We start from the raw sequence: 230686 nt of genomic DNA on the forward strand, positions 1-230686 counted from the left end.
CGGTGATTTTGTTGATTACGGCTTGTTCGGTGAGCGCTTTGTAGCCTTTTACCTGGTCGATGTGTCGGGCCATGGTGTCTCTTCTGCGCTGGTTACTGCCCTGATTAAGCACAGTATTATGCATCGCTTGCGAGAGCGCCCCTTATTTGCCCAGCTGGATTCCCTCAGTGATGACTTGTTGGATGTCCTTAATCTGGTCAATGGCGAGTTGTTATCCACAAAATTGGGCAAGCACGCCAGTATGTTTGTCGGGGTTGTGGATAGTAGTGCCCGGCAGTTGCACTATGCCGTCGCCGGGCAAATACCTATGCCGGCCCTGGTAAGTGAGGCAGGTGCAGACTGGTTGCCGGGAAAAGGGCGCCCCCTGGGTATATTTGAACGGGGTGATTGGCAAGTGATGCGTGCTGAGCTGCCGCCCGCTTGGCGCCTGGTCGCTTGTTCCGACGGTGTACTTGAATTATTACAGGGCGATCTGCTCGATAAAGAGGCCCAGCTTTTGCAGGCTATTTCAGAGAGTGGGGGAGAACTCGACAGGCTCTGTCAGTCTCTAAAAATGGATACTTTTGGTGCCCTTCCGGACGATATTACGATTCTCACTTTAGGCCGTCAGTAATGCCTAAAACTTCTATCGATAGTCTTCGACTATGAAGTCGAATTTTGTGCTTTATCGCACTTGTCAGTCTGCATAGTCAGGAGTAAGCTCCGCCCACTTTATGCACAAAATTGCACTAGGCGCCAAAAACGTCAAATGCTATTGTGTTCTCTACCAGTGAACTTTTGCCATCCGCCTGCACTTCTATCAAAAGGTGTATTCGGGTGAGCCAGGGGTTGTTATGCAGTCCGGGCAAATTATGGTTGGGGCCCACCAGGGCATCTACGTCATCAAGTTAGTAGGTGATGTTCGTCTCAACCTTTGTACCTCATTTGATAGCTTTATCGACAACATGTTTGCACGGGGTGATTTTGCCGGAGTGGCATTTGATCTCGGTGGTGCAGAAGGTGTTGATAGTACGACCCTCGGCCTGATGGCGAAGATTGCTATTCGCGCTTTGGAGCGGGGCTGTGATAAGCCGCTGGTATTCTCTGCGGGTAAAGGTATCCGCCATCTATTGGACGCTATGGGCTTTGATTCGTTGGTTGAAATCAGCGATACGGTCCACGATATGAGTGTACCCACCACGCCTTTGGTATGTAATAGCCCCGACGAGTGTGCTGCGCGGGAAAAGGTGCTGGAAGCTCACCGGGTATTGATGAGCATGAACGAGCAAAACGCCGAGACTTTTCGCGACTTGGTACATACCCTGGAGCGAGAATGCTCCCCGGTTGCCAAATCTTCGGCGCATTATCACTAGCGCTTATTCTCTCCTAATCCCCAGTTCTGGAAATCTCCCTTTCTTAGCAACGCTTCATATCCCTCGCTTCGGCGCGTGCCTTGGTGAAGAGTCCGTGTGGCAAATAAATTAGCTCTGCCACCCTGCGAATCAGGTGCTCCTCGAAAGCCTCGATAACATCATCTGAAAAAGCTACCTGCCACATCTGCAAAATCAGCAGGTATTTATCTCTCTCGCTGAACTGTTCATTCACCGCCTGGGTGAACTCGAACAGGGATGTGGCTCTGTCCCGTTGGCTAATAGCTTCACTGACTATTTCTGTGGCACTAGTCTGGTCGAGAGAGTAGTGTTGGCATAGGAGTTGTGTGAGCGTTTCACGCTCACACTCATCGAGCTTTTGATCGACAGTGGCGACCTCGACTAACAGCGCAGCGCTGATCATCCGCACGTCTTTTTCATCACGTGCTTCAACATCAACGCTATTTCCTATCTGCTCAAACAGTTTACGGATTTGTTGCAGCATGAATTTCCTGCTGTCCCTTTACTCGGTTCTGTAACAATAGCTCTAAACGTTCCTGATCCTTCACGAAGTTCCGGATGCCATCGGCAAGCTTTTCAGTGGCCATGGCATCGCTATTCAATTGAAAGCGGAATTCGGCTTCAGCCAGATCCTGTGTCGGCCGGGATTTGGTTGCGGATACCGGTGGCAGGCCAGCAGCGAGAGGTGCCTCACTGTCCTCCAGGGCTTGTAATAGCTGAGGGCTGATTGTCAGTCGATCGCAACCAGCCAGGGCCTCGATCTCCCCGGTATTGCGGAAGCTGGCGCCCATCACAATGGTTTTGTAGTCTCGGGACTTGTAGTACTCATAGATATTGCGCACCGAGATTACGCCCGGGTCCTCTTCCGCAGGGAATGACTCGCGGCCGCTGTTGGCGATATGCCAATCGAGGATTCGACCGACGAAGGGGGAGATCAGAGTTACCCCGGCTTCGGCACAGGCAATCGCCTGGGATTGACTGAACAACAAGGTCAGGTTGCAGTGGATTCCCTCGCGCTCCAGTACTGATGCGGCAGCAATGCCTTCCCAGGTCGATGCGATCTTGATCAATACCCGCTCTTTGGCAATACCTGCGCGTTCGTACAGGGTGATCAGGTGGCGTGCGTAGTCAATAGTAGCGCGGGTATCAAAGGAGAGACGAGCATCGACCTCGGTGGATACCACCCCGGGCACCAACTGCAAGATTTCCGTGCCAATGCTGACAGCCAGTTTGATGGCGGCCAGGCGTGCAATATTTTCCGCGTTCGAGCCACCCTGGTGGCTCTCAGCCCACTCGAGCGCCTCGGCGATATGGTTGTCGTACTGAGGGAGCTGGGCGGCCTTAAACAGTAGGGAGGGATTGGTTGTTGCATCTTGAGGACAATATCGGCGAATCGCTTCAATGTCTCCGGTATCTGCTACAACCTGGCTGCGCTGTTTGAGTTGCTCCAACTTGTTCATGGTTCCTCCCTTAATTATTCACTGGTCTACATATTGAAAGCGGTCTAAGCGGCTTGGGTGACCTGGGCCAGTGCCTGTTCAAGCACCTCGGGACCCGCCCCCGGCTTGTGGGCATTTTCGCTCAAATGGCGGCGGAAGCGCCGAGCACCAGGAAGCCCCTGGAATAACCCGAGCATATGTCGGGTGATATGATTCAAGCGCTGTCCGCGCTGCATTTCCTGCTCGATATAGGGCAGCATCTGCTCTACCACCTGAATGGCATCCGGGCCTGTTTCACCGCCAAATAATTGGCTGTCCACCTGGGCCAGGATTGTCGGGGTTTGGTAAGCCGCGCGCCCCAGCATAACACCATCCAAGTGGCTTAAATGTTGCTGGCATTCCTCAATTGAATTGATCCCCCCATTAATAACAATTTGTAGCTGGGGGTAATCCTTCTTCAACTGGTAAACCATGTCGTAATTGAGCGGAGGAATTTCACGGTTTTCCTTGGGGCTTAGTCCCTTTAGCCACGCTTTGCGCGCATGGACGATAAAGGTATCCACACCGGCATTGGCCTGGGCCTCTACGAAGCGGGTCAGGCCTGGATAGTCTTCCATATCGTCGATGCCGATACGGTGCTTGACGGTAACCGGAATAGATACCGCTTCTCGCATGGCAGTGAGTCCTGCGGCTACCACATCCGGTTCCGCCATAAGGCAGGCACCAAAACGCCCGGACTGGACTCGGTCACTGGGGCAGCCACAGTTAAGGTTGATTTCGCTATAGCCCCATTCCTCGGCGATAAGGGCGCATTCAGCCAGTTCTTGAGGGTCACTGCCCCCCAACTGCAGGGCGACAGGTTGTTCAGCTGCATCAAATTGCAAATGTCGCTGTTGGTCACCATGCAGTATTGCCCCGGTGGTCACCATTTCCGAATACAGGCGTGCATGCTTGCTCAATAGGCGCCACATATAGCGGCAATGGCGGTCGCTCCAATCAAGCAGCGGAGCGGTACAAAAGCGATGGGGGCTAAAATCGGACATAAACTACGGTGTAACAGACTAATAAAAACAGAGTAGCCCGCCATTATATGGGATGTAAAACGTAGACCCCATGTGGAAATGTATCTGGATGAGGGTATTTTGACCTCTTGAGCATTTATTGTGCCCAACAGTTGTACCGGTTGCATGGGGCTGACAGCTGTCCCGCTGGGCAACGTATGCTTGCTGGGCTGGTTGTGTAGTTCCAGAACCGGGGCCTCTTTTGGTGAATACTTAGCGCTACTAGGCTCGCCTAAGTGGTGAGTAACTGGGATAAGGTCAGAGTATTATCTTGCCAGCAGTTCATTGAGAGCATGGACTCTGTATGGCGTTATTAAATAGCAGCTTCTTTTTAACTTAGCTTTCCGTAGTGGAAAGACAGAAGTTTAATTGCTTAGAAATAACATTTTTTCGTCCGCTATTCTTGCGGCCAGATATTACATAGTTTTCTTTGTTTAAATATCTCAGCTAGAGCCCCAATAAACGCAAAGATTTAAGTAATCTTGATCATATTTTATGGATGTGGTGCATAAATGACCTTTCTTTCCATGCTCTAACTTTGCAATAGGTTGGCAACAGTGCCTCGATTAATAATTTAGAAGTCATCCGAAAAACTTAGACTTATATTTTCTCGAGCACTTATTATTTCATACTGCGAAATTATGGGGAGGATCTTACCAGGGCGCTAATTAAATAACTTTCGATGATTCTCCTAACCTTTAATTTTCGTAGGAGTTTCATATTTTAAGGTGAGCTGGGTCGGTAATGAACCTGCAGGATTTCAGACACTTCCCCTTCGGCCAGTATCATCTCTTCTTCAATACGCAGACAGTGATTTAAATACTTCCTACCCATCTCCTTTAAACTTTGAGAGCCTGACTGATAGCTGACCCTCCAGGTGGGCGACTTTCTTACTTAGGTTGGCTTTTGGTATAGCCAGGCGATTTGCGGCTTGGATAAAGCTACCTGCTTCCATCACGGCTAAAAGCACCATCATCTCTTTGAGATCTTGGCTCATAGAAATCTATTGTTGTTGAAAATGAGATAGTTATATTCTGATTTTGGTATATATAAAACAATAAGTTGTACCTAAGATACCTCCATCGCTTACATATTTTGGAGGCATATCATGAAAATCCTCAAACGTGACTCACTACCACTTGGCGGTTTTGCTGGGCTTACCGAGCACAGGTTGGTCACGGATAGCCAGGTGTTCGGTCCGCACAAACATCCACATACCTCTGAAGGGCTCGATAATTTTGTTTATCTGGCCGATGCCCGCTTCAATCCGAAAGGCGAAACAGGCATGCATCCTCACCGTGAGATAGATGTGATCTCGGTCATGGTGGATGGACGAATACAACATGAGGGCTCTTTAGAGCATGGCAAAGGTTTAGATAAAGGAGGGGTGCAAGTCCAGCGAGCTGGAGGCCAGGGGTTTACACACAACGAGGTGAACCCGGATAGCAAAAAAAATCGAATGATCCAGTTATGGGTCTTACCAACTGTCTCTGGTCAAGCCGCAGGCTACAAGTATTACATGCCCAGCCAAAATAAGGTCACCCGGGTTTATGGGGGCCGCGATGATCAAACAGTGACCTTTGATAACAGTACGATTATCGAGATCGCCAATTTAAATGCAGCTGAGCAAATTTCATTTAATGGCGAAATTCTGGTTTACCTAACTAAAGGCTGGGGAGTCTTTTCTGAAGCCGGGCAAAAAGAAAACGTGAAGGATGGAGATTTAATTAGGAGTTATAGCGGTAAGTTAATTGCAGATGTTAATACAAGTGCAATTGTTATTAGAAAGTTAAAGCATTAAATAGGTAGGTAGCACCGTGAATAAGTTTTCAGAGACCTTAACTAAAGACAATTCTGTGTTGGCATTAATTGATCATCAAACGGGACTATTGGTGAGTTGTCGGGATCTGGATCCGCATCTGATGACGGAGAACATAAAGGGATTGGCAAATCTTGCGAAAGCAGTAGGTTTACCCACTGTTGTTACCGCGAGTATGCCTGAAGGCCCTAATGGTCCTATTATGCCAGAGATAACAAACATCTTGGGCAGTGAAATAATTGAGCGTGAAGGTGAGATAAACGCGTGGAAAAGTCCGGAGTTTAAGCGAGCTATTGAGTCAACCGGGCGTAAAAAAATAATTATGGCTGGCATTGTTACGGATGTCTGCTTGATGTTTCCCGCTATCTCTGCTGTAGCCGAAGGGTATGATGTATATGCCGTAGTGGATGCTTCTGGTACTTGGAATAGTACAGTGACACAAGCTGCTATGCATCGTATGACGCAGGCGGGCGTTAAAGTTGCTACCTGGTCATCCGTGTTGGCTGAGATGATGGATGATTGGCGAAGTGATCACGGCACGGAGCTTGGGGGCATATTAGCTCAACACACGACCTATCGATGGGTATATAACAGCTACCTTACTGCAGCAAACCAAAAGTAATTCAAAGCCCCTCTCATTTTTACGGGAGGGCGGGAGTATATCTATGGTTCATCACAATAAGCATTTTGCTACATTAATTACATTTTTATCCTTGATTCCTTTGGTTTATTTTATTCCCGACAGCTTAGCCCTAATTTTGCCAGATCATAAATTGTTACAAGTAATTGCTGCTGTGGCGATTATAGTACCGATTATTAGCTATTTGATTATACCGTTCGCTTTCTATTTGGTTGGGCACATTTACGGTAAAAAGGTGAAGAGATAAATTATTTATCAGATGATTATTTGGGGTTGGTATTCAAGTGACTTGAAGTCGAAAAATTAAACTGCACATTCAAAATGTATTTAAATATTTCGCTCTCTTTCGGAGGAACTATCTTCTGTTTTGGTCGGGGTATTTTTTGTGGCAATCGATCGACCAGCCTGGAGGGTGGGCTCCAGTTTTTTCAGTATCTTGCGGGCAGTAGCGCGGTAGCTGGTCAATTTGCCGCCTGCTACGGCCAACATCCGTGGCTTCTTATCGTCATCGCAGCAAATAATGGACTCCCGGGATCGCGCGAAGGGGCTCTTCTCCATTTCAGGGAGTACTCGCAGCCCCGCGTAGCTCTCACAAATGTCCTCGCCGTTCAGCCCTCGGGCTTGCGCAAAATATTTCTGTACGGCCTGTAAGAGATAGCTCTCTTCCTCGAGAGTCGGTGTTACGTCGCGAGGATCGCCGAAATAGGGCCGCTCTGTGGTCCCTACCAGGGTTTTGTCTTGCCAGGGCATTACAAAAATTGCGCGTCCGTCATCAGCTTCGACGTAGTAGATTTTGTCGCCCAGTGATAGAGGCAACAAGATATGGGTGCCTGCAACCAGGTCGATAGGTGGAATATCTACTGGGGGCGTACAGCGAGCATTGGTATTGGCTACCCAGGGGCCACTGCAATTGACCAGTGCACGGGTGCGCAGGGTGTTGAGCTTGCCGTTTGCTACATAATCAACCCGGACATGGTCGCGGGTGACTTCTGCGCCTACCAAACTGCCAGGGCAAATTATTTGAGCGCCTTGAGCGACTGCCGAAGCCACAACGTCACGGGTTAAAGCGGCATCGTCGGTTTGTGCATCGTAGTAGCGAAATACGGCCTTCAGGCCCTCCCGATTCAGACCCGGCAAGCTGTCCCATTGGGATTTAGGGACTTTTCGAAAGCGGGAATCGCTGTTGTTTATTCCCGACAACAGGCTGTAGAGGCTCAACCCCAAGCGGACCAGCCAGGCCGGTCTTTTGCTGTGCTGGTAGATAGGGATATAAAAAGGGACCATTCTCACGAGTTCAGGCTTGTTGTCCAGTAGCCACTTTCTCTCCCGCAGGCACTCGTAGACCAAACGGAACTGGCCGCTCTCCAGGTAACGCAAGCCGCCGTGAATGAGTTTGGAGGAGCGAGAGGAAGTGGCGGCGGCGATACCCAGCTGTTCAAGTATCACTACGGAATAGTGATTTGTGGCCAGGACCTCAGCGGCTCCGGCTCCCTGTATACCTGCGCCGACTACCAGGACATCAAAATCCGTAGACATCACTCGCTTCCCGGGAGCGCATCAGCAGCGGCAAGTTGCCGGTGAGAATATGGTGAGCACCGCGCTTGCGCCAGAGTACTGCCTCTTCTGTCGAGTTGATTTCATAAACAACCCATTGCCAGGGGCCTGGGGGCAATTCGTCACATTCAACCTGGCTGTCGCGAATTAGTAGATATTCTGGCGCCAAAGTAACAATGTCGGCAGATAGGCACCGGGAGACACTATTGATCTCAAGGGCAACCCGATGCCAGCCCATATTGCGGGCGGCTCTGAGGCTGCGGCAGTCTGCGGTGAGTAGAGCGAATGACTCATTCTCACTGCGCATCAGCTCCATTAACTTTTTAACGGCGGTGACAAATCCAGTGGCGGCGATATTGGCAGGTGAGATACCGATAAACCAATCCAGGTGGCGATGGCAGCTGGCCCAGTCTACCAGCTCGATAAAGCGATTGATCGACTGGTGGTGTAACTGTGAGTCCCTAAGGGAGTGGAAGACCTGGGACTGGTCATTGCCGGGGATGTGCAGGCTATCCTCGTGGAAGCACCAGGGGGTGCCGTCGGCGCTGAAGCGGATATCGCACTGAATAGCGCAGGCCCCCAGATTATGGGCCGCCTCGAAAGCGGCAATCGTATTCTCTGGTTGGCGGGTCTTGTCGCCGCGATGAGCAATTAACATGTGAATCTGGTCCGAAAAGCGGGTGTTATTGTCGTCTGGAATTGGGCGTAATTTGGCCTTTGCCCAGAGATGAACCGGACCCTGGCTGGAGCCGGGTCATACAGGAAAAATAGACGGTGCCACCGCTGTTGCAAGGTTCACGGGGAGGAAATATGGGACCAGAGGGCTATCAATGGAGGGCTGGGGTTTTTACATAGTGATGATGCTGAATCGATTGCATACTGCCCATATGGATAGCGCGCCACTGAGTTAGCTAGCGGTATGTCCCGTCAGGATGATCTATTACGTTGGCAGTGTTTTACTTTTCAGGCGGTGTAGGGCAAATCAGTATTGCCTTTTATTTACTAGCGGGGCTGGTGATGTTGATTTAAGGGAGGCTCATTAGGTTCCGATTTGACTTGTGGATAAAACAGCCCGATATTGCGCTTACTATAAGAAGTTCTAAAACTACCCGCTCTTTATGAAAAAAGTACTGCTTTCACTGCTACTCTTTGTCGTCCAGCCAGTAATGGCAGCTATGTCTGTGGATAAAATTGTCCTTTACCTGGAAGATACTCCCAGCGCCCGGGATGATGTTCTCGTCAGCAATCCAGATAATGAGACGCTATATATCCAAACTGAAATATTCCGTGTGGATAACCCCGGCCATGATAATGAGAGCCGAGTCAGGGTGATAAATCCTGATGAATTTAAACTCCTTGTCAGCCCCGCAAGAGCTGTCCTGGCTCCCGGAGAGAGAAAGCGCTTTCGCTTAATGGCCTTAGATAGAGATCTTGAAGAGGAAAAAGTCTACCGGGTGACTTTTAAACCTGTTGTAGGTGATATCAAGAGTGACAGAACGGCACTAAAAATCCTTGTAGCTTATCAGGCATTGGTATTTGTGCAGCCAAAAGGCGGAGCTTATAAAATTGATTTAGTGGCTGAAGGGGATAATTACCGACTCACGAATAGTGGCAATATTAATGTAGAAGTCGTGGAAGTACGTCATTGTGTGACTGAAGAGAAGTGTGAAAAACTTGAGGCCACCGGTCGGTTATACGCTGGCACCAGTATCGAAGTAACGGGTAAACCCGTTGGCGGTGAGCTGGAAGTTTTACTGCGAGGGCAACAGAGTGAGCGGGTTCGTTTTCCTCTTAGTGGCTAATTAGAATTGGTTGCTTGCCTATAGCAGGCTGGGCGGATTAAAGGATTATTTTGTATTTAGCTCACTGGCTGCTCACCGTTACTGTGAGTACATCGGTGTAGAGAGGTTCGTCCGCGTTTTCCCAGTCTGAGGGCGCAATAGAAATATAAATTCGCGCATTATCAGAAAGGCAGTTTTCATCCGAAGTTCGGCTAAAGCTGCCGGAGATATCTCCCAGGCTATCTGGGGAAATGCCTGAAGTTGCAGCCAGATTGTCTGAGAAGGCTACGCTGTAGGGGATTTGTTCACTGTTTCCCCCCAATTCATAGGCACTGCTGCCTGATCCCCCGGTGCTGCCATTGGCGCTGGACAGGTTTACTGTGTAACCGCTAAATCCTATACCGCCAACACAAAAGTCCTCACTGCCCTCAATGGCCTGTCCAAACAGGGTGCCACTGTTGCTGAGGTCAATATCACCCAGATTGCGAATGGCGATGTTTGGCTCTACGTCCAGCACAATGTCAAACTGAACTGTTTCGGTGCCGGCAGTCCAAATAATAAAATAATTATTCAGTGTCATCTCAAAGCTGGCGGAGTAGCGGCTGGAAGAGGGTATTTGGCTGCTGTCCAGCTCGATCACTAAATAAGTATCTGCATCGTCGCTGGTGCCGGCAAAAGTAGCGGACTGAGTTCCTGGACTGAGTGTTTCCGTGGTGCCGTTATTGGCTCGAAATGAAATATCAATATCCAGCTGTTCACCACTGTCCGCAAATAGTGCGAAAGTAGATCCACTGAGCGGGCTCACTTCTACATCGTAGCGCAGGGTCCAGCTTCCCAGCAGACTTCGGGTAGTGAACTGAATTTCTTTAGGTTCTGATTCGTAATCAATAGTGTGTGAATCTTCCAGGCCACAAACTCGCAAATCGTTATTGCTGGAGCAATTTACCTGGGCTTGTACTGGTATATTAAATAGCGGAATCAACAGCGCAGAGGCCAGGCCAAGTTTGTGCAGCTTCTTAATTACGGACACGGCTTACCTCTGCTATTTGCCCAGTCTGGCAGTTGGCCTCTGACTCTTCTATGGTTCCCAGGTTGAGCCAGCTATCGCCCGATGAAGCGGCTTCGATTGAGGCTTTACAATTTCCCCAGCGAACTTCTGTATTTAGGATGGTGCTATGTTCACCGTGGAATTCCATTTGGAAAACACCATATTGGTCAGTTTGCGCTGAGTGTTCGCCAATGATTATTTCTGTATTTGCCAGCCCCTGGCCAAGGCTGGTCAATCGGCCCAGTACCAGGATTTGTGGCAGTATCTGGTAACTGCTGGCGCCCACATTGCCCGGATACAGGGTAATCGTTTCGGAGGTTTCCCGGTAATCGAAAAAGCCCTCTTCCAGGGGCCGGAGGGAAAGGTTGTAACTGCGATAAGCCGGTAAATTAATCACTGACGTTGTGCCGCCTTTGGCGTATCCACGGCGGCTGCCATTAACCAAAACTTCAAAATCTTTATCTTCACTGCCTTCGATATTTACGATAACCGCGCTCTGGAGATTTTGCTCACCGCCCCAATTGAGGGAATTTTTTGTGGCAATCAGGTTGGTGCTGAATCCTCCGAGGTAGTTGATCGCACGGCCTTCATCATCATCATAAAGACCAACTGCAGTATTCAAGTATCCGTGATGTCCCGCTAAATGCGTACGGGCCTCCAGGTAATTGGCTTCTGGGGATGCTTCCACAGAAAGCTGCTGCTCAAATTCAGCCGCCCATAAATCCCGGTCGTACCAGCGGCTTTGTAGTGCAAATCGCTCGCTGCTAGTGCTTTGTTCACTGTTGTCGCTATAGAGATTAGCGGTGTGTTGCCAGTGCTTGGAGCGCATTCGGAACTGGAACTCCAGACTGGTGTACTGCTCGCCGTCTGCATCACTGTGGGACAGAGTGGCGTTGCCGAGCCAATGGGTGCTCTTAAAAATGGGGTGGCGGAACTCCAGGGTTTTTAACTTCTGGGCACTGCTCAGTGAATCGCCGCTGTCGATGCTGCCGGGGAGTTGGTTTTGGTCCCGCTCGCTGAATCTTAGGGATAGCTGTCCGCCCAATACTGCTGTGCGCAGACTCATACTTGTTTGGGAATAGCTGCCCGGCAGTAATGTATATTTATCGTTGTTGAACGGTGTTGTATTGGCATCCAGCTCGGTTTTTACTGCACTAAAAGTCCCGTAGGGCATTTTAACTAATGCCTGCAATCGGTATCCGCTGCGTCCATCACCGGATGTCACCAAGCTTGGGGAGACTTCAACGCCTTCGCCAATCCAGCGACCGCCGACTTCCAACAATTGCTGCTCCTCGGCTGCGGCGCCAGAAACAAAAAGACCCAATCCGGTCGTTAAACGGCGTGCGACAGAGGTAGTAATAATTCCATCGTCGTAGTGGTCCGGCAGAGTGTCGTCCCAAAAACTGCGGGTGGGCAAACCTGCCTGCAAGCTCCAAAACCACTCGCCGGGGGCCGGCAGTAGCGAATCCTTGGCAAAGAATTCGATATGCCGGCTCAATACCCGCCCCGCTTCATCGTAGGTGCGCACCTCAATATCGTAGGCGCCGTGGGGTAGGGTAGAGGTATTTAACAGACGGTTGCCGGCCTCCAGTAGTTCGGTGTGGATAAGTCGTTCATCCCGATATACCTCGACTCTACCGCGCACCGGCATATTAATTTCAACCGGCGCTCCCTGTTGATAACTGATATCAGTTCGGGTGCGCTGGGAAGTGCGTAGCTCTACGCCATAGATCGCTTCCTGAGGCCGGAAATAGCCAAAGCCCCCTTGGGGTTGTAAAAGGCCGGCCGAATAGGCTTGCCCCTGAAAATCGCGACTCCAATATAGATTATGGATCCGGCTGTCCTGCTCTGAGGCCACTGACCATTGTGAATGCAGAGCGCTTTCACCAAAGCTCACTATGGTGTTGCCATTTAATGCAGCGCTATAGCTGTCCGGGCCCCAATCACTTTCAACCCCACTCCAGGAACCGCTCAGGTTTTGTACGACAGAGAAGTCAGAACTCGCTTCCGGCAAATAGGGATCATTGATTGCCGCTTGTTGCGGCAACAGCTCTTGTGAGAAAAAAAGATCCAGCCGGTAGAGCTGCTCATCGTAAATAACGGCAAACTCCGATGGCATTAAGTAGCCACAGCCAATCTGCCGGTTTGAGCGGCATACATGGTGACTGTTTCTTATTTGCGGTCGTTCGAGGATGGAGAGAATCCGCTCGGTATCGCGAACTTCGGGCAACAGTTCGAGTACCTCAGACGGGGAGTCAAAGCGAACAAAGCGCGGATCTATTGTGACTTGCGCAGCACCAATTTCCCGGCCGCCGTAGTAGAGATCCACCACGAGTTGCTGGGGTTCGGTGAGATCATCAAACCCTTCAGGAGCAGAGGTTTCCAGTAGGAAAGTCGCTGCAGTCGCTGCAAGGGTATCGGGGCAGGAGGCTTGCACCAGACACAAAGCCAGTGCAAGGCGCCCCAGATGACGTCCTGCCATATTGAGCTATGGCTGGCAGGGCCAGCCACTCTTTACTGTTACTCGGAGGCGACAGTGATCAGCAGGGTATCGGTATAGGTGGTGCCATTTAGCACAGTTGCAGTTTCCCAAGCGCTGTTGGCCACAGTGATTTGGAAGCGCGCGTTATCGCTGGAGCCGCAGGAAGCGATATTCCGGGTTTGGCCTGTCAGCGCATCGCCCTCGATAACAGTAGTAAAAGTACCGGAGGTGCTGTTATCAAAACCAACACTGTAGGGCACGTTGTTGGTGCCGTCGGTCAGGGTAAATTCCGTGTCATTCTCACCGTCATTACTGTCGAAAGTAATGCTGTAGGTGGAGAACCCGAGGCCGCCCACACAGAAATCTTCGGTGCCTACGGCATCGGTACCCAAAGTGGGATCGGTAATCGTGAGGTTGTCTACACGAGTGATCTCAATAGTGGGTGTGAAAGAGAGGGTGATATCACTGCTTGCACTATCAGTAGCGGCCATTGAAGCGGCAGAAATGCTGAAAAGGGTACCTGCTGCAATAGCAGAAAACAGTGTGCGAACTACATTTTTTTGCATGGTATGCCATCCTGAGCGATTAATTTATCGTTCTTAGGGAGAAGCTGCTCGCGGAAACCCCTGCAAAATTTGGGGTAATACGTTAGTCAAGCCATTCCTTCTTTATGGCGGCAATAATACTTTTTTCGTGATGTATGTCACGTCATTAGCTCACAATAATGAAGTTATGGCGCGTAAATATTCTTATTGAGGAGAAAACCCCGCCTGTGCCAAGAGGCTGGCCAGCGCTATAATCCTGCGGTTTAACGAGTCCTCCATTTATCAATCAGGTTTATCATGACCGTAAGAACCCGAATCGCACCGTCTCCAACCGGTGATCCCCACGTTGGTACAGCCTATATTGCCCTCTTCAACCAGTGTTTTGCCCGCGCTCAAGGCGGCCAGTTTGTATTGCGTATTGAAGACACCGACCAGCAGCGCAGTACCCCGGAATCGGAGAAAGCCATTCTCGACAGCCTGCGTTGGCTCGGACTGGATTGGCAGGAAGGACCGGATGTCGGCGGCCCTCACGGCCCCTATCGCCAGAGTGAGCGCGGCGATATCTACAAAACCTACTGCGATGAGCTGGTACAAAAAGGGCACGCCTTCCACTGCTACCGAACTGCAGAAGAACTGGAACAACTCCGTGAAGGTTTGCGCGAAGCGGGCCGCACTTCACTGAAGCCCAGTGACCTGGCTCTGCCGGAAGAGGAAGTTGAAAAGCGTCGCGCTGCTGGAGCACCTTATGTAGTGCGTATGAATGTGCCTGAGAGCGGCACCTGTGTGGTGGAAGATCTGCTGCGCGGTACTATTGAAATCGACTGGGCCCAGGTAGACGCACAAATTCTGCTCAAGTCCGATGGTATGCCCACTTACCACTTGGCGAATGTGGTGGATGATCACCTGATGGAGATCACCCATGTTCTTCGCGGTGAGGAGTGGATCAACTCCGCACCTAAGCACAAACTGCTGTACGAATACTTCGGTTGGGAAATGCCGGTGCTCTGCCACCTGCCGCTGTTGCGCAACCCGGACAAGACCAAGCTTTCCAAGCGCAAGAACCCCACTTCTATCCTGTATTACCAGCGCGCCGGCTTTATGCCCGAAGCACTGCTTAACTACCTCGGCCGCATGGGTTGGTCCATGCCGGATGAGCGCGAGAAGTTTTCTCTCGAAGAGATGCTAGAGCACTTCGATATTAAGCGTGTTTCCCTGGGTGGCCCGGTATTTGATGTAGAGAAGCTGTCCTGGTTGAACGGCCTTTGGATTCGCGAGCTGAAAAATGAGCAACTCGCCGATCGCCTGACCGAGTGGATGTTTAACCGCGACAACCTGCTCAAGGTTCTGCCCCAGGCGAAAGAGCGCATGGAAACCTTCGGTGACTTTGCCCCGCTGGTTAGCTTCCTCGCCTCTGGCAAACTGCCCCTGACCGAAGACAGCTTCAGCGGTAACAAGCTGCCCCTGGATGACCAGAAGAAGCTACTCCAGTTTGCCCTGTGGCGTTTGGAAGCCCTTCGCGCTTGGGACAAGGACAGTATCTTCCAGGCGGTGAAGGCGCTGTCCACGGCCATGGAAATCAAGCTAAAAGACTTTAACGCTCCACTGTTTGTCGCCATCAGCGGCACCACTGCGTCCTTCTCCGTGATGGAAGCCATGGTGCTCCTGGGCCCCGACCTCAGCCGCGCCCGCCTGCGCCAGGCGATCGACGTATTGGGCGGTGCCGGGAAGAAGGTGCTGAAGCGCTGGGAAAAAGAGTACGCTGGACTCAAGTAAGGCTTATCCGCGTTGGTGACCCCCCGGAAGCAGCAGCCTCTGGGGGCCTGTGGTGTCAGCAGCTAACTAATTGATTAAAAAGTTATTTTTTCTGTTGACAGGCGCCTAAACCTTGCTAAAATGCGCCCCGCTTTCGACGGAAACGTCAGGTAACAAAATTTGGGGCTATAGCTCAGCTGGGAGAGCGCAACACTGGCAGTGTTGAGGTCAGCGGTTCGATCCCGCTTAGCTCCACCAAATTTCCCTTGTCTATCAAGGGGTTGCAGAAGAAGAGAAATTGACTTCTACAAACTGCACATAAACCCGTACACAAATTTACGGGTATTGAAAAAGGGCCTTATCGGCCCTTTTTTTTCGCCTGAATTTCTCTCCCTCATAGTTTTCTTAGGTGGCCTGCTGGCCTTCCCGAATTAATGTTTAATTCTGGGCAGGTGAAGCTTCACCGCTTCGCGATCAGCCTTTCTCTAAAACTCGAGAAAATCTATTCATTTAAATGTGTACCATAGATCCAATTCGGAGGCCGATTATCATATGAGTTTTTCAGCTTAAAAAGGATCTTATGGGTGTATGGGGCGAAGTGGTATAAATAAGGGGAGTTTTAATTAATTGCCGTGGTTTAGTGCAAAGGGAAAGTGATAGCCAATGAATGATGAAGCCTCTGAGATAGAAGCCGATAACACACTGAGCTCTGTGAAGAAAATCAAATTACCTTTGAGGGATGGTAATGAGCCGTACACATTTAATTCTGTTGAGCAGCTTGAAGTCTTTATTTCAGAGGAGAAAAATTGTTGGGAATGGCTTAATGGTGTCCCAGCTCAATGGAGTATATTTTCTAAACATCTTAAGACTCATATCTTAGATGTTGTTTTGAGTATGTTGTCCAGCGTCGCTTCACATTGGAAAAACAAAGATATGGCAGCTGTACATCAAAGTACAGCACGTATTGAAGATTTACTTAATGTTATAGATTTTCCATTTTCATGTCGAAAAAAAGGAAGAGCAATATTACATGAAAGAAAATATTCAAATATAGTCTCTATAAATATGCTGTACCTGAGTTGCGTCCCGAGTGATGGATTCCAGGGGCAAGAAATAAAAAAAGTTGTAGATCAATATCTATCGATAGCAAGTTTAAATAGAAATTCACATTTTTCTAAACTTTACAAGGCATTTGTAGACTCAGAACCTTTCCGATTAAAGGCAAATAGGATATTAAATAGAATTGAGCTTTTTGGGATTGATAGTGAAATTGAAAAAGTTTCTGAGGAGTTAACAAAGGTTTGTAATGAAGTATCGAGCATTAAAGAGCTCTGTGAGGAGTCATCATCAGAATTTGAAAGCTGGAAAAGCGATGAAAAAAAAGAATATATTAAATGGGTAGGCGAGACAAAGCGAGACTTAAATGTACTGGCTAGAAAGGTCCTACGAAAATTCGTAACTCTAAAAACTACATATATTAGAAGATCAAGTAAAGTTCTTTCTATAGCTGAGAAAGAAGTTTCGAGCGCAAAGGATGTGTATCTATCACAGGTGGAGCTTAATGCGGCTGTAACCTACTGGGAAACTAAAAAAAGTACACATAATAATTCAAGAAAAATATGGCTTGGTTTTCTTATTACTTTGCTCGTTATAACTTCAATATCACCTTTTTTGATAATGAAGTATCTTCCTGTTAAGGAGTTGGCTGATGATAAGCTTCTTTTGAATGTATTAAATCCAGCAACACTTATCACTACGGTGTTGGTGATATCTATACTTAGTTTCTCTATACGTTTATGTTCAAAGCAATTCTCTACTCAACAACATCTTTATTTAGAGGCTGAAGAGAGGAAAACTATGCTTAAAACATACTTAGCACTTATGAATGAGGGTAAGCTTGTGGAGCAGGAAGATCGAAAATTGGCTCTTGATGCTCTCTTTAGACCAGCACAAACGGGAATGGTTACGGAAAGTGGTAATATTGTACCATCGGATTCTGTAGTTAAAATTATTGAGCGTCAGTCAGGTAAAACATGATGAGATTTTGTGGGGGAATTTAATAGGTATTGTTGTTCGCTGGATAAGACTGAAAGTGACGAAAATAAAAGGGTTTGGGGGCGCGCAAGCCCCTTCTTAATTCAAAACTCTCTCCCAATAGCCTGCTCATCCAAATAAATACTAATCTCCTCATAATCAATACCATGTCCCGCTTGATAAGACTGCGTAACAAGCTCATCAGTATGCGCCATCAATTGCTGCACTGACTTCACGTCATATCCCATTCGCTTAAAACGGTCTGAAGCCAGACTACGCACTTCATGGAAGCTGGGTGGGATTTGGTTTTTAGGTAAGCCGATATAGAGTCCGGTAGCGTTGCGGACTTCAGTGAACATATCGCTAAGTCGGTCTGGGCTTACCTGGCAAACATGCTCTTTAGTTTTTCCGGTGCGCCGTTGCTTAGGTGAGTGACTCGGTATGTAGGGGCAGCGGTAGTTTCTTAGGCTGAGTTCCCTTGCACGGCTAATAAGTTTGCCAAGTTGTTGGTGGGTTTTTAAATTAAAACTCAAATGGCTGGCGGCGAGGCTATCTCGTTGCGCTTCAGATTTATTGATTGTTTTGCGAAGGTGGTCGCCTTGCAGGTGTTTATCAAAGTTCAACTCACAAATATCGGCGCGACGCATGGTAGTGAGCATACTGATACCCATAGCCACCTGTAACGCTTCATAGCCTAATTCCCCGGCCTTTTCATAGATGGTCCAGTAAGCTTCCAAGGTTAAGCGTTGACGCTTTTTAATGGGCTTTCCCTTTTCCAGCAAGCGCGGACGATCGTCGGCGGTGGTAAACGGGTTGCTTTCTAATTTGCATAACCCTTCAGCCATTAGGTAATTAAAGAATTTATTAAACTCCGCGCGGCGTGCGTGCTGTTGATGATAGCTGAGGGATTCCCACCATTTGCGCAGGTCAGCCAATTTGGCTTTATGTATGGAGATTGCTTCGAAGTCTTCGCCAAAACGTTTCAGAGCGTTACACCGATTTTGCCAGCTGGCCTTGCTGGGTAATTGTGAGTCATTCTCAACCCGCCATTCGATATAGCGTACAGCATGGAAAGCGAAGCTTGCTCTATCCGGAGCTTTTGTCGGTTTGCGCTGGACCTTCTCACCGCGCATTTTATTGGCTTCCTCTGCCATCCTTACCGCATCTTCTAATGATGCAGAGAAAACCCGATAGCGCCCGTCGGGTAAGCAATATCGCCAGTAGTTTTCACGTTTGCGTGCGTCTGGGTAAAGGTTGTCGGGTAGCGGTGTATCGCCCCACATGCGTATCTTTTTAGGTCTGGCCATTTCCTTGCTCGCCTACTGCTTAATCTGTTCTCAGCCTGCCAACAGGTCCATCCCGCTTCTGGGCTGGCCGTCATTGGCGGAGGTGTTTTGTGCTGGGGTTTTGCCGGTGTGGTCGCGTATGGCGAACCTGTCGGCATCCACATAGGGCTCCCCTGCGATGATCTGGCCGGGGATATGCTCGGCCTCTATCCACTCCAAGATTTTCTCTTTTCCAGGGCGGGAGCCTTTTTCGAATTGCTCCTTGGCCCATGTGACCCCTTTAACCAGCTTACCCATTGGGCAGCCCTCCCTGACTCGCGAGGAAGTATCCCCGGCCATTTTTATTGAGTGTGCCCGCCTGTTGCAGGGCGTCGAAAACGGGTTTAACGGTTCCGTGTCGAAGGCGCATTTCGTTGATGATGTTGCGCATGACGGGCTTGTGGCCGAACTCCCCGGCGCGGATTCGCTGGGCGAATTGCTGTTGTTCTTCGCTCAAGTGGGTGGTGTGTAACAGTTGTGTTTCCACCGTTTCAGGCTGTTGCAACGGTGCAGTGGCGCGTTTCGCAACTGTTACGGCGGCGTTAAACGCGAGTAACGCTATGTCGGTGATGATCGCTAGGGCGAGGAAGCCGATATGCTGAACCTTTGCCGGGTCTGCGTTGAGGGTGTTCGCCAAGCTGCTGAAGGCGCTGTGGGTGCTGGGTGTCTGTTCGATTGTGGATAGCTTTTCTATGAGCTGCGTGCGCTCAGCCTCCATTGTGGATAACTTTGCGGCGGTATTAATGGCGCGTTGGCGGTAGCCGTTGTTGGCATTGGTTTTGATCAAACCGATTAGGGGGTTGCCCTACTGTCCTAGGCTGGTTAGCTACTGCACGGTTGCTGTTCCATGTCATCGGCAGCAGCGGTTGGAAGGTGGCCAACTACCCTGTGATTTTGCTGGTGATTAGTGGGAAAAATTCGACGGGGTGGTTGGGCAGATATTCGGGAACTTTAATGGGATTTACTGGAAGTCCCCAGTATGAACACCTTGTTCTTTATTAAAAATTGAGATAGGTCAGAGTAATATCGAAGATAGTGATATAATGAACTATCCCTTTGAATGCACTGAAGTGAATTTGAAGTAGTATTCCAATAAATTGAGATTAAATAATGCGCGTAGTATTTGTTGTGTTGGCTTTAATATTTGGGTTGGCCGGGTGTGTACAGCAATATGTCTTTAATCATGAGTCTTCCAGTCAGATAGTGGAAGAACCACAATCAGACAAAGCACAAATAATATTTCTTCGTCCTTCTGCTGGAGTGTTCGCAGGCTTCAATGCATTAGTATTTGATATTACAGATGATAATGATCAAATTGTGGGAGTTGCGTCGGCTAAGTCAAAATTCTTGATAAATGTTGATCCCGGTACTTATACATTTATGGCTACAGAAGGTATTAAAGGCCATGTCATGCAGGCCACGGTTGAGCCTGGGCAACGATATTACATTGTTGTAAGACCTATATATGGGCAAGGTTTCCAATTACGTCCTATGAAAAACAATATAGATGGAGAGTTTTCTCTAGAAAGTTCAGAACTACAGTTATGGCTATCAAAAACCTTGATTGTCGATAAATCTTCTGGTGCAGATGATTGGCATGCCTCATATGAAGAAAAAGTACAAAAGGTGAAAGAAAAAGCTTACGAAGTCTGGGCTGAAAAATCTGATGACCAACGTCAGCTTCTGACGATAGATGTTAAGGACCGAGTTCTTTACTAGCTATAAAAAGCAGGGTAGCCAGGTGTTTAAGACAAAGGTTGCTCAAGTGATATAAGAGAAGTCAGAGTATTTGAATAAGCGTAACATTTTGTACTTTTACATTTAGATGTACTTACTCTCCATACTTGTTGTGGCAGCCACACTAAGCGGCTGCCACAAAACCAGATCCCATGCCCAATAATGCCAGCTGTTACTCCCCTGTTGGTAGCGATTGCCAGAATTTTCGTCTAGAAGTGTTGACTCGCTTCTCTCTGGTTCCAATAACCTTTAGCAATAAATTATTTATACTGTCGTATCAGGTTTATGGTTGCCCTTATACCGGCCAGATCTTAGACCAGGCTTCAGATTTAGGCGTAGAACATATAGTACTTCTTATAAGAGCGGTAGTACCAAATGGGTCCTAAACGGTGTGTATTAGGTAAAGATTCAGCCAATCTTTGGTTGATGGGCTAGGGGCAAAAGTAAAGCCGAGAGGGTAAAGGCCTTGATGAGTGATTGCCGCATAGCCTGCCCGGGAACTCTATTTTCAGCAGGCTGAAGCAGTGGCGAATCAGTATGGGCTGTTGTGTTTAATTAAAGTAAGTTGCCAAATCTTTTGGGAAAAATTACTTTACTTGGCTTGGAAGCGACTACTGTGATGTATCTTTACTACCTGGTTGATATCTCGGGTAAACTATATCGATATCAAGTAATTGATTAATTAAATACTTTAAAGGATTAAAATATATGGCCAAGCTATTCTTGACTTCGTATTTTGCTGAGGTCGCTAGTGCGATCGCGAGTTTTGATAAGCGGCTTGAAGGTAAGAGGGTTACATTCATCCCTACTGCAAGCATTCCCGAAGAGATCACTTTTTATGTGGAAGATGCCAAGAAGGAACTGGAGCAGTTAGGTCTTATTGTAGATGAGTTGGAAGTCTCTAAAGCTTCAATGGATGAGATAAAAGATAAACTGCAAAACAATGAGTATATCTATGTAACTGGTGGTAACACCTATTTTCTACTTCAAGAACTTAGACGTAGCGGGGCTGATAAAATCTTGTTGGAGCAGATTAGTCTGGGTAAGCCCTATATAGGTGAGTCGGCAGGTACTGTAATCCTGTCGCCGAATATCGCATATATCCAGGAGATGGATAACCCCGATGCAGCGAAGAATCTAGAGTCTTATGACGGGTTAAATCTCGTGCACTTCTATCCCTTACCTCATTATGGAAACCAACCATTTGAAGATGCTGCTGAGCTTGTTATTTCCAAATATTCAGACGAGCTGGAATTAGCTCCGTTCAGTAACAATCAGTTGATCGCCGTAATCGATGGAGAAGCAGAGACCTGGATTGCGGTGTCTTAGTAAGTCGATAACCACTGTATGATAAGTCATACTATCTATATTTTATTAAGATTGCTGCAAGTGCCTAGTGGTTAGGAAAAAGATAAATTCTAGAAATTCTCTCTTCTTTAGAGCTTTTCTTTCAAGGAGTGCTTAAAATTGGGGAAGGTAAGAAGTTATAGCTTGAGTTGATCGGAACGTTAAAGAATACTGCCGGGGAGCAAGTGATAATGTGACTTACTCCCTGACGATGCTAGTGCTTATTCGCTTGCAGCATTACAGTTATAGATTTTCGCTGGGATATGCGTGCCTGTTACAGTCTTACCTGCCGATACTCCATTAGGCATATAGATATCGCCAAATTGCGCCATTGAAGAAGCCTTAACCACATGGGTTCCACCTCTTCGCACAGCCCTTTTTTGTAACCAAGGAGTACAAACATCTCCCTGGTTAACCCTGATTGTTTTGCATGTTACATCTTCTACTAGTACGCATTCTTCTATAGCCTCAGCGTTAGAAAATACTATCTTCTGCATCGCTTCTTTTTCCTGGGCACTTGTACATCCCATCAAAGTAATTGCGGACGCTAGGATGGTAAGGCCAGTTTTAATGGATAACTTTTTACACATTACATCGTTTCCATAGGCTGAAAGTTAATCTGCTTAGATGAATATGATGCCACAACCAGGCTCTGCTTGCTGTTTAAAAAATGCTCAAGCGCCATATATGACTGTATTTTTTTAATGGTAAAAATAGGAGATTTACAAGAAGCTCTTAAGTGAGGCTCTTATTTAGCATATCGCGACATCTGTAATTCGAGAATTTGAAAAAGGGCTAATTATGACAGTCCTCTATTAGCAACTTTTACAGTTCTCCCTGATTTTTTGATGAATACTTATAAGGGCATGTTTAATTGTGATTCGAGAATACCTGAAAGAAATATTATGCACTACTGTTTATTAGACCAAATTCCTGACAATACGCAAGAGTAGTCATAGGTATCTCGAATATTCTGAGAGGGTACTTTAGGTGTAGCCTTTGGTATATATGAATTATTTGGTAACTTTCTTTGGTCACTATTTCGATGGCTATTTATCGAGTCTTTAGAAAAATAAAAATTAGCTCTCAACATCTATGCTTCTCTTTAGAAACCTTTCGGCTGGTTAGATAGATGAAAAATGAATAAATCTTAAATAAAAGCAGGAGTATTTATTGACTTTTTAGTCGGCCATATGTTCCTATCGCAAAGGATGGATAAATAAGAAGTTTAAGAATTAGTTCTAAAAGGAAGTCAATGAAAAAGCATAGTATCTTACTCTCTGGGCTACTTGGATTGGTAGTTTCTCTTGGGGCTTTAAACGTTTTTGCTGAAGCTGATCCTGAAGAGGGTAAAGAGCAATCAGATGAACAGTTAAGTGAATGCTTTGCTGCTACTTTATGGCAAGTATCTGGAAGGTCATTAAACAATGGGGAAGTTCCAGAAAAAACTGTAAAAGTACCCGAGGGGTGGAAAGTTGTAGGGGGAGGTATTGGTGGAGCAAGAGGTGAAGCTCTTATGATTCTTTGCCGATAATACTCATTCGTATAATCCCAATTTTATTAATGGGTGAATGCTTCGGCTGATCTGTGTCAGCATGCACACGTATGCTGACGATTAACTGCCTCATAGAGCAGATGAGATAAAGTCCATATCTGTATCATGAAGTTACAATCATGCTGGTTTATATGGCTAATTTAACTGTTAAGGATTATCAGATGTCAGAAGGATACCAGCGAGTAAAGTTATCTATCAAAAAGTATATAGTGATTTTTTGTGTATTTGCTCTTGGTTTTGTTATTTCCAGTTTTTTAAATGCCAGAGCTCAATTACTGGAGGATATGAGTAAATATAATAGAGAAGCAATATTTATTGATAGGCTATTAAAAATTTACAGCAATACCTGTGACAAATTTGAGTATGGCCAGTATTATGCTTTTCAAGAACATGCCTTAACGAGATATGAGTTTATTATATCTAACAATAGTGGTTTCCCATATTATTTGGATCCGAATACTTTAACGTTCCACTATGATGCAAGTATTTACTATCGTGAAAGCTGGGTTTCAACCAAAAAGCAAATAGAAGGCTGTCAATCTATGCCCCATTAATTCAGGGGCTTATTGTATCCCTCTTTGGAACTTGTACTTGAGATAATACTATCTAGAACGGTAGCCCTTTAATGGGCATCAATGCTGAGTTCTTTGTCCTTATTTACAGGGTATATGTAGGTATAATGGCGTTCTAAATAAGGTTGAGAGTTTTAGGTGCTCATCTACGTCATTAAGAGACGTGATGGAAGATAAATCTCCTATCTCTACTTCTGCTATTTTCGGTTTCAAATATAGGTTGATCAGTATGTTCATAGTATCCCTTACCTACATAAAGCCCCTTGAAGAAGTGAATAAGTTTATTCCAGAACATCTTGAATTCTTGAATGAATACTACGAGCTAGGATACTTCCAGCTATCCGGTCGTAAAGAGCCTCGCACAGGTGGGGTAATTCTGGTGACCATAGGTAGCCGGTCCGCGTTAGAGAAGGTACTTAAACAAGATCCATTCTATCGTGAAGGATTGGCCAATTATGAAGTGACACAAATAATACCGACTAAATCCTCACCAGAGTTAGAGTTTCTGATTGAAACCTAGTCAAAAAATTAAGAAAGGTAATAGTTTTTCGATCGTAAATACTTTTGAGCTGTAGTGGCTTATGTGAACATAATTGCGGGGGTAAGCAATATAAGGAGTCAGAAAATATGTAGTTGAGAGGCGAGCAATAAATTACCCGCCTGTGAGTACGTAGAGTCACTATAAGACCCTAACTCGCTAGATAGATCTCAACCTAGAGGAGTTGACAGCGAGGAGGTGAGGATTTCTTTGTGCTTTATCCGTATGCCCCTAATCATGGCTGTTCAGTAGACTTTGTCGAGCAAATCATGAACCTTATGGATAATGGACTAGCGCCAGCCATATCCATATCTTCGCATATTTAGTTGATCTCTGAGGGCAGGATTGCGGATACGAGTGGAAGGATATTCAAAACCCTCATTTTTTCCCCAAGGTGAATCTTACTGTTCTCAAAAAAAGTGGTACACAAATGCAAGATAGGTTGTGCTGATGCGTAGTTGAAATGATCCAAAGTCACTTTGCCTACGATTGTACGGATGAAGAGCAGTCTTAGAGAGGGGTACATTGGTACCAATTTCTTCTCTCAAGGGTATCTCCAAGCCTTCGAAACTTTTACTGAAAGTACTCGGATAACCTTTTCTTTATAGCTTTTATATCCCTCCTAAAAATTACCTTGGCGTGAATTTTGCTCAGCAAAAATGAATGAATATTGAAATAGCTACGTATAGAGGAATACTGGATGGTTTCTGTAAGCGACGAAAGAAGTTATGCCAGCGATGGCGTTAAGTACTTCTCTGATGTCTTTTTGCGCCTGTTTTTTCCAGTTACTGTTGGTGTTTTCACATTCATAAAAGATGTAAGTGATAGCATTTAGTCCCGTGACTAGAATGTACCTAAAGGATGTCGCCTGCTTGTTCATAGAAGCTTTAGTGATCCTTGTGAGAGGGTGCCTGCTGGGCCTATCAGCTGTTATGGGCAGCTTTAAACGAGACTATTGAGGCGAACGTAATGGCACGTAATTAATTAAAAAATGACGAATAAGGAGCGCTACGATAGGATTCTGCGTCCATTTTGACGTGCGCTGACAATTGAATGGCGACTTTTGACTCAGAATGAACGGGGTGTGACTCAGAGAGGCCGATCTAATAAAGGGTTTTGATTCTCTGAGCTGCCAAAATTTAACGAAGTAATTGTCTCAGTTTCCACCCAAGCTAGGGAAGCGACTGGTTCACAGAATGCCAAGAAAATAATCACTATGCATCCATCAACCCAACGATCCTTTTGGCAAGTTCAGCGTGATGTAATTTACGCATTGTTGGTGCGCGAGATGAAAACTCGCTTTGGTAAGTGGCGACTGGGGTATGCTTGGATGCTTCTCGAGCCGGTGCTGCATATTATGGTCTTGGTAGCAGTATTTAGTTTCCTGAAAGATGCATTTTATCCAGGTGTTCCAACTCCCCTATTTATGCTTGGAGGGATCGCGCCTTTCCTATTTTTTACATACTGCTTTCAAAAGGGGTTAACGGCGGTAGAGTCAAATAGAGGGTTGTTTAATTATCGCCAGCTTAGGCCATTTGATGCTGTACTTACTCGAGTGCTTCTAGAGTTTGTTATCTACTTGGGAACAATTATTGCACTTTTGGGTATATTTGCTTGGTTTGGCGTTTCAACTCGATTTAATGACTTTTTACTTCTAGTGGTAGTAAATGTTTTCTTTTTTTGTTTTGGCTTAGGTTTAAGTCTGGCTCTTTGTATCGTAGGGGTGAAATTTCCCGAAATTGCAAAGTTTTCTCCGATGCTTGTACGACCTCTTTACTTTATGTCTGGAGTGTTCTTTTCTCTAGAGCAGGTCCCCAAGGAATATCATATATATTTAGAGTGGAATCCAATATTACATGTGATTGAATTAACCCGAGAAGGGCTATTCGAAAATTATCATGGGATGTTTGGGGATTTGACATATTTAATTGGCGCTTCAATTACAATGCTGGCTTTTGGGCTCTTGTGCTATCGGGCCAATTGGCGTGATTTGGTAAGAAGTCAATGATTCAATTAGAAAATCTCACTAAATCTTTCCGGACTCCACATGGAAGAAAAGTGCTGTTTAAGGATGTAAATGCAAATTTTCCAGAAGGAAAAAATATAGGAATTCTGGGGCGAAATGGAGCTGGAAAAACAACCCTACTGCGGATTATAGGGGGGATTGATTATCCGGACTACGGACGAGTTATCACTGATCAGAGGATTTCATGGCCAATGGGATTGGCTGGAGGATTCCAGGGTAGTATGACCGGCCGTGAGAATGTTGCTTTTATCTGTGGGATTCATGGTATTTGGGGGAGTGAACAGCGGAGGTTGATGGATAGAGTTCAGGGCTTTGCAGAGATAGGAAACTACTTTGATATGCCAGTAAAAAGCTATTCATCAGGAATGCGTTCACGAGTAGCCTTTGGTTTAAGTATAGCCGTTGATTTTGATATCTATTTAGTGGATGAGGTAATGTCAGTTGGCGATGCTCAATTCAAAAAAAAATGTGAAGAAGTCATTGCTGAAAAGCGTAAAAACTCTTCTTTTATTATTGTGGCACATGCCATGTCGATGCTGAAAAAGAACTGTGATGTAGGTATTTACCTTGATTCTGGTGGTCTCAGCATCTTTGACACTGTTGATGAAGCTATTGAACTTTATAGAGGTGAAAAAGCAGATGATAAGCCTGAGCCAAAAAGTGGTTTCGTCAAACCGGCAGTAAGCGCCTAAGAGTCATTTATGGAAGCTAAAGAGTTAATTATCGACCAAGAGAAACAGGGTTTAGATAAAAAAAAGGAGGAGACCAAAATCTTTTCTAAAAAAATATACCATGGCTTTTCAAAACTACTAAGAAGTAAAGGGAATGCAGCTGGAGGGGGCATTCTAAAAATGCTCTATCAATCTAAAGGTATTTCGCTACTTGTGGTATTACCAATTCTTTTAATGAGTGGATATTATCTTTTTGGTGTGTCTGAGCGTTATGTGAGCAGTGCCCAGTTAATTGTAAAAGATAGTGTTTCTTCACAGGCAGCATCGCCTGCATTGGGATTCTTGATACCTGGTATGTCGGCAGACAATCAAGATGCCTTTTTAGTAGTCAATTATATTCAATCATTGGATATGGCTCTATATTTGAATGAAGCCTTACAGCTGGCAGATTATTATAAAAGTTCCAGTCACGATGTCATCTCGAGACTGGCTTCAGATGCCACCCAGGAAGACTATTTAGAATACTATCGTGATCACATAGGTGTTGGCCACGATGAAGCTACTGGAATCATCACGATAGAGATGCAGGCCTTTGATCCTAAATTTGCTAAAAGTCTGGTCGAAACAGTTATTCAAAAGTCAGAAGATTTCGTTAATGGAATCAGTAATCAGCTTGCAGATAAGCAGGTAGCTTTTGTAAAAAATGAAGTTGACTTGGCTCAAGCTAAATTGCGTAGCACTAAGCAAGAGATACTCGATTTCCAAAATAATCATAAAGTGGTTAGTCCAGAAGAACTTACTAAAGGTATAAGTACTATTATTCAGGGGTTGGAGGCGCGGTTAGCTGAACAACGGGCTAACCTGACGGCTGCAAAATCTTACTTGAATATTGATTCCTCCCAAGTGGTATCTATGCAAGCCGATATAGATGCGCTTGAAAATCAAATTGAAGTAGAAAGGGTACGTTTGGTGGGCATAGATGAAGATGGAGGCGATCAGCGGCTTAATTTTCTTGCTGCAGATTTTCAGAATCTTGAGCTCGATCTGCAATTTGCAACTGACGCCTATGCTGCCTCCTTAAAAGCACTAGAAACTGCCCGTATGGAGGCTTCTGGGAAACTCAAACACTTGATGGTAGTAACTCAGCCATCTTTGGCAGAAAAAGCTGAGTATCCACATAAACTCTATAATCTAGCCAGTCTTGGGATTATTCTTTTGATGATATATGGAATAGGGAAAATGCTGGTTGTGACTATTCGAGATCATAGAATGTAATGCCTGATAAGGTAAGTAAAACCCACAGTGTCGGTGAGTATTTTTAACTAGCTGATTTGGTAAATATTAATTCACAAAGAAAAGCAAATGATTACTGAAAAAATAAAACGCTTCAGTTTTGGGTTGGGACTGTTGGTTTCACTATCCAGTATTCAGGCTGGAGCACTGGAAACGCAATTGATTGATGAGGTTGCCTCAACAGAAATGCCTAAGACAGGTATACCCGTTTTTGGGGAGTCACTGTTTCAGGGAGCGTTTAAAGATCAGCCATTTAGTGGATTTAATCCCGACTATAGAATATCGATTGGCGACCAGGTTAATCTACAACTTTGGGGTGCCTATAGCTTCAGCGCGACATTACCGGTTGATCCGAAAGGTAATATTTTTGTTCCCGAGGTTGGTCCAGTCCATGTTGCTGGAGTGAAGAATGGCGCATTGAATGACTTTGTGTTGCGCCACGTAAAACGAGTATTTAAGAATAATGTGCAAGCTTATGCCAATTTAGAGGCGAGCCAGCCGGTTAAAGTCTTTGTAACGGGCTTTGTTGAGAACCCTGGTCTGTATAACGGCTTTAGCTCAGACTCGATCCTTTACTATTTAGATAGTGCTGGAGGTATCGATGAGCAAAGTGGCAGCTTTGTTGATATCAAAGTAATGCGCCAGGGAGAGGAAATACAAAAGGTAAACCTGTATAGCTTCTTGGTCGATGGAATTATGCCTGCTTTACAACTTCGCAATGGCGACGTGGTAGTCGTTGGTGCTCGCAATGGTTCGGTAACAGTTGAAGGAGCTGTTCAGCAAGCCGCACAGATGGAATTTACTGGACCATACACTCAACTGGGTGAAATGCTCCTCGTAACGAAGCCTGATCCGCAGGCAAACTTTGCACGAATTACTCAGGTAATTGATGGTCTCCAGCAAGCAGACTATATGCCCCTTGCAAATGCTATGACTACACGCCTTTATCCGGGAGCTCATATAGAGTTAGTGCGAGATAACGATATTGAGTCAATTTCAATCAGGGTCTCTGGTGAATTAGATGGGCCTGCAACTTATGTACTGCCCTATGGTGCAACTCTTGATGAATTACTGAGTCAGTTAAATTTTCGTGATAATGCAGACAGAAACTCCATACAGCTGTATAGAAAGAGTGTCGCTGATCGGCAGAGAGCTGCTCTTGATCGTTCTTTAGATGCGCTTCAGATGGAGGTTCTAACTCGTCAGCCCAACACTGACCTGGAAAAATCTGCGCAAAAAGATAGTGCCATGATGATTCAGAGCTTTATCGAGCAAGCGCGAAAGGCTGAACCCAGAGGCCAGGTTGTTATTGCGAACAATCCAAATGCAGCAGAAATGCTGCTTGAAGATGGTGATGAGCTGATTGTGCCTTTGAAGTCATCAACTGTGTCAATCGTGGGAGAGGTAATTTTCCCAACTTCCTTGGTCTACAGCAAGAAGCGGACTCTGGAAGACTACATAGAGTTGGCCGGCGGGTTTGCTAATAACGCAAATCGTAAAGAGCTGGTTATTCTACATCTCGATGGAACGATTAACCGTATAGAAGATGGTGATTTTGATAATCGTTTAGGGGATAGATTGCGCCCCGGAGATGAAATTATGATTATGCCAAAAATTCACTCCAGTGAATTACAAGTAACCAAAGATGTAACAGAAATACTCTACCGTATAGCTGTCGGAACCGCTGCAGTTCTATCTTTCTAACTTGGTACCAATAGGTTGTAAACTTTTTTAAGATTGGCTCTCATATTGCACGATATAAATCGGTATGGTTAGTTTCCTTACAGGCTGTTATAAGCTGTAAGTCTTATATCATACCGATTTTAAGTGTTGTATGTAATTATTCACTCCGAATTTGTCATTCTAAAGTTTGATGTCTTTCCAGGATTATCAGGTCTGCTAATCCTGTTTTTTCACGGCAACTCTTAATGCTTGATGTGACTATTAAATGAATATTGATTCAATGGTGGGGGAAATGCTTGTGAAGGGGTCTTCTGATCGGAAAGGAATAATTTTGGCTGGAGGTTCCGGCACACGCTTATATCCTTTAACAAAAGGTGTAGGGAAACAGTTAATGGCTGTTTATGACAAGCCTATGATCTACTATCCATTAACGACCCTTATGTTAGCAGGCATTAGAGATATCCTTATTATCACAACACCAGAAGAGCAGTACCTTTACCAGCGCCTGCTGGAAGATGGTGCACAGTGGGGGCTAAATATCTCCTATGCGGTTCAGCCCTCACCTGATGGTTTGGCCCAAGCATTCGTAATTGGTCGTGATCATGTAGGTGACAGTAATAGTGCACTGGTTCTGGGCGATAATATTTTTTACGCACATAACTTTAGCCGACTTCTTCAGCAGGCTGATAAACGAGACAATGGCGCTACTGTCTTTGGTTATCATGTTGCTGACCCTAAAGCGTACGGTGTAGTGGAGTTCGATACTGAAGGAAAAGCGGTAAGTTTGGAGGAGAAGCCCGAAGCACCCAAGTCAAACTATGCTGTAACGGGGTTGTATTTCTATGACAGCCAAGTCTGTGATATTGCTAAAGAAATCAAACCCAGTGCTCGTGGAGAGCTGGAAATCACCGATATCAATAAGGTTTATTTAGAGCAGGGGCAGCTAGACGTTGAGCACCTTGGTCGAGGTAGTGCCTGGTTGGATACAGGTACCCATGACAACCTTTTGGATGCAGCGCAATTTGTTCAGACAATAGAGCGTCGACAAGGACAGAAGATAGCCTGTCCTGAAGAAGTCGCTTATCGCAAAGGCTTTATTAGTGCTGAAGAACTGGAAGCTCAAATACAGCCTCTTATGAAAAGTGGGTACGGTAAATACTTAATGCAATTGCTAATTGAAAATGGCGAAATATTATCTTTAAGCGAACGCCGGTACGCTTCAAATATTTAAGTAATTGATTACATATATTGGTTATTTGAATTTTAACCAGGGTATCGTCTAGGGATGGACGGATCCATTACTTACAGTTTAAAGCTTGAGCTTGATAGAGCTTGGTCTTGGCGGTTGTAGGCATTTAGACGTTATGAATATTATTGAAACAGATATACCCGACGTAAAAATCATCGAGCCAAAGATATTTGGTGATGAAAGAGGATTTTTCTTTGAGTCATTTCGTGATGATGTATTTTTGGATAAATGTGAAAATAGAGCATTTGTACAAGATAATCATAGTAAATCTTCAAGGGGTATATTACGCGGACTGCATTATCAAACAGAGCAGACTCAAGGAAAACTTGTGCGAGTGGTACAAGGAGAGGTCTTTGATGTTGCTGTAGACCTACGCAAAAGCTCATCAACTTTCGGCAGCTGGGTTGGTGTTTATTTGTCAGCTGAGAACAAACGACAACTATGGGTGCCAGAAGGATTCGCACACGGTTTTTATGTTACAAGCGAATCGGCTGAATTTGTATATAAATGCACAGATTATTATGCACCAGACTATGAGCAGTCGATATTATGGAATGATCCGGACCTAAATATAAGCTGGCCGATCGAAGATGGGCGTCCCCCTCTACTCTCAAGGAAAGATGCTGAAGGCAGGCATTTCCGGGATGCCGACTACTTTGCATAACAAACAATAACAGTATATTTCTGAAATTGAAGTTAAGCCTTTATATAAGGTCTCCTCGTAATTAATAAATTAATTGCATTTTCAATGCTGCGATATAAGTCATGCGTATCATTATTATATGCAATCGGTTGGTGTATCTATGAAAATTTTAGTAACTGGCAAAAACGGTCAGCTTGGACGTGAACTTCATCGTTTATGTCCTGTGGAGCATAAGCTGATTGGCTTATCTCGCGAGGAGCTTGATATTACTGATCGGTCCGCCGTTGAATCGGTAGTAGAGAAGCATCGCCCAAATCTAATTATTAATGCCGCAGCTTATACGGCTGTAGATAAAGCTGAAAAAGAGCAAGATCTAGCTTTCGCTGTTAATACAATTGGCGCATCAAACCTGGCTGAGATATGTAAGAACCTTAGTGTTAGACTTATCCACATATCTACTGATTTCGTTTTTGATGGGAAAAAGTCATCCCCTTATTTGATAACAAATAAGTTGAATCCATTGGGGGTTTATGGTGCTAGTAAAGCGGAAGCTGAAGTTGCCGTTCAGAATGTACTACCAGAAGCGGTAATAGTACGTACTGCTTGGGTTTATTCTGCCGATGGTAATAACTTTGTTAGTACGATGCTTCGACTAATGTCTGACAGGAAGATATTAGGTGTGGTTGCAGATCAGATAGGCACACCAACATGGACTGGAACTCTTGCTAAGGTTCTATTCATATTAGCCGAGCAAAAGAGTGTAAAAGGTATCTTTCATTGCACCGATCTGGGAGTGGCAAGTTGGTATGATTTTGCAGTAGCAATATTCGAAGAAAGTAAGAAATTTGGCCTTATTCCTTCAGATAAAGAGCTTTCCATTGATGCAATTAGAACTGAAGACTATCCAACACCGGCTGAAAGGCCTTCATATAGTGTCTTAGATAAAAGCCGATTGATACATGAGCTAGAAGTTGAACTGCCACATTGGCGGGAGTCTCTGAGACAAGCACTATCCCTAAAATCTCAATAGTACAAATCGAGTTTAAATAAATCGTAGCTAATTTTTTGGTATGAAGATGAAACACTTGCTGGTAACCGGTGGCGCAGGCTTTATAGGAGCCAATTTTGTTCACTACTGGATGAAAACCTATCCACTAGACGTAGTAGTAGTTCTGGATGCACTCACCTATGCTGGTAATTTTGCAAACTTAGATTCAATTAGTGATCGGCCCACTTTCAAGTTTTATCAGGGTGATATTTCTGATACGCAATTGGTCGAAAATATACTTAGAGAGCATCAGATTGATACTTTGGTACATTTTGCAGCTGAGAGCCATGTGGACCGTTCGATAAGCGGGCCTGATGCTTTTATCCAGACAAATATTATCGGCACTCATAGCTTACTGAAGGCGGTAAAAAAAGTATGGCTGGATGAAGGGCTCCATCGAGAAACTCACCGTTTCCACCATGTATCAACTGATGAAGTGTATGGCACCCTTGAAGCAGAAGATCCTGCATTTAGTGAAACGAGCCAATACGCTCCAAATAGCCCGTACTCTGCCAGCAAGGCTGCCTCTGATCATCTAGTTCGAGCCTATCACCATACTTATGGACTGCAGGTAACAACCAGTAATTGCTCCAATAATTATGGCCCGTATCATTTTCCAGAGAAATTGATTCCGCTGGTGATCACAAATATTTTGCTCAATCAACCATTACCTATATATGGAGATGGAAAACAGATTCGCGATTGGCTTTATGTCGAAGATCACGCTAGGGGCATTGAGCAGGTGATACAAAAAGGGCAACTTGGAGAGTGCTATAACATCGGTGGCATTAATGAATGGGCAAACATCGATATTGTTAAACTCATCTGTGACTTGATGAATCGTGAGTTTGCTGAAAACACTGCGCTAGCCACTAAGTACCCTCAAGCGCTATCTGTTATCAAAGGTAATGCGCAAGAGTTAATTACTTTTGTCCAGGATAGAGCAGGCCATGACCGCCGCTATGCCATTGACCCAAAGAAATCCAATAATGAACTTGGTTATCAACCCCTGGAGAGTTTTGAGACAGGCATTTACAAGACCTTGCAATGGTATTTGAACAATGATTGTTGGTGGAGAGCGGTAATGGATGGCAGTTACCGTAAATGGATTGCACAACAATATAGTACCGCTGAATAAGGATGGAATGAGATAATGGGAATTAAGATACTAGAGCGTTTAAAAGCGGCAACAACTAAGCCCGCTAAGAATTTCCCGGAAATAGCTCAGGTTTGGGTTGATATATGCGGTGTTATTGGTGGCAAGCATTTATTAATACAAGGTTGGGCTTTTCATCCCGTCCATAATGCACTGGATTTTCACCTTGAATATATTGATAGCGATGAAGATTTTGAAGGGCCAAATATTGGTGAACTTAATTACTCAACGCTTCGCACAACTCGCTTAGATGTAAATCGACATTTTGGCTTTGAAGGTAGCGCCCGTTGGGGGTATAGCCTGTTGGTGGACTGGCCTTATGATCACCCAGTGAACGAAAAATCCCTGTGTTTATCTGTTGCTGCTAAAGACACTCAATCTAAGAGCGTTGAGTTAAATGCTTTTGTTGAATTAAGTGGTGAATCCCTATTTGGCCATTGTATGACTTGGCGTACGGATGAAAAGGCACAACTACTTGACTTGATGTTCGAAAGGATGGGTAACAGTGTATTTGAAATCCCAGGATTGCGTAAACTTGATGAAAACCAGCTTAAATCTAAAGTTAACTCCCACTGGGATAACATTTTAGCAGTCCCGGGTCACGGTTTATTCCTATCAGGCTGGCTTTTAGACGGACAAAATGATATGGCGAGTCTGGTTTTGCGCACTACCGATGGTAGTTATAGCGAAAACTTACTTAAAGAGTCTGCTCGCTATACTCGTCAGGATGTTCTGGAAGCTTTTCCTGGAAAAGCAAGTCCAACTTATAAGGCTGGATTCTTTGCTTGGATACCTATGCCACATTTAATTGAGCAAGCTAAGTTAGAACTTCTTTTTGTCACTAAAGATGGTGCTTTAGGCACTATTTCAGTACAGCAATCCAATGTGCGAGAAGATATCATTTTAGCTAGCCAACAGGTGTTAGTGAATTTTAATGTTACCGGAAGAGATTATCAGGTAAATATGCGTCAACATATCGGCCCAGCATTATCTGCATTTTGGTCGAATCGACGTGATCTTCTAGACGAACCTCGAGTTGAAGTACTGCAGTTTGGTACAGAGGTTCGCAATCCTAAACGTAGTGTCATTGTTCCGCTTTATGGCCGCTATGATTTTCTTCTACACCAGATTGCACAGTTTATTAATGATGAAGATTTTAATGAAACTGAATTAATCTACGTCCTGGATGACCCCAGACTTTACGATGAGTTTATCCCATTCTGTTATGACACCAGTATGTTGTTTCCTATTAGCTTTAAGGTGGTCTATGGGGGCAGAAATCTGGGCTATGCAGGTGCCAATAACCTGGGCGTCAAGTATGCAACCGCAGATAAACTAGTACTGCTTAACTCAGATATTATTCCAAGTAGTAGTGGTTGGCTTTCTCGAATTGAAAGAAAATCATCGGGCTTGGAAGATGTTGGCGTTGTTGCACCAAAGCTGGTATTTGATGATGGCACCATACAGCATGTGGGTATGAGTTTTTCCAAGAGTATGCAGTTTGGCAATCTATGGCTCAATGAACACCCGGGAAAAGGTAATCCGGAGTGGCTGTTAAATATCGATCCAGTCACTGAGTCCCCAGCTGTTACTGGGGCTTGCATGTTTATCACTAAATCGCTCTACCAGTCTGTCGGTGGTCTGGATGAAACTTATGTACTCGGTGATTTTGAGGATTCAGATCTTTGTTTGAAGTTGCGTGATATGGGATATCGTCATTACGTGCTTTCAGATGAGAAGCTCTATCATTTAGAGAGATTATCTCAGAACTTATTTGAAAATCGCGATTGGAAATTCAAGATTACCTTATACAACGCTTGGCAACACACAGAGCGCTGGGGAAATCTAATTGAGCAGCTGGTGCACTAAGGACTTACCGATGACAGAACAAAGAATACTGATCGTTTCGCATGGCCACCCGGATCACAGTAAAGGTGGAGCTGAAGTGGCCGCCTACAATCTGTTTAAGGAATACGAACGACTGGGCTTGGACACTGTTTTTTTGGCACGTACCGACCAGCCTTCCCATGGAGGATCTGCTTTCTCCACTATTAATTCGAACAAAGAGATTCTATTCCATACTCATATGTCCGATTTTTTTCTGTTTCAATCGGGTTGTAAAAAGCATGTTTGGCAGGAATTTCGTGCATTATTAAAGCGCTACAAACCAACTGTAGTACATTTTCATCATTATATTCATATGGGGTTGGAATTGATCCGTGAGGTAAGAAATACCTTACCGGATGCACGTCTTGTTGTAACACTGCACGAATATTTAGCTATCTGTGCTAATAATGGCCAAATGGTTAAGCCTGGAAAACAGATGAAGCTTTGTTATAAGTCATCTCCCACTGACTGTGCACATTGTTTCCCCGATCGCTCTGCAGCGGACTTCTTCCTGCGGGAGAAGTATATCAAATCCATTTTTAACTTGGTGGATATGTTCGTCTCACCCAGTCATTTTCTCATTGAGCGCTATAAAGTCTGGGGGATCCCCGAAGAGAAAATGGTAATGATCGAAAATGGCCAGCCGGAGATTGAAACGCCTGCATCTCGCCCCTTAGCAGAAGGAGAAGGACGCGGCCGTTTCGCTTTCTTTGGTCAGATCAATCCTTTTAAAGGTGTAGATGTATTACTGGAGGCCTTTAAACTGTTGCCCGAAGATCTCCAAGAGAAGGTTCACTTGGATATTCACGGAGCTAATTTACAAGGACAGACGGAAGAGTTTCAGGAGAAAATTCTTAGGTTGTTAGAGGATCTGGGCGATTTGGTTACCTTGCATGGATCCTATGAGTCCCATGAAATAGGTCGCTTAATGGAGCAAGCCGACTGGGTGATTATTCCATCGGTATGGTGGGAGAACTCACCGATGGTTATTCAGGAGGCCTTTAACCATGGCCGTCCTTTGATCGGTAGTGATATCGGCGGCATGGTTGAAAAAATTTCCGATAATATAAGTGGATATCATTTCCGTAACGGGAGTAGTAATTCTCTGAAACAGGCAATACTGAAGGCCTGTGGAGAGGGTAGTAGCTGGAACCTGATCGCAAGTAATATTCCGAAACCTCTAACTATTAGTGAATGCGCAGATAAACATATGGGTATTTATCATGGCTAAACTATATCTGCATGTCGGAATGCCTAAGACGGGCACCAGTTATATTCAAGCCTATATGAACCTGAATGTAAAAAGGCTAAAAGCTGATCAGGATGTTGATGTTATATCGGGGCTGGATCCACATATTATTGCATGTGAGCATATTGGGGATGCTCGCTTACGAAAGCGCGAAGATATTAACGGATTGCTGCAGGAAAAAAAGTTATCTGAAATATCCAAAAAACTGACTAAATTTAGCACAGGCTCTGTAGCTATCTGTTCATCTGAGTATTTTACGCTCTCCGATAAGAAGTCAGTTTTGAGTTACTTCTCTTCCTATTTTGATGAAGTAGAGGTTATCTATACCGTTCGTAGACAAGACAAGTTACTGGCTTCAGGATTTAACCAGGATGTAAAAGCTTTAGGTAGAACTTCTAATCTTGTTTGGTCAAAAAAAGATAGCCTTCTGGATTATTATGCCAACTGTCAGGAATGGATAGATCTTGGAGCGAAAGTATCGATCATTAATTTTGATCAGGTGCGAAGTTCAAACCAAAAGATAGAGGAACAGTTCTTTGAGGTCTGTGGTATATCTGGAAATTTATCAGGTTACGCTATTCCAGATTCAAAAGGAGCAAATTACTCCCTGAAAAAGAGAGAGGTCCTTTTAAAGCTGGCTCTTAATCGGAGAGGCGTGTCTGCGCCAGAGCTGCTGGAAGAGTTTATCTCCTTTAACAATCAGGATGTTGAGTTTGTACTTCCCAAATATTATGCAAGGGTATTGATGGGGTATTACTCTGAGTCAAATAGGAAGTTTGCTGATAAATTCTGTATCGGAACTGATATGAGTGAATTTATAGTTTCTGAACCCCTGGTAAATGGTATAAATGGATTTGAGTGGAATCCATTGTCCGAATCTGAATGTCTAGTCGATTTCTTTATTCAAAAGTTAATTCCTTAGGTGCTGTATGAAAAGAATAGCATTTGTTGGTGCTAACCCAAATGGGTCATCATTTAATAAAAATACAAAAGAAGCTTTTTTAAATTCCGGGAATAACACGGGAAATTATGCATTTTGGAATGCAGTAGATCGACAGGTTTTAGGTGATAAGAAGTATATCGAAGGTTGGAATTTCGATCCCAAGAAAATTCAAAGTGAGTTTGATCTAATTGTTCTTCCTGCGTCAAATTTTATACATCCTGATCGGGATATGGGAAGTTTGGCAGACAAGCTGGAAAAAGCCAACCTCCCAGTCTTAGTGGTTGGCCTAGGGGCGCAAGCGACTCACAAGAATGAGGGGGTTAAGTTTAAGGAAGGGACTATTAGGTTTGCTAAAGTTTTGAGTGACTTAGCTACGAAAATCGCTGTTCGAGGAGAGTATACGGCTACACTCCTTGAGTCATTTGGGGTTAATAATGTAGAGGTTGTAGGGTGCCCATCAAATTTTACAAATTTAGATCCTGAGTTGGGTTTAAAGAGTGAGAGTTCTTTAAGAGCATTAAGGAATATGCCAGAGGAAAAATTAAGTATTTTGGTGAATATTGATGCGCACAGGAAAAAATTTAAAAAAGTTTTTGATGGATTTCATTTATCAATAAAGAAAAACTATTTCGAGGTTGTATGCCAGAATCCCCTTGAATTAGTTTCTTTGGCACGTGGAGACGCATATGATGAGGGAAATCATCATATGCTTCATCAGGCTGACTTATGGTGCCCTGGTGAGTCAAGAGATGTATTCGAGCGCTTTGTTAAAGAACGGTTTGTTACTTTTTTTAATGCAGAGGCCTGGATGGAATATGCTCGAAAGTTTGATTTGTCAGTTGGTACACGATTACATGGAAATATGCTTGCTTTCCAAAGTTATGTTCCATCATTGTTTGTTTCCCATGATACGAGAACAAGTGAGCTTGCAGATATTATGATGCTGCCAACTTGCTCTTGGGATATGTTTGTAGCTGGAGGTGTTGCAGACATGGTAGATAGTTGTAAATTTGATGGGGCGGCTTATGACAAGAATCGAAAAGCTCTGATAAAAAGATATCTTGCTGTTTTAGCTGCTTATGATATTTCAGTTTGCAATAAACTTACTGAGTTTGTGAATTAAAAAATTGGGGTTACTTTTGTGAAGTGGAGCTATGTTGGTCCAGGTTATGGGAAAAAATTTTTCCCGAATGATATTAATAAATATAAATCACAGTTTAGTGGTAATACTGGAAATTTAATTTACTACTTTGCTACGCAGTGTGTTATTGATTTTTCAGGTAGGCCGATGAGTGTTGGCACTGATACGTCGATTTTTAATCGTGAGGGTGCTGGTATTGTGCTTTCACTTGCAAATCAACTCGGGTTTCATACTGATTTGTCAAAAAGAGGGCTGTCACTTTGTAATTTGAATGTTCCTGTGATTGGTTTGGGATTGGGGGCGCAAGTAAAAACCAAAACAGATGACATTAGTTTCATACCAGAAGGAACAATCTCTTGGCTTAGAGATTTTTTCGAACGCAGAAAGGGGGCAGCAATAACACTGCGAGGGGATTACACTTTAAGTTTGATGGAAAAACTGGGGTTTTCTAACAACGTGGTATCAATAGGATGCCAAACTAATTTCATATCCTCCGATAAGAGATTAGGGGAAAATATCTATAAGAAAATATGTGGAAATGAACTGGAGAGAATAAACATAGCTGCGGGTAGTCCATTCAATAAAGAGCTAAGAAGTCTAGAGGCATCTTTGCTAAGGATGGCCGTGCAATCAGGTGGTGATTATATTGTTCAGCATCCTGAGAGTTTTATATCGCTGGCGGCAAATTTTTCCGATGATGATTTTGAAAAATCCTTTGAGAAGATATTCCCTGCTTTTTCATCTTATGGATTTTCTGAAGCAGAATTTAGGGGCGCAGTTAGAAAAAATTTTAGACTATATAATGATGCTGTAAATTGGATGTTGTCTCACAGATCTACGGATGTCGTTGTTGGTACTAGAATCCACGGTGTTCAGTCTGCAATACAATCTGGTGTTCCTGCTATTTGTTTGTATATTGATTCTAGGACACATGAGCTTTGTGAAAAAATGAAAATCCCCCATGTATCAGCGAGTTCTTTTGAGGCTGGTATAAGCAAATCTCAGATTGAGTCAATTCTTAAAGATTGGGATTTTGAAGAATTTGATAGGAATAGGCTAGAGCTTGCGAAAAAAATGGAAAAATTTCTTGATGATAATAGTGTTCCATTAGGGCGTTCTCTAAAAGCCTTGGTGGATTAGAAAATAGAGTAGAAATTTTAAAAGGATTTTTATTCTTTATATTAATTGTTTGTAGATACACTGCGATTTTAAATGAAAGCAATTTTACCTGTTGCCGGCTTGGGAACCCGTATGCCGCCTATCGTCGATAAACCGTTTATTCGGTATGTGGTCAATGAGGCGGTTGCCGCAGGGATAAAACAATTGTGCTGGTTACCCATTCCAGTAAGAACTCTATTGAGTGGGATGATGATTATAGATATATTTCTCAAGGCGCAGAAAAAATCAGCTTATAAGGTTGTTGTTAAGTGATAAGTTGTGATTTATTTTTTTTGAGGGGTAGTTATATTTATGATTTTCCCTCTATTGCTGTACATGAGCTTTTAATTTACTTCTTCAGTTGTGGTTGAAAGGTTTGTGGTTAAGAGCTTTTTTAGACTGGCGGATACTGCTTGGGATGCTTTAGTGAAACCTATTATTTTTGTGCATATCCCAAAAACAGCTGGCACAAGCTTCAGGAAAGGTGCTGATACTTATTTTGGAAGGTCAAAAATTTGTCAGGATTATGGCAGGGTTTCGCCTTTGACAAGTCCCCTTATTAAAAAATGGGCTTCTGGGGAGATGGATAGTTGGAGTTTTTATCAGGACTTTAACAGGCAAGGATATCAATTTTTGACTGGTCATTTTCATGCGTCAAAATACATTGATATATTTGATGCTGGACAGATGATAACTTTTTTGCGCGATCCCGTTAATAGAATTGTTTCTGAGTATAATCATAAAGTTCGGCATCAAGGTTATAAAGATAGTTTTGAGAGTTTTTACCGCTCTCGTGAAAATATTAACAGACAGCTCCGTCTTGTCGGTCAGGGTAATTGGTCTCAACTTGGCTTTATAGGGCTTGTTGAATCATTTGAGGATTCTCTGCTCCTGCTTAACAAAAAGTTTGGTATTAATATTCCAATTTTGCGTCAAAACATTACTTCTAATGAGGTTGTTCATTCGAGAGGGCTCACGAATGAACAACTATCTGAATTGCGAACCTTGAATGCAAAGGAATATGAATTTTATAACTGCGCTCGTACACAATTTGACTGGCGACTTCATTTAGCTCGAAACGGCGCATGCTTTACACGAGGTGCCGCTACAGCTTTGGAAAGCGGGTATTTGAAGGGGTGGGCGATGCCTGAGGGAGGGACTGAAGCGGCGCTGCTTAGAGTTAAACATAATGGCGAAGTTGTAGCCGAGACAAAAGCAAGTGAATACAATCCTATCTACAAGGCACGAGGGCTGGGCAGGAGGGGGTTTATTGGCTTCTCCTTTGATTTAACTGATATCAAGGATTTATCCTCTATAGAGGTTGTTGTGGCCAGAACGGGCCAACCCCTGCCAATTTTATCATCTCTTACAAGGCTTTCTTAGTATGTATGCCTCACGATTTTGGAACCGGGGTACCTTACAAGGTGTTGACGGGGGTGGTTCTGTCCGGTGAAATGTATCATGGGGCATTTCTCCACCTTTACTCGGTATAATTCATCCAAGATGTGTGATTTAGTAATGTAAGCTACTTTTTCCTGATTGCTCTGTTTCATCCTCTTGATAGTGTATGTTATGTAGTTTGATGAAAGTTATAGTCCTTGGTTAGCGGTGTAAATAGCTAAAAGCAAGACCCAAATTCTGTGTTACTTTACTGTTTCGATTTGGATCAAATACAGGCAGCTCGACGTTAAGAAGCACTTTGGATGAATAAGCTTTTAAAGATTTTTTTAGTATGAAAGTATCTCAAATTGGGTTCAATAAGTGCGGTACAACCAGTGTAAATCATTTTTTCTTACGTAATGGCTATGAATCTGTCCACTGGGATCATGGGAGCTTGGCTTTACGACTTGAGGACAACTACTTACATGGGAAGCCTCTATTAAGTGGATATGAAAATTTCGATTTCTATAGTGAAATGGAGTTTGTCTCAAGTCGGTGCCTATATGCTTTCGAAAAGTACTATCAGGAATTAGATCGACAGTACCCCGATTCTCTTTTTATTTTAAATGCTCGTCCTGTAGAGAAATGGGTTGAGAGTCGGCTTAATCACGGTAATGGTAGTTATTTGCACAGATTTGAGAAGATCTATTCATACTATCGAGAAACTGTTATACGGCGCTGGAAATATGGGTGGCATAGGCATCATTCAAATGTGCTTCAGTATTTTTATGGTCGGAAAAATTTTCTTCTTTTTGATGTAGAAAAGGATGATGGGCGCAAACTAAAAGAGTTTATTGGTTGTTCAAGGTTGCAGGCTCTTTTTTATAAACATGCCCACAAAACAGCTTGATAATTAGTCTTTTGGAAAGTTGAGCTTTCATCTTTTTGATGATTATTGTAGACGGTCGCGAATTGTAAGTTATATTTAGTTTATTGTGAGAGTGTTGAAAATAGTACTCTCACCTGGAAAGGTATTTTGAGCGCGAATGAAGTTTGGAATGGCAGCGATTTTTAAGAACGAATATGAGTACATCCTTGAGTGGGTTGTTTATCATCAGTTGATTGGTGTTGATGCTTTTTATATTGCAGATAATGTCAGTGATGATGGCTCCTCCCAATTGTTGGAGGCTCTGGATAGCTTGGGAGTAGTAAATAGGATTTATTTCCCCAGAGTAGGAGATCATGGTCCACAGATGCCGGCATATAATCTGATCTTAAATCGCTTTGGCGATGAGGTTGATTTGCTCGGCTTTATTGATGCTGATGAATTTATCGTTACTGCGCAAGGCGTTAATTTAAAAAGCTTGCTATCTGATTTTAATCAAATTGAGGATGCCAGTGCACTAGCGCTCAATTGGAGAAATTTCGGCTCATCTGGACATAAGTTCAAGAGTGATGGTTTGGTGATTGAGCGATTTACTCAAGCTTCCAAGCAAGAGCACGAATTTAACCGACATATTAAAACAATTTTGAAGCCATCTTTGGTTGAAAAGATGCATGTCCATGAATGTGTACTTAAAAGCGGACGTTATTATTCTGCTAACTTACAACCTACTGAATTTGAAAATGGTACATCCAGTGAACCCAAGACAACTCGAGTTCTCTATGACGGGTTAAGGGTTAATCATTATGTTGTCAAGTCCAGGCATGAACATGCGATGAAAAAGGAGAAAAAGGGTTCTGGTGCTGGTAGTTCAACTAGGAAAAAAGGTGAAGCTTATTTTAAAGCTCATGATTTAAATGATGAGACTGACGATGCACTTCTCTGTCATGTAGAAAGTGTAAAAAATGGCGTTGCCCGTTTGAAGGAACGCATAACTGCTGAGACTCCATATCTGTGTTATGGAAAAATTTTTGTAGATGTGGGTCCTGACTTGATTACTGGTTGGGCGACAGCAGAATTTGCGGGATCGATAAAAATTCGCTTACTGATTAATGGGGAAGAGCACTTAGTTGAGTTAAATAGAGACCGGCCCGACGTTGTGCGAAAGGCACTTTCACAGAATTTGAAATGCGGGTTTGCGTTTAAGCCTAAAATGGGTTTGTCCAATCGAGACGAGATTGAGGCCTATATTTATGGCACGAACATTGCTGCCAAAGTAAACTTCAGACTGGATGGTAGCCCTTAGTCTAAGGTGTGTATCAGTTGGCTGATACTTACCAGTTTCAGTGTGAGTTGAACTAGCTATTATTTTATTGGCGAATGCATGCGGTGCCGCTAAGAGTGCTGAGTAATAACTGGATTTGTTACGGTGTTAAATATTTTTAAGTCCTTTTTCTATGTTGATTTGGCGCCCAGGCTTAAGCCCGGAATTGCGATTGAGCCCTCTGATTGCACTGAAACAGATTTTTTATGGTGTGCATCTGGACCGGACCCCCAATTCCAAGTACTGGGACGAGCTCCTGGCCCTGGCTGGTATATGGTGGAACTTGGACTGCAGCACAATCAGTCGTCTGCAGATTCTAAACTCTATTTTGACTATGGAGATGGCTTCACCGAGCCGGATAGTATATTTCTTCCAAGTAAATCGGGTCGTGTTAGTAAGCGTCTACTCTACCTTCAACAACGCCCTAAAGCTTTGCGCTTTGATCCTATGGAATCCGAAGGACTATTTACAGTACAACACTTCCAGTTAGTGAAGCTTCTCCCCCGGTTTGCCTACGATCGCCTGGCGCAGCGCTTGGCCAATATGCACTTTAAATTTCGTAGTCAGGGAAAGGCAAAGGTTTTACAACTCATTCGTGGCGAGGCTCGTGAATCAGGTTGCAACTGGCGGGATTTGGCTTTACAGCACTATGCAAGAACTTTTGTTAAACGGAAGCAAACCAGTGATTATTCTGAGTGGATTAGAACTGTAGAGGCAAAAAGAGTTGCTTCTTATCCGGGCTCACTGGATTTAGCTAAAGGCTCTGGTAGACCTTTAATTTCTATTATTCTTCCAACCTATAACACTGATATTGAACTGTTAAGCTCATGTATCAATTCGGTTTTAGCACAAAGTTATAGTCATTGGGAGCTGTGTATTGCTGATGATGCTTCTTGTCAGGCTCAGGTTAAATCCTGCCTGGAGAAATATCAAAAGCTAGACCAGCGTATCAAAGTAATATTTCGAACAGCAAATGGACATATTTCGGCTGCAAGTAATAGTGCCTTGTCGTTGGCCGGTGGTGAATATATAGCGCTTTTAGATCATGATGATACCCTGGCTCCATTCGCGCTACAGCGAGTTGCCCAGTCAATTGTAGAAAATCCGCAGTTACAATTAGTGTATAGCGATGAAGATAAAATTGATGAACAAGGCGTGCGCTTTGATCCTCATTTCAAGCCAGGCTGGAATCCAGATCTCCTACTATCACAAAATTATATTTGCCATTTAACCGTATTGCGCCGTGAGCTGGTTGAGCGTGTAGGTGGATTTCGTGCAGGATTTGAGGGAAGTCAGGACCACGATTTGTTACTGCGTTGTATGCCCTATTTGAATAAGGAAAACGTAGCACATATTCCCGAAGTGCTCTATCACTGGCGGGCTATTAGCGGCTCGACAGCACAAGAGAGTTGCGCGAAAGATTATGCGGCTTCTGCGGGGCTTAGGGCTGTAAGTGACTACTTGGGAAGTGAAGGTCTGAAAGCCAGAGCTCTGCCTGGTGTAGCCCCTAATAGCTATCGGGTGCGATGGGATATTTCTGAGCCGCCCCCCTTGGTAAGCTTGCTCATTCCAACCCGCGATAGCCTGGATATACTGAAGCCCTGTGTGGAGGCTATCCTTACCCGAACATGTTACCCCAATTTTGAATTACTGATTTTAGATAATCAGAGTCGTTGTGAGGCAACTTTACACTTTCTGGATGAAGTGAGGGCTACTGATTCCCGAGTCTCAGTGCATCGCTGGGATCACCCCTTTAACTACTCTGCAATTAATAATTTTGGAGTCAGCCTTGCCAAGGGTGAGATCATCGGACTGATAAATAACGATATTGAGCCAATTAACGATGAATGGCTAACGGAGATGGTCGGCCAGGTTCAGAGGCCTGAAATTGGTTGTGTCGGGGCGAAGCTCTATTACCCAAATGATACCATCCAGCACGGTGGAGTGATTTTGGGAATTGGTGGTGTTGCTGGTCACTCCCATAAGTACTTCAGCCGCCATGAATATGGATACTTTTCGCGCCTGCATCTGGTGCAGAATCTGTCCGCTGTAACTGCAGCATGCCTATTGATACGGAAGTCGGTATTTTTAGAAGTTGCTGGCCTGGATGCGGAGAACCTGGCTGTCGCGTTTAATGATGTTGATCTATGCCTAAAAGTGCGTGAAGCAGGTTATCGCAACTTATGGACACCATACGCAGAGCTGTATCACCATGAGTCGGTATCACGCGGGGCCGATAATACCTTAGCTAAACGCCGGCGGGCACAGCGTGAGGCAGAGTATATGCGGGCTCGCTGGGGAGGCTTACTGGATACTGATCCTGCCTATAATCCGCATCTGACGCTGATTCATGAAGATTTCTCGCTAGCATAGCGATATGTCACGGTATTCTTGGCATTGTTGTAGTTTCATGATAGAGCAAGTGCTTAATCAGGATCCCTGAGATATCTCGCAAGTTGTATTTTAACCTTGAGTCTAAGCCAGCTTTGTTGGAGAAAATGCGCTGGGGGGCATACTCACCTAAGATTTGGCATAATTCGATCTCAGCACAGGTTTGTATATAGAAACGAACACTAGAATCGGTAATCAGAGCGACCTTTCGATCTTATGACTTTCCCCCAATTATTTGTTTCCGGTATCTTCGCCCTGGTTATCGGATGTTTAATTTTTACTCATTTTCGTCCATCCTTGGTGTTTGCTGCGGCAGCTGGTGCTTGTTTCCTGACTGGATTGGTCCCAGCGGAGTCAGCGTTACAGAAAGGAGCAAACCCAGGTTTAGCCACTTTAGTAGCTCTGATGCTCGTGTCGGTGGGGTTGGAGAAGGCCCGCTGGTTGCGGTCGATTTCAGAAGGACTGATTAAGGGCTCCTTAAAGGCAAGTTTGCTGAGGCTTACCACTGCTACTGCATTAAGTTCTGCGTTTCTTAACAATACGGCAGTTGTGGCTGCCTTATCCTCAAGTGTGAAGGGGCAGCGGCGCTTACCCGCGGCCAAATTACTGATTCCGTTATCTTACGCGGCGATTCTCGGCGGTACTCTGACGCTTATTGGTACCTCCACTAACTTGATTGTTAACAGTTTTGTGCTGGATCGCGGCCTTCCCAGTTTGGAGTTTTTTGCCTTTGTACCGGTGGGCTTGGCCGCAGCTTTAGTAGGCTTGGCGGTACTGCTCTTATGCAATCGTCTTCTGCCGGAAGGGGGAGTAACGGAAGAGCCTGTCACTGAGTATTTGTTGGAGGCGGAAGTGATAGCTGACTCCCCATTGGATGGGAAAAGTGTCGAGCAAAACCGCCTACGTCAATTGGAGACTTTTTATTTAATTGAAATTGTCCGTGGCAGCCAGGTTATTAGCCCAGTGGGTCCCTCCGAAGTTATCCGTTGTGGGGATAAGTTAATTTTTAGTGGTGATGTACGTGACCTTGGTCGCTTACAGGATATTGAAGGGCTGCGTTTATTTGCGTTGGAGGATGAGGATCTGGACCTGAATCTTACAGAAGTAGTGATTACGCCCAGTTCCAGTATTCTTGGCCAATCTTTAAAAGGGTGCAATTTTCGTACTCGGTTTGATGCAGCCGTGGTTGCTATGCGTCGTGGTGGTGAGCGGTTGTCTGGCAAGCTCGGTGAGATTGAGCTTCGCGCTGGGGATGCCCTGCTGTTGGCGGTGGGCCCGGATTTTCGTCATCATCTGAATATTGATAAGAATTTCTATGTGATCAGCGGCACAGAGGTTCGGCGCGACCTCTCTCGACGTAATAACTGGCTTTTGGGGTTGGGCTTTGCTGCCGTTGTGGCCGGTGCGGCACTGGGTGTCTTCTCGCTGCTAAAAGGGCTCGTGGTTCTTCTTGGAGGAATGATTGGTCTGGGAATCGTATCTACTACTGAGTTACAGCGGCGTTTCCCATTCCAGATATGGCTGATTATCACTAGTGCCCTGATTTTGGCTGAGGCTTTCGCGGGTAGTGGTTTGGCAGATTCGTTAGCGCTAGGGCTGCGTAGTTTACTAGCGGACTGGGGGCCATTAGCCGGGTTGGTGGGCATCTTCTTACTGACATTGGCGCTTACAGAATTGATGACCAACAACGCCGCTGCAGCACTGGCTTTCCCACTCGCATGGAGCTTGGCTGAGAGCTTTGGGGTTAGCTGGATGCCCTTTGTAATGGCCGTAGCCTATGGAGCTAGTGCCAGCTTTCTCACCCCATTTGGCTATCAAACTAACCTGATTGTGCAAAACTTGGGAGGATATCATTTACGTGATTTCCTCAGGGCTGGATTACCCCTGACTATTGCTTATTCGATAACAGTTTTGATTTTGATTCCAATCGTGTTTCCGCTCGAGGGGTAGTAATTTGGCACTTGACTCGGTTCCCACAGAAAGCTGTTTAGTCATTGAAGAGGGAGCAAACCCATCAACAGACTATTTTATTCGGCCATATTTGTATGACAGGGGAATCAAATTCCGGTGTATAACTTGGTCCAGCTCTCCGTTTGAACAGGATATTAATGGCAAATCGTTAGTCTTTGTTCGTTACATCCCCCGGAGTTGGAAGTCATTTATAGATAAAAATAGAGGTCGGTTTCATAGAATTTACCTCTTTATCGATGATGACCTATTTGATTGGTATGCGTTCTCCAGCATGCCACTTCGGTATCAAGCAAAAATATTACGGCTTAGTTGGTCTAAACAGAGGTGGTTAAAATCTGTCGGCGCACAACTATTGGTTTCGACATCCTACCTTGAGGAAAAGTACCAAAGCTGGTCACCAGAGTTGCTACAGCCGGCTCCCTTGAGTTGTGAGCAGGAGCAGCCTTTGACCGTGTTTTACCATGGCTCTGCGTCACACCTTGAAGATGTTCTGTGGCTGCGGCCGGTGATAGAAGAAGTCCTCAATCGCAGTCCAATTCTCAATTTTGAGATAATTGGAGATCAGCGTGTCAATCGACTCTTTCGAGGATTGCCACGGGTACAGATACTGCACCCGATGACGTGGCCTACCTATGTGTCGATGCTTCGAGAGCGAGGGCGATCAATTGGTTTGGCACCTTTGCTCGATTTACCGTTTAATCGCGCCAGGTCGCATACAAAGTTTTTTGATATTACCCAGGCTGGTGCCGCAGGTATTTTCGCTCAAGGGGACATATACGGTTCCGTAGTGCGGCACGGGGAAAATGGTCTGTTGCTACCAATGGAACCTTCAGCTTGGGTTGAGGGAATCTTAGACCTTGCTAACGATCATAGTCTTCGGGATGCACTTTCTTTTGAGGCAAGGAAATGCCTGTAATTGGACACTGCTCACTCGGACTTCGGCGTTTATCTAACCTTGAGAACTTCCTGGGAGCTGAATGTCGCTATGTAGCTCTTAAGCCCGATAGATCAATTACCATGATGGCCGGCTGGGGGTTAAAAAAAAGCGCTCTTAAAGCACAGCGCCTCGCCACTCATTTGAGTTTGCCCTATATTTCCATAGAAGATGGTTTTTTACGTTCACTCGGCCTTGGCGTAAATGGTGCTGAACCTCATAGCTTGGTCGTAGACTCGACAGGTATCTATTACGATGCCTCCCGGCCAAGTGACCTGGAAACATTAATTAGAGAAGCTGATTTCTCACTGGATGACCTTGCTCGTGCAGAGAAAGGCTTAAAACTGATACGAGAGAGCCGACTGTCGAAATATAACCAGTCGGCTGATATATCACTGGAAATTTTGCCAGGACAAAAATCTATTTTAGTGGTCGATCAAACATTTGGGGATATTTCCGTTAAAGGAGGGTTGGCTTCTGAGCAGCATTTCTCTCAAATGCTTGAGTCCGCAATTAATGAAAATCCTGATGCTGAAATTCTTGTAAAGATTCATCCCGATGTTGTCGCAGGAAAAAAGCGTGGCTATCTAAAGGAACTGGCTGAACTGAGGGGGTGTAGGATTATCTCTGAGGATATCTCTCCCTGGTCAATCCTGGATGGAGTTGAAAAGGTCTATGTGGTCAGCAGCCAGCTGGGTTTCGAGGCGCTGGTCGCCGGTAAGGAGGTCCACTGCTTTGGAGTGCCTTTTTACGCGGGCTGGGGGTTAACTCGGGATAGAGGAAAGTGTGGTCGCCGCAGTGTGAAGCGAACGTTGCTTCAGGTTTTTTGCGCTGCGTACCTCAAATACTCCCGGTATATTAATCCGTATACTGGCAATCGATGTAACTTTGAAGACACTGTGGCATTAATTGCTGAACAACGCAGGCAGTGGAATCGCTTTGATGGCGACTGGGTTGGAGTAGGATTTTCTCACTGGAAAAGGAGTTTTATTCCAGGCTTTATCGGTGGAAAGGGAAGGATTAAATTTTCTTCTGCAAAGGTACCAGATGCAAGGGCAGGAACCAATGTTCTGATATGGGCAAGTCGGATTACAGATGGTTTGCTTGATGAGGCTAAGAAATCTGATTTAAATGTCTGGAGGGTTGAAGACGGTTTCTTGCGTTCCGTTGGTTTGGGTGCCGATCTGGTCGTTCCGAATTCACTGGTTCTAGATAGTCGTGGTATTTACTTTGACGCCAGGCAGCCCAGCGATTTGGAGATGCTGTTAAATACCTGTAGTTTTCCTGATCCTCTTCTAGATAGAGCTAGAAGGTTACGAGAAAAATTGATCGATAAGGGGATTAGCAAATACAACGTTGTAGAAGATAAACCTACAGTTGATTTTGGTTTTTCCTCTGGTAAAAAAATTATTTTAGTTCCCGGGCAGGTAGAAAGTGATGCCTCGATAGCTAATGGTTCCCCAATAATAAAAAGCAATCTGGCACTTCTTGAGCGCGTCAGGCTCAATAACCCCGATTCTCATATTATTTATAAGCCGCACCCTGACGTAGTTTGCGGTGCTCGTCTAGGTACTTTGCAGGGGAGTTCTGATTCCCTTTATGACACTTTGCTTGAACAGGGTGATATAGTTTCTGCTATTAAAGTCGCTGATGAAATTCACACCATGAGCTCCCTGAGTGGTTTTGAGGCACTACTGAGAGGCAAGCAAGTGGTCACTTATGGGTTACCCTTTTATGCTGGTTGGGGACTCACAAGGGATACGCTTGTCGAAGATAGAGAAATCCCCACGGGTGAGTTAAGGGATTTTACATCGAGAAGGCAGCGCAATTTAACTTTAAACCAGATGATTGCCGCTACTTTGCTGTTATACCCGGTCTATGTGGATCCCAAAACGACAGAATTTATCAATGCAGAAACTACCATTGAACTACTTGAAAAGGCACGTTCTTTGGAAAACAAAAAAGGAGTTTGTTTTAAACTCTTTTCCTTATACCGAAGAATCTTTATGAGATATTGAAAGCTGTACCCGAAATCCAGTATAAGGCTATCTATTCTATTTCTTTTGATAGATTGGTTTAAATTTTTAGATCTCAGGGAATATAGTTTCAAACTTCTACTTAACAAACTTTTATATTTTTCCCTTCTACGCTAAGTGTTCGGGAGCTGGTTTCCAAGGCTTTCTGGCTGCAAGCCATTCTTACTCTATTACGCCCGATTACACTTTGGTGATTATAGTACTAGTTGTACTGACACCTATTTTTTCCTGGTATAAGATGTGGGATTAAATGGAGTTGGAATTTATTCGGCTTGCTACAGGGGTATCTTTCTCTCGCGTGTCGCCAGATGTTAATTTCTTGGCGTGCTGAGTGGTTGTGTTTTTATATGAATTGACTTTATGGTTTGTACCAAATACAAATTGTGTGTTGGCATTTTTACGCTATACAGTTTGATTGATGGGAAGATCCTTGAAGTAAGAAACCACAGTAGGGCAGTTTTTGCTGCCAAATTTACAGAAGTTTCTGCCCTGTTAGTAGCGGCTCTAATATCCAAGTTCTATGTTGTTAGATGGCTCGCATAGATGTAAAAAGCAGTTCATTATAATAACTGTGAAGTTTGCCTAATTTCACAGTCATTTCTTTTTTATTCATCGCCTCGTTTCAACGTATCCAGTGACCTTAGTTCAAGGAAAAGCCAATACATGTCTGAGGCAGTATTTTTACAAGGACCTCATGGACCATTCTTTGCCCAATTGGCAAGGCGCCTGTCACAGAGCGGAGTCATTACTCATAAGATCAACTTTAATGGCGGGGATCGCTACTTCGCTTGGGCTGATTTTCAGGTGGATTTCACCGGGGGAGAAAGTGATTGGAGTGCCTTCTTCTCAGATTATCTATCTAAAAATAATGTAGATACTGTTTTTTGCTATGGGGACTGCCGCCGCCTGCATACCATTGCAAAATCCATCTGCGAGTCCAAGGGTATCGCTTTTGGTGTATTTGAAGAGGGATATTTGCGCCCGGATTTTATCACTCTTGAATTTGGCGGGGTTAACGCTCATTCGCGTACGGACTGGTCTCGAGAAGCAATTAATAGTTATCGAGCCAGGGAGCGAAAGCAGGTTAAGCCTGTCGGGCAAACTTTTTTTAGGCGAGCGCGTTTTGCAATTGCCTATTATCTTGCGATGCGGGCTTCTCAATCGGAATTTCCCCACTATCGGCACCACCGTAGTCTCAGTTGGCTAGGTGAAGGCGTTTGCTGGATCAAGAGTTTCTATCGAAAAGGCCTCTATAAACTGATGGAGCGCGGACTTACGGCCCGTTTGACGGGTGAGCTCAGCGGCCGGTACTTTCTTTTTCCACTTCAAACCCGCGATGATTTTCAACTGCGAAAGCACTCTGATCTGGTTTCTATCGAAAATGCGATAGAGGTGGTGTTGCAGTCGTTTGCACAAAATGCTCCAAAGGGTTCGATGATGGTAATAAAGCACCACCCTATGGATCGAGGGTTTTGTCACTATCAAAAGCTGATACAGGAGCTGGAAACTCGCTACCAAATTACTGGCAGGGTTATCTACTGTCATGACCTGCACCTGCCGACTTTGCTCGATCACACCCTAGGGGTTGTAACAATCAACAGTACAGTGGGGATATCTGCACTCTTCCACGAGGTGCCAACTCAAGTACTTGGAAGATCACTGTACGACTTACCGGGGCTGACTCATCAAGGGGGGCTCTCCAGCTTTTGGAGTCAATCCGACCCGGTAGACACGGAGTTCTTCCAGCGATTTCGGGCCTATCTCTATGATAAGACCCAAGTGGATGGCAGCTTCTCCCGCCATATTACCGCTACAATCGATGGAGTTTGCAGGCGCTTGACGGAGGCCCGTGCAAGGGAGCTAAGGCAGCAGCCTGAAACTGAGGTGGATATGGTCTAAGGAGCGCTGTACTCTTTTTACCTCTAGATCAATGACGCTTTTCTTTTTATCTACCCAATATTGATATCCTATCTGTCGGGGCAGATACATGCCAATCAACTTGCCTAAAAAACAGGCTGATCTGGATCGTCTAACCTGTTAGACTGCGCGGCCTTTTACCCACCGCTCCGGTCCCGCGATAGGGACTTTGGCTTCAAGTGAATTCCGAAATGACCGATACCCCTAAAGCGGCCGGCTTCGACCAGTTGGGTCTGCCGTCTGAAATTCTCAGCGCCATCGAAAAGCTCGGCTATGAGACTCCCTCCCCGATCCAGGCACAAACTATTCCGTCCCTGCTGGAGGGGCGGGATGTGCTAGGCCAGGCCCAGACGGGCACTGGCAAGACCGCAGCTTTTGCGCTGCCGCTACTCTCCCAGCTGGACCTGAAGGATCGTCGCCCTCAGGCACTGGTGCTGGCACCGACCCGCGAACTGGCTATTCAGGTGGCTGAAGCCTGTCAGTCTTACGCATCCAAGTTGAAAGGTTTCCACGTTGCGCCTATCTACGGTGGCGCTGACTACCGCGGCCAGATACAGCAGTTGAAGCGTGGCGTTCAGTTGGTGGTAGGTACTCCCGGACGGGTGATGGACCATATGCGTCGTGGTTCCCTGGATCTGTCCAATCTACGCACCCTGGTGCTGGATGAAGCGGATGAAATGCTGCGCATGGGCTTTATCGATGATGTGCAGTGGGTATTGGAGCAGATTCCTGAAGAGCGCCAGATTGCGCTGTTCTCCGCCACTATGCCAAAAGAGATTGCCCGCATCGCCCGCGAGCATCTGGATGAGCCGGTTGAAGTAAAAATCCGTGTTAAGACTGAGACTGCGGAAACCATTCGCCAGCGCTATTGGCCGGTTGGTGGTCTGCACAAACTGGATGCACTGACCCGTATTCTTGAAGCGGAGCCGGTGGACGCCACGATTATCTTCGTGCGCACCAAAAACAGCACCGTGGAACTGGCAGATAAGCTGGCCGCTAGAGGGTTCGCCAGTGCCGCCCTGAACGGTGATATGGCGCAGAACCTGCGTGAAGCCGTGATCGACAAGCTGAAAAACGGCAAGCTCGATATTGTTGTAGCCACCGATGTTGCGGCTCGTGGACTGGACGTAAAGCGTATCAGCCACGTGATTAACTACGATATCCCCTACGATACCGAAGCTTATATTCACCGTATCGGTCGTACCGGCCGCGCTGGTCGCGAAGGCGATGCGATCCTGTTTGTGGCGCCCCGCGAGCGCCGTATGTTGCGTGTCATCGAGAAAGCGACCAAGAAGCCGATCGAAAAACTGGATTTGCCCAGCGCAGATGCAGTTAACAGCGCCCGTATGCAGCGCTTCCGCGAGCGCATTACCGCGACCCTGGAAGGCCAAACTGATCTGGCGCCCTATCGCCAGCTGGTTGAGGAATTCCTGGCGCAGAATGAGGTTGACCCTCTGGATGTTGCTGCCGCGCTGGCTGCAATGGCCCAGGGTGACCAGCCCCTGCTGATTCAAGAGAAAGAGCAGAGGCCGCGCAAAGAGCGTCGCGAGCGCGATGATGACTTTGACGGTGGTCGCCGCCGCAAGAAGGAAAGCTTCGAGAAAGATCGCAAGCTGCCGCCGCCCGATGAGGGGCTGGAGCGCTTCCGTATCGAGATCGGCCGCGAGCAGGGCGTGCGCCCCGGCAGCATTGTTGGCGCTATTGCCAATGAGGTGGATCTGGACAGCTCCTATATCGGCCGTATCGAAATCTACAACGATTTCACCACGGTAGATCTGCCCCAGGGAATGCCGAAAGAAGTGTTCCAACACCTGAAGAAGGTGCGTGTTTCCGGTAAACCGATGAAAATCACCCGCTTCGATGAAGCGGCGGTGAAATCGAAAGGGAAGCCCAAGGGTAAGCCTAAGTTCAAGCCCAAAGGTAAGCCCAAAGCCAAGCGCGGCAATAACGACGAGTAAGTCGTACCTGTTTAGCAGGTTTATTCCGGGAGAGCGCAGGCCTGCGCTCTCCCATTCAGTTTCCTTTCTTCTATTTCTTCCCTGACTTGAATTAGCGCTGTGGCAGCATACGGGTGAGTGTGTTATCGCGGGCAATAAAGTGGTGCCACAGGGCGGCGGCGATATGCAGTCCAACCAGTACGAGCAGGGCGGGCCACATTACATCTTTGTGCAGGAAAGCGATTTGCTTGCCCAGATCCGGGTTTTTGGCGAACAGGTTGGGAACGGCAAACAGGCCAAAAAACTCGGTATCGCGCCCAAACAGTTGGCGCATCACGATGCCTGATACCGGCATAGCCAGAATCAACAGGTAGAGTCCACCATGGGTCAGGCTGGACAGTGCCTTCTGCCACTTCTTGCCTTCAATCTGTGGGCGCTTGTGACGTGCACGCCAGTAGAGGCGAAGGGCCAGAAGCATCAGGACACCGACTCCCAGCGAGAAGTGCAGCTGCATAAACCAGCCGCGCATGGGGTCGCCGCGCTCGTAAAACTCATGCAGTTCAACCGCTCCCCACACAGAGAGCAGCAGGATTACAAAAAGCCAGTGCAGTCCTTTACTCACTGAGTTCCAACGTTCAACCGGGTTTGACATAGAGGGTCTCCTACAAAGTCCAGGCATTTGGCCGGGTACAGGCCACTGCCGTATAGTTATTTGTGTGATTTTACCGGCCTCTCCGGCCAGACCAAACCATTGATTTGTTTGATCTGAAAATATTCAGTTTGTTTGATAATTGTGCTGAGGTTGAGTAAGTCATTATTTCCGCAAAGGCTTAAGCCGCCCAGTTAACTTTTGTAAGTGGTTAGGCAGGTTCTGGCCGCTCTCACACCTTGTAGATTGGCAAAGCTGGTATCCCGTGCGGTTTTGAGGAAGTCTGTGAGATAAGGTTGCTCGAGCATATCTTCCCGCACTGCCGCGTAGAGAGTGCTCCAAAGGCCCTCTTTACCCAGCTGGAATTGGGAAACAAACCCCTTTTGCAGGTACTCATGTAGCGCCCAATTGGGCAGGGCGCAAACCCCTCGGCCGCTGGCTACTAACTGAACCATCATCACGGTGAGTTCTGCGGTTCGAACTTCTGCGGGTTCAATTCCAGCGGGGTCGAGGAAGTGCTGGAAGATATCCAGCCGCTCGCGCTCAACCGGATAGGTAATCTGGACTTCACCAGCCAATTCCTGCGGTTCTACCCAACGCCGCTTGCTCTCCTGCGCCAGTGGGTGTTTGCGGCTTATGGCAAGGCACATTTCAAAGCTGAACAGCGGCTCGTAGTGCAGGCCTTTCAGGTCCGGGTCTGGATTGGAGGTGACAACCAGGTCCAGGTCGCCGCGCACCAGTGCGGGCAGCGGAGCGAAGTGGAAGCCGCTGCACAGGTCCAGTTCCACTTCTGGCCAGCCGTCCCGATAGGTATTCAGTGCGGGCATCAGCCACTGGTAGCAGCTGTGGCACTCGATAGCGATATTGAGCCTGCCCGCTTGACCAGATGCCAGTCGAGACAGGTCCCGTTGTGCTATAGCTACCTGGGGCAGTATGTCGTCCGCCAATTGCAGCAGTCTCAGACCGGCACTGGTAAATCGCAAAGGCCGGGATTTGCGTATAAACAGTTCTTGGCCGAGCCGGTCCTCCATTTCGCGAAATAAGTGCGAAAGAGCCGACTGGGTCAGGTGAAGGCGCTCCGCTGCGCGTACCAGGCTGCCTGTCTCACGCAAAACACTCAGCGCACGCAAATGGCGCAATTCAATCATCATTAAAATTATTCATGTTATTTGCAAAAAATATGAAATTGATTGAACAGCACTGTGCGCACACAATCAAGTCAGGACTCTCGCTAATGCGACCGTTACCGAGATCGCAGCTGCGGGGTATTTTTCAATGGGGCAACTTTGATCCCCTCACAGGAAAGAGCTTGGGAAGGCGGCCATGGTGCAAACACATATCCTCGGCTATCCGCGTATCGGAGCCAATCGCGAACTGAAGAAAGCGCAAGAAGCCTATTGGCGCGGTGATATGCCCCAGCAGCAGTTGCTGCAAGTGGGCACAGAGATACGCCGTGGTAACTGGCAGGCCCAAAGTGAGGCCGGTTTGAGCCGTGTAGCTGTGGGGGATTTCGCCTGGTACGACCAGGTTCTGAATCACTCCCTGATGTTTGGTGTGGTCGGTCAGCGCTTTAAAGAAGGAGCGGCAGATAACAAGCTGGACCAGTATTTCCGCTTGGCCCGTGGTCGCGCTCCATCGGGACAGCCGGTAGCGGCCAGTGCCATGACCAAGTGGTTTGATACCAACTATCACTACTTGGTCCCTGAACTCTCCAATGATCAGGCCTTCTCCCTGGATAGTGAGTGGTTACTTGACGAGGTGCGGGAAGCCCAATCCCTGGGCTACAAAGCCAAGCCGGTGGTTATCGGACCACTCACTTACCTGTGGCTGGGGCGAGGTGTGGATAGCCCTCTGGATTTAGTGCCAAAACTCCTGCCTTGCTATGCCGAGTTGCTGTCTCAGCTCGCTGACCTCGGAGTTGAATGGGTGCAGTTGGAGGAACCCATACTAGGCCTGGATCTGCCGGATGAATGGCGTGGGGCTTTTGATAGCACCTACCAGCAGATTGCGGTAGTAGCCCCGGGGGTGAATACACTGCTGGCTACCTATTTCTCACCTTTGCGCGAGAATCTGGAGCTGGTATTTTCCCTCCCTGTGTCCGGGGTACATATTGACTGTGTACGCGCACCTGAAGAACTTGAAGCTGCGGCCCAGCTGGCAGGTAAGAACAAGGTTCTGTCTGCGGGTGTGATTAATGGGCGAAATGTGTGGCGAGCAGACCTCAATCGTTGGCAGGGCACTTTGCAGCCTTTGGCGAAGCAGTTGGGAGATCGCCTATGGCTATCAGCCAGTTGCTCCCTGCTCCATAGCCCTGTGGATCTGGAAACGGAGGTCAAGCTGCCCAGTGAGCAAAAACAGAAGCTCGCTTACAGCCGCCAGAAACTTCAGGAGTTGGCTCAATTACAGCAGCTGCTCAATGAGGACACAGAGATCCCTGTCTCAGGCGGAGAGAGTGGTGTAGCCGAGGGCTCCATTGCTGATCAATTACGGGATACCTGGCGTCAACAGTGCTTTCAGGATCGCTCTTTAGTACAGGCCAAGCGTTGGCAATTGCCACTGCTACCAACCACCACAATAGGCTCATTCCCACAGACGGATCTTTTGCGCGGTGTGCGCCGCAAGTACCGCAATAGCGAAATTTCTGAAGCGGATTATTTAGAACATCTACGCGCTGAAATTGCCGAAGCTATCCGTCGTCAGGAAATACTCGGTCTGGATGTACTGGTGCATGGTGAGGCTGAGCGCAACGATATGGTGGAATATTTCGGGGAGCAACTGGATGGTTTTGTACACACCGGTAATGGCTGGGTGCAAAGTTATGGCTCTCGCTGTGTGAAACCCCCGATTATTTTTGATGATATTTCCCGACTTAACGCTATGACAGTAGAGTGGAGCAGCTATGCCCAGAGCCTTACTAATAAGCCGGTAAAAGGTATGCTTACCGGCCCGGTGACAATTCTCAACTGGTCCTTCCCGAGGGAAGATATTCACCGCAGTGAGAGCTGTCTGCAAATTGCCAAGGCATTGCGGGAAGAAGTGTTGGATCTTGAGGCGGCCGGTATCGGGATCATCCAGATTGATGAACCGGCTTTGCGTGAGGGAGTTCCCCTTCGAGAGTCTGAGCACCAGTATTATTTTGCCTGGGCGGTAGGGTGTTTCCGCTACACCTGTAGCGAAGTAAAAGCGGAAACCCAGATCCACACTCATATGTGTTACAGCAATTTCAATGCAATTATGGATGCCATTGTTTCCCTTGATGCGGATGTAATTACTATTGAATCAGCTCGCTCCGATTTGCGCCTACTCAGCGCGTTTGCCGACAAGGCCGGTGGTTACCCCAATGAAATTGGACCTGGCATTTACGATATTCACTCACCCAATGTGCCGGAAAGGGGGGAGCTGGTTGAGCGACTTAAGAAAATTGCACAGGTGGTGCCGGTTGAGCGACTTTGGGTAAACCCAGACTGCGGCCTTAAAACCCGTAACTGGGCTGAGGTCGGGTCATCCCTACTGAATATGGTAGAGGCTGCACGCACTGTGCGTACAGAACTGGCCTAGCCAATTTATAAATAAAAAACCGGCAATCATTTGGATTGCCGGTTTTTTTTCTGTTTTTTTCGCTTCTGTTTTTTTAACTTACTCGGACTTGGTGGCTACTGTAGTAGTATTATTTAATTCAAATGGCACTGAAGGGTGGAAAGGTTTAATACCCAAGGCAGTGTAAAGTTCATCCGGGCGATACATATTTTGTCCCTCGAGCACCAGTGCAGTGCGACGCAGCGCGGTAATATCCTCAAGGGGATTTCCCTCCAGTAAAACCAGGTCTGCATTTTTTCCCACTGCAATACTGCCAGTGTACTCGTCGGCCCCCATAACCTGCGCCGGTACCAGTGTAGCCGTGCGCAGTACATCAATATTGGGAATACCTGCTTTGGCATAGAGTTCGAGTTCGCGTAACAGGGTAAATCCGGGGATGCCATCGGAGCCCGCGACCATAGTAACCTTGTGCTCGTGTAGTTTGAGCATCATGGCCAGCAGGGCTTCCGCTGAAAGGTCGTAGTCATCCCGGTGTTCCGGCTTCACATCCAGTTCGGCCCCAACAAAGGCGCGCTGGATATTGACTGGAAGGTGGTCGGTAATATCGGCAAACTCAGGATCTACTTTGCCCGGCTGGCGCAGTAACATCGAACTGAATACGGTGGTGGTTGCGTCTACGACAGTGCCTTTTTTGGCTAGCTTATCCAGGAAAGTAGCCACTTCTTTGCTATCCAGATCCAGCTCGTGGGCGTGCTCTCCGATTTCTGTAAAGCGCAGTCTTTTACGGGTATCTATCTTGCCCATAAAATTCAGAAACAGCATATTGATATGCTGAATTTCATCAAAGCCCGCGTCCACTGCCTCTTCGGCGGTCATAAATGCAGGAATATGACCGGACAAACGCATACCATTTTCGTGGATATGCTTGGCTAAGGGAGCGATCCACTCGGGCTCCATCGAGCTGTAAGTTTTAATTTGCTGATAGCCGCGATCGGCATACCACTCGACAATATCCTTGGCTTCTTCCAGGCTGTCCGCAGTCTTGCCCATTCGCATGGCATTTTCGCTTTCCCGGTCCATAAAGCCCGCACGGAAAAGGTCGCCGCCAATGATTTGCTCTGACTCAAACATGCCTTCAATACGCATGATACTTTCATGGGTATTACCGATGTCGCGAACATTGACAATGCCAGCGGCCATATTCAGAACACCATCGGTAGGGGATAAGTGGGCGTGCATATCCCAGAGGCCGGGGATCAGCGTATGGTTACGGGCATCAATGGTGGTTGCCCCGTTGGCTTTGATCGGTTTTTTACTGATTTTTGCGATCTTTCCATCTTTGATCAGAACATGGTGCTTTCTCTGTAGTTTGCCAGATTCAACATCAACCAGGTTGACGTTGCTGATCAGGATGGGTTGGGTTGATGTGTGGGTATGTTTCTTGGCAATACCTTGCAGGTACTGGTCTGCGGCTGCGACTTGCCGGGTTTTCAGTTCTTCGAGGTGAGATTTATCCCAGCCTTTGCGCAGGATGGCGAACCATCCCCCTTCGTCGGAGGCAAATAAATCCCCATTGTCATCATACCAGGCGAGATCTGGGGTAAAGCCCAGGCCGCTTACGCCGTAAAGGTGGACCGTTTTCTTTTTCTCGCCTTGTTGCAGAGTCAATTTATCAAGCTTATGGAGGCGTGCTTTTCCTTGCGGCAGTAAATCAATATTTTGATCTGCATCGGCAATCAGTGCTTTTACCAATTGCGTCTGTACGGCAAGGGTGCTGTTCTTGGGAATATAAAATTGAGCTTCGGAAGTTTTTGCGCTGCCATGTTCATCGGAACCTTTCCAGCGAGCGACACCATTTTCCAGGGAAAATTCTTCGCTGACTGGAGCACCAAATGGGCTGATCCCTTCAATGGATAATTGCTCGGGCATTGCCGCCTCACCGATAGTGAAGCTCTCCTTGAGGTTTAGGCGACGGTTATTCCAGCCGAGCTTTAATTCACCAGATACCTTTGTTCCATCCTGATGAATAACTTCAGAGCCAGCAATGCCCTCTTTATCGTAAAAAATATACTCGATTGATTTTGCATAAGCGCTATTGGCTGCGGCTAGAACTGTGGCTGCGATAAGCGTTGCCAGTGTTTTTTTTCTCATGAATTGTCCCTTTTCTTGTTGTAATACCGGTGATGGACTTTGGCTTCTTTTCGGTGAGGGGGCAAGCAGCTTAGGGGCGCAAGCGGCGAGAGGAAAAGCGGGAGCGGTAGGGCGTTTTTTAATGTTTTAACTTTCGGAGTAAGGTAAAGGTATTACGAGAGCGCTTACCTGTAAGCACTCTCACAATATTGCTTTAGTCTATGAACTAAGGGGTGCGAGAAAGGTTTTCGTTACCGGATGCGTGTACAACAATATTATCTTCAATACGCACGCCGCCGTAGGGGCGGAAGCTGTCGACCTTATCCCAGTTAACCTCGGCAGCGAGGTCTGAGTCTTTTAGCTCTCCCAATAGGCTATCGATAAAGTAGAGTCCAGGTTCGATGGTAAATACCTGGTTCTCCTCGATAGTGCGGCTGGTACGCAGGAACGGGTACTCGGTCGGTGGGGGTGTCGTGCCTCCATCGGGGCCGGTCTGGTGACCGCCGACATCGTGTACCTGGAGGCCGAGGAAGTGACCCAGGCCGTGTGGCAGGAAGGGGCGAGTTAATCCGGATTCCACGGCATTCTCGGCAGAGGTTTTGATAATGCCAAATTGGAGCAACAGCTCGCCTACGTTTAAGTGGCACTGGCGATGTAGTTCCGGGTAAGGCAGGCCAGGTTTGAGGCCGTCTACCAGCTGCAACTGCTTTTCATCCATGGCCGTTACCAGCTCTGCGAACTCATTATCGGCATAGGCGTAGGTGCGAGTGATATCAGAGCAGTAGCCATTGCAGTCAGCACCCGCATCGATCAGGAAGCTTTTCAGCTGCGGCTCAGGCAGGCGCTCAGTAGACAGGTGGGTGTAGTGCAGGATTGCGGCGTGTTCATTCAGGGCAACAATATTGCCGTAGGGCATACGGTTCTCACCCTGGCCTGCAGCGCCCAGGTAGGCCTGATTGATTTCAAATTCACTGGCGCCACTGCGGAAAGCCTGTTCGGCGGCGCGGTGCCCATTGACCGCAATGCGGTTCGCTTCACGCAGGCAGGCGACCTCATAAGGCGTTTTATAAGCGCGGGCCCAGTGCAAGCGGTTGATCAGAAGCTCCGGATTTTCCTCCCCCAGTGACCAGCCTTGCAGCTTGTCGCTCTCACCGATAAAAGCGGCATTCTCTGGGCTCAGGAACGCCTGGGCATCGGCCGGCTTGCTCAGTAGCTCGATATCGTAGAAATCGCTCCAGAAGGTCTGGGGTGCCGGCGGTACATAGTGCCAAAAGTCTACTGGGCGGTAGAACAAAAGCTTTGGCTTTTGTCCGCGCTGATAGATAACCCAGCTGTGGGGGTTGTCGGTAATGGGAATCAGTGCCTTAAAGTGGGGATTCACCTTAAACGGGTAATAGTTATCGTCCAGGAACTGCACCCTGGGAGCGCCACTGAATACGTTGAGGGTATCAAACCCGCTCTGCTCGAGGATTTCGTCGTAGCGGCGGCACAAGGTGGCCATATGATCGGCGTAAAGGTTTTTATCCATGTTCTCCCCGGAATGGATCGCTGAATCGTAAAGTCGGCATAGTGTATAGTCTGGACTCTGGATATTTGGCCTGAAATTTGACCATGGAAAAGAAGATACTGCTGACCGACTGCCCCGATGATAAGGGTCTGATCGCAAAGATTACCAATATTTGCTACAAGCACCAGCTGAACATCATCAAGAATGATGAGTTCGTGGACCGGGTTGAGGGGCGCTTCTTTATGCGCACTGCCCTGGAGGGTATCTTTAACGATGCCACCTTCCTGGAAGATCTGGATATGACACTGCCCCAGGGGGCAGAGCGTCGCTTGGTATCCATAGAGCGGAAGAAACGCCTGGTGCTGATGGTTACCCGTGAGCCCCACTGCCTGGGGGATATCCTGATGAAGTGCTATTCCGGCGCTATGGATGTGGAGATCGCGGCTGTTATCGGCAATCACCCGGATCTGGAGGGGCTGGTACAGAAGTTTGATATTCCTTTCCACTGTATTTCTGCAGAGGGGATGGAGCGCGGAGCTCACGAGCAGCAAGTGGCCACCTTAGTGGATGAGTACAACCCGGATTATCTGGTGCTGGCCAAGTATATGCGCGTGCTGACCCCTGATTTTGTTGCTCGCTATAGTGGACGCATTATCAACATCCACCATTCTTTCCTGCCCGCATTTATCGGAGCCAAGCCCTATCAGCAGGCCTACGAGCGTGGAGTAAAAATTATTGGAGCCACAGCGCACTTTGTTACCGATGATCTGGATGAAGGGCCGATTATTGAACAGGATGTAATACATGTGGATCATGCCTATTCTGCAGAAACTATGGCGGATGCAGGTAGGGATGTTGAAAAATTGGTTTTGACTCGAGCGCTGCAACTAGTTTTGCAGGAACGAGTGTTTATACACGGAAATAAAACAGTGGTATTTAAATAGAAACGCAGTAAACAATACTAACTTTGCGCTCGATGTAGTAAAGCAGGTTAGCGTTTAGAGAGGATTTTGAGTGAATAATAAAAATATTAGCAGTTTTCAGCCCCGTTTACTTATTGCCGCTAGCCTAGCGTTACCTATTTTTCTCTGTGCCTGTTCCAGCAACAAGCCGATTCCCGGAATGAAAGAGTCGTTTGTAACTGAGATTGCTCAAAATGGAGCTAAGCGTTTTACATTTACTCTTGAGAAGGATCGACAGGATCTTCCTCCCCCAGTTTCAAACCAGCCTAGTTCTCAACGTCGAATGCAGCGGGATACTATCGGTTTGGGAGGCCGTTCAAGTGACCGTGTAGAGCTTTATTTAGATTGGGCTCTCGAACAAAAGATGTTGGAAAGCGGTTTCTGTGAGCGTGGCTATTTTGAAATTGAACGGGTTATTTCCGCATATGGTGGTGAGGTGCGGGGAGAGTGCCGAGAAGGCGCTTTTTAGTGCCTTTTCTGCTTGCTGGATCTGTACAGTAATAAAAAAGGCAGGGACTCTTTACCAGCTATTGTAGATAATAATAATGAAGTCTGAATCAATATTGGAAATGGTGTCTACCCAGCAGATTATTGCGGTTTTTGATTTAATATCAGATATTATTTTTTGGGTAAAAGATGATTCTGGTTACGTAGTACATTGTAACCGAGAGTTTATTGAGCATGTTGGATGCAGGTCCCTTAATCAGGTTGTGGGCCGCTCTGATATGGATTTTTCCCCCTCTTATCTCGCAAAAAACTATATGCGTGATGACCAAAGAGTGATGGAGGGCGAAACGATTACAGATCGACTGGAGTTGAATATAGGGAAAAGTGGAGAGTTGGTTTGGTTTACGACATCCAAGCGCCCACTAAAGAATTCCACTGGAAAAATTATTGGTACCTATGGCGTAGCTCGCGATCTTAATGAGACGGTCAAAACGCTCTCCAGAATGGATAAGCTGAAAAAGCCTGTTGAATATATTAAAAATAATTACAGCCAGCCGATTACTGTCGAACAGCTAGCAGAGGTGGCCAGTTTGTCTGTTAGCGCACTTGAGAGGCGATTTAAAAAGTATTTGGAGAAAACTCCAATGCAGTTTGTCAGGGAGGTTAGGTTAGAGAACTCTCGTCGTATGCTGGTGGATACTCAGCGGCCAATTTCTGAAATCGCATACCGTGTCGGATTTCCATCTCACAGTTACTTCAGTAGACATTTCAAGACCATGTTTGGGCAGCTTCCCGCTATTTATAGAGAAGAAGTCCAGTCTCAACTTTGAATGCGATAGGCCATTCCTGAACTACTTAGAGATGGATAATCAATAGAAGTTTTTTGTTGAAATGGTTTGGTGCTGGCTTTCTTCTCTTTAAACATAGTTTATCTATTTGTTGAATATCCTGTAAATCCATAATCGAATTTTGTCCTTTCATACCTTCTAATACCTTTCCCTTAGTGTCCTCCAAAATTCCAAACGCCGATTTTGTTCTATTCCTGTCTCAGTTTCTATTACCCCCTTATCCCGTTTTTTTCTTAGGGTTTTAGTGCTCAACAAGTGGACTGTCATTACGGGGTTTAGGGTCCCCTGACGGTTTCTCGCCCCTCTCCAACTTGGAGAGGGGCTCTTTTAAAAAACTTATAAGAAAAGAAAGTTGGGATACTATGAAAACAGTCAAGAATAATAGACGAACCACGGTCAAAATCTGGAGCCGGGAGATTAAGCAGAAATCGCTAGTCTCCGCTATTTCATTAGCCATTAGTAGCGTGGCGATTGCTGATGATATCTCTGAGAAAGACAAACCGATGGATCATATTGAGGTAATCGGAATTCTTGAGAGTAATACCAGAAACCTGGAAATTAAGCGGGATTCTAATGCTATTGTAGACGCGATAACCGCCGAGGATGTGGGCAAGTTCCCGGATAAGAATGTTGCAGACTCTCTTCAGCGCGTGCCAGGGATCACAATTACACGCAGTGGTGGAGAGGGTAGTCGAGTCAGTATTCGTGGCACCAGTGCCGAGTGGACCTTGACTCAGTTAAATGGAAACTACATTGCAACCTCTGATGGAGAAGCGCCATCTCGAAGCTTTAATTACACTTTGCTGCCATCCAACATGATTAGCAAAGTAGAAGTTTACAAAAGCCCGGAAGCTAGAATTGATGAAGGAGGAATTGGCGGAACGGTTATTCTACACAGTCGTAAGCCTCTGGAAATGGATTCTGGTGAGGGTGTTATAACTACTGAAACCACTTACTCAGATACTAATGAGCAGTGGGAGCCTCAATATAGTGCTTTTTACTCCTGGAAAAATGAGAGTGAAACCTTTGGTATCCTGGCTGGCTATACCAAGCAGGACAGAACCGTAACCTCAATTGAAAACTACGCGAGCCATTGGCGATTCCATTCAGATACAGTTGAAGGTGCTGAGCGTCCGGCAATTGTTGACCAGGAAACTGGTGAAGTTTACAACAATGTTTGGGCGCCCAGGGCTATGGGTATTGGTAATCATGAGCAGGATAGGGCCAGGGATGGTTATCAAATTACTACTCAATGGCGGCCAACTGAGCGCTTGGAATTTTCTCTGAACTATTTCGGTTCCCAGTTAGGGTACGATACCCGTAGTCAGAATCTCACCTTAGCTGAATGGAATGATAACCATAACCCCTACTTTGGCGTTGAGCTGGAAGGGGATACCGTAGTTACCTATGGCAACGGTGATAACGGCCTGCTAAATGCTGATAACTGGGGCGATGCTGATGTCAATGGTGGTGTCGAGGTAGAGCGAGGTTTAATGTCTCCGCAATTGACCGGGCAGGATAGCTACGGTGAATCAGAATCTCATACATTCGACCTCGAAATTCTGTATGAAGGTGACTCTTACACAGCAGCAGTGAATATAGGGCGCAGCTCTGCAAAAGGAGGTGTCTCCGAAAGAATCATGGCAAATATGGATGCACGTTATGGTTCCGTAAATAGTTGGCTGTGGTCTATTGCCGACGGGGAACCTAGCTACGAAATCTCTACAGATCTCACCTCGGATCAGGAGGCCTATCCATACTATGACTGGTTTAGTTCTGACGCTACCCAAAATCGGGATAGAGAAGATTATTATCAGCTTGACCTGGGATTTGATACCAATTGGGGAATAGTTAACAAAATCTATGTCGGTACTAAATATCGGGATCATGAAGCTAAGTCCCTAAGAGATACTTTCCTGTGGGATGACGGTATTTCGGATAACGGTGGTTATCGTGGGTGGTTGTCGGGTACCGAATGGTTCCACAACCCGGATTTTCATCCAGACACTTCAATCTTACTTGGCGGCAGCGTAATCGATAATAGCGCAGGCGATACCGGGGCTATTAACTATCTGCCTTTTGATATAGATGCGCTTAAAGCCTACGTTAGTGATAATTTTACCCGGACTGTAGTTCCTGTCTTATCCGGTACCTATACCATCGAGGAGAAAATATTTTCACTTTACGCACAGGCAGATTTTGAATGGGAAGCCTTCCGGGGTAACTTTGGTGTCCGCTATGTTAATACCGACTTAACTACCTCGACGTACGATGACATCATTGGTCAAGAGACAGATATCACCAATGCAAATAACCGAAGTGCTGATAGTGAAAACTTCCTGCCAAGTTTGAATATTGCCTGGGATCTAACTGATGACCTTGTAATACGATTTGCTGCAGCAAAAACCATGTCTCGAGTTAGTTATGCTGATTTGGGGCAGGCTGAGTCTTATGGCCCCCCTGTAAATATTAACTCGCCGGATTCTTGGACCGGCCGTGGGACTGGCACTTCAGCAAATACTGGGCTAGAAGCGATGCTTTCCAATCAATTCGACCTGGGAATTGAGTGGTATTACTTTGATGCTTCCGCACTTGGGGCAACATTATTTAGTAAGGATATCAGCAACCTTCCTATAACCACAACTGAAGTTGTATTACGTGAGCACAATTGCTGCAATGGACCCATTGAAGTCGACATGACCACAAAAACGGGTGGTGCTGAGGCAACTTCAAGAGGCGTTGAGCTGTTTGCACAACACGCGTTCGAAAGTGGTTTTGGTGTAATGGCAAATTATACCTACACCGACACCAGTACTTCAGGGGTGTTTGTTAATGGTGAAGAAACTGAGGCAGAAATTCCTGGAACGGCTAAGCACCAGTACAATCTTTCCGGTTATTATGAAAATGATTTGTACAGTGTGCGAGCATCTTATAACTGGAAAGATGATCGAGCTGGGGGGCTTCACCAAGGGTATAATTTATACGATAAAGCTTATGGGCAGCTTGATCTTAATGCCAGCTTTACCTTTAATGAAAACCTCAATTTCACGGCATCTATCATTAATTTAACGGAGGAAAAGGCAGAGGGGTTCTGGAAGCAGGAAAACAGAATGACTTATTATAATTACTCTGGGCGCAGACTATATATTGGTGCAAACTATAAATTCTAATACCTCGTTGATCGTAGTATTGGGTGTAGAGTGTAAGCTCTACACCATTTTTTTTGACTATCGATATTAGATTATAGAATTTACATAACCACATAATAAAAATGAGCATAAATATGAAACAATCGACACGTAGAGCAATGCAGGCTGCTTGTGCCACCATTTTATTTCAGACTGGTGCATACGCAGATATTGAAGTGGTCAATTCGGATGACTGTCCCTCGGACACTACAACAGTAAGCTATTCTGAAGCGCTTAATTATCCTAATGAATTTTGTGATCTTCTCAATAATGGTGATTTGGTTGGTTTATCAGACGGGTCCTCAATAGAACATCTGGGAAATAATTGCCAATTGACGAGTAATGAAAGTCGCCAATTATCCATGACATTGTGTAAATCCGAACCTTCAGCGCCTCATGTTGTTAGTGGAAGCAGCTGTGCAACTGATGCAAGCCCGGTCACCTATCTTGAGGCTCAAATCTATAAGGATGAGCTGTGTTCCATCCTGGGGGACTGGGAAATTGCAAATCTTGCCGATAATGCCTCCATGGATGGCAGCGGGTATGGGTGTGGTTCACGTAAGAATGAAATCCGTGAGCTGGGCTCAACTCTGTGTAAATCTGATACTCCTCAGGAAAGTGTGTCAGCGCCTAAAGTTGCTTACGTAGAAGTTAATAGTAATAACCTGGGCAATGCAGGCTGCTTTACAGAGAGCGATGGCAGCCAGTTGTTTGATATAGCTGTGATCTTCGCGGCAAATGTTAATTACGATGGTCAGAAAGCTGTACTGCATTTTAATGACCAAGTGTCAGACTTGCTCAATAACAATTTGAGTACAGTACAAGAATTGCAAGACAAGGGTACGAAAGTGGTGCTCAGCGTTCTCGGAAATCACCAAAATGCAGGTTGGTCCTGTTTTGCCGATGAGCAGTCCGCTGATGACTTTGCTCAGCAGCTAAAAGATGCCGTGGATCAGTATGGGTTGGATGGTATTGATATTGATGATGAGTACTCACAGTGCAGCCAAACCTATTCTGACTCCTTGGTAAAAGTGACTAGTGCATTGCGAGAGAAGATGCCTAACAAAATTATTTCTAAAGCACTTTGGAGTGATACCGATGCTTTTCAGGCTGAATGGAATGGGAAGAAACTGGGCGACCAATTAACTTATGGTTGGGAGATGAGCTATTGGTTGGGCTCAAGCTGTACTTCACGAATCCAGAAATATATCAATCTGGGTGTTGATAAGTCTAAGCTAGGTGTTGGAGCTTCCACTGTGATGAATGGTGCATCTACTGCAAGTGCTTTGGCCTCCTGTAATGAAAATAATAACCTTGGTGGTGGCACTATGATATTTAATGTGACTAAAGATTCTAGCAGTTACCTTTCTACAATATGGCCAGGTACTTCAGCGGTTCCTAGTTGCCTTAAGTAGTTAAAAATTCCCCGTGGAATCTTGTGTGACTTGCTGAAGCGGGGATGTGCTAAAGCTAACTAATCAGTACAGGCAGGAATGTCTGTATTATTACTGTTTTTATGGGGATATCCTATACAGCTATGGGCGATAAGTGGTGTGGATATATTTGTTTAGCTTAATATGCTTCAGGGTGGTTTGAAGCCACCCAGAAGAAAAGCTTTATAATAGTTTTTCTAAGGGTATACCTGTTTCCTTTTCAATCACTTTATATTCCTCTTTAAGAAACTCTAGGAACTGTGTTAGCTGTAAGTGATGCTCCTCATAGTCTGTCTTGTCGCCTATGGTCTCACTTCTTAAAAGGCTTTCTTGATACAAAACGGCATCTCTAACAGCAGAAATTAGTAGTGGTGCCCAGGTATTAGGTACTTCCATTATATAGCTTCCTTAATTAAGGATTTTTCTAGTATTTTTAACTTACTCTTAAATTGATTCAGAGGCATGTCGTATGCTGGGGCTATCGTATAGTGTGTTGCCTCAAATCTGGTGTTATATTCATCTTTTACAATTGCAATACCTTCTGGCAAAACTGTCCCTGTAGGAATTTTGTAGTACTCCCAGTTTTTGCCTTTTGGTAATCCTGGTTTATCAAAAGTGCTGAGTCCCCTGGGGCGATCCTTTATGCAAACCCACTCTGTCCCATCGCGGTATTCTATGGTGATATCTGCTGGTCTAGGACGTCCGTTAGACAGAATGAAACCTTTTTCTATAAAGTCGAAGACACCTTGGTCTGATTTTTTGTTCAGAGCTCTCCATAGATCTATGGGTGTTTGACCGTCAGAGTAAGAGTCTGCTTTTCCCTTCGCAATTAATATTTCTTTTAAAACTTTAATGGTCACTTTCACCTCCGATGTTGAAAGCTTGGGACGATTAGAAAGTTTGGCTAAATTTTTTCCAAAACATTCTAATACCGTTTCTTTGTTGTTAGGCGCCGCTTATGTGAGGATTTTTAACTAAGTTAACGCAGAATAATATTGTTGAAAGGTGATGGTTGCAAATACGTAGCTATACAGGAAGTGAGAGTTTGTGCCAGTTCGATAAAAGTATTGTGGGTCGAATAAAAAAGCGGGCATTAAGCCCGCTTTTAAATCCACCTGTGAGAGTGTTAGATCTTACTCAGCGTAGCTCTCAATCGGAGGGCAGGAACAAATCAGGTTGCGGTCGCCGTAGACGTTGTCGATACGGTTAGCAGCGGGCCACACCTTATGCTCTTTTAACCACGCCGCCGGGCGTGCAGCAATATCCCGGGAGTAGCTGTGGGTCCACTCACCGCTCATTACATCCTCAAGAGTGTGAGGGGCATTGTGTAGTGGGTTGTCCTCAGGGGTGTATTTACCGCTGGTGACATCTTCCACTTCCTGGCGAATTGTCGCCATAGCCTCGATAAAGCGATCCAGCTCACCCTTGGATTCGCTTTCGGTAGGCTCGATCATCAGGGTGCCGGCTACCGGAAAGGACATGGTGGGGGAGTGGAAGCCAAAGTCCATCAGACGCTTGGCGATATCCTCTTCAGTGATGCCGCTGGCTTCCTTGAGTGGGCGCAGGTCAACCAGGCATTCGTGGGCAACAAAGCCATTGGTACCGGTGTAGAGCAGGGAGTAGTGTTCACCCAGTTTCTTGGCTACGTAATTGGCGTTCAGGATCGCCATCTCGGTAGCCTGCTTCATACCCTGCTTACCCATCATACGGATATACATCCAACTGATCGGCAGGATGCTGGCGGAGCCCCAGGGAGCGGCGGAGATGGTGCCGTTATCCAGATTGGTTTCCGGTACTTCAGTCACCGGGTGGGCCGCCAGGTAGGGCTTCAGATGCTCGCCAACAGCGATCGGACCCATACCGGGGCCGCCGCCACCGTGAGGAATACAGAAAGTTTTGTGCAGGTTCAGGTGGGATACGTCACCACCGAACTGGCCCGGAGCTGCGACGCCGATCAAGGCGTTCATGTTGGCACCGTCGATATAAACCTGGCCGCCAGCCTGGTGAACCAGATCGCAAACTTCGCGGATACCTTCCTCGAACACCCCGTGGGTGGACGGGTAAGTGACCATCAGTGCGGCAATGCGGTCGCCGTGCTCTTCGATTTTGGCTTTCAGGTCTTCGATATCCACATTGCCTTTATCATCACAGGCAACCACAACCACTTTCATACTCACCATCATGGCGGATGCCGGGTTGGTGCCGTGTGCAGAGGCGGGAATCAGGCAGATGTCGCGCTGGGTTTCGCCCTTAGCTTCGAAGTACTTCTTGATAGCGACCAGGCCTGCGTATTCACCCTGGGAACCGGCGTTGGGCTGCAGGCTCACCGCATCGTAACCGGTGCAGGCGGACAGCATCTGCTGTAGCTGGCGGAACATTTCCGCGTAGCCTTCCGCTTGATCTACTGGCGCGAAGGGGTGCAGCTTGCCGAACTCGGGCCAGGTGACCGGGATCATCTCGGCGGTGGCGTTCAGCTTCATAGTGCAGGAGCCCAGGGGAATCATGGAGTGATTCAGGGCGATATCCTTGGCTTCCAGAGACTTGAGATAGCGCAGCATCTCGGTCTCGGAGTGGTAAGTGTTGAACACCGGGTGAGTTAGGAATTCAGTTTCGCGCACCAGGGAGGCGGGTACACCCAGGGAGCCCTTGCTTGCAATTTCGCTGTCCAGAGTATGCAGATCGATGCTGTGTTCGGTGCCGATAAAGGCATTGATCAGGTCGGACACATCTTGCAGGGTGGCGGTCTCACTCAGGCTCACACCCAGGGCGTCTTCACCAATTTTACGCAGGTTGATCTCAGCGGCCAGGGCGCGCTGGTAAATCTCTTCCTGCTTGGCGCCAACGGTGACATTCAGGGTATCGAACCAGCTGTCGTGGGCCAGATTGAAGCCTTCCTGCTGCAGGGCGGAAGCGAGAATATCTGCCAGGCGCTGGATGCGGGCAGCGATGGTTTTCAGGCCTTCGGGGCCGTGGTAAATCGCATAGAACGCGCTCATCACCGCCAGCAGTACTTGGGAGGTACAGATATTGGAGTTGGCTTTCTCGCGGCGAATATGCTGCTCGCGGGTCTGCATAGCCATGCGCAGGGCACGCTTGCCTTTGCTGTCGACGGAAACGCCGATAATACGACCCGGTGCGGAGCGCTTGTAAGCTTCGCGGAAGGCGAAGAAGCCTGCGTGGGGGCCACCGTAACCCATGGGGATACCGAAGCGCTGGTTACAGCCGACGACTACGTCCGCACCCATATCACCCGGTGCCCGCAGGGCTACCAGGCTCATCAGATCTGCGGCCACGGTTACCAGGGCGTTGGCTTCGTGGACCTTGGCAATAATATCGCTCAGGTCGCGTACACGGCCGGTGCTGCCGGGGTATTGCAGCAGTGCGCCGAACAGCTCGGCGGGAATATCTTTTTCCACATCGCCGACCACGACTTCGAAGCCGAAGTGTTCGGCGCGGGTCTTAACTACGGCGATAGTTTGCGGATGGCAGTCCTGGTCCACAAAGTAGACGTTGGACTTGTTGCGCTTGACCTGGCGCTTACACATGGCCATGGCTTCTGCGGCAGCGGTGCCTTCATCCAGCATGGAGGCGTTGGCCAGTTCCATGCCGGTGAGGTCCATAATCATCTGCTGGAAGTTCAGCAGGCCTTCCAGGCGCCCCTGGGCAATTTCCGGCTGGTAAGGGGTATAGGCGGTGTACCAACCCGGATTCTCCAGCACGTTGCGCAGGATCACATTGGGGGTAATGGTGTCGTGGTAACCCATACCAATAAAGGTGCGGTAGATCTTGTTGCGCGCCGCGATATCTTTCAGCTCTGCGAGGGCCTCAACTTCATTGATCGCGTCGGCCAGATCCAGCTCATCGGTCTTGCGAATGGCTTCGGGCACGGTTTTCTCGATCAGCTCTTCGAGGCTGGCAACTCCGAGGGTTTCCAGCATGGCCTCTACCTGTTTGGCATCGGGGCCGATATGGCGATGGATAAAGGCGTCGTGTTGTTCCAACTGCTGCAGCGATGGTTGGGTCATAAACTTCGTTCCTGTAGTCGCAGGGAGTCGTCGCGGTGCGCTCGCGGTTAAAAATAGCACCTGGCCTCAGTACCGCTTTTCCTGTGGAAAGCCTCGGGCCTCCGCGTTGCGGATAGGCGAGGGTAACGCTTGGGAAAATCGGTTTGCAGGCAGCCCCAGTGTCGCAATACGGAACCAAAGGGGAAGCCGGGCCATAGCGGCAGGCGCGCATCTTAGCAATCGGGGCGAGTAGGGGCAATCTGCGGGATTTGAGCGAGGAAACTGCTAAATTTGGGGCCAAAAAGTAGGTTTAATCCTGTGAAATGGGGGTTGAGGCGATTTTGTACTGTGCTGAACTAAGCGAGTGATGCGTATAAGGGCGAGGAGTGCTTAGGAAGTGGTGTGAAAAGATTCCATAGGGCTCATAGATAGTCAGCTCTACTTACCTCGAAGGCAGCGAACTTTTCCGCCAGCATTTCACTTGGAGATCCATTTAGTTGGGCGTAGTTAAATTCTTGCTTTAGAGATTGTCGATGAATTCATTAAAGCAACTTTAGTGAGGTCTACTCGTAGTACAAGTGAGTTGTAAGCTTTTTGGGGCAACGAATATGACTGGCTAGGTGGGGAAGTGGATATATCTTTTAGTGAAGTGTCCCATTGTTTATTGTGAAAGGTAACTGCGCAATTGTGTTGCAGTACGAGCATTTCCAACTTGGATATCTGTTTGATCTGCTTTTTGAATTAAGTGAACACTTCATATGTTCTAACATTGCTGAAATTATTAGATTGCATAGGCAGGTTCCCAGTGGAAAGTAGAGGATTATTGTTTACCGTTGATGAAAGTTACAAAATAGCTGCCGAATGGGTAACGGGAGTTAATGCCGATCAAGTTACGCCTTTACAGTATTATCTATCCGAAGAGGAAGTTAAGGGGAATCCATCCGGTTACCTGAGGGAAGGAGAGCATCAGGCTATAGCAAAATTGCGCCGAGTTAAGGTGGTGGAAGACTTGGCTAAATTAGGTTTTGTTCCGGGAAGCCCCACTCCTCCATTCGCTTATTATGTAATTGCTGGCCAACCCAGTGCCTTTAATTTTCCTGAAACCCTGTATTATGAAATCCGACATACTTTTGAGGACATGGGGTGGGAATATACTGGGTGTCCTCACGATCGGACGGAGTATTGAACATTACTTATAGGTAAAAATGGCGAATTTCACTTATGGTGTCTGTTACTTGATCTGACAGAACGCTCCAGTGTTCATCGGGATCTGCCAGATCAATTTTTTATGTTATTACAGTTTATACCTTAGAGTAAGCTTAAGAATTTTGTGATAAATCTAAATTCCAGTCTAATAAATTCCAAGGGCTGTTAGGATCTCCGGTGAGCCCTTTGATCATATTCATCGCATCTTTAGCGAAGAATTCGGAGGTGTCTTTTCGCCAATATTGCCGGCCAGCTATATAACTCAACCCAAAGCTATACCAGCTATCATAGGAGTTCTGGACTCGCAAAGCTACTCGGTGTATTTTTTCCCAGGATTCCTCTTCTGTAAGTACCCCTGTAGTGGCTCCCCAGCGACAAATAGAGACATATCGGCCGTCATCCCAGGCACCAATCCCGCCGACTCTTAATGTGTGGCGATAATTCTTAACTATTTTAAAACTGCTCTGTTTGTCGGTATCGTGGGAGTATATGTCTATAAGTGCATTAATTGAGCTTTCTGATAGTGCATTAAAATGATTTTGGATCTGCATGTAGGAATGGTTGTGCCCTTCGTTAGATAGCCATTTCAGCATGTCTAGGTATTCTTCGCGCGACTCAATTCCCCAGTCGCGCTTCATCATGTGTATAAGGTTAGTGACCACATTTTCAGTTCTCGCACCTGATTGATAAAGTGTGTCATGCCGTTGGCCATTCATTTCTGTGAGGATAGAGCTGACCCCTAGTCCCCAAAGTTGAGCATCTGATAGGTTGTCAGGATTGTAAGTGTTAGCTCTATTATTGTTCATGTTCACTACCCCCTCTATTTTTTATGCTCTCAATACTGTTGATATATTCGGCAATTTCTTCTGGACTTCCATCGGCATTGAGGAATGCTTCCTTTGCTAACTCTGCACTTCCAATATTTTCGACCTTACAGGCAACTTCAATCCATTCTAGTGCAGCACTTTTGAGTTTGGTGTTATAGGATAGAGCCCGCTCGTATGAATCCACTGCTTCATCATAAATGCCTTGTTTGTTTTGACAGGTGCCCAGGCGATACCAGGCTAGAGCGAAATTATGTTTTGAACGTAGAACCACCTTGAGATCTCGAGCTGCAGCGTCGTAGTCTTCTGCAGACATTAAGAGTAGTGAGCGAATGGAGTAGCTGTGCCATTCATTGGGGTCCAGCGATATTGAGCGATTAATATTTTGCATTGCTTCTTCGTTCAAATTTAAACAGCGCTGAGCATTGGCAAGCAATTCGAATACTTTTGCGGATTCTGGGTTGTACCTTGCTGCTTTTTTAAGCAGGGTTATGGCTTTTTCATGCAGATCTTGATTGACGTAAATCTCCCCTAGTTTAAGCAGCGCATAGTAACCATTCCCTCCATTTTCTTCTGAAATCTCTAGGGCTCTAATAAATTGGGATTCCGCATCTGATGATTTGTTATTGGCTTCGTAGGAGAGTCCTAACAAATAGTGCAAGTCGCCGATATGCTCTGTAGTTGGTGTATCTTTATTTACAATCGAAAGTATAAATTGAATAGCCTCGTTATATGCTCCAATTTCAATGTAGCTTTCAGCTGTTTTAAATTGAGCGCTGATATCTTCAGGGTTATCCGATAGTTTTATCCGGTTCTCTTTAATCAATAATTGATTAATGCGAACTAGCTGGATGCGAGCCTCAAGGTCAAAGGGTGTCTGTATTGAAACTTGTTCATATAGGCACTTTGCGGAAAATAAGTCGTTAAACTCTAAATAACATGCTGCTAAGCCCTTTAAAGCAATATCATGATCTTCATCTATAGATAATGCTGTCTCATAGCTTTCTAGTGCCTTCTTGAAATTTTTTTCTTTGTAATAAATGGCGGCAATAGTGAGAGGGCCCTCTATAGCTGTAGTATCCCATTTTGCTAGTTGGTGCCCATATTTGAAAGCTAAAGGTAAATTTTTCTCGTTGAAAAAAAATGAGGATAGTAATCGGTATAACTCTGGATCTTGGATATTATTATTGGTAATTTCGTTAAGCAGTTCATCGCGGTCTTTATCTTGTTTGCTGATAACAAGATACTCTAAGTGTTCTCGTTGTGATAAGTAGGTTTCGATTGTATTTAGGTTAGTGGGTTCTGGAAAAGTGATACCCTTGTAGTTTAGTCCCCACTTGGAAGTTACTATTCTATTGAATACGTAATCAATATATTCTTCAGTAAAGGTTCGTTTCAGCCAAGTGAAATTTTCATGCCAGCAGAAAATGCTTTCTAGATATTCGATAACTTCCTTTGGAATGAATCTGTTTTGTCCAATAAAGCTAAATAGCCAGAGGGATATATGTTGTTTTATTTCTATATTCCATAGATCTTCACTCTCAAAAATATCTCGCCATAGTGGTAGTTGTATTCGCTCGTTAAAATTTGCGTAAAGTTTGCTTGTGGCTTCTTGTAGGGAGTTGATTGACTCTTTAATGTAGTCGGTATCAAGTTCTCGGGGCGTGCTCGATGAGTAAGATCGCGTTTCGGTCTGGTTTGATTCTTCAGTGTTAGGGACTGATGAATTCTTGGCTATACTGTTGATTTCTTTATCAGGCTGATACCGCTTGGCTTCTTTTAGGGCCTTTTCGAAGGCGGCTCGTAAAGATTGGAAACCCTCAGGATCTTCATCTGGTCGATGAGTTTTTAACTTTTTAGCGTAGGCACGTTTAATTGATTTTATATCGACTGTTGGAGGAATCCCTATGATTTCCCAGCAATTCATTTTATATTTCCTTAATGAATTAAATTTTAATATGAGCGCGAACGCTGTCTTGCTTTACAGGAGCATGTTTCAATTATCTACTTTGATTTATTGTTTCAATTGCAGTTGTAAAACTTGCCTAAATCTTTTAATCCTATTGTTTGGAAAGCTCTAATTGTGAAGGGTGAGAATGCCAGACTAGAGGTTCGAGTTAAAGCAAATCGAAGTTCTTAAATGTAGGTTAAGGATAAAGAGTTAACGGATTTCTCAATTATTAGTTTGTTTGTACTTTTGTACGAATGTAGGGGGGTGATACTGTTTATATGTTAATTTAACAAACTATCGTACTAGATTAAGATGTAGTTTAGGGCCTGTTCAAGTATTTGTATCAATCGCAGGGAATACATGAAAGGCCCCCAATATTTATTTGGGTAAGGCTAAATATTACTTAACGCGGCATTTAGGCCCCTTCCGCGCAGCATTAAAGCGATCACGCAAGCGCTCAATCATCGCTGAGCGCGCAGCATCCTGGTTAATACCCATAACCACATTTACTGCCAAGCCCTCATCGGCGTCAGTAAAAGTAGTCTTTCCTACTGTTGGATCAAAGGTAATTGGATCATAAGGTGTTGTGCTGTCGGCTAGGCCCGCATCTAGTTGATCGACGGTGATATAGCCGGGCACTAATTCCATTTCCAAGGTTTCAGGCTCCAGTAGTACCAGCGCAGCGATAATATCCCACAGGCGAATAACGGCATCCATGGCGAAGTCACCATTACCCTGGAAATCCCCACCCTCAAATTCACGAATGGAACTGAGGAGTTGGGAGGTGTAGCAGGCTTCCGGAGTTGCGCGGCGCTCTGCGAGGGCTTCGATGGTGCTGCCTTGTACTTTGGCCATATCGGTTGAGTTGGTCGGAACCAGATAGGTTTCAATACTATTTTCACTCAGGGCGTCGAAGGCCCATTGTGCGCTCAATGGGTCGAGCAGAATATTGAATTCCTGATGGGTACTGAAGTCGCTGTCACAGCCGAAGCTGGGGTGGGAGAAAATATTGCCGCCCAGATTTCTAGATTTATCGCCAAAGCAGGCTGCTTCGTGACTCTCAGTAAACGGCTCATAATTCTCAAAGCCACCGCCCATCATAATAACGCGGTCAATTTTAGCCAGCTGCTCTTCGCTGGCTTTGCCAAGTACCCGGGCCAGGGTGGTGAGTTTACCGGTGTTGAAAACTACTGGGCGTTGCTCCAGGTTATCCATCGTTTCCAGGATAATGTCTTCGGCCAGCTCAAAATTGAAGGAGACACCATTGTTACCTTGGTAGCGGTAGTGCTCCTGTTTGGCGCGCGGGATTAGGTGGTCAGTTCCATATAAGGTGGAGCCGTTGTCACGCCAGGGGCCGGGTACATACTGGCCGTAGAGATTGATACCCATGGCGTTGCGGCGCTCCAGGTTCCAGGTGCCGGTGGAGAAATCGGAGGAGTTGGGTAGTTGATAGTCTTCTCTGCCGAGAACGGCCTTATCGTCATTTACCGGAGATACTGAAGCTTTGCCGTTTGCGCCGTAGGCGACTTCTTCTGTGGCAAAATAGGCTCCGCGAATAACCTGGGTGTCGTTATTTCCCAGCCATTCGAGGATGTTGTAAACAGTGTTGGCCCCGTGCGCTACGGTATTGAAAGAGTCCTCAACGACAGCCAGCTCCAGGGTATAGCGTGGGTCTTTGGCGATTAGAATCAGTGCTACGGCATCGTCAAAGTTATTGAAGTCGCCAATCCAGATAATGGGTTGGGCGTTTTCAGTCTTGATGGCCTGGTGTGGTTTCTTGCTGTGAGGTCCGCTATCCGCATTGCAAGAAGCCAATGTGGTTAGGCTGCCCAGTACCAGAGCTCCTGCAGAGAACCAGTGTTTCAATTTCATTTATCCTTCCCTAAATATTCGAGTGGTTTTACTCGGCAATCCAATAGCTCCTCCCTGATCTACTCGATTGCCACCTTGTAGCACCGTTTGTTGTATGAGTTAACGGTATTACACAGGTGTGAGCCGGAACATGGCCGGCAGCGATACTTCCCTGTAGCGCTTTGTCTGAAAGCTGTTTAAATCAGCCTGCAATAAATGGCTTTAAATTTCGTAATAGCTGTTGCTCCAGGGGTTCGCTACTGCTAATCCCCATATCTGTCAGTTTTGATTTATCCAGCTGGCAATTGTAAGGGCGTGGCACTGTAAAATTGGGTTCACTTTCAGCGCTCAGGTGTTCGGCATTCAGATTGCAAGCCTTGGCAATAATGTGTGCGAGTTCGTAGCGTGTGCAGGCCGTATCGCCACTCCACTGGTAAATGCCTTCAAAACTCATACCACTACGAATTTTTAGCAGGCATTGCTCCAATACTTCAGCCACTTCCTCAACACTGGTGGGAAAACGAATAGCCCAGTGATCCAACGTGACTGGCTTTTGCTTGCGCAAAGTATCCAGTAGGGCGGTGATGCCGGATTCCTCCAGATAGGCAACGGGCCCGAATAACCAGGGCAACCTCAATACCCAGTGACTTCCGTTATTCAGTACCGCCTCTTCCCCTGCCAATTTACTGCGGCCATAGAAGTTAACCGGGTTGGGATTGTCATCAGCTTTGTAGGGCGGGGTGCTGCCATCAAAAACATAGTCGGTGCTGATATACACTAATTGTGTATCATTTTCGTTACAGTATTTCGCCAGGAATTCTGTGCTGCTGACATTGAGCTGCCAGGCGGTGTCGGGGCTGTCGGCGCAGCGATCAGGCCAGCGCTCGGCGGCGCAGTGAATGACAATATCGGGATTAACCTGTTGCAGGCAGGTCTTCACTGCTTCGCTATCGGACAAATCCAGGCGAATTAAATTATCTCCCGCGCGGGAAAAGGCGGTACCGGTAACAGAAAAAATCGGATTGCTGGAAAGCTGTTTAAATACACTGCGCCCCAATAGGCCGGAGGCGCCGGTAATCAGTATTTTCACGGGTGATTTCCTTTTGTCAGGCTGGCGGGAAACGTGTGGCCTGAGTGGGATAAAAGATGGTGCAGGATGGTTGGGTAGGCCACAACTGAAGGCCGCCTACCCGGGTGCTGCCCGGTTTGCCTATCTGAAGAGTTACAGAAGGTGATACCGGGCTGGAGCAATTTACATCTGCTCCATCACTTCAATGCCAAGCAGGTCGAGGCCAGTAGCGATAGTGCTGGCCACTAGATTACATAATTGCAGGCGGCTGTGCTTCTGCTGTTCACTTACGCCTTCTTTCAATACTGGGCAGGCTTCGTAGAAGCTCATATAGGCGCTGGCCAGTTCGTACAAGTAGGTGCAGAGTACGTGCGGGAAGGTATCCTTGGCTACCTGGTCCAGTACTTCGCCAAATTGGCTTAGTTTAATTGCCAGGGCGCGTTCCTGTGGGTTTTCCAGTTGGATATCGCCCTTGAGCTCGCTCGGCTCAATACCGGCTTTGCGGAAAATACTGCGTACGCGGGTGTAAGCATACTGTAGGTAGGGGGCGGTATTGCCCTCAAAGCTCAGCATGGATTCCCAGCTGAAGATGTAATCGTTAGTGCGGGTCTTGCTTAGGTCCGCATATTTCACCGCGCCGATGCCCACCTTGCGCGCGATTTCTGCACAGGTTTTTGCATCCAGCTCCGGGTTTTTCTCAGCCACCAGTTTCTCTGCACGCTCTACTGCTTCATCCAGGAGGGCTGCCAGTTTTACGGTGCCGCCGGTGCGGGTTTTAAATGGCTTACCGTCGTCGCCCATCATAGTGCCAAAAGCGCAATGCTCTAGAGAAACCGACTCCGGCAGGAAGCTCGCTTTGCGTGAGGCGACAAAGGCCTGCTGTAGGTGCAGGGATTGGCGAGCATCAACAACATATAGGATACGGTCGGCACTGAGTTGGTTGGCACGGTAGCGGATAGCGGCCAGGTCGGTGGTGGCATACAGGTAGCCGCCGCCTTTCTTCTGGATAATCATCGGGCTGGGGTTGCCTTCCTTATCGGCCATCTCTTCCAGGAAAACAACGATCGCGCCCTGGTCTTCAACAGCGATTCCATTATCCAACAGCTCTTTTACCAGCACCGGCAGATCATCGTTGTACTGGCTTTCAGCGTAAACGTCTTCCTGTTTAAGGGTGACATTTAGCTTGGAGTAGATTTCTTCGCAGTGGCTGATAGAGATATCAATAAACTGCTTCCACAGTTTCAGGCACTGCTCATCTCCGCCTTGCAGTTTTACAACGTATTCACGGGCGCGATCGGCAAAGCCTTCTTCATCATCAAAGCGAACCTTGGCTTCGCGGTAGAAGACTTCCAGGTCGGCCAGTGCCACTTCTGCATCACTGTCTGCCAACTTGTCGGAAAGGTGTGCCAGCAACATACCGAACTGGGTGCCCCAGTCGCCCATATGATTTTGGCGAACTACCTTGTGACCTTGGAACTCCAACAGGCGTGCCAGGGCATCACCGATAATGGTGGTGCGCAGGTGGCCTACGTGCATTTCTTTGGCCAGGTTGGGATGGGAATAGTCGATGACTACGGTCTTGGGCTCTTCAACCGAGGCGATATTCAGGCGCTTGTCGCCTTGGGCGGCCAATAGCTGCTGGCTCAGCCACTGTTCGCTCAAGTGAATATTCAAGAAACCGGGGCCTGCGATCTCGACCTTTTCGATCATATCGCCCTTATCCAGCTGCTCAAGGATCTTGCCAGCCAGCTCACGCGGGTTGGTGCCCATACGCTTGGCAGCGCCCATAGCGCCATTGGCCTGGTAGTCGCCAAATCCGGCTTTCTTCGCAGGTGCCACAATCGGGCCGCATTCTTCGGGGATACCGGCGGCGAGCATGGCGGCCTGGAATTTGTCGGTGAGGAGCTGGCGAATATTCATAGAGTGAAGTGCTGTCTTAAATTCGTGGAAACGCCGAATTTTAATGGGCGGTGGCGGCTTTGCAACCAGCGTTGGCAAAGGAGTTGGTCCGGAGTGCTCGAAATCTCGACTTGGGTGTCCAGACGAGGAGGTTCTCGGTGGTATGATGCCGCCAAATTATGGAGGTACCGTGAGTTCTACCACACTTTATTGGCACGATTATGAAACCTGGGGTACAGACCCGGGTGCCGACAAGCCGGCGCAGTTTGCCGGTATCAGGACCGACGAAGAACTGAATATCGTCGGCGAGCCATTGATGATTTACTGTCGCCCTTCAGTGGATTGCCTGCCACAGCCGATGGCGAGCCTGGTGACTGGCATTAGCCCGCAGAAAGCCCTGGCCAATGGAGTGCCGGAAATAGAGTTTATCCAGCGCATCCTCGCCGAACTGGGTGCGCCGGGCACCTGTGGGGTGGGCTACAACAGTTTGCGTTTTGATGACGAGGTAACTCGCTACACCCTTTATCGCAATCTGCTCGATCCCTATGAGCGGGAATGGCGCTCCGGCAACAGCCGTTGGGACATTATTGACATGGTGCGCCTCACCTACGCCCTGCGCCCAGAGGGAATCCAGTGGCCCACCCGTGAGGACGGTGCGCCGTCCTTCCGCCTGGAAGAATTGACCGCTGCCAATGGGATCTCCCACGAGGGCGCCCACGATGCGCTGTCGGATGTGCACGCCACCATTGATATGGCGAGGCTGATCCGCAAACAGCAACCAAAGCTGTACGATTATGTGTTCCGCCTGCGTCGCAAGCAGGAGGCCGCCAAGATGATCGATATGCGCGAGCGCCGTCCGCTATTGCATATTTCCGGCAAGGTCTCTGCTAATCATGGTCACTTGACCTATGTGATGCCCTTGGCCAGTCACCCGGTTAACCGCAATGCGGTTATTGTTGCCAACCTGGCAATGGACCCCGAGCCATTACTCAGCCTGGATGCAGACACTCTGCGAGAGCGCCTGTACACCTCTCGCGACAAGCTGGGTGAGGGCGAGTTGCCGGTAGGGCTGAAACTGGTGCATTTGAACAAGTGCCCGGTATTGGCGCCTGCAAATATGCTGGATGACAAGCGCGCCGCAGAGCTGGGTATCGATCGCACAACCTGTGAGGCGAACTGGCAGAAGCTCAAAGATATCGATTTGACGGAAAAGCTGCACAACGTATTCCTGGATAGGGAATTCCCTGAGAGAGATGTGGAAGCGGACCTTTACGGTGGGTTCCTCTGCGACTCTGACCGCGATATCTGCCGTGAACTGCACCGTGGACTGGCGGCCCGAGGTCCGGAAGCTTTGGCGGGTGAAGTGCCTTTCACCGATAAGCGCTTACCCGAGCTGCTATTCCGTATGCGGGCGCGCAATTTCCCCGAGACCCTGTCTGAGGAAGAGCACCAGCGCTGGCAGATCTGGTGTTTCCAGCGCTTAACTGACGCTACTGCCGGGGCCTCAGTCACCCTGGAAGATTACTTCCGCCAGCTGTCTGAGCTGCGGGTGCAGCACCCGGAGCGCATTTCCCTGATTACAGAGCTGGAGAACTGGGGCGATAGCTTACTCGCCTAATGTGTCGAATCACGTCAGCGGCCGTTCTTCCTCTGGGCTCTTTCCTGGTGCCCGAGTAGAATGCCGCTCGCGAATACCCGGCGCCCACAAGGCGCAACCACTGGAGTAACCATGGACTTTATCGGAGCCAATATACTGTCGGTCAGCCAATTTGAGCGCGCCGACATAGAGCGTGTATTTGATGTAGCTGACGCCATGACCCCCTATGCACAGCGTGAAAAGGTAACGCGAGTATTGGAAGGGGCGATTCTCGGCAATATGTTTATGGAGCCGAGCACTCGTACTCGCCTGAGTTTTGGAGCCGCCTTTAATCTGTTGGGCGGTACTGTACGTGAAACGGTAGGAATTACTGCCAGCGCTATGGCAAAGGGCGAATCCCTTTACGACACCGCCCGAGTGCTATCGGGCTATAGCGACGTGATTTGTATGCGCCACCCAAAAGAAGGGTCGGTGGCTGAGTTTGCTGAAGCGAGTCGTGTGCCGGTGGTCAACGGCGGCGACGGCGCCAATGAACACCCCACCCAGGCACTGTTGGACCTCTACACCATTCGCAAGGAACTGGCTGCGCACGGCCGCACCCTGGATGATTTTCGTATCGCCATGATCGGCGACCTCAAGCACGGCCGCACGGTGCACTCCCTGTGCAAACTGCTGTGTTTGTTTGGCAAGGTGCAGATTACCCTGGTTTCTCCACCGGAACTGGCGATGCCGGAAATGATTGTGGAGATGCTGCGCGGGGCGGGGCACGAGGTGACGGTTACCGATCAGCTGGAATCCTCTATCTCCCATGTGGATATTGTTTACTCCACCCGTATCCAGGAAGAGCGTTTTGCCTCTCAGGAAGAGGCCAACCGCTACCGTGGGCGCTTCCGCCTGAATAAGGCTATTTTTACCCGCCACGCAGAGCCTAACACGGTAATCATGCACCCCTTGCCACGGGATTCACGCGCAGAGGCGAACGAACTGGATACCGACCTGAATGAACATCCGAGTCTGGCAATTTTCCGCCAGACCGATAATGGCTTGCTGGTGCGTATGGCTCTGTTTGCCATGTTGCTGGGTGTTGAGAATCAGGTAGATAAATATTCCCGCGATGTGAACTGGTATAGCCGACGCAATCGGGTATAAAACTACTCAACTGGGCGTAAATCCCGGTGGAAATAAACAAGGCCCCGGCTAATTCTGTTAATCTGATGGAATTAGCCGGGGTTTTTTGTTTCCGGTCTAGGGTGTCGTGAATGCTAAAGTGATTTTGCTTTTTCGCTGTGGCACTCAATATCCAAATATTGGCGTTGAGCCAGATGTCGCATCAGGGATGGATGCATGTCGAAGCAGAATTCGCCCGTTTTGTTCTTTCGCAGCTTGGTTTTCCTGGCGCTGCTGCTCAGCTTTTTTGTGTGTAGAAGTGCCGCCCAGGAAGAGCCCTTTCCCCATGTAGCCATACTCAAAATTGATGGCGCCATAGGTCCCGCGACGACTGATTATTTCAAGCGGGCCACGCAGGAGGCTGTGGACCAGGGCGCCGAGTTGGTGATTCTGCACCTGGATACTCCTGGGGGGTTAGATGCTGCCTCACGGGATATTATCCAGCATATCCTTGCGTCTCCAATCCCTATTGCCACCTACGTTTACCCCTCTGGTGCGCGCGCCGCCAGTGCGGGAACTTATATTCTCTATGCCAGCCAGATCGCCGCTATGGCTCCTGCTACCACCTTGGGAGCGGCTACGCCAGTGCAGATTGGCGGACCTCAGGGCACACCTATGCCGGGGGGAAAGCAAGAGGAAGAGAAAAAAGAAAAGGCGGAAGACAGTGAGGATGGAGAAAAAGAAAAACCGCTTGCTGGAACAGCCATGGAGCGCAAAGTCGTTAATGACTCTGTCGCGTTTATCCGAGGGTTGGCACAGCGCCATGGGCGCAATGCAGACTGGGCGGAAAAAGCTGTACGCGAAGCAGCGACCCTGACGGCTCCAGAAGCATTAAAAATGAATGTTATCGATATTGTTGCGGATAATGATGATGATTTATTGCGCCAGGTTGCCGGTCGAAAAGTATTACTCGATACCGGCGATTATACGATCCCGGAGAATATTGCCGAGCTGCAAAGTGAAAGTTACGAGCCGGATTGGCGTAATGAATTGCTGGCACTGATTACCAATCCTCAAGTGGCCTATATTTTGTTATTAGTGGGTATTTACGGGCTTATTTTTGAGGGCTATAGCCCCGGTGCTTTCGTTCCAGGGATTGTTGGTGTTATCTGCCTGTTGCTGGCATTTTATGCCTTGCAAGTTTTACCGATTAATTACGCTGGTCTTGCATTAATTATTGTTGGCGCATTGCTGATTGTGGCAGAGGTTTTTATGCCGAGTTTCGGCGCCTTGGGGATCGGCGGAATTATTGCATTGGTGATTGGCTCTGTAATGCTTATTGATAGTGATGTGCCGGGAATGCAGGTTTCCAAACAGCTGATTGGGGCTATTGCCGGTGTAAGTGGTGTCTTTTTATTGATGCTACTGACCGCTGTTGGACGTAGTTTACGCCAGCCGAAAGTCCCGGCAGACCAGGCTTTTGTGGGACGCTCTGCAGTGGTAAGCGAAGTTAAAGACGCAGAGATCTTGGTGCATCTCGATGGAGAGATTTGGCAGGCGACCTGTAACCAGCCTCTGAAGGTGGGGCAGAAAGTTAGAGTAGTGGCCCAACATGGTATGGTTTTACGGGTAGAGGTGGAGTAGGTAGGGCAATTAATTGAGCTAATGACAGCGCTCAACAGTTAAGGTGGGATTAAGGAGAGTCCAATGATGCTCAGTTATTTTTTTGGGATACTGGTAGTCGCACTCATACTGCTACTGATGTATGCCATTCGTATTTTGCGGGAGTATGAGCGCGCGGTGGTATTTTTCCTGGGGCGTTTTCAAACAGTGAAAGGGCCAGGACTGATTATAATCATTCCCATTGTTCAAACTATGGAGCGTGTGGATCTGCGCACTGTGGTGATGGACGTACCCACCCAGGATGTTATCAGCAGGGATAATGTCTCAGTTAAAGTCAACGCAGTGGTTTATTACCGGGTAATTAATCCACAGTCTGCAATTATTAATGTGGAATTCTATCACGAGGCTGTAAGCCAGTTAGCGCAAACTACATTGCGTTCGGTACTGGGTAAGCACGAGCTGGATGAGATGTTATGTGAGCGAGATAAGCTAAATGTAGATATCCAAAAAATACTCGATGAGCAAACAGATGCCTGGGGTGTAAAAGTTACTAATGTAGAGATTAAGCATATCGATCTTGATGAAAGTATGGTGCGGGCTATCGCACAGCAGGCAGAGGCGGAGCGCGCGCGGCGGGCTAAAGTTATACACGCAGAGGGGGAGGCGCAGGCGGCTTTAAAGCTGACTGAGGCAGCGAATCAATTATCGAAAAATGCCAACGCGATTACTTTGCGCTATATGCAAACCATGATTGATATTGCCGGCGCAAATAACAGCTCTACAATTGTATTTCCGTTGCCACTGGATCTAATTGAGCCAATGCTGAAGCGGGGCTCTGCATCCAGTTAACGATGTCCTTAACAAAGATCAAAAAAGGCCGCACTAATTAGTGCGGCCTTTTTTGTAGAGTTTAGAGCAGCTTTTTCATCAGGCTGCGGGTTGAACTATCCCAGTCATCCTGAGGAATTTCACCCTTGGCAGCCTTATGGATTTTTGAACTCAACTGCTTACCAAGTTCGACGCCCCACTGATCAAAGGGGTTGATCCCCAGCAGGCAGCCGCCAACGTAGACTTTGTGCTCGTACAGTGCCAGGAGCGAGCCCAGGTGGAAAGGATCTAACTTTTCCAGGATCAGGGTGTTGCTGGAGCGATTACCAGGGATTACTTTATGTGGGGCTAGGGCGTGGGCCTCACGATGAGTGTGACCAGCTTCTTCCAGCTCCTGGCGGGCCTCATGCAGGCTTTTACCTCGCAGTAGCGCCTGGCTCTGGCTAATACAACAGGCCTGCAGCCAGCGGTGCTGTTCGAGGAGTTCAGACGTCGGTTCCTTGACTGCGATAAAGTCTGCTGGAATAAGATCGGTTCCCTGGTGCAATAATTGGTGGAAAGAGTGTTGGCCATTCGTACCCTCACTGCCCCAGATAACGCTGCCACTGGGGTAGCCCAGCGCCTGCCCGTCCTTGTCGACACTTTTACCCAGGCTCTCCATATCCAGCTGCTGTAACCAGGCAGGGAATCGGGCCAGGCGCTGCGCGTAGGGCAGCACGACATGGCTGGTCGTATGCCAGCACTGGCGATACCAGAACTGGGTCAACGCCATCAGTACGGGTAGATTGGACTCCAGTGGAGCAGTGGCGAAGTGCTGGTCCATTGCATTGGCGCCTTGCAGAAGCTGTTCAAAAACTTCATAGCCGCAAGCAAGAACAATGGGCAGGCCGATAGCAGACCAGAGTGAGTAGCGACCACCCACCCAATCCCACATTGGGAAAATATTCTCAGGAGCAATTCCGAAATCCTGAGCAGCAGTAATATTACTGCTCACCGCAACAAAGTGTTTGGCCAACTGCGACTCATCGCAACCGGCAGATAACATCCAACGGCGTGCGGACAGCGCATTTTCACGGGTTTCCAAGGTGGAAAAGGACTTGGAAGCAATCACAAAAAGGGTTTCTTCCGCATCAATACCAGCCAGGGTGTCGCTAAGGTCTGCGCCATCGATATTTGATACAAAGTGCACATCGATAGAGTCTTTGTGCCAAGGGCTGAGGGCCTCTACCGCCATGCGCGGACCCAGGTCGGAACCGCCGATACCAATATTTACGATATGGCGGATCGGTTTACCTGAGAAGCTGCGCCAGCTATGGCTGTGCACCGACTCGGCAAACTGTTTCATTTGCTCGCGGCAATCTTTTACCGCGCGTTCTTGTTCAGTTTTCGGTTGCCCCTGAAAGCGCAGCGCGGTGTGCAGGGCAGGGCGGTGTTCGGTATTGTTGACAATGGCCCCGTTCACTAGCGCAGTAATTTGGTTGTTCAGACCCTGCTCTTCGGCATATTCCAACAGCAACTTAAGGGTGTCTTCACGCAAGTGGTTTTTACTGTAATCCAGATAGATTCCGGCTGCGTCTGAGCTGAACTTCTCTGTCCTTTGGGGATCCGTTGCAAACAGCTCTCTCAGCGACCACTTATGTTGGTCAAAATGGGACTTCAACCGTGAGATTGCCGCTACACGGCTTAAAGCCAGGGTTTCACTAGTCATGGTATTCGGTTTGTTCTCTTCTGAGCCTTTTTATTGCCACTTGGCTAAAACGTACACAAATCAAATTTTATTTATTATTTCTGGGCGGCAATGCTAACGGCATTTTCTTTGCCGGGCCAGCGCCGCGGGCATCACAGTCTATTACAGGGAATGTTTCGAGATAAGGAACTGTGTGGGGAAAGACAAATGCCGCTCGTTAGAGCGGCATTTTGTGGTGATCCATACTAAATAAGGCTTTGTAAATCGGGTGTCTGTCAGCGGTGATTTGGTCAAAACTTCATTTAGTATGAATCACCACGCTGTCGGGCAAGAAAAAGATTTTACTTGACCACCTTCATGCAGCGCACTCTGTCGGAAGCCATCCAGCAGTCGGCATCTGCAGGACAAGCCATGGATAGAGGAATTTGTTCAGCGCCGGGTGGGCAGTAAGCTGGAGGTGCCGGAGGGCTACAGCAACCTGCAAGAACCAGTGCACTGATAATTCCAATTAAGTACTTGGCTGGAGTGAAATTCATCCCCTAACTCCTTTCCGTTGATGTTAGCCATTAGCATAGCCAATAAAACGTCACCTGTTGGTCAGCTTTGTAAAATCTGTTCTACAAAGGTACCGCCTATTTGAGTGTAATAGGCGTTGGGTTTAAATGTCTGTCAATGATCAAGTTATGAAAAGAGGTGCGCCAATTTATTTTAAAAAACTACTTAAATAAGGGGTTTTTAAAAAAATGTGGTTTGTGCTGACCGTTTTTTATGGTGAATTTCGGTTGTTTAATCTACGCGCTGAAACTGATCGCGCCAGTTTTGAGGCAGACTCTAAGAATTACTATTGTGGCTGACAATGCCGCTTGATGGATTGGGGAGTTTTTTTGCGATGCAAAGAAAATGGTTTCACGAGTAAGAGTTTTTTCTGTTAAAAATTCTCACTCGTGAAAGTAGCTTTAATGGGTGAGGGAGCACCAGCTGAGGCGTTATCTTTAGGCCTTCAGTGTGTCGGTTTGGGTCCGTGCAAAAAATTGCCAAAAGCTACTGCGAGACTTTCTTTTCTTGCCGGGTCACGGAGAGCACTCAATAGGGCGATTCGCACTTTCGGAATGAACATTAAATCGGAAAGCAGTAAGTTAAAAGTCTGCTCGTCAGCGGCATCAGCCAGCTTGCCAACCCACTGTGCGGCCAATTCTTGTCCTTCCAAATCTTGGACGCAGCGACTGCCTATTGCGGCCAGGACTTCTTTATTCCGGTTGCTGGCATCTTCAGCCAAAAGTGACTGTATAAATGCCTGTCGCAATCCTGTGGCTGGTGAGTGAGAGATACCCCTGATAGCAGCAGCGGCCACCGAGATATCCGGCGTGTTTGCGGTCAGTTCTTGCTCTGCTCGCTCAATAATGGCTGCTGCAAGACGGTGGTCGACCGGCTGGTTTTCCAGGCAATGGCAAATGTTAATAAAAACCGGAGCCGCGACTTTTCCAATCTGGCGCATTAGCAAAGTGCTTTCTTTTTCCCAGCGCACGGCCAAGTCGGCAATCCCTTGCAGCGCAAGGTTGTCCCAGCGGTGATTTTCCGGGTCGCCAAAATAGCGGAGGACAGGCTCGTAATGTTCGCTGGGCTGGCGGCCCAGCAGAAGCGCTGTTTGGGAGTGAAATGCTGCCTGCCGCTCAGTTGATGGGGTAAACAGCAAGCCACTTTGCTGCAGCAGCTGGTCCAGCTGCGCAGCAGATTCAGAAGCGGGTCCCTGCTTGAGTTCCTGTGCCAGAGCGCGAAGTAATCCATCTCGGGCTTGAAGTTGCAGCTTGCCCTGCTCGTCCAGCGGAAAGCGCAGGAACCAGACTATAGGTTCACCGCCTTCGGCTGGTTGCAGCAGCAGGCCCGTCCAGGCCTGGCGCAAGTATGGGTGTGGCCAGGGAGCCAGACCTGCTTCGAAGGATGCCGCAGTGGATTTCGAAACCGACTGCAAGCGCCGGCCCAGATCGAACCAGCGCAATTTGAAGTCAGCCTGCTCGATCAGGGCGCTTAGGGTACCGCTTTCACTCATAGGGGTTTTGTCTATTTCCTTAAGATGCCGTAGCCGCTACAGAAATGGGCTTCTGTTTAAAGTGCAGCCAGCCATAGGCGATCGCCAACAGAGGGCAGATAATATTGAATAGGGCAAAAGGTAAATACTCCCAGGTAGCAATACCCAGCGTTGCCGCCATAAAGGCACCACAAGTATTCCAGGGAATCAGCACAGAGGTGATGGTGCCGGAATCCTCGAGGGTGCGAGACAAGTTAAGCCCGTGTAGGCCCTTTTCCTTGAAGGCTTCGCGGAACATACGGCCCGGAATAATAATCGCCATGTACTGATCGCCTGCGGCCAGGTTCATTCCAAAGCAGGTGAAGACGGTGGCAGTTACCAGGCCGCCCACTGTTTTAACCAGTGACAAAACTCCCTGGACGATGACCTGTAGGAATCCGGCCCGCTCCATAGCGCCGCCGAAGGCCATGGCGGAGGTGATCAGCCATACGGTGTTGAGCATGCTGCTCATACCACCTTTGGACAGCAATGCAGCCACGTTCTCGTTGGTGGAAGTGGACTTATAGCCGTCGAACAGACTGTACCAAGCGCCCTTCAGGGGGGCTAAAGCACCTTCACCACCACCGAGTCGACGGGCGGCTTCCGGTTCGAAAATCAGTGCGATGGCACAGCCAACCAGGGAGCCGATGATCAATGTTGGGAAAGCGGGGACTTTGCGCCAAGCCATTGCTAGCAACAAGATCAAAGGCAGCAGGCTAACCAGGGAAATTTTGAACTCACTGCTAAGCGCGGTGAGCAATGATTCGATATCAGTTGCGGAGGCAGAACTGGCTTCAGAGGTAAAACCCAGGAAAGCGAAAACCGCCAGGGCGATCGCGAAGGCCGGGATCGCTGTGGACATCATATGGCGAATATGCTGGAACAGATCATTGGATGTTACCGCTGCGGCCACGTTGGTAGTGTCAGATAGCGGAGACATCTTATCGCCGAAGTAGGCGCCAGAGATTACGGCTCCGGCAGTGACCTCAAGGGATAGGCCCAGAGCGCCGGCAATTCCCATCAGTGCCACACCTAAGGTGCCCGCTGTGGTCCAGCTGGAGCCAATACTCAGTCCTACTACGGCACAAATAATACAGCTGGCGGCGTAGAACCACTGTGGCGATAGAATCTGCACGCCGTAATAGATCATTGAAGGCACTGTGCCGGCCAGGATCCAGCTACCGATAAGTGCACCTACAGACAGCAGGATCAGAATAGCGCCAAATACCAGGCCAATGCCATGGAGCATCCCACCTTCCATGTCGTTCCAGCTGTGTCCGTTCTTCATCCCCATTAGGGCCACAACGCAGGCACAGAGCAGTAGCGCTATTTGATTGGGACCGTAGGAGGAGTCTGCACCGTAGAAATATACGGATAGTGACAACAGGGCGACGAGAATCCCGAGAGGGATCAGGGCGTCCGTTAAGCTGGGAGCGCGCGGCTCTGAGCTGGGGTTGGATTGAGACAAGGTGAACTCCTGCTTGACTGCGTGGCTAGCGCCGTATTCGTTATCGTTGTTTTGCCGTCGGCGGCGGTTAATAGCCTTATTCTCATAGCTTGGGGCGGTGAAGTCCACTTTGTATCATCGCACCATCGCTGTATTTTGGCGTTGACTTGGTCGTCGAAACCGGATTTATCACTGGGGTCAACTATCTGGTCGGGTCCAGTGCTGGCAGTTCGTCGACGCTTCCGGTATGTTCTGCGCCCAGTAGTCCCGGCTGATCCAGCCGCAAAATAAATAAGTGCGGGCCGTCTGAGGCAGGCCCGACAGGTAGTATTTCATGAGAGCAAGTGAGTTAGACCCCTCTCAATTCGAGGATATGCGCCCCTATCGCGATGATGAAGTGCGCGAGGTTATCAAAAGGCTAATTGCCGACCCGGAAATGTCCCACGCAGCTGCGCATTTCCTTGTCCCCAAACTGGCTCAGCTGGAGGGCGCCGTCGCCTGGTTGGTACGTCAGTTTCTGCGCTTTGAACTGCGCAATGTTCGCAATGTGCGGGATCTTCAAGAGATTGTCGGCAAATATATGGAGAAGGTGATCAAGCGCACCACCTCCGGCCTGAGCATTTCTGGACTGGACACCCTGCCCAGGGATCGCGCCTGCCTGTTTGTCAGCAATCACCGTGACATCGCTATGGACCCGGCGCTGATGATTCAGGCGATGTTCCGCGAAGGGCATGAGACCTCCCGCATTGCGATTGGAGACAACCTGCTCAGCAAGCAGTTTGCCAGCGACCTGATGAAGTTGAACAAGTGCTTCACCGTGGTGCGCAGCTCTGGCAGTCGTCGGGAAAAGCTGCAGGCAGCAACCCAGTTGTCCAATTACATCTATCACTCCATCGTCAACGATAACGAGCATGTGTGGATCGCACAGCGTTCCGGGCGCGCCAAAGATGGCCTGGATCGCACCAATCCAGCACTCTGCGCCATGTTCGCCATGACTAAGGACCGGGAAACGCCCTTTGCCGATTTTTGGCGCAAGTTGCATATTGTTCCGGTGTCTATTTCCTACGAATGGGACCCCTGTGATGCACAGAAGGCCAAGGAAATTTACGTTACCGAGCACAAGGACGAGTACAAGAAGGGTAAAAACGAGGACTTGGCCTCGATTGGTAAGGGCATTGTCGGTCACAAAGGCCGTGTACATGCCGCCTTCGGCACGCCGATTGAAGGTGATTTTAACGATGTAAACAGCCTGGCTGAAGAAATAGATCGCCAAGTTATCGGCAACTACACATTGCATCCATCCAATATGATTGCCTACGAGATGGTTTACGGTGAGGTTCCGCAATTACCGGTGGGATATCCGGCTAAAGCCTGGGACCCCGCTGCACATAAAGAAGAGCGGGAGAAGTTTGAAGCGCGCATGGCTCGGGTCGATGAGCGCTGGCGCGACAAGGCTATTCAGGCCTACGCCAATCCCGTGGTATCTCGCCTCGCCTATGAGTAAGGCCCGCTGAGTTCAGAAGCTGGTGGGGAGAGGGCGCTTAGTGGATAATAGCGCCCCCTGCGCCAGCCACTTAGCGAATAGACCTCACCCCCGTGCTCAACGAAAAACACAAAAGCGCCATTCAGGGCGCCTATAGCCAATTCCTGTCCGGTCGAGGGCTGAAAGCCCGCTATGGGCAGAAGCTGATGGTAGCCGCCATTGCCCGCTCACTGGGTTCCATCACCCAGAATGCCAGTGGTGAGCGCGATAGCGACAAGACTGATGGCGAGCATATCTGTGTAGTTGAAGCGGGTACGGGTACCGGTAAAACCGTTGCTTACCTTCTCGCCTCTATTCCCCTGGCCCAGGCCCAGGACAAGACCCTGGTGATATCCACCGCCACTGTGGCCCTGCAGGAACAGATTATCCACAAAGACCTGCCAGAAGTTGCTCGTCACAGTGGGCTCAAATTTGAGTTTGCCCTGGCGAAGGGCCGTGGCCGCTATCTCTGCCTATCCAAGTTGGATCAACTCTTGTCCAGCTTTTCTGCCTCCGGCACCGGCCTTTCCCTTGGTCTCTATGAAGATGAACTCCCGCAGGTGGAAGCGGAGAGTGTCGCTCTCTACCAGAAGATGACGGATAGCCTGACATCGGGTACCTGGGATGGCGATCGGGATAACTGGCCGGATACGATCGAGACGGATGATTGGAGTCGGGTTACCACTGACCATCGCCAATGCAGTGGCCGCCGCTGCCCCCATGTCACCAATTGCAGCTTCTTCCGAGCGCGAGAGAGCTTGGGCAAGACCCAGGTGATCGTTGCTAACCACGACCTGTTGCTGGCGGACCTGGCCCTGGGTGGTGGCGCGATTCTTCCGCCCCCGGAAGAGACTATCTATGTACTTGATGAAGCCCACCATCTACCGGAAAAGGCTCTCAATCATTTCTCTCACCACAGTCGCGTAGGGGCTTCCACCGGTTGGTTGGATCAAACCAATAAGGCCCTGGGGCAGATGCTGGGTGAGATTGGTGACGGCGCCCAGATCGACCGCTGCGGCGAGCAGCTGCCGGCGGTTCTCACCTCTGCCAAGCAGGGGTTGGAGCAGATGTGGCCGCTGATTGAAGAGCTGTGTGAATTTGAAGATGAGCGGGGCAATACCATCCGCCATCGCTTTGAAGGTGGGGTAATCCCCGATTCCATGTCGCAGCTGGCGGAAAAGCTGCGGGAAGACTTTGATGAGTTGGAAAGCCTGCTCAGCAAGATGTTGCAGGCCGCCCAACGCATGATGGAGGACGGCCACTCGCCGGTACCCCTGGCAGATCTGGAGCGCTGGTACCCCCAGTTGGGCAGTTGGCATGGGCGCGCTGAGGCCAATCTTCTGTTGTGGGCGAATTACGCCCGTGCCGATGCTGATGGCGCATTGCCCCAGGCGCGCTGGGTCACCCTGGTGGACTGGGGCGGCTCCACAGATTTTGAGGTTTGCAGCTCACCGATACTCGCAGGCAAAACCCTGGAGTACAGCTTGTGGCGCCGCTGTTACGGCGCGGTACTGACTTCGGCCACACTCACAGCTTTGGGGAAATTTGATCGTTTGCAAATGCGTGCCGGTACTCCAGACAATGCCAGCTATCAGGTGGTGCCGAGTCCTTTCGATTTTTCCCGTGCAACACTGCAAGTGCCCCCGGAAGCTGTAGATGCGGGCAATGCAGAGCAACACACAGACGCCATTATCGATGCGTTGCCAGACCTGTTGAAAGGGGAGGGTGGCGCTCTGGTGCTGTTTTCCTCCCGGCGCCAGATGGAGACGGTTTACGAGGCGCTCCCTGGTACCTGGCGCAACCGAATTCTGATGCAGGGGCAGCAATCCCGCCAGCAGTTGCTGGATAGCCACCGTGAGATTATCGATGGCGGTGGCAGCAGTATCCTGTTCGGGCTTGCAAGTTTTGCCGAGGGATTGGACTTGCCTGGTGACTACTGCCGCCACGTGGTTATTGCGAAACTGCCTTTCGCGGTGCCCGATGATCCCATTGAGGCGGCGCTGGCGGAGTGGATTGAAGCTAAGGGCGGCAATCCGTTTATGCAAATCACAGTGCCGGATGCAGCCCTAAAATTGGTGCAGGCCTGCGGGCGCTTACTGCGGGCAGAAGGGGACAGCGGCACAGTCACTTTGCTGGATCGCCGGGTGGTTACCCGTCGCTATGGTCAGGCAATACTCAATTCACTGCCGCCCTTTAATCGAAAAATTTAGAAAATCTTTAGTCGTATTTGCGCTGTTACTCAGATTGGGCAGGTGGCTATTGCGTATTATCACGGCTGTAAATGTGAAGGTTCTATGAGTTATGCAACCTATTTATTCTGAAATCGCTGATCAGCTCCTGTTCCTTGAATCTGAACTGCGCAGCCTGCAGGTATGGCAGGATAATGCGCCGCCTGCAGAAGCCCTGGCCAGCACCGAGCCATTTTGTGTGGATACTTTGACCTTGCCCCAGTGGCTTCAATTTATTTTTTTGCCGCGTATGCAGGTCCTGATTGAAGGGGAGATGCCCCTACCGGGCCAGTGTGGTATTGCTCCGGTTGCCGAAGAGTTCTTCAAGGGGCGGGATGATGCTGCGGCACTGCTGGCTATTTTGGAAACTATCGATCAGCGCCTGCAGCAGGGCTAACCGGCTTCTGACTCCCTGAGCCCGGTGCTCCCAATCACTCTGGGCGGCATGTCACATTGTTAGTGTTGAGTCCCGCGACTCGGCGGACATCGCTGTGCAGTGGCCGCGCTCATGAGCTAATATCGACCTTTTGCCTGAGGCGGGGAGCAATTTCTCCGTCAGATAAGCGAACACCGCGCGTTTGTAGCGGTCCGAATGGCATTGCTAATGGGGCTTGAGGTAATTGGTCGGTATGCAGAGATTTTCCCTTCTGTGGTTAATGTTGACGCTTTCGGTGCTCGCCGGTTGTGAGTCACTGATGTATCCGGGGCGGGACAGGGCCGCTCAACCAGCGGAAGTTGCACCACCGGTAGAATCACCAGATTCTGCAATGCAGTGCCCAGAGCCTGCGGAAGTGATTTGTGCGGAACCGGAAGTGAAGGTTGTTGAGCGGGTAATCGAACGAACTGTAGAAAAAGTAGTCGAAGTGCCCGTTGCCAAAGATAAGTTGGTTTTGGGATCGGTAGAAGAAGTGGCCATAGAGCCTCCCGGCCTGATCCTGGAATCCGTTGTCGATACAGGTTCACCCACTTCCACACTGCGGGTCAGGAAGCTGACTCCGTTCGAGCGGGATGGCAGGGACTGGATCAGGTTCCAGATTGTTCAGTCGAGCAAAATGGACCCGGTCTCGGTAGAGCTGCCGATAAAACGCCATGTTCGAGTGGAGCGCCTGGGCTTTGATAATCAGCGCAGGCCAGTAGTGGAGCTTAACCTGACTGTTGGGCGTATAACCCACCAGGTCGAAGTTAACCTGACCGATGAGGGCGGCTCTGATTTATTGATGCTGCTGGGACGCAACTTCCTCAAAGATGCCGCTGTTGTCGATGTGAGCCGGCGCAATGTCCAGGGCCAACCCCAAATAGACGGGGTTAAATAGGCCAGTTATCCAATTGGGTTCCTAATTGGGACCTCAGAGTTACGGGGAATGGCGAATGTCGCCGCGTGTCCAAGTTTATGTAATTGCGGCGTTACTCGCATTGGTAGGAGCAGGCCTGACCGCCTATAAAAACCTCGAGTTGGGTTTTCCGCTGTTGCCGGGTGAGTACCGCACCGTGTGGACTATCGAAGCAAAAGTGGGTTTCGATGCCGATGGCGGTCCGGTAAAGGCCGCACTGACCCTCCCGCGCGAACAGCGCAATATGGAAATACTGGGGGAGACCTTCAGTTCCTCCGGTTTTGGTTTCTATATCGCGAGAGAAGATGATGCCTATCGGGCCATTTGGTCTCGCCGGGCCGCAAGAGGCCCCCAATCTCTCTTCTATCAGCTGGATGTCTACCAGCGTCCCGGTGCTGCGCTGGCGCAGCCTCTGGATCTGAGCACTGAGATACAAAAACCCTTCCTGGGGGCCCGTGAGCAAGAAGCGGTGCGCTTGGCGATTTACTCCCTGGTTGAACAGGCCCGTGAGCGCTCTTCCGATGTGGAATCTCTAACTACCCAATTACTATTCGAACTGAATGACGATGAAAATCAGGATCGCAACCTGATCTTCCGCCATTACGCCGACCGCTCTTTTGTAGATGTCGCTTTGCTTGTACTGGCGACAGCCGATATCCCCGCCCACCGTATTCGCGGCCTCTACCTGGAGGATGATCGACGTCGACTATCTCCAGAAGATCTGCTTGAGGTCTATGATGGCAAGCGTTGGATCGTGTTTGAACCCAGCAGTGGCCAGCCAGGTGTGCCGGAAAATTTCTTTATTTGGCAGCGCGGTGGCAAGAGTCTTTTGGATCTTGAGGGCGGTCGTAACTCTCAAGTGACTTTCTCTGTGATTGCCAATGATGTCCCAGCTCGCGATGTCTCTATGCGCAGCACCAAGGATGAGAAAGATGCGCTGGTGGATTTCTCGATCTACAGTTTGCCCATTGAGCAGCAGAGTATTTTCAAGCTGATCCTGCTGGTGCCTGTGGGGGCCCTGGTGGTGGTGCTGCTGCGTGTATTTGTGGGCCTGCGCACCTCCGGTACCTTTATGCCGGTACTTCTGGCAATTGCCTTTATCGAAACCCAGCTGATTACCGGTTTAGCCATTTTTACTTTGATCCTGATCCTCGGTCTTTGGGTGAGGTTTTATCTCAGTAGGCTCAATTTGCTATTGGTGTCGAGGATCGCCGCCGTCGTGGTGACGGTGGTGATAATAATGGGGGCAATCAGTGTGGTCAGCTATAAGCTGGGCATTGAGCAGGCTCTCACAGTGACATTCTTCCCGATGATTATCCTTGCCTGGACTATCGAGCGTATGTCGATTGTGTGGGAGGAGGATGGCCCCTACGAGGTGGTGGTGCAGTCCGGGGGTAGCTTATTAGTGGCGATACTGGCTTGGTGGGTAATGACCAACCGCTATATTGAGCATTGGACGTTCAACTTCCCCGAGTTACTGTTGGTATTGCTGGCCTTTATTCTGGTGGTGGGCAACTACACCGGATATCGACTCAGTGAGTTGATGCGTTTCCGTCCGCTGGTTCGCTAGGGGGCGTTATGCTGCAGTTTTCAGTTAAGCATATCTTCAATAAAGTTCGCGGCGGAGTGGTATCTCCGCTGACCCTGCGCCGCATGGGGGTGTTGGGGATGAACGCGCGTAATATTGACTATATTGCGCGCTATAACGATCGCAAAAAATATCCCATCGTCGACGACAAGCTAAACACTAAGCGTGCGGCTAAAAAAGCGGGAATTCCTGTGCCCGAGTTGATCGAGGCATTTGAAAGTCCTGCCAGCCGCAAGCGAGTTATGGAGGTGATTGACCCTCTATGGCAGTTTGTAATCAAGCCGGCACGGGGCTCCGGTGGTAAAGGTATTCTCGTTATTGCCGGTCGCAATGGCGACAAATATAAAAAGATATCCGGTGCTGAAATTGATGCGCTGGATATCTTGCGGCACGTGAGCAATATTCACAGCGGCCTCTACAGCCTCGGTGGCAAACCCGACAGGGTGATGGTGGAGGCGCTGGTGGACTTTGACCCGGTCTTCGATCGCTACTCTGTTGAGGGTGTGCCTGATGTGCGGGTTATTGTTTTTCGCGGTTATCCGGTGATGGCCATGCTGCGCTGCTCAACCCACGCCTCAGATGGTAAAGCCAATTTGCACCAGGGCGCTGTGGGTGTTGGTATCGACCTGGCCACGGGCAAAAGTTGTCATGCGGTAATGCGCGGGTTGCGAATTGACCAGCACCCGGACACTGAAGTGCCTTTCGATGCATTGCAGGTACCAGGTTGGTACGAGCTGGTCCGCTTGGCGGCAAGCTGTTACGAAATGACTGGGCTGGGTTATTTAGGCTGTGACATTGTTCTGGATCGTGAACGTGGCCCGCTCTTACTGGAGGCCAATGCGCGTCCAGGGTTGGCAATCCAAATTGCCAACGGTGTTGGCTTGCGCGAGCGCTTGGGCTTTATCGAAAAATTTGATGAAGAAATGTTCAGGAAAAATGTGGATGAACGGGTGGCATTTTCCATGCGCAAATTTGCTGTGAGCAAATACGCAGAAGTGTAGGTTTGGGCTCCATTAGGGGGCCTGATTATAAAGCTTCCTTAGGTTTTTCTTCCTGGACGTGTTCCATCAGAGCTTGAAGTCGTTCTCCTTGCATTTTCAAACTGTACTCAAGTTCATTCGTCTTGGTTTGTATTTGGGTTAACTCCCATTTGTTGGGCTTTTCTCCATTTTTAGCCTTATAGCTTTTTAATTGCAATTGCTCCCATTTTTCCAGGGTATGAGTGAGCTGTAGAGCTTCACTTTTTAGGGCCTCTTCGACTCCCTTGGGCAGAGATCCGCTTTCCAGCTTCTTACGCGCCTTCTTAAACTGTAGGTCTAGCTTGGCTTTTTGAATTTTCACTGGAGAGGCTACTTTTAGGTTACGGGTAATACCGATCAGACTAAGAGCTTTAATGACCCACTTGGTTGGATCGTAATGAAACCAGTGAATGCCATTGCGATAATCGAGCTGAAAGGCGTGGTGGTAGTTGTGGTAACCCTCACCAAAAACAAAAAAATTAACAATTTTGTTGTCGCAAGCGGTCACATCATCCCGGTAGGGCTGGCTACCAAATCGATGGATGATCGAATTTACCATAAAAGTAGTGTGGTGACAGAAGGCAATTCGGAGTGCTCCTGCAAGTAAGAACATACCAATAATATCGCCGGTACAAATTCCCAGCAGGGTGAGAATCCCAAGATTCATGGTGGCGGTGATTGGAATGTAGTTATTGTGTTGCCACATCACAATTTTATCCCGCTTTAGGTCTTGTACATTCTCGAAGTTTTGGTGGCTGGTTGGATATTCATGCATCATCCATTCGATATGGGAAAACCAAAATCCGCGTTTGGCTGAGTAGGGGTCGCGGTTGTTGTCATCAACAAACTGATGGTGGTGGCGATGATGATCGCACCACTTCAAAATAGAATCTTGTAGTGCTGCGGCTCCGAATAGTGCAAATAATAATCGTAGGGCCCAGTGAGCCTCATAACTTTTGTGGGACCAAAGGCGATGATATCCGGCGGTGATAGAAAGGCTGCACATTGCACCCATTACGGCGAATGCGAGCCACTGATACCAGTGATAACCAAAAATAAAGCCATATAGGGGCACAGCAATAATTGCCAGCAAACCGGTTATGGCAAATAGCAACGTGGGAGGCCAGAAGCGTTTTCTTTTGAGAGTAGAGTCTATCGAGGTTGTGTTCATAGTGTGGTCCTCGGGTTTATGTATGCCCGGGAGAAACAAATCTCACCGGCCATATTCTGCGGTCCCGATTTTTCTCAGACCTGATAGCGATTTTTCCCCTAGTGTCTTTGCCGAGAATGCATTGTTTTGGTGCGGTGACCATATTTTTAGGTTCGCAATGGTTCGTAAGTTTGCTGTGACACAATGGATGAAGGGTGATGCCGGTTAAAAACACCGTTTTTAAAGTTGGCATAAGTGTTGCATTAGTGATTGTGCGGGACAACGGACCCGCATTTCGGGAGAGTTTCTTAGGGTTATGGCAAACCATTAACACTGGGTGACTTCCCGTTTTCTCTCATCATCGCTGATTACGGCCCCGCATTGCGGGGCCTTTTTTTTGCCCGCACTTTGCGCAAAGCTCATAATGCTTTAGTTTAGGGTCTCCCGAGGCGTTCCCAAATTTAACGGCCCCGGGAGAGAGGCTCTCTTTTATGTATGGCAAGGATGCATGAGCCAGGTAATTAATGAGCTAATTTCGATAGTCGAGCCCTGTGTGTCAGAGTCACTAACCCCAAATCCGTCCAGCGCAGTGTTCCAGTTGGCAACCAGCGATGAGCTTTCCTCTTTGGATGCATCGCGCCTGCCTCGTCATAACGCCTGCTTGCAAGATTTGTTTTTAGATTCAGACTGCGGGTTGTGGGAGTGGCATCCGGATTCCGGTGCTCAGCGTGCTCAGGGTGAAATTTGGCTCCTGTTTGCAGAAACTGCAGAACTCTCTTTGACTTCCCTGTGGACGGGTGATGAATTGCGTTCGGTTCACTCTGATGAGCGGGATCGAATTATCACTGTGCGGCGTCGTCTTACCAACAAAGGTGGACACTTCGATACTACTTTTCGGGCCTACGATAGTCTTGGTCAATTGCGCTGGCTGCGATTGCGAGGACGCGCAATAAACCTCGAGGATGACAGTGGGTTTGTTGTGATTGGAAGTTGCGCTGACTTCACTGAAACCTTGGCCCAGCGCTACCTATCTAACCTGCCTGGCGAGCGCCCCTTACAGACACTGTCTGGAGTTGGCGATGGTTTATGGGAGTGGGATCTACGCGCAGATGAAATGGTGCTTGATGATGCCTGCTGGGGGATTCTGGGTTATGAAGTGAGCCCGATACGCAGTATCGGTATTTCAGCCGCGGAGCAGTGGAAGGCTCGAATTTTAGCGGAGGACTTCCCTCGGGTTGAGCAGTCCATGCGGGATCATGTGCGCGAGGGGTTACCGCTCGATGTGGAATTTCGCATCTGGCGTTCGGATAGCAGTGTGGTTTGGGTTCGCTGCCGCGGTAAGGCCCAATTAAATAGTCGCGGTCAGCCCGTGCGGGTGTTGGGAGTTTTACAAGACGTCAGCCGCAGCCGGGAAAGACTTTCGCAAATGGAGCGGGAGCTGGAGTTGCAGCGGGAGGAAAATGCGCATCGGGCAGATTTATTATTTAGCCTGAGCCATGAATTACGCACGCCACTTAATGCAATTTTAGGTTACAGCCAAATTGTCGAATTAGATCAGAGTCTCAACGCAGACCAGCGTCAGCGCTTATCAGAAATTCGTCGCGCGGGGCAGCATTTATTGCATTTGGTCGGTGATGTATTGGAGCTGGCCAGAATCGACAGTAGGCGTTTGGGCCCCTCGATGGAATTGATTCGGCCGGCCGATTTGGTTGCAGAATGTAAACGTTTGCTCGAGCCCCTGGCTGAAACCCGTCGTGTCAGTTTGGTGTTTGAGCCTCTCGGCTGGGAGTCCGCTTATATTTGTGCGGACCCTGTGCGCTATAAGCAAGTTGTATTGAACCTGGCGGGCAACGCGGTGAAATACAATCGTGAAAATGGCCGTGTCATTATTAATTTTACGCCGCAGGCCGATGGCTGGTTGAGGCTGAATATTTTGGATACCGGCAAGGGGATTGCAGCAGAGAGACGCAAAGAAGTTTTTGAACCCTTTAACCGTTTGGGGGAGGAAAAGGGGCATATCGAGGGTACCGGTGTCGGTCTTGCAATTGCCAAGCGTCTGGCGGAGGCGATGGGGGGGCGGATCGATTTTGACAGTCAGGAAGGGCAGGGCTCAGTATTTTGGGTTGAATTCCCAATGGTTGATGCTGCGGAGTCTTTCCTGTCATTTGCAAGTTCTGTTGATGCCCCGTCAACATTACCCGACTGTATATTGCTGCTAGTGGATAACCGCCCTGAAAGTGTGGCTCGGGTGGAAAAACTTTTGCAGGGGGCGCCGCAAGTACAGCTTTCTGTGGCCGCAGATGTTGTTGAGGCCATATTTATGGCGCGTACCCAAGCACCGGATGTGGTGTTGTTTCACAATACCTTACCGGGAATGTCGGTTGGGGATTTGGTAAGTATCCTCAAGCAGGATCAAGTCACTCAAAAAACCTGTTTGGTGGTTATGGGAGGAGAGGCTTCCTCGGGAGTGACCACCGCTTTGCCGGATAACTTTGATCGACCGCAGCTTGCGCGAGTTTTGATGGAGTGTTTGACGGGGAAGAGGTGAGTTGGACTGTTGGAATCAGCACCCCGGCATCTTATTTGCCGGAGTGCCGTTCAGGATTTTAGCGTATGTGCCCCATATGTTTGCCCACGATTTTCACCAGGGGCTTAAATACTTTCGGAGTTGCACAGACCAGGTGGCCGGAGTCCAGGTAGTCTTCACCACCGCGGAAATCGCTGATCAGGCCGCCGGCCTCTTTGACCAGCAGGGAGCCCGCTGCGATATCCCAGGTGTTCAGGTACATTTCCCAGAAGCCGTCGAATCGCCCGGCAGCAACATAGGCAAGATCCAGCGCTGCGGCGCCAGGGCGGCGGATTCCCGCAGTTTGCCCAGCGATATCTTTTAGGGCGGCCAGGTAGGCGTCGATGTTATCCAGCGGCAGGCCGTTGAAGGGAATGCCGGTGCCAATCAGAGAGCCGCGCATGCCCTGGCGTGAAGAGACGCGGATACGGCGGCCATTCAGGGCAGCGCCGCGACCGCGACTTGCGGTAAATTCTTCGCGTTTGATCGGGTCCAGTACGACTGCGTGCTCAATGCGGCCGCGATAGCGACAGGCGATAGAAACAGCGAACTGTGGGACGCCGTGGATAAAATTGGTGGTGCCATCGAGGGGATCGATAATCCACTCGTAATCGGGCTCTGCGCCCTCTTGCAGGCCGCTTTCTTCAGCGCGGATGCTGTGCTTGGGGTAGGCCTTGCGCAGGTGATAGATAATTTCCTGTTCGCTGGCCTTATCCACTTCAGTAACGAAATCGTTGCGCGTCTTTTCTTCGAATTTCATCAGGTCGCCGCGCTCCCAGGCCCGTTCGATCAGTTCTCCTGCCTTACGCGCCGCGCGCAGGGCAATATTTAGCATGGGTTCCATAACTATTCCGCACAAAGTGGTTAAAGGGGTTAAAAAGCAGGCCGCAGGTTAACTGCGACGGACGCGATTGTAGGGATTCCGATTGGTTTTTGCTACACTCGCGCGCCCCCATGACACCGATTTATTACTTTCAGTATGGCCAAGTCACCTTTAGACACGACTCCACTTGCCGCGCTCGACAATGTGCGCGTGGTTCTGGTTAACAGCGCACACCCCGGAAATATTGGTGGTGCGGCGCGCGCGCTCAAGAATATGGGCCTGAGTCAGCTGTACCTGGTAGCGCCTCGGGAATTTCCTGCAGCCAATGCTGTTTGGCGTGCAGCAGGGGCAGCTGAGCTGCTCGATAGCGCCGTTGTGGTGGATACCCTGGAAGAAGCCGTGGCTGATTGTGGTCTTGTTGTGGCCACCAGCGCTCGCGAGCGCCGAATCCCTTGGCCCCTGCTGACCCCGCGCCAGTGTGGAGAGCGTACCGTCGCCGAGGCCGCGTCTCATCCGGTTGCTTTGGTGTTTGGCCGCGAGGATCGAGGGCTTACCAACGAAGAATTACAGGCCTGTAACTACCATGTGCATATTCCTGCCAACCCGGAATACAGCTCCCTGAACCTGGCGACTGCTGTTCAGGTACTTGCCTACGAAGTGCGTATGGCGGCCCTGGAAGCGGAAAAGGGTGAGCCTGTGAATTACACCGATTGGGATCGTCCACCGGCCAAGGCCAGCGATATGGAGCTGTATTTCGATCACCTGCAACAGGCGCTGGGCGAGCTGGGCTTTATTGACCCGGATAACCCCCGTCAGACAATGACCCGCCTGCGCCGACTGTATAGTCGGGTGCGCCCCGATGATATGGAGCTGGGTATACTGCGCGGTATGTTGACCTCAATCCAGAATTACATTCATCGCTCTGGTGGTAAGGGGCGACCCGACTAGTTGAGTACCCGAGTGTCCCGCTGGGTTATATACTTGACTACAGTAGTGGGTTATTCCATACTCGCGCCCCGATCGGAAAAGGGCTGTACATCAGTTGGGAGCTGATATGCGTTTGACAACCAAAGGCCGCTACGCGGTGACTGCCATGCTGGACCTGGCGTTGCACGCTGATCGCGGACCGATCAGTCTGGCAGACATATCCAAGCGCCAGGGTATATCACTGTCCTACCTGGAGCAGTTGTTCTCCCGGTTGCGGCATTCTGGGCTGGTGTCCAGTGTGCGTGGACCCGGCGGTGGCTATCGCCTGGCGCGGGATGGTGAAGAGATTTTTGTGGCGCAGATCATTGATGCGGTCAATGAATCTGTAGACGCCACCAGCTGCGGCGGCAATGCGGATTGCGCCAACGGCGAACAGTGCCTGACCCACTACCTCTGGTCAGACTTGAGCGATCAGATTCATAGCTTCCTCAGCAGTATCAGCTTGGCCAACCTGGTTTCCCGAGCTGAGGTGCAGGAAGTTGCGCGTCGGCAAGATATGCGCGAGGCGCCGGAAGAGAGGGTCGCTGTACTCGGCGGCCTGTGATTGAGGCCCAAACGGGCCAGCAGACAGATATTAGAGATTTACTAAGCGGAAACGGTATGACTATGAAGCTTCCCATCTATCTGGACTATTCGGCTACCTGTCCGGTTGACCCACGCGTCGCCAAGAAAATGGCAGAGCAGCTGACGATGGAAGGCAATTTCGGCAATCCGGCCTCTCGCTCCCACCTGTTTGGTTGGAAAGCGGAAGAAGCAGTGGAGAATGCCCGACGCCAGGTGGCGGAGCTGATCAACGCCGATCCGCGCGAAATTGTCTGGACCAGCGGTGCCACCGAGTCTGACAACCTGGGTATCAAGGGTGCGGCCCACTTTTACCAGAGTCGCGGCAAGCACATCATTACCTCCAAAATTGAGCACAAAGCTGTTTTGGATACCTGCCGCCAGCTGGAGCGGGAAGGTTTTGAAGTGACCTACCTGAATCCCCGCGAAGACGGCATCGTCTATCCGGAGCAGGTTGAGGAAGCTATGCGTGAGGACACCACTGTGGTGAGCCTGATGCACGTCAACAACGAGATTGGGGTGATCAACGATATCGCTGCAATCGGCGAACTGTGTCGCTCGCGCAAAGTTATTTTCCATGTGGACGCGGCCCAGAGCGCCGGCAAGTTGCCGATCGACCTTCAGGAAATGAAAGTTGACCTGATGTCCTTCTCCGGCCATAAAATTTACGGCCCCAAAGGTATCGGTGCCCTTTACGTACGCCGCAAGCCCCGCATCCGTCTGGAAGCCCAGATGCACGGTGGCGGCCACGAGCGCGGCATGCGCTCCGGTACCCTGCCGACTCACCAGATTGTCGGTATGGGCGAAGCCTTTGGTATTGCCAAAGAAGAAATGGCTCAGGAAGCCGAGCGTCTGCGCTCTCTGCGCGACCGTTTCTGGGATCAGATCAAGGATATGGAAGAGGTCCATATCAACGGTTCCGCCGAGAAGAGAATTCCGGGCAACCTGAACGTGAGCTTTGCGTTTGTAGAAGGTGAGAGCCTGATCATGTCGCTGCGCGACCTGGCGATTTCCTCCGGTTCCGCCTGTACCTCTGCGAGCCTGGAGCCCAGCTACGTACTGCGAGCCCTGGGTGTTAACGACGAACTGGCGCACAGCTCACTGCGTTTCAGCTTTGGTCGTTTTACCAGCGAGAGTGATGTCGACACCGCTGCCGCAGAAGTGCGCAAGGCAGTGGAGAAACTACGTGAATTGTCACCGCTTTGGGATATGTACAAAGACGGCGTAGACCTGAACAAGATTGAATGGGCCGCTCACTAAGCGCGCGCAAGAGTTAGGAGAAAAGTCATGGCCTATAGCGATAAAGTAATTGACCACTACGAGCACCCCCGCAATGTTGGACGTATGGACGACAAGGCGGACAATGTAGGCACCGGTATGGTGGGCGCGCCCGCCTGTGGTGACGTGATGCGCCTACAGATTCAGGTAAGCGACGAGGGCGTTATCGAAGACGCCAAGTTCAAGACCTACGGCTGTGGTTCCGCCATTGCCTCCAGCTCCCTCCTGACCGAGTGGGTGAAAGGCAAGACGATCGACGAAGCGGAGCAGATCAAGAACACTGCCATTGCAGAGGAGCTGGCGCTGCCGCCGGTAAAAATCCACTGCTCGGTTCTCGCTGAAGATGCGATCAAGGCTGCGGTTCGCGATATCCGTGAAAAGCGCGGTGAGTCCGATGACGCTGTAGAAGCCAAGGAATCTGCGGCGGGTTAACTTTTCGTCCAAATGTAGCGTCTAAACATAGCGAAGGTGTTGTTTTGGCTATTAGTATGACCGAGGCCGCTGAGGCCCACATTCAAAGTCAATTGGCCAAGCGAGGCAAGGGAATCGGCATTCGTGTCGGTGTCAAAACGGCCGGCTGTTCCGGTCTCGCCTATGTGCTGGAATTTGTCGATTCGTTCGAAGCCGAAGATACGGTATTTGAGCAAAACGGCGTTAAGTTGGTGGTGGACCCCAAGAGTCTGGTTTACCTCGACGGCACCCAGCTGGATTTCGTCAAGGAAGGCCTGAACGAAGGCTTCACCTTCTCGAATCCCAATGTAAAAAATGAGTGTGGCTGCGGCGAGAGTTTCCACGTCTGATTCGCTCTCGCCCCACAAGGCCGGGTGCGCTGCGCATACCGGCCTTTTTATTGGCTCCTCGGACAGTTGGGGGCCGTGCAGCAGTAAGCGGCAACTTCAGCCGCGTCCCAGGCTGTGCCCCAGTAGGTATATTCAGATGGCAACCAACCTGAACCATTTCGAAGTTTTTGGTCTGCAACCCGCGTTCGCGGTCGATCGCAGTGCCCTGGCGACCCGCTACCGGGAGTTACAGCGGGAATTCCACCCGGACAAATACGCTTCCCATTCCGAGGGCGAACAATTGTTGGCCATCAAAATGGCGGCTCAGATTAATGAGGCGCACACCGTTTTGCGCGACCCGGTACAGCGCGCCGCCTACCTACTCAAGTTGGCCGGGGTAGATGTGCCACCTGAGCAGACCACCAAAGATACTGAATTTCTGATGCAGCAGATGATGTTGCGCGAGCGCCTGGAAGAAGTGCGCGAGCAGCCCGATCCTGCAGCTGCGCTAGATGAGCTCAGTGCTGAGGCGCGGGGGCTGATCTCCAATGAGGAACAGCGCTTTGCCGAAACTTATGACGGGGGCGATCTGGGCGCAGCAGAGGATTCTCTGCGCAAGCTTCAGTTCCTGGCCAAGCTTGAGAAACAAATTGACGAGCTGGAAGAAGACCTTTTCAACGACTAGTTGCGAGAGCACTGACTGAGAGGGCCAGACGGTACCGCGCCCCGCTTAAAGAAGAGATAACTAATGGCATTACTGCAGATTTCTGAACCGGGCCAGAGCCCAGCTCCCCACCAGCGCAAGCACGCAGTGGGTATCGATTTGGGGACCACTAACTCACTGGTAGCGACCGTGCGCAGTGGATCGGCAGAGGCCATTGCCGATGAGCAGGGTGAAGTGATCCTGCCATCAGCGGTGCACTACGGAGCCGAGGCGATTACCGTGGGTGCTGAAGCCCGCGCGTGCGCTGCAGAAGATCCCTACAACACTATGATTTCTATCAAGCGCCTGATGGGGCGAGGTGTTGCAGATATCAAAAGTTTTGGTGAGCAGCTGCCCTATCGCCTGGCTGAGAGCAGCGGCGGTATGCCTTCGATTGAAACTGCAGCCGGACCGGTAAACCCGGTGCAGGTATCGGCAGAAATCCTGAAAAAACTGGCTGCGCGTGGCCGCGAAGCGCTCTATGGCAAAGCGGGCGGTGAGCTGGATGGTGCGGTGATCACCGTGCCGGCCTACTTCGATGATGCCCAGCGCCAAGCGACCAAAGACGCCGCCCAACTGGCGGGCCTGAAAGTCCTGCGCCTGCTCAACGAGCCCACAGCAGCGGCTGTTGCCTATGGCCTGGATAAAGGCGAAGAGGGTGTGATCGCGGTCTATGACCTCGGTGGCGGCACCTTCGATATCTCTATTCTGCGTCTGTCCCGGGGTGTGTTTGAAGTCATGTCTACCGGCGGCGATACCGCTCTCGGTGGCGACGATTTCGATCGTACCATTGCCAGTTGGATCGCCGAGCAAGTGGGATTGGGTACCGATCTCGACGCTGCGACCCAGCGAGTCCTGTTAGACAGCGCCTGTGCTGCGAAAGAATCCCTGTCCAGTGTCGAGCAGGTGGAAGTGCAATACGGCGACTGGTCCGGTGTACTCGATCGCGAAACCATGGCTTCACTGCTGGACCCCCTGATCGACAAAACCCTACGCGCCTGCAAGCGCGCCCTGCGCGATGCCGGTATCAGTGCCGATGAGGTGCAGGAAGTGGTTCTGGTGGGTGGCTCCACTCGTACTTTGCGCGTGCGGGAGCGGGTTGAGGGTTATTTTGGTCGTCCCCCCCATGCGGAAATTGACCCCGACCAAGTAGTAGCAATCGGCGCCGCGATTCAGGCTGATGTACTGGTGGGCAATAAGTCCAGCGAAGAACTGCTGTTGTTGGATGTTATTCCCCTTTCCCTCGGGATTGAAACCATGGGCGGCCTCGCGGAAAAACTGATTGATCGCAACACGACCATCCCCGTCTCCAAAGCCCAGGAGTTCACCACTTTTAAAGATGGCCAGACTGCCATGGCGATCCATGTTGTCCAGGGCGAGCGGGAACTGGTGAGTGACTGCCGCTCACTGGCGCGCTTTGAATTGCGCGGCATACCGCCGATGGTGGCCGGTGCCGCCCATATCCGTGTGACTTTCCAGGTGGATGCTGACGGTCTTTTATCAGTGACAGCCATGGAAAAAAGCAGTGGTGTCAGTGCCGATATTACGGTTAAACCGTCTTATGGGCTGGAGGACAAGGATATTGCGCGAATGCTGCAGGAATCCTACACCCACGCCGCTGAGGATATCGCCCTGCGCGCCCTGCGCGAGGCTCAGGTGGAAGCGGAGAGAACCCTGGAAAGCATGTTGGTGGCCCTGCGTGAGAACGGTGCCCAGCTGCTGGACGAAGGTGAGTTAAATGAGCTTGAGCACGCGATGGAGGCTTTGCGCTTGGCCCATAACGGCGGCGACGCAGAGGAAATTCGTCGACGTATCGAAGCCTTGAATAAGTTGTCTGAGCCTTTTGCTGCCAAGCGTATGGATGCCTCCATTAAGCGCGCTATGCAGGGCCACAGCTTGGATGAATTTGATAAATAACCATGATCAGGCGCAGACTCTGCGCTGCCGGCGGCCGGGGAGTCGTTACTTTCTCCCCGTCGGATTGAGACCACAGAGGTTCAGTACCCCATGCCGAAGATAGTATTTTTACCCCATCCGGAAATGTGCCCTGAGGGCAAAGTGGTGGAAGCGGAGAGCGGTGTCAGCGTGATCGACGCGGCCCTGGCCAACGATATTGAAATTGAGCACGCCTGTGAAAAAGCCTGTGCTTGTACCACTTGCCACGTCATTGTGCGCGAGGGCTTCGATTCCCTGGAAGAGCCGGACGAGCTTGAAGAGGACCTGCTGGATAAAGCCTGGGGCCTGGAGCCGGAGTCTCGCCTGTCCTGTCAGGCGATTGTGGAGGATGAAGACCTGGTGGTCGAGATTCCCAAGTACACCATCAACCAGGTGTCGGAAAAGCACTGACTTGCACGCTGAGGAAGCCGAATCATGAAGTGGACTGATATTCACGATATTGCCATAGAGTTGAGCGAAGCTCACGAGGATGTGGACCCTCTGACGGTCAACTTTGTCGACCTGCGCAACTGGGTGATGGCGCTGCCCGGATTTGATGACGATCCCGATCGCTGCGGAGAGAAAATCCTCGAAGCGATCCAGGCTGCCTGGATCGAAGAGCAGGAGTGACCGGCCTTCGGGGGCAGTATTGGCAAGAGAGTACAAAAGTCGATCAATACCCCGTATAATCCGCCGGCCGCGAAATGCGGTGATCAAAAATTGAGTACCCCCGGTGGGTATGAAAGGAATATCAGGGAAGAGCAACTGAGTAGGTTGCTCTTTCTTTATGTAGGGAGCCTCTGAACAACTCCGCAACAATCCCGCAACACCTCTGCGAGCCTTGAAGGCCCGCCCTGCGGGGCTTACAGAGTTGTTCAGAGGTTCCTAAGTTAAGTTACAAAAAATCAATTTGGAGATAACCATGGCCCTGGAGCGTACCCTTTCTATCATCAAGCCGGACGCAGTAGCCAAGAATGTAATCGGTGAAATCGAGAGCCGTTTTGAGAAAGCTGGCCTGAGCATTGTTGCCATGAAGATGGTTCAACTGTCCCGCGAAAAAGCTGAAGGTTTCTACGCTGAGCACAAAGAGCGTCCTTTCTTCAAAGACCTGGTTGACTTCATGACTTCCGGTCCAGTTGTTGTACAGGTTCTGGAAGGCGAGAACGCTATCCTGGCAAACCGCGACCTGATGGGTGCTACCAACCCTAAAGAAGCTGCTGCTGGCACCATCCGCGCTGACTTCGCTGACAGCATCGACGCCAACGCTGTACACGGTTCCGACTCCGCAGAGTCCGCTGCTCGCGAAGTAAGCTACTTCTTCGCCGACGACGAAATCTGCGCGCGCGCTTAATCCGCGCCACAAATCGCACCGGTCTGTCCGGACCGGTGCAATTCTTCCCCCGAGGTGAAATGAATGACCACAGAGAAAACCAACCTGCTCGGCCTTTCGGTAGAAAAGCTGGCCGCCTTTTTTGAATCATTGGGCGAGAAGCGCTTCCGCGCTGTTCAGGTTTTAAAGTGGATTCACCAGAATGGGGTTGATGATTTTGCTGAGATGACCAATGTCAGCAAGGCCCTGCGTCAAAAGTTGACGGAAGTGGCCGAAGTCCGTGCCCCAGAAGTATTGAATCAGTGGGATTCCGCCGATGGCACACGGAAATGGTTAATTAAAGTTTCCGGTGGCAATGCTATCGAGACTGTTTATATCCCCGATGGTGATCGCGGTACCCTTTGTGTCTCCTCCCAGGTGGGCTGTTCCCTGGATTGCAGCTTTTGTGCAACTGGCAAGCAGGGCTTTAACCGCGATTTAACGGCGGCAGAAATTATCGGGCAGGTCTGGATTGCCTGTAAATCTTTCGGTCAATTGGATCCGAAAGGACCGCGCAAGGTTACCAACGTGGTAATGATGGGCATGGGTGAACCGCTGCTCAATTTCGACAATGTGGTCGATTCCATGAACCTGATGATGGAAGACAACGCCTACGGTATTTCCAAGCGCCGCGTTACTCTGTCGACCTCCGGTGTAGTGCCCGCACTGGACCGCCTCGCCGATGTGACCGATGTGAGCCTGGCAATTTCCCTGCATGCGCCCAACGATGAATTGCGTAACGAGTTGGTGCCGATCAATAAAAAATACCCTATTGCGGTGCTACTGGATTCCGCCAAGCGCTACATCGACCGCATGCCGGATACGCACCGTAAAATGACCATTGAATACACGCTGATGCGCGAGGTTAACGACCGCCCGGAGCACGCTGAGCAATTAGCGGAGCTGCTTAAAGAGATTCCGGTGAAAATTAACCTGATTCCCTTTAACCCGTTTGAGTTGTCCGACTACCAGCGAGTGAGTAATAATGCACTGCGTCGCTTCCAGCAGATTTTGCTCGACAAAGGTTATACCGTGACTGTGCGCACTACACGCGGCGATGATATTGATGCGGCCTGTGGTCAGTTGGCGGGCAGTGTTAATGACCGCACCCGCCGCTCCGAGCGCTACCGCAATGCGGAGCGCCCCGTTCGTATTGTTAACTAGTCGCTGGTAATTTTTTGTATAGGTTGCCAACTTGTTGGCAGCCTATTGGCTTCGATTTCCCCCTTCCCAAAAAAACTCTGTTCAGCCTGAAATTTCCTTTCTATTCTATTTTTCGTGTCAACGAAATTGCTTTATCTAACGTTTAACGCTCGAGGAAAATTTACCCGGGAAGGGAGCGTTGGATATATGCATGAGATTAGGTCAAAACGATCATATTTTTTTAATTTGCATTTTGCTTGCAACATTTTGACTTTGAATGAAATAGCTGGCCATTGGAGAGAGGTCTTCACTAGACCGTCTGGCACTGGATCTTTGCAGTAGCTACACCCGTATCTCCAACATCCATCAAAACATTATGACGCTATAGCGTGCTATCCAGTCATTTTCATTTGGCCTGGAGCTGTTACAGCGTGCTTAGGTTCAGGAAAAACAAAGTGTAGAAATGCTTGCACAGCTGTGTTGAGAGTTGAAGTGCATGGAGTTCTCTGAGTTGCCTGGCTTAGGAAAAGAAAAGTTATCGACGGGACTGTTCGAACATTATGAACGCGGAAAAAAACCAATTAACCCAATTGCTTGTAGCGCTGAATAAGCTGCTGTTCATTTCTTTATTTCTATTTATGGTGGGCTGTGGGGGAGGTGGTTCCTCTAGCGGTGAGGATGATTCATCGACAGAAACTACTGAAAATGATAGCGGCTCTGGGGATAGCTCTGGCTCAGACGATGGTGACGATTCGGACGGTGATACTGATGGTGGTTCGGATGGTGATACTGGGTCAGATGATGAATCCGATTCAGAGCAGGGGATCTTGGTTGCTGAACTGATTGCAAATCCCTTCTCCGGCACCAGCATAGGGCTCTCCTGGGAGGACTCTGAAGAGACCTACAGCATCTATCGCGATGGCGAATTGATCGCAGAAACTACAGATAACCATTACGTGGATGAAGGCCTCTCAGTTAATACTGAATATAGTTATTGGGTCGGTGTGGGGAGTATTGATAGTGATACTAATAGTGTTACTGCAAAAACACTGGTTAATAACACGAATGATGGCTTGGGCAATGGTACTGAAGCAGAGGCCATTGAAAAGCGCATTGTTGATTTTGATGAATGTCAAAATGAGCGCTCAGCCGTAGATGTTGACGATAGTAGTCTCGATAGTTGCTTGCAGGCTGTGCTGGATGAAGTGGGAATGGCAGATCAATTGGAGGATATGCGCGCTTTCGCTGCTCGAGTTAGAAGTGAGCAAGACCCGGAGATGGTTGAGTTGGGTATGCGGTTATTCCACAGTAAAAGTCTTAGTGCTAACGGTGATACCGCCTGTTCTTCTTGCCACCACCCGACAATAGGCTGCGCTGGTGATGATCTTTCCATGTCTGTTGGGGTTAATGCCGTTGATCCCGATTTGCTTGGCCCAGGGCGTTCCGATGGTGAAAACGAAGTGCCGTTGGTTGCACGCAATGCCCAGCCTATTTGTAATGTGGCGCTCTGGGATAATGGATTATTCTGGGACAACCGCGTTCTTTTCACGAGCGACGGTGGCCTTAAAACAGACTCCAGGGATGTAACCAATAATACTGAAGCGGCGGTTGGTACCGGAACTTTGGCACTTATGATGGCCCAAGCCCATTTTCCGGTGACAGATGCTGCTGAGATGGGGGATATTTCTGAATTTGGCTACGACGAAAGTAGCGACGATGACCTTACTGACTACCGTGAGGAATATCTTATACCAAAGCTCAATGAGGAGTCCTGGGGCCCCTTATTTGCTGCCGCTTATGGAGACAACAGTATTGACTACAGTAGGGTTGCACAGGCGATTGCCGCCTATGAAGCGGTATATATTTTTATTGATAACCCCTTCTTTGACTATATCGACGGTGACCTGACAGCGCTGGATGACGATGCGAAGCGGGGAGCAATTACTTATTTTACGCCAGGCTCTGGTTGTACTGCTTGCCATACGGGCGCCTTCTTTACTAACCAGGGTTTGAGGGTCGTTAACTATCCTCAAATTGGTGTCGGAAAAGAGGATGATGGCGCTGATTGGGGAGGGGCAGTACTCGGTGGCTTTCGTGTTCCAACACTGCTCAATGCAGGCATTACTGGTCCCTGGGGGCACGCCGGGCAGTTTGGCTCCTTAGAAAGAAATATTGAGCACTATGCCGGGCAAGCAGATTCGGTATCCCGGTATTTCGCAGATAGTGAAATGTGCGACCTGGATCAGTTTGCTGAGCTAGAAGACTGCGCAGCGAAAGTTGCGCCCAATGGTCTGGAGTTGACCGAGGCAATTCTGGAGATTGATGGTGATGCAGCACTTCCGATAGACGACGATGAAGTGAAGCTTTTAGCGGCATTTCTTGAGGCGCTCACTGACCCGGATGCAGAGAATGTAAATTCAAATGCAACCCAATCCCTGATTCCTCCCCGTGACGGCGGACCCGATGGAATGCAGCTGGATGCCTGGGATCAGGACGGCAACGAACTTTAATATTCCTGCATTTTATTTGAGCATCTCACTAATATTGACTTACTGGTGAGATGCCAACTCTTCATTAGCGAACTTTATTCGCATTCATCATTCAGGCAACTACCTTCTGCCTTAAAATTCACCACAGTTTCATTCTTACTTTGCTTCCAGGGCCAGGCCGAAGTTGATCCGAGAGTGAATTCTTGCGATCAGGGCTAGGTAAAAGTCATCGTCTGGATTGCGAAGTTTTTAGTCAGTTGTTGCTGGAAAAAATGCTATCCCCTGAAATTCTGGTGAGCTGGTAGTTTCCTCCGGGATTCACTCCGGACTTTTGTTCACATTTCTTCCTTAATTGGTCAACCAAATCTATTGGTGTCGCGTTATCACCTATGAATTATTAAAAATATATGGAAGGGATCACTAGGATTCTTATGAGTGCTCAGAAGTTCGATCAAAAAGTCTTTCCCAGAGTCCTATTTAGACTCTTTTTCCTCACGCTCTTTTCGCTGTTAGTCGGTTGCGGCTCCGGGTCATCTGGTAGTGAGGATAATTCGCCTGCAGATACCGTTCAGGGTGATGATGGTTCCGGTTCCGGCTCAGGGACGGGCACCGATCCTGAGCCTGAGCCTGAAGAAGCCGGTGAACCCGCTGAGCTAATTGGCTATGCCCACTCGGGAACCAGTATCGGTCTTAACTGGGAAAGAGATGGTGAGACTTACTTTATCTATCGAAACGGTGAAAAGGTCGCGGAAACCAGCAATAACTATTATGTCGAACAGGGCCTCTCAGTTAACACCGAATATGTTTACTCTGTCAGTACGGTTGATGCTGCAAACGAATCGGAAACTTCGCAGGTTACGGTCAAGACATTAGTTAATGACACCAATGCTGGCCTGAATAACGGTACAGAAGATGATGTTTTAAATGAGCGTATCTCCACGTTTGCAGAGTGTAAAAATACTGCGACGGCACTAGATCTACTCGAAGAGGACTTGGACAATTGTTTGGCAGCCATGCTCGAGTACAATCGCATGGTTTCTCTTGTCGAAGATATTCGGGCTTTTGCTGCACGGGTCCGCAGTGAGCAGGATCCTGCCAAGGTGGAGCTGGGCATGCGTCTGTTCCACAACAAGTCTCTCAGTGCTAATCAAGATGCTTCTTGTTCATCCTGTCACCACCCTGCGATTGGTTGTGGGGGAGATGACCTCTCGATGCCGGTTGGAGTGAATGCTGTAGATACCGCTTTGCTCGGGCCAGGTCGATCTGATGGAACTAATGAAGTGCCTTTAGTGCCGAGAAATTCACAAGCTATTTGTAATGCGTCACTATGGTCTCGTGGACTGTTCTGGGATAACCGGGTCTCACTGAGTCCGAATGGCGTTCTCCGTACGGATTCAAGAGATGTTACCGATAATACGAATGATGCTGTGGGATCTGGTTCGTTAGCCCTACTTATGGCGCAGGCGCATTTCCCGGTAACGGCCCCGCCAGAAATGGGTGACATCGCGGACTTTGGATACGATGATTCTGTCGATGAAAATTTCACTGCATACCGCGAAGATATATTAGCGGCTAATTTGGATGTCGAAGCTTGGGCTCCCCTGTTTACGTCTGCCTTTGGGGATTCTGAAATTAATTTCAGTCGTATTGCTGAAGCAATTGCAGCTTATGAAGCCGTGCAAATATTTATCGATAACCCCTTCTTTGACTATGTGGGCGGTAACCTGGAAGCGCTCGATGTAGAGGAAAAGCGTGGTGCTATTACTTTTATGTCGAAGGATGCTGGGTGCACGTTCTGTCACAAGGGAGCTTTCTTCACGTCTGAAGCCTTGATGGCCGCAAATTATCCGCAGATAGGTATAGGAACCGATGAGAGTGGCAGTGGGGAAGATCTGGGTGGAGAGGGTTCCTTAGGGTTCGGAGCATTCAGGGCACCGACCTTACTGAATGTGGCGATCACTGGTCCCTGGGGGCACAACGGGCAGTTTGGCACGCTGAAGAGAAATGTTGAACACTACAGTGATCATGGAGCCTCCATTTCCAGGTACTTTGAAAATAGTGAGATGTGTGATCTCGCTCAATTCAAGGATCTTGAAAATTGCGCCAGTAAACTGGCTCCCAATGGTTTGGCACACTCTCAGGCGATCTTAGATGGAAATGAGGGTGGGGGTATAAATCGCCTGAGCGAAGAAGAGATGGACCTTATAGTGGTATTTCTGGGGACTCTTACTGACCCCAAGGCCGCGAATACCAACTCTAATGAGATTCAGTTTCTGATTCCTCCTCGGGATGGTGGACCAGATGGAAAGCAGTTAGATGCAAAAGATAGCGATGGTGAAAGTTTATAGCCTTCATTCCATAACTCTTTGGGAAATGGTTGCGTCAAGAGCGCTTTGCGTTTCCCCTAAGTTGGATTAGCCGGCTATTTGCCGGTAGTCACCGCTAAAAAGCTGTCGGTTATTTTCGGCAGCTTTTTTTAATCTATCTGAAACAATCCTGATACAGTTTGTTCTTACAAACTCTTCTTGCTTTTCCCACCTCTGATTCAACGGCGCAAAAATATTTTCATTGGGGTTTGGGTGTTAACGCCCAAATTTCAGAGATTGAATTTACATATTTTCTAAAGCAAACACTGAAACTACTAATTTTTATTAAATTCCTGACTATGAGAACGGATGTAGTAGCTTACTGCGACCTTATTAGCAGTTATTCCCGTTTTAAGTCATTACAGTAGGCCCTGGGAGTAACTGGATATTTTCGCAATGCCGCTGATTTTCAGGTCGGTTCACAACCACTGCGAGGCTCCCTAGATCTCTCATTAGGTTGCAACGCAGAATTTATTCTTAGATATAGTAAGTGTTTCCTTACCCTTTGATGCCAGTGCTGGCACTTAGGTCTGTATTTGCTGTCCAGAACTCGGAATAAGAAAAGGTCATTGACGGGCAGGTCAAGAACTATGAATGTTGATAAAAATCAAATCACACTATCGCTAACGGCTCTGGTAAAGCTGCTGGTCCTACCTCTATTTCTTGTGATGGTGGGCTGCGGAGGAGGTGGTTCCTCAAGTAGTGACAATGACACACCTACTGAAACTTCTGATACTGGCAGTGATGGTGATTCTGGTTCAGGTGATGATGATAATGGCGATGGCGATGGCGATGGCGATGGCGATGGCGATGGCGATGGCGATGGCGATGGCGATACAGGCTCAGGTCAGGGAATTATTCCTGCAGAACTGATCGGCAACGCATTTTCCGGTACCAGCATTGGTCTTTCCTGGGAAAGCACTGGTGCGACCTATGTTATCTATCGTGGCAGTGAACGAATTGCTGAGACGACTAGCGGATACCATGTCGATGAAGGTCTCTCATCAGACACTGAATATACCTACTCAGTAACCACCGGCGATGTCGACAGCGAAGATGAGACCGCCAGCGTCACTGCCAGAACATTGGTAAATAATACTAATGACGGGCTCAGTAATGGTTCTGATGCAGATGGTTCTGATAGCCGAATTTCCGATTTTGATGAATGTCAAAATGCGCGTTCAGCGGTCAATATTGCTGATGGCAGTCTCGATAGCTGCTTACAGGCAGTGCTGGATGACGTTGGTATGGCCGAGCAGTTGGAAGATATGCGCGCCTTTGCTGCCCGGGTCAGAAGTGAACAGGACCCTGCCATGGTAGAGCTGGGTATGCGCTTGTTTCACAATAAAAACCTGAGCGCTGATGGCGATGCATCTTGCTCTTCCTGCCACCACCCGGCAATAGGTTGTGGTGGCGATGACTTGTCCATGCCAGTTGGCGTTGATCCCGTTGATGCTGAATTAGTCGGTCCCGGTCGCTCCGACGGGCAGAATGAAGTTCCGCTGGTACCTCGAAATGCCCAGCCTATCTGCAATGTAGCCCTTTGGGATAACGGTTTGTTTTGGGATAACCGAGTGGCGATCAATGGTAATGGAGGGCTCAGGACAGACTCCCGGGATGTTACTCGCAACACAGAGGCGGCCGTGGGTACTGGTACCCTCGCACTGATGATGGCCCAAGCCCACTTCCCGGTCACAGAAGCTGCTGAGATGGGGGATATTACCCAGTTCGGTTACGACGATACCAGCGATGATGGTTTTACTGATTATCGTGAGGATATTCTCGCTGAAAAATTAGCCCAGGACTCGTGGGGTGCAATGTTTACCGCAGCATTTGGCGATTCGGCAATTAACTTCAGCAGAATTGCAGAGGCAATTGCCTCTTACGAAGCGGTGCAAATTTTTATCGATAACCCCTTCTTTGATTATGTTGATGGAGACCTTGCGGCCCTCAATAACGATGAAAAGCGAGGGGCAATTACCTTTATGACACGAAATTCAGGGTGTACAAATTGCCACTCAGGAGCCTTTTTCTCTAATCAGGGGCTGAGAGCTGTCAGTTATCCACAGATTGGTGTTGGTAAAGATGAGAGTGGCAGTGGCGCTGACTTGGGTGGTAATGGAAGCGGCAGTTTCCGCACGCCAACGCTGCTTAATGTGGCGCTCACTGGCCCCTGGGGGCACGCAGGTCAGTTCGGTACATTGAAAAGAAATGTCGAGCACTACACTGGTCGAGCCGACTCTGTTTCCCAGTATTTCACCAACAGTGAGATGTGCGATTTGGATCAGTTTGCAGAGGTGGATGAGTGTGCCGCGAAAGTTGCCCCCAATGGCCAGGCACTGACTGAAGCACTGTTGGCTGAAAATGGCGACGGCGCTGTGAATTTGGACGTCGAGGAAGTTGATTTACTGGTAGCGTTCCTCGAAACCCTAACTGATCCAGATGCGGCAAATACTGACTCCAATGCAGTCCAGTCATTGATTCCGCCGCGGGACACTGGTCCAGATGGCATGCAGCTGGATGCGGTTGACCAGGAAGGTAATCAACTCTAACTCTTCTAAGCCCTTTTTACTTATTCCGCCGGTACACCGGTACTGGCGGATTGACAATACTCGACAAAGTCATCACTAAATGGAATTGATTGGGTTTTAGGGCTGCAACTGGCAAGGCTTTCCGGCAGTATAGGGATTTGGAAAGTGCCAGCTGAGGCGGAATCAGATTTCTCACACAAAATACCGATATGTACTTTTACCACTGCCAGTGGATGCCGGTGGTCGATGTTGGGTTTTGCTGTGTTTTGCGGGCTTGCTTTGTCCAGGGATTGGCGTTAGCACTCATTGGTGTATTGGTGACACCCGCGCAATCTCGCTGGGCCGATAAGTGAAAAATAAAGATACAGGTGATGTAGTGTCCGCGAAATTTAAGAGCCTGTCGCTCCTGGTGCTGCTCGGTACTCTGCTGGGGGGGTGTGTAACCTCTGGGATGCCCGAGCGCAAGGAAGTTGACCTGGATAAGGCATTGGAGACCCATGTTCAGTTGGGGCTTCGCTATTTGCGGGACCCCAACAGCAGGGAGCAGTCCCGTCGTCATTTTAATCGTGCTTTGGAATTGGGCAAAAAGAACCCACTGGCACATCACGGTCTGGCACTGCTTTATCAAGCGGATGGTGAGCTGAATATTGCGGAATCTCACTTCAAGAAAGCCTTGCGCTATAGCGACGGGTTTTCCATGGCTCACACTAATTACGGCGTTTTTCTCTATAAACAAGAGCGCTATAAAGAGGCCCTCAAGCAGTTCGAACTCGCCTCTACAGACCTCACCTATAATCGTCGATCTTTTGCCTTGGTTAACTACGGTCGTACGGCCGCGCGTCTGGGTCTCACCGACAAGGCGGAAGGGGCCTATGCCAGGGCGTTAGCGCTGAACTCCGATTTGCCGCTGGCGTTGATCGAAATGGCTGAGTTGAAATTTAACGCCGGTGATTACGCAAAATCCAAGGCGTACCTGGATCAATTTAGTGAAAAGAATCGCCAGACACCCCAGTCACTGTGGCTTGGGATTCGTATCGAGAAGGTGTTTGGCAATCGTGACAAGGAGCGGAGTTACGCCCTTGCTTTGAAGAATTTGTACCCGTACTCTGCGGAGACACTGAAATATCAGGAGTTGAGTGGTAATGACGGATAGTAGTCCCGAACACTGCGAAGGTGGTGAGGTCGTATCCAATACGCAAACTTCTAAGGGGTCCGCTGGCAATCTTTTGCTGGCGGCTCGGGAAGCGGCCGGGCTGTCCCGAGAGGAGTTATCGCAGCGCCTGTGTATTATTGATAACACAGTTGAGTGGATTGAAAGCGATAATTACGAAAAGCAGCCAGAAGCTGTCTACACGCGAGGCTATATCCGCAATATTTGTCGCGAGTTGAATATTCCTGCTGAGCCGGCTTTGGAAGCCTATGATAGGGATCGGCCGCAGCCAGCACAGCGCAGTGAATCCCGGCGAACCACTAAAGCCGAGGCATTTCGCCCTGAGCGCAAGCGCGGACATGGTGCCCTGGCCCTGATTCCCCTGTTGCTCGCGGGTGGTGTCTTCTGGTGGAAGTACGGTACTCCAGTCAATATTCCCGGTATGCCCATGGGTGAGGATACTGCGGACCTGGTTGCCGAAGCCCCCGTTGCCAGTGAAGTTGTAACTGATCCGGTTACTGAAGTAGAGGGGCAGGAAGTTGCAGTTGAAGAGTTGAGCTCAGAGCCATTTGCACCAGCATCAAATGGAGTTGCTGATGTTCAACTTGAGGTTGGCAGTGCTGAAACGGTGGAGAATAAACCCGCTGCTTCTGTGGAAAAAGTGGTTGAGCCTGTTCCCTCCCAAGTAGCCCAGTTGGACCAGGCCCTGAAAGGCGCTTTGCGGCTTCGCTTTGATGAAGATGCCTGGGTTGAGGTGAAAGACGCACAAGGTGTGATTTTACTGGCCGGGGTCCAAGCTGCTGGCAGTGCCAGATCTTTAGATGGAGATGCTCCATTTGAGCTGATGTTGGGAAATGCCCGTGCAACCCATGTGGTTTACCGCGATGAAACTATCGACAGCCAGCCTATTGGCGACCGCCGCACTCGTCGTCTGATTGTCGGCGATTAAGATGATCTTCCCCGTTTGGGCGCGAACCCTGTAGGTTTGCGCCCAATCTCTCTATAATCTCCCCTCGATTTTTATCAGTAATACCACCAGGTCAGCCTATGCAATTTGAATCTCCCATTGTCCGCCGCAAGTCGCGCCAGATCATGGTGGGTGATGTACCGGTCGGAGGGGATGCCCCGATCTCGGTGCAAAGTATGACCAACACCGAAACCTGCGATGTAGCAGCTACTGTTGGCCAGATCCAGCGCCTGGAACAGGCTGGAGCCGATATAGTGCGGGTTTCTGTGCCCAGCATGGATGCCGCAGAGGCGTTTGGAGAAATTAAAAAACAGGTGAATGTCCCGTTGGTCGCAGACATTCACTTCGATTACCGTATCGCCCTGCGGGTCGCAGACCTGGGGGTGGATTGCCTGCGTATTAACCCCGGCAATATTGGCCGAGAGAAGCGTATTCGGGCCGTAGTGGATAAAGCTCGCGATCTGAATATCCCGATTCGTATCGGTGTCAATGCGGGCTCCCTGGAAAAAGACCTGCAGAAAAAGTATGGCGAGCCCACGCCGGATGCTCTGGTAGAGTCGGCGCTGCGCCATGTATCGATCCTCGACAGCCTGGACTTCCAGGACTTCAAAGTCAGTGTAAAAGCATCCGATATCTTTATGGCCACGGCTGCCTATCGCAAGCTGGCCCAGCAGATTGAGCAACCGCTGCACTTGGGTATTACCGAAGCTGGCGGCTTGCGTGCCGGCACAGTGAAGTCGGCGATTGGTCTCGGTGCCCTCCTGCTCGACGGTATCGGGGACACCCTGCGGGTTTCCCTGGCTGCAGACCCGGTGGAAGAGGTCAAAGTGGGCTGGGATCTGCTCAAAAGCCTGCGTCTGCGCAGTAAAGGTATTAACTTTATTGCCTGCCCCAGCTGCTCGCGCCAGAACTTCGATGTGGTGAAAACCATGAATGAGCTGGAGACGCGCCTGGAAGATGTGACCACACCGCTGGATGTGGCAGTAATTGGCTGTATCGTCAACGGCCCCGGCGAAGCGAAAGAAGCCGATGTAGGCCTGACTGGTGGTACCCCAAGCCATGCCATCTATGTGGATGGGCAGCCGGACCGCAAGTTTAAGAATGAAAATCTGGTGGATGATTTAGAACGCTTGATTCGCGAGAAGGCGGCCGCCAAGGCCGAGCGCGAAGCGGATATCATCGCCAAGGCGTAGAGGGCAACAGCTCCCTGCGCAAGACCCAATTAATTGAGTGAAAAATTAAGGAACAGCGTTGAAACAGCTTCGCGCAATTCGCGGCATGAACGATCTGCTACCGGAACAGTCCCCGGTATGGCAGTACGTGGAAGCCACACTGAGTGAACTTACTAGTCGCTACGGCTACACCGAAATTCGCACTCCCTACCTGGAGTCGACCCAGTTATTTTGCCGTGCGGTGGGCGAGGCTACCGATATTGTCGAGAAGGAAATGTACACCTTTGATGACAAGAGCGGTGACAGCGTTACCCTGCGCCCTGAGGGCACAGCGGGCACTGTGCGTGCGGCGATCCAGAGCAACCTGCTGAACCAGCCACAGCGCCTATGGTATTTCGGCCCTATGTTCCGCTATGAGCGCCCACAGAAGGGGCGCCTGCGTCAGTTCCACCAGTTTGGTGTCGAGGTGTTTGGCATTCAAGGGCCGGATATCGATGCAGAAATCCTGATCATGACTGCGCGACTGTGGCGTCAGCTGGGTATCAGCGAACATGTGACCCTGCAGCTCAATTCCCTGGGTAACGCCGAGAGCCGCGCAGCTTATCGGGATGCGCTGGTCACTTATTTAAGTGAGCGTCGTGACCAGCTGGATGAGGACAGCCAGCGCCGTCTGGAGCGCAATCCGCTGCGAATTCTCGACAGTAAAAATGCGCAAACTCAGGAACTGCTGGCGGATGCGCCCTGTCTACTGGACTTCCTCGATGAGGAATCCGCCGCCCACTTTAGTCAGTTAAAGGCACTTTTGGACGGGGCTGGCGTTAAGTATGAGATCAATCCCAAGTTGGTGCGCGGTCTCGACTACTACGGAAAAACTGTATTTGAGTGGGTGACCGACAGCCTCGGTGCCCAGGGCACTGTGTGTGCCGGTGGCCGCTATGACGGCCTGGTAGAACAGATGGGTGGCAAAGCCACTCCGGGCGTGGGTTTTGGCCTGGGTGTTGAGCGCCTTGTATTGATGCTGGAAACCCTAGAAGTGTTGCCTGAATCCCTTTCGCAACAGGTAGATGCCTACCTGGTTGCCGTTGGTGATGTACAATCAGCTGCCATGACAGCCGCCGAGCAATTGCGCGACGAGCTGCCCTGGTTGCGACTGCAGTTGCACTGTGGTGGAGGAAGCTTTAAAAGCCAGATGAAGAAAGCTGATAAGAGCGGCGCCGATTATGCGCTGATTATCGGCGAAGATGAGGCTGCAAATGGTCAGATAACTGTGAAGTACCTTCGCGCTGACCAACCGCAGCAAACGCTGGCACCAAAAGAGCTGGCAGCACTGCTGCAAGGCTGAAAGAAACACTGAGGGAGGCGGAGGCCCCCGCCGGGAAAGTTAGTAATCTACAGGAAAGGCAAATTACCCAATGGCTGAGCATCTTACCGAACAAGAACAAATAGAAACGCTGAAGCGCTGGTGGGCGGAAAATGGCAAGGGAATTGTGACTGGCGTTGTGCTGGCCCTGGCCGGTTACTTCGGTTATCAGTGGTGGCAGGGAGATCAGCGCACTAAGGCTGAAGCGGCCTCTGACCTGTACCAGACTTTCGTTGAAGCGGTCTCCGCCAACAACAATCAACCGGACAACAAGCAGCTTACCACTGCCAAGAATGTGGCCGAGCAGCTGAAAGACGATTTTGCCAAACGTATCTACGCCAGCCAGGCTGCACTGCGTCTCGCGGCTATTTCAGCGGAGAGCAATGACCTGGAAGCTGCCGAGCAGCAGCTGCAGTGGGTACTCGACAACACCAGTGAAGCAAGCCTGGAGTTGCTCGCTAAACGCCGCCTGGCCGCTGTTTTGGCGGCCCGTGGTGAGTCCGATGAAGGCCTGAAATTGCTCGAGGGCACTGTACCCCCGGCATTCGCGGCCCTTTATTCTGAGACTCGTGGTGATATCCTGAAGCAAAAGGGTGACATCGCCGGTGCGCGTGCCGCGTACGAGCAAGCACTGACAGAGCTTCTGCCAGAGCAAGCGGGCAACACCCAACTTCTGCGCCTGAAGGCTGAAAGCCTGGCGGTAACCGAGAGCAGTGACGCTCAGAACCAAACCGAGCCTGTATCTGAGGGAGACGAGTAATGGGATTTCTGAATCGCGCTGCGGGTCGCACTGCAGCGGTGGCGCTAGCGGTGGCCCTGGCTGCCTGTGCCTCTAATGACGAGAAGGAAGATGTCGACCCCGTCGAACTGGTGGATATTAACTCCACTGTTGCCCTGCAAGAGGTGTGGTCTGCCGATATTGGCGGTATTGACCAAAAGCGTTACGCGATGCTGCAGCCGAGCCTTATCGATGGTCGCCTGATAGCTGCCAGCAGCGATGGTGAAATCAGTGCTTTTGATCGCAGCTCCGGGCGCAAGCTCTGGGAGACAGATCTGGATGTAGATCTGAGCGGTGGTGTGGGTACTGGCCTGGGCATGGCGGTAGTCTCCGACTACCGCGGCCGCGCTGTGGCTCTGGATCTCGAAAACGGCGCTGAGCTATGGAATTACCAGGTCTCCGGCGAAGTAGTTGCCGCTCCAGCGATCGGTGCTGGCGTGGTTGTCCTGCAGACCGTAGATGGCAAGCTGGTTGGCCTCGACGCTACCAGCGGTGAAGAGTTGTGGAGCCACAATACCAATTTGCCAGTACTGACCCTGCGCGGTACTGCAGCACCTGTTATTAGCGGTGGTATGGTGATTGCCGGCCTGGATAACGGCAAACTGCTGGCCCTGGACGCCCGCGATGGCATTCAGCGCTGGGAACAGCGAGTCGCTATTCCCCAGGGCTCTGCGGAGCTGGAGCGGGTAGTTGATATCGACGGTGCTCCAGTAGTGCGCGGTGATTTGGTGTTTGCCGCCAGCTACCAGGGCCGTGTTGTCGCCCTGTCCAAAGATAATGGCCGCGGCCTCTGGGCTCGCGATGCCTCTACCCACCACGAAGTGGCAGTAGGTGGTGGCCATGTCTACCTCAGTGATGCCTCCGGTAGCGTCTATGCCTACAATGTGGGCAGCGGCCAGATCGAGTGGAGTAATAACGAACTATTGCGCCGCGAATTGAGCGGACCGGCTTTCTTCCAGGACGTGGTCGTTGTGGGTGATCTGGAAGGCTACCTGCATGTGCTGGACCCCAATTCCGGACAATTTATTGGCCGCGAGCAGGTGGACGGTGATGCGATTCGCATCCCCATTCTGGTTGATGGCGACCTGATATTTGTGCTGTCGGATGACGGCAAGTTATCAGCTCTACGCCTCGCTGATTCCTGATAATCGCAGCCAACTGACGAGAGGCGGACAGGCTGTCCGCCTTAGGGCTTAGAGCCCGCAAATGGAGCCTGCTGCGCAGGCAAGTTGAAATCGCCCGCCTCGCGCGGGCTTTTGTATTTTTTTATACGGCTAAAACCAGAATTTGTATGCTGCCAGTAATTGCCCTGGTCGGGCGCCCCAATGTGGGCAAATCCACACTTTTTAACCGGTTGACCAAGTCTCGCGACGCTTTGGTGGCCAACTACGCCGGGCTTACCCGCGATCGCAAGTACGGTGAGGCGGAGATCGACGGGCGCAAGCTGTTACTGGTAGATACCGGTGGTATTTCCGGTGGCGAAGAAGGCATCGATGCGGCTATGGCCGAACAATCCATGCAGGCCATCGAAGAAGCAGACTTCGTACTCTTTTTGGTGGACAGCCGCGCCGGCCTGACCCCAGCCGACGAGATGATTGCCGAGCGCTTGCGCACCCGCTCCAAGCCCACTTTCCTGGTGGCCAACAAAGTTGATGGGGTAAACCCGGATATTGCCCTGGCACCTTTCTATGAGTTGGGTATTGGTGAGCTTTTCCCGACGACTGCTACCCACGGGCGCGGTGTTCGCTCCCTGATGCAGCGGGTCATCGAGGACCTGCCCGAGCAGGAGATTGAAGAGGAAGCCGAGGAAGCGACCGGAATCAAGATTGCCATTGTGGGCCGCCCCAATGTGGGTAAATCCACCCTGGTTAACCGCCTCTTGGGTGAGGACCGGGTTGTTGTCTACGATCAGCCCGGCACAACCCGCGATAGCGTCTATATCAATTATGAACGCGACGAAAAGCCTTACACCCTGATCGATACTGCGGGCATTCGCCGCCGGAAAAATATCAAGGAATCGGTGGAGAAGTTCTCTATCGTCAAAACCTTGCAGGCGGTGGAAGATGCCAACGTGGTGGTGCTGGTGATCGATGCCCGCGAAGGCCTGGTGGACCAGGATATGCACCTGATGGGCAGCGTGGTACAGGCGGGACGCGCGCTGGTAGTTGCCCTGAACAAATGGGATGGGCTGGAAGCGGATCATCGCGACTATGTGAAAGCCGAGTTGGAGCGCCGCCTGCGCTTTGTGGACTTTGCTGATGTGCACTTTATTTCTGCACTGCATGGCACCGGTGTTGGGCATCTGTACGAGTCCATTGAGGGTGCTTACCAGAGCGCTACAGACAAACTGTCCACTAATCACCTCACTCGTATTCTGGAGTGGGCGGTAAGTGAGCACCAACCACCTTTGGTGCACGGACATCGTATCAAATTGCGCTACGCTCACGCCGGTGGACAAAATCCGCCGGTTATTGTGATCCACGGTAACCAGACTGAGCAGGTACCGGCACATTATGTGCGCTATCTGGAGAAGACTTTCCGCAAGGCTCTGGATTTGCACGGTACTCCGGTAAAAATTGAGTTCCGCACCAGCGCTAACCCCTACGCGGACAAAAAGAACAAGCTGAGTGACCGCCAGAAGGCCAAGAAACGCCGCCTGATGAAGTTTGTTAAAAAGAAGAAAAAATAAGAGGCGGTAACTTAGGTTACCTGTAAGCCGGCAAGGGATACTGCCGGTTTGCGCACCACTCCAGCTTCTACAGCCTTAACCCACAGTGGAATGGCATTGTGGGATTTCTATCGTACCAGTGATCCCGTTTTTGATGGGGCCAGGGAAGAAACCACAAGGAGAATACGATGTTGAAGCTGAAGAATCCTGCATTGCTGCGCAACCAGTCCTATATCAATGGCCAGTGGATTGACGCTGATTCTGGCGATACCTTCGATGTGTTGGACCCGGCAACTGGCAAGGCGGTTGCCAGTATCGCCAACTTGGGGGCAGATGAGACTCGTCGTGCTATAGAAGCTGCTGATAAAGCCTGGCCTGCCTGGCGCGATACTCCGGTAAAAGAAAGAGCGAAAATACTCAGGCGCTGGTATGAGCTGATAATTGCTAACGCCGATGATCTAGCCATTATTTTGACCGCAGAGCAAGGCAAGCCGCTGACGGAGGCCCGTACTGAAATTGTGTATGGTGCTAATTATGTCGAATGGTTTGCGGAAGAAGCCAAGCGCGTCTACGGGGATGTTATTAGCCCGCCTTCCAGTGATAAACGGCTCTTGGTTATCAAGCAGTCGATTGGTGTGACCTGTTCTGTAACGCCATGGAATTTCCCCAGCGCTATGATCGCACGCAAAATGGCTCCCGCTATTGCCGCAGGCTGTCCATTTATTGCCAAGCCCGCCTCCGAAACACCTCTATCCGCACTGGCACTCGCAGTTCTCGCTGAGGAAGCGGGAATTCCCCCAGGTGTTTTTAATATTGTCGCAGGGGATAAGGCACCGGAGATTGGCGCAGAAATGACGGCCAATCCCTTAGTGCGGAAATTTACTTTTACCGGCTCTACCGCTGTCGGAAAATTGCTGCAAGCCCAGTGTGCAGCAACCATGAAAAAAACCTCTATGGAATTGGGGGGTAATGCCCCATTTATTGTTTTTGATGATGCCGACATTGGCGAAGCTGTAAAGGGCGCAATTGTTTGTAAATATCGCAATGCCGGTCAAACCTGTGTATGCGCCAATCGCATTTTCGTGCAGGAAGGTGTTTACGATGAATTTGCACAGAAATTTTCCGCTGCGGTAAACCAGCTTTCCATGGGCAGTGGTTTTGATAGCGGTGTCGACATGGGCCCTATGATTACCACCAAAGCAGTGAAGAAAACGGAATCTCTGGTGGAAGATGCGCTGCAAAAAGGCGCGCAAACCTTAGTTGCTGGTGGTCCCAGTACTATGGGGGAATGCTTTTATTCTCCCGTAGTATTGGGTGGGGCCACCGATCAAATGCACTTGTTCAAAGAAGAGATCTTCGGTCCGGTAGCTCCGCTATATAAATTCTCCTCTGAAGAAGAAGTCATTAAAATGGCCAACGATACGGAATTTGGTCTGGCTTCTTATTTTTACTCCAGGGATATCGGTCGTATTTGGCGTGTTGCAGAAGGACTTGAATACGGTATGGTCGGTATCAATGAGGGTATTATTTCCAACGAAATGGCACCCTTTGGCGGTGTAAAAGAATCCGGGCAGGGGCGCGAGGGCTCAAAATACGGTATTGAGGATTACCTGGAAATAAAATATCTGTGTGTCGGCGGTATTGATAAGTAGTTTATAAAAGTGTTTGGATTTTAAATGGTTGTAGAGCCTATTGCGCGGGTGCATTCCTGCTTTGGAGAAAAGTTTGGAGTGCCCCGCCAGCCACTATTGGCGGATGCCAGTCGCGCCAGTATTGCATTGCTACCCCCCCTGGATACGCCAGATGCAGTTGCGGGTCTGGAGCAAAATAGCCATATCTGGGTAGTGTTCCAATTTCACCAAGCCGCTGGGCAGTGGTCAGCTAAAGTGCGCCCGCCCCGTTTGGGCGGCAATAAGAAACTGGGTGTACTAGCCACTCGCTCGCCTTTTCGTCCCAATAATATCGGGCTGTCAGTAGTTCGTCTTCTGGAGGTGCGCACCTCTCCTAAAGTGGAGTTGATAGTTGCCGGGGCAGATTTGGTCGATGGTACGCCAGTATTGGATATTAAACCCTATGTTCCCTATGCGGATGCGTTAACGCATGCGCAAAGTGAATTTGCTGACGCAGCTCCAGTGCAAATTCCCGTTACTATCCCCGAGTCAGTTCTGAATAAAGCCAAAGCCTACCGCGATGACTGGGGTACAGATCTCCCCCGTTTAATTGAACAGGTGTTATCCCAGGATCCAAGACCGGCATACCAAAAGACCGATCCACAGCGCACTTATGGCATGCAATTGTGTGAATTCAATTTGCGTTGGCGTTATACCGATGCCGGAATAGAAGTGGTGGCACTAGAATAACCCTCGACCAGCTAGTTTCAGTATTCTGCAGTAAGTCAGGATGTGTCTCCTCCATAACTGTCTAGGGTTCGGAACGGATATGTCATTCATTTTCATGGGAAATACAATTCCCCAAGATACGGCATTCGCCTAAAAATAACGCCTAGCTATCCAAGGGCACAGCTATGCCAGTACGTGAAACCTTTAATTATCAAGGCTTAGATGCTATTCGCGTCGGCCGAGTCAATATGGGTGTTAATACAACCTTTGTTGTTTATCGCCTCAATGGAACCGTAATTGATACGGGTCCCAGCAATCAGTGGAAGTATGTCAAGCCGTTTATACAAAGCGCACCGCTAAAGCAGTTATTGCTGACTCATCACCATGAAGACCATAGTGGCAATGCCGGCGCTATCCAGAAACTTACCGGTGTGCAGGCGGTGGCCCCGGATCTGACTATTGGTATATTAAAAAAAGGCTTCCGAATTCCCCCGATGCAGAAGTTTTTCTGGGGAACTGCGGGAAAAGCGGAGGTAGCACCTCTCCCAGCGGAGGTCTACATTGGTGAAGAAGAAGTATTACCAGTATTTAGTCCCGGGCATGCAAAGGATATGACCTGCTATTTGTTACCTGAGCGTGGCTGGCTGTTTAGTGCTGATTTATTTATTGCCAACTACTTAAAGTTCCTGCGTATTGATGAAGATGTCCCTACATTAATGAAAAGTATAAAGGGAGTCCTGGATCATTCATTTGACGTTATCCTTTGCCCTCATAGAGGTGTGGTAGAGGATGGTTGGCAGCAGTTGAATAAAAAATATGAGTACCTGCTTAATCTATCTGGAGAGGCGCAGGAGTTGACGCAGCAGGGACTGCCCTTAGAAGAGACTACTTTGCGTTTATTAGGTAAAGAAGGATTGTTCAGCGCTTTGACTAGTTATAACTTCTGCAAGAAAAATTTGATTGCTTCATGCTTACAGGTTAACTTGGATGAGATGCCTAGACTCTAGGTTTTCATTACGTACTAGCCAGTAGCCAATTTCGATGCAAAGTTATTTGTTAAGATGATCGTTGCTTCTGGATTAAGAGTTGCAGAAGAAGGGTGTTTTGTGATCAGGGAATCGCTAAGGGTATTTATTTTTGGGTTGCTTGCCTGGCCATTACTAAGCAATATATTGAGTTTTTTAAAACCTTTCCTGATAGCACTAAATTATGATGAATCTTCTGAGGGGCTTGCACCTAGTTTGATAGATATTATCTATCCCTATTTTACATTGATATCTATTGCTTTTGCCTATGCCTTCTTTATATTGACTCGGATGATAACGGGGCGGCTAAAGCGTTGGTTGTGTGTTAGTCTGGTGGTAGCTTATCTAGGTGTATCAATTTATCCACTATTCCCTGAAGAATCTATTGTGTATTTAACTTTAAGTGGCACTCACTACTTGATTGAGTTAATTATGTTAATAATTGGTGCAACTATTATTTATAAAAATATATCAGAATCCTCTGTGGCAGCAGGTGAGAGTGTTGGTGCTGTGAGGAAAGCCTGAATAGAGGCTATTTCTCTGCTTCAATAATAAATCGTTTGATTCTTACCCCAGCATCCTTTCGCATTTCCGGGTGGATTTTCTTATAGTATTTGTTCATTACCTGGTCGGCAAACTGCTCTCTTTCTGGGTGGCCTAGATGACGGAACTGGGGAACCCATGATAGAAAGAAGGTAGTGAGCTTTTCCCAGGTTTGAAAATTTTCCACATGATAGATTTCATCGAATCTTGGTAAGTAGAAGCCTGCTTCTTCGGCATAGTTCCGCATTTCTTCTAGCGTATAGTGATTATAAGGATCGTAAAAACTTTCAAAATAGGGTTTCCATGTAGCTGTTTCCTGTTCCTCGTATACGGTCTCCCAGAAATTTTCATGATCAACCTGAAAACCACAAACTACTTTACCGTTAACTTTTAAATATTTATAAAAACTATTCCAGACTTGAGCTTGGTCCGCTACCCAGTGTAAACAACTAAAAGAAAAAATAATGTCGAATTTGCAGTCGAACTGGATTTCGTCTGCGCTCATTTGCTCGAAGGATAGGTTGGGTATATTGGCGTAATTTTTATTAGCATAACAAATCATATCCTCGGTTAGATCAATACCGATAATCCTGCCATTTGTCATACGCTCAGCTAAATAGCGGGTTACCTTGCCATCGCCACAACCCACATCAAGAATAGTGGCAGCTTGGCGATAATCGCAGCGATGTATGGCTTCCATAGCGTGGCGCCACTGCATGTCAGAGGCGTTTACGTACTCTTGAGCCTGCCACTTATCATGCCTGATAGGTTCATTCATTGGTGTGACGCCCTGAGTCTCATTGGGGATGGGTGAATCAGTTTAGCCCGGATACACTTATGATCTGTGTAGCAATTTCAGTCATCGATAAATTTGGCACAAGAAACTGTGCAGTTCGTAAAACCGTCATTCTGACCACCTGCGGAACGAAAGGTAAAAGTCTGGAAAAGTACTGTGAAACTCAAAGGATCTTGCCACTGCCAATCGGTTAAGTTCAGTCTGAACTCCCGGCAACCTTATCCCTTCAACCGTTGTTACTGCTCAATATGCAGAAAAACTGCTGGAGGAGGGGGCTTTGCTATTAACCTGGGGGCAGATTTCCAAACCCTGAAAGTGGAGGGCGAGGAGTTTTTGAGTGTCTATCAGGCTGAAACTGGGATTCGGAGTCGGGAAAGTAGCGGGAAGAGTCCGGCACAGCGACATTTTTGTTCAAAGTGTGGCAGTGCGTTATGGCTTTGGGACCCGCGCTGGCCAGAACTGGTACACCCCTTCGCTTCTGCGATTGATTCTGAGTTGCCGGTACCGCCAGTGCGTAGCCACATGATGCTGGATTATGCTCCGAGTTGGGTGCAGCCAGATATACGGGAAGGGGACGAAATGTTTGGAAGCTACCCTGAAGAGTCCCTGGCTGAATGGCACCAGCGAAATGTTCCCGATTAGGGAGGGATAAAGAGAGGCGGGGCGAGCCTGTGGCCGCCCCGCTTCAGGTTTATAGAGTTAACCTTGCGTTTATTCTTCCGCGAGATAGAGCACCAGGTTATCCAGGAAGTTGACCAGGTCTGCCTTTTCAGTGTCACTCAGCGCATCAAACTGTTCCTTGCTGGATTCAGCTTCACCACCGTGATAGACAATCGCCTCAGTCATAGTGGTGGCGCGGCCATCGTGTAAGTAAGGTGGTGTTGAGCCAACGCCCCAGAGGTTTTCTGTAAGGAATACTGAGGCTCCCACATTGCCTTCATCAATTTCCTCGGCCATGGCTGTTCCCATATCGTGACGCTTAAGGTCACCATATAGGCGGACTATAGCCCCGCCATTTTCCGATTCCTCAAATTGCCCCAGCGTTTGTCCAGAAGGAAGCTCCTGAGGGTTATCCATGATCTCTGTGAGCAAGTTAAATTGCAGGGATTGGCTGGGTAGGCCGGCTATATCGCCTGCGGGATAAGTTTCATCGCGGTAGCTAGCGTGCTGAGAGGGCTCATAGAATACCGGCGATGCAACTTCCATCTCGGGGGAGTGGCAAGAGGCACAGCCAATGGAGCTAAATAGCTCTTCGCCATTTTCGATACTGGCAATTTCCTCATTGCTTAAGGGTAGGCCGTATGTCTCCTGCTCCTCTTCCGTTAGGGAGTCGATTACGCTGTTAAGCTCGATTTTTGTTACCGGACGGGGTTGCGCTGCGTTGTAGATAGTTAACGCGGTGATGTCACCAACACTGAGTTCGTTAGTGATCGAATCAAAGTCACTGTCCGCATCACCGACCAGTTCAGTGGCCTGCATGCCCAATTCCTGGTGTGCCGCGCCACGAACGAATGCGCGTACAAATCCGGTTAGGCCTTTCCACTCAAAGGGTCTGACTACCAGGTCAGTATCGAGACCTTCAACGTTATCGTAGTTGACCTCATCACAGGAGACGGAGATCTCACCAAAGCTAACGCCTTTTGCGGTTAGTGCGACAGTCGTATCGGTGCCGGATGAGCAGCTCTCACTGATAGCCTCATCCCGCAGAGTGTGCAGTTGGGTAGTCATTTCTTCTGCTACCAACTGTACAGCCCCCATACCGAACAAGTGGGGCGACTGACGTTCGATAAATCCTCTTTGCTTGCGCTCAGGATCCATGCGAATCACATTATCGTTAACACCACCACCGCCATCGGCCACGGGTACGTTGTGACAACTGATACAGGAGTCACCGTTGGGGCCTGTCGTACGGTGGGGCAAGACATTTGCCCATGCATTTGGCCCTTTCAAGTCGGGTCGAGGGAAGCTGGTGAATCTTTTGCCGTTGCCTACATTTACGCCGACCCCGTCGAGAGCGTTGTAATTCATCTCGAATAATTCATCGCCCTCCTCAAAAGCGTGAACATAGGCTTCCAAGGTATCCATGGATTCGAGATCAGATTGCTCTAAATGTCCACCCAGGTGAATTTCAATTGCCCCAGCATGCAATATCTGTACGGTATCAAAGACCTCACTAAAATCGAAAGGAGTGGTCCTTTGCTGTCTTTGGTTTTTTCTTGCGTGCTTGGGAACTCGGTTTTTATCGTGCTTGGAACCAAAGTCGGCAAGCGCTGGAGTGGCATTAAATGTTAAAGCCGATATTGCCATAGCGACAGGCAACAGGTGTTTTTTAAGTATCATCAGCTATATCTCCGGGTACTGATATTGAGCGGACGTAAGGTGAGTTCTTCTACGAAAATGCACTCGATGCGGAGACACTCGACCACTTTTCTTTTAAGCACCATTCCCCAAAAAACTGATTATCAGTTGTGCTACAAGGAAAAATTGATAGAGATTTTGGTAGTAACATTTTTATCTCGCAAAGTGCATCCAGTGAAGGTTTAACAGCATCCTTGCAAGCTTCTTATAGGTAGAACTGTGCCTGTTCTGCCACTTATGGCAGGCGTCAAGACCACGGGAGATACAGTATTGCGATAGCAGACTTTAAAGCTCAGATTAACTGACCTAAAGATCTAAAATGCGATCCCGATTGTGTCGATTTTGCCCATAACCTACCGCGCTAGAGTACGCGGCTATGTTTTTGTTTTTCGGCTTTTTTAGTTGCCGTTTGTGATAGAGAAGTTCCTTAGAAAAAGCAGGTATTTGCATATTTGCCTTTCGGTGACAGGGTTTCCTGCTTCACGGAAATTCCCTGTTCCCGGTGGTTGTGACATTAGATTTAGGAAAAAGTGCTGGTTATTATTGTTGCTGAAGGCGATGAGTATTTTGAAGAACTTGTAGTTGCTTTCGGTTCAAAGTGAATCTCCCAATTGTGAATCCGTATTATCTTTCGGTGACATCTGGTTTGGAGTCTAATAAGTTATCTGCTTGTGGGCTGTAAGTGGAATTTAATATCACCGCTGTAGATGGGGTTTATAGGAGCGCTTCTTGTCCTCGGTAAGTGGTCGGTTTTTTATACCAGATTAAATTTTAGCATGTGATTTTGAGTGTAGATAAAGAGATGAAGGGAACTTGGTCGCTGTCTCACTTACATAAAGACGCTTTTGGGCATGAGCCAATAATGTAATTCGTATAACTGTCAAAAAAGTTTAGTTTTATTGAAAACACTATTGGCGTATTTTCCCTTTCTGATAGAGGGGGGCGTGACCGGTCTAAACAATGGTGTTTTCGTTTTAGAGTCTCAAGTATTTGGGCTTAAAGTAAAATTGGCGCACTATTCATTTGAATGGCGCGATAAATATCTTTGACGCCATATATTTCAATATGGAAACAATGAGATAGTTCTATTATTGCGCCCGTAGGCTAGGAAGCCCTAAACCTGCTATCAACTACAAAGCTGCTGAGAGATATTTTTAACGAGCAGTTCGTTTTTCTTAGTGGCGCACAAGAAGTTTGAGTAGTGATATGGATTGTCATGACATTGTCACAAAAAATCGAATAAGTTTGCCCGTATGGCCTCATTTAACGGTGGTTGGTACTTTTGAATGAGGTAGGTTAATTCGAAGCTGCTAAAAATATTAGTTTATTCGAATTGTATTAATTCCTAAAAAATTTTAGGGGGTCGGGTGAGAAAAGTATTGGTTTTGGGAGGTGATGGGTTTTGTGGTTGGCCTACATCTCTCCACCTTTCAGAGGCGGGTTATGAAGTTATTATTGTTGATAACTTATCACGGCGAAAAATTGATATTGAGCTTGAAGTTGATTCATTGACACCAATCAGGCATCTGTCAGAGCGGCTTCGTGTATGGCGTGAAGTTTCCGGTATGTCCATCAGGCATATTTATATTAACCTCGGACAGGATTTTGAGCGATTGGTCACTCTCTTAAAAGAGGAAAAACCAGACGCGATTGTACATTTTGCTGAACAGCGTGCTGCACCCTATTCGATGAAATCTGTCCGGCATAGACGTTATACACTTGATAATAACTTGAATGCTACCAATGATGTCCTGGCGGCTATAGTAGAAAGCGGATTGGATATACATTTGATTCACTTGGGTACTATGGGTGTCTACGGGTATGGAACATCTGGTCTCACTATTCCCGAAGGATATTTAAAAATTCAGGTAGAGACTGAAGGGTATTTGAGTGAACAGGAGATTCTTTACCCTAGTAATCCAGGTTCTATCTATCATATGACAAAGGCTCAGGAACAATTGTTATTTGCCTTCTATAACAAGAACGATCAGGTACGTGTCACTGATTTACACCAAGGGATCGTTTGGGGTACCCAGACCCGACAAACACAAAGGGATGAATCTCTGATTAATCGATTTGATTATGATGGTGATTATGGAACAGTCCTCAATCGATTCCTGATGCAAGCGGCGATTAATTACCCACTTACCGTTCATGGCACTGGCGGCCAGAAGCGGGCATTTATTCATATTCAGGATACCTGTCAATGTATTCAGTTAGCTATTGAAAATCCTCCAGAGATAGGCGATAGAGTCAAAATTCTGAATCAAATGACAGAGACGCATCGTATCAGGGATCTAGCAAATTTAATCTCCAACAAGACAGGGGTGGGAATTGCCTACTTGGACAACCCCAGAAAAGAGTCAGCAGAAAATGATTTGTTGGTAAATAATGACCAGCTTATCGAGATGGGGCTCAAGCCTATAACTCTGAATGATAATCTTCTCACTGAAGTTGAGGGTATTGCCAAAAAATATTCACATCGATGTGACCAAGCTAAAATCCCTTGTGTGTCGAAGTGGTGATTTTTTTATACTTCAATGGCCCTGATTTTATATGAAATCAAGGTTGCTTGTGGAAGGTGAGGTTTTATGTCTATAGCTGAAGAGTGCAAAATATGAAGATTTTGATTGCTACGGATACTTATCCGGAGCAACTAAATGGTGTTTCCAGAGTGCTGGAAAAAACTGAGAAAGAACTCACAACACGAGGGCACCAAGTAAAAATTGTTTCTGCTACTGATTTTACTAATTTCCCCTGGCCAGGCTATAAAGAAGTGAAAATTGCAGTATTTCCCGGTGGGAAAGCTGCCCGAATTATTGAGGATTTTTCACCGGACGCCATTCACATCATGAGTGAAGGTCCAGTGGGGTGGGCTGTTCGTGGCTACTGCAAACGGAATAATTTGCGTTTTACGACATCTTGGCTGTCCCGTCTCTCTGAATATGTATCGATTCGCTATAAAGTTCCACTGAAGTGGTTACACGGTCTCCTGCGTCGCTTTCATAATTCCGCAGCACAAACAATGGTGACTACAGATGGTATGGCAGCGGAAGCTCGAGCCTTGGGAATTGCCCGTGTCACCCGCTGGCGAAGAGGCGTAGAGTTAGAAAAATTCCATCCAGTTGAGACAAAACTTTTTGAGGGCCTAACTCGACCTATCATGCTCAATGTAGGACGTGTTGCAGTGGAAAAATCACTAGATAAGTTTTTATCTATTGAGTTACCGGGAACAAAAGTTATCGTGGGGGATGGTCCTCAACTCAATGAATTAAAGAGGAAGTTTCCACAGGCGGTATATCTGGGAATTAAAGAGGGTAAGGACTTAACTGAATGCTACAGCGCTGCAGATGTTTTTGTATTTCCTTCGGTAACTGACACTTTTGGTCTGGTTAATCTTGAGTCTTTAGCCTGTGGTTTGCCCGTTGCCGCCTACCCTGTGACAGGTCCGAAAGATATCATTGGTGATGCCCCCGTTGGAGCGTTGGATAGCAATCTGCAAGTGGCCATAGAAAAGGCACTATTATTGGACCGATCGGACTGTGTTACTCATGCCAGGACCTATTCCTGGGATGTGGCCACTGAGGATTTTATTTCAAGCCTGGTCCCGGTAAGTGCTGTAGAGGCTTTGCCTGTTGATGGCTAGATAAAAGCGTTGCTCGTAAAGTTCGCAAGGCTTACTTGCGAGCTGACTTGAGCAACTCAACCCAGCAGTACTTGTTAACAAAGGCATAGTGTCCCAGCTGGTGCCAGCTTTGAGTTGAGCTATTTGGCATTATACTTGAGAGATATTCTGGCATTTTAATATCAATTATATCGTCGGCATCACCATAAAATATTTTGGTGGAAGTGGTGATTTCACGAGGATCAAACCCCCAATCCCAAAGCGCCATTATCATTTCAAAAAAACCCTCCCCATGCTGCGTTGCTCCAGCAGAAAATGATTCTTCAAACATTTTCTTAAGTGCCGGGTCTCGAATAAACAGTGCGGCATCAGAGGCGTCTTTCTTTGCAAAGAGCTGAATATAATCTTGTATATTGCTATTGGCTTGGTATGCACTTAATCGGCACAGACAACGAGTAAGAAATTGCCAACGATGGATCTTTGCGATAAGTCTGATATCCGGGTTTTTTAGCAGGTCAGTCATTCCTGGGTAGTCCAGTGGCGCAACTGGGGCTGCAAGGGCAATTTTAGAGACTCTGTGGGGAAGTTTGTTAGCGATAGAAAGTGCATGAGGGGCACCACCTGAATGGCCGACTACCGAAAATGTCTCGATATTTAGACGATTAACCAGTTCTTCGATATCCGATCCCCAATCAACCATTCGCCGGCCTCTATGAGGAGATGATCCCCCCACACCAGGTTGATCTACTGAGATGATTCTTACGCCAAGAGATGCGGTAAGGTCCTTATCAGGATTGCGAATTAGTCGCGAATCTGAGAAGCCATGATTGAAAAGCACAGGCCAGCCATTTGGATCACCATAGTCATCATAAGTAAGGATACGGCCGTCACTTATCTGCAAGGCAGGCATTCTGGGCGCTTCTTTAGGTTAGGTATGATCGGAGTATAGTGAGACTTCGTTTTGTGATGGGTGAGGCCAATGTTGTAACTTGTATCTGACCCAAAGGAGGAATACCAGTTGATTAGGCGAGAAGGAGAATCACATTGAAAATAAAGACCACGCTGATCAACATCTGCTGTTTAACGTTACTGTTGGTTGCGGGTCTCCCTGTAGCACAGGAGACGGCATCTGGTGATCACGTCAAAGTGCGTTGGCTGGCACCTGATACATTTCGCCAAGGAATGAGAGAGACAGTTGGATTCTACTTTGAGGTAGATCCTGGATGGCATGTGTATTGGCGTAATGCTGGAGATTCAGGGTCGGCTCCACGGTTTGATATGGAGGCTCAGGGCGCTTTATTAGGGCCGATCGAATGGCCATTCCCAACGCGCCTCCGGGTAGAGCATCTTACTAACCTGGGGTACTCCGGGAATGTTGCCTACCTGTTCCAGCTCCTCCCAGATAAGCGCACGCAAGAGATCATCCTGCATGCGGACCTGGAGTGGTTGGTTTGTAAAGTGGATTGCATACCGGGCTTTGCCACTATGAGCCTTGTACGGCCGGTTGCAGAGCAGGCGGCTTGGCCAGCTACAGATCTGGCGTTAAGGAATTACTTTGCCAACAGGCTTCCAGGGGGAGAAAGTGAGAGCCCGTGGCAACCAGTATCCATTTCAGCGCGAGGTAGTGAGCATATTACTTTGCAGCTCAGTGGGAATCGTAGCGATGAAATACCTAGTATTTTCCCCGTAAATGGTGACTTGTACTCTGCGTCTGAGCCAGAAGTTCAGCGCAAAGATGAAACTCTCCTCTATAAGTTCAAGCGTCTGCCAGGCTCTGAGATTATTGAAAGCAGCGATTTTGTGATTACAGACTCGGACCGGGCCTGGAAAGTCTCTGCCCCCCTCTTATCCCAAGTGGAAATTGAGAAGAGCGCGACCTCTATATGGCTTTTACTTCTGTTAGCATTTATTGCCGGTCTCCTATTGAATCTGATGCCCTGTGTTTTCCCGGTGCTGTCCATCAAGCTATTTGGACTGATTGACGGTGGTAATCGCCCAACCGAACGTTTGCGTGAATCTTTCCTATATAGCGCCGGTATTATGGTGACTTTTCTTGCCCTGGGGCTTGCTTTATTGGCGCTACGCTGGGGAGGGTTGGCCGTTGGCTGGGGTTTTCAACTTCAGTCACCGGTTGTGGTAATTGGGTTAATTATGCTCTTCTGGCTGATGGCCTTATCCTTTAGCGGCTTTTTTGAGTTTGGGCACCGATTAATGGGGCTTGCTAGCTCCAGTAGCCGTGGCTCCTTTACCACCGGTGTTTTAGCTGTCTTTGTTGCGGCCCCCTGTACCGGTCCATTTATGGGAGCAGCTCTGGGAGCAGCGGTGGTGATTCCTCCACTTCAGGCTCTACTCATCTTCTTATGCCTCGGTTTAGGGCTCGCTGCGCCATTTATTTTGATGTGTGCAAGTCCTGTAATACTGAGGCATCTGCCAGCTCCAGGTCCATGGATGGAGAAGTTGCGTCAGTTTCTGGCATTTCCGCTTTACGCAACGGTGATATGGCTACTATGGGTTTTAGGGCGCCTAGCTGGGGACTCTGGTTGGTTGGCCGGTTTAAGCCTGTTGCTCGTTGTTACTCTTGCAATCTGGCTAGTAAAAAATTTTTCCAAAAAGGGGGGAGCAGCGGGTCTGATTTGTGTCGCTGCTATTTTGCTAATATCTCTACCGGCAATCCGTATGGAGGGTGGTGAGCAATCTGCAGAAATGGCGTATGACTGGCATCGTTATGACAAGGCACTTTTGACGGAAGCCTTGGATAATGGGCGCCCTGTATTTATTGACTATACCGCAGCCTGGTGTATTACCTGCCAGGTAAATAAAAAGCTGGTGCTTGATACCCCAAATGTACAAGCATTATTTAAAAAGAATAACGTGCTTCTAATTCGGGCCGACTGGACGCGTTATAACCCTGAAATTACTCAAGCTTTGCAGGATTTAGGGAGGAACTCTGTACCTGTATATGCATGGTACCCTGCAGGAGAGAAAAAACCAGAGTTACTTCCACCACTGCTGCAAGAGTCTTTAATTGCAGCACTGTTTAGTAAGCACTTAACTGTTAATAGTGAGGATGGTTAATTATGAAATTACTTTTCAACGTGAATAATTCGATACTTAGAGGAGTTTTGCTTTTATTCCTGATGTTGCCGAGTGTTGTGTTGGCAGCAGCCGTTCCTGGACAAAAAGCGCCAGAATTCTCAGTAGTGGATGCTGCTGGAAAAACTCACAATCTTTCCGATTACACAGGCCAATGGTTGGTTATTGAATGGTTTAATAAAGATTGCCCCTATGTCAGGAAACACTATGGCAGTGGTAATATGCAGTCCCTTCAAAAAAGGTATACAGCACAGAAAGTAAATTGGCTCACGGTTATTTCTTCAGCTAAAGGAAAGCAGGGCTATTTGGAGCCAGAGCAGGCTATGGCAGTTGCACAGAGTCATAACCTCGGCGCAAGCGTACCCTTCTTGCTGGATACCTCTGGAGTTATGGGGCGTGCTTATGGAGCTAAAACTACTCCGCATATGTTTATCATTAATCCTCAGGGAGAAGTCGTATATGCTGGAGCCATTGATGATAATGACTCAGCCAATCCTGCGGTTATCGGCAGTTCACACAATTATGTTTCTGCTGCACTGGATGCTTCACTGAAGGGACTGGCTGTGCCCAAGTCCTCGTCGCGGGCTTATGGGTGTAGTGTGAAGTACTAAAGGAGTTTATTTGGGGTGGAAAAAGCTCGTTATAGCTACCTGATTCAGGCGTTGATATTTATCACCTTGGCGGTACTAATGGTTACTGCCGTGGGTTATTTCCACCAAAGAGATATCCCTGAGAACCAGGCCCCTCAGTTAGAGGGGCAATCGCTGCAGGGAAATCTAATTGATTTAAAACAGATGTATCCCAAAGGGCCAGTATTAATTTACTTTTGGGCAACCTGGTGCCCCTATTGCCGGATAGTTTCCCCCGCTGTGACTGACCTGTCTCGGGATTACCAGGTTGTTGGTGTTGCGATGCAGTCTGGAACAGAAGAGGTGGTTACTGAATATATGCGGAATCACGAACTTGCTTTTCCTTCTCTAAATGATCCATATGGTGTTTTAAGCGCCCAATGGGGCGTTAAAGTGACGCCAACCTTGCTGATTGTCGACACTGACGGGCGCGTTGCCTGGGTCACCACTGGCGCCACATCCAAGTTGGGTTTGCAGTTGCGCTTAAAGATGACAAAGTAGCTTGTCACCATTAAGGTTACTGTGTCGTATTTAAGCTTATATCAAACTCTCTTTCCCTGAGCCTGCGATGGTTGGCGTTAAAATTGCCTAATTGCCGGGGAGGACTGCCCTTATAGATATGCTTCTATAATTCCTTAAAGGTCTGTCTCTTGCGCTGGAGAGTGGCGTGTCGGTTATTGATTCTTTTGACTATCAAGATCTGGATGCGCAAAGGGTCGGCCGTTTCGATTTTGGTATCAATACAACCTTTATTGTATATCGGTTGGGTGACACTATTATCGATGCCGGCCCCAGTAACCAGTGGAAATACGTCAAGTGGTTTGTAAAAAATAAACCTTTTCGGCAATTAGTCCTCACCCATCACCACGAAGATCATAGTGGTAACGCCGGTGCAATTTATAAGCTTACCGGTATTCAACCAAGAGCCCCTAAGGCGACAGTAGAGATACTAAAGAGAGGCTTTCGGATACCTCCAATACAGATGCTGATTTGGGGGAGGGCCGGGCGTGCGGAAGCTGCGCCACTACCGGAAGATTTAAGGTTCTCCGGCGAAAAGGTAGTTGTTATCCCCGCACCAGGGCATGCCAAAGACATGACCTGTTATCTGGTTCAGGATCGAGGGTGGATATTCACTGCTGATCTGTATGTAGCTAGTAAGTTAAAGCTATTGCGTAAAGATGAAAGTATTCCAACTTTAATGCACAGTATCAAAAAAGTGCTCACCTATGATTTTGATATTATATTTTGTCCTCATAGAGGGATTGTAGAAAAAGGAAAAATCCGCTTACAAGCCAAGTATGATTATTTGTTAAATCTTGCAACTGAAGCACGGGAATTGGACCGGCAAGGATTGCCTCTTGGTGAGATTACCCACCGGCTATTGGGAAGGGAAAACTTGATGAGTGTCGTGTCCGGTTACAACTTCAGTAAGAGAAACTTAATAGCTTCCTGTATGCGGGTTGATCCTACAGAAGTGTCTGATTATTGATCTTTCACTAAGAATAAGAAAAGTATTAAATCACGTCCGTATGTAATTTATAAGTGAATACCGATTTTATATGAATTGGTACTTTTAATTAAGTTGTCGCTATTCCTGAATGCCCTCAATTTACAATCAGTCTTTCGACTCTCTCATGTTAGTATTCGCAACATGTATTAAGGGATATTAGATGAGCTCAAAGATGAAGAAGATTGGCCTTTTGGGTGGAATGAGTTGGGAGAGTACAGCAATTTATTATCGCCTGATTAATGAAGGAATTGCTCAAAAGTTAGGAGGGCTGCACTCGGCTGAAATTCTACTTTACAGCGTCGATTTTGAAAAAATTGCACGGTTACAAATGGAGGGTGATTGGGCTCAGGCGAGTAAGCTATTGGTTGAGGCGGCAATGTGCCTGGAAAAAGCTGGTGCTGAGGGCATTTTATTGTGCACTAATACTATGCATAAAGTAGCCGGAGATATTATCGAGACTATTGATGTACCTTTTTTACATATTGGTGATGCTACAGCTGAAGCACTTAAGAACAGAGGGATAAAGACCGTCGGCTTGTTGGCGACAGCTTTTACTATGGAGCAAGATTTCTATCGTGGCTATATGCAGGAAAAGTATGGGATTGAGGTTTTGATTCCGGAGCCCAGCGATAGAGAGATAGTCCACAGGGTTATTTACGAAGAGCTCTGTAAGGGAAGAGTCCTTAACAGTTCAAAAATGGAATTTATTCGTATTGTGGATTTGCTATCCAATCGAGGTGCCGAAGGTGTGATCCTAGGGTGTACAGAGATTTGCATGTTGCTTTCGCAAGAGGATACCTCTACTCACCTGATGAACTCCACAGAGATTCACGCTCAAGCCGCAATAAAGTTCGCACTTGATTGTTGAATAGTGTTGCTAGGTTTACTTAGAGATATCTTTGTCAACCAAAAGTTAGACTGATAGTTCACTGTGACGTTTATTAAAGCCACTCTACTAGCTTCGAAGCGTATCAGTGGGTGGTTTTTTTATAACACAAATCTACTCTTGTTAGGTTTGCTTGTCCCATATTCGTTAGTTTTTTAGTATTAACCTCTTTTGTTAAGTGGGTTTTCTGTGGATGTTTGTCTGTGAGTTAGAGCTGACAAGATAAAATATCTTCACGGTATTTGTTTGTGAAATGATATTTATCATGTTTATTACGGTAGGCTAAGGTTATTTTTTTACCTCAAATCATCAAATAAGTTTCATTTGTCCTCTGTAGAAGTTATTATTTGGGATATACCCTGCTTGTTCATGAGCGCTCTATTTGGCTTCCCTTTGTACTAAAATTTAATTTAATCATCTAATTAGATTTATTTTATTTTTGGCAGTTTTGTCAGTATCTACATTTTTAGTCGTTCTTAATTTTTAAATTGCCTTTTTTGCTCTTGCAAATTGTAGTTTTTCTGGCATTTTCTCTGGTTGTCACACTTCTTGCAGTGAATGTATTGGTGGTAACCTCCCTCTGCATAAGCGAGCTTTCAAGTGCGTAAAAAATTTTTATTGATCTCCTGGAGCACTACCTTAATTAGCCAATTTATTTTTGCTGTAACGCACAAATTGGTTTAAGTGAAAGCTGGTTGATTTGGCTCGGAAGAAAATAAGAGATAACTAAAACAGGGTATTTCTCCTATGAATGAAAAAAAGAAGCGCTGGCTTACAGCCTTTGGCGCTCCCTCTCTGCTGGCAGCTTCGATTGCTGCACTAAGCAGTCCCACTTTTGCTGAAGATGCACTCCTTGAGGAAGTGATAACAATCGGTACCCGTGTTGAAGGGCGTTCCGCTACAGATTCCTCCGCTCCCATCGATATCGTGACCGGAGAAGAATTTGTAAACCAGGGTGATGGAGATCTCAGTAACCTGCTTAGAAACGTTGTTCCATCCTACAACGTTAATGCAAAGCCAATTTCTGATGCTGCCTCAATCGTTCGCCCTGCAAACCTGCGTGGACTGCCACCCGATAGCACACTGGTTCTGGTGAATGGCAAGCGTCGCCATCGCGCTGCCGTCATTTCCTTCCTCGGAAGTGGTGTTTCAGATGGTGCCCAGGGGCCAGATATCTCCGCAATTCCGGCGATTGCTCTGAAACAGGTTGAAGTCCTCCGTGACGGTGCCGCGGCCCAATATGGCTCCGATGCGATTGCCGGCGTTATCAACTTTCAGTTAAAGGATGCAGCGGAGGGCGGCACGGTTGAAGCCAAGTATGCAACTACCGCTGAAGGTGATGGTGATCAGAGTACGATAGCGGCGAATTTCGGTCTGCCTCTGACGGATTCTGGTTTTGTGAATGTCAGCCTCGAGTACCGTGAGCAGGACTCTACCAGCCGCAGTGTGCAGCGAGACGATGCAGCCCAGTTGATCGCAGATGGCAATACCTATGTTGCCAATCCTGCGCAGATCTGGGGCCAGCCAGAAGTTAATGACGACACCAAGTTCTTTGTTAACAGTGCCATAGAGATAAATGATACTGCTGAGCTGTATGCCTTTGGTAACTATGCCAGCCGCGAAACAGATGGGGGCTTTTACTTCCGGAACCCGGAAACTCGTCCCGGCGTTTATGCGCTTGATGATGAGCCCTTAATTGGTGATCTGGATGCTAGCAATGGTATCTATGATTGTATTGGCATGACCCATGAGGAAGCACAGTCTAGTGATGAGTGCTTCTCATACACCGAAATGTTCCCAGGCGGATTTACTCCGCGCTTTGGCGGTGAGCTAGAGGACTACTCAGCAGTATTTGGTGTTCGTGGTGAGTTGGCAAATGGCATTGGCTACGACGTAAGTGCCAGTACCGGTCACAACGAAGTAGATTTTTTAATCTACAACACCGTCAACGCCACGCTCGGACCTGACAGCCCGACCAGATTTAGCCCTGGTGGTTATATACAGGAAGAAAACAACTTCAATATCGATTTGACTAAGAGCATTGAACTTGCCGGAATGCCTCTGTTCATGGCCACGGGCTTTGAATGGCGTGAAGAAGAGTTTGAGGTCAAACAGGGTGATACTGCCTCCTGGCAAGTTGGTGATCTGGCAGAGCAGGGTTTCCTGATTGGTTCGAATGGGTTCTCTGGTTTTGGTCCTGAGGTTGTAGGCACATTTGACCGGGATAATATTGCACTTTACACCGACTTCGAACTCGAAGTCGTCGAAGCTCTTCGATTAGGTGCGGCACTGCGTTGGGAAGATTTCTCTGATTTCGGAGATACTTCCAATTTCAAATTGTCAGCCCACTATACAATCAACGATGTGATTGCCCTGCGCTCTACACTGAGCACCGGTTTCCGTGCTCCAACACCAGGTCAGTCCAACATTACCAATGTCACTACGGCTTATACCAATGGCGCATTGGCTAACCGGGGAACTATTCCGGCAACCAACCCCATTGCTGTATTGAAAGGCGGTAAGCAGCTGCAGCCAGAGGAGTCTCAGAGCTTTACTTTCGGTACAATTATTGCCGCAGGTGATTGGGATATTACCCTGGATTACTTCCTCATCGAGGTTACAGATCGAATCACTCAATCTGCTAACCAGGAACTGACTGATGAAGAGCGAGATCAGTTGGTTCAGGATGGCATCAGTGGTGCTGATTCCCTTGAATATTTCCGTTTCTACACCAATGACTTCGATACCCAAACCCAGGGTGTTGACCTGGTGGCGACTTACCCACTCGGTGATGCGACAGATTTCAACCTGGCTTTCAACTGGACGGAAACGGAAGTTACCGATTTCAGTACGGATACCATGGATGAAATGCGTATCAGGCAGCTGGAGGATGGCTTACCAGAGGTGCGCGGTAATGCATCTGTCACCCATAGTGGTGACAGCTGGCGCGGCTTAGTGCGACTCAACTACTACGGTAGCTACTGGGAAGCACATTTGGACGATTACAGCTTGCCCATTGATGCCGGTGATGAATGGACTGTGGATATTGAGGCTGCTTATGACTTCAATGATTCCATGACCTTGATTGCCGGTGCGGAAAACGTATTCAACAACTACCCGGATAAAAACCCCTGGTCCGGTGTTGCTGGAGCGGAATATCCGGAAACGGCACCTATGGGATTCAATGGAGCTCTGTACTACGTAAGAGCGCAGTATGAGTTCTAAGTAGTTCTAGTTGCTATGTAGCTGGCTAACCTGGTGTTTCTTAATACCGGGTTAGCCGACTGCAGAATTATGTGACGATTAGATCCCGCTGTAAGTAGCGGGATTTTTACATATCCCACAGTGAATTTGTGGCCATAGATAAGGTAATTCTTTCCTTATCTTGTATTTGCTTTAGGTCTTCAAACACCTCTTTCACCTCCATCGACTCAATTGCACCATACACCGCCTGATAGAGTTCTGAGAAATAGCGATCTACCTCTCGTCCCATATTATTAATTTCACGAATTGTCGGTGGATCACTCAGATTGAGGCGGCGAATAAAGTCATTGGCACTTTCTTCATGGGTGTATTGCAGCCATGTCTTCATCACCTTATTTTGCGCTACATCATTGTAGTTCTGCAGGTTTTTCGCCATTCTCTGCTCATGTTCAAGCATGTGTTTTAATAGCAATTGGGTTCGGTAGTCTTCTGATTTGTCCAGTAAGGTCTCGTAAACAGCTGCCATTTCCAGATGAAATCTCTCAGCATCCTTGATGACTTCAAATGCTTGTTTGAAAGTCTTCATAGTAAGTACCCTCTGATGACCAGGCTATTGCCTGGGCTTTAAAATATTTTTACATCAGCACTCGCTCTCTACTTTATATAGCATTTATCCAGTTAATAAGGACCTGTGGAAATATTCCGAAAAAAACCAGTACGGCAGCGAGAGTTGCGATTAAAAACTGCCCTGAAGTGGTAATTTGTAACGTTTCGCTGTTACTGCTAGTGTCAATGGCATCTCTTTGTACCATCGTAAGTAGAAGACGAAGGTAATAGAAGAGGCCCAATGCACTACCAATAACCACACCAGCGAGAAGAGCCCACATTTTTCCTTCAACACCTGCGGTAAAGACGTAAAACTTCCCAATAAACCCAATAGTTAAGGGAATTCCAGCCAGAGATAACAGCATTAGAGCAAGACAGCTCGCCAGCCATGGACTACGCCAGAGTAATCCCCGGTAAAAGTCTCTGTGATAGGGATCATCTGCACTGTCGGTCACGTCACTGACATTTGTTCCATTGGTTAGTTGGGCGGCCTCCACTGAATCAGCTATCAGGCCAACAATTGCAAAGGCTCCTAGTGTAGTAATGACATAAGCGACCATGTAATAAATAACCGCCTCTGTACCAAACGCGCTATTGCCGATGATAAACGCCACAATTAAATAGCCTATATGGCCGATTGAGGAGTAGGCCAGCAGCCTTTTGATATTGTTTTGCATCAGGGCCAATAAATTTCCTATCAGCATGCTGGCTATGGCGGCGATTGTCAGTAAATCAATAAGAATAGGGCTCTGGTAGAGATTTAAGGTATTAAAGAATCGCAACAGAAAGGCAATTACGGCTGTTTTTCCCACTGTGGCGATCAACGCCGTCGTAGGCGTAGGTGCGCCCTGGAATACATCGGGTGTCCAGATATGAAATGGAACCAGTGATAACTTGAAAGCAACAGAAATGACCAGCAGAGTGGCGCCGGTTGCAAAAAGAGCAGAAGTCTGTGAAAGATCCTGTATCCGTGTAGCGATACTGCCAAAGTCCAGTGCCCCAGACGCCGCATAAATTAATGCGATACCGAATAGCCCGAGAGCGGTAGAAAGTGCTGAAAGGATTAAGTATTTAAAGGCAGATTCCAGGGAATTTACTTGATCTTTACTTGAGGATAAATTGCCAGTAACCGCAAATCCCAACAGTGGATAAAGTGCGAGGCTAATTAATTCTATACCGAGGAAAAAGGTGGCAAAGTGGCTGGCAAATACCAGGGTGCTTGCTCCCAAAATGGCAAGTAAAAGTAGTATATAAAACTCTTCTGGATAGCTATCCGGGTTTCTATTCAGGTCACACCGAAGTTTTAAGTAGTTGTATCCCATAACGCTGACGGCTATGGCGGTAACTAATATCAGCAGACAGAAGAACAACGAGTTGTAGTCAATCGAGAGTAGGGCAGTCACTTGAATGGACCCGTTATTGCCCGATAGGCTGGCTCCAACCCAGAAACAGGCAATGATAGCGGCTACCAAGGTGATAAGAGTTGTAACCAGAGCGCCCGCATGATTTCTCCAGAAGGATACTTGGAGCAGCAAAACTACAATACCGGCACTAATCAGTAAAAGCGGTAGGATAGAAAATAGTTCTTGGGCACTCATAGAGATGTACCTGTATTAGCGCTTTTAGCAGTAGGAGAGGATAAGCTTGCTGAAGTTTCCGGCCCTGTCTTTTCTATGACGACTTCTTCATTTTCGGGGGCCTGAAATTTTTGCATTGATTTGGCAATCGTAGGCTCGGCGATATCAAAGATAGGCTGGGGGCGGAGCCCGAAGATCACGAGAAGCACCGCCAGTGAAAGAAGCGCAGAGATCTCCCTGAGGCTTAGATCACTGACAGTTTTCCCCTCTGTAGCGGGTTTCAATTTGTCATTAAACTTGCCAAAGAAGACACGTTGCATCATCAATAGTGCATAGAGTGCTGCTCCAATAAGCCCAATTGCTGCAATAACCGTTAACCAGTGATTAGCTTTAAAGCTACCAACAAGCACCAGGAATTCGGCAACAAAATTACCCAGCCCAGGCAGTCCTAGCGAGGCGATGGCAAAGAAGAGTGCAACGGCGGATAGCTTTGGCAGAAGAGGCCAGACACCGCCGAGCTGACTCATATCCCGAGTATGGAGACGATGCTGTAGTGCGCCTACTAATGCGAAGAGAGCAGCGGTACTCAAGCCGTGGGCGATCATTTGCATCACTGCGCCCTGCAGGGCGATAGTATTCAGCGCGTAGAGCCCCAATAGAACAAATCCCATATGGCTCACACTGGAATAGGCCACAAGTCTTTTCATATCCTTCTGAGCGAATGCCAGCGATGCGCCGTAGACCACACTGATGGCTCCAATGGTCATTGCAACGGGTGCAAAAGCTTGTGAACTCTCCGGGAATAAGGGCAGTGTAAAGCGTAATAAACCATAGGCTCCTGTTTTCAACAGAATCGCCGCCAGCAGAATACTGCCGGCAGTAGGGGCCTGGGTATGGGCGTCAGGTAACCAGGTATGGAAGGGCAGCGCTGGCAACTTGACGATAAAGGCAATAAAAAATCCGAGCATTAACCAATAAGCTGCTGTTGCAGACAGTTGAGCACCCAACAAATCCATATAGTTAAAGGTCAGTTGCCCGCTATTCCGATAGTGGATAAATGCCAAGGCAACGATGGCAATCAGCATTAACAAGCTGCTTGCCTGGGTGAAAATAAAGAACTTTATCGCAGCGTAGACTCTGCCCTCATAACCCCAAACTGCAATCAACAGCAGCATGGGAATCAGCATAACTTCCCAGAAGAAAAAGAATAAAAACAGGTCGATAGCGGTAAACACACCGACAATACCGGCCAGTGTCCACAGGTAGTTAAAATAAAAGAAGCCGCGCCGGAAGGTGACATCATTCCAGGTCATTACTAACCCAAAGATCCCCATCCCCATTGTCAGTAGCAGCATAAGAAAGCTGAGCCCATCAATTGCCAGATGGAAGCTGATCCCAAACCTGGGTATCCAGGATACCAAAAGGCTATCCCACCACTGACTGTCACCTGTAACAACTGTGGACTCTGCCTGGGGGAAATAGCTGATCAAGAGCAGGGATGCGATTATCAGGGAAACCAGGCTGATTAAGCGTCCACCCTCATAGAGATGTCTCTCTGCCAGCCAGGCTAATATTCCCCCAACAAATAAAATTATAATTATTGCCAGTAATGTCATAGAGCCACCAACAGGGCTAGGAATAAAATTGATCCGGCTACAAAGGTGGCCAGGTACCAACGTATTTGGCCATTTTGTGAAGAGCTGAGGGCGTTATTTAGATGTGCACTCAGCGAAGCGGTACCCTTGTAGATGCTGTCGATAATATCTTTGTGGTTAAGGGCGGTGATAAATTTAAAAGGTCTTACAAAGACCCGGTCATAGACCCAGTCAAAACCCCATCCCTTAAACCAAAACTGCATTAGTGGAGAGCGCTGCTCCCCAACCTTCTTCTCGAACAGGAACATTTTCCAGGCGATAAACAGGCCGATCAGCGGCATGGCAATGGCAATGGCTTCAATGACCCAGGAGTGGTGTTCGTCGGTTGGGGTGCCAAAGACTCCCTGGAGAGGTGGAGCGAGAATTCCACCAAATAGGGCAAGTACAGCGAGGAGGCCCAAGGGAAGCATCATCACCGTGTTATTGGCGTCTTTACAGTGTGAGGAGGCGCTGCCCTCACTGCCCAGAAATGCAAGAAACAGAACCCGGAAGCTATAAATCCCTGTGACCAGCGCACCTAATAGACCGGCAAGCCAAAGCAGGTTTACTCCTTGATGATATTCATAAGCACTGAGCAAAATATGATCTTTGCTGTAGAAACCGGATGTAAATGGGAGTGCTGCCAGGCAGGCGCAACCGATGGTAAAGCAGATAAAGGTAAAGGGGATTTTGCGATAGAGGCCGCCCATGGCAAAGATATTCTGCTCGTGATGTACGCTCAGGATTACTGACCCTGCGGAGAGGAAGAGCAGAGCCTTGAAGAAGGCGTGGGTCATCAAATGGAAGATGGCTCCTGACCAGGCACCGACACCCAGGGCCAGGAACATATATCCAATCTGGGAGATGGTCGAATAGGCCAGGACCCGTTTGATATCACTTTGTGCGATAGCACTGAATCCGGAGATTAATAGAGTCAGAGCGCCGACAATGGCTACAGCTGTCATGGCGGTTCCAGACAGCTGATAAAGCGGGTGCATGCGGGCGATCAAGTAGACCCCGGCCGTCACCATGGTGGCAGCGTGGATAAGGGCGCTGACGGGAGTGGGGCCTGCCATCGCATCGGGAAGCCAGGTCTGGAGTGGAATCTGTGCTGACTTACCCACAGCGCCACCCAGTAACAGCAGCATAGCGATAGTGACAATTTGAGTATTGACCCCGGGATTCCCTGCCGCTGTGATGAGCTCCGGTATATTTAGTGTTGAGAACTCAAAGAACAACAGGAACAAGCCGATCGCCATGGCGGTATCGCCGACGCGGGTGACGATAAATGCCTTCTGTGCCGCCGCGCCGTTTGCAGGGTCCTTATACCAAAAGCCAATGAGCAAGTAGGAACAAAGACCAACACCTTCCCATCCCAGGTAGAGAAGTACCAGGTTGTCCGCCATTACAAGAATTAACATGGCAGAGACAAAGAGATTCAGGTAGGAAAAGTAGCGGCGGAAATCCGGATCTTCACGCATATATCCGGCTGAGTATAAGTGGATAAGGAAGCCCACTCCGGTAATGATCATCAGCATTACCAGGGTTAGCCAGTCCACATGAAAGGTGAAGCCGAGTTGGAGGTCTGATACCCGCATCCACTGCCAAACTGACAGTGTAACGACCGATTCCGGGTTGCCCAGAAAGGTGGAGAGTGCGAGGTTAAAAACCAGAATCGCTGCTATTCCCACACTGCCCACACCAATCAGGCTCACTAACTTTTGTGAGGGTTCCTTTTGTGTAAACAGTGGAATACTGATGAGGGTCAGGAAACCAAGAAAGGGAAGTAATGGTATCCAGGCTAGTGATCCGTTCATATTAACCCCTCAATCCATTGAGCTGGTCAATATCGACCGTGTGTTTGCGATAATAAAATTGCAAGACCAGCGCCAGTGCAATGGCTACTTCGGCAGCGGCCAGGGTGACAACAAAAACAAACATCACCTGCCCATCAGCATTGCCCCAGTGTGCGCCGGCGACAACAAACATTAATGCTGCGGCATTGGTGCAAATTTCAATACTCATCAGCATAAAAATAATATTTCTTCGGATGAGTAATCCGGCTAACCCCAAGCAAAACAGAATGGAGGCCAACAGCACGCCAGCCTCCAAACCAGGTGCAGATTCGATAGGCATAGCTTCACTCCGGTTTAACTGTTCTTCTGTGTCGGGCGAGGTGAAAAGCTCCAACAAGCCCTGCCAAAAGCAGCATTGAAGCCAGTTCGACAGCGAGAACGTAATGACTAAAAAGTGCGATACCGACTTGTTTGGGCCCGATATAGTGGTAGGTTTGCTCTGAAGGAATTTGCCCGCTACTAACCAGCAGAAGTAGCTGGATTAACAAAATGGCTGATAGAAGGGCTGGGCCAATCCAGGTGTGGGGTTGTAACCAGGCTTGCTCCTGTGCAACTGAAGCGTCTCCCTGGTTGAGCATCATGATGACAAAAATAATCAATACCATGATGGCGCCGGCATAAATAATAACTTCCAAAGCTGCTGCCAGGGGGGCGCCAAACTGGTAGAAAATAACGGCAACCGATAAAAGTGAAGTGACAAGATAAAGTAGCGCGTGGACCGCGTTCTTGTGAAAGATAACCATGGCGGTTGAGACAATGGCAACCGCAGCGGTTAAGTAGAAAATGTAATTCACTGGGAAAACCTCTTTTTAGTTATTAGCCTTATTGAAATCAGAGATTTAGGCTTTTTACATTAATGGGCTCGGCCTCATTTTGAGCTTCGCCCTTGTCCTTACCTGAGATGGCCTTTCCTGCAATTTGATAAAAGCTGTAGTCGTGATACTTACCAGGGCCACTGATTAGAAGATCTTCCTTTTCGTACACCATGTTTTGCCGATCGTACTCGCACATCTCAAAGTCAGGTGTTAGCTGGATGGCATAGGTTGGGCAGGCATCTTCACAAAGCCCACACATAATGCAGCGGGAAAAATTGATACGAAAATATTCGGGACGCCAGCGGCCGTCAGGATCTTCTGTTTTTTGCAGTGAAATACAATCAGGAGGGCAGGCAACGGCGCAGAGATTACAGGCAACGCAGCGCTCGTCACCGTTGGGATCTCGGGTGAGCACGATCCTGCCACGATATCTGGGTGCCAGATAGGGCTTTTGGTCGGGGTATTGTACGGTAACGTTCTTCCGGAACAGGTGTTTAAATACCAACCACATGCTGCGAATCTGGCTTGAAATCATTTCTTTGGCCTCGCACGCTTATTTTAATTTTCTAGGCTGTCCACAAAAGTACCGCTGCGGTAGCCAGTAGGTTGATCAGGGCCAGAGGTAGCATGACCTTCCAGCCAAACTTCATTAATTGGTCGTAGCGGGGGCGTGGAATCGCCGCCCTTAAAAGAATAAACACACCAACCAGAATGGCAGTTTTCAGGCAAAACCAAATAAATGGGGGCAGTAGGGGGCCGTGCCATCCACCGAGAAACAGGGTGGTGATTAGTGCTGAAATTAGAATCACTGCCAGATATTCACCCACAAAGAACATGCCGAACTTCATACCGGAGTATTCGGTATGGAATCCCGCTGTCAGTTCGTGCTCAGCTTCCGGAAGATCAAATGGAGTTCTGCGGCTCTCGGCAATACCGGCAATAAAGAAAACAATAAAACCCAGGAATTGGGGGATGATAAACCAACCATCTGCCTGGGCATTAACAATCTCGCGTAGATTGAAACTGCCTGAGAGCATAACAACGCCCATCAGGCTCAAACCCATAAATACTTCATAGGACACGGTTTGAGCGGCAGCCCTTAGCCCACCGAGCAGAGCATATTTATTATTTGATGCATATCCCCCAAGAATTACGCTATAGACCGCAATAGAACTCATAGCCAGCACAAACAGTAAACCGATATTCAGGTCGGTGACCCCAATATTGGGCGATATGGGCACTACAGCAAAGGCAATCAACATGGTTGCCATAACTACAGTGGGTGCCAGTACAAATACGGGAATATCTGCAAATTTCGGAGTGAAGTCTTCCTTAAAGAACAGCTTGATCATATCTGCAATAACTTGCAGGGTGCCAAATTTCCCTACTCGGTTAGGGCCCGGGCGATCTTGCCAAAAGCCCAATAGGCGGCGCTCGCCCCAAGTTAAAATGGCTGCTAGCAGCACGGTAACTATCAATACGCCGAAAATATTGAGCAATATGATCCAGATATTTGTGCTCATAATTAGTCCTCTTGCCCGATTGCGGAGCTTTCTTCCACTGGCAACAGATTGGCGCCACCCGGTAATACGGGGGAAAGAGTTTCAAGCCCTGGAAGACCATAGGGCACACCCAGGCTGCCGGAAGGTTGGCTATCGGAGATAACCACACTGCCGCGGAAAACACCGCTATTGGTGTCTAACGCCACTGTGTCTCCCTGGTTGAGGTTGGCACTTTCGGCATCACCGCGATTTAAAGTAAAGAATGGCTTATCGATCACTTTAGCGATGGCCATTGCGCGGTTACTGAGCTCTTCCGAACCAAACATTCGGTAAATCGGCAGTGTCGCTAGACTGTGGTTATCGCTATCTGTATCGCCATCGGAGGCTATGGGCAAGGACCACTCCGATAGTGCTTGCTCTCGCCGCTGGATATATTTACCCGAGGCACCACCACGGCGTTCGCCACCCACTTCCTGCTGAAACTTGAAAATTGATTGGTTGGAGTTCCATCCGGGAGACCAGATATTGGCTTGCAGCGGTGATCGGTTCGGATTGTGCACACCTTCCATGCTAAAGCTCATGGGAGCATCGGGGTCTTGGTGTGGGGGCTCCTCTGAGACATGTTGCTCTGCGTGAATAGCCGTGCGCCCACTGTAGCGAGCGGTCTGTCGAGCAACCTTGAGCCCGTCAATCCGGAAGTTTTCATCCGGCCCTAAATCTTTGATGACCTTGAGTGAAGAAACACTTTCCGCTAGGGAATCGGTGATATCCGGGCAGTGATTCCAATTGATAATAGTGTCGATACTCTCGGAGTGTTCTGTGCAAAAACCAGCGGCATCTACCAGCCAGCGCCAGCTCTCCTGGATATACCCAGTGCCTTCATAGACCGCATAAAATCGCTGTGCCAAACCAGTATTGTTAACAAATGTCCCTTGGGATTCGGCCGTTGCGGATACAGGAAAGATTAAGTCGGCATGTTTGGCGGTTTCATTGAGCAGGGTGTCCAGCAGAATAATATGGTCGACGCTGGCAAACAGACTGTTTAACTCTTCACTTGCGATTCTTAAGGAGAGGTCATTCTCCAGAATCACTAGGGTTTTATCGATATTGGTTTTGTCATTCTTGAGTTCAGTGATCAGATGCTCAAGGGAACCGGTTTCGGGCTCAAACAGTTGAATAACTCCCAAGCTATTAGCCTCTTCACAACACAAGTATAGAGAAGTAGGTTTGCCATTTTTTTCTGCCAGTGCACTGGCGATTTTGGCTGCGCTGTGGGTAAGGTGGATATTTTTGCTGCTGGTTCCAGAGATGATCACTGGGTTCTTAGCCGCAGTTAATATTGCTGAGATTCTTTCAGCTTCCTCCAGATTCTCTGCACTCAGTGAAGTTTTGTTGCTTTTAACCTTCAGAATATTATTGGCAATTGCCTGGCCGATTTGGGCGGCCTGTTCCGGCAGGGTATAGATCGCTTTACAGGTAATATCTGAGATCTGATTGAGTTCGGTGCCGATAAAAATAATTGGGCTGGGTTCACCCTCTAATTGTCGAACAGAAGCATCCTGCCACAAGGGTATTCTTAATGATTCAGCCTGTTCTTTTTGGCGGCTCCGTGCTGCTTGGCGAACTGCCAGGGCAACCCTGGGGGCTGTGTTGTAGATATCTTCCCCGAGTATCAATATAACATCTGAATTTTCTATCTCAGGGATAGTCGGGCTGTGGATATTGGCATCGCTCTGAATTCTGTCTACAAGGTGTAGTAGCTGCATATCCCGCTGGTTGAGGCCAGAGAAGAAGTTATCCCGTCCTACAAACTTTAATAGGGCGAAGTTATTTTCCAGCGATGCCCTGGGTGAGCCAATGCCGATTAAGCGGTGCTCACCTCTCTGAGCTGATGCGAGTTTTTCTGAAAGTGAGAACACCGCGTCCTTGGGAGAAACCTCTTTGTGCAGACGTTCATCAGTTTCTGCTGTAGAGCTGATCACGGCATCTTTGCGCGCAGAAAGTACCTGGGTTATCCGGCTCTTACTGTTGACATATTCGTATCCAAAGCGCCCCCGATCACAGAGAAAATAGCCGTTGATATCGTGGTGATATAAGTTGACCACACGACGCAACATCGGGTCTTGGTTGTTGCCGGATTCCCTCGCTCCAGGCGCGGTGTTGCAACCCACGGCACAGTGTTCACAGACTGAGGCGGCTGTTTGCAAATCCCATTTTCGGACAAAGTGCTGGCTGAAAGTCTTATCGGTAAATACTCCGGTGGGGCACACTTCGACAAGGTTCCCACTAAAACCATTTTCCAGCATGCCCTCGGTATTGCGGCCAAAAAAGACTTGGTGATTGCGACCCAGTGCTTGTAAATCCTCGCCACCGGCATAGTCGTGATAGAACCTGACACACCGGTAGCAGGTAATACAGCGATTCATTTCGTGATTGATAAAGGGGCCGAGATACTGGTTTCGGTGGGTGCGCTTGGTACCCTGATAGCGGCGCATGGTATGACCGGACATTTCAGTCATATCCTGTAAGTGGCACTCGCCGCCCTCCTCACAAACCGGGCAATCGTGAGGGTGGTTGGTCATCAAGTCTTCTATCACAGAACCGCGAAAATCTTTCGCAGCTTCCGAACTGACACTGTAAATACCGCCGTCTTTTATCGGGGTCATACAGCTCATAATAAACCGGCCTCGTTGATCTTCGCTGTCCTTATGCTCGATAACCGCACATTGGCGGCAGGCGCCAACAGAACCCATGGCGGGGTGCCAGCAAAAATAGGGGACATTCAAACCCAGGGACAGGCAGGCAGTGAGCAGGTTTTGATCTCCATCAACCTGGTATTTATTACCGTCTATTGTGATGGTTGGCATTTGAAATCCATTTTCTTTTTATTAATGCTTTCAGGGGCAGGGTTGTTGTACTAATTTAGTCGCGATAATTTATTTATAGGGGCAACAACCGCCTTCAATATGGTCGATAAAATCCTGCTCAAAGAGTTTTAACGCGCTTTGTATAGGCTCTGCAGCGCCGGGAGCCAGGGCGCAAAAGGTATTGCCGGGGCCAATACGCTCGCACTGTTCCCTGAGGAGTTCCAAGTCTTCTTTAGTCCCCTGGCCAGACTCTATTCTCTCCAGAATTTTGACGGCCCAGGGCAAGCCGTCCCGGCAGGGGGTGCACCAGCCACATGATTCCCGCGCAAAGAACTGGGTCAAGTTCAGTACCAGGCCTACGGGGCAGGTTTTATCGTCGAGCACGGTGATCGTGCCGGTCCCCATACGGCTGCCGGCCTTGCCGATAACGTCGTAATCCATGGGAAGATCGAGGTGGTCCGGGCCGAGGAAGTCGGTCGATCCTCCACCGGGAAGAATGCCCTTCAGTTGTAGGCCATCTTTCATGCCACCGGCATGTTGTTCAATAATGTCGCGAATGGGCGTCCCCATTGGGAGTTCCCAAGCCCCTGGATTATTAACCTTGCCGCTAACACCAAATATTTTGCTTCCCGCATCGTCACCCCGGCTAAGGTTTTTGTACCACTCCACGCCGTGGCTAATTAAATGGGGGAGGTTGCACAAGGTTTCTACATTGTTAACGACAGTGGGTTTGCCCCAAAGCCCGCTGACCTGTGGAAAGGGGGGCTTGGCGCGGGGAATGGCCCGCTTGCCTTCAAGGGCGTTTAGCAGTGCGGTTTCTTCACCACAGATATAGTTACCGGCGCTGCGGTGCAGGCAGATCTCCAGATTAAAGCCACTGTCGAAAATATTTTCGCCAATCATGCCCTGCTGCTTGGCTTCATCGATTGCCTGTTCGAGCCGGTTTGCAGCCAGGTGGTATTCACCACGAATAAAAATATAGGCGTGAGAGGCGCCAATGGCATAGGCGGCTATAGCCATTCCCTCAAGAAGGAGGTGAGGGTCTCGCTCCATTAGCAATCGGTCTTTGAAGGCGCCGGGTTCCATTTCATCGGCGTTACAGACGATGTACTTCTGCTTGGGCGAATCTTCACCCCTAGGTACAAAACTCCACTTCAGCCCAGTGTTAAACCCCGCTCCACCGCGTCCGCGCAGGCCTGCATCTTTTACTTCGTTGATAATACTGTCCGGTACCATGGTGATGGCTTTGCGCCAGCCCTGGTAGCCGTCGTTTTCCACATATTGCTCAATAGTGGCGGCAATATTTTCACTGGAAATATTTTTAGTCAGTGGATTTGTCAGCATGGTATTTTTTCTTCTTATCGATTAATTCATCAATACCTTTCTCATCCAAATGGCGATGCATCTCTTCGCCGAGCATAAGGACTGGGGCTTTGTCACAATCTCCCAGGCAGGGCGTTTCCAGCAGGGTGAAAATCCCATCTTCGGAGGTTTCTCCAGGCTGGATATTTAAGCGCTCAGATATTTTTTTCTGCAAATTATCGCAACCCATAATCCAGCAGCTGGAGCTTTTACACAGGTAGATCACTTCCTTACCTACTGGTTGGCGGAAAATCAACTGGAAGTAGGTGGCGACACTCTCAAGTTCTGCAACGGGAATATCCAGATAATTGGAAATTGCCTGGAGGCTCTCATCGGAAATCCAGCCGCGATGTTTCTGTACAATCCGCAACGCCTCGAGCCCCACTGAAGTTTTTTCGTGGTAGTGGGTGGCTTCCTGATCAATTTCCTCTTTTTCTTGTACTGTTAAGGTCGCCTGGTTGTCTGCTGAATTGCTATTGCCTTGCTCCATTACTTCAATCAATTCCGGTTCTAATAAGCTGGACATAGTCGCCCCCGAGATAGAACTTGCGGAGGTTTCGTTGAGGCGCTGCCGCCATCTGTGTTTGCGATGGCTGAAACGCTGGGTGTATTTCCGTGCACTTTTCTACTCCGCTGCTGTACGGCCCTGTGCCTGCCGTAATTCTTTATTGTTATCTGTCCACATCCGCCATGACGAAGTCGATGCTGGCAATAATGGCAATAAGGTCAGCAATCAATAGTCCGTTGGACATTAACGGAATCATTTGCAGGTGTGGGAATGAAGGGGTGCGAATTCGGGTCCTGTATGAGGTGGTCCCCCCATCACTAACGATCTGGTAGCTGTTGATTCCTTTAGTGGCCTCAATGGGATAACACACTTCGCCGGCTGGCATTACCGGTCCCCAGCTGTTATTCACAAAGTGCTGAATTAAAGTCTCGATGTCCTCCATGGTGCGCCCCTTTCGCGGAGGGGTAGTCAAAGGGTGGTCCGACTTATAAGGGCCTGCCGGCATATTTTCCAGGCACTGGCGAATAATCCGCAGGCTCTGCCATATCTCATCCACCCGGACCCGGCAGCGGTCGAAACAGTCCCCACCATCGTAGCTGGGAATCTCGAACTCGAACTGATCATAGCCGCTGTAAGGGCGCTTTTTACGCAGATCCCAATCCAGGCCCGTGGCGCGAAGCCCTGGCCCGGTAACCCCCCACTCAAACGCCTCCGCCGTATCGTAGACACCAATGCCACGGGTGCGGCGTTGCAGGAGTTTGTTTTTAATTACCATGCCGTCGTAATCGGCTAAGCGTGCGGGCATATAGTCAAGAAATTCCCGCACCATCTTGTCCCAACCCTGGGGTAAGTCCTGCGCTACTCCGCCGATACGGAACCATGCCGGGTGCATTCTGCCGCCGGTAATGGCCTCAACTATTCCAAACAGTTTTTCCCTATCGATAAACATATAGAACACGGGAGACATCTGCCCCACGTCCTGGGCAAAGGTGCCAAAAAATACCAGGTGGCTGGATATGCGGAAGAACTCGCACATCATCACCCGTATCATCTGTGCGCGTTCAGGAACTTTAATGCCGGCAAGTTGCTCCAGTGCCATCACATAGGGCAGGTTGTTCATGACACCGCCGAGGTAATCGATACGGTCGGTGTAGGGCACATAGGTATGCCAGGCCTGGCGCTCGGCCATCTTCTCCGCACCGCGATGGTGGTAACCGATATCTGGCACTGCATCAATAATCTGTTCACCATCCAGCTGAAGGGCTACACGGAATACCCCGTGCACACTGGGGTGATTCGGGCCCAGGTTGAGGAACATAAACTCTGAGTCTTCATTACTCCTGGCCATGCCCCAGTCTTCCGGCCGGAACAGCAGGGCGTCTTGTTCTTTGCGCTCCTTCTCTTCTGACAGACTAAATGGGTCGACTTCGGTAGCCCGAGCGTGGTGATCCTTGCGCAGTGGATGCCCCTTCCAGGTCAGGGGCATCATGATTCTCTGTAAATGGGGATGACCGGGAAAGTCGATACCGAATAGATCCCACACTTCCCGTTCATACCAGTTGGCATTCTCCCAAACGGCAGTAATGGTCGGTGCACTCAGATCACTCTCGGGAAGAGCCACCTTGATACGGATAAATAAATTGCGGGTAAATGAAAGTAGTTGATATACCAGGGTGAAATCGCTGGAAGGTTGTTTTTCGGTTCCCTCCCCACGGTTGACCCGCAGCCGTTCGTCGATAGCACTCAGGTCATACAGCATTTCAAATGGCTGGGTGATATCCCGCTTGAGAAAGAGTAAAAGAGGGATCAAGGCATGTTTCTCGATCCACAGTGTGGGCATATCATCACAGTGTGGCTGCCACCAGAACGAGTGAAGCTTATATCCGGTGTCGAGGTCCCGAATAAATGCCTCTGCTGCTTTCCTGTAGGGAGTTGCTGTGTGGACAGTTTTCGCAATTACGCCAGTCATTGGCTATTCCGTTGTTTTTTTCTTATTCCATGAAGCCTAAACACTGTCGGGCGCACGTAGCATGTCAGCTTTCATACGTTCTTCCCTATGGAGATCACGCTGACTGGGCTTTGGAACCTTGTGAGTTCCTTGATCATCCACAACCCAGCTGAAGGCTCGTCTCTCCGCAGCCACCGACTTTTGCAGCAAGGTCAATCCCTGCAGTAGGGCCTCTGGGCGTGGTGGACAGCCGGGCACATAAACATCGACCGGGAGAAACTTATCGACCCCCTGAACCACACTGTAGATATCGTACATACCGCCGGAATTTGCGCATGAACCCATGGAGATGACCCAACGGGGCTCGATCATTTGCTCGTAGAGTCGCTGTACCACTGGTGCCATTTTCAGGAAAACTGTCCCTGAAATTACAATCAAATCCGCTTGTCGCGGGGTTGCACGGATGACCTCAGCGCCAAAGCGAGAGATGTCGTGGCGGCTGGTGAAGGCGGTGGCCATTTCTACGTAGCAACAGGACAACCCGAAGTTAAATGGCCACAGGGAATTTGAACGGCCCCAGGAAACCAGCTCTTCGAGTTTGGTAAGGAGAATATTTTTTTCTAAATCTTGAGTGCTTATTTCTTCAGAAGGATTGCCGCGTTCAGTGGCAATCAGGTCGTCGGCTTTGCTCAGCTTCCAGCGCATTATGAATTCTCATTGTTGTTATCGGGGTTTTTGGCGTTTCTCCAAACTCTTCTGGTATCCGCCCCAGTCAAGTGCACCCAGGCGCCACAGATAAATAAGCCCCACCAGCAGTATCACGATAAATACGGTGGCCTCGATAAACCCGAGCAGGCCAGTTTCATAAAATGCGATGGACCAGCTAAACAGGTAAATCGCCTCCAGGTCGAAGACGATAAACAGGATGGCAACAAGGTAATAGGCGACAGAGAGGCGCAGACGCGCATTGCCCTGGGAAACAATACCCGACTCATAGGGCTCATCGGTAGCCGGGTCTCTGCGTTTCTGACCGAGAAAATAGGAAAGGCTGAGCATTAAGGTAATTAGGGCAAATACGGCCAGACAATAAATAATCAATGGCCAAATCTGAGGAGTGAACTGATCCGGGTAATTCAACTTCGCTCTCCCATGTTTCTGCGGGCGAAGCCCGTATCAATCACTGGTCTTGCAGTAAAAGGGCAAATCAAGAATTCTGATTTTGAGGGTGCTCTCACGCAAGAAGAGATAATTTGAAAAACGATTATTGCTTTTCTGAGAAATTTTTTAGTTGTCGGTAATCCTATTCGCTTGTCTGATTTATAAATCGTTGCGGGAGATAGCGCCAGTGGTGCGAAGGAACGTTTAATTCTTATGTGTATACTTTTTATTCGGTAGGGTTATGTAATGTCTTGCGACAGCTGAATAAATGAAAATGTGCGCCAGTTTTCAGAAGATGAAGGAGGGTCCTATTGCTATTAAACTATTCCTCTGATTAAAAGCAGATCGGAATTTTAGGGTTACGCTGTACTGGAATTAGAATGTGATGTTATTGATTTGTTTGGCACCTAATAATTCCATCATAGTGCATTCCACTTGCGGCTCTGTATGGGAGCTTCCATTTGTCATGAGAGAGGTAGTTTGGCCAAGCGAGTACATTTATCCAATTCTTCTCAGTATTTCTAACAAGGTACACATCGCTTGCGTTACATTGAAGTTTGTACCTACGGAACCCTTCTTCTATTACGGAATAATCCCGCCCCTTAAATTGAACTTCAGAGTCTCCCCAATGGCCATCTGAGCTTTCAAAGCTTACATCGGGGTTGTGGATTTTTATAATGCCAAAGAGGATTGTGATTCCTAAAACCAAAATTAATAAGCAAATTGCTCTTATTGTCATAGTAGTCATTACTTGCGTCTGAGTACCTTTTAGTCTCTTTTTAGGCATGCTTTCGGCGTGGGTCTATAGTGCTTAACTTCTATAAGAATTGTAATATACAAGCAGTTTGTTGATTGGCGACAATGATTTACTGTGTGTTGATTACTTGCGAATTACAAGGTCACCACCACTAAACTGAATTTTCTGTCCTTCGAAGATAACTTCCTCCCAGTTATCAGGGTTCGACGACTCGTTTTCATGTACCATTAAGTAGCAAAAATTTGGATTTTCAGTTTTGGGTAAACTACTTACTAGTGAACCTGCGCTGATACCATACTTTTCGCATAGTTCAAGCTGTCCTATCGCCGACTTTACCTGAATTAAAATGCCAATATGCTCTGCTTTAAGTTCTATCGATTCAAAGTCATTCACCGATTCTAGCTCGGTTAAATATCTTTTTAATTCTTCTATGGCTGGGTTCATAGTGATTTACTCATGATGCCTCGCTGAGCCGAGGATATACAGAATTTATTTTGTGATTAGCTCAGCGAAGCATGTGTCAATGTTGTGTACGTTCTAGTTATGATTTGTCCCAATCTTTAAATGGAAAATATAATAAATTGGAATTGTAATATCTTGGATCTCCAGTAACCTCTTTATCAATCCACTCCGGCAACTCCACACTTTCAGATTCACTTTGCATCTCGACCTCAGCAATAATCAAGCCGTCATTGTCTCCATGAAAGATATCTATTTCCCAGGTGTGTTTTTCGTGCTCTACTATGAATCTCGTTTTATCTATGATGGGACCATCACATAGCTCCGCAATCATTTCATTTGCGTCTTCAAAGGGTATTGGATACTCAAACTCAGTCCGTGTAATTCCTTTACTTTCACCTTTCAATGTTAGATATGCATGATCTCCGATTACGCGAACTCTGACTACAGCTTTGGACTCCGTACTTATATAGGCTTGTTTGATTCTCTTTCCACCTGTAAAAGAAGCAATAGCCTTTTTATCAACTAAGAACTTCCGCTCAATTTCCTTTGCCATACTTTCTCAACCCTAAAATCTTAACACTTGCTTGATAGGCATATACGAGGTGGTCAAAATCTGACACGCAACGTAGTAGTCAGCCAGTATATACCCTTGTTGGAGCACTTATAAACTGTTCTTTCCGACTTCTTTCAATGCAATCAACGCTTCCCTTGCTTTTTCTGATTGTACAAAAATATGGTCATGGAAGTATGCTGCAATTACATTTGCACTAATACCCTTCGAAGCTAGTTTGTTGGAAACAGCGGCTGTTAATCCAACAGCCTCTAAACTAGAATGTACGGTTAAAGTTATTTGCTTGTAAGTATTTCTAAACTGCAAGCCCTCACGGCTTGCGATATCCTTTGTTAAGACAAGTGTTAATCCTTCTTTTTCGTTGAAGCTTGCAAGTGGGTTCCACTCAATATATTGAGCTAATGAGCCTGAAACAGTGCAAAATACAAATTCACCTTCAATAAGTTCGGGATTCATTTCGCTCAAAAGACGCTCTAATTCTAGTATTCCTGACATTACTCGATGATTCCAAGTTCTTGCTGATACTGCAAGTGTCTACCAATATGGTCTTAAGGTGCAAGTCAGTGAAGGTAGAGTAAAATTACCGTGGAAAAATTCAAGTGCTTCACCGATAGATACCGTCCCATCATTTCTGTTGATTGTGAAATGATAACCGTCATTGATATCAGATTATATTAGGTTCAATATGATTTCTCTGCTAAAGCCTCGTATAAGGGTAGATAAAAAAGTGTTGTGTTTTGGCTATCCCAGCGAACAAGGGGATCGATTGCTTCGGTTTGTTAACTGTATGAACCAAAATCATAACGATATATCTCTGGAAACAAAAAACCTATGATTAGTAAAATTAATACAACAAGCACTCCAATGACCATTGCAATAAATGGGTGAACTTCTTTTCCTTCGTGGTTGTCGACAGCTCCTGGCATATTCTCAGGCATATGCACCATCTCGCCTAACAGTCCCAGAGCTGTAACCATCACTACGGTCATATAGAAGCTGCTTCCAAAGAAAAATGAAATCGCAGCTGCAACTACAACTACCAATACGAGCCTAAGTGTTATTCCTTTTCCCTTATTCATGATTTCACTAGTCAGTTAACGCCCCGCCTTTTACAATCGGAATAAGTTTGAGCGGCTTGTTAAGTGTTTGTACTTTAGTGCTTTTTGAAATCACGCCTAGGAGCCTCTATACCGTGTCTTTCTTCTCGAATTTCTTCTAACCACACTAGACGTTTGAAAAATGATTTACGTCCCGTAGTAGTACCACCATTTTTTGAGCCCCACATACAGCGCTCAATCTCCTTATTTGTGTCAGGGAGAGACATACTGGAGAATTTCTCCAATTCTCTATCACTCCCTTTTGAGCCTCGTTTCACTCAATTGCTCCTGACGCTTAATGTCTTGCCATGGGGCGTGGACATTCCGCAGAGGTCCAAAGGGCTGCAGCCAATGTAAGCAACTTCTTATGCATACATACCTTGGATTATTTGGTATACCTTATATGCTATACCTGAATAAATGGGTATTAGTAGCATTACAAATGAACCAATACCGTATACTCGTGCACTTAAGTATCCGCTTGGATTTGTCTCAGTGCTAAAGAGCTTAGATAGATTTTCTTTGGTCTCAGGATCTATAGGAAAATAAAAGTTCTTTGTACTTAGTTTAAGCTTAATCTTAATTTTTTGCTCCATAAGGATCATCAAAAAGTTCAATCCTAAGAACATATAGATAATTAAGTAACCAAAAATTATAAGTAATACTAACGTATTCATTTGAACCTCTTTGAGTTAACAGGCAATTCCCTTGATGTGCATAATATTGCCAGCACGGGCAGTCGAAGCCAAGTGTGGTTAGTCCAATCTGAGTATTTTAAAAATGATTGTACCGCAATTTGCTAAGGCTGGTTTCGCTCCGGACTATCCGAAATCTTTACTAATACCACTGGTGGTAATCTTCTTGCTTGATCAAATGCAAATTTATCTGTCTCAGTTAAGAGAAATTCTTTATTGTGATACTTTACATAATAATATATTTTTTCATCCATAAATTCACTGTCAAAGGTAATCTGGTTTCCCTGTAAAGAATATGAACCTTTATAAGGTTTATAGGGCACTTTATTAAGGTGGCAATTTGGATCACTTTTATTGCACATTATATCAGTAGTGATTTTATGAATGAAGCCTTTATTTTCAATCACTAAAATATGCCCGCCAAATAAGCCAAGGCCTATCGTGGACTCACTTTTATACTTGCCAAGAATTTCATTCCCTAGAGCTGGGCTAGCAAAAAGAAAGCATAAAATAGTAATTAGTTTTTGCATAATGTTGCCCTAACAGTATATTCAAAAGCAGCTGAACATTATCATTCGTCAAAATATCCTAGGGATACAAAAATACTATATTTAGTAAAAATATGATATCCAGAGGGTTGGCTGGCATAGTCATAAAGATGCTTTTGTGACTATATTAATCATACGCTAGAAATCCGCTCTTCTTCAATAAAGTGAAGAACATTCAGTGGCTTGGAGCGACTCTTCAAGCTCTGGAAGCGTTACGCCTACCTTTTTTCTTTTGCGTCTAACGTCCTCGGGTTCCACATCTATTTCCGCAAGAGATACCTTCAAATCCCTCAGCCAGGAGAGCTGGATATGGCTCGAGTATCAGAAGAAGTAGATATGTTGATCTGAAAGCATAAGACTAGAGAGAACTAAAGGAATGGAATAAGTGTGTCAATCACCGTGCTGGACGTTAAAGGCAACCAAGTGGGTAAATATACTGACAAATTAAAATGGGGCGGGCACTATGGGGCGGAAATCATTAAGAAACTGGCTGAGTGTCTGGAATGCTGTAAGCAGTGACGCGCATTGGTGCGTCCAATCTACAGTATTTTTGTTAATGACGTTTACGAGTGATTATGTTATATCGATGTTTAGGTAGCCGTTATCAAGGGCTACTAACTAAACATAATCCATAAAAGGTACCATAAACATTTGGTAGTCCTATTGAACTACAGACTGATAATTGTGATCACTGGTCTGTCCAATGCCTGATGTGATTAATTTGTCTAGAAGTCTATCTATACCATTTTCCATGGATCATTGCATTTCTCCATTAGGTATTGTAGTGCATATTGGCAAAGGGCTTAGCGACTCCGCGATTAGGATATTCATAAAATCAGATGGACCAACTCGGATTTCTTGGGCAGTATAGAAAAATTTAAATCATTGAACTTTATAACTTTCCATTTTGGCAATTAAGAAGTCCCAAAAAGCCTTGATACGTACTGTGTTTCTCAGATCCTTATTAGCCAGAACCCACAAAGATGAGTTGTACTTAGCATCCAATCGATAGAGTTCGACAAGATCATACGAATCATCAGTTGGTAGCAAAGCTATTCCTTGATCATTAAGCGCAGCGTTCAATGCTGTAGTGATAGAATTACAATATATGGATTTAGCGTTGTGTTTAATTCGTTTCTGATACCAGTGCACTGCTGGGTTATCTAAGTACACGTAGTCAATAGCTGTTAGGTGTTCAATTTCGGACAACTTGAAAGGAGCGTTATACCCACTAGCCTTCAAAAAGTCTTCAGAGGCATAGATGCTTAAGTTTACATCTCTCATTTTACGTGCAATAAGGTTTTTCGGTGCTGTATGACTTGCCCTAATGGCAATGTCCGCATCGCGATGCTCGATATCCAGAGCCTGCTCACTTTCAAGGATCTCAAACTCAACGTCGGGGAATGGCCTCCGGAATTCACTAACCCACTCGGGCAAAGTGGTCGTTGCCATTGTTGAGGGTGCGGTAACACGAATTAAACCTTGAACTTTGTCATGTTGCAGAGAACTTTGAATGAGGATGCCATCGGCCAATGACTCCATTCGTTTGGCACTATCCAAAACAGTTCGCCCCGCCTCAGTCAGTTGGTAGCCGCGACGACTAACAATAAAAAGCTGCGTTGAAAGCTTGCTTTCAAGCTGCTGGATCCGCCTCCACACAGTGGTTGAATTAACATTTAACTGCCTAGAAGCCGCCTTTAAGGTTCCTTTCTCTGCAAGCGCGATAACGACCTTCAAATCGTTCCAATCCATGACATTACCCTGACGTTGCATTCATGCAATAGAAGTTTGCCTTTTTGTCTATATAACTGCAATAAGAGAACATCTAATCTGTACTCGTCATTTAACGAAACAGGATTCCCTTCATGAGAAAACAGGCAGTCATATTTCACCTGGTCTCTTCTATGTTCGCGGTGCTGATGATGATATCAGGCATGGCTAAACTAACAGGACAGGAAGCCATTGTTCAGGCAACGGTTGATTTAGGCTACCCGCTTTATTTGTTGAAAATCTTAGGAACCGCCTATTTGATTGGCGCGATTGCAATTCTTCAACCAAAGTTTAAAACACTTAAACAGTGGGGATATGCTGGCTTCTCGATAGCTCTGATCGGGGCTTCGGGATCGCACCTACTGGCCGGGCAAGCGCTCAGCACCGCTTTACCAGCTGCTGTCCTATTAGCCGTTTTAGCGGTTGTTGTAACCTTGAATGCGAGACTGACTCGCCTTGATTTTTCTGATGAGGAAGTCAGCAATAACATCGCCTCATCGCAAAGAGCATTGTCTGAGGCCAAAAAGATATGACCCGTTACGGTGTATTAGATAGAAATATGTCGGCTTACTCCGTTGCTTGATATGACAAGAGTAGCAATCAACAGCAATGTAGTTTTATGGAAGTTGCTAATGTTGCCTCACCGGGAAAATAGCCTTACCTGACACTCTTCAGGATATCTTGGAAGATGAAGTAACAGGTTCAGGCCGTATTAGCTGTCGCTCGAGTGAGTATTTAAACATTGCATTTACAGTCAGGAGTCTCTATCGGTTAGTCTCGACTTGCCCCCAATAAAACTTTCAGGGTCTGATGGCAATTATTTTTAAAATTCGTATACAGTGAGGACGATCTTACGCCCTCAGTGTAAAGGTTCAAGGACCATGCGTGTTTGTTATAGCTCAAGGATATTGCATGTGTATTCTCTTTGTTCTTTCTCATAATAGTGATCGTATTCTACATACAGCACAGAGTCTTCCATAGACCAAAAAAATCATAAGTGAGCGGAAAGTGTGGGTGGCCAATATATGTTTTGAACTCGCCTTTCCCTCCTTCTTGATAGGTCCAATGTTTTCCGGGCCTACTCCAAGTTTGAATTAACAGGCTTCTGGTAAGGTTGTCGTCACCTTCGTAAGATACCTGAACAGCGCAACTGACAGCAGTAGCTATTGCCAAAATAATTAGAACGATACGCATAGTGTTTTTAGTATCCTGGAGAGGGCGCTATTTTGTAAGACTTTAGCAGGCTTTATACTTGTTAAAATTTTACTAAGTAGTAGTTTCCGCCGCTTTTAAATCTAGTTTATCTGGTTTGCCCTTATGCCGAATACATGGTCAGTTAGGAATTTTACCCTCGAATTTTGTAGCTATAGACAGATTCATGGATTTTTTTATAGCTGGGGTCAGAGCCATCAGATTCTATAACAGTGACTCCCTTTGCAGGCATATACAAACCGTACTCAGAAACGAATACATAACCATATCTGATATAAGCACCACTTTGGTCACAATAGGAGTGTCTTTTTCCGATTGGCTCAATATGTTCTACTTCACTAGAAAAATACTCTCCTTTCTCTGCACATTTTAATAATAGCCGTTCCAAAGACTCAGTCGCTGCTTCTATATTTATACTGTCTTCATCTATACCTGACGAGCAGGAGCATAGAATTAGAACCATAGGTAAAAATATATTTTTCATTATGGCTATTTTTTACTTCCTAACACTTTAATCGATCGGCTGTATTGACTTGTTGGTAATTAGTTGTACTCTGGACTCAGTACTATGTACTTTCCCTGAATCCTAAAGTTTAGCTTTTGTAGATCGGGCATCCATGTACCTTTATTGCTCCCCTGTGAATGCCATTGAGCTTGTTCATGCCAACCTTCATGGAGGCTGGGATCTTTGCAATAAAAGCCATCTTTTCGAATGAGGAATTTGTTACATGGCAGAAAAGGGCGCGCCCAGGTGGGGTCTGGTAACCAATAGGTCCCATCGGAGTAGGGCACTACGAAAACTGTCATTTCAGGATTTTTTACCACAAGAGCTTTATACCATTGATAATCGACTTCTAGTGCTCCAACCTCTGGGATCTCGGACAAATCTATTCTGATTTTTGAGCTGCTCTTAGCAGCTTTATTTGGATTCATAGAGGCAAAAAATGGTGTTGCGACAAAGGCTAAGCCAATTAATATGCTCAAAGTGGTAACTAATGATAATAGCTTGCGTCGATTCATAGGATTACTTACGCCTTTTGCACTTCCTGTTGCATAAGCCTCCACCGGTAAAGTAGACGCTAGCTTATATTCATCTTATGTGGTCATTCTTTCATATTGATCTTAAGGAAGGACACATCACTTGTCCATTGGGAGTCTAGCTCAGTCTGGTATACCTGATTCTCTCTTTAAACTTTCAGCTCTAATATATGGGATCCCGGCAAAGAGAGTTGATGATAGACACTTCCCGCTTTACACACTGTTTTTCTTATGAAAATCAGTGTATTTGTGGTCTATTCGTGCATCATCAACTTTCGGCTCTACTCAAATTCTTGGGTTTCTATAACTATTATTACACTAGAGTTAGTGTGCCCCGTAATTCGACAGTTCTCTCTATCTCGCGTGCTTTTCTCAGGGCTAAGTTGTATGTAAAAACCATGAGTGGGCGTTTTATATAGGTATCTGGTACTGGGGTGCTATTTTTTATGGGCAATGAACACGCATCTTTAAGTTTTTTTTGGCTTTCAGGGACGCTTCCCAATTTTTTGGAGAGTCAACTTCCTTATGCAGTTTCTCAACTTTTCTGTTGTGATCTATACCCCATTCCTGGATGCAGGCCGATGATATCTACGGTGGTAATCGTATCTACCATCAGTTGATTAATGATAGCTATCACTCTAACTATGAATGCTGTTAAGAATGCAACAAGGTGTTCTTCACAAGTATTTTCGGAATCTTCTCCCAATATATCCAAGGGGGAGGCGACTATTTAATGGAGCAAAACTTCATCCAGAATTTGATTCACGACTTTCCAAGTACTGCGTAGTAAATTTCTTCCACCATTACCGCGCACCGGTCAAGATAACGTACGCAATAGAATTCATAGAGCTTGCTTTACTTATTGCCATTATAGGTACGCTTGTTTTGTAATTAATATCTATTACGCCTGAAGTCTTTACTAGAAAAGTATACATTTTGACTTACAGTCGTCTGTAAATATGAGATAATGCTGAAAATAACGCTGTCGATAATAGACCTGTCTTCCATCCCATTTGTAAATTGGATTTATCTCAATGAAAAAAGTATTAACAGTATTGCTTCCTGCAGCAGTGCTTACTGGTGTTGTTGCGCCGAAAATTGTTGGCATTCAACTTGAGTCATCCATTGATGAAATAGTTACTGCCGCGAATGAAAATTCGGCATACACGGTTGAAGTAAAAAGCATGGATTCATCCTGGTTTTCAACCCAGACTACCTTTTTGGTAAGCATGGATGTCAGTGCCTTCTCGGATGTATCAGGTGCCCCTGAAATTGATCCTTTTTCTGTAGAAGTAGATTTTAGTGCTTCCCACGGCCCTTTCCGTTTCGGCGAACATGCCGGTTTTGGTTGGCTTGGCTGGACACTAGAAGTTGCCGGTGATCAATTGCGTGAACATTTGGTTTGGGCTGAGGAAGCTCCTTTTTACCAGATTCATGGCAATATGAATGCCTTAGGTGGTTATTACTATAACGATAGCATTACGCCATTTACTACTGATGTTGAGAATCAAAAAGCTCAGTTAACTTTTAGCGGTTTTCAAGGCAAAGGGCAATATCAGGGTGAGCAACTAGCTTACCAGGGGAGTGCCGATAGCCTTACCGTTACTTCCGAGCTAAGGGATTTTAAGGTTGAAAGGTTGACTATGGATATGACCATGCCTTCCTCCCTTGAAGCAATGTTTGAAAGTGCTTTTTATGATTCTGATACAACAATTAATTTTGGTGCCGTAAAGTTTAATGATAGAGAGCAAAACGAAAATATTGACATTGCTGATTTATATATAAAGGCCAGTACTGAACTCAACCCAGAAAATCAGCTGGGGAATATGCAAGTTGCCTATGGAACTAAAAAGGTCGATATAGCTGAATTCCACGGTGAAGATCTGGCCCTTGAGCTTGAGGTCACCAATATCAGCCAGGAATTTTTGAAGTCTTATCAGGACTTTGCCGTCTCACTCAATAAACTACCTACGGAAGAAGCAACTGCTAAGACAATGGAGTTTATGAGTGAAAACTTGCTATCTTTAGTGGCTGGCGAGCCTCAACTGAACATTACCAGCTTACGTGGCACTTTCCCACAAGGCAGCTTTAACAGTAACCTTCATACTAGCTTAGTTGGTATCAGTGCGTTACCGGAGCAACCGCTAGATCCGGCTTTTTGGCTGTCACACACCTTGGTTGACGGAGAGCTAAGTGGCGATAAAGCTGTGATTGAATTTATTGCCGTACAAGTGATGAAAGCCCAATTGAAAAATAACCCTCAAACTCAAGGTATGAGTGAAGAGCAACTGGAGCAAATAGCTGCTCAACAAGTGCCGACCATATTAGAGTCTCTTGAACAGCAAGGTTTGTTAGTGTCTACCAATGACGGCTACATCTCAAATGTCAGCCTGAAAGACAGCGAGCTTAAGGTGAATGAAAAACCTATGCCGCTACCGCTTTAGCAGATATTAGCTGTTTGTGATAGAAGTGGCTTATTTTAAGCCACTTCATACTTTCCTGTCTCAGACTGAGCGTTTATTTCCCTATTAAGGCTGACTATCTGTTTTCTTGTGTTAACGGTTTCGACCATGGCTAAAAACAAGGTTGGATATGGTTTAGCTTTTCTCCATTTGGCATTTTATATATGTATACATTTAACGTTTTGTAAAGCGCGTCCAGCGTAGCGAACCGGACGTAGCTGGGCCCCTCGCTGCAAGTTTTTAACTGGTTATGCACCACTCTTATTGTTCTTTTTTGGCACTAGCCATCCGAATGCGTGGGTGGCCCCAAAGAATAGAATCCCAAAAACTCCAGCATCTATAGCCAGCTTCCTAATATCAAATGACTCGCTAAATAAAAAATACTGAAAATCAAAACTGCTAAAAATAAGCCTGGAAACAACATACGCAACAAAAAATGCTAAAAAATACTTCATATATTTAATCCTTTAATACTCGGTTTTCAATTTTTCTATTGTCTTCGCCATCTATTTACTGCTAATACTTTAAGCGCCGGGTTCATACAGTTGGATGATTTTGTGAGCAATAAAGGCGACTGAATCCTTAAATCTGCTGCTATTTAATAACTCCTTAGCAATATTTCGAAGCTTTCTATTGCTGCCATTTTTAGTAAGCCATTTTACATGCTCAGCTTTTAGAACGCTACGGAGTATAATATACTCTTGGATATAAATATCACCACATAACTTTATTTCTTCAAAGCATTCGCTGACAGAGCTATTTTCGACTTCTCTAGTTAGTTTTTCTCTAAAGTACTTTTTTTGTACTGGCCTTTCTGATGTCTCTCGATATTGTACAATCCAATCAAGTCGACTGTCAGGTAGTATATTAGAGTGGATCAACTTGACAATACGGTTTTCATGTAGATTACATTTATCTGGACCGTTGTCTTTTAATTCAAAAATTGTAGACAGCTCCATTTCACTGAGCGAACGTTTGGACGTTAAAAATCACGAAATCCACTATTTTGATAATGTTCTGAACTTTTATCTTCAGAAGATTTAACCTCATTAAATTGGGTAAGAAAGTATTCTTCCGAGACCACTTCTTTGGATAACCACTCTTCAGCATAAGCTTGCGCTGCCTGATTATAACTGGTGCTCTCGGAACGACCTATTTACTCTTTAGCAGTAAACGTTAGCTGGCTACTGCCATATAAATTCACAGGGAAAAATACCATACTTTTCCAACAAATTAACTTTTATTGGCACTCTATGATGGACTAGCAAGGTCGTAAGGCTTGTTGACTTAAAACGATAGTACTTGAATGAAACTGTGGTGCCAGCTTTTAGGAAAGTTTTTTGGAAGTGAGAGTTAAGGTGTAGATAGGTGCTTGCAGTAACTACAAACTATCTAAAAGTTGGATGCCATAATTATGTATTCCAAATTATCAATCAAATTTCAATTTACATGAAGCCAATAATGATTAGGGTTATCGGTAAAGCTTTATCGTGTCCAGATAGTTGATTGTTGTGAAGCGATACCTTATTTCTCCCCTGACTTACGTTAAACAGTTTGACTTATCTCGCTGAGTATAAAGTTACGAAAAGCCTGTACTCCAAGGTTATCAAGTTTTTCGTATGGGCAGACAAGATAATAAGAGAAGTTGGAATCAATGCTTATATCAAATGGTTTTACGATTCTTCCAGATTTTAAGTCATCCTCGATTAGAGATATTCGGCCCAGTGCAACGCCCTGGCAGTTTTCGACTGCAATTGCGAGAGAGTTACCATCATTCATGACGCTACCTGATCGCGGATCGACATCGTCGACCCCGGCTGCTTTGAGCCACGATGCCCAATCGTCAAAATTATCTTCATGCAGCAAGGTTTGATACTTGAGGTCGGATGGCACTTTCAAAGGATTTTTGCCGTTAAGCAGCGAAGGGTGGCAAATCGGGCTTAAATCGAGCGGCAACGAAAGCCTGGTCACTGAACCTTGCCAGTTTCCGTCACCAGCTCGAATGGAAATATCGACGCCATCGTTAGTGAAATTGGCGAGAGCCAGGGTATGGTGAACATTCAACTGTATATCAGGGTAGGCTCTCCAGAAGTTACCTAACCGCTGTATTAACCATTTGCTGGCAAAACTGGGGGTTACGCTCACGGTTACCACCGGAGATTGACTCTCGGCTTTGATGAGGTGGAGCGCATTTTCGAGTCGATCAAAACATTCACTGGCTTCGGATAACAGCTTTTTCCCAGCATCGGTCAATGAAATCGACTTCCCCGCTCGATGGAACAGTTTTACACCCAGTCTCGACTCCAAATTTCTCACTTGGTGACTGATCGCCGTTTGCGTAACGCTCAACTCCTTCGCAGCATCGGTAAAACTCATATGCCTTGCCGCAGCCTCAAACCCACGCAAGCCGGCCAAAGATGGTAAAGATCGTGTTTTGGTATGAATTAAACTCATAAGTACATGTAATTATATCCTTTTGTTGCCACTTTTAAAGATCGTATATTGATCTCCACCCATGAATTATTTGCACTAGAGGATAGCGTAATGTCCGAAACAAAAGTTGCTATTATGACCGGAACTGGTCAGGGAATTGGTGCCGGCTGCGCCCGCGAAATGGCTAAGGCGGGTTACAAGGTCTCGTTGATGTCCCCTTCCAACCGCAGTGTTGAACTGGCCAAGGAATTAGGTGGCATAGGGCGGCAGGGTTCGGTTCTCGAAACCGCAGATCTGCAGGCAATGGTCGACGATACGATGCAAACCTATGGCCGTATTGACGCCATCGTTAGCAATATGGGCCATGGTGGCGGGGTGCCGGAAGAAATTAAAACAGTAGGGTTCGATCCTGATTTCAACGGCCCCCTGCTTGAGCTAAGCGACGATCTCTGGCATGAGAGCCTCGATATGTACGTGCTCAATGTCGTCAAGCTTGCCCGTATAGTCACGCCGATTTATATCAAGCAGGGAGGAGGGGCATTTGTCAATATTTCTTCAATGAACACGGTTGAGCCGAGAGCGCCTTATCCGATGAGCATGCTGCGTGGCGCTTTACACAGTTTTGCCAAGCTCTATGGTGATCGTTATGCAAGATACAATATTCGCATGAATAATTTAATGCCGGGCTTCTGTGAAAACGTAAACCTGTCGGAGTTTGCCCGCAGATCCATACCCGCACAGCGCACTGCCACATTCGAAGAAATCGGGCAGGCCTGTGTCTTTCTTGCCTCTCATGAAGCCCGATACATCAATGGGCAAAGTATCTTGTCTGATGGTGGCATGAATCGGGCGGTTCGCTAGAAACTAGCGGCTACCTGGTTTAGTTGAAAACCCTATCAGAGCGCTCAGTACTTTGAAGCCCAAATTGCCAACCTATGCATGATTGCCTTCTGTGATATCTTGTCTTCTGGAAGCGGTTGAATTACTTTATCGTGAACTAAAAGACGGTAAATATATTCGAGTTTCTCGTGAGCTGAATCGGTAGCTTCGAACTCGACAACTCCTCGCTTGGTGCCATATGCAGTACCGAGTGCTATAGCCTTTTTCACTAACTCTTTTTCGTTTTTGAGTTTCTTCATTATTATGTCTCAAAGAGGTTGTCGATATTACACGCCTACCGTTTTTAGCAGAAGGGAACTGCGGAACCGCAGGTGTAGTAGTTTTTCAGCTTACCTAAATTTTGTAAGGGCTGAACCTGGACACTAACTCTCTAAGTACGCCCCAGCAACCGATTCTAATTCTTGAACTAACTCTGGGTCCATGTATTTGTATTCATCTGGAATATCTAAGACATGAACTGGCTTATGATCCAGCATTCTAGAGAATTCTGCTATTAGCCTATTTTTATGCTTTTGTTCCATAACAAATATCACGTCAGCCCAGCGAATATCCGCTGAGCTGACTGTTTTTTTAGCCCGCGGGCTGGTACCCGCAGATTTAGCGTTGAAATCAGGGTGTTTTCTCCAAATGGCTTCAGCTGTAGGACTACGCCACTGATTCCGGCTACATATGAATAGGAGATTTCGCATATCTTAATCTTTCTCAGGAAGCTCAGTATTTAGGATTTGAAGCATAGTTCGCTTGGGGTACTCGATTCCTAATTGCCTAGCTCTACGAAGCTTTTCAGAGCGTATATACATCAACTTCCAGTTTTTCTCCGAAATCCACGGCTTTTCAATTCTAGCACTATTCTTATGGGGCTTAGCTTTGGTCTTGGATCTTCTCGCAGCCCTGCTTCTTAAATCATCCATTATTCTTTCCTCTATCAATTATCGAGTTCAGCAGCCGCGATAAAATGGAGAGGGTTCATAATCTTGCGTGTGCTTAACGCCTGGCGCAATGGCGAGGCACACAATGTTGAGTCCGGCAGTGATGGACTCAGCATTGCCGCCACTTGGTACGCCCGGTATAGACGTAAGCTAACAGGGTGAAAGTCCCTTGTAAGAAAATCACCGTTGAATGGGTCCATTAAATGCTAACTACTAGCGAATGGCAACCGCAGCACCGTGAGGTTTTGTGGGGGAGGAAGCTGCTAGCAAAACTACGAGCTGACGAATAGAAATATCCTATACGGCTTAGTCTGGAGGCGAGGTAGCCAAGAATACCGACGCGGAGTGATCTAACGTGTAGAGTAAATAATACAGTAGTGTGGTGACAATTCATGTCCTTATCTGGGGGGGGCTGTGTAACTTACTGCTGTGAGGCTGTCAGCTCATAAGTAGGCCCAACCCGCTAGCAACGATCTCGGGATAGATGAAAGTGGTGGAACACAGCTGCGCCTCGGTCTGTAATGGCTAGGTGATTATACAGAAGCCAGCAGGCCGCATAGTGGTCAAATGCAAGATTAATATCTTTGGCAGAGTTAAGGCCTGAACCTAAATCTACGAGTTAAAAGATTAGGCTAGCCTACCGATATATTTCCAGTTGAATAAATTTGAGGTAGCGTACTTTCATGACACTCAGCTCAGATGAAGGCTGGACAATAATGTTGTCTGGTAGAGATTCATTACGAATCGGGAGTCGTCCATTGCGGACTAGCTCGATGGGTGGTGTGGGGGCCGGTAGCTAGAAACTACTTGCTCCAAATTTATGTTTTTTCACGACTTCCTCTATTTCTAGCAGCTTGACAAGCTAACACTAACATTAATGGAAGCAATGTAAAGTCTACGATTAAAGCAAGCCACCAATAATCCGACAAGTGAAATGTTGGATGTAAATATACTCCACCCAAGCAAATTATACCGCCTATATATGGGGAAAATGATGTACTACCTTTCTTTATCAAAGCACTTAGCCCTGATGCCCAGTTAGAAAGACCAATGACGCTACCAATAATAATCAAGCTTAATGCAAAGGTTTTCATTTTTTCTCGCCATTACACATAATACCCAAAGCAGCACTGCACGTTAGCACGTCCTATCCATAAGGCGCACAGCCTTTATTTGTTAAGTGCTTTACCCTGGGATTTCATTCTTCCACAGGTAGCACTCTAAATTTGTTTTACGTTTAAAGCGTTCAAGTACATTTGCACTAATATGCCAGCGCCTACAGATTACCAATAATTTAATTATGGCTTCATCTGAAGGTGATTGGTTAAAGCTGATAGTGAGTTCCATTCCATGGCCTCGTACTTGTTTGTAGTCAGGAAGCTCATAGATACAGGAAAAGAAAATATTTTCATCTTCTTGATCGTAGAAAGTTGGCCCATCAATCGTAATATCCATGCGTACACCTAACGCTTTTAGCACGAGTAAGGCTGAAGCGCAGCGCCAATTTCGTCGGCTTGCCTACGCTCGGTATGCCCAGCACGGGCGTGAACTAAAGGGGTGAAAGACCCCGATAGGAAAATCACCAATCAATGGGCGCCATTAAATGCTAACTATTAACTAATGGCAACTGCAACACCAACACCTCAAAGTCTTGTGTGGAGGAAGCGGCTAGCAAAGCTACGGGCTGATGAACAGATACATCCTAAAAGACTTAGCCTGGAAGCGAAGTGGTTAAGGACATCGAAGATGGGTGATCTAACGGGTAGAGTCAATGATGCGGTTGTGTAGTGAAAGTCAAGGTTCTTATCGGAGGAGATTTATTTGTCTTGCTGGGGGAGGTTGTCAGCATGGCCGCAGACTCATAATTAGGCACAACCCGATAGCCACCAACGTGGAGATAGAAAGAATGGAGGAGCACAGCTGCGCCTCGGTCAGCTATCGCCAAGGTGAATAAACAGACGTTAGCCTACCGATAAGTTGCCAGTTGGATATAGTTGGGGCAGTCGTACTGCTATGACACTCAACTTGAGTGAAGTGCTGCTCGATACTATCGATAGGTAGTGGTTCATTACTGATAGGGGACTGTTCATTGCGGACCCGCAAAATGGTTGGCAGCTTAAAGCTGCCAACTACTCGATATAGTCTATTTCTTGACTTTGTGTACCCTTATTATCTCGCCTGTTTCAGCATTCTTTACTATAAACTTCAAAGGCTCAAAATGTTTCTCTTCTTGCATACATTTAATATATTTATCCTGAAGGCTATTAATAGTCTTAATTTCAGTCGGCTTCTCCAGAGTCATATATTCTTTCGTATAATCTTCATATGTTTTGGGGTTACCCTTAGACTGATAAGAGGGGGTATCACTTTTAATTGGAATAGATAAAGCTGCACTGGCCAAATTAAATGATCCATTAATGCCTAAACCTCGAGATGATCTATTTTTAATATATTCAGACATGTGTTTAGTGGATATTCCGTTTAGCTTTGAGCGATCATATACTAATATATCATTAATTTTGACCCCGTCATCATAAACAGTATTTTCACACTCTTTCTGGGCCTTTAAATATTCTGGGTGTTTACTGGTCACCTCTCCAAATACAGGATTGAATTGTATAGTTTCATATGTTTTTTTTACTGGTTTAAATGATTTTTTCAACTCGGTTGAAGCACACCCAGCTAGCCCCAGAAAGGGTATTACTAACACCATATTCCTAATAATCACAACTCTTCAATCTCCTGAGATATCATGCCCTGTACAAGGGCAGGCAGATAAGCGCAGCCTTTTGGCTGTACCAGCGATCAAGGGGAGCGATTGGTACAGCATGGACGCGGACTAATGGGTGAAAGTCCCTTATAGGAAAATCACCATTTAATGGGCGCCATTAAATGCTAACTACTAGCGAATGACAACTGCAGTACCGTGAGGTCTTGTGGGGAGGAAGCCGCTAGCAAAACTACGAGCTGACAAACGGAAACATCTTATAAGGTTTAGCCTGGAGGCGAGGTAGCCAAGGGCAGCGAAACTATTTGACCTAACGAGTAGGGTAAATGATGCGGTTGTGTAGTGAAAGTTCACGTTCTTATCTGGGGAGGCCCGTTTAGATTGCTGCTGTGAAACTGTAAGCATGGCCGCTGACTCATAACCGGGCCCAACCCGCTAGCCACCATCGTGGGGATAGACAAAAGTACTGGGACATATCAGTGCCGCGGTTAGTAATTGACTAAGCTGATTAAACAGAAGCCAGCCTACGGCATAGTAGCTTAATACCTTGGACAGGTTGAGGGCCTGAACCCAAAATCCACGAGTTAAAAGATAGGGCTAGCCTACCGGCATGTTTCCCATCCGGATAAAGTTGAGGTGGCGCACTGCCATGACACTCAACTCAAGTGAAGATCTGCTTGGCACTATCGCTGGGTAGAGATTCATTACGGATGGGGAACCACCCATTGCGGACCCGTACGATGGATGGTATGGGGCGGTAGCTAGAAACTACCGGCTACCGACTTGTAAAACTGCATCGCTATGAAAAATATGTCGCTTTTATTTCAGAAGGTACCAAAGAACTCCATTGTTTCTCGAATTCTGCCTCTTCGCTTTCTTCAACACCACATTCGTAGTCCAAGGAAGAATTAAACCGCTGTTCCTCTTTTGTCAGTATGTAATAGGCTGACGTGCCATATTCATCCCTGATTCTCGCGTAGATCTCTATTCCACGTGCGTTTTTAGCTAAGACATCTACAACGGGCATCCACTCATCACCAAATATGGATATAGAAGCAATTCCATTCCCACGCTGGATCCCCTCATGATAAAATGAATTGCCCTTGCAGTACTCAAGCTTATAATGACTATCTTTCAATTGTCCCAATCCTAAAGCCAAGAATAGACTTTCCATTGAGGCCCACTCGATACTTTCATCGTCAGCCTTAATAAGATCAACTATAGAATCATCACCTTTTATTACTACGGTTCCCCATGCTTCAGCCATTTAAATCTCCTATTTTTGATGGTTTTTATAACGCCTAGGATAACGGGCGGAGGTGCGTTAGCACCGGAGTCCAGCCCGTAGGGCATTTTTGACGGTATTAGTACGCCCAGTAAGCGCGTAGACTAATGGGGTGAAAGTCCCCTATAGGAAAATCACCGTTTAATGGGCGCCATTAAATGCTAACTACCAGCGAATGGCAACTGCAATACCATGAGGTCTTGTGGGGAGGAGGCCGCTAGCAAAATTACGAGCTGATGAACAGAAGTAGTTTATAAGACTTAGCATGGAGGCGAGGTGGCCAAGGACACCCAGCCGAGTGATCTAGTGGAAAGAGTTAGTGATGCAGTCGTGTAGTGAAAGTTCACGCTCCTATCTGGGAAGATCTGTTTAACCTACTGTAGTTAACCCTCAGTGTACTTAGTTGATATCGTTATGTGATATATTCATTCCGGATTGGGAGTTACCCATTGCAGTCTCCCATGATGGGGGGCCAGTAGCTAGAAACTACCGACTATCCCATTCATGTGGCCGTTATGGATTTACACACTGTATACTCCACAATCTACCTGAATTCACTTTGGGTTGCCGGCCACTAGAAACCATAACCAACTCTATAGCTTTGGGTATATATGTATATCCAGATTTACAGAGCTCTTGGGATCGCCTATGCAGATAATATACATACAATTCTTCTTTAGTATTTTCGTACCCCCACACTTCAATATCGTAGCGACCGCCGCCTAAGTCTTTCTCTTTGTAGCCTGGAGTATCATCCCCGTAGTTATCCTTCGAGATTGAGGTATATGGGATATTATTCGTACAAGATATATAAAGAATAGAACTCAATAGTACCGATAATTTCTTCAGCATATATACTTCCACATAACGATTTTATCACTGGTAGCTGGAGCGTAGAGTGATTGTCCAGCCCCAAAGGGGCGAAGCTTCCAGCATCGGCGTGAACTAATGGGGTGAAAGTCCCCTATAGGAAAATCACCGTTTAATGGGCGCCATTAAATGCTAACTACCAGCGAATGGCAACTGCAATACAGTGAGGTCTTGTTGAGAGGAAACCGCGGGTAGGGCCACGAGCTGATAAGCAGAAACACCCTATAAGACTGAACTCGGAGGCTAGGTGCCCATGGACACTGTAGCGCCTCGGTCAGTAATGGCCTAGAAGATTAAACAGAATTGAGCCGACGGCATAGTAGCCTAATACCAAGATGAATACCTTGGGCAGGGGGAGGCCCTGCACCCAAAATCCACGGGTTAAAAGACAGGGCTAGCCTACCAATATATTGCCAGTCGGATAAAGTTGAGGTAGCGCAATACTATGACATTTAACTCAATTGAAGCGCTACTCGAGACAATCATTGGGTAGAGATTCATTGTGGGCAGGAAACTTCCCATTACGGGCCCGCATGATAAGTGGTGTGGGTGCCGGTAGCTAGAAACTACCGGATACCCGATTTGGGCATTGCACTCGTTTACAAAGCAGTGTTCGACCCATTCATTTTTCGGTATTTAATATCCTGGAGTTCATCTCATTTTTAATGCCAGAGATCTTTGGTGGGACAGTTCTTGCGTGGTGCGATCACCGCTCAGTAAGAGAAGGAGCTTCTCCCAATTGGTACATCAGCGCTCTGAAAGTTCCTGGATAATACCGTGCCTCAATATCATTCTTGCGATGAGACTTAGGGATATTTTCACCAAATGGAGAATGTTCTTCAGTGAAGGACTTCTTAGGGGTCTTAACTCCTCGTACCTTCATCTCTCTAAGGATGCCAAGATTAACCAGGGCTTTGTTAACCTTAATCGCTGAGATATTATAGCCACCGCCTTTGAGTGCGTTTGATAGCGCTACAAGGTGCCCTTCGAGTTGATCGGCATGTTCAAACTCAACGTTTGCATTGTTATCATCTTCTAACACCAAGGCAGGCTCTATGTCAAACAGGCGGGAAAAAGCGGTATTGATAAACTTGTAAAGATCACTCTGTTGGTAGCGCTTCATAATAGCCTGCCGTTCTTCCACCGATAGCTCTCGCCTCAGGTTGAACTGCAGATGCACGCCGCTATCACTGACAATCTTGATCTCGTTACCAGCGCCTTCATAACCACTATCTGAAATATCGAAAAGTTCTACATTTGGTAACAATAGGTCCTGGATCAAGCGCTTCACGTACTGCCCCTTTTTTGACGCAATACTGATATAGCCGCACTTCTGTAGACCGTTCCCGTAAATAGCAGTCAAAATGTTTTCGAGTGAACTTGGAGTGTAGTTACCATCGGCCCCGTCTGACCAATAGTACATAGTGAGTTCTTCGACAGTGAGACCACCGTAATCTAACCAGTGCTTAACTAGGTTAGCTTGTTGCTGTTCAGATAGACACTTACCCGTATACAGCTTATTTTCAGCCGGCAAAAGCGCATAAATATTGTAATTGAACGTACAGCCCTCGCCCAAATTTGGGGCCTGTTCCCAGCTTTCAGGCCAGGTTAGTCTCAGATGGTCAGGCTCTTCGTCCTCAGCGAAGGCGCTTAAGGACCTCTCCACTTGGCAGTCGCGATAACGCAGGTCCATAGGCTCAAGTATTTTATCAATCGTGGCTTTTATCTGATCAGCAATCTTGAAGGCGTCACCTTCAAAATCCAGAAATGCATAGATGCCGCCTTTGTCGCAGTGCCAGGAGCACATGGTGCAGATCTCACTCAATTCACTGAGCCCTAAACTAAACTCATCAAGTGTCACATCAATAGTGGTAGTCTCACCGCAGTATAGTGGCACCAGGCTAAGAAAGAATGACTCTGCTTCCTGAGCCGTGTCAAAGAAATACGTTAATCTCATTATTCCTCCATGTACGTTCATATGAGAATGGGGTTAGCCTTTTGTGTAGCTCCGTCGCCGTATCTAAGCTTGTCGGCCTGGCCCCTTGATTAATACCAAGGGCCTGATGCCCGTAACACGGGCGAGGAGCGCAGCGACGAGTCCAGCCCGATTGTGGGCGACCGTGCTTGAAATTATTATATTGTGCATGCAGCTGCAGCTCACTGCTGAATTTAATAATCTAACCAGCCTTCACCTGTACATCATTTCAAACTTGGCCATTATTGGTGATGGCAGCGATTTGACAGCTATTTTAAGTTCGCCTTCTTACAGTATATTTAGAACTTCGCCACATACTGAGATGTGATTTTGACCTGAAATCTGATTGATGTTATGTGCGGTTGCTCCCTTCATGACAGATAGCACGGAAGCAAGCCAAACGTTTAATACTTCCATTCTTGGGGACATCAAGGTGCTCATCCTCATCACTAATAGATATCAAAACACGATGCCGATTCCATCAGCCCAAAATGGATAAAAAATTCTTTGTAGTATGCTCCCTCATGTTGGTTACATTACCTCGGATTAACATATCTCTCCTGGAATATAACGCCTAAATCAGGTGCCACGGTAGGAGTCACATGGATTTACTTAGTACACCCAGCTTGGATATGAACTAATGGGGTAAAAGTCCACTGTAGGAAAATCACCATTTAATGGGCGCCATTAAATGATAACTGCTAGCGAATGGCAACTGTAACACCGTGAGATCTTGTGGGGATGAAGCCGCTATTAAAGCTATGAACTGAGGAACAGAAATATCCTATGAGGCTTCGCCTGTAGGCGAGGTGGGTAGGTCACCGAAGCCTTGTGAGCTAATAGGTAGAGTCATGATGCAGTTGGGTAGTGGAAGTTCATGCTTTTCTCGGGGGAGGTCTGATAAGCATACTGCTATGAAGCCGTCCGCGTAGCTGCTAACTCATAAGTAGGCCCAGCTCGCGAGCCACTATCGCAATGGATATAAAATTTAGCGGCGACTCGGTCGTAATGACAAAGGTGGTTAAACATAAGTCAGCCGGCGGCATAGTAGCTTAATGCCAGGACTAATACCTTAGATATGGTGAAGTCCTGAACCCAAAATCCACGCGTTAAAAGATAGGACTAGCCTGCCAATATGTTGCCAGCCGGATAAAGTTGAGGTAATGCACTGTCATGATACTCAGCTCAAATGAAGTGCTGCACGATATTGTTGTTGAGTAGAGATTCATCAGGGATAGGGCACGGCCCATTGCGGACCAGCACGATGGGTGGTGTGAGGCCGGTAGCTAAAAACTAGGGCCTACCTGATTTATAGCCATCAGCTTAACACCTCCAGACTACCTTTTTGGGTGTCTAAGCGATGTATTTTTAAGTTATCTTTTTTGGTAAGTGCATTAAATCGGACATATTTACAATCATCTTCAGAGCTCTGGTATATACCCTCAGTCCAAGTAATGTCATCAGGCTCGTTAAATAGCTCAGTTGCTTGGTTAGTTTCGATGTAAAATATTGTTATTCCACATCCTGCTACTACAATGAAACTTCCATCGCATGATATTACAGCTGAATCTGGATCGCCGTAGATCCAAGCTATACATTGATCCTCTTCTTCATGCTCGACTAGATTTCTACAAGTAGACTTATTTTTTAAATACACAGACTCGAAGATGGAATAGACTTTGTAGTCTTTTGTTTCTGCAAGATATCTAATACTCAAAAGAATCTATCCGTGGTTATTGTGTCCGCAACAGCGGACGACAGTACAGAATACAATCCAAGACCAATGAAGCTACCGAAAAATTGACGAACTCTACCAGTAAACATGCAGGCAAATGAAATGCTTAAACAAGCACTGGCGAAGACATAGAAGCCGATTACTTTATCAGTTGGTGGTGCAGAGATAATCATTACAAGGCCAAATGCTCCTGATCCACAGCCAAGTAGTATGGGTGTAAATGAGCTCAGCCCCTCATTGATGATTTCCTCACATGCTCGATACTTAGTCTATAGCCTTAACGCTTTTAGCATCTGCGCCGTAGGCGTCGGCTGCCTAAACTTGGTACGCCCAGTATGGGAGCGAAGTAATGAGGTGAAAGTCCCCTTTAGGAAGATCACCGCCGAATGGGGTCCATTAAATGCTAACTACTAGCGAATGGCAACTGTAACACCGTGAGGTTTTGTGGGGATGAAGCCGCTAGTAAAGCCATGAGCTGACGTACAGAAAGATTATAAAAGGCTTAGCCTGGATACGAGGTGGTCAAGGACAGCGAAGCCGGGTGATCTAACGGGTAGTGTCAATGATGCAGCTATGTAGTGAAAGTTCACGTTTTTATCTAGCGAGATCTGTTTAGCTTACTGCTGTGAAGCTGTCCGTGTAGCCGTTGACTCATAAGTAGGCTCAATACGCTATTTACCGTCTCAGGGAAGGAAAGAGGTAGTAGAACAAAGTAGCGCTTCGGTCAGTGATTGGCAAAGTAATTAAACAGAAAAATGAAGAGCTGCTCGACACTTGCGTTGAACAGAGATTCATTACGGATAGCGCACCGCTCAAATCGGACCCGTACAATGAGTGGTGTGGGGGCCGGCGGCTAGAAACTACCGACTACCTGGTTTAAATGTTGATGCGACACGTACTTTGTCCAGCTGTTTTTCCACACTATAAGTGTAAATTCTTGGCTTCCCGTTGGGAAAATATGATCGCACCACATAATCAGATCCTCTACCGGCTTCTACGATCTTTTGATAAAACTCTACATCTTCCTCTTTTTCCATATCTAGAATTTGATCAAATAGCGGGCCAGAGTGAGCCATACCAAATTGATATAGTCCGATTTTATCTTTTGTAAGATAAACTAAATGTTCCTTATCAATACTATAGGTAAAGCTACAATAAGTACGATTCTGTGATACCTCTACGACCTCATTTTTTTTAATATTCCCTTTAAATGGCTCAATTACGAGATACTTATAGATTCTTACACCCCCCTTTTCTCGAGCTGTTCGTGCCGTAGTTTCGGCTTGTATCAAGTACCCTCGAAAAGCAATATCACTCGACGCTAAATTCGATTCATAGATTGACATACCCTCATACTCCTTCAGCATGGAGGGAGCAATTTTCATACATGCATAAACATTTTCTGATATAGCCGACAGCAATAGTAAGAGTAATGGAGCGTATTGCATTATTTCACTTAACGTCTCAATAATGGACCGGAGCACCTAATGCAGAGATCCGGGTAGCATTGATTAACTTGCTACACCCAGCATAGGCGTGTGCTAATGGGGTGAAAGTCCCCTGTAGGAAGATCACCATTTAATGTGTTCCATTAAATGATAACTACTAGCGAATGGCAACTGCAGCACCGAGAGGCCTTGTGGGGAGGAGGCCGCTAGTAGAGTTATGAGCTGACGTACAGAAATATCATACAAAGCTTAGCCTGGATGCGAGATGGCCAAGGACATCGAAGCCGGGTGATCTAATGGATAGATTCAATAGTGTAGTTGGGTAGTGAAGGTTCACATTCTTATCTGGAGAGATCGATTGAGCTTGCTGCTGTCAACTTGGTCGCTGACTCATAAATAGGCCCAATTCGCTAGCCACCATCGCAGGGATAGAGAAAAAGGGTGGAGCACGGCAGCGTTTCGGTTATTTATAACCGAGATGATTAAACAGAAGTCAGCCGATGGCATAGTAGCCTAATGCCAAGATTAATACCTTGGACAGAGGGAAGGCCTGAACCTAAATCCACAAGTTTAAAGGAAATGCTAGGCTACTGATATATGTCCAGTTGGATAACGCTGAGGTAGCGCGTTGCCATGACACTCTACTCAAATGAAGAGCTGCTCGGCTCTATCGTTGGGCGGGGATACATTGCGGATAGGTAAACGCTCATCGCGTACTCGCACGATGGCTGGTGTGGTAGCCGGAAGCTAGAAACTACCGGCTACCCAATTTAAGCGTCACCCCTGAACCTACGACTATTGGCCATTTGCCTTGCAATATTACGTACTCGCTTATTGGCGCCATTTTCCGCCAACCACCTGACATGATCTAATTTAACATCAGGAAGATCCAGTACATACTCATGCACTGTAGTATCTGTTGACGATTTTACTTCATCAAACGCTAGCTCAATACCAATTGAACGAATTTTTTGACGCAATGCAAACCTTTGATATACCTTCTGTATCGGTTTTTCTAAAATCTCATTATGGTGCGCAATTTTAACAAACTGTTCATCGGTTAGCAGACCCGATTGAATCAGCTCAATTACTCTATTTATATGAAGATCGATATCGTCAGGACCACGATCTTCAAGCGAAAATATATTTTCTACCTCATCGTCTGATAGTGTGCTTTTTCCACGAATATAGTTGAGAAATCCACCCCACCTATAATGCTCTGCATTTTGGTCCTCACTATTATTTATCTCGTGGTACTGCAAGGCTAGAAATTCCTCAGAGATGATACCGCTATCGATCCATTCCTGCGTATACCCTAGCCTTTCCATTGCCTCTTCTGTACTCATATCTTTTCGCTTAACGCCTCAATAGCGGCAGCAATGTGGCGAAGCCACGTTTTTAGCTGTCCGGCCACGTAGGCGCGAAGTTGATCGGTTTGTTAAGTATTTACACATTGCTTGCTACCCATTCTTTAAAAGACGGACAAATCTCTTTGAAGTGGCCTTTAGGGCCCACCTCTGGATCATAACCTGTTGGATCGAATTCAATGACTTTATTATTTTGGCAAGTAGAATCTATGCAATAGTGGATTGCACACCCAATATGAATAAATGGAACTAGTTCCGTTGGCCAAATCCAGTTGGGGTCATCAGAGTCTCCAGAACATAAACTCTGATATAGACTCAAGATCGAATCATCTAAGTCGTTTTTGTGGCCAGTAATAATTCCGAGCATGCCATGTTCAGGGCCAAAACCTTCTTTCCCTTTTTCTTTGTAGAGTTCAATTAAAGATACAGGGAGTTCTATCCCTGTTATTACTTTGAACTCTCTAGCTTCCATTTCGATACTCATAACTTGAGCTGATGCTTAACGCCCAAAGCAGACGCACAGGCTCTTCAGCGTCGTTCTGCCTTTTCTTGGTACGCCCAGCAAGGGCGTAGACTAGTGGGGTGAAAGTTCACTGTACGAGGATTACCATTTCATGGGTTCTATTAAATTCTAACTACTAGCGATTGGCAACTGCAATACCGTGTAGTCTTTTGGGAAGGAAGCCACTAGCAAAACTATGAGGTGAGGAACAGAAACATCATAAAAGGCTTAGGCTGGATGCGAGGTGGCCAAGGACACCGAAGCCGGGTGATCTAACGGGTGGAGTAAATGATGTAGCTGTGTAGTGAAAGTTCACGTTCTTATCTGGGGAAATCTGATTAGCTTGAAGCTGTCAGCGTGGTCGCTGCCTCATAAGTAAGCCCAACCTGGGTGGGGATAGAAAAAAGTGGCGCAACACAGCAGCGTCTGGATAAGTAATGACCAGGGTTATTCCACAGAAGTCATAGACTAATACCAATTTGAATACCTTGGACATATTGAAGGTCTGGACTTATACTCACGGGTTATAAGGCAGAACTAGCTTACCGATATGTTTCCAGTCGGATGTATAGTTGAGGTAGCGCATTGCCATGACACTTAACTCAAATGAAGAGCTGCTCGATACTATCGCTGGGTAGAGATTCATTACGGATAGGAAAGCGTCCATTACGGGCTTACACGATGAGTGGTGTGAGGGTCGGTAGCTAGAAACTACCGACTACCCGATTTATAGCTTTATCACAAATTTGTCAGACTCTAGATTCTTCGAGGCAAGGTTAAAAACTTTGTAGCGAAGTTCATTTGACACTTGAACAAGCAAGCCCAGCGTCTGTTTATCTGAGAAATACTCGTACTGGATGATTTTGTTTAATCCAGTATCAAGGCACTCAAGGGTTGTTCCATCGGTGGCGCTGACACAAGCACTTATCCCTTCAGATTCAGGAATAATCTCCACATATATGTAGTCGGACGTCGATTCATTTGTTTGACTATCATATGTTTTAAGAACGCGATGTTCAATAATTTGAGAGTTATTGTTCGGAAGTAACCATATAGGTTCCTCCCTGATTTGACTTAAGAAAAGCAGGTTTCGAAGGGTTCGGCTATACCCCCCAGACTTTAAAACGCCATCACGCTTTGAATAGACACGTATATACTGGATTCCTTTGTCTCGAATTGTTTCTACATCTGAAAGCTCGATTACTTCTTTAGTTTCTTTGTCAGGAGTAGCAATTTCTACCGCATTTCTCCTTGTACTTTTCGTTATCTCTTGAAAGATAAAAAACGCCCCAATTAATGAACTAATCAATAATAGTAGAAAGAGTATTGAGTTAACTCTGTTGATTGTTAGAAATATCTTATTGCTTTCCATATCTATCCTTGGCTATAACGACTACAACAGGGACGGCTGGAGCATAGCGTCGTTCGTCCTGCTAAGGGTCAAAGGCCCGAAGTAACCTGCTTGTACATGGTATGCCCAGCATGGGCATGAACTAATGGGGTGAAAGTCCCCTTTAGGAAGATCACCGTTTAATGGTTTCCGTTAAATGCTAACTACTGGCGAATGGCAACTGCAGCGCCGCGAGGTCTTTTGGGGAGGAAGCGGCTAACAAAACTACGAGTTGACGAACAGAAATATACCATAAAGCTTAGTCTGGAAGCGAGGTACCAAGGATATCGAAGTTATGTGATCTAACGAGTAGGGTAGATGATGCAGTTGTGTAGTGAAAGTTCACGTTCTTATCTGTGGAGATCTACTTAGCTTGCCGCTGTGCAGTTGTCAGCGTAACTGCGTACTCAGAAGTAGCTCACTGCAATGACACTCAACTCAATAGAAGAGCTGTTTGAGACTATCGTTGGGTAGGGGTTCATTATGGATAGAGAACTGACTGTTGCGGATCTGCGCGATGGCTGGTGTGGGGGCTGGTGGCTAGAAACAACTTGCTACCCGATTTAGATTTTTCTCGCTACGATGGAGAATATATGCCAATGATGCGGTGTACCATCTGTAGTTTTTCCTGAAAGGTCATGTTCAGTCCACTTTAATAGCTCAAAGTTACTGAGGTGTTTTCTTATCTTCGATTCATTCATAACTAGAGTATCATTCCAGAAAGCTTCCTTATCATACTCAGGCCCAGCCATTGTGTCTTTCGGCCCTAGGAATGAACCGCAAAAAATTCCACCTTTTGTCAAAGAGTTAGTTATTTTCAACCAAACAGATTCAAAATCTTTTTCAGGACAAAAGAAAAGACTGGCATCAGCAACTATTAGTGAGGACTCAGGATAATTGAAACTGCTAAAACTATCCATTGATAGAATAACCTGCTCATCATCTTTAAATCGTTTGCGACATCTAGATATAGATTCATTCTCAATATCAAAGGCATGAACTATGAAATCCTTACCGCGTAAATAAGCTATATCTGATCCTGCTCCACAGCCACAATCAACAGCAACCTTTCTTCCTTTTACTTCGCTAAGAGCATAGATTAAATCTTCTCGAGTATCACTATGTTCTGTTAAGTCATAATAGTTGGAAATTTCTTTCGATGACATTCCCTGTCTCCGATGAGAAGAAAATATAATGCCGCCAACAGCAGCCGAGTGTAGCGAATTCCAGCCCCGAAGGGGCAATACTGGTTAGCCCTGGTACGCCCAGTATGGGCATGGACGAATAGGGGTAAAGTCCCCTGTCGGAAGATCACCGTTTAATAGGTTCCATTAAATGCTAACTACTAACGAATGGCAACTGCAACCCCGTGAGGTCTTGTGGAGAGGAAGCCGCTAGCAAAGACGAACAGAAACATCCTATAAGGCTTAGCCTGGAGGCGAGGTGGCTAAGGACACCGAAGTCGGGTGATCAAGCGGGTAGGGTCAATGATGCAGTTGTGTAGTGAAAATTCACGTTCCAATCTGGGGAGATCTGTTTAGCTTTCTGCTGTGAAGTTGTCGGGGTTGTTGCAGACTAAGAAGTAGCTCACTGCAATGATACTCAACTCAAATGAAGACCTGTTCGGTACTTTCGTTGGGTAGAGATTCATTACGGATAGGGAAACGCTCATTGCCTATCCTCACGATGGGTGGTGTGGGGGCCGGTAGCTATAAACTACCGGCTACCCAATTTAAGTTTTGGCAAGTTTGGAACATAGAACCTCCACTACACCAGCTGTATTAAAGTTTAATTTATAGTGGAGCCAATTTTTACCTTCCAAGGCTTCACCCTGCTTAAGATCTTCTTTCATCCTCCCAGAATCATGTAGGGTGTGACAAGAATCAAAGCTCTCAGACTCAGAAATCTCGTATTCTGAATTTTAAAACCGAAATCCTTGCGTATTCTCACACTTGATAGTGATGTGGTTTTCTTGCCAATCATTGAATTCCAAAACGAGGTCAGCACAATCAAATTTGAGGGCGATCTCTAATATCAACCCTTAATCTTGGTAACTATCTCATTAATTAATTCAGGAGGTAATAACGATTTAGATAAATACTGTTGCCCTCCAGATTTAGTCACCAAAATAAGCCCTAAATCAGTTTCAATAGTACGCTCGATATCTGCCCACAACAGAGCTGTTACCGTATAAGAATTTTTTGTCTGGATTCCATCCTTGTCTATAGTTAATTTCACTTCACTACCGGCACTTTTCCCAAGCATCTGCCGTGCTAACCACCAAGCTCGTCGAAATCGAATATGTATGAGCTCCAGCGCGCCCAACGCAATTAACGTGCAACTTGCGATCTTAGGTTGCTCAGTAAATAACAGTAATCCCACACCAGAAGATAATAATAATGTAGGAAGAAGATAATTCGGCTTGATATTTTTCCCATAAGGTAGAGACTGATCAAAGCATTCGGCAAGGTAATCTCTAGATAAGGTAAACTGAGTATTAAAAGGCTGCATAAAAACAACTTATTGTGTCTAGTAAATTTGTCGTAGCACTTCAGTGGGTGTCAGGGTGATTCTATAAGCTAATGTTAATTACGCCACATCTCTTAATAAGACCTCGACTTAGCCCCACATTACGCCCTTGCAACGGCAAATTACAGATTCGAAGGCGTAGTAATTTGTCCGCTTGCCTAAATTTGGCACGCCCAGCATGGACGTGAACTAATCGGGTAAAATTCCCCTGTAGGAAGATCACCATTTAATGGGTTCCATTAAATGCTAACTACTAGCGAATGGCAACTGAAACACAGCAAGGTCTTCTGGGGAGGAAGCGGCTAGTAAAGCTATGAGCTGATGAACAGAAGCATCTTATTTGGCTTGGTCTGGAGGTGAGGTGACCAGGGGCACTGAAACCGGGTGATCTAACGGGTAGAGTCAAGGATGCAGTTATATGACAAAAGTTCACGTTCTTATCTGAGGAGATATGTTTAACTTGCTGCTATGAGGCTGTCAGCGTGGCCGCTGACTCATAAGTAGGTCCAACCCGCTAGCCACCACCGCGGGGATAGACAAAATTGGTGGAATATAGTAACGCTTCGGTTAGCAATGACAGAGGTGATTTAACAGAAGTCAGTCGACGACATAGTAGTCTAATGCCAAGATGAATACCTTGGACATGGTGAAAGCCTGAGCCCAAAATCCATTAGTTAAAAAATAGGGCTAGGTTATCGATATGTTTTCAGTTGGATAAAGTTGAGGTAGCATAATGCCATGACACTCAACTCAAATGAAGAGCTGGTCGACACTATCACTGAGTAGAGATACATTACGAACACCGGCCACGCCGGCTGGAGCCAATTATTGGCCCTTGTTCTGTGTGGTTGCTTGACCACACCCTACCGGTAAGTTTGCAGTTTTTCTTGAGCCACCTACACGCACGGTTATAAATCTTTGAAACATCATCTCCCGAAATAGATGAAATATCTTTCCATATTGAACCAGGACTAGTATCTAAGAACAACCTTCCAGTAGGAAACTGAGGATTTGGCCTCATATCCCTTTCCCATTCGATGCATGAATAGGACTTGCTCCTCATTTGCCATAAATCCTTGCTAGGTCCAGTATCAATCAAGTTTGCAGATTCAATCAGAATCTCTTCTGCACGAGCATCAATTATTAGCCAATGGTTTGTATCATTTGTCTTGTAAAGAGCTGACTTATCCCAAGACGCAGGATAGAACCTATTAGCAACCCTGATATCAAACCTCTCTGATATGTATTTCTCGAGAAGAATTTCATCATCTTGAGTTAGAGAGATTTCTATTTGTTTACCCATAGTCTTTACGCAGAACGCCTGTATAAATTGTGCCGAAGCGGTAGCGTAGGCATCAATTTGATACATTTGTTCTGTGTTGATCTAGTTCACAATAATAATTATAAACTGGACCAGGATTAATTGGATTCCAGCCTTCGTTTATTGCACTCTTAATACATGATTCAATTAACTTTGGAGTCACAGAGTTTGGATAGCTAGTTATTGCAACATCTGGACGCAGCCACTTGAATTCAACCGATAACGTAGAACCTTTTTGGCTATCTAATTCAATAGCAGCAAGCATTTTCCCACCTTGACAAGCTTGTGTGTAAGTAGGCCGGTCTCGTACGATCCAACGGTATGAATTTCCTTTTACTACAATTTTTCTACTTCCCTTTTTAGGTATACTCACGATAACTCCTTTGACACAGAACACCAAGCTTGCACACGCAGGCGCGATAGCGCCAGAGTCGGATGCAGCGCATTGTTAGACATTGATATCTGAAGTATTGTAACGTTCTCTACACACATATTCTTACTTCAACATCTCTTTCTTCAGGAGGCTCGATCATATCAAACTCTTCACCAGCACATTGAATTCTTTGATCGCCGTTAGAAGTAAGTTTCTTGAGTAATACTTCCATGTCAGCCTGGTCTATGACACGGAACTTGCCATCAACGTGGATCTCGTTGCTTTCTAAATGAAGAAGGTAGATAGCAACCGTCCGCTCTTTGATAAATTATTTTTAGGAGATCAAGCTTCTTTCTATAACTTTCATACACAACTCTAGATGAATCATCTTCATCAATATTAAGCCAGAATCCTTCGTATTTTTCTTCCATGACTACTTACGCATAACGTCGTGCTTACCGGCGAGTAAAAAGCGTGCTTTTTGCGAGTCCCAGCCTACGCAGTAGGCGGTCCGGTAGAGCACTTTGTTATGGCTTAGCCTGTACACACTAGCTCACGTTCTTGTACTATATTGCTGTCTTCAAAAATGAACTCGTAGATAAAGCAGCCCTCGACCGATTCATCGAAAAATTCAGGTTCCAACTCCAGAGTTGGCGAACACAACCGAGTTTGCTTCCCAGACGTATACCAGTAGTACTTTTTGGGTGTTTTGAAGAACACCGACTCTTTTGGGATTAATTCCAAATAGACCCGCTGTGATTCAGAGGTTAGATCAACTAACTCCCACTTCTTTTTGTTATCGGGATTACCGCAATAATACTGGGCTCCCAATGAAGAGCAACCTCCCAACGTCAAGAAAATTACCAATAATAGATTGAGCTTAGGAAAATTCATAATGATCCATAACGCTGAGTGAATCGGCTGTGTTGCTGCGAAGCAGTGCTTTTAGCGGTCCAGCCCGAAGGGCGATCATTGTAGGTGTTGTTAAGCATTTATTGCACTGTAACCGAGAATATTGCAACATAAACTAAAAATAACTGCCCTAGCCATGCAGGCCATTTTGAAAAATGAAGAAGCATGATGCCAGCGGCTGTTAATGATGACCCGAAGACAATGCCATATAAAGCGTACAGTCCCTCGGCTAGCCCGCATCCATCTGTAAATAGGAAGCAAGTATAACTATGGATATGCGCCAACACAGATACAAGAATTAGAATGCATCTTGTCGCAATTTTAAATTTGGAAATAATATATTTTATATTTTGCCATAGCTTTATTGCTTAATGCCATCAATGATGGGCCAGAGCACGCAGTGCGAAGATTCAGCACCACGGGGGGCATTGATTGACTTGTTAAACGCGACGGCTCGCATAAGAAATTTCAATTGTATATGTATAATCTTTTGTAACTCTTTCTGGGAACACGCGATCACAAACTACACTAAAACTTTCGGTTGAATTTGCTGCCAGAAACCCTAGCTCCTTCTGACAGCGATCAACCTCGATACCACTTTTTAGAACGACCACATCAATGGTCACATTCTTCCATGAGTCTTCGGTGTTATTTTTGATGACACCGCCGATTATGTACTCTCGCATATCTCGAATATCTGAGTGATCACTGATTTCAAGCTCGTTGCCACCAGAGTACTGAATATATTCCTTTGAATAAAAGATGCGTTTTATCTTCTTCTCAGCCCTCTGACCTCCCTCTACGGCCAGAAAAACACCAATACCAAAGACAAAACCAAAAGCCAGCTTTTCTCCAATCCAGCGCATTATTCTCATATGATTCCTTACGTTTAACGTCTTTAGCATGCGAGCGCTTTTTATGGAGCCGAAAGGCGGAACGAAAGTGGGTCGCGTGCCTGAGTTGGTTAAATGCTTTTACCATAAAGTCTTTTAACATAGTAAAACACATTAGATGATAACCAAACCAGTATAAGTTGAATTAACAATTCACAATAGGTTAAGTCATACGAGGCCTCACCATCCATGCGGATAAACCAATGTAAGAAAGGAGGGGGACCAACGAAGCCTTGGTAAAACCAAAGCCTCCACCAAACGATAGAAGCAACAAACAAGCCCAATAAGATCAGTAATTGTATTCCTGTAGTCTTGATTCCTTTCTTCATTTCATTCCCGCTATTTAAAGCCTTCGGATTACGTTACAAAACAAGAAAAAGTGGCCAACGACGAACAGTACAATCGTCATCAAAATCATTGATCTGCTACTTGTCACATAAGTCAGAATAGCTGCGACGGTTAGCACCGCTATATCGAGTAACGAAATCCTAAAGCCTGGCTTGAATTGACTCATATAGAAATTCCAGTTAACGCTTTGCTAAAGGGCAGCCGAAACACAGTGTAGGCTGTCCGTGGAGGGCGCAGCCCGGAACGTATTTAAGCAACTTGTTAAGTTTTCAGGCGCGACAAATCTTCACAGACAGGTTCAAATTCTGAGAGAACTTCAATACATTCATTAGCAGTATAAATACAATAATGAACAATTGAACTTTCTCGATAAATATTACAGCTAAACATATGAAAACGCTCAATTAAATCCGATGCTTTTGTTTGCTGAAAAGTAGCGGCTGGATTACCTATCGTACTTTCTGGAGACAACAAAAAGCCTTCATCTACTCTGTGGTAGTACATCGGGCCAGCCAGAGGAAATCTCACTCGTAATGCTTGCTTATTCGAGATCTTGTCACAGTAAGCCTCTAAAAGTATTCGAAAACCCTCCGAATCGTCATGGATTGCCTGAAACGAAAAATCTCGATACTCAGGAAATGGGTTCCAGCTTAAATTCATAATATTTCCGTAAACTTAACGCCTCAAACACCGGCTTGGTAGTGTGAAGGCCTGAATCTAAAATCGATGAGTTCAAAGACAGGGTTCGCCTACCGGTATGTTTTCAGTTGGATAAAGTTGAGGTAGCGCAATGTCATGACACTCAACTCAACTCAACTCAACTTAAGTGAAGCGCTGCTCGACACTATCGTTGGGCAGAGATTACGGATAGGAACCGCCCATTGCAGACTCACACGATGGCGGGTGTGGGGGCCGGTGGCTAGAAACTACCGGCTACTCGATTTAGGATTGGGTTTGTGCACAACAACCCCAGCCGTTAAGAACACCATCAAAGAGGCTTGAAATACATACCATGAGCCCCGAGACAGAAGTAATAATGTTCTGGTTAATAGGCATATTTATCACCACTGTTACACGATGAGCCCCATCATGCTCGCCTTCAAGAGTGGCGTGTCCATAGTTATAGTCATTTATGAACTCGCAGATTAGTTTCGCTTTTTCTTGAGTTGGAGCTTCAATAAGAAAGTCTACATCTCTGTGTAGATCGAAGTTATCTCCCTGAGAATTCAACAAATTTAATACGTCAATATCAGCTTCTGCTGCATCCATCATCTTTTCAATTACTGACATGTTCTACCTTTAGTCTAAAAGCCTAGCGCTCGGATTTTCAGCTGGTTTGAAGCGCAGCGGAAAAACAGTCCGGCAGCATGCGCTTGGTACGCCCAGCATGGGCGTGAACTAATGGGGTGAAAGTCCCATGCAGGAAGATCACCGTTTAATAGGCGCCATTAAATGCTAACTACCAGTGAATGGCAACTGTAATACCGGGAGGCCTTGCGGGAAGAAGCCGCTAGCAAAACTACGCGCTGGCAAATAGAAACATCCTATAAGGCTTAGCCTGGAGGCGAGGTGGCCAGGGGCACCGAAGACGGATGATCTAGCGAGTAGAGTCAGTTATGTAGTTGTGTAGTTGTGTAGTGAAAGTTCACGTTCTTATCTGGGGAGATCTGTTTAGCTTGCTGCTGTGAAGCTGTCAGTATGGCCCCTGACTCATAAGTAGGCCCAACCTGCTAGCCACCACCGCGGGGACAGACAAAAGTGGTGGGACATAGCAGCGCCCTGGGTCAGTAGTGGTCAGGGTGATTAAGCAGAAGTCAGCCGATGGCATAGTAGCCAAATGCCAAGATTAATACCCTGGACAAGGTGAAGGCCTGAACCTAAATCCTTGAGCTGAAAGACAGGACTAGCTTACCGATATGTTTCCAGTCGGATAAAGTTGAGATGGCGCACTGCCATGATACTTAGCTCAAATGAAGACCTGCTCGACACTATCGTTGGGTAGAAATTCATTACGGATAGGGAGCCGCCCATTGCGGACCCGCATGATGGGATGTATGGGAGTGGTAGCTAGAAGCTATCGTCCCCCGATTTACACTTTTTATCACTTAAGCTAGTTAAGTTCATATATTGCGGTAATTCTTTGTCCCACTTTAATATATTCCGGCACCGCCATAACTAAGTCCATACCGTAAGAATCTGCGGCCATAGCCAGTGCATATTCTTGGGGGTTGTACTCTAAGGAAAATATAGCGTACGCCTGACCAAAGTTTTCCTCCGTAGTTATACCATATACACTTTTTACCTTTCTAGATTGGGCTTGGGCAAGAGCATTAGCTTTTTTCCGAGCTTTTACACTAAGCTCAGTTATCATTTTCTCTTTGTACTCTTCTTCTTTAGACGTCTCAAAGAATGCATCTATATTTTGAACTCCATCTAGCCGGATCAGTTCATTCATTAGGCTGGGGTATTTATCGAGGTTCGTTAATCTCAAATTGAATCCTTGCTGTACCTCATAACCCAAAACCTCCAAATTATAGGCTCCGTCTTTTCTAGCGCGCTTTGTGTTTTTATCAATTTGGGTTGACTCTAAGCTTGAAATGAGTACCCCATGCTTTTTAAGCGCCTCCAACATCAGTGCTGAGGATTTTGTTAATTGCTCCATAGCTCTATTAGAGGATTGTTCGTAAGCCAATATACTGAAGCGTACTTTTACTACATCGGGCTTTACCTTTTGCTCAAGTTTCTCCGTGACAATAACGAACGGAAAGTTAGGTACTGGATTTGCAGTAACTGCCAATGACATAGCAAGCGTTAAAGCCAAAACAATAAATTTCATGCACGATTCCTTTTTGAGTTTTAACGCCTCAATCACCCGCAGCCGAAACATAGCGAAGTGAAGTATAAGCTGTCGGGCGCCGAAGGCGCGTAGTTAATTGACTTGGTACGCCCAGGACGGGAGTGGACTAATGGAGTGAAAGTCCTCTGTAGGAAGATCACCATTTAATGGATTCTATTAAATGCTAACTGTTAGCGAATGGCAACTGCAACATCGTGAGGTCGTGTGGAGAGGAAGCGGTTAGCAAAGACGAACAGAAACATCCTATAAGGCTTGGCTTAGAGGCGAGGTGGCAAAGGACACCGAAGCTGGGTGACCTAACGGGTAGAGTCAATGATGCAGTTGTGTAGTGAAAGTTTACGTTTTTATCTAGGAAGATCTGTCTAATTTGCTATTGTGAATCTGGCAGCGTGGCCGCTGACCCATAATTAGGTCCAACCCACTAGCCACCACCGTGGGGATAGACAAAAATGGTAGGACATTGCCGCGCCTCGGTCAGTAATGGCTGATGAGCTTATTAAGCTAAAGCCGGCAGACTGCATAGTAGCGCCCAATGCCTAGATGAATAGCTTAGACACGGTGAAAGCCTGAACCTAAATCCATGAGTTAAAAGGCAGGGGTAGCCTACCGATATGTTTTCAGCTGGATATAACGTTGAGGGAGAGTACTGCCATGACAATCAACTTAAATGAAGAGATGCTTGACTCTAGTGTTGGGTAGGGGTTTATTACGGATAGCGAACCACCCATTGCGGATCCGCATGATGGGTGGTGTGGGGGGCGGTAGCTAGAACTACTGGCTACCCAATTTAGCTTTGATTACTCGCAAAATTCGTCTTCATTGAGTTCAGCTGCAGAAACACCTTCCATTCCAGCTAGGCGATAGATATTAATTAACAAGTTCACGAAACCCTTTGCAACCCAAGAGTCGCACATGTACTCGATTTCCACGGAATTTCCATCAATATTCCATTCCTGAGGCTCCAACTGTTCTTCCAAAGTTAACTGCTCATCTAACCACTCTCTCTCACCTTCATCATCCGTTATCTCAAGCAGCTCACGGATACCTTCTCCCAACGACGAGATCGCATTGATAGCACCCTCAGTATCCATGCTCATAGTTCCCTCCTCGAGAAAGCTCTCAATTTTAGACCTTTTATCTTGAGGAACATTGAAATTAATTGTTATGTAAAATTCTGACATTTTCTTATATCTTTAGGTTTGACGGATTATGTGGATGTGAATGCTAGCGCCGCAATCAGTCGCGGCTTATTTTATATACTTTTTGCGCGTAAATGGGAGCGTAGCAGCCATACAAAAGTACATAAAGTAAGATGTCGGTGGCATTGATTGACTTGGTACGCCCAGCATGGTTGTAAACTAATGGGGTGAGAGTCCCATTCCCATGTAGGAGGATCACCATTTAATGGGGTCCATTAAATGCTAACTACTAGCGAATGGCAACTGCAACACCGCGAGGCCTTGTGGGGAGGAAGCGGCTTTTAAGGCTACGAGCTGACGGACCGAAATATCTTATGAGACTTAGTCTGAAGGCGATGTGGTTAAGGGTACTGAAGCCAGGTAATCTACAGGATTGAGTAAATGATACAGTTGTGTGGTGACGGTTCATGTTCTCATCTGGGGAGATCCATCTAGCTTGCTGCTGTGAAGCTGTCAGCGTGGCTGCTAACTCGGAAGTAGCGCACTGCCATGGGACTCAGCCCAAGTGAAGAGCTGTTCGACACTATCGCTGGGTAGAGATTCATTATGGATAGGGAAATACCCATTGCGGACCTGCTTGATGGGTGATGTGGGGCCGGCAGCTAGAAACTACCGGCTATCCGGTTTAGTAGATTTATTCTTCATCTGAAATGTCGTAACATGATATTGTAAAATCTATATCAAGTTTCGCTGTTGCAGACAACTCCTCCCTCTTAAAGCCAAAATTACATTGATCTTTATAGAAGTAACCTGCATAAATTCTCGTCTCTTCAGCACCACATCCATATAGCTTTTTAAGGTTTACTTCGAGGGTCCGACATTAACCTGTTGTTATATGGTATTTCAGCGGGAACTTCTAGCTGGGCAGTACCATAAGGAACAGGCTTACCTCGATAGGGCCCTTTCGGGGAAATCTCTCCAAGCTCTAATTTATCTTGAAGTCGAACCCCTGTGATATTCTCTGCTTCCTTTGAAGAAAATTTTTCTGCACGAAGTAGAACACTCAATCTAAGCTCGGCGATCATTACTTCAAATTCCTATCAAAAAAAACCGTATATGGATAGACAGATAACTACAGTCTACTGCCATGATACTATCATTGGGTAGAGATTCATTACGGGTAGGGAACTGCCCATTGCGGAACCGCGCGATGGGGGGTATGGGGGCCGGTAGCTAGAAACTACCGGTTACCCGACTTCTGGCTTTTCTATTCGTTTAACACGTTATATTTTTTTAGTTCTTTTGCACACTGCCTGTGGCCTAAATTAGCCCCCATCTTTAGATATTTTATCGCAGTTTCTTCGTCATTTGGCCAAGTTCTCCAGCTATATGCTCTACCCAGAGCCCACATTGCATCAACGTTACCAAGTTCTGCAGCCATCTTCCAATATTTCTCCGAAGCTTTAATATCCATATCCCATGAGCGAACAGAGGAATTATATAAATGACCAATAATTGTCATACATTCAGGGTCTCCAGAATCAGCAAGAAGCTTGATCTCATCAAATAAAATCTTCCAGTGTAATAGGCCTGCTTCTCCTGGGTGGTCTGAATACCATTTGTAAGTCTGAAGTGCATTTTTCGATGTTGTCTTCGGTAATTTCTTGAGAACAAACTTAAAGCCATTTCTTCTCAATACTAAGTTAACATCGATGCCTTTATTGGCCCATGATATTTCAGAATAATTCTCTCTAATTTCTTGCTGAAAAAACTCAATGTTCCAAGCTAATATTTTCTTGTTGAAACTTTCTAGGTCCAATTCTAATCCGTCTTGGGCTGAATTGATTTCAACCATTTTAAATTTGCTATCGTCCAAACTTATATTGATACCAAAACCTGAAAAGTTGTGTTCTTCTATTTTTTTCAATTTCGATATAATGGCCGTAAATGTAAACCCCATTATTCCATGATCAGAAAGAGAGTGAATTGCCTTCTCGGAAGAGCAAGAGTATTCATTTAAGTAAGCTAATGTAAGCTTACCAAGCGGGCCATCAATAAATTTTCGATTTTTACCCCTAAAAGACTTTGGAGAGAACTCCTCTTTTTCAGCTTCCTTAACCAAAATATTGGTGGGTCTTTTAATTCTTGCTATGAAAATACTACCGACTAGCTCCCTTTCAATAGAGCAGTCAAATTCAACGTTATCTTCGTAATCATCTAGTGCAGTCAAAGCCAGCTTTTCTGAAGTCCCTTTGTAATAAATCGTATGTCCATCTTCAGACATAAATTTCATATAACAAATAGTGCCAAAGTCACTGTCTATCCAGTCAGACTCCAATAATTTTGCTTTGATTCTGACCCTGCCTTCAGGAAGATAGAGTCCCTCAGTATCACCAGCTATATCTCCTTCGTAGCTTTCCTCATCGTATACTTTTTTGGAGACCTTTCTGTCTTTTATAAAATAGTGTGTTTGCCCACCATCATCCCATTGCTCTCGCAAACTAATGTATTCGCAACCCGTTAAAGCTATTGATTTAATTAGCCAGACTGGCGAGTCAATCCTTCCGCTATAGGCAGAAATATTGATATTTGACTTGGTTCTTTGAAGGCTTTCAACTGTTATTTCATTTTCTAGGTTTTTGTCATTGAAAGCCTCTAACTTATAAAGTGCACTATTAAGATCTTGATGACTTTCATTCAGTAATTTTCTAATTTTCTTGCTTGCAAGAGATGCGTCATCCGTATTTGAATAGGAAATTTGAAAGAAAAGATTTACTTCACTCACTCATTACTCCTTGTGAACGTTATTAGTTATATCGCCAAAATAGGCTTAACGCTCTATCTGAGGCCAGGACGCTCAAAGAATGGGCGTGAACTAATGGGGTGGAACTCTCCTGTAGGAAGATCACCGTTTAATGGGTGCCATTAAATGCGAACTACTAGTGAATGGCAACTGCAATACCACGAGGTCTTGTGGGGAGGAAGCCGCTAGTAAAGCCATGGTCTGACGTACAGAAACTTCATACAAGGCTTAGCCTGTGTACGAGGTGGCCAGGGACAGCGACACCGGGTGATCTAATGGGCAGAGTCAATGATGCAATTGTGCAGTGAAAGGTCACGCTCTTATCTTGGAGATCTGTTTAGTTTGCTGCTGTGAAGCTGTCACCGTGACCGCTGACTCACAAGTAGGTCCAACCCGCTAGCCAGCGTCGTGAAGATAGAAAGCAAGTGGTGGAACACAGTAGAGCCTCGATCAGTAATGACCAAGGTGATTCAACAGAAGTTAGACGACGGCATTGTAGCCTAATGTCAAGGCTAATACCTTGGACACGGTGAAGGCCTGAACCTAAATCCATGAGGTAAAAGACAGGGCTAACCTACCAATTTGTTTCCAGTCGGATAAAGTTGAGGTGGCGCAAGGCCTTGAGACGCAACTCAGGTGAAGGGCTGCTCGACACTATCGCTGGGTAGTACGGATCGGGAACCGCCCATTGAGGACCCGCATGATAGGTAGTGTGGGGGCCGGTAGCTAGAAGCTACCAGCTAACTGATTTAAGCTTTGAATCTAGAAGGGGTCTCAATCCACTTAACGGGAGAGGGATCAATTAGAGACAAATTCTCATTAATAGTATACCTTTGATAATAGTATTGGCTTTTATCATTTCCTTTAATTCCAAGCTCCACCAGTATCGCGTTGAAGTTTTCATTTTCAACCTCAACTTCTCCCGCATAACAAAGAGTAAATGCAGAAATCTCACCCATGTTTTTCTGTATCTTAATATCAAGGCCTTCAGATACCATGAAGCTCTCTAAGCTCATTCTATCTTCGGTTATTGTATTAACAATTTTTTTCTTGGTTTTGTCTTGATACCTAATTAATGTAAACCATGGAAACATGGTATCTTGAAATTCACTAGAGATTGCTATTTTGAGGGTTTCATCGAGAATTTCATCAATCGAAGAATTTTCAAAGTTATTATCGACTTCCTTTCCAGAAAGTTTATTGCTCAGGAGTTCAATATTTTCTTCTAGTTGCTCAATCTGAGTATCACTCAATTCATAATCCTTACATTCTTCAATATAGAATTCACACTCTGTTAGCAACTCTTCTATCTTTTCCTTGCTTAATTTTTCTATATCTTTTGCAGACTTGATATCGAAAGGGCTTAATTCACTCATGATTTTTCCTTTTTTCATGTATAACGCCCGTGAGGTACGAGCGTAACATTTCACGTGCTTAGCGCGTGGACTAATGCGGTGAAAGTCCCCTGTAGGAAAATCACCATATAATGGGCGCCATTAAATGCTAACTATTAGCGAATGGCAACTGCAACACTGTGAGATTTTGTGGGGAGGAAGCCGCTAGCAAGACTACGAGCTGGTGAGTTGAGGTAACGCACTGCCATGACACTTAACTCAAATGAAGCGCTGCTCGACTCTAGCGTTGGCTAGAGATTCATTACGTATAGGGAGCTGCCCATTGCGGGCCGGCACGATGGATGGTGTGGGGGCCGGTAGCTAGAAACTACCGGTTACCCGATTTATATGATTACTCGCAGTAACTTAAGAACTCATCAAGTTGTACTTCATCAAACTCTGGAGCCCCTTGCTTGACTTGCTCTGGAATCATGGAGCTCCACTGTTTCGCTTTTTGTGATACTCGCTCAATGAAGTCTTCATCTTCTTGTACAATCTCGCCTGCATTCTCTAGGGGTAAAGAAAATGCCACTTTTGTACCTTTTTCATCTAATGCGTAGTATTCGTAGCTACACTCATCGTAGCAATTACAACTAGCGTAGACTTCGATACCTTTACCTTGTTTTAGAAGAGCATTAGCAATGTAACTCCATTCACAGCAGGCCTGTCCATATGTTGCGATTAGATAGTCGCCTATTAACTCCGATTTATCGAATCTATAGCTCTCGCGCTCGTATGTTTTTGACTCTACACCAGAGTACGAAAAAAGCTCTTTTAGGGCCTCTGTTAAGTCCTCCCCATTTAGCTCTACAAGCTTTACCAAAAGCTCCTTAGGTGCTTTTAATACAAACTTTCCGGCTTCTTCAGACAAAACAATTCCTATTGTTAAAATTGATTAATTATAAACCTCAGCAAACATTTCGATACCTTTAAGCAAGCTACTAAACTCTGAATTTAGGTCATCTTCTGTTTGGCTATCCATTTCTGCTTTCACATTATTAAGAGCCCCGGCTAAGCTTTCATTATTAAGCCTTTCTGAGCTCATTTCGATGGTCTCACCATCAATTTTATAATGAAATCCATTTTTCATAAAAATGGAGCCTAGTTCTATTTGTTTCTTTAGAGTATTTTTTGCCTCTGCTAGCTTCTCTTTTAACTCCTCGTAGTTGTCATGAGAGCGATAATACTCAGCTCTTTCTTCAAAAGTCTTAACTGTTATGAATATTCTTAAGGTCGGGGTTGCAACCCTTAACTCCTGCTTTAGTACATCGCGTACTGAAATATCTTCTCCAACCTCTAAGAGTGCTTCACCCCAATCAGCAAGAATCTCCCTTACAAGTTGATCCTTTCTATCAATATCTTTCTTATCCATGATGATTCCTCGTATTCATATAACGCCCGCCAGCACAGGCCGGAGCTTCGAAGCAGCGGCGGTCCAGCCCCGAAGGGGCGATTGTGCCTGCCCTTGGTACGCCCAGCATGGGCGTGAACTAATGGGGTGAAAGTCCCGTGTAGGAAGATCACCGTTTATTGGGCGCCATTAAATGCTAACTACTAGCGAATGGCAACTGCAATACCGTGAGGTATTGTGGGGAGGAGGCAGCTAGTAAAGCTATGAGCTGACGGACAAAAACATCTTATAAGGCTTAGCCTGGAGGCGAGGTGGCCGAGGTCAACGAAGCTGGGTGATCTAACGGGTAGAGTCAATGATGCAGTTGTGTAGTGAAAGTTCATGTTCTTATTTGTGGAGACCTGTTTAGCTTGCTGCTGTGCAGCTGTCAGCGTGGCCCTTGACGCATAATTAGGCCCAGCCCGCTAGCGACCATCGCGGGGATAGATGAAAGTCCTGAAACACAGCAGCCCTTCTGTCAGTAATGTTTAAGGTGATTAAACAGAAGTCAGCTGACGGAATAGTAGCCAAATGTGCAGATTAATATCTTGAACAGGAAGAAGTCCTAAACTTAAATCCACAAGTTTAAAGACGGAGCTAGCCTATCGATATGTCTCCAGTCGGATAAAGTTGAGGTGGCGCACTGCGATGACACTCAGCTCAAATGAAGATCTGATCGACACTATCGTTGGGTAGAGGTTTATTAAGGATAGGGAGCCGCCCATTGTGGTCCCGCACGATGGGTGGTACGGAGGGCGCTAGCTAGAAACTACCGACTATTCGATTTAGAGTTTCAACAAGCAACTGCATAAAATTTACCCTTTTTTTGTATAGCCGAATCTAGAAACTCAAGAAACGTCTTACTTACCAGCTTGTATTCAGACTCACCAACCTCTTCGGCTTTTGCGATATAAACTCCATCTACCCTTGATCTTGAAAGGTTGAGATAGAAAGATATCTCGACATTCTCACCTTCAACATTTTCCTGAGAAGCAGCAAAATAGAAAAAACCATTCTTAAATGGGTCGTCAAACCAGAAACTGTCTTCCACCGGATAGAAGCTAAAAAAAACATCTCCATGATTAGGGATGCTAGCATCTTCATTGCCCAGGAAAAGATCACAATACTGTTTTGAAAACTCAATGTAGTCACGATGAAAACCGTCAAATTCGCACTCTATCTCGGCAGTTACAAAATCACGTATTCCTTGAGGAGCTTTTTTTAACCCGCCGTCAGTAATAAATTTGAATATTTCGAGATAGTCTTTCATCATTTGCTCTAACGCCCGAATAACCCGGAGTGTAAGCTATCGGGCATCGAAGGTACGTAGTTAATTGACTCGGTACGCCCTGCATCGGCGCGGAATAGTAGGCTGAAATTCCCCTGTAGGAAGATCAGCATTTAATGGGCTCCATTAAATGCTAACTACTAGCCAATGGCAACTGCAACACCGTGAGGTCTTGTGGGGAGGAAGCGGCTAGTAAATCTATGAGCTGACGGACCGAAACATCCTATAAGGCTCAGTCTGGAGGCGAGGTGGCCAGGGGCACCGAAGACGGGTGATCTAGCGGGTAGAGTCAGTTATATAGTTGTGTAATGAAAGTTCACGTTCTTATCTGGGGAGATCTGTTTAGCTTGCTGCTGTGAAGCTGTCAGCGTGGCTGGCGACCCATAAGGCCCAACTCGCCAGCCACCATCGAGGGGATAGGAAAAAGTGGTTGAACACAGCAGTGTCTCGGTCAGTAATGGCTAAGGTGATTAAACAGAAGTCAGCCAACGGCATAGTAGCCTAATATCAAGATTAATACCTTGGGCATGGTGAAGGCCTGAGCCCAAAATTCATGAGTTAAAAGATAGGGCTAGCCTATCGATATGTTGCCAGTCGGATATATAATTGACGTAGCGTGTTGCAATGACACTCAACTCAAATGAAGAGCTGTTTGACACTGTCGTTGGTTAGAGATTCATTACGGATAGGGAGCCGCTCATTGAGGACCTGCATGATGGGTGGTCTGGGGTCCGGTAGTTAGAGACTACCGGCTACTCGATTTAGTGCTTTCTAGCCGCGTCTCAATTACTTTCAATGCGGCCCTATTTTTTGTTTTCCTCTTTAGCTCAGGTAGGCGTCTTAAACCTATACGCTTATCTGAAGCTCGAAACATGTTAATCAACCCCCAATGGTCATTTGAAAAGTCTTTGACATCAGCTCATCTTTTGGAGTGTCAATATACTCTCGTATTAGATTGGAAATATCTGGAACATCATTGCCATAAGGATACCACTTAGTATTTACTCGTTTAGGATGATTCTTCTCAATAAAATCTCTTGGATAGTCCCAGATTATCTCCGTGCCTAATGTAATCCAATATCTAGGAATATCGGTAGATCCCATTTGCGAATTCATTCTATAGGCTCGGCATTGCAATTGCAGATCAAGTCCATCTGCTCGCAGCAAATAAAATTCCTTTTGCAGTTTACTCCAAGGTCTTCCCACTGCTCATATCTCTATAGTACTAACGTCGCCAACACGAACCGAAATGGAGCAGCGAATCTGCGGAATGTAGGTCCAGCGAGCTTTCCCGGCGATCGTACTTGGTATGGTTATAACTTACCTAACACATACTTTGAACCTAGGTAAAAAAACACTGCACTAATTAATAATGGGACAAATAAACTTAACCAATAATACCCGCCCAACACTACAGACAGAATACCCTCCATTTGAACAGCACCCAGCCTGACCGTAATCAAAGCCAACAACACTAATGCCGACACCAATGATATTTTAAGCTGAGAGGACGACAAATTTGCCAAGCCTATAAAGATACCAAACAATGCCCCTTTTATAGCAAAACTTGTAGAATCCATAGGCCAACATCCATATTCTGATTGTTCGCAGGGATGATGAAACATCACGTGCGAAGAACCATAAATCATGTCTCCTACGAAAAAAGCTAACCAAGGAAACAAGATTACAAACAAGTACTTTATGTAGGTCACAGAGCCCTCATGAGTTATAACGCTGCCAGCATGGACCGAAATGAAGCAGCGAAGCTGCGGAATGTAGGTCCAGCCAGCTTTGCTGGCGATTGTACTTCGCCTTGGTACGCCCAGTATGGGCGAGGACTAATGGGGTGAAAGTCCCCTGTAGGAAAATCACCGTTTAATGGGCGCTATTAAATGCTAACTACTAGCGAATGGCAACTGCAATACCGTGAGGTTTTGTGGGGAGGAAGTCACTTGCAAAACTACGCTCTGGCAAATAGAAACATCCTATAAGGCTTAGCCTGGGGGCGAGGTGGCCAGGGGCACCGAAGCCGGGTGCTCTAATGGGTAGAGTCAATGACGCAGTTGTGTAGTGAAAGTTCACGTTCTTATCTAGGGAGATCTGTTTAGCTTGCCGTTGTGAAGCTGTCAGCGTGGCCGCTGACTCATAAGTAGGCCCAACCCGCTAGCCACCATTGCGGGGGTGGGAAACAGTGGTGAAACACAGCAGCGCTTCGGTCAGTAATGATCATGGTGATTAAACAGAAGTCAGCTGACGGCATAGTATCTGAATGCCAAGATTAATATCTTGGATTGGGCAGGGTGAAGGCCTGAACCTAAATCCACGAGTTAAAAGACAGGGCTAGCCTACCGATATGTTTCCTGTTGGATAAAGTTGAGGTGGCACATTGCCGTGACACTCAACTCAAGAGCTGCTCGACACTATCGTTGGATATAGATTCATTATACAGATAGGGAGCGGCCTATTGCGAACTCCCACGATAGGTGGTGTGGAGGCCGGTAGCTAGAAACTACCAACCACCTGATTTAGCTCGTTGCACTTTCTAAAAGGCGCCCTTTTTTAAAGATATAGGTTCCATTTTCAGACGACATCTTGCCACCACAGCTCGGACAGCGCTCCTTAGATGAAATGGAACCATTGACAGTTATATCCATTGAGCCAATATTGGGGACCATCTCACCTTCAATTCCGCATTCTTCACAAGTTAGTTGAACTGATAGCACATCCCTAGATTTTGTCGCTACAAATCCTTTGGCTTCCGGGATAACGTAGTGTCCTAAACATGGCTGCCCCCGACTAGTTGATACGTCTCGATAGGTATTTGTTACACCACCGATAAAAGCAAGAACCTCATCAAAACCTTTTCCATCCTTGAAACCTATCCAGTAATTACCATTGTCGTACCAGTATTCCTTACCAGCCACACATATTGCTCTGATATGTGCTGTATCCTCACCGTATAATTTTCGATAACGCTCTGCCTCATTTAGCCCAGTGCCAGTAAGATCTGAGTTAATTGCAAAAACCACTGACCTAAGCTTTTCAATAGAATGATGCTTTTCATTACCATCATCACCTTTTTGCCCCGGAAGATAACCGAAGCTAAGAGCCAAGTCTTTAGCGCTTTCATGTGCCATTTTAAGTTCTGTGGCATTCAAGGTTGTTTTGACTTCAATTGTATAAAGTACAGACTCAACTGGAAAAATACCAATTTTTTCATCTATTAAAATTGGAGGCAAAATAGCTCTATTATATAAAATGATATCTATTTGCCCAGACATCTTTCCACTGTAGCTATCTATTATTTGTCCAGTGCCTACACCAACGTCAGCAGGTAATAGCGGCTCAAATAATTGGCTAATGAGCAATTCAAGAACAGTGCCTTTCACTCCTTGATGTGAAAACCCTGCCGCCGCTTGTGCTTGAGATATGGCAGATGTGATTTTTGCCCTAAGTAAATCTTGATATTGGTTCTTTACAGCCATTCTTTGACCTCCCAAAAGAGCTAACACCTTGCTAAACGGCTTGGCGCAAGCCACGCTTTTTGTGGCTGGAATGAATTTAAGCAACTTAGCACGCCCAGCATGGGCGTGGACGAATGGGGTGAGGGGGATCACCATTTGTTGGGTTCCATTAGATGCTAACTACTAGCGAATGGCAACTACAACACCGTGAGGTCTTGTGGGGGGGACGCCCGCTGGCAAACTACGATCTGAAGAATAGAAATACCTTATAAGGCTTAGCCAGGAGGCGAGGTGGCCAAGGACACCGAAGCCAAGTGATCTAGCGGGTAGAGTCAGTTATGTAGTTGTGTAGTGAAAGTTCACGTTCTTATCTGGGGAGATCTGTTTAGCTTGCTGCTGTGAAGCTGTTAGCGTGGCCGCTGACTCATAAGTAGGCCCAGCCCGCTAGCCGCCATCGCAGGGATAGACAAAAGTGGTGGAACACAGCAGGGCTTCGGTCAGTAATGGCGAAGGTGGTTAAACAGAAGTCAGCCGACGGAATAGTAGCCTAATGCCAAGATGAATACCTTGGGCAGGGTGAAGGCTTGAACCAAAATCTAAAAGTTAAAAAACCGGGCTAGGCTACCGATATGTTTCCAGTCGGATAAATTTGAGGTGGCGCGCTACCATGACACTCAGCTCAACACTTTCGTTGGATAGAGATTCACTACGGATAGGGAGCTGTCCATTGCAGACCCGCACGATGGGTGGTGTGGGGGCCGGTAGCTAGAAACTATCGGTTACCCGATTGACACATTTACCAGGTTGCCCTGAAAAAGTTGGAAAAACCAGCATAAAGCAACCACAGACCTCCTGAAACTACAGCAATCAATTCGATTTTAAAATATGTCGGGTATTTCTCTCTGGGAGTAAAAACAAATCCTCTACGAAGAAAGATTCCAGTAGCAATCATATTTTTACACAGAAAAATTAAAGATACGCCCAAAATTATTGGCCAAATAACCCCCAAGCTACTTTTACTTGCGAGCAAAAAGTATATGGGATAACTAAAACATAGAATGAAACATAAATTTGCAAATGGTCGAAAGCTTGCAATTCTTTGCTCTACATCTTGATCCTCTTGCTTCCACCGCTCTCTTTGAACAATCATTTCTTCTTTGATACTTTCATATTTTTGATAAACGACACCACATGAGGGACATTGCCACTCCGGTGACCTGTCATAGGAGTTTCTTTGATATTCACATTTAGGGCAAATCATAATAATGAAGTATAACGCCTCATTCAGCCGATACGTAAGCGGTCGGCTGCATTGACTCGGTATGCCCTGTATGGGCGCGGAATAGTAGGGTGAAAGTTCCCTGCAGGAAGATCACCGTTTAATGAGTACCATTAAATGCTAACTACTAGCGAATGGCAACTGCAACACCGCGAGGTCTTGTGGGGATGAGGCTGCTAGCAAAACTACGAGCTAACGAATAGAAACATCCTATAAGGCTTAGCCTGGAGGCGATGTGGCCGGTGACCCATAAGGCCCAACCCGCTAGCCACCATTGTGGGGATAGACGAAAGTGATGGAACACAGCTGCACTTCGGTCAGTAATGGCCGAGGTGATTAAACAGAAGTCAATCGACGGCATAGTAGCCAAATGCCAAGATTAATACCTTGGACAGGGTGAAGGCCTGAACCTAAACTCCACTAGTTAAAAGACAAGGCTAGCCTATCGGTATGTTTCCAGGTGGATAAAGTTGAGGTGGCGCACTGCCATGACACTCAACTCAAATGAAGATCTGCTCGGCACTATCGTTGGGTAGAGATTCATTACTGATAGGGAGCCGCCCATTGCGGGCCCGCATGATGGGTGGTGTGGGGGCCGATAGCTAGACACTACCGGCTATCCGGTTTATACAACCTTTCCAAACACTATTAAGAAAGTTCCTGATATTGCATTTTCAAGAATCTATTTTCTTTAGTAAATGTGGCGCGGGAGTAGTCACTGAGATTGATGTTGAGTGATTCCAAATCTAAATCGCTGAACTTATCTCTGTTAATAGTCAGTATGTACTGCTTCCCATTTAGTAAGCTTATATTTTCTCCAATGTAATTGATACTTTTGATTAGCGTGTCTTGGTCAACGTCGAAAATGTTGTCATGGACTAAAATTCCTGGGTGATGTTTCGATGTTGCAGGATTTATTAATAACGCAAAGTCATACAAGAAAACCTTCTCTCTGTTGATGCTATGACTACCATCAGAGTCAGTGCGAAGTTCAAACTTTAAAATTTCTTTTCGCTTTGAAACTTCAATTTCAAAAGAACTTCTTCTATTTCCAAAAACGTAATCGTGCATGTCAAGTATAGTTCTTTCAAAGGAATCTATAACTTCTTTTGAGTTGTTCACATAGCTTTCTAGCAGGTAGATTTCACCTTCCCGGTCACGCTTTTTGGCTTTGTGTTCGTTGTCGTAATCAGCATATTTCTGAATGAACGATGACAAAGCAGAAAATTCTTCAATCTTTTTTTCGTGTATTGCTATTGTTTGCTTTAAGCTGACAAGAAGTCCTTCTTGATCAAGTAAAGAAACCTTTTCTCTATATAGTTTATTGAGCGAAGAGATTTTCTCTTCGAATATTTTCATTTCCTGCTCTATCGAAGTTTTTCTATCTTCTATTATGCTTCTTTGAAAATCGTCAATTTTCTGTTTGAAAGCTGTCACTTCATCCAAATCGCGTTTAATTAAGTCACCTAAGCCTTCTTTGAACTGGTTGTATAGATCGGCCACTTCTTGGCTGTTAATATAGTTTTCGCCGCGAAAAAGTTTGATCTTTGATAATTCTGACTTTAAGACGGCTTGCTTTGATCGCTTCTGATCCAGTTGGTTTTCAATGTCTATGATTTCATCTTTTACAGTATCGAAGCCTTCAATATTTTCAAGCCGGTCAATGTCACTTTGAATTCTCCGAACTTGGTTTTCTAGTTCGTTAAGGTCTGATTTAGACTCCGATACGTTTTTGCTTGTAAGGGTGGTGATATTTTCTTCGATCTTTTTTCTGGCTTTTGAAATGTTTTCCATTTCAGCATAAAGCCGTTTTGCTTCTCTGTATGGGCTGGGTTCAACATGCAGCAAAAAAATATGGGGTGTATAGTCGGGTGGAATTCGCTTGTTAGTGTCAAAGCAATTAATTATTGATTTAAATTCGGAGCCTTCATCGCGAATCAAAGGACCCATCATCATTCTAAATGATGGCGGTGTTTCATAAGCTGCATCAGCGAATAGTAAAGTACTTAGATGGTCGTTAGCATCACTAAGCCTAGAGTAAGTCTTTCTTTCTCCGTCTATTATGAGTGTTGGACACTCTTGATCATTTATTACCCGCTTAGTAGTTATGATGTGGCCGTTCAACTCAAAATCTAAGCATACCGCTGTATCGCGTGATAAATCTTCTTCAGGTATTAGTGATACTCGGCTATCGCTATGGCGTTTCAGCAGGGCATAGTTGATGAACTCTACAGCCATAGATTTGCCCACACCGTTGGTCTTGACGTTGCCCTCAGTGGTTTCACCTAGTATAAGGTTGAACCCATCTTTAAAAGTGATTGGTTCAAAGACCTCAGGTTCGCTGTAAAGTTTTTTAATCTGTAACATTTCTAATCAAATATGGTTCGTCGAATTCAACTATATCTAAGGAGTACAAGAAAAGCATTCCATAGTAGATACTTCGTGCTGTTATTTTGTTGGTCTTTCTCAAATTTCTTGCAAGATCAAATATGCTAATTCGATCATCGCCACTATTTTGTAGTTGCTTCAAAATTTCTGACCCAATATATGGGGCAGACTTCATAAAGTCTTCATCTTTTGTGAACAAGTTAGCCATATTTTTCTTCCTTGTTTGGGAAGACATTGCACTTAATTAAGTGCTTAACAATATAAAACTGTGCTGCACCAGTGTCAGCTTCAAAGCCGTTTTCATTTAACATACTGACGAAGCCATCAATTAGCTGTGCAAGTGCCTTTCGTGGGTCCCCATCACATTCGTTTAAAACCTTGTCGCTGTATAATCGTAAGTGCTGTGTAACTCGACGGAGCTTAACCTGACCTAGGTCCGATTCTTGTTCGACCGAATCAAGAACAGCGCCGTAATCTTGATAGAGAGTAAGGAATTCCTGCTTTAGGAACTCTGCATGATCTGAGAAGCGTTTATTAATCTTTTCATCTGGAAAGGGCTCATCAAGAAAACCTTCGCCAGCGGCAGGGTGTTCTTCGTCACTGATTAGTTCAATTAGCCGCAAGATAGTTTCCACATTGCGTGGAAGTTTTTCAGTAGGCTTTAGGTAAAGCTGCTGATTCAGGAAGTTGCTAATTTCCTGAATCTCTGAAAGTTGCAAGCCATTTACCTTTACTGCCAAGTCACCTATATCCCATATATCATTTTTGGTGTCAAGACTGTAAGATCCATTACCAACACTTGGGACAGTGTGTGTTGTTTTTGACGCGATGTTTAGAATTACTAGGCGGTCGTACTTTTCGTACAATTCTTTCTCAATAAACTTGCTAACGGTATGCCTTGTCTTGGTAAGTGCTGATGTGGAAGTAACCTGAATTGCAAGCTTATTTCCTTCGTCGCCAAGATCTATTGCGGCAGCGTTGGGATCGATAATGTTTATGTTGACTAAGTTGTAACCAAAGGCCAAATTCAAAAAATCTCGATAAAAGTTCTCAGAGTGGACGTTTATGTCCGTAAGATTCAGTCTGTTGTATACCCCTACCTGAGTAGAAAGCCAAGTTAGCGAGTTGATAATTGATTTTTGACAGTCTTGGCGATTCATCTTTCTTTCATTCTTTTAGGTATTCTTAAGTAATTATATAGGCTTATTTCATTGCTGACTAAGTCTGAAGCTTCACGGATAGCGAGGGTGTAGAAAAACTCAGCCCTCTTTTCGTATTGTACTTCTACGTGAAAAATAGCCTACTCATCAGTGAAAGCTAAATCAGAATTCACGTAGAACCACCATGTGTGGTTAATACTTGATCACACCTAAGAAAGCAAAGACATACATTAGTTTTTCTACAGCCTTAACGCCACCAACAGGGGCCGAAATAAAGTAGTGAATTTGCGGAATGTAGGCCCAGCCAGCTTTGCTGGCGTACGTTCTTGTCTTTGTATGGTTGTTCTTGCCCAATTCTGATGTTGAAAATCCTTTTCCTTAATGGGTACTAAATTGGTGTCCGGGTTTAGTAGAGCACTACAGTTATGCGCTTAGAAACTCGCATACGCTTTCATTACACTTTGGCCTAGAACATTGGCAGTTGCTAGGTATAAAAACTGTTTTGGCTGAGTGCTAAGAAACTCGCTCATTAACCACTGCTCTTTATCCGAGAATATTTTATCGAACATGTAAGGATGATAACGAGTTATTGATCCTAAATAAAACATCATCATATAGATGATTGACTCTTGGCTATATCTATTGTCTGGACAGGTAGACAAATACATGGTGTATCCGTTATGGCCAATAAAATACCATATGCCTTTGCTTTTTATTTTCTTCGAAAGGTCGGAATAATCAGCTCTAATGGGCTGGTAGCTGCTCATAGTTAATGATTCTGTATAGATAATGCTTCCATTATCATCCGTTGATATATCGTAACCTCTAGCTATCAATTCAGCTTTCTGTGGCTGACTGCATTGCAAAATTGCTTTAAAAATTAACTTTTTTCCGTGCTTATAAAGCCCACTAGTCTTAATGCGAACAAATATTTCAGGTTGATTATAAATTTCACTATATGCTCGATGAACACCAACGCAGTGATTGAGAATATCTTTAGCATTCAATGTAAGGTCGTTAGTTGGCATATTGGAGTCAAACAATGAAACCAACTCATGTGCGACTTGTACAATCAGATGTTTTTGTTTTTGTTTTACAATTTCAGAGTATATAAATTTGTGATTATGATTTTCCTTCATTCCATGCATGTACATTTTATTTGGTCCAAAAGTACCTGTCAGGTTGATCATAATCTTAGATAGATTTAGAAAAGAGTAATAATAAAGAAGGGGCTGACTCTTAACTGGGCTGCCTTCTGCAGTTTGATAAAAGTGCTTTGCCTGTTCGAGCAAAGATCGTAGAAAATCCTCACCCTTTTTATCTGTGGTCGCCTTCTTGATAACATAATCCCAGAAAGACCATATGTCAGAGATAACAAGCTTTTCGTTTTTTCCCAAGTTCACAACCGATGAAGATTTTGCAAATAGTGGAAATCCGTATTTTTCTTCTACTTCTACCATGAAGCCTACTCAGTAGTTAATTCTTTAGCGATAGCCTTAATCGCATAACAGCGTATTCAAAAGCAGCCGCATTATACCACTAGACAATATATCCCAAGAATAGGGTAACCCCTCTAGCCAACAATGGTGGAAAATTATTCTAGTAGATATGTGCGGCTGCTCTTGAACTTCGAGATAGAAGGTACAGAAAAACAACAGTTTGTATATAAAGACAGCAAAATGAGGTCGCTAGGGATGATCTATTGTTTCTTGGTTGCAAAGTGAAAGGCGAGGGAAGAGTACCAACCTTAACAACCATTTTTATACGCAACTGAAACTTTTCAAAGCCTGAACCACCAAAAATATAGGCACAAAAATAATCTTATTGGATTTTATTCAGTTTGTTTTAGTGTCAAAGCTGCGTAAAATCGGTGGATATTTATCGATATTTGGGTCGTCATTGAACAGCCTTCTGAAGGCCGATGAGCAAAGCGGTCCAAGAAACTCGAGAGAATCAAGAATTTTCTAAAAACCCTTCCCTCAAAGGAGAACGGTAGCGTGACGTAAAAGTAAGTAAAAGGCGCTGACCCAAGGTGCGCTAACACCTGGGGCCAGCTAACCAAATTGATATCATCACTATCAAAATGGCTATATGGATCATACGCTAGAAACCCGCTCGTCTTCAATAAAGTGGAGTTCATTCAGTAGGTTGGGGCATGTCCCCTGGCTCTGGAAGCGTTGCATCTGCCTTTTCTACCTTTATGCCTACCGTTCTCGCGCTCCACCTGATACTTCCTTAATAGTTACTTTCAAACCCTTCCATTAAGGGAGGTCTACGCATGAATTGAGTATTCATAGGAAGCAAATATGTTGATCTTAAAGCGCCGGACGGGCGAAAACTTACGGATTGGAGCTAACGTCTCAATTACGGTGTTGGAAGTTAAGGGTAATCAAGTAAAGATAGGCATACGTGCTCCCAAATCTTTACCCGTTCACCGTGAGGAAATCTATAGACGTTTGCAAAAGGAGGGGGTGCTGGGGGATGGAGTTGGTTGAGATTACGGAGCGCCCTAAGCAAGGGCGCGCGTTGGCGTGTCCAGTAGGGGAGGCAAAACCAAAGCGAAGCGGAGGTTTTAACGTCCCTCTGGCTGGTCTTCTTAACTCTCTATGATGCCTTGCTTAATTAGTGTTTTTTTCGCAAACCCTACGAAGAAATAGATAGCGACTGCATGAATAGCTCCGATAATCGCAACTGAGAACAAAAGAACTGAACCGCTTACTTCATGACCAGATTCGGAAAGTGCGATAGCTCCGAAAATAGCTTGAATAACCATGTTAATTGTGATGAGGCCAATCACTACCCTGGTTTTTTCACTTTTATTGAAATAGCGACGATTCTTATTAGCAAAAGAAGAACATACCCAAAATATCGTGCCTAATAATATTCCGATATTTACGCCGCTACTACTGCTAAGGCCAAAATAATTAAGTGTAAACCCTACGATGAAAATCAGTGTTATATAAGTTAATGCGAACCGGGTTAATACTCCTCGAATGCTCATTACTTCTCCTTGTGTAGTTAATGCCAGGTTCAGCGGAACGTACTGCAACCATTTGTTATGATTTGCTATGGAAAAATACAGTTACAACTTTCCTTTTGTATAGAATTTACTTCCATGTGATCGTGTAACTCATTATATAGGTTTACACCTTTGTCTATTTCTTCCTGGGTAATGTTCATATTGAGATACTCTCGACAATACTCAACATGTTCCAATGGGTCTTGACCGGAGAGTTGGATAAACGCAAGCTGTTCGTACATTTGCGGCCCTAAATCTTCAGTATGCTCAGTTCCTAAATCATCCATAGCCCCCCAGCAACCACCTTTGGCTGCGTAAAAAACTAGCTCTCTGGCTTTCGTCTGTAAATCCTTGTACGGTTTTCCGTCTTCCTTGAGTTTTCTAGCTTCATCTCCTAGCATTCGACCGTACAAGTGCATCCCCTTTACAGAGCCAAGTTCAGAAGCACGTTTTGCTACCTTTTTCACCTCACCCGGATATAGTCGGTCTAATACTTCTTCGAATTCATCTTCATCATCATACTCACATGCATCAAGTTCCCAACCGAGACTTTGTAACTTTGACTCAATCTCTTTTAGGTCTGTGATTTGCTCATAACTCATAGTTTATGACTTCCCCTTATTTGAAACATGGCATTTATATAGTAATCATTCTGACCACTATTATGATGATTACTATTCTGGAATCAATCTAACGAAGAAGTACGTAAGAACCTTGAGGGATCAATAAATCACATACAAACCGGAACTCTTGTCCCAAGTTCAAAAATAATTACTTTGGTCACTATCCCCAATGAATAGTTTTTCTCTAACTCACTATTAGACCTAGAGTTTTCAATCAATCAGAATCTTTGTATAAAAAATAACAGTCAAACCGATTGGAAATCATGTTGATTTCTTAACTGGTACTTAGGGGTTTTGAAAATTGGGCGGTGCCTGAAGCGTTTCACCTCGCTTTAGGTCGTATACCACTTCGGTAAAGCTGACTTTAAAGCTGGCAAATCCATAAGCGAAGCAGGTACATTGAGCACATATTCGGGTTCTGAAGTTGATAGAAAATCGAAAGGCACTAGGGCAAGAAGGGGTTGCTTGATTTATATCAAAAAAAAAGAAAAGGGGGCAGAGCCCCCTTTTTTAAGTCAGATCCGCTTTTTATCGGAGCGGATTACCAGAACCCTTACAGGTTATTGATTTCCTCAAGTTGCTGTTGCAAACGCTCGTGAGCACCTTTCATTTCCGCGAGCTTGTCCTTTTCCTTGGCAACAACGGCTTCTGGAGCTTTATCTACAAACTTAGGATTGTTGAGTTTGCCTTCAACTCGTGCGAGTTCTTTGGAAAGTTTATCAATCTCTTTTTGTAGACGGGCGCTCTCGGCTTTAACGTCGATCAGGCCAGCCATGGGTACCAGCAATTCCATATCGCCTACCAGGGCCGTGGCGGAGGCTGGTGCAGCTTCTCCACTTTCCAGCCAGGTGATTTCTTCGAGGCTCGCCAGTTTGATCAACAGGCTGCGGGCTTGCTCCAGCAGTTCTTGGTCACGGCTGGAACCACCGCGCAGGATCAGTGGGATTTTCTTCGCTGGGGAAATATTCATTTCACCGCGAATATTACGCACGCCTTCAATAACCTGCTTCAACCAGGCAACAGCCGCTTCCGCTTCCTCGTCGATCTTGGTGCTGTCGGCCTCTGGGTACTGCTGCAGCATAATGGTGTCACCGTTGGAACCGGCGAGGGTTTTTACACGCTGCCAGATTTCTTCGGTGATAAACGGCATCAGCGGGTGGGCCAGACGCAAAATGGTTTCCAGTACGCGGATCAGGGTGCGGCGGGTGCCTTTCTTCACTGCGTCGGAGGCGTTGTCGTCCCACAGTACCGGCTTGGACAGCTCCAGGTACCAGCTGCAGTACTCGCTCCAGATAAAGTCGTACAGGGCCTGGGAGGCGAGGTCGAAGCGGTAGGTATCCATGGCTTCGCGTACGGTGATTTCGGTGCGCTGCAGCTGGGAAATAATCCAGCGGTCGGCGATAGTCAGTTCGAAATCCGTGCTGCCATCCTGCCCACAATCGTGCTCTTCGCAGTTTTGCAGAACGTAGCGGGAGGCGTTCCAGATCTTGTTACAGAAATTGCGGAAGCCTTCGATACGGCCCACATCAAACTTGATGTCGCGGCCGGTGGAAGCCAGCGAGTAGTAGGTGTAGCGCAGGGCATCGGTACCAAAAGCAGAGAAGCCTTCGGGGAAGTCCTTGCGGGTTTGCTTTTCGATCTTCTCGCGTAGGTGAGGTTGCATCAGACCAGAGGTGCGCTTCTCTACCAGGGGTTCCAGGTCGATACCGTCGATCAGGTCGATAGGATCGATCACGTTGCCCTTGGATTTGGACATCTTCTGGCCGTGGTTGTCGCGCACCAGGCCGTGTACGTACACGGTGTTAAACGGTACTTCTTTCTTGAAGTAGAGGGTCAGCATCATCATGCGCGCGACCCAGAAGAAAATAATATCAAAGCCGGTGACCAGTACGGAGCTGGGGTGGAAGGCTTTCAGTTCTTCGGTATCTTCTGGCCAGCCCAGGGTGCCGAAGGTCCACAGGCCGGAGGAGAACCAGGTGTCGAGTACGTCGTCGTCCTGGCGCAGGCTGATGTCGGCGCCCAGGTTGTGCTTCTCGCGCACGTCCTCTTCGCTGCGGCCAACGTAGACTTTGCCTTCGTTGTCGTACCAGGCGGGGATGCGGTGGCCCCACCACAGCTGGCGGGAAATACACCAGTCCTGGATATCGCGCATCCAGGAGAAGTACATGTTTTCGTAGTTTTTCGGTACGAACTCAACGCGGCCATCTTCAACGGCGGCGATGGCTTCATCGGCCAGGGGCTGGGTTTTTACGTACCATTGATCGGTGAGCCAGGGCTCGATCACGGCGCCGGAACGGTCTCCGTGAGGCACCTTGAGGGTGTGGGGCTCTACTTTTTCCAGCAGGCCGAGGGCGTCCAGGTCATCGACAATTTGGGTGCGCGCGGCAAAGCGCTCCATGCCCCGGTATTTTTCCGGCACTGCGTCGTTCAGGTGGGCGTCGGCATCGAGGATGTTAATCATCTCGAGGTTGTGGCGCTGGCCCATTTCGTAGTCGTTGAAGTCGTGGGCTGGGGTGATTTTCACACAGCCGGTGCCGAATTCACGATCGACGTATTCGTCGGCAATAATCGGGATTTCGCGATCCGCCAGGGGCAACTTGATGGTCTTGCCGATCAGGTGCTGGTAGCGCTCGTCTTCCGGGTGTACGGCTACGGCGGTATCGCCGAGCATGGTTTCCGGGCGGGTAGTGGCAACTACTAGATGGCCGGAGCCATCGGAGAGCGGGTAGCGGAAGTGCCACAGGTGACCCTGCTTTTCTTCGTTTAATACTTCCAGATCTGAGATCGCAGTGTGGAATTTCGGGTCCCAGTTCACCAGGCGCTTGCCGCGATAAATCAGGCCGTCTTCATACAGTTTGATAAAGACTTCCTGCACCGCTTTGTAGAAGCCGTCGTCCATGGTGAAGCGTTCGCGGGACCAGTCGGGGCTGGCGCCGAGGCGGCGCAGCTGGCGGGTAATGGTGCCGCCGGACTCTTCCTTCCATTCCCAGACCTTCTCAATAAACTTGTCGCGGCCCAGGTCGTGGCGGGATATGCCTTCGGCGCCCAGCAGGCGCTCTACCACCATCTGGGTGGCGATACCGGCATGGTCGGTGCCCACTTGCCACAGGGTGTTGTCTCCCTGCATGCGGTGGTAGCGAATCAGGGCGTCCATGATGGACTCCTGGAAACCGTGGCCCATATGCAGGCTGCCGGTGACGTTCGGCGGCGGGATCATAATGCTGTAGGGCTTGGCCTCAGTATCCCCGGAAGGCTTGAAGTAGCCGTTCTCCTCCCAGGTTTTGTACCACTGCTGTTCGATGGCGTTGGGCTGGTATGTTTTGTCCATGCGGGCGGGAAACCTTGTGTTTAACTGACTGCGTGCACAGCGTTTTGGCTCAGGATAGTCTGGTGCTTGCTCGGGCTGCGCGGAAAAGGCGGCAATTATACCGCCGGGGTCTGGTGGGAAAAAGGCGGTATTTGAGCTTAGGGAGTTATTCGGAGGCTCCCTTAGGCCGCCTCTTAATCCCAAACGCCGAGCTCGTCGACCACGTGTTCTATTTGGGCGCGCAGGCGGCGCTCCAGTTTGGGCAGCTGCTGGGCGACGAGTTGTTCGATCAACTCCTGGCGCTGGCGCTCTTTGGCGGAGGGCTCAGGGTCTGCGGCCGGATCTTCTTCGGCGGCTTGGGCCTCAGTGCTTGGAAGTTCAACTTCTTTTTTGGCTTCAGGGGCTGGGGCCACTGTTGTTGGAGCTTCTGCTTCTACTTCCGGGGCCGGGGGCACTGGGGCTTCGGTTACTTGGGTATTTTCTTCAGCTGGCAGGGGCCGTCCACCGGTGAGGCGGGAGCGAATGTGATTTGGCAGGAACGGATTTTCCGCTCGGGGCTCCGGCTGCGGTTCGGGCTGTCTCTCCGGTTGGGCCTTTGGGAAAACTTCAGCTTTGGTTTCCCGGGAATTCTGCTCTAACGGTGTTTCAACCGGTTTATCTTCAACGGGCTCTTCTTCGATTTGCCCGGTTTCTGCGGAAGCCTGTGGTTCCTCATCCTCTACAGCCAGCTCTTGAAGCGGGCGCAATAGAGCCAGGTCAGACTCTGCCAGCGACAGGGATTGCTGGGCCAGCATCTCTTCTTCAACCGGTGAAAATAAAATCGGCAGGTCGATATCTTCCAGTGAGGTGTCGATATCTTCGAACTCACTGGTAGCCGGTGTCCCACTGGGTTTTGGTATGTCGGCAATAGTGGGAAGTGTGGGGGGCTCTGGGGTTACAGGATTACCCTGCTTGGCCACCTGGCTGAGCACGGGGATTTCTTCATTGTTCTCGTCGGTGACAAGCAAGTTGTGCAGTGAATTAAGTTCATCCAGAAATTCACTGGGCTGCTTGCGCTGCTGTCCGCGGTGCTTGTGTTTGTTTTTTTTGCCGGACATGACTCTCGGACGTAGTTAGAGGCTCTAATTGATCTTATGGGATTGTAACGGATATCCGCGATCGCGGAAGTGACCAAATCGCAATCGGGACCGTTTTAATGGTTCCGGTTGTTGGATCACAACTTCTGCCAAGCGTTCAAAGCGGCTAAACCATTTGGGTACTTTGGAGCAGAGATTGATCAGTAAGCCGTGGTGATCTGCGGGGTCTTCTCCGCTATTAATTTCTATTTGCGCCTGTTGGTTTTCAGTTTGCGGGGCGTGGGGCAGAAAACTGTCCTCGCGAAATGTCCATAGCAGTTGATCCATCTGTTCCGCCCGTTGCGGGTCGTCCACCGCGATTAATACACGCATACCCGCGCGGAAGGCTTTCTCAGCCAGGCGGCAGGCAAAAACATCGGCGTGTTCCGGTTGGTCGGAAGAGAGAATATAGAAATCAATGCGAGTCATTTCAGATACTGGTCAAATAATCCCGGCCATATTGATACGCCGCCAAAAGCAAAAGCGGCCCATTAATTAATGGACCGCCCGGCGGCCGGGCACCGATGGTGCCGGCGGCTATTGTGCGCTTTGGCTACTTATTTGCCCAGTAGATATTCAACCAGTAGAGGAACCGGACGGCCGGTTGCACCTTTCTGTGCGCCGGACTTCCAGGCACTACCGGCAATATCCATATGTGCCCACTTGTAGTCTTTGGCAAAACGCGCCAGGAAGCAGGCAGCGGTTACTGAACCGGCTTCGCGTCCACCGATGTTTTGGATATCGGCAAAATTGGAATCCAGGGAGGACTGGTACTCGTCCCACAGTGGCATTTGCCATGCGCGGTCGCCAGTAGTTTCGCCGGCCTGGAGAAGGCTCTTGGCCAGTTCTTCGTTATTGGCGTAGAGACCGGTGGCGTGATGGCCCAGGGCGATAACACAGGCACCGGTGAGGGTGGCGATATCAATCACTGCGCTGGGCTTGAACTTGGCTGCGTAGGTGATCGTATCGCAAAGAACCAGGCGGCCTTCGGCATCGGTGTTGAGGATTTCGATGGTTTTGCCGGACATGGAGGTCACAACATCACCGGGCTTGCTGGCGCGGCCGCTGGGCATATTTTCAGCAGCGGCAACCAGGCCTACTACGTTGATAGAAGGCTGCAGTTCAACCAGGGCGTTCATTACGCCGAAGACACTGGCGGCACCGCCCATGTCGTATTTCATTTCGTCCATAGCCTGGCCCGGCTTGATGCTGATGCCGCCGCTATCGAAGGTGATGCCTTTGCCGACCAATACCACAGGTTTTTCGCTGGCCTTGCCACCTTTGTAGTTCATGGCAATCAGGGCGGGGGGCTCGTCGCTGCCTTTGGAGACGCTGAGGAAAGCACCCATGCCCAGGGCTTTCATTTTCTTTTCGTCCAACACGCTGGTGGTAAGCTTTGCGTGTTTTTTAGCCAGTGCCTTCGCCTGGGCAACCAGGTAGTTGGGGGTACAGATATTGCCTGGGAGATCCCCCAAATCACGGGCGACATTGCTGCCCAGTGCTTGAGCGGCACCCACTTCCATGCCGCCTTGAATAGCTTTCAGCTGCTTTTTCTCTGGGGCGTGGATGGTGAATTTCGCCAGGGGCAGGGGCTTAGCATCGGTGCGGGACAGGGTGTAGCGATAGCTTGCCAGACCGGCGGCCATGGCGATTTGCTGTGCTTTCCAGCGATTATCGGCACCTTCAACCTCTACTTCGCAGAGGTAGCTCGCGGCTTCTTTAAAGTTCTTTACTCCATTGGCACTGCTGGCTGCCAGCTTGCGGAATTCCGCCTGGCTGATGGTGCCTTTACCGGTGCGTACGACCAGAACGCGCTCGCTGGGAACGTCGATAAGATTGATCAGCTGGATGCTGCCGGATTTGGCCCCCAAGTCCCCGCGCTTGAGGATTTTTGCAATCATTCCCCCAGTCAATTTATCCAGGCTTTTTCCACTTTCGCTGAGGTTATTTTTGGCATCTGCTGAAATAATAGAGCAGGCGCTGCGTTGTTTACTGATATCTGCAACCTTGGCGGAGAACTGCATTTTTCGCTTTCCTTAAAATCTGACAATAGATTGCATGTCTCTAGGCCGAGACATAGCAAGAATTTTTAGTGATAATGCGTCGCACAAGTTTAACCCGCCTGCCTGTGGATTGCTGTACCTAGAGGGAAACTTGCTCGTTTTTGATTCAGACACCATCACACCGCTGTCACCAAGGAATTTGTTCGCCCTGTGATTATTTTTCGCTATCTCTGCCGCGAGCTGCTGTTTGCCACGCTAGCGGTTAGCGCAATTTTGCTGTTAATTGTGATGAGCGGCCGATTCGTGAAATACCTGGCGGAAGCTGCCGCCGGTGATATTTCGGCGAATATCCTGTTCTCCCTGATGGGGTTCCGTTTACCGGGATTCCTGGAACTGGTATTACCGCTGGGCCTGTTTGTGGGGATTCTCCTCTCCTATGGCCGCCTCTATATAGAAAGTGAAATGACGGTTCTGCACGCCTGTGGCTTTAGCGATTGGCGTTTGCTGGGCTATACCATGATTCCAGCACTGATGCTGGCGCTGGTGGTGGCGTCCATGAGCCTGTATTTCTCTCCGGCAGGTATGGAGCGTTCCACCAGCCTGTTAAATGCAGAAAAGGCGCGCAACGAATTTGATCACCTGGTACCAAAAAGATTTGTGTCCTCCCAGGGCGGCCGCGCGGTTTATTACGCCGATGCGCTGAGCGAGGACAAGTCCACCATGTTGGGGGTGTTCCTGGCTGAGTTGGGTGGTGCGGAAGAGGAAACTGAGGCAGACCAGCAGATTGTCATCCGCGCTCGTGAAGGTGTACAGGAGATAGATCCTGAGACAGGCCTGCGCTATTTGGTACTGCGCGACGGTTTTCGCTATGAGGGTGTTCCCGGTGAGCGGGAATACCGCCAGATGAAATTTGACAGTTACTCGGTGATTCTGGAGGTGCCTCGCGAGCGCAGCCGCTTGCAGGACCAGATGGAATCGGCTTCAACCCTGGATCTTCTTAAAGGCGATGATCCGCAACAGAGGGCCTACCTCTACTGGCGCTTCAGCCTTCCGATATTGGTATTGGTGGTTGCAGTACTCGCAGTGCCATTATCCCGTACCAACCCTCGCCAGGGGCGTTTTGCGAAGATGATCCCGGCCATTCTGCTGTATATCACCTACCTGGTAATCCTGCAGGGTGTCAGGGGGGCGATTGAGGACGGCAAGATTTCCAATCCGGCAATGA

The 230686-nt window shown here is 47.2% G+C and carries 191 protein-coding genes and 1 tRNA gene (2 of these 192 cut by a window edge); 93 read left to right on the plus strand and 99 right to left on the minus strand.

The genetic code is table 11. The annotated features are described in order from the left end of the window. Window positions 1–613, plus strand: the 3' portion of a protein-coding gene (locus ACG1BZ_RS04060) for a PP2C family protein-serine/threonine phosphatase (protein ID WP_413664484.1). 566 nt of this gene lie to the left of the window's left edge; only the last 613 of its 1179 coding nucleotides appear in the window; the start codon falls outside the window, past its left edge; it ends in the stop codon at window positions 611–613. A gap of 220 nt (window positions 614–833) precedes the next feature. Then, window positions 834–1352: an STAS domain-containing protein gene (locus ACG1BZ_RS04065; RefSeq protein ID WP_282934161.1), complete on the plus strand. Its 519-nt coding sequence runs from the start codon at window positions 834–836 to the stop codon at window positions 1350–1352. Between the two features lie 43 nt (window positions 1353–1395). Here the strand turns inward: ACG1BZ_RS04065 and ACG1BZ_RS04070 are convergent, their stop codons facing one another. From ACG1BZ_RS04070 to ACG1BZ_RS04085, 4 genes are all read right to left on the minus strand, one after another. Beyond that, complete coding sequence (locus ACG1BZ_RS04070) at window positions 1396–1854, minus strand: TerB family tellurite resistance protein (protein WP_413664485.1); 459 nt, start codon at window positions 1852–1854, stop codon at window positions 1396–1398. Further along, the gene (gene tal, locus ACG1BZ_RS04075; RefSeq protein ID WP_413664486.1) at window positions 1835–2830 is read right to left on the minus strand and encodes a transaldolase; all 996 of its coding nucleotides are present in this window, start codon (window positions 2828–2830) and stop codon (window positions 1835–1837) included. The genes ACG1BZ_RS04070 and tal overlap by 20 nt, the downstream gene beginning before the upstream one ends. Window positions 2831–2874: 44 nt before the next feature. Beyond that, window positions 2875–3852 (minus strand): tRNA dihydrouridine(20/20a) synthase DusA, encoded by a 978-nt coding sequence (gene dusA, locus ACG1BZ_RS04080; protein ID WP_413664487.1) that lies wholly within the window; start codon window positions 3850–3852, stop codon window positions 2875–2877. An 844-nt stretch (window positions 3853–4696) separates the two neighbouring features. Further along, window positions 4697–4867 (minus strand): LysR family transcriptional regulator, encoded by a 171-nt coding sequence (locus tag ACG1BZ_RS04085; RefSeq protein WP_413664488.1) that lies wholly within the window; start codon window positions 4865–4867, stop codon window positions 4697–4699. Window positions 4868–4978: 111 nt separating this feature from the next. On the opposite strand from ACG1BZ_RS04085, the gene ACG1BZ_RS04090 reads away from it, so the two are divergent. Together ACG1BZ_RS04090 and ACG1BZ_RS04095 are read left to right on the plus strand one after the other, a co-directional pair. Further along, a complete protein-coding gene (locus ACG1BZ_RS04090) occupies window positions 4979–5671 on the plus strand; it encodes a pirin family protein (protein WP_413664489.1) in 693 nt (230 codons plus the stop codon). 16 nt (window positions 5672–5687) lie between these two features. Further along, window positions 5688–6311 carry an isochorismatase family protein gene (locus tag ACG1BZ_RS04095; protein WP_413664490.1) on the plus strand — a complete coding sequence of 208 codons (624 nt, stop codon included), beginning with the start codon at window positions 5688–5690 and terminating at the stop codon, window positions 6309–6311. Between the two features lie 345 nt (window positions 6312–6656). Here the strand turns inward: ACG1BZ_RS04095 and ACG1BZ_RS04100 are convergent, their stop codons facing one another. Continuing rightward, a complete protein-coding gene (locus ACG1BZ_RS04100) occupies window positions 6657–7865 on the minus strand; it encodes a glycerol-3-phosphate dehydrogenase/oxidase (protein ID WP_413664491.1) in 1209 nt (402 codons plus the stop codon). Next, window positions 7849–8541 (minus strand): glycerophosphodiester phosphodiesterase family protein, encoded by a 693-nt coding sequence (locus tag ACG1BZ_RS04105; protein ID WP_413664492.1) that lies wholly within the window; start codon window positions 8539–8541, stop codon window positions 7849–7851. Before ACG1BZ_RS04105 ends, ACG1BZ_RS04100 begins: the two co-directional genes overlap by 17 nt. A gap of 460 nt (window positions 8542–9001) precedes the next feature. On the opposite strand from ACG1BZ_RS04105, the gene ACG1BZ_RS04110 reads away from it, so the two are divergent. Further along, the gene (locus tag ACG1BZ_RS04110; RefSeq protein ID WP_413664493.1) at window positions 9002–9685 is read left to right on the plus strand and encodes a molecular chaperone; all 684 of its coding nucleotides are present in this window, start codon (window positions 9002–9004) and stop codon (window positions 9683–9685) included. A gap of 61 nt (window positions 9686–9746) precedes the next feature. On the opposite strand, the gene ACG1BZ_RS04115 is transcribed toward ACG1BZ_RS04110, so the two are convergent. Genes ACG1BZ_RS04115 through ACG1BZ_RS04125 form a run of 3 tightly spaced genes read right to left on the minus strand, consistent with a single transcriptional unit; the run spans window position 9747 to window position 13760 of the window. Beyond that, the gene (locus ACG1BZ_RS04115; protein ID WP_413664494.1) at window positions 9747–10694 is read right to left on the minus strand and encodes a hypothetical protein; all 948 of its coding nucleotides are present in this window, start codon (window positions 10692–10694) and stop codon (window positions 9747–9749) included. Further along, window positions 10681–13194 carry a TcfC E-set like domain-containing protein gene (locus ACG1BZ_RS04120; RefSeq protein WP_413664495.1) on the minus strand — a complete coding sequence of 838 codons (2514 nt, stop codon included), beginning with the start codon at window positions 13192–13194 and terminating at the stop codon, window positions 10681–10683. Before ACG1BZ_RS04120 ends, ACG1BZ_RS04115 begins: the two co-directional genes overlap by 14 nt. Before the next feature lie 38 nt (window positions 13195–13232). Then, on the minus strand, window positions 13233–13760 hold the full coding sequence (locus ACG1BZ_RS04125) for a hypothetical protein (protein WP_413664496.1): 528 nt from the start codon (window positions 13758–13760) through the stop codon (window positions 13233–13235). Between the two features lie 276 nt (window positions 13761–14036). Between ACG1BZ_RS04125 and gltX the strand changes: the two genes are divergently transcribed. The 3 genes from gltX to ACG1BZ_RS04140 all read left to right on the plus strand — a co-directional run bounded on the left by gltX (window position 14037) and on the right by ACG1BZ_RS04140 (window position 17528). Beyond that, window positions 14037–15512 (plus strand): glutamate--tRNA ligase, encoded by a 1476-nt coding sequence (gene gltX / locus ACG1BZ_RS04130; RefSeq protein ID WP_413664497.1) that lies wholly within the window; start codon window positions 14037–14039, stop codon window positions 15510–15512. 161 nt (window positions 15513–15673) lie between these two features. Beyond that, window positions 15674–15749, plus strand: a tRNA-Ala gene (locus tag ACG1BZ_RS04135). A 405-nt stretch (window positions 15750–16154) separates the two neighbouring features. After that, window positions 16155–17528: a DUF6161 domain-containing protein gene (locus ACG1BZ_RS04140; RefSeq protein WP_413664498.1), complete on the plus strand. Its 1374-nt coding sequence runs from the start codon at window positions 16155–16157 to the stop codon at window positions 17526–17528. Window positions 17529–17629: 101 nt separating this feature from the next. On the opposite strand, the gene ACG1BZ_RS04145 is transcribed toward ACG1BZ_RS04140, so the two are convergent. The 3 genes from ACG1BZ_RS04145 to ACG1BZ_RS04155 are packed head-to-tail and all read right to left on the minus strand — an operon-like array spanning window position 17630 to window position 19637. After that, complete coding sequence (locus tag ACG1BZ_RS04145) at window positions 17630–18832, minus strand: tyrosine-type recombinase/integrase (protein WP_413664499.1); 1203 nt, start codon at window positions 18830–18832, stop codon at window positions 17630–17632. A gap of 30 nt (window positions 18833–18862) precedes the next feature. Beyond that, on the minus strand, window positions 18863–19108 hold the full coding sequence (locus ACG1BZ_RS04150; RefSeq protein WP_413664500.1) for a hypothetical protein: 246 nt from the start codon (window positions 19106–19108) through the stop codon (window positions 18863–18865). Beyond that, window positions 19101–19637 (minus strand): hypothetical protein, encoded by a 537-nt coding sequence (locus ACG1BZ_RS04155; protein WP_413664501.1) that lies wholly within the window; start codon window positions 19635–19637, stop codon window positions 19101–19103. The genes ACG1BZ_RS04150 and ACG1BZ_RS04155 overlap by 8 nt, the downstream gene beginning before the upstream one ends. Window positions 19638–19960: 323 nt before the next feature. Between ACG1BZ_RS04155 and ACG1BZ_RS04160 the strand changes: the two genes are divergently transcribed. Together ACG1BZ_RS04160 and ACG1BZ_RS04165 are read left to right on the plus strand one after the other, a co-directional pair. Then, window positions 19961–20569 carry a hypothetical protein gene (locus ACG1BZ_RS04160; RefSeq protein WP_413664502.1) on the plus strand — a complete coding sequence of 203 codons (609 nt, stop codon included), beginning with the start codon at window positions 19961–19963 and terminating at the stop codon, window positions 20567–20569. Window positions 20570–21295: 726 nt separating this feature from the next. Then, on the plus strand, window positions 21296–21916 hold the full coding sequence (locus tag ACG1BZ_RS04165) for a Type 1 glutamine amidotransferase-like domain-containing protein (RefSeq protein ID WP_413664503.1): 621 nt from the start codon (window positions 21296–21298) through the stop codon (window positions 21914–21916). 239 nt (window positions 21917–22155) lie between these two features. On the opposite strand, the gene ACG1BZ_RS04170 is transcribed toward ACG1BZ_RS04165, so the two are convergent. After that, window positions 22156–22524, minus strand: coding sequence for a hypothetical protein (locus tag ACG1BZ_RS04170; RefSeq protein WP_413664504.1), 369 nt, complete (start codon window positions 22522–22524; stop codon window positions 22156–22158). Between the two features lie 665 nt (window positions 22525–23189). Between ACG1BZ_RS04170 and ACG1BZ_RS04175 the strand changes: the two genes are divergently transcribed. From ACG1BZ_RS04175 to ACG1BZ_RS04300, 26 genes are all read left to right on the plus strand, one after another. Then, window positions 23190–23468 (plus strand): hypothetical protein, encoded by a 279-nt coding sequence (locus tag ACG1BZ_RS04175; RefSeq protein ID WP_413664505.1) that lies wholly within the window; start codon window positions 23190–23192, stop codon window positions 23466–23468. 182 nt (window positions 23469–23650) lie between these two features. Beyond that, the gene (locus tag ACG1BZ_RS04180; RefSeq protein WP_413664506.1) at window positions 23651–24043 is read left to right on the plus strand and encodes a hypothetical protein; all 393 of its coding nucleotides are present in this window, start codon (window positions 23651–23653) and stop codon (window positions 24041–24043) included. 184 nt (window positions 24044–24227) lie between these two features. Beyond that, window positions 24228–24581, plus strand: a complete 354-nt coding sequence (locus ACG1BZ_RS04185; protein WP_413664507.1) for a YciI family protein — start codon at window positions 24228–24230, stop codon at window positions 24579–24581. Window positions 24582–25887: 1306 nt separating this feature from the next. Then, window positions 25888–26607, plus strand: a complete 720-nt coding sequence (locus tag ACG1BZ_RS04190) for an ABC transporter permease (RefSeq protein ID WP_413664508.1) — start codon at window positions 25888–25890, stop codon at window positions 26605–26607. Beyond that, window positions 26604–27317 (plus strand): ABC transporter ATP-binding protein, encoded by a 714-nt coding sequence (locus ACG1BZ_RS04195; RefSeq protein ID WP_413664509.1) that lies wholly within the window; start codon window positions 26604–26606, stop codon window positions 27315–27317. The genes ACG1BZ_RS04190 and ACG1BZ_RS04195 overlap by 4 nt, the downstream gene beginning before the upstream one ends. Window positions 27318–27326: 9 nt before the next feature. Next, entirely contained in the window at window positions 27327–28571 is a 1245-nt protein-coding gene (locus tag ACG1BZ_RS04200; protein WP_413664510.1) for a hypothetical protein, read from the plus strand. An 87-nt stretch (window positions 28572–28658) separates the two neighbouring features. Continuing rightward, entirely contained in the window at window positions 28659–30293 is a 1635-nt protein-coding gene (locus ACG1BZ_RS04205; protein ID WP_413664511.1) for an SLBB domain-containing protein, read from the plus strand. A 244-nt stretch (window positions 30294–30537) separates the two neighbouring features. Beyond that, complete coding sequence (gene rfbA, locus ACG1BZ_RS04210) at window positions 30538–31503, plus strand: glucose-1-phosphate thymidylyltransferase RfbA (RefSeq protein WP_413664512.1); 966 nt, start codon at window positions 30538–30540, stop codon at window positions 31501–31503. A 133-nt stretch (window positions 31504–31636) separates the two neighbouring features. Next, entirely contained in the window at window positions 31637–32185 is a 549-nt protein-coding gene (gene rfbC, locus ACG1BZ_RS04215; RefSeq protein ID WP_413664513.1) for a dTDP-4-dehydrorhamnose 3,5-epimerase, read from the plus strand. Between the two features lie 139 nt (window positions 32186–32324). Further along, a complete protein-coding gene (rfbD, locus tag ACG1BZ_RS04220; RefSeq protein WP_413664514.1) occupies window positions 32325–33194 on the plus strand; it encodes a dTDP-4-dehydrorhamnose reductase in 870 nt (289 codons plus the stop codon). A gap of 46 nt (window positions 33195–33240) precedes the next feature. Continuing rightward, window positions 33241–34350, plus strand: a complete 1110-nt coding sequence (gene rfbB / locus ACG1BZ_RS04225; protein ID WP_413664515.1) for a dTDP-glucose 4,6-dehydratase — start codon at window positions 33241–33243, stop codon at window positions 34348–34350. Between the two features lie 15 nt (window positions 34351–34365). Continuing rightward, window positions 34366–36237 carry a glycosyltransferase family 2 protein gene (locus tag ACG1BZ_RS04230; RefSeq protein ID WP_413664516.1) on the plus strand — a complete coding sequence of 624 codons (1872 nt, stop codon included), beginning with the start codon at window positions 34366–34368 and terminating at the stop codon, window positions 36235–36237. Window positions 36238–36247: 10 nt separating this feature from the next. Next, window positions 36248–37486 carry a glycosyltransferase family 4 protein gene (locus tag ACG1BZ_RS04235; RefSeq protein WP_413664517.1) on the plus strand — a complete coding sequence of 413 codons (1239 nt, stop codon included), beginning with the start codon at window positions 36248–36250 and terminating at the stop codon, window positions 37484–37486. Next, window positions 37479–38426: a hypothetical protein gene (locus tag ACG1BZ_RS04240; protein ID WP_413664518.1), complete on the plus strand. Its 948-nt coding sequence runs from the start codon at window positions 37479–37481 to the stop codon at window positions 38424–38426. The genes ACG1BZ_RS04235 and ACG1BZ_RS04240 overlap by 8 nt, the downstream gene beginning before the upstream one ends. A gap of 7 nt (window positions 38427–38433) precedes the next feature. After that, the gene (locus ACG1BZ_RS04245) at window positions 38434–39570 is read left to right on the plus strand and encodes a polysaccharide pyruvyl transferase family protein (protein WP_413664519.1); all 1137 of its coding nucleotides are present in this window, start codon (window positions 38434–38436) and stop codon (window positions 39568–39570) included. An 18-nt stretch (window positions 39571–39588) separates the two neighbouring features. Further along, a complete protein-coding gene (locus ACG1BZ_RS04250; protein ID WP_413664520.1) occupies window positions 39589–40728 on the plus strand; it encodes a polysaccharide pyruvyl transferase family protein in 1140 nt (379 codons plus the stop codon). Between the two features lie 72 nt (window positions 40729–40800). Next, the gene (locus tag ACG1BZ_RS04255; RefSeq protein ID WP_413664521.1) at window positions 40801–41019 is read left to right on the plus strand and encodes a hypothetical protein; all 219 of its coding nucleotides are present in this window, start codon (window positions 40801–40803) and stop codon (window positions 41017–41019) included. Between the two features lie 105 nt (window positions 41020–41124). Beyond that, window positions 41125–42129, plus strand: coding sequence for a sulfotransferase family 2 domain-containing protein (locus ACG1BZ_RS04260; RefSeq protein ID WP_413664522.1), 1005 nt, complete (start codon window positions 41125–41127; stop codon window positions 42127–42129). Window positions 42130–42478: 349 nt separating this feature from the next. After that, window positions 42479–43036 carry a sulfotransferase gene (locus tag ACG1BZ_RS04265; RefSeq protein ID WP_413664523.1) on the plus strand — a complete coding sequence of 186 codons (558 nt, stop codon included), beginning with the start codon at window positions 42479–42481 and terminating at the stop codon, window positions 43034–43036. A 136-nt stretch (window positions 43037–43172) separates the two neighbouring features. Beyond that, a complete protein-coding gene (locus ACG1BZ_RS04270; RefSeq protein ID WP_413664524.1) occupies window positions 43173–44315 on the plus strand; it encodes a glycosyltransferase family 92 protein in 1143 nt (380 codons plus the stop codon). A gap of 123 nt (window positions 44316–44438) precedes the next feature. Further along, entirely contained in the window at window positions 44439–46706 is a 2268-nt protein-coding gene (locus ACG1BZ_RS04275) for a glycosyltransferase family 2 protein (RefSeq protein WP_413664525.1), read from the plus strand. A 234-nt stretch (window positions 46707–46940) separates the two neighbouring features. Then, complete coding sequence (locus ACG1BZ_RS04280) at window positions 46941–48674, plus strand: SLC13 family permease (protein WP_413664526.1); 1734 nt, start codon at window positions 46941–46943, stop codon at window positions 48672–48674. Between the two features lie 466 nt (window positions 48675–49140). Continuing rightward, on the plus strand, window positions 49141–49611 hold the full coding sequence (locus ACG1BZ_RS04285; protein ID WP_413664527.1) for a hypothetical protein: 471 nt from the start codon (window positions 49141–49143) through the stop codon (window positions 49609–49611). 101 nt (window positions 49612–49712) lie between these two features. Next, on the plus strand, window positions 49713–51647 hold the full coding sequence (locus tag ACG1BZ_RS04290) for a capsular polysaccharide biosynthesis protein (RefSeq protein ID WP_413664528.1): 1935 nt from the start codon (window positions 49713–49715) through the stop codon (window positions 51645–51647). 681 nt (window positions 51648–52328) lie between these two features. Next, a complete protein-coding gene (locus tag ACG1BZ_RS04295) occupies window positions 52329–53564 on the plus strand; it encodes a capsule biosynthesis protein (RefSeq protein ID WP_413664529.1) in 1236 nt (411 codons plus the stop codon). Between the two features lie 209 nt (window positions 53565–53773). Beyond that, window positions 53774–55540 (plus strand): DEAD/DEAH box helicase, encoded by a 1767-nt coding sequence (locus ACG1BZ_RS04300; RefSeq protein WP_282934580.1) that lies wholly within the window; start codon window positions 53774–53776, stop codon window positions 55538–55540. 91 nt (window positions 55541–55631) lie between these two features. On the opposite strand, the gene ACG1BZ_RS04305 is transcribed toward ACG1BZ_RS04300, so the two are convergent. After that, window positions 55632–56171: a cytochrome b gene (locus ACG1BZ_RS04305; RefSeq protein WP_413664530.1), complete on the minus strand. Its 540-nt coding sequence runs from the start codon at window positions 56169–56171 to the stop codon at window positions 55632–55634. Window positions 56172–56362: 191 nt separating this feature from the next. Further along, window positions 56363–57316, minus strand: a complete 954-nt coding sequence (locus ACG1BZ_RS04310) for a LysR family transcriptional regulator (protein ID WP_413665844.1) — start codon at window positions 57314–57316, stop codon at window positions 56363–56365. Window positions 57317–57491: 175 nt separating this feature from the next. On the opposite strand from ACG1BZ_RS04310, the gene metE reads away from it, so the two are divergent. Continuing rightward, the gene (gene metE, locus ACG1BZ_RS04315) at window positions 57492–59726 is read left to right on the plus strand and encodes a 5-methyltetrahydropteroyltriglutamate--homocysteine S-methyltransferase (RefSeq protein WP_413664531.1); all 2235 of its coding nucleotides are present in this window, start codon (window positions 57492–57494) and stop codon (window positions 59724–59726) included. Between the two features lie 78 nt (window positions 59727–59804). Here the strand turns inward: metE and ACG1BZ_RS04320 are convergent, their stop codons facing one another. After that, a complete protein-coding gene (locus tag ACG1BZ_RS04320; protein WP_413664532.1) occupies window positions 59805–61856 on the minus strand; it encodes an amidohydrolase family protein in 2052 nt (683 codons plus the stop codon). 205 nt (window positions 61857–62061) lie between these two features. Next, entirely contained in the window at window positions 62062–63363 is a 1302-nt protein-coding gene (gene pepQ / locus ACG1BZ_RS04325; RefSeq protein WP_413664533.1) for a Xaa-Pro dipeptidase, read from the minus strand. Between the two features lie 83 nt (window positions 63364–63446). On the opposite strand from pepQ, the gene purU reads away from it, so the two are divergent. The 5 genes from purU to ACG1BZ_RS04350 all read left to right on the plus strand — a co-directional run bounded on the left by purU (window position 63447) and on the right by ACG1BZ_RS04350 (window position 70202). Further along, the gene (gene purU, locus ACG1BZ_RS04330; RefSeq protein ID WP_282934112.1) at window positions 63447–64286 is read left to right on the plus strand and encodes a formyltetrahydrofolate deformylase; all 840 of its coding nucleotides are present in this window, start codon (window positions 63447–63449) and stop codon (window positions 64284–64286) included. A 70-nt stretch (window positions 64287–64356) separates the two neighbouring features. Further along, window positions 64357–64773, plus strand: coding sequence for a hypothetical protein (locus ACG1BZ_RS04335; RefSeq protein WP_413664534.1), 417 nt, complete (start codon window positions 64357–64359; stop codon window positions 64771–64773). A 76-nt stretch (window positions 64774–64849) separates the two neighbouring features. Beyond that, entirely contained in the window at window positions 64850–65581 is a 732-nt protein-coding gene (locus ACG1BZ_RS04340; RefSeq protein ID WP_413664535.1) for a helix-turn-helix domain-containing protein, read from the plus strand. Between the two features lie 380 nt (window positions 65582–65961). Beyond that, on the plus strand, window positions 65962–68769 hold the full coding sequence (locus ACG1BZ_RS04345) for a TonB-dependent receptor (protein ID WP_413664536.1): 2808 nt from the start codon (window positions 65962–65964) through the stop codon (window positions 68767–68769). 113 nt (window positions 68770–68882) lie between these two features. After that, window positions 68883–70202, plus strand: coding sequence for a glycosyl hydrolase family 18 protein (locus ACG1BZ_RS04350; protein WP_413664537.1), 1320 nt, complete (start codon window positions 68883–68885; stop codon window positions 70200–70202). A gap of 201 nt (window positions 70203–70403) precedes the next feature. On the opposite strand, the gene ACG1BZ_RS04355 is transcribed toward ACG1BZ_RS04350, so the two are convergent. From ACG1BZ_RS04355 to gcvP, 3 genes are all read right to left on the minus strand, one after another. Then, window positions 70404–70616 carry a hypothetical protein gene (locus ACG1BZ_RS04355; protein WP_282934107.1) on the minus strand — a complete coding sequence of 71 codons (213 nt, stop codon included), beginning with the start codon at window positions 70614–70616 and terminating at the stop codon, window positions 70404–70406. Continuing rightward, entirely contained in the window at window positions 70616–71080 is a 465-nt protein-coding gene (locus ACG1BZ_RS04360; protein ID WP_413664538.1) for a hypothetical protein, read from the minus strand. Before ACG1BZ_RS04360 ends, ACG1BZ_RS04355 begins: the two co-directional genes overlap by 1 nt. A 273-nt stretch (window positions 71081–71353) precedes the next feature. Continuing rightward, window positions 71354–74245, minus strand: coding sequence for an aminomethyl-transferring glycine dehydrogenase (gene gcvP, locus ACG1BZ_RS04365; protein ID WP_413664539.1), 2892 nt, complete (start codon window positions 74243–74245; stop codon window positions 71354–71356). Window positions 74246–75029: 784 nt separating this feature from the next. Here gcvP and ACG1BZ_RS04370 point away from each other — a divergent pair. Then, window positions 75030–75410: a hypothetical protein gene (locus ACG1BZ_RS04370; protein ID WP_413664540.1), complete on the plus strand. Its 381-nt coding sequence runs from the start codon at window positions 75030–75032 to the stop codon at window positions 75408–75410. A 133-nt stretch (window positions 75411–75543) separates the two neighbouring features. On the opposite strand, the gene ACG1BZ_RS04375 is transcribed toward ACG1BZ_RS04370, so the two are convergent. The 5 genes from ACG1BZ_RS04375 to argS form a co-directional block, all read right to left on the minus strand. Beyond that, window positions 75544–76236, minus strand: a complete 693-nt coding sequence (locus ACG1BZ_RS04375) for a DUF1266 domain-containing protein (protein WP_413664541.1) — start codon at window positions 76234–76236, stop codon at window positions 75544–75546. Next, entirely contained in the window at window positions 76226–78181 is a 1956-nt protein-coding gene (locus tag ACG1BZ_RS04380; protein ID WP_413664542.1) for a J domain-containing protein, read from the minus strand. The genes ACG1BZ_RS04375 and ACG1BZ_RS04380 overlap by 11 nt, the downstream gene beginning before the upstream one ends. Before the next feature lie 423 nt (window positions 78182–78604). Further along, window positions 78605–80077 carry a nucleoside hydrolase gene (locus ACG1BZ_RS04385; RefSeq protein ID WP_413664543.1) on the minus strand — a complete coding sequence of 491 codons (1473 nt, stop codon included), beginning with the start codon at window positions 80075–80077 and terminating at the stop codon, window positions 78605–78607. A 181-nt stretch (window positions 80078–80258) separates the two neighbouring features. Continuing rightward, the gene (locus tag ACG1BZ_RS04390; protein WP_413664544.1) at window positions 80259–81146 is read right to left on the minus strand and encodes a dTDP-4-dehydrorhamnose reductase family protein; all 888 of its coding nucleotides are present in this window, start codon (window positions 81144–81146) and stop codon (window positions 80259–80261) included. 162 nt (window positions 81147–81308) lie between these two features. Beyond that, window positions 81309–83045 (minus strand): arginine--tRNA ligase, encoded by a 1737-nt coding sequence (argS, locus tag ACG1BZ_RS04395; RefSeq protein ID WP_413664545.1) that lies wholly within the window; start codon window positions 83043–83045, stop codon window positions 81309–81311. 145 nt (window positions 83046–83190) lie between these two features. Between argS and sbcB the strand changes: the two genes are divergently transcribed. From sbcB to ACG1BZ_RS04415, 4 genes are all read left to right on the plus strand, one after another. Then, window positions 83191–84642 carry an exodeoxyribonuclease I gene (gene sbcB, locus ACG1BZ_RS04400; protein WP_413665845.1) on the plus strand — a complete coding sequence of 484 codons (1452 nt, stop codon included), beginning with the start codon at window positions 83191–83193 and terminating at the stop codon, window positions 84640–84642. 111 nt (window positions 84643–84753) lie between these two features. Beyond that, window positions 84754–85770, plus strand: coding sequence for an aspartate carbamoyltransferase (locus ACG1BZ_RS04405; protein ID WP_413664546.1), 1017 nt, complete (start codon window positions 84754–84756; stop codon window positions 85768–85770). Between the two features lie 195 nt (window positions 85771–85965). Continuing rightward, entirely contained in the window at window positions 85966–87372 is a 1407-nt protein-coding gene (locus ACG1BZ_RS04410) for an NfeD family protein (RefSeq protein ID WP_413664547.1), read from the plus strand. A 63-nt stretch (window positions 87373–87435) separates the two neighbouring features. After that, window positions 87436–88200 carry a slipin family protein gene (locus tag ACG1BZ_RS04415; RefSeq protein WP_413664548.1) on the plus strand — a complete coding sequence of 255 codons (765 nt, stop codon included), beginning with the start codon at window positions 87436–87438 and terminating at the stop codon, window positions 88198–88200. Window positions 88201–88261: 61 nt separating this feature from the next. On the opposite strand, the gene pgi is transcribed toward ACG1BZ_RS04415, so the two are convergent. The 4 genes from pgi to nhaC all read right to left on the minus strand — a co-directional run bounded on the left by pgi (window position 88262) and on the right by nhaC (window position 93399). Continuing rightward, window positions 88262–89887: a glucose-6-phosphate isomerase gene (gene pgi, locus ACG1BZ_RS04420; RefSeq protein ID WP_413664549.1), complete on the minus strand. Its 1626-nt coding sequence runs from the start codon at window positions 89885–89887 to the stop codon at window positions 88262–88264. Between the two features lie 320 nt (window positions 89888–90207). Beyond that, window positions 90208–90402, minus strand: a complete 195-nt coding sequence (locus ACG1BZ_RS04425; RefSeq protein WP_157533369.1) for a hypothetical protein — start codon at window positions 90400–90402, stop codon at window positions 90208–90210. Between the two features lie 464 nt (window positions 90403–90866). Continuing rightward, window positions 90867–91913 (minus strand): DUF3549 family protein, encoded by a 1047-nt coding sequence (locus ACG1BZ_RS04430; RefSeq protein WP_413664550.1) that lies wholly within the window; start codon window positions 91911–91913, stop codon window positions 90867–90869. Window positions 91914–91932: 19 nt separating this feature from the next. Then, on the minus strand, window positions 91933–93399 hold the full coding sequence (gene nhaC, locus ACG1BZ_RS04435; RefSeq protein WP_413665846.1) for a Na+/H+ antiporter NhaC: 1467 nt from the start codon (window positions 93397–93399) through the stop codon (window positions 91933–91935). Between the two features lie 313 nt (window positions 93400–93712). Here nhaC and ACG1BZ_RS04440 point away from each other — a divergent pair, with 313 nt between their 5' ends. From ACG1BZ_RS04440 to ACG1BZ_RS04465, 6 genes are all read left to right on the plus strand, one after another. After that, window positions 93713–94882, plus strand: a complete 1170-nt coding sequence (locus ACG1BZ_RS04440) for a 1-acyl-sn-glycerol-3-phosphate acyltransferase (RefSeq protein ID WP_413664551.1) — start codon at window positions 93713–93715, stop codon at window positions 94880–94882. 92 nt (window positions 94883–94974) lie between these two features. Beyond that, window positions 94975–97110, plus strand: a complete 2136-nt coding sequence (gene dinG / locus ACG1BZ_RS04445) for an ATP-dependent DNA helicase DinG (RefSeq protein WP_413664552.1) — start codon at window positions 94975–94977, stop codon at window positions 97108–97110. A 91-nt stretch (window positions 97111–97201) separates the two neighbouring features. Further along, window positions 97202–97525: a YqcC family protein gene (locus ACG1BZ_RS04450; protein ID WP_282934088.1), complete on the plus strand. Its 324-nt coding sequence runs from the start codon at window positions 97202–97204 to the stop codon at window positions 97523–97525. Between the two features lie 232 nt (window positions 97526–97757). Then, entirely contained in the window at window positions 97758–98441 is a 684-nt protein-coding gene (locus ACG1BZ_RS04455) for an ATP-dependent zinc protease (protein WP_413664553.1), read from the plus strand. A 55-nt stretch (window positions 98442–98496) separates the two neighbouring features. Continuing rightward, complete coding sequence (locus ACG1BZ_RS04460; protein ID WP_108731979.1) at window positions 98497–100029, plus strand: inactive transglutaminase family protein; 1533 nt, start codon at window positions 98497–98499, stop codon at window positions 100027–100029. An 8-nt stretch (window positions 100030–100037) separates the two neighbouring features. Continuing rightward, on the plus strand, window positions 100038–101048 hold the full coding sequence (locus tag ACG1BZ_RS04465) for an alpha-L-glutamate ligase-like protein (protein WP_413664554.1): 1011 nt from the start codon (window positions 100038–100040) through the stop codon (window positions 101046–101048). Between the two features lie 25 nt (window positions 101049–101073). Here the strand turns inward: ACG1BZ_RS04465 and ACG1BZ_RS04470 are convergent, their stop codons facing one another. Beyond that, complete coding sequence (locus tag ACG1BZ_RS04470; protein WP_413664555.1) at window positions 101074–102237, minus strand: acyl-CoA desaturase; 1164 nt, start codon at window positions 102235–102237, stop codon at window positions 101074–101076. Window positions 102238–102724: 487 nt separating this feature from the next. On the opposite strand from ACG1BZ_RS04470, the gene ACG1BZ_RS04475 reads away from it, so the two are divergent. Then, the gene (locus ACG1BZ_RS04475; protein ID WP_413664556.1) at window positions 102725–104764 is read left to right on the plus strand and encodes an ATP-binding protein; all 2040 of its coding nucleotides are present in this window, start codon (window positions 102725–102727) and stop codon (window positions 104762–104764) included. Window positions 104765–104822: 58 nt separating this feature from the next. Here the strand turns inward: ACG1BZ_RS04475 and ACG1BZ_RS04480 are convergent, their stop codons facing one another. Next, complete coding sequence (locus ACG1BZ_RS04480; RefSeq protein ID WP_282934081.1) at window positions 104823–105626, minus strand: inositol monophosphatase family protein; 804 nt, start codon at window positions 105624–105626, stop codon at window positions 104823–104825. Between the two features lie 135 nt (window positions 105627–105761). Between ACG1BZ_RS04480 and trmJ the strand changes: the two genes are divergently transcribed. The 25 genes from trmJ to ACG1BZ_RS04605 all read left to right on the plus strand — a co-directional run bounded on the left by trmJ (window position 105762) and on the right by ACG1BZ_RS04605 (window position 133730). Further along, window positions 105762–106553 carry a tRNA (cytosine(32)/uridine(32)-2'-O)-methyltransferase TrmJ gene (gene trmJ / locus ACG1BZ_RS04485; protein WP_108731983.1) on the plus strand — a complete coding sequence of 264 codons (792 nt, stop codon included), beginning with the start codon at window positions 105762–105764 and terminating at the stop codon, window positions 106551–106553. Window positions 106554–106659: 106 nt separating this feature from the next. Next, window positions 106660–107136, plus strand: a complete 477-nt coding sequence (iscR, locus tag ACG1BZ_RS04490) for a Fe-S cluster assembly transcriptional regulator IscR (protein WP_282934079.1) — start codon at window positions 106660–106662, stop codon at window positions 107134–107136. 62 nt (window positions 107137–107198) lie between these two features. Next, window positions 107199–108413 carry an IscS subfamily cysteine desulfurase gene (locus ACG1BZ_RS04495; RefSeq protein ID WP_413665847.1) on the plus strand — a complete coding sequence of 405 codons (1215 nt, stop codon included), beginning with the start codon at window positions 107199–107201 and terminating at the stop codon, window positions 108411–108413. Between the two features lie 27 nt (window positions 108414–108440). Next, complete coding sequence (gene iscU / locus ACG1BZ_RS04500) at window positions 108441–108863, plus strand: Fe-S cluster assembly scaffold IscU (protein WP_108731985.1); 423 nt, start codon at window positions 108441–108443, stop codon at window positions 108861–108863. Window positions 108864–108907: 44 nt separating this feature from the next. After that, entirely contained in the window at window positions 108908–109231 is a 324-nt protein-coding gene (gene iscA, locus ACG1BZ_RS04505) for an iron-sulfur cluster assembly protein IscA (protein ID WP_108731986.1), read from the plus strand. 136 nt (window positions 109232–109367) lie between these two features. Further along, window positions 109368–109895, plus strand: a complete 528-nt coding sequence (gene hscB / locus ACG1BZ_RS04510; RefSeq protein WP_413664557.1) for a co-chaperone HscB — start codon at window positions 109368–109370, stop codon at window positions 109893–109895. Between the two features lie 63 nt (window positions 109896–109958). After that, window positions 109959–111830, plus strand: coding sequence for a Fe-S protein assembly chaperone HscA (gene hscA, locus ACG1BZ_RS04515; RefSeq protein ID WP_413664558.1), 1872 nt, complete (start codon window positions 109959–109961; stop codon window positions 111828–111830). A 90-nt stretch (window positions 111831–111920) separates the two neighbouring features. Further along, window positions 111921–112259 carry an ISC system 2Fe-2S type ferredoxin gene (fdx, locus tag ACG1BZ_RS04520; protein WP_108731989.1) on the plus strand — a complete coding sequence of 113 codons (339 nt, stop codon included), beginning with the start codon at window positions 111921–111923 and terminating at the stop codon, window positions 112257–112259. A gap of 24 nt (window positions 112260–112283) precedes the next feature. Further along, entirely contained in the window at window positions 112284–112478 is a 195-nt protein-coding gene (gene iscX / locus ACG1BZ_RS04525; RefSeq protein WP_282934076.1) for a Fe-S cluster assembly protein IscX, read from the plus strand. Between the two features lie 292 nt (window positions 112479–112770). Next, a complete protein-coding gene (ndk, locus tag ACG1BZ_RS04530; protein ID WP_108731991.1) occupies window positions 112771–113199 on the plus strand; it encodes a nucleoside-diphosphate kinase in 429 nt (142 codons plus the stop codon). A 63-nt stretch (window positions 113200–113262) separates the two neighbouring features. Beyond that, window positions 113263–114381, plus strand: coding sequence for a 23S rRNA (adenine(2503)-C(2))-methyltransferase RlmN (gene rlmN / locus ACG1BZ_RS04535; RefSeq protein WP_282934075.1), 1119 nt, complete (start codon window positions 113263–113265; stop codon window positions 114379–114381). A gap of 539 nt (window positions 114382–114920) precedes the next feature. Further along, window positions 114921–116870 carry a cytochrome c peroxidase gene (locus ACG1BZ_RS04540; protein ID WP_413664559.1) on the plus strand — a complete coding sequence of 650 codons (1950 nt, stop codon included), beginning with the start codon at window positions 114921–114923 and terminating at the stop codon, window positions 116868–116870. Window positions 116871–117280: 410 nt separating this feature from the next. Beyond that, window positions 117281–119197 carry a cytochrome c peroxidase gene (locus tag ACG1BZ_RS04545; protein WP_413664560.1) on the plus strand — a complete coding sequence of 639 codons (1917 nt, stop codon included), beginning with the start codon at window positions 117281–117283 and terminating at the stop codon, window positions 119195–119197. A 608-nt stretch (window positions 119198–119805) separates the two neighbouring features. After that, entirely contained in the window at window positions 119806–121767 is a 1962-nt protein-coding gene (locus ACG1BZ_RS04550; protein WP_413664561.1) for a cytochrome c peroxidase, read from the plus strand. A 355-nt stretch (window positions 121768–122122) separates the two neighbouring features. Then, a complete protein-coding gene (pilW, locus tag ACG1BZ_RS04555) occupies window positions 122123–122899 on the plus strand; it encodes a type IV pilus biogenesis/stability protein PilW (protein ID WP_413664562.1) in 777 nt (258 codons plus the stop codon). Further along, window positions 122889–123845 (plus strand): RodZ domain-containing protein, encoded by a 957-nt coding sequence (locus ACG1BZ_RS04560; RefSeq protein WP_413664563.1) that lies wholly within the window; start codon window positions 122889–122891, stop codon window positions 123843–123845. Before pilW ends, ACG1BZ_RS04560 begins: the two co-directional genes overlap by 11 nt. A 98-nt stretch (window positions 123846–123943) precedes the next feature. Continuing rightward, entirely contained in the window at window positions 123944–125056 is a 1113-nt protein-coding gene (gene ispG, locus ACG1BZ_RS04565; protein ID WP_282934070.1) for a flavodoxin-dependent (E)-4-hydroxy-3-methylbut-2-enyl-diphosphate synthase, read from the plus strand. A 58-nt stretch (window positions 125057–125114) separates the two neighbouring features. Further along, window positions 125115–126377, plus strand: a complete 1263-nt coding sequence (gene hisS, locus ACG1BZ_RS04570) for a histidine--tRNA ligase (protein ID WP_413664564.1) — start codon at window positions 125115–125117, stop codon at window positions 126375–126377. Window positions 126378–126447: 70 nt separating this feature from the next. Next, window positions 126448–127155: a YfgM family protein gene (locus ACG1BZ_RS04575; protein WP_413664565.1), complete on the plus strand. Its 708-nt coding sequence runs from the start codon at window positions 126448–126450 to the stop codon at window positions 127153–127155. Further along, window positions 127155–128318, plus strand: coding sequence for an outer membrane protein assembly factor BamB (gene bamB / locus ACG1BZ_RS04580; RefSeq protein WP_282934067.1), 1164 nt, complete (start codon window positions 127155–127157; stop codon window positions 128316–128318). Before ACG1BZ_RS04575 ends, bamB begins: the two co-directional genes overlap by 1 nt. Before the next feature lie 146 nt (window positions 128319–128464). Beyond that, the gene (gene der / locus ACG1BZ_RS04585; RefSeq protein WP_413664566.1) at window positions 128465–129862 is read left to right on the plus strand and encodes a ribosome biogenesis GTPase Der; all 1398 of its coding nucleotides are present in this window, start codon (window positions 128465–128467) and stop codon (window positions 129860–129862) included. A gap of 167 nt (window positions 129863–130029) precedes the next feature. After that, on the plus strand, window positions 130030–131493 hold the full coding sequence (locus tag ACG1BZ_RS04590; RefSeq protein ID WP_413664567.1) for an NAD-dependent succinate-semialdehyde dehydrogenase: 1464 nt from the start codon (window positions 130030–130032) through the stop codon (window positions 131491–131493). Between the two features lie 24 nt (window positions 131494–131517). Then, window positions 131518–132201, plus strand: a complete 684-nt coding sequence (tsaA, locus tag ACG1BZ_RS04595) for a tRNA (N6-threonylcarbamoyladenosine(37)-N6)-methyltransferase TrmO (RefSeq protein ID WP_413664568.1) — start codon at window positions 131518–131520, stop codon at window positions 132199–132201. A gap of 164 nt (window positions 132202–132365) precedes the next feature. Then, the gene (locus tag ACG1BZ_RS04600; RefSeq protein WP_413664569.1) at window positions 132366–133187 is read left to right on the plus strand and encodes an MBL fold metallo-hydrolase; all 822 of its coding nucleotides are present in this window, start codon (window positions 132366–132368) and stop codon (window positions 133185–133187) included. Between the two features lie 54 nt (window positions 133188–133241). After that, window positions 133242–133730 carry a hypothetical protein gene (locus ACG1BZ_RS04605; protein ID WP_413664570.1) on the plus strand — a complete coding sequence of 163 codons (489 nt, stop codon included), beginning with the start codon at window positions 133242–133244 and terminating at the stop codon, window positions 133728–133730. A gap of 7 nt (window positions 133731–133737) precedes the next feature. On the opposite strand, the gene ACG1BZ_RS04610 is transcribed toward ACG1BZ_RS04605, so the two are convergent. Next, window positions 133738–134526 (minus strand): class I SAM-dependent methyltransferase, encoded by a 789-nt coding sequence (locus ACG1BZ_RS04610; protein WP_413664571.1) that lies wholly within the window; start codon window positions 134524–134526, stop codon window positions 133738–133740. 174 nt (window positions 134527–134700) lie between these two features. Between ACG1BZ_RS04610 and ACG1BZ_RS04615 the strand changes: the two genes are divergently transcribed. After that, window positions 134701–135186, plus strand: coding sequence for a GFA family protein (locus ACG1BZ_RS04615; protein ID WP_413664572.1), 486 nt, complete (start codon window positions 134701–134703; stop codon window positions 135184–135186). Between the two features lie 69 nt (window positions 135187–135255). Here ACG1BZ_RS04615 and ACG1BZ_RS04620 read toward each other — a convergent pair whose 3' ends face one another. Beyond that, window positions 135256–136884 carry a di-heme oxidoredictase family protein gene (locus ACG1BZ_RS04620; protein WP_413664573.1) on the minus strand — a complete coding sequence of 543 codons (1629 nt, stop codon included), beginning with the start codon at window positions 136882–136884 and terminating at the stop codon, window positions 135256–135258. A gap of 1385 nt (window positions 136885–138269) precedes the next feature. On the opposite strand from ACG1BZ_RS04620, the gene ACG1BZ_RS04625 reads away from it, so the two are divergent. Both ACG1BZ_RS04625 and ACG1BZ_RS04630 read left to right on the plus strand, forming a co-directional pair. Further along, window positions 138270–139427: an NAD-dependent epimerase/dehydratase family protein gene (locus ACG1BZ_RS04625; RefSeq protein ID WP_413664574.1), complete on the plus strand. Its 1158-nt coding sequence runs from the start codon at window positions 138270–138272 to the stop codon at window positions 139425–139427. A gap of 92 nt (window positions 139428–139519) precedes the next feature. Continuing rightward, window positions 139520–140548: a glycosyltransferase family 4 protein gene (locus tag ACG1BZ_RS04630; RefSeq protein WP_413664575.1), complete on the plus strand. Its 1029-nt coding sequence runs from the start codon at window positions 139520–139522 to the stop codon at window positions 140546–140548. A gap of 31 nt (window positions 140549–140579) precedes the next feature. Here ACG1BZ_RS04630 and ACG1BZ_RS04635 read toward each other — a convergent pair whose 3' ends face one another. Next, window positions 140580–141437: an alpha/beta hydrolase gene (locus tag ACG1BZ_RS04635; RefSeq protein WP_413664576.1), complete on the minus strand. Its 858-nt coding sequence runs from the start codon at window positions 141435–141437 to the stop codon at window positions 140580–140582. A 134-nt stretch (window positions 141438–141571) separates the two neighbouring features. On the opposite strand from ACG1BZ_RS04635, the gene ACG1BZ_RS04640 reads away from it, so the two are divergent. From ACG1BZ_RS04640 to ACG1BZ_RS04665, 6 genes are all read left to right on the plus strand, one after another. Then, complete coding sequence (locus ACG1BZ_RS04640) at window positions 141572–143602, plus strand: protein-disulfide reductase DsbD family protein (RefSeq protein ID WP_413664577.1); 2031 nt, start codon at window positions 141572–141574, stop codon at window positions 143600–143602. A 2-nt stretch (window positions 143603–143604) separates the two neighbouring features. Next, window positions 143605–144231 (plus strand): thioredoxin family protein, encoded by a 627-nt coding sequence (locus tag ACG1BZ_RS04645; protein WP_413664578.1) that lies wholly within the window; start codon window positions 143605–143607, stop codon window positions 144229–144231. Window positions 144232–144246: 15 nt separating this feature from the next. After that, the gene (locus ACG1BZ_RS04650; RefSeq protein ID WP_413664579.1) at window positions 144247–144750 is read left to right on the plus strand and encodes a protein disulfide oxidoreductase; all 504 of its coding nucleotides are present in this window, start codon (window positions 144247–144249) and stop codon (window positions 144748–144750) included. A 166-nt stretch (window positions 144751–144916) separates the two neighbouring features. Beyond that, window positions 144917–145738, plus strand: coding sequence for an MBL fold metallo-hydrolase (locus ACG1BZ_RS04655; RefSeq protein WP_282934039.1), 822 nt, complete (start codon window positions 144917–144919; stop codon window positions 145736–145738). Window positions 145739–145931: 193 nt separating this feature from the next. Next, window positions 145932–146627 (plus strand): aspartate/glutamate racemase family protein, encoded by a 696-nt coding sequence (locus ACG1BZ_RS04660; RefSeq protein ID WP_413664580.1) that lies wholly within the window; start codon window positions 145932–145934, stop codon window positions 146625–146627. Between the two features lie 765 nt (window positions 146628–147392). After that, window positions 147393–149870, plus strand: coding sequence for a TonB-dependent receptor plug domain-containing protein (locus ACG1BZ_RS04665; RefSeq protein ID WP_413664581.1), 2478 nt, complete (start codon window positions 147393–147395; stop codon window positions 149868–149870). Window positions 149871–149976: 106 nt separating this feature from the next. On the opposite strand, the gene ACG1BZ_RS04670 is transcribed toward ACG1BZ_RS04665, so the two are convergent. The 20 genes from ACG1BZ_RS04670 to ACG1BZ_RS04765 all read right to left on the minus strand — a co-directional run bounded on the left by ACG1BZ_RS04670 (window position 149977) and on the right by ACG1BZ_RS04765 (window position 171564). Further along, on the minus strand, window positions 149977–150435 hold the full coding sequence (locus ACG1BZ_RS04670) for a hypothetical protein (RefSeq protein WP_282934036.1): 459 nt from the start codon (window positions 150433–150435) through the stop codon (window positions 149977–149979). A 73-nt stretch (window positions 150436–150508) separates the two neighbouring features. Then, window positions 150509–152053 carry an NADH-quinone oxidoreductase subunit N gene (locus tag ACG1BZ_RS04675; protein ID WP_413664582.1) on the minus strand — a complete coding sequence of 515 codons (1545 nt, stop codon included), beginning with the start codon at window positions 152051–152053 and terminating at the stop codon, window positions 150509–150511. After that, a complete protein-coding gene (nuoM, locus tag ACG1BZ_RS04680) occupies window positions 152050–153648 on the minus strand; it encodes an NADH-quinone oxidoreductase subunit M (RefSeq protein ID WP_413664583.1) in 1599 nt (532 codons plus the stop codon). Before nuoM ends, ACG1BZ_RS04675 begins: the two co-directional genes overlap by 4 nt. Further along, window positions 153645–155483 carry an NADH-quinone oxidoreductase subunit L gene (nuoL, locus tag ACG1BZ_RS04685; RefSeq protein WP_413664584.1) on the minus strand — a complete coding sequence of 613 codons (1839 nt, stop codon included), beginning with the start codon at window positions 155481–155483 and terminating at the stop codon, window positions 153645–153647. The genes nuoM and nuoL overlap by 4 nt, the downstream gene beginning before the upstream one ends. A gap of 1 nt (window position 155484) precedes the next feature. Next, the gene (nuoK, locus tag ACG1BZ_RS04690; protein WP_413664585.1) at window positions 155485–155802 is read right to left on the minus strand and encodes an NADH-quinone oxidoreductase subunit NuoK; all 318 of its coding nucleotides are present in this window, start codon (window positions 155800–155802) and stop codon (window positions 155485–155487) included. A gap of 4 nt (window positions 155803–155806) precedes the next feature. Further along, window positions 155807–156316 (minus strand): NADH-quinone oxidoreductase subunit J, encoded by a 510-nt coding sequence (gene nuoJ / locus ACG1BZ_RS04695; protein WP_413664586.1) that lies wholly within the window; start codon window positions 156314–156316, stop codon window positions 155807–155809. A gap of 37 nt (window positions 156317–156353) precedes the next feature. Beyond that, window positions 156354–156872 (minus strand): NADH-quinone oxidoreductase subunit NuoI, encoded by a 519-nt coding sequence (gene nuoI, locus ACG1BZ_RS04700; protein WP_282934031.1) that lies wholly within the window; start codon window positions 156870–156872, stop codon window positions 156354–156356. A gap of 31 nt (window positions 156873–156903) precedes the next feature. After that, window positions 156904–157860, minus strand: coding sequence for an NADH-quinone oxidoreductase subunit NuoH (gene nuoH, locus ACG1BZ_RS04705; RefSeq protein ID WP_282934030.1), 957 nt, complete (start codon window positions 157858–157860; stop codon window positions 156904–156906). A 2-nt stretch (window positions 157861–157862) separates the two neighbouring features. Next, window positions 157863–160706 carry an NADH-quinone oxidoreductase subunit NuoG gene (gene nuoG, locus ACG1BZ_RS04710; protein WP_413664587.1) on the minus strand — a complete coding sequence of 948 codons (2844 nt, stop codon included), beginning with the start codon at window positions 160704–160706 and terminating at the stop codon, window positions 157863–157865. 69 nt (window positions 160707–160775) lie between these two features. Continuing rightward, a complete protein-coding gene (nuoF, locus tag ACG1BZ_RS04715; RefSeq protein ID WP_413664588.1) occupies window positions 160776–162050 on the minus strand; it encodes an NADH-quinone oxidoreductase subunit NuoF in 1275 nt (424 codons plus the stop codon). Beyond that, window positions 162028–162594 carry an NADH-quinone oxidoreductase subunit NuoE gene (gene nuoE, locus ACG1BZ_RS04720; protein WP_413664589.1) on the minus strand — a complete coding sequence of 189 codons (567 nt, stop codon included), beginning with the start codon at window positions 162592–162594 and terminating at the stop codon, window positions 162028–162030. Before nuoE ends, nuoF begins: the two co-directional genes overlap by 23 nt. A 145-nt stretch (window positions 162595–162739) precedes the next feature. Beyond that, window positions 162740–164545 (minus strand): NADH-quinone oxidoreductase subunit C/D, encoded by a 1806-nt coding sequence (nuoC, locus tag ACG1BZ_RS04725; protein ID WP_413664590.1) that lies wholly within the window; start codon window positions 164543–164545, stop codon window positions 162740–162742. Between the two features lie 36 nt (window positions 164546–164581). Then, entirely contained in the window at window positions 164582–165229 is a 648-nt protein-coding gene (locus tag ACG1BZ_RS04730) for an NADH-quinone oxidoreductase subunit B (RefSeq protein ID WP_413664591.1), read from the minus strand. Window positions 165230–165247: 18 nt separating this feature from the next. Then, complete coding sequence (gene ndhC, locus ACG1BZ_RS04735) at window positions 165248–165661, minus strand: NADH-quinone oxidoreductase subunit A (RefSeq protein WP_413664592.1); 414 nt, start codon at window positions 165659–165661, stop codon at window positions 165248–165250. A gap of 901 nt (window positions 165662–166562) precedes the next feature. After that, on the minus strand, window positions 166563–166883 hold the full coding sequence (locus ACG1BZ_RS04740) for a hypothetical protein (protein WP_413664593.1): 321 nt from the start codon (window positions 166881–166883) through the stop codon (window positions 166563–166565). A 97-nt stretch (window positions 166884–166980) separates the two neighbouring features. Continuing rightward, on the minus strand, window positions 166981–167454 hold the full coding sequence (locus tag ACG1BZ_RS04745; protein WP_413664594.1) for a CYTH domain-containing protein: 474 nt from the start codon (window positions 167452–167454) through the stop codon (window positions 166981–166983). A gap of 108 nt (window positions 167455–167562) precedes the next feature. Next, window positions 167563–167967, minus strand: coding sequence for an ACT domain-containing protein (locus tag ACG1BZ_RS04750; protein WP_413664595.1), 405 nt, complete (start codon window positions 167965–167967; stop codon window positions 167563–167565). A 284-nt stretch (window positions 167968–168251) separates the two neighbouring features. Next, on the minus strand, window positions 168252–168551 hold the full coding sequence (locus ACG1BZ_RS04755; RefSeq protein ID WP_413664596.1) for a hypothetical protein: 300 nt from the start codon (window positions 168549–168551) through the stop codon (window positions 168252–168254). A gap of 817 nt (window positions 168552–169368) precedes the next feature. Further along, window positions 169369–169794, minus strand: a complete 426-nt coding sequence (locus tag ACG1BZ_RS04760) for a hypothetical protein (RefSeq protein WP_413664597.1) — start codon at window positions 169792–169794, stop codon at window positions 169369–169371. 900 nt (window positions 169795–170694) lie between these two features. Then, the gene (locus ACG1BZ_RS04765) at window positions 170695–171564 is read right to left on the minus strand and encodes a LysR family transcriptional regulator (RefSeq protein ID WP_413664598.1); all 870 of its coding nucleotides are present in this window, start codon (window positions 171562–171564) and stop codon (window positions 170695–170697) included. A 113-nt stretch (window positions 171565–171677) separates the two neighbouring features. Here ACG1BZ_RS04765 and ACG1BZ_RS04770 point away from each other — a divergent pair, with 113 nt between their 5' ends. Next, window positions 171678–172115, plus strand: coding sequence for a DoxX family protein (locus ACG1BZ_RS04770; protein WP_413664599.1), 438 nt, complete (start codon window positions 171678–171680; stop codon window positions 172113–172115). 812 nt (window positions 172116–172927) lie between these two features. Here the strand turns inward: ACG1BZ_RS04770 and ACG1BZ_RS04775 are convergent. Together ACG1BZ_RS04775 and ACG1BZ_RS04780 are read right to left on the minus strand one after the other, a co-directional pair. Continuing rightward, a complete protein-coding gene (locus ACG1BZ_RS04775) occupies window positions 172928–173278 on the minus strand; it encodes a hypothetical protein (RefSeq protein ID WP_413664600.1) in 351 nt (116 codons plus the stop codon). 59 nt (window positions 173279–173337) lie between these two features. Continuing rightward, complete coding sequence (locus ACG1BZ_RS04780; RefSeq protein ID WP_413664601.1) at window positions 173338–173814, minus strand: hypothetical protein; 477 nt, start codon at window positions 173812–173814, stop codon at window positions 173338–173340. A 1052-nt stretch (window positions 173815–174866) separates the two neighbouring features. Here ACG1BZ_RS04780 and ACG1BZ_RS04785 point away from each other — a divergent pair. After that, complete coding sequence (locus ACG1BZ_RS04785; protein ID WP_413664602.1) at window positions 174867–176276, plus strand: YdgA family protein; 1410 nt, start codon at window positions 174867–174869, stop codon at window positions 176274–176276. A 266-nt stretch (window positions 176277–176542) separates the two neighbouring features. Here the strand turns inward: ACG1BZ_RS04785 and ACG1BZ_RS04790 are convergent, their stop codons facing one another. The 3 genes from ACG1BZ_RS04790 to ACG1BZ_RS04800 all read right to left on the minus strand — a co-directional run bounded on the left by ACG1BZ_RS04790 (window position 176543) and on the right by ACG1BZ_RS04800 (window position 178670). Beyond that, window positions 176543–176749, minus strand: a complete 207-nt coding sequence (locus ACG1BZ_RS04790) for a hypothetical protein (protein ID WP_413664603.1) — start codon at window positions 176747–176749, stop codon at window positions 176543–176545. A 69-nt stretch (window positions 176750–176818) separates the two neighbouring features. Then, entirely contained in the window at window positions 176819–177253 is a 435-nt protein-coding gene (locus tag ACG1BZ_RS04795) for a hypothetical protein (protein ID WP_413664604.1), read from the minus strand. 586 nt (window positions 177254–177839) lie between these two features. Continuing rightward, on the minus strand, window positions 177840–178670 hold the full coding sequence (locus ACG1BZ_RS04800; protein ID WP_413664605.1) for a LysR substrate-binding domain-containing protein: 831 nt from the start codon (window positions 178668–178670) through the stop codon (window positions 177840–177842). Window positions 178671–178862: 192 nt separating this feature from the next. Between ACG1BZ_RS04800 and ACG1BZ_RS04805 the strand changes: the two genes are divergently transcribed. Then, window positions 178863–179588, plus strand: a complete 726-nt coding sequence (locus ACG1BZ_RS04805; RefSeq protein ID WP_413664606.1) for an SDR family oxidoreductase — start codon at window positions 178863–178865, stop codon at window positions 179586–179588. A gap of 44 nt (window positions 179589–179632) precedes the next feature. On the opposite strand, the gene ACG1BZ_RS04810 is transcribed toward ACG1BZ_RS04805, so the two are convergent. The 34 genes from ACG1BZ_RS04810 to ACG1BZ_RS04975 all read right to left on the minus strand — a co-directional run bounded on the left by ACG1BZ_RS04810 (window position 179633) and on the right by ACG1BZ_RS04975 (window position 220854). After that, entirely contained in the window at window positions 179633–179866 is a 234-nt protein-coding gene (locus ACG1BZ_RS04810) for a DUF5062 family protein (protein WP_413664607.1), read from the minus strand. A gap of 123 nt (window positions 179867–179989) precedes the next feature. Further along, a complete protein-coding gene (locus ACG1BZ_RS04815; RefSeq protein ID WP_413664608.1) occupies window positions 179990–180316 on the minus strand; it encodes a low molecular weight protein tyrosine phosphatase family protein in 327 nt (108 codons plus the stop codon). Between the two features lie 1058 nt (window positions 180317–181374). Further along, on the minus strand, window positions 181375–181650 hold the full coding sequence (locus ACG1BZ_RS04820; RefSeq protein ID WP_413664609.1) for a hypothetical protein: 276 nt from the start codon (window positions 181648–181650) through the stop codon (window positions 181375–181377). Between the two features lie 91 nt (window positions 181651–181741). Continuing rightward, window positions 181742–182011, minus strand: a complete 270-nt coding sequence (locus ACG1BZ_RS04825; RefSeq protein WP_413664610.1) for a hypothetical protein — start codon at window positions 182009–182011, stop codon at window positions 181742–181744. A 688-nt stretch (window positions 182012–182699) separates the two neighbouring features. Beyond that, on the minus strand, window positions 182700–183284 hold the full coding sequence (locus ACG1BZ_RS04830; RefSeq protein WP_413664611.1) for a hypothetical protein: 585 nt from the start codon (window positions 183282–183284) through the stop codon (window positions 182700–182702). A 799-nt stretch (window positions 183285–184083) separates the two neighbouring features. Further along, complete coding sequence (locus ACG1BZ_RS04835; protein WP_413664612.1) at window positions 184084–184551, minus strand: hypothetical protein; 468 nt, start codon at window positions 184549–184551, stop codon at window positions 184084–184086. A 1594-nt stretch (window positions 184552–186145) separates the two neighbouring features. Next, window positions 186146–187396: a hypothetical protein gene (locus tag ACG1BZ_RS04840; RefSeq protein WP_413664613.1), complete on the minus strand. Its 1251-nt coding sequence runs from the start codon at window positions 187394–187396 to the stop codon at window positions 186146–186148. 1336 nt (window positions 187397–188732) lie between these two features. Next, the gene (locus ACG1BZ_RS04845) at window positions 188733–189131 is read right to left on the minus strand and encodes a hypothetical protein (protein ID WP_413664614.1); all 399 of its coding nucleotides are present in this window, start codon (window positions 189129–189131) and stop codon (window positions 188733–188735) included. A gap of 878 nt (window positions 189132–190009) precedes the next feature. Then, complete coding sequence (locus ACG1BZ_RS04850) at window positions 190010–190495, minus strand: hypothetical protein (protein WP_413664615.1); 486 nt, start codon at window positions 190493–190495, stop codon at window positions 190010–190012. A gap of 872 nt (window positions 190496–191367) precedes the next feature. Then, entirely contained in the window at window positions 191368–191943 is a 576-nt protein-coding gene (locus ACG1BZ_RS04855; RefSeq protein WP_413664616.1) for a hypothetical protein, read from the minus strand. Window positions 191944–192043: 100 nt separating this feature from the next. Next, window positions 192044–192436, minus strand: coding sequence for an SMI1/KNR4 family protein (locus tag ACG1BZ_RS04860; protein WP_413664617.1), 393 nt, complete (start codon window positions 192434–192436; stop codon window positions 192044–192046). A gap of 757 nt (window positions 192437–193193) precedes the next feature. Then, window positions 193194–193838, minus strand: coding sequence for a hypothetical protein (locus ACG1BZ_RS04865; RefSeq protein ID WP_413664618.1), 645 nt, complete (start codon window positions 193836–193838; stop codon window positions 193194–193196). A gap of 581 nt (window positions 193839–194419) precedes the next feature. Continuing rightward, on the minus strand, window positions 194420–195022 hold the full coding sequence (locus ACG1BZ_RS04870; RefSeq protein WP_413664619.1) for a class I SAM-dependent methyltransferase: 603 nt from the start codon (window positions 195020–195022) through the stop codon (window positions 194420–194422). 868 nt (window positions 195023–195890) lie between these two features. After that, entirely contained in the window at window positions 195891–196367 is a 477-nt protein-coding gene (locus ACG1BZ_RS04875) for a YcxB family protein (RefSeq protein WP_413664620.1), read from the minus strand. An 811-nt stretch (window positions 196368–197178) separates the two neighbouring features. After that, complete coding sequence (locus ACG1BZ_RS04880; protein WP_413664621.1) at window positions 197179–197688, minus strand: hypothetical protein; 510 nt, start codon at window positions 197686–197688, stop codon at window positions 197179–197181. 52 nt (window positions 197689–197740) lie between these two features. Then, window positions 197741–198079, minus strand: a complete 339-nt coding sequence (locus tag ACG1BZ_RS04885) for a hypothetical protein (RefSeq protein ID WP_413664622.1) — start codon at window positions 198077–198079, stop codon at window positions 197741–197743. Window positions 198080–199431: 1352 nt separating this feature from the next. Next, entirely contained in the window at window positions 199432–199866 is a 435-nt protein-coding gene (locus ACG1BZ_RS04890) for an FxLYD domain-containing protein (protein ID WP_413664623.1), read from the minus strand. A 627-nt stretch (window positions 199867–200493) separates the two neighbouring features. Further along, a complete protein-coding gene (locus tag ACG1BZ_RS04895) occupies window positions 200494–200892 on the minus strand; it encodes a hypothetical protein (RefSeq protein ID WP_413664624.1) in 399 nt (132 codons plus the stop codon). Window positions 200893–201174: 282 nt separating this feature from the next. Further along, window positions 201175–201522 carry a ribonuclease E inhibitor RraB gene (locus ACG1BZ_RS04900; RefSeq protein WP_413664625.1) on the minus strand — a complete coding sequence of 116 codons (348 nt, stop codon included), beginning with the start codon at window positions 201520–201522 and terminating at the stop codon, window positions 201175–201177. A gap of 820 nt (window positions 201523–202342) precedes the next feature. Next, complete coding sequence (locus ACG1BZ_RS04905; protein ID WP_413664626.1) at window positions 202343–203068, minus strand: SIMPL domain-containing protein; 726 nt, start codon at window positions 203066–203068, stop codon at window positions 202343–202345. An 818-nt stretch (window positions 203069–203886) separates the two neighbouring features. Continuing rightward, a complete protein-coding gene (locus tag ACG1BZ_RS04910; RefSeq protein WP_413664627.1) occupies window positions 203887–204186 on the minus strand; it encodes a hypothetical protein in 300 nt (99 codons plus the stop codon). A gap of 1309 nt (window positions 204187–205495) precedes the next feature. Further along, a complete protein-coding gene (locus tag ACG1BZ_RS04915; RefSeq protein WP_413664628.1) occupies window positions 205496–207013 on the minus strand; it encodes a tetratricopeptide repeat protein in 1518 nt (505 codons plus the stop codon). Between the two features lie 767 nt (window positions 207014–207780). After that, the gene (locus tag ACG1BZ_RS04920) at window positions 207781–208425 is read right to left on the minus strand and encodes a hypothetical protein (protein WP_413664629.1); all 645 of its coding nucleotides are present in this window, start codon (window positions 208423–208425) and stop codon (window positions 207781–207783) included. A gap of 352 nt (window positions 208426–208777) precedes the next feature. Continuing rightward, entirely contained in the window at window positions 208778–209296 is a 519-nt protein-coding gene (locus ACG1BZ_RS04925; RefSeq protein WP_413664630.1) for a hypothetical protein, read from the minus strand. Window positions 209297–209320: 24 nt separating this feature from the next. Next, window positions 209321–209797, minus strand: a complete 477-nt coding sequence (locus ACG1BZ_RS04930; RefSeq protein WP_413664631.1) for a hypothetical protein — start codon at window positions 209795–209797, stop codon at window positions 209321–209323. 811 nt (window positions 209798–210608) lie between these two features. Continuing rightward, on the minus strand, window positions 210609–211088 hold the full coding sequence (locus ACG1BZ_RS04935; RefSeq protein WP_413664632.1) for a hypothetical protein: 480 nt from the start codon (window positions 211086–211088) through the stop codon (window positions 210609–210611). A 5-nt stretch (window positions 211089–211093) separates the two neighbouring features. Further along, the gene (locus ACG1BZ_RS04940; RefSeq protein ID WP_413664633.1) at window positions 211094–211216 is read right to left on the minus strand and encodes a hypothetical protein; all 123 of its coding nucleotides are present in this window, start codon (window positions 211214–211216) and stop codon (window positions 211094–211096) included. A gap of 766 nt (window positions 211217–211982) precedes the next feature. Continuing rightward, window positions 211983–212309, minus strand: coding sequence for a hypothetical protein (locus tag ACG1BZ_RS04945; protein WP_413664634.1), 327 nt, complete (start codon window positions 212307–212309; stop codon window positions 211983–211985). A 107-nt stretch (window positions 212310–212416) separates the two neighbouring features. Continuing rightward, window positions 212417–212683 carry a hypothetical protein gene (locus ACG1BZ_RS04950; protein WP_413664635.1) on the minus strand — a complete coding sequence of 89 codons (267 nt, stop codon included), beginning with the start codon at window positions 212681–212683 and terminating at the stop codon, window positions 212417–212419. A gap of 945 nt (window positions 212684–213628) precedes the next feature. Continuing rightward, window positions 213629–214723 (minus strand): DUF6602 domain-containing protein, encoded by a 1095-nt coding sequence (locus ACG1BZ_RS04955; RefSeq protein ID WP_413664636.1) that lies wholly within the window; start codon window positions 214721–214723, stop codon window positions 213629–213631. A gap of 640 nt (window positions 214724–215363) precedes the next feature. Continuing rightward, the gene (locus tag ACG1BZ_RS04960; protein WP_413664637.1) at window positions 215364–215828 is read right to left on the minus strand and encodes a hypothetical protein; all 465 of its coding nucleotides are present in this window, start codon (window positions 215826–215828) and stop codon (window positions 215364–215366) included. A 666-nt stretch (window positions 215829–216494) separates the two neighbouring features. Further along, window positions 216495–218213, minus strand: coding sequence for a DUF2326 domain-containing protein (locus ACG1BZ_RS04965; protein WP_413664638.1), 1719 nt, complete (start codon window positions 218211–218213; stop codon window positions 216495–216497). Between the two features lie 221 nt (window positions 218214–218434). Then, on the minus strand, window positions 218435–219394 hold the full coding sequence (locus tag ACG1BZ_RS04970; RefSeq protein ID WP_413664639.1) for an SMEK domain-containing protein: 960 nt from the start codon (window positions 219392–219394) through the stop codon (window positions 218435–218437). 431 nt (window positions 219395–219825) lie between these two features. Further along, window positions 219826–220854, minus strand: coding sequence for a YaaC family protein (locus ACG1BZ_RS04975; protein WP_413664640.1), 1029 nt, complete (start codon window positions 220852–220854; stop codon window positions 219826–219828). Between the two features lie 846 nt (window positions 220855–221700). Between ACG1BZ_RS04975 and csrA the strand changes: the two genes are divergently transcribed. Beyond that, a complete protein-coding gene (csrA, locus tag ACG1BZ_RS04980; RefSeq protein WP_413664641.1) occupies window positions 221701–221889 on the plus strand; it encodes a carbon storage regulator CsrA in 189 nt (62 codons plus the stop codon). A gap of 101 nt (window positions 221890–221990) precedes the next feature. On the opposite strand, the gene ACG1BZ_RS04985 is transcribed toward csrA, so the two are convergent. The 6 genes from ACG1BZ_RS04985 to ACG1BZ_RS05010 all read right to left on the minus strand — a co-directional run bounded on the left by ACG1BZ_RS04985 (window position 221991) and on the right by ACG1BZ_RS05010 (window position 229482). After that, window positions 221991–222395, minus strand: a complete 405-nt coding sequence (locus ACG1BZ_RS04985; RefSeq protein WP_413664642.1) for an ABZJ_00895 family protein — start codon at window positions 222393–222395, stop codon at window positions 221991–221993. 65 nt (window positions 222396–222460) lie between these two features. Then, the gene (locus ACG1BZ_RS04990) at window positions 222461–223015 is read right to left on the minus strand and encodes a hypothetical protein (protein ID WP_413664643.1); all 555 of its coding nucleotides are present in this window, start codon (window positions 223013–223015) and stop codon (window positions 222461–222463) included. A gap of 574 nt (window positions 223016–223589) precedes the next feature. Further along, a complete protein-coding gene (locus ACG1BZ_RS04995; protein ID WP_413665848.1) occupies window positions 223590–226364 on the minus strand; it encodes a valine--tRNA ligase in 2775 nt (924 codons plus the stop codon). Between the two features lie 173 nt (window positions 226365–226537). Further along, window positions 226538–227440, minus strand: a complete 903-nt coding sequence (locus ACG1BZ_RS05000; protein WP_413664644.1) for a hypothetical protein — start codon at window positions 227438–227440, stop codon at window positions 226538–226540. A gap of 24 nt (window positions 227441–227464) precedes the next feature. Next, window positions 227465–227887: a DNA polymerase III subunit chi gene (locus ACG1BZ_RS05005; protein WP_282933987.1), complete on the minus strand. Its 423-nt coding sequence runs from the start codon at window positions 227885–227887 to the stop codon at window positions 227465–227467. A gap of 128 nt (window positions 227888–228015) precedes the next feature. Beyond that, on the minus strand, window positions 228016–229482 hold the full coding sequence (locus tag ACG1BZ_RS05010) for a leucyl aminopeptidase (RefSeq protein WP_413664645.1): 1467 nt from the start codon (window positions 229480–229482) through the stop codon (window positions 228016–228018). Between the two features lie 189 nt (window positions 229483–229671). Between ACG1BZ_RS05010 and lptF the strand changes: the two genes are divergently transcribed. Continuing rightward, on the plus strand, window positions 229672–230686 hold the 5' portion of the coding sequence (gene lptF / locus ACG1BZ_RS05015; RefSeq protein ID WP_413664646.1) for an LPS export ABC transporter permease LptF. The gene runs 119 nt beyond the window's last position; 1015 of the gene's 1134 nt are visible here — the first part of the coding sequence; it begins with the start codon at window positions 229672–229674; the stop codon falls past the right edge of the window.

Origin of the sequence: Microbulbifer sp. CNSA002, from assembly GCF_047324085.1 — a bacterium.
Taxonomy (GTDB): Bacteria; Pseudomonadota; Gammaproteobacteria; order Pseudomonadales; family Cellvibrionaceae; genus Microbulbifer.

What these genes read in the sequence shown, in the direction of transcription:
- ACG1BZ_RS04590 (WP_413664567.1), top strand. Translation starts at nt 130,030, where the DNA reads ATGTTGAAGCTGAAGAATCCTGCATTGCTGCGCAACCAGTCCTATATC.
- ACG1BZ_RS04425 (WP_157533369.1), bottom strand. Translation starts at nt 90,402, where the DNA reads ATGAATTTCACTCCAGCCAAGTACTTAATTGGAATTATCAGTGCACTG.
- ACG1BZ_RS04405 (WP_413664546.1), top strand. Translation starts at nt 84,754, where the DNA reads ATGGACTTTATCGGAGCCAATATACTGTCGGTCAGCCAATTTGAGCGC.
- ACG1BZ_RS04235 (WP_413664517.1), top strand. Translation starts at nt 36,248, where the DNA reads ATGACAGAACAAAGAATACTGATCGTTTCGCATGGCCACCCGGATCAC.
- nuoE (WP_413664589.1), bottom strand. Translation starts at nt 162,594, where the DNA reads ATGTCCAGCTTATTAGAACCGGAATTGATTGAAGTAATGGAGCAAGGC.
- ACG1BZ_RS04375 (WP_413664541.1), bottom strand. Translation starts at nt 76,236, where the DNA reads ATGAACAATAATAGAGCTAACACTTACAATCCTGACAACCTATCAGAT.
- ACG1BZ_RS04190 (WP_413664508.1), top strand. Translation starts at nt 25,888, where the DNA reads ATGAAAACTCGCTTTGGTAAGTGGCGACTGGGGTATGCTTGGATGCTT.
- ACG1BZ_RS04265 (WP_413664523.1), top strand. Translation starts at nt 42,479, where the DNA reads ATGAAAGTATCTCAAATTGGGTTCAATAAGTGCGGTACAACCAGTGTA.
- ACG1BZ_RS04760 (WP_413664597.1), bottom strand. Translation starts at nt 169,794, where the DNA reads ATGCAAAAACTAATTACTATTTTATGCTTTCTTTTTGCTAGCCCAGCT.
- ACG1BZ_RS04805 (WP_413664606.1), top strand. Translation starts at nt 178,863, where the DNA reads ATGACCGGAACTGGTCAGGGAATTGGTGCCGGCTGCGCCCGCGAAATG.
- ACG1BZ_RS04170 (WP_413664504.1), bottom strand. Translation starts at nt 22,524, where the DNA reads ATGTGTAAAAAGTTATCCATTAAAACTGGCCTTACCATCCTAGCGTCC.
- ACG1BZ_RS04560 (WP_413664563.1), top strand. Translation starts at nt 122,889, where the DNA reads ATGACGGATAGTAGTCCCGAACACTGCGAAGGTGGTGAGGTCGTATCC.
- ACG1BZ_RS04160 (WP_413664502.1), top strand. Translation starts at nt 19,961, where the DNA reads ATGCGCGTAGTATTTGTTGTGTTGGCTTTAATATTTGGGTTGGCCGGG.
- ACG1BZ_RS04820 (WP_413664609.1), bottom strand. Translation starts at nt 181,650, where the DNA reads ATGAAAACCTTTGCATTAAGCTTGATTATTATTGGTAGCGTCATTGGT.
- nuoC (WP_413664590.1), bottom strand. Translation starts at nt 164,545, where the DNA reads ATGACTGGCGTAATTGCGAAAACTGTCCACACAGCAACTCCCTACAGG.
- ispG (WP_282934070.1), top strand. Translation starts at nt 123,944, where the DNA reads ATGCAATTTGAATCTCCCATTGTCCGCCGCAAGTCGCGCCAGATCATG.
- ACG1BZ_RS04385 (WP_413664543.1), bottom strand. Translation starts at nt 80,077, where the DNA reads ATGAAATTGAAACACTGGTTCTCTGCAGGAGCTCTGGTACTGGGCAGC.
- ACG1BZ_RS04930 (WP_413664631.1), bottom strand. Translation starts at nt 209,797, where the DNA reads ATGGATAAGAAAGATATTGATAGAAAGGATCAACTTGTAAGGGAGATT.
- sbcB (WP_413665845.1), top strand. Translation starts at nt 83,191, where the DNA reads ATGCCGCCAAATTATGGAGGTACCGTGAGTTCTACCACACTTTATTGG.
- ACG1BZ_RS04305 (WP_413664530.1), bottom strand. Translation starts at nt 56,171, where the DNA reads ATGTCAAACCCGGTTGAACGTTGGAACTCAGTGAGTAAAGGACTGCAC.
- ACG1BZ_RS04465 (WP_413664554.1), top strand. Translation starts at nt 100,038, where the DNA reads ATGCTGCAGTTTTCAGTTAAGCATATCTTCAATAAAGTTCGCGGCGGA.
- ACG1BZ_RS04950 (WP_413664635.1), bottom strand. Translation starts at nt 212,683, where the DNA reads ATGGATTCTACAAGTTTTGCTATAAAAGGGGCATTGTTTGGTATCTTT.
- ACG1BZ_RS05000 (WP_413664644.1), bottom strand. Translation starts at nt 227,440, where the DNA reads ATGTCCGGCAAAAAAAACAAACACAAGCACCGCGGACAGCAGCGCAAG.
- ACG1BZ_RS04875 (WP_413664620.1), bottom strand. Translation starts at nt 196,367, where the DNA reads ATGCAGCCTTTTAATACTCAGTTTACCTTATCTAGAGATTACCTTGCC.
- ACG1BZ_RS04345 (WP_413664536.1), top strand. Translation starts at nt 65,962, where the DNA reads ATGAAAACAGTCAAGAATAATAGACGAACCACGGTCAAAATCTGGAGC.
- ACG1BZ_RS04125 (WP_413664496.1), bottom strand. Translation starts at nt 13,760, where the DNA reads ATGCAAAAAAATGTAGTTCGCACACTGTTTTCTGCTATTGCAGCAGGT.
- ACG1BZ_RS04780 (WP_413664601.1), bottom strand. Translation starts at nt 173,814, where the DNA reads ATGAATCGACGCAAGCTATTATCATTAGTTACCACTTTGAGCATATTA.
- ACG1BZ_RS04960 (WP_413664637.1), bottom strand. Translation starts at nt 215,828, where the DNA reads ATGATTTGCCCTAAATGTGAATATCAAAGAAACTCCTATGACAGGTCA.
- ACG1BZ_RS04765 (WP_413664598.1), bottom strand. Translation starts at nt 171,564, where the DNA reads ATGGATTGGAACGATTTGAAGGTCGTTATCGCGCTTGCAGAGAAAGGA.
- ACG1BZ_RS04905 (WP_413664626.1), bottom strand. Translation starts at nt 203,068, where the DNA reads ATGAAATTTATTGTTTTGGCTTTAACGCTTGCTATGTCATTGGCAGTT.
- ACG1BZ_RS04145 (WP_413664499.1), bottom strand. Translation starts at nt 18,832, where the DNA reads ATGGCCAGACCTAAAAAGATACGCATGTGGGGCGATACACCGCTACCC.
- ACG1BZ_RS04970 (WP_413664639.1), bottom strand. Translation starts at nt 219,394, where the DNA reads ATGAATCGCCAAGACTGTCAAAAATCAATTATCAACTCGCTAACTTGG.
- ACG1BZ_RS04175 (WP_413664505.1), top strand. Translation starts at nt 23,190, where the DNA reads ATGAAAAAGCATAGTATCTTACTCTCTGGGCTACTTGGATTGGTAGTT.
- ACG1BZ_RS04150 (WP_413664500.1), bottom strand. Translation starts at nt 19,108, where the DNA reads ATGGGTAAGCTGGTTAAAGGGGTCACATGGGCCAAGGAGCAATTCGAA.
- ACG1BZ_RS04835 (WP_413664612.1), bottom strand. Translation starts at nt 184,551, where the DNA reads ATGGCTGAAGCATGGGGAACCGTAGTAATAAAAGGTGATGATTCTATA.
- ACG1BZ_RS04110 (WP_413664493.1), top strand. Translation starts at nt 9,002, where the DNA reads ATGAAAAAAGTACTGCTTTCACTGCTACTCTTTGTCGTCCAGCCAGTA.
- rfbA (WP_413664512.1), top strand. Translation starts at nt 30,538, where the DNA reads ATGAATATTGATTCAATGGTGGGGGAAATGCTTGTGAAGGGGTCTTCT.
- nuoK (WP_413664585.1), bottom strand. Translation starts at nt 155,802, where the DNA reads ATGCCTATCGAATCTGCACCTGGTTTGGAGGCTGGCGTGCTGTTGGCC.
- ACG1BZ_RS04205 (WP_413664511.1), top strand. Translation starts at nt 28,659, where the DNA reads ATGATTACTGAAAAAATAAAACGCTTCAGTTTTGGGTTGGGACTGTTG.
- ACG1BZ_RS04825 (WP_413664610.1), bottom strand. Translation starts at nt 182,011, where the DNA reads ATGGATATTACGATTGATGGGCCAACTTTCTACGATCAAGAAGATGAA.
- ACG1BZ_RS04105 (WP_413664492.1), bottom strand. Translation starts at nt 8,541, where the DNA reads ATGTTAATTGCTCATCGCGGCGACAAGACCCGCCAACCAGAGAATACG.
- rfbC (WP_413664513.1), top strand. Translation starts at nt 31,637, where the DNA reads ATGAATATTATTGAAACAGATATACCCGACGTAAAAATCATCGAGCCA.
- ACG1BZ_RS04320 (WP_413664532.1), bottom strand. Translation starts at nt 61,856, where the DNA reads ATGAGAAAAAAAACACTGGCAACGCTTATCGCAGCCACAGTTCTAGCC.
- ACG1BZ_RS04475 (WP_413664556.1), top strand. Translation starts at nt 102,725, where the DNA reads ATGAGCCAGGTAATTAATGAGCTAATTTCGATAGTCGAGCCCTGTGTG.
- ACG1BZ_RS04965 (WP_413664638.1), bottom strand. Translation starts at nt 218,213, where the DNA reads ATGTTACAGATTAAAAAACTTTACAGCGAACCTGAGGTCTTTGAACCA.
- ACG1BZ_RS05005 (WP_282933987.1), bottom strand. Translation starts at nt 227,887, where the DNA reads ATGACTCGCATTGATTTCTATATTCTCTCTTCCGACCAACCGGAACAC.
- ACG1BZ_RS04790 (WP_413664603.1), bottom strand. Translation starts at nt 176,749, where the DNA reads ATGAAGTATTTTTTAGCATTTTTTGTTGCGTATGTTGTTTCCAGGCTT.
- ACG1BZ_RS04880 (WP_413664621.1), bottom strand. Translation starts at nt 197,688, where the DNA reads ATGGGTAAACAAATAGAAATCTCTCTAACTCAAGATGATGAAATTCTT.
- ACG1BZ_RS04085 (WP_413664488.1), bottom strand. Translation starts at nt 4,867, where the DNA reads ATGAGCCAAGATCTCAAAGAGATGATGGTGCTTTTAGCCGTGATGGAA.
- rfbD (WP_413664514.1), top strand. Translation starts at nt 32,325, where the DNA reads ATGAAAATTTTAGTAACTGGCAAAAACGGTCAGCTTGGACGTGAACTT.
- ACG1BZ_RS04460 (WP_108731979.1), top strand. Translation starts at nt 98,497, where the DNA reads ATGTCGCCGCGTGTCCAAGTTTATGTAATTGCGGCGTTACTCGCATTG.
- ACG1BZ_RS04290 (WP_413664528.1), top strand. Translation starts at nt 49,713, where the DNA reads ATGATGGCCGGCTGGGGGTTAAAAAAAAGCGCTCTTAAAGCACAGCGC.
- gltX (WP_413664497.1), top strand. Translation starts at nt 14,037, where the DNA reads ATGACCGTAAGAACCCGAATCGCACCGTCTCCAACCGGTGATCCCCAC.
- pepQ (WP_413664533.1), bottom strand. Translation starts at nt 63,363, where the DNA reads ATGGATAAAAACCTTTACGCCGATCATATGGCCACCTTGTGCCGCCGC.
- ACG1BZ_RS04795 (WP_413664604.1), bottom strand. Translation starts at nt 177,253, where the DNA reads ATGGAGCTGTCTACAATTTTTGAATTAAAAGACAACGGTCCAGATAAA.
- ACG1BZ_RS04935 (WP_413664632.1), bottom strand. Translation starts at nt 211,088, where the DNA reads ATGATGAAAGACTATCTCGAAATATTCAAATTTATTACTGACGGCGGG.
- ACG1BZ_RS04660 (WP_413664580.1), top strand. Translation starts at nt 145,932, where the DNA reads ATGAAGAAGATTGGCCTTTTGGGTGGAATGAGTTGGGAGAGTACAGCA.
- ACG1BZ_RS04350 (WP_413664537.1), top strand. Translation starts at nt 68,883, where the DNA reads ATGAAACAATCGACACGTAGAGCAATGCAGGCTGCTTGTGCCACCATT.
- ACG1BZ_RS04070 (WP_413664485.1), bottom strand. Translation starts at nt 1,854, where the DNA reads ATGCTGCAACAAATCCGTAAACTGTTTGAGCAGATAGGAAATAGCGTT.
- ACG1BZ_RS04620 (WP_413664573.1), bottom strand. Translation starts at nt 136,884, where the DNA reads ATGATACTTAAAAAACACCTGTTGCCTGTCGCTATGGCAATATCGGCT.
- iscX (WP_282934076.1), top strand. Translation starts at nt 112,284, where the DNA reads ATGAAGTGGACTGATATTCACGATATTGCCATAGAGTTGAGCGAAGCT.
- hscA (WP_413664558.1), top strand. Translation starts at nt 109,959, where the DNA reads ATGGCATTACTGCAGATTTCTGAACCGGGCCAGAGCCCAGCTCCCCAC.
- ACG1BZ_RS04955 (WP_413664636.1), bottom strand. Translation starts at nt 214,723, where the DNA reads ATGGTGATCCCCCTCACCCCATTCGTCCACGCCCATGCTGGGCGTGCT.
- csrA (WP_413664641.1), top strand. Translation starts at nt 221,701, where the DNA reads ATGTTGATCTTAAAGCGCCGGACGGGCGAAAACTTACGGATTGGAGCT.
- nuoG (WP_413664587.1), bottom strand. Translation starts at nt 160,706, where the DNA reads ATGCCAACCATCACAATAGACGGTAATAAATACCAGGTTGATGGAGAT.
- tal (WP_413664486.1), bottom strand. Translation starts at nt 2,830, where the DNA reads ATGAACAAGTTGGAGCAACTCAAACAGCGCAGCCAGGTTGTAGCAGAT.
- fdx (WP_108731989.1), top strand. Translation starts at nt 111,921, where the DNA reads ATGCCGAAGATAGTATTTTTACCCCATCCGGAAATGTGCCCTGAGGGC.
- ACG1BZ_RS04270 (WP_413664524.1), top strand. Translation starts at nt 43,173, where the DNA reads ATGAAGTTTGGAATGGCAGCGATTTTTAAGAACGAATATGAGTACATC.
- ACG1BZ_RS04740 (WP_413664593.1), bottom strand. Translation starts at nt 166,883, where the DNA reads ATGAACCCAGCCATAGAAGAATTAAAAAGATATTTAACCGAGCTAGAA.
- bamB (WP_282934067.1), top strand. Translation starts at nt 127,155, where the DNA reads ATGGGATTTCTGAATCGCGCTGCGGGTCGCACTGCAGCGGTGGCGCTA.
- ndk (WP_108731991.1), top strand. Translation starts at nt 112,771, where the DNA reads ATGGCCCTGGAGCGTACCCTTTCTATCATCAAGCCGGACGCAGTAGCC.
- rlmN (WP_282934075.1), top strand. Translation starts at nt 113,263, where the DNA reads ATGACCACAGAGAAAACCAACCTGCTCGGCCTTTCGGTAGAAAAGCTG.
- ACG1BZ_RS04600 (WP_413664569.1), top strand. Translation starts at nt 132,366, where the DNA reads ATGCCAGTACGTGAAACCTTTAATTATCAAGGCTTAGATGCTATTCGC.
- ACG1BZ_RS04865 (WP_413664618.1), bottom strand. Translation starts at nt 193,838, where the DNA reads ATGGAAAGCAATAAGATATTTCTAACAATCAACAGAGTTAACTCAATA.
- pgi (WP_413664549.1), bottom strand. Translation starts at nt 89,887, where the DNA reads ATGACTAGTGAAACCCTGGCTTTAAGCCGTGTAGCGGCAATCTCACGG.
- ACG1BZ_RS04860 (WP_413664617.1), bottom strand. Translation starts at nt 192,436, where the DNA reads ATGGAAGCTAGAGAGTTCAAAGTAATAACAGGGATAGAACTCCCTGTA.
- ACG1BZ_RS05010 (WP_413664645.1), bottom strand. Translation starts at nt 229,482, where the DNA reads ATGCAGTTCTCCGCCAAGGTTGCAGATATCAGTAAACAACGCAGCGCC.
- ACG1BZ_RS04920 (WP_413664629.1), bottom strand. Translation starts at nt 208,425, where the DNA reads ATGAAAAAAGGAAAAATCATGAGTGAATTAAGCCCTTTCGATATCAAG.
- ACG1BZ_RS04480 (WP_282934081.1), bottom strand. Translation starts at nt 105,626, where the DNA reads ATGGAACCCATGCTAAATATTGCCCTGCGCGCGGCGCGTAAGGCAGGA.
- trmJ (WP_108731983.1), top strand. Translation starts at nt 105,762, where the DNA reads ATGGCCAAGTCACCTTTAGACACGACTCCACTTGCCGCGCTCGACAAT.
- ACG1BZ_RS04575 (WP_413664565.1), top strand. Translation starts at nt 126,448, where the DNA reads ATGGCTGAGCATCTTACCGAACAAGAACAAATAGAAACGCTGAAGCGC.
- ACG1BZ_RS04245 (WP_413664519.1), top strand. Translation starts at nt 38,434, where the DNA reads ATGAAAAGAATAGCATTTGTTGGTGCTAACCCAAATGGGTCATCATTT.
- ACG1BZ_RS04255 (WP_413664521.1), top strand. Translation starts at nt 40,801, where the DNA reads ATGAAAGCAATTTTACCTGTTGCCGGCTTGGGAACCCGTATGCCGCCT.
- der (WP_413664566.1), top strand. Translation starts at nt 128,465, where the DNA reads ATGCTGCCAGTAATTGCCCTGGTCGGGCGCCCCAATGTGGGCAAATCC.
- ACG1BZ_RS04755 (WP_413664596.1), bottom strand. Translation starts at nt 168,551, where the DNA reads ATGAATAAGGGAAAAGGAATAACACTTAGGCTCGTATTGGTAGTTGTA.
- ACG1BZ_RS04230 (WP_413664516.1), top strand. Translation starts at nt 34,366, where the DNA reads ATGGGAATTAAGATACTAGAGCGTTTAAAAGCGGCAACAACTAAGCCC.
- ACG1BZ_RS04745 (WP_413664594.1), bottom strand. Translation starts at nt 167,454, where the DNA reads ATGGCAAAGGAAATTGAGCGGAAGTTCTTAGTTGATAAAAAGGCTATT.
- tsaA (WP_413664568.1), top strand. Translation starts at nt 131,518, where the DNA reads ATGGTTGTAGAGCCTATTGCGCGGGTGCATTCCTGCTTTGGAGAAAAG.
- ACG1BZ_RS04240 (WP_413664518.1), top strand. Translation starts at nt 37,479, where the DNA reads ATGGCTAAACTATATCTGCATGTCGGAATGCCTAAGACGGGCACCAGT.
- ACG1BZ_RS04995 (WP_413665848.1), bottom strand. Translation starts at nt 226,364, where the DNA reads ATGGACAAAACATACCAGCCCAACGCCATCGAACAGCAGTGGTACAAA.
- ACG1BZ_RS04630 (WP_413664575.1), top strand. Translation starts at nt 139,520, where the DNA reads ATGAAGATTTTGATTGCTACGGATACTTATCCGGAGCAACTAAATGGT.
- ACG1BZ_RS04890 (WP_413664623.1), bottom strand. Translation starts at nt 199,866, where the DNA reads ATGAGAATAATGCGCTGGATTGGAGAAAAGCTGGCTTTTGGTTTTGTC.
- ACG1BZ_RS04910 (WP_413664627.1), bottom strand. Translation starts at nt 204,186, where the DNA reads ATGAGCATGGATACTGAGGGTGCTATCAATGCGATCTCGTCGTTGGGA.
- nuoM (WP_413664583.1), bottom strand. Translation starts at nt 153,648, where the DNA reads ATGACATTACTGGCAATAATTATAATTTTATTTGTTGGGGGAATATTA.
- ACG1BZ_RS04355 (WP_282934107.1), bottom strand. Translation starts at nt 70,616, where the DNA reads ATGGAAGTACCTAATACCTGGGCACCACTACTAATTTCTGCTGTTAGA.
- ACG1BZ_RS04440 (WP_413664551.1), top strand. Translation starts at nt 93,713, where the DNA reads ATGAGAGCAAGTGAGTTAGACCCCTCTCAATTCGAGGATATGCGCCCC.
- ACG1BZ_RS04645 (WP_413664578.1), top strand. Translation starts at nt 143,605, where the DNA reads ATGAAATTACTTTTCAACGTGAATAATTCGATACTTAGAGGAGTTTTG.
- ACG1BZ_RS04415 (WP_413664548.1), top strand. Translation starts at nt 87,436, where the DNA reads ATGATGCTCAGTTATTTTTTTGGGATACTGGTAGTCGCACTCATACTG.
- ACG1BZ_RS04185 (WP_413664507.1), top strand. Translation starts at nt 24,228, where the DNA reads ATGGAAGATAAATCTCCTATCTCTACTTCTGCTATTTTCGGTTTCAAA.
- ACG1BZ_RS04675 (WP_413664582.1), bottom strand. Translation starts at nt 152,053, where the DNA reads ATGAGTGCCCAAGAACTATTTTCTATCCTACCGCTTTTACTGATTAGT.
- dusA (WP_413664487.1), bottom strand. Translation starts at nt 3,852, where the DNA reads ATGTCCGATTTTAGCCCCCATCGCTTTTGTACCGCTCCGCTGCTTGAT.
- ACG1BZ_RS04090 (WP_413664489.1), top strand. Translation starts at nt 4,979, where the DNA reads ATGAAAATCCTCAAACGTGACTCACTACCACTTGGCGGTTTTGCTGGG.
- purU (WP_282934112.1), top strand. Translation starts at nt 63,447, where the DNA reads ATGGAAAAGAAGATACTGCTGACCGACTGCCCCGATGATAAGGGTCTG.
- ACG1BZ_RS04850 (WP_413664615.1), bottom strand. Translation starts at nt 190,495, where the DNA reads ATGTCAATCTATGAATCGAATTTAGCGTCGAGTGATATTGCTTTTCGA.
- ACG1BZ_RS04975 (WP_413664640.1), bottom strand. Translation starts at nt 220,854, where the DNA reads ATGGTAGAAGTAGAAGAAAAATACGGATTTCCACTATTTGCAAAATCT.
- ACG1BZ_RS04895 (WP_413664624.1), bottom strand. Translation starts at nt 200,892, where the DNA reads ATGAATTTAAGCTGGAACCCATTTCCTGAGTATCGAGATTTTTCGTTT.
- ACG1BZ_RS04665 (WP_413664581.1), top strand. Translation starts at nt 147,393, where the DNA reads ATGAATGAAAAAAAGAAGCGCTGGCTTACAGCCTTTGGCGCTCCCTCT.
- ACG1BZ_RS04900 (WP_413664625.1), bottom strand. Translation starts at nt 201,522, where the DNA reads ATGTCAGTAATTGAAAAGATGATGGATGCAGCAGAAGCTGATATTGAC.
- ACG1BZ_RS04450 (WP_282934088.1), top strand. Translation starts at nt 97,202, where the DNA reads ATGCAACCTATTTATTCTGAAATCGCTGATCAGCTCCTGTTCCTTGAA.
- iscU (WP_108731985.1), top strand. Translation starts at nt 108,441, where the DNA reads ATGGCCTATAGCGATAAAGTAATTGACCACTACGAGCACCCCCGCAAT.
- ACG1BZ_RS04770 (WP_413664599.1), top strand. Translation starts at nt 171,678, where the DNA reads ATGAGAAAACAGGCAGTCATATTTCACCTGGTCTCTTCTATGTTCGCG.
- ACG1BZ_RS04990 (WP_413664643.1), bottom strand. Translation starts at nt 223,015, where the DNA reads ATGAGTTATGAGCAAATCACAGACCTAAAAGAGATTGAGTCAAAGTTA.
- ACG1BZ_RS04455 (WP_413664553.1), top strand. Translation starts at nt 97,758, where the DNA reads ATGCAGAGATTTTCCCTTCTGTGGTTAATGTTGACGCTTTCGGTGCTC.
- ACG1BZ_RS04785 (WP_413664602.1), top strand. Translation starts at nt 174,867, where the DNA reads ATGAAAAAAGTATTAACAGTATTGCTTCCTGCAGCAGTGCTTACTGGT.
- ACG1BZ_RS04410 (WP_413664547.1), top strand. Translation starts at nt 85,966, where the DNA reads ATGTCGAAGCAGAATTCGCCCGTTTTGTTCTTTCGCAGCTTGGTTTTC.
- ACG1BZ_RS04065 (WP_282934161.1), top strand. Translation starts at nt 834, where the DNA reads ATGCAGTCCGGGCAAATTATGGTTGGGGCCCACCAGGGCATCTACGTC.
- ACG1BZ_RS04815 (WP_413664608.1), bottom strand. Translation starts at nt 180,316, where the DNA reads ATGCGAAATCTCCTATTCATATGTAGCCGGAATCAGTGGCGTAGTCCT.
- ACG1BZ_RS04295 (WP_413664529.1), top strand. Translation starts at nt 52,329, where the DNA reads ATGTCTGAGGCAGTATTTTTACAAGGACCTCATGGACCATTCTTTGCC.
- ACG1BZ_RS04870 (WP_413664619.1), bottom strand. Translation starts at nt 195,022, where the DNA reads ATGTCATCGAAAGAAATTTCCAACTATTATGACTTAACAGAACATAGT.
- iscR (WP_282934079.1), top strand. Translation starts at nt 106,660, where the DNA reads ATGCGTTTGACAACCAAAGGCCGCTACGCGGTGACTGCCATGCTGGAC.
- metE (WP_413664531.1), top strand. Translation starts at nt 57,492, where the DNA reads ATGGTGCAAACACATATCCTCGGCTATCCGCGTATCGGAGCCAATCGC.
- ACG1BZ_RS04670 (WP_282934036.1), bottom strand. Translation starts at nt 150,435, where the DNA reads ATGAAGACTTTCAAACAAGCATTTGAAGTCATCAAGGATGCTGAGAGA.
- ACG1BZ_RS04605 (WP_413664570.1), top strand. Translation starts at nt 133,242, where the DNA reads ATGATCGTTGCTTCTGGATTAAGAGTTGCAGAAGAAGGGTGTTTTGTG.
- ACG1BZ_RS04985 (WP_413664642.1), bottom strand. Translation starts at nt 222,395, where the DNA reads ATGAGCATTCGAGGAGTATTAACCCGGTTCGCATTAACTTATATAACA.
- ACG1BZ_RS04545 (WP_413664560.1), top strand. Translation starts at nt 117,281, where the DNA reads ATGAGTGCTCAGAAGTTCGATCAAAAAGTCTTTCCCAGAGTCCTATTT.
- ACG1BZ_RS04470 (WP_413664555.1), bottom strand. Translation starts at nt 102,237, where the DNA reads ATGAACACAACCTCGATAGACTCTACTCTCAAAAGAAAACGCTTCTGG.
- ACG1BZ_RS04180 (WP_413664506.1), top strand. Translation starts at nt 23,651, where the DNA reads ATGTCAGAAGGATACCAGCGAGTAAAGTTATCTATCAAAAAGTATATA.
- nuoI (WP_282934031.1), bottom strand. Translation starts at nt 156,872, where the DNA reads ATGATTTCAAGCCAGATTCGCAGCATGTGGTTGGTATTTAAACACCTG.
- ACG1BZ_RS04195 (WP_413664509.1), top strand. Translation starts at nt 26,604, where the DNA reads ATGATTCAATTAGAAAATCTCACTAAATCTTTCCGGACTCCACATGGA.
- ACG1BZ_RS04430 (WP_413664550.1), bottom strand. Translation starts at nt 91,913, where the DNA reads ATGAGTGAAAGCGGTACCCTAAGCGCCCTGATCGAGCAGGCTGACTTC.
- ACG1BZ_RS04100 (WP_413664491.1), bottom strand. Translation starts at nt 7,865, where the DNA reads ATGTCTACGGATTTTGATGTCCTGGTAGTCGGCGCAGGTATACAGGGA.
- ACG1BZ_RS04380 (WP_413664542.1), bottom strand. Translation starts at nt 78,181, where the DNA reads ATGAATTGCTGGGAAATCATAGGGATTCCTCCAACAGTCGATATAAAA.
- ACG1BZ_RS04540 (WP_413664559.1), top strand. Translation starts at nt 114,921, where the DNA reads ATGAACGCGGAAAAAAACCAATTAACCCAATTGCTTGTAGCGCTGAAT.
- ACG1BZ_RS04495 (WP_413665847.1), top strand. Translation starts at nt 107,199, where the DNA reads ATGAAGCTTCCCATCTATCTGGACTATTCGGCTACCTGTCCGGTTGAC.
- ACG1BZ_RS04800 (WP_413664605.1), bottom strand. Translation starts at nt 178,670, where the DNA reads ATGAGTTTTACCGATGCTGCGAAGGAGTTGAGCGTTACGCAAACGGCG.
- rfbB (WP_413664515.1), top strand. Translation starts at nt 33,241, where the DNA reads ATGAAACACTTGCTGGTAACCGGTGGCGCAGGCTTTATAGGAGCCAAT.
- gcvP (WP_413664539.1), bottom strand. Translation starts at nt 74,245, where the DNA reads ATGACCCAACCATCGCTGCAGCAGTTGGAACAACACGACGCCTTTATC.
- ACG1BZ_RS04730 (WP_413664591.1), bottom strand. Translation starts at nt 165,229, where the DNA reads ATGCGCTGGAAGCTGAGCAAAGCCGACGACCTGATTGCCACTGAACGC.
- nuoF (WP_413664588.1), bottom strand. Translation starts at nt 162,050, where the DNA reads ATGCTGACAAATCCACTGACTAAAAATATTTCCAGTGAAAATATTGCC.
- ACG1BZ_RS04300 (WP_282934580.1), top strand. Translation starts at nt 53,774, where the DNA reads ATGACCGATACCCCTAAAGCGGCCGGCTTCGACCAGTTGGGTCTGCCG.
- ACG1BZ_RS04140 (WP_413664498.1), top strand. Translation starts at nt 16,155, where the DNA reads ATGAATGATGAAGCCTCTGAGATAGAAGCCGATAACACACTGAGCTCT.
- ACG1BZ_RS04610 (WP_413664571.1), bottom strand. Translation starts at nt 134,526, where the DNA reads ATGAATGAACCTATCAGGCATGATAAGTGGCAGGCTCAAGAGTACGTA.
- argS (WP_413664545.1), bottom strand. Translation starts at nt 83,045, where the DNA reads ATGAATATTCGCCAGCTCCTCACCGACAAATTCCAGGCCGCCATGCTC.
- ACG1BZ_RS04635 (WP_413664576.1), bottom strand. Translation starts at nt 141,437, where the DNA reads ATGCCTGCCTTGCAGATAAGTGACGGCCGTATCCTTACTTATGATGAC.
- ACG1BZ_RS04940 (WP_413664633.1), bottom strand. Translation starts at nt 211,216, where the DNA reads ATGCTGATCTTCCTACAGGGGAATTTCAGCCTACTATTCCGCGCCGAT.
- ACG1BZ_RS04855 (WP_413664616.1), bottom strand. Translation starts at nt 191,943, where the DNA reads ATGAGTACAGAAGAGGCAATGGAAAGGCTAGGGTATACGCAGGAATGG.
- ACG1BZ_RS04550 (WP_413664561.1), top strand. Translation starts at nt 119,806, where the DNA reads ATGAATGTTGATAAAAATCAAATCACACTATCGCTAACGGCTCTGGTA.
- ACG1BZ_RS04120 (WP_413664495.1), bottom strand. Translation starts at nt 13,194, where the DNA reads ATGGCAGGACGTCATCTGGGGCGCCTTGCACTGGCTTTGTGTCTGGTG.
- nuoL (WP_413664584.1), bottom strand. Translation starts at nt 155,483, where the DNA reads ATGAACGGATCACTAGCCTGGATACCATTACTTCCCTTTCTTGGTTTC.
- ACG1BZ_RS04775 (WP_413664600.1), bottom strand. Translation starts at nt 173,278, where the DNA reads ATGAAAAATATATTTTTACCTATGGTTCTAATTCTATGCTCCTGCTCG.
- ACG1BZ_RS04750 (WP_413664595.1), bottom strand. Translation starts at nt 167,967, where the DNA reads ATGTCAGGAATACTAGAATTAGAGCGTCTTTTGAGCGAAATGAATCCC.
- nuoH (WP_282934030.1), bottom strand. Translation starts at nt 157,860, where the DNA reads ATGAGCACAAATATCTGGATCATATTGCTCAATATTTTCGGCGTATTG.
- ACG1BZ_RS04200 (WP_413664510.1), top strand. Translation starts at nt 27,327, where the DNA reads ATGGAAGCTAAAGAGTTAATTATCGACCAAGAGAAACAGGGTTTAGAT.
- ACG1BZ_RS04280 (WP_413664526.1), top strand. Translation starts at nt 46,941, where the DNA reads ATGACTTTCCCCCAATTATTTGTTTCCGGTATCTTCGCCCTGGTTATC.
- ACG1BZ_RS04310 (WP_413665844.1), bottom strand. Translation starts at nt 57,316, where the DNA reads ATGATTGAATTGCGCCATTTGCGTGCGCTGAGTGTTTTGCGTGAGACA.
- ACG1BZ_RS04840 (WP_413664613.1), bottom strand. Translation starts at nt 187,396, where the DNA reads ATGAGATTAACGTATTTCTTTGACACGGCTCAGGAAGCAGAGTCATTC.
- ACG1BZ_RS04810 (WP_413664607.1), bottom strand. Translation starts at nt 179,866, where the DNA reads ATGAAGAAACTCAAAAACGAAAAAGAGTTAGTGAAAAAGGCTATAGCA.
- ACG1BZ_RS04165 (WP_413664503.1), top strand. Translation starts at nt 21,296, where the DNA reads ATGGCCAAGCTATTCTTGACTTCGTATTTTGCTGAGGTCGCTAGTGCG.
- hscB (WP_413664557.1), top strand. Translation starts at nt 109,368, where the DNA reads ATGGCAACCAACCTGAACCATTTCGAAGTTTTTGGTCTGCAACCCGCG.
- ACG1BZ_RS04340 (WP_413664535.1), top strand. Translation starts at nt 64,850, where the DNA reads ATGAAGTCTGAATCAATATTGGAAATGGTGTCTACCCAGCAGATTATT.